We start from the raw sequence: 225,713 nt of genomic DNA, 5'->3' as shown, positions 1-225,713 counted from the left end.
GCGCCGGCCGGGGCGGAGCCCGCGAAGGGTTTCGCGGTGACGGGCCCGGTGTCGATCGTCAACGCGAAGCCCGGCACGCTCGGCGACCACCTGCTGCCGGTGATCGACGCGCACGCGAACGTGCATCTCGACGCGCACGCGCAGCGGATCGACGATCTCGCACTGAAGCTGATCCGCGACGGCAGCGTGACGGGCAACGGCACGCTGACGGGCGGCAAGGGCCGTTTCGACCTGAAGGTCGCGAATCTCGACCTGAACGCATTCGTCGCCGAGCTGCGGCCGATGCGCCTCGCCGGCCCGCTCGGCGTGACGCTCGCGGGCGATGTCACGACCGTCGACTTCAACCTGAACGACCCGAAGCTCGCGCTCGGCGCACGCGCGAAGGTCGCGTTGACGCCGCAGCAAACCGTGCTGACCGACGCGCGCGTGACGGCGGGCAAGGGCCGGATCGACCTGACCGGTGTGTTCCGCCACGATGCGCATTCGAGCTACGACGCGAAGGCGACGCTGACCGCATTCGATCCGCTGCTGCTCGCCGCGATGAGCGCGCCGAAGGCAGGTGGCGGCAAGGCGCCCGCCAAGGCGGCGAAGGCGCCGGCCCAGCGCGGCGAGACGCGCGTGTCGGGCACGCTCACGGCGTCCGGCGCATTCGCGCCGCAGGTATCGACGAAGGCGACCTTCAAGCTCGGCGACAGCCTGTACGACGGCGTGCCGCTGACCGGCGCCGGCGTCGTGCAGCTGGCCGGCTCGCGCATCTTGCCGAGCAACGCAAACCTGTCGATCGCGGGCAACCACGTCGACCTGCGCGGCAGCTTCGGCGCGCCCGGCGACCGGCTGCGCTTCGTCGTCGACGCGCCGCAGCTTGACCGGCTCGGCTTCGGCGTGGAAGGGCTCGTGCAGGCGCAGGGCGACCTGACCGGCAGCTTCGCGCACCCGAACGTGACGGCCACCTACAAGGCCGAGCACGTCGTCGTCGGCTCGAACCGGATCGGTGCCGCACAGGGCCGGGCGGACATCCGCGACGGCGCGCACGGCGCGCTCGTGTTCACGGCCGACGCGTCCGACCTCGCGCTCGGCTCGTTGAAGCTGAAATCGCTGCGCGCGAACCTCGACGGCACGCGCGCGAAGCACACGCTCGACGCATCGGCGCTCGGGATTGCCGATGGTCGCGTGATCGACGTGACGCTCGCGGCGAATGGCGGCGTGGTCGAGAACCGCGACGGGATGCGCTGGGACGGCACCGTCACGCGTCTTGCGAACCGCGGCACGCCGGCCATCGCGCTGCAGTCGCCGCTGACCGTGTCGGCCGGCGCCGGCCGCGTGACGCTCGGCGCGACGCGGCTCACGCTCGAAGGCGCGGCGATCGACTTGAAATCGTTTGTGTTCGATCACGGCCAGATGCGCTCGGCGGGCTCGGTGACCGGTGCGTCGGTCGCGCGTTTCCTGGAGGTCCGCCAGGCGCTGACGGGCCAGCGGCCGCCGGTGCGCACCGACGTCGTGCTCGATGCCGACTGGGATTTCTCGCTCGGCGCGAACGCGACGGGCTACGTGCAGGTGAAGCGCCGCGGCGGCGACGTGACGATCGAGAGCGGGCGCGGCATCGCCTCGCTGGGGCTGACCGACCTGTCCGCGCGCGCGAGCTTCACGCCCGGCAACCGGCTCAACGTGACGGCGCTCGCGAAGGCGAACCGGATCGGCACGCTCGACGCGAACGTCACCGTGCCGTTCGCGCTGCACGACGGCATGTTCGGCGTGGTCAACGACGGCCCGCTGTCGGGCCGCATCGACGCCGACATCCCGGCGCTGAAGACGACCGGCAACCTGTTCGGGCCGAGCTACCTGCTTGGCGGCCGCGCGGCGCTGAAGCTGACCGTCGCGGGCACGCCGGCGAAGCCGAACCTGTCGGGGACGCTGACGGGTGACGACCTGTCCGCGACGCTCATCGACCAGGGCGTGCAGCTGAAGGACGGCATCGTGCGCGTGAAGCTGTCGGAAAACCTCGTCGAATTCCAGCAGGTCGAATTCCACGGCGGCGACGGTACGCTGCGCATGCTCGGCCGCGTGCGCCTCGACGGCGAGGCGCCCGACCTGACCGCGAGCATCGTCGCGGACAAGCTCGAGCTGTTCGCGGCGCCGGACCGCAAGCTGTCGCTGTCGGGCAAGGCGACGGTCGCGAACGACGGGCCGCGCGGCGCGCTGTCGATCGACGGCAAGTTCGTCGTCGACCGCGCATTGTTCGACCTGCCCGAGGAATCGGCGCCGCACCTGTCGGACGATGTGGTGATCATGCAGCCGGGCGGCACGGTGCGCGGCGAGACGCCGACCGGTTCCGCGGTCGCGAAGCCGAAGCCGGTCGAGGACAAGCCGGCGCCGTCGCTCGCGCCGCGCGCGAATGTCGACATCGGCCTCGGCAACAACTTCCGCTTCAAGGGCCATGGCGCGGATCTCGGATTGCGCGGCACGATCACCGTGATGAGCGCGCCGGGCGTGCCGCTGCGCGCGGTCGGCAACGTGCGCGTGACCGAAGGATCGACGTACACGTCGTTCGGCCGCAAGCTCGCGATCGAGAATGGCTTCTTCACGTTCAACGGCCCCGTGTCGAACCCGGGCGTCAACATCCTCGCGATGCGGCGCAACCAGGAAGTCGAGGCCGGCGTGCAGGTGACGGGCACGATCCAGTCGCTGACGGTCAAGCTCGTGTCGGAGCCGAACGTCACGGACAACGAAAAGCTGTCGTGGCTGCTGTTCGGGCACGGCACGGACCAGGGCAACAACGTCGGCCAGCAGGGTGCGATGACGGCGGCGCTCGGGCTGCTCGGCAGCGTGACCGGCAAGCGCGTCGCGCAGACCTTCGGTCTCGACGAGGTTTCGGTCGGCCGCAGTGAAGTCGGCCTGACCGATCCGCAGGTCGTGCTGGTGTCGAAGGCGATCAACGAGCGCTTCGTGCTCGGCTTCGAGCAAGGGCTGCAATCGGCGGCCAACGCGTTCAAGGCGACGATCAACCTGACGCGTTTCTGGTCGGTATCCGCGTACGGCGGCACGTTCCAGGGCGTCGACCTGAACTACACGCGGCGCTTTGATCGCTGGTTCAGCAGCGACGGCGGGCGCGGGCGGCGCGCCGAGCAGCCATGAAAAAAGCCCCGCACATCGTGCGGGGCTTCCTTTTTGCGCAAGCGGCAGCGCGTTCGGCTTACTTCACGCGCATGCCGGGCTTCGCGCCGCTGTGCGGCTCGAGGATGTAGAGGCCCGGCTCGGCCTTCTCGTCGGTGGCCGACGCAGCGAGCACCATCCCTTCGGACAGGCCGAACTTCATCTTGCGCGGCGCGAGGTTCGCGACCATCACGGTCAGCTTGCCGACGAGCTGCTCGGGCTGGTACGCGGACTTGATGCCCGAGAACACGTTGCGGGTCTTTTCCTCGCCGACGTCGAGCGTGAGCTGCAGCAGCTTGTCCGAGCCCTCGACGGCCTGGCACGCGACGATCTTCGCGATGCGCAAGTCGATCTTCGCGAAATCATCGATCGAGATCGGTGCGTCGTCCGCGCCGTTCACGGCGGCCTGCTTCGCGTTCGCCTTCGCGTTGTTCTTCGCATCCTTCGCGTTCGCGCTCGCGGCAGCCGCGCCGGTGGCTTCGGCCTGCAGCGAGTCGCGGTTCGCGGCGAGCAGCGCTTCGATCTGCTTCGGATCGACGCGCGTCATCAGGTGCTGGTACGCCTTGATCGGCTGCTCCGACGACAGCGGCTTTGCGGCATCGGCCCAGGCGAGCGGCGCGATCCCGAAGAACGACTCGACGGCTTCGGCCACGCGCGGCATTACCGGCTTCAGCGCGAGCGACAGCAGGCGGAACGACTCGAGGCTCACGCTGCAGGTTTCGTGCAGCGCGACCGCGTTGGCCGGATCCTTCGCGAGATCCCACGGCTTCGCGCCGTCGACGTACGCGTTCACTTCGTCCGCGAGCTCCATCGTGTGGCGCAGCGCGCGGCCGTATTCACGTGCTTCGTAGTGCGCGGCGATCTGCGGGATCGCCTCGCGCAGCTTCGCGACGAGCGGATGGTTCATCGCGCTGTCCTGCACGCGGCCGTCGAAGCGCTTGATCAGGAAGCCTGCCGCGCGGCTCGCGATGTTCACGTACTTGCCGACGAGGTCGCTGTTCACGCGCGCCTGGAAGTCGTCGAGGTTCAGGTCGATGTCTTCCATCGTCGCGTTCAGCTTCGCGGCGAAGTAGTAGCGCAGCCATTCGGGGTTCAGGCCCGTGTCGATGTAGCTCTGCGCGGTGATGAACGTGCCGCGCGACTTCGACATCTTCGCGCCGTCGACCGTCAGGAACCCGTGCGCGAACACGTTGGTCGGCGTGCGGTGGCCCGAGAACTCGAGCATCGCGGGCCAGAACAGCGTGTGGAAGTACAGGATGTCCTTGCCGATGAAGTGGTACTGCTCGGTGGTCGAGCCCGGGCGGACCCACGCATCGAAGTCGATGCCGTTGCGCTCGCACAGGTTCTTGAAGCTCGCGTAGTAGCCGACGGGCGCGTCGAGCCACACGTAGAAATACTTGCCGGGCGCGCCCGGGATCTCGAAGCCGAAATACGGCGCGTCACGCGAGATGTCCCAGTCGGCGAGCTTGGCCTCGCCGGCGTCGCCGAGCCATTCGCGCATCTTGTTGGTCGCTTCGGGCTGCGCGAGGCCGCTCACCCATTCGCGCAGGAACGTTTCGCAGCGCGGATCGGACAGGCGGAAGAAGTAGTGCTTCGAGGTCTTGCGCACCGGCGTCGCGCCCGACACGACCGAATACGGGTTCAGCAGTTCGGTCGGCAGGTAGGTCGAGCCGCACACTTCGCAGTTGTCGCCGTACTGGTCCTTCGCGTGGCACTTCGGGCACTCGCCCTTGATGAAGCGATCCGGCAGGAACATTTCCTTGACGGGATCGTACGCCTGCTCGATCTCGCGCTCGGCGATGAAGCCGGCGTCCTGCAGCGCGACGTAGATCTTCTCGCTCAGCACGCGGTTCTCGTCCGAATCGGTCGAGTAGAAGTTGTCGAACGACACGCCGAAGCTGTCGAAGTCGCGCTTGTGTTCGGTCCACACACGGTCGATCAGCTGCTTCGGGGTCAGGCCTTCCTTCTCCGCGCGCAGCATGATCGGCGTGCCGTGCGTGTCGTCGGCGCCGATGTAGTAGACCTCATGGCCATGCATTCGCAGCGTCCGCACCCAGATGTCGGTCTGGATGTACTCGACCAGGTGGCCGATGTGGATCTGCCCGTTGGCATAGGGCAGTGCGGACGTAACGAGGATCTGGCGGCCACCTTGCGGCGCCGCAGCCTGCACGGGAGTGAGGTCGGATGCGGACATAGGGTCTGTAGAGGAACAGCGGAAAAACGACGGGAAACTGCGATTCTAGCAGGGGTGCGCAACAGCGACGCGGGCGGGCGCCCCAGGACCGGGCGCCGAAACGGGCGGGGCCGCGCATGCGGCGTGCCCGACGGTGCGGTGCTGCGATGCAGCACGAATTCTGCGGGCAAAAAAAACCGGGGCGGATACGGCCCCGGAGCAACAACGACAAGAGGAGAATGGTGACGCGCCGGCAACACCAGCCGCGTACCGTAAATACTGACCACGGCCTGCGATAGAAGTTCGAAAATTTTTTCGATTTGTTACCGGCGCCGCCGGAAGCCTTGTCCGGCGGGGCTGCGCGGGCGGCGGGCCCGCGCGTTCTCCTCGTCGCGCGCTTACTGCGCCTGCGCTGCGCGCAGGTAGATTTCGACGCGGCGGTTCTGTGCGCGGCCGGCTTCGGTCGCGTTGTCCGCGATCGGGTTCGATGCGCCCATGCCTTGCGCCGACAGGCGGCCGGCGTTCACGCCGCGCTGCGCCAGTGCGTTCACGACGCTTTGCGCGCGGTTCTGCGACAGCGTCTGGTTCAGCTGGGCCGAGCCCGTGCTGTCCGTGTAGCCGACGATCGATGCCGTCACTTGCGGGTTCTGGTTCAGCGTCGTCGCCAGGTCGTTCAGCAGCGGCGTGAAGGCCGGTGTGATCGCGTACTGGTTCGTCGCGAACGTCACCGAGCTCGGCACGTTCAGCTTCAGGGAGCCGTCCGGCTGCTCGGTCACTTGCGTACCCGTTTGCGCCGCCGACGGCGCGAGCTTGTTCTTGATCGCCTGCCAGTTGTAACCCGTCACGCCGCCGACCAGTGCGCCGACGCCTGCGCCGATCGCCGCGCCCTTGCCGCCGCCCGCCAGTGCGCCGATGCCTGCGCCCAGCGCCGCACCCGTGCCGGTACCGACGGCCGTATTGTTGCCTTGCTGCGTGGCGCAGCCTGCCAGCAGGGCGCCGGCCAATGCGAAGACGGACAAGCGGGTCGCGATTTTCATGTTCATCTTGGATTCCTCTCTTGGTTGAACGAGTCGACAACGACGACAACAACAGTTACGGCTCCCTGCGCGGGCCGCCCGAAAAAGGAGGGCAGCCCGTGCCCGCGGCAGCCGCCGAGGTGGCTGCATGCCCTGTCCGTCAGCGTGGCTGTTGGGACAGTGCGACGCGTCAGCCTCTACAATATAGGCGGTAAGTGGCCGATTTGGCCCCATAGCATGCCGCACGCGAAGAGTGCGCCGGGTCGCGCGTTCGCGCAATGGCGTGCAACAGATTCTTTCACTTTTCCCGATTTTCGCGCCGTAATTTGATATTTTTTGACGTTTGCGCGCGAGAAAAACGTTTTCACGGAGTTTCGATGAGCATTGACCGGGCACAAGTCGACGCCGCTTTGGCGGCTGTCGTCGACCCCAATACCGGCCGTCCGTATGCGGCGAATAAGGGCGTGCGCAACGTCGCGATCGACGGCGACGTCGTGGCGCTCGACGTGGTGCTCGGTTATCCCGCGCGCAGCCAGCACGACGACGTGCGCGCCCGCATCACGGCGGCGCTCCAGGCCGTGGCCGGCGTGCGCGACGCGCGCGTCGCGGTCTCGCAGGAGATCGTCGCGCACACGGTGCAGCGTGGCGTGAAACTGCTGCCGAACGTGAAGAACATCGTCGCGGTCGCGTCGGGCAAGGGCGGTGTCGGCAAGAGCACGACGGCCGTCAACCTCGCGCTCGCGCTTGCCGCGGAAGGCGCGTCGGTCGGTATCCTCGACGCCGACATCTACGGTCCGTCGCTGCCGACGATGCTGGGCATCCATGGCCAACGCCCCGAGTCGCCCGACAACCAGTCGATGAACCCGCTCGTCGGCCACGGGCTGCAGGCAAACTCGATCGGCTTCCTGATCGAGGAAGACAACCCGATGGTGTGGCGCGGCCCGATGGCGACTTCCGCGCTCGAGCAGCTGCTGCGCCAGACCAACTGGCGCGAGCTCGACTACCTGATCGTCGACATGCCGCCCGGCACGGGCGACATCCAGCTGACGCTCGCGCAGCGCGTGCCCGTCACCGGCGCGGTGATCGTCACGACGCCGCAGGACATCGCGCTGCTCGACGCGAAGAAGGGCCTGAAGATGTTCGAGAAGGTCGGGATTCCGATCCTCGGCATCGTCGAGAACATGAGCATCCACACCTGCTCGAACTGCGGCCACGAGGAGCACATCTTCGGCGCCGGCGGGGCCGAGCGGATGGCGAAGGAATACGGCGTGAACGTGCTCGGCAGCCTGCCGCTCGACATCGCGATCCGTGAGCGGGCCGACAGCGGCACGCCGACGGTCGTGGCCGATGCCGACGGCGCGCTGGCGCGTCGCTATCGCGAAATCGCGCGCGGGGTGGCGCTGGCGATTGCCGAGCGATCGCGCGACATGACGTCGAAGTTCCCGTCGATCGTTGTTCAAAATACGTAAAACCCTTGCGGGGCGGGGCCTCACGCTGTTTACGGCGCCGCGAGGCGCGGTATCATGGCGACTTTTCCCGGGTCCCTTTACCCGCCCGGCGCGGCCGTCGTGTCAAACGGCCGTCAGCCGGCATGAGGATCGAATGAAACAACGACATCACGGCGTGTACGCCGGCCGCGTGCGGTGCGCGCTGCTGGCCGCCGCCGCGCTGGGCCTGCTGGCCGGCTGCACCTCCTTTTCCTCGTCGCACGAAAAACGGGCCGACGCACAGCTGCAGCCGACGGTCGGCTCGCAGGCGCGCGGCGCGGTGACGTTCGTCGAGCGTCCGGACGGCGTGCAGGTTACCTACAACCTGGCCGGGCTGCCGCCGAACAGCGATCACGCCTTACAGGTACACGAACGCGGCGACTGCAACGCGGGCGACGGCTCGAGCGCCGGCCAGGTGTTCGCGCCCGCGGCCGACCGGCTGCGCGCGGGTGCCCGCGTCGCCGGCGATCTCGGCAACATCCACGCGGACGCGAACGGCGTCGCGGCCGGCTTCATCGTCGCGCCCGATCTGGCCCTCGATGGCGTGCGCTCGGCGATGAACCGCGCGGCGCTGGTACACCGCGACTCGAGCGATCCCGCGTTTCCGCAGCATGGCGCGGGGCCCGCGCTCGCCTGTGGCGTGATCCGTTGACGGCCGCCGCGTACGCGGGCCGATGATCGCGTAAAATGTCGGCCTTTCCCTGGCCGCCGTCCTGAATGGCGGCCTTCGTTTCCCGTCACGCAGCGTTTCCAGGCGCCCCGATATGAGCATCAAGTCCGACAAATGGATTCGGCGCATGGCCGAAGAGCACAAGATGATCGAGCCGTTCGTGCCCGATCAGGTCCGCGCGTCCGAGGACGGCCGCCGGATTGTCAGCTACGGCACGTCGAGCTACGGCTACGACATCCGCTGCGCGGACGAATTCAAGATCTTCACGAACATCAACTCGACGATCGTCGATCCGAAGAACTTCGACGAGGGTTCGTTTGTCGATTTCAAGGGCGACGTGTGCATCATCCCGCCGAACTCGTTCGCGCTGGCCCGCACCGTCGAATATTTCCGCATCCCGCGCACCGTGCTCACGGTCTGCCTCGGCAAGTCGACCTATGCGCGCTGCGGGATCATCGTCAACGTGACGCCGTTCGAACCCGAGTGGGAAGGCTACGTCACGCTGGAATTCTCGAACACCACGCCGCTGCCCGCGAAGATCTACGCGAACGAAGGCGTCGCCCAGGTGCTCTTCTTCGAGAGCGACGAAGTGTGCGACGTGTCGTACGCGGATCGCGGCGGCAAGTATCAGGGGCAGCGTGGTGTCACGCTGCCGAAAACCTGATCTGGTTGCATAACGTCTCACCAGTTTCCGGGTGACCGCTGCGCGTGACGCGCCGCGGTCGTTCTTTTTGGAGAATCGCCCATGAAGTTTCGTTTCCCCGTCGTCATCATCGACGAAGATTTCCGCTCCGAGAACATCTCGGGCTCCGGCATCCGGGCGTTGGCCGAAGCGATCGAGAAGGAGGGCGTCGAAGTCCTCGGCCTCACGAGCTACGGCGATCTGACGTCGTTCGCGCAGCAGTCGAGCCGCGCGTCGTGCTTCATCCTGTCGATCGACGACGACGAACTCATGCTCGGCGAGACCGGCCAGGACGGCGAGCTGCCCGAACTCGCGACCGCGATCATCGAGCTGCGCGCGTTCGTCACCGAAGTGCGCCGCCGCAACGCGGACATCCCGATCTTCCTGTACGGCGAGACGCGCACGTCGCGCCACCTGCCGAACGACATCCTGCGCGAGCTGCACGGCTTCATCCACATGTTCGAGGACACGCCGGAGTTCGTCGCACGCCACATCATCCGCGAGGCGAAGGTCTATCTCGACTCGCTCGCGCCGCCGTTCTTCAAGGAACTCGTCAAGTACGCGGACGAAGGCTCGTACTCGTGGCACTGCCCGGGCCACTCGGGCGGCGTCGCATTCCTGAAGAACCCGCTCGGCCAGATGTTCCACCAGTTCTTCGGCGAGAACATGCTGCGCGCGGACGTCTGCAACGCCGTGGACGAACTCGGCCAGCTGCTCGACCACACGGGCCCCGTCGCGGCGTCCGAGCGCAACGCGGCGCGCATCTTCAGCGCGGACCACCTGTTCTTCGTGACCAACGGCACGTCGACGTCGAACAAGATCGTCTGGCACGCGACGGTCGCCCCGGGCGATATCGTGCTGGTCGACCGCAACTGCCACAAGTCGATCCTGCACGCGATCACGATGACGGGCGCGATTCCCGTGTTCCTCACGCCGACGCGCAACCATTTCGGCATCATCGGGCCGATCCCGCGCGACGAATTCAAGCCGGAGAACATCCGCAAGAAGATCGAGGCGAACCCGTTCGCGCGCGAAGCGATGCGCGAGAACCCGGACATGAAGCCGCGCATCCTGACGATCACGCAGAGCACGTACGACGGCGTCGTCTACAACGTCGAGATGATCAAGGACCTGCTCGGCGACCTGCTCGACACGCTGCACTTCGACGAAGCGTGGCTGCCGCACGCAACCTTCCACGATTTCTACCGCGACATGCACGCGATCGGCGACGGCCGTCCGCGCACCGGCGCGCTCGTGTTCGCGACGCACTCGACGCACAAGCTGCTCGCGGGCATCTCGCAGGCCTCGCAGATCGTCGTGCAGGATTCGGAGAACCGCACTTTCGACAAGCACCGCTTCAACGAGGCGTACCTGATGCACACGTCGACGAGCCCGCAGTACGCGATCATCGCGTCGTGCGACGTCGCGGCCGCGATGATGGAGCCCCCGGGCGGCACCGCGCTCGTCGAGGAATCGATCGCCGAGGCGATCGACTTCCGCCGCGCGATGCGCAAGGTCGACGCCGAATACGGCGACGACTGGTTCTTCAGCGTGTGGGGCCCGGACAACCTGTCGGAAGAAGGCATCGGTTCGCGCGAGGACTGGATGCTGAAGCCGAACGACCACTGGCACGGCTTCGGCCCGCTGGCGGAAGGCTTCAACATGCTCGACCCGATCAAGGCGACGATCATCACGCCGGGGCTCGACGTCGACGGCGAGTTCGGCGAGACCGGCATTCCGGCCGCGATCGTCACGAAGTACCTGGCCGAGCACGGGATCATCGTCGAGAAGACCGGCCTGTACTCGTTCTTCATCATGTTCACGATCGGCATCACGAAGGGCCGCTGGAACTCGATGGTGACCGAGCTGCAGCAGTTCAAGGACGACTACGACAACAACCAGCCGCTGTGGCGCGTGCTGCCGGAATTCGTCGCGCAGCATCCGCGCTACGAGCGTGTCGGCCTGCGCGACCTGTGCACGCAGATCCACGACGTGTACCGCGCGAACGACATCGCCCGCCTGACGACGGAGATGTACCTGTCGGACATGGAACCGGCGATGAAGCCGTCGGACGCGTTCGCGAAGCTCGCGCACCGCAAGATCGACCGCGTGCCGCTCGACGAGCTCGAAGGCCGCGTGACGAGCATCCTGCTCACGCCGTACCCGCCGGGCATTCCGCTGCTGATCCCGGGCGAGCGCTTCAACAAGACGATCGTGAACTACCTGCGGTTCGCGCGCGACTTCAACGAACGCTTCCCGGGCTTCCACACCGACATCCACGGCCTCGTCGCGGAAGAGGTGAACGGCCGCGTCGAGTACTTCGTCGACTGCGTGCGCGACTGATGGCGGCGCACGGACGAATCCAGGCGATGCGTGCGGCGCTGGCCGCGCTCGTCGTCTGGGCGGCAGGGTCGGCAGGGCTGGCGGGCGTCGGGGTCGTGCACGCGGAAGTCGCGGCGGCCGACCCGATCGACGTCGCGATGCGGCAGTGTCTCGCGCGGCGCGACCGGTCTTCGCCGGCCGGCCAGATCCAGTGCATGGGCGAAGCGCAGCAGCAGTGGCAGGCCGTGATGGACGGCGCGTACCAGCGCCTGTTGAAGGATGCGCCGGCCGATGCGAAGCGCGGCTGGCAGGACAGCCAGCGCCATTGGCTCACGTGGCGCAAGGACGAAGTGCTTCTGCTGAAGGCCGTGTACGACACCACGCGCGGGACGTCGTACGCGATGTCGAGTGCCGACCTGCAACTGCAGCCGGTGCGCGATCGCGCGCTGGCGCTGCGCGCAGCGGCCGATCGTTATGCACCGCCGCCCGGCGCCGTGCCGGTCGCGGCTACGAGCGGTGCGCAGGGTAGCGCGGGTGATGCGCCGAGCGCGGCCAAGCCGAACGCCAAGCCGAACGCCAAGCCGAACGCCAAGCCGGCGAACGCGCCGCGCGATCCGGCCGTGCGCCGCGTGCGGCCGTGCGAACAGGACGCCGCGTGCGAGCATGCGCTGTTCGACCTGAACCGCTATTACCAGAAGCTGCGCCGCAAGATGCCCGCGCATTCGGCCGCGACGCTCGTCCGCGCGCAGCGCGCGTGGGTCGGGTTCCGCGATGCGACGGCACCGCTCGTCGGCGAGGACGGCCGCGTCGACCTGATCGGCGCGCGCATCGCGACGATGAAGCGGCTGTCGGAGACGGCCGGCAACAAGTAAGTGCGATGGCGACGCCGATTCGGCGAGACAGCCAAAAGCAAAACGGGCACCCGAAAAGGTGCCCGTTTTTCATTTGGCGGCCGTGAGTCAGGCGGGCCGTTGCGTCTCGAGCCCGCCGAACCACGACGGCACGAGCGCGACCGCATCGTCGAGCGACGCGAGCACGTGCAGGCTCAGCGCGACGATTTCGGGCGTCGGCGCCTTCAGGTCGGGCACGGTGATGACCGATGCACCTGCGCCGGCGGCCGATTGCGCGCCGAAGTCGCTGTCCTCGAACGCGACGCAGGCGTGGGCCGGCACGCCGAGGCGTTCGGCCGCGAGCCGGTAGACGGCCGGATCGGGCTTGCCGCGCGCGACTTCGTCGCCGCCCGCGATCGCGCGGAAGAACGGCAGCACGCCGACCGCGTCGAGTCGCGCGCGGATGACCTCGCACGCGGACGACGACGCGACCGCGCACGGAATGCCGGCTTGCGCGAGCGCGTCGAGCAGCGCGAACGCGCCGGGCTTCAGCGGAAACTTCGGATGCGGTTCGGGCGCCGCGAGCTGTTCGCGCACGCGGATGCGCACCGCGTCGAACGTATCGGGGTTACCGATCAGCCGTGCCAGGATGACCTGGCCTTCGGCGAACGAGCGGCCGACGATCTGCAGGTAGTCGGTTGTGGTCAGCGTGACGCCGTGCGCATTCGACACGTCGATCCACGTATTCATGATGGTCCGCTCGGAATCGACGAGCAGGCCGTCCATGTCGAAGAGCGCGGCGGAAAAGGTCATCGGCGGCATTCGGGAAGCAGGGAAGGCGATGGGCGGCGCGACGGCCGCCCGAATGAAAAACGGACGCCGAGGGCGTCCGTCCGGAACAGCAGGCTTACTGGCCGAGCGCGGCGCGCGCTGCCTTGACCGCCGCACGCACCTGGTCGGGCGCGGTGCCGCCGGGGTGGTTGCGGCTCGCGACCGAGCCCTCGAGCGTCAGGTAGCCGAACACGTCTTCGCCGATCAGGTGCGCGACGTTCGGCAGCTCCTGCTTCATCTCGTCGAGCGTCAGGTCGGCCAGGTCGATCCCGCGGTCGTCGCAGATCTTCACGGCATGCGCGACGGCTTCGTGCGCATCGCGGAACGGCAGGCCGCGCTTGACCAGGTAGTCGGCGAGGTCGGTGGCGGTCGAGAAGCCCTGCAGTGCGGCCGCGCGCATCGCGTCCGGCTTCACGGTGATGCCGGCCACCATCTCGGCGAAGATCCGCAGCGTGTCGGCGACGGTGTCGACCGTGTCGAACAGCGGTTCCTTGTCTTCCTGGTTGTCCTTGTTGTACGCGAGCGGCTGGCCCTTCATCAGCGTCAGCAGCGCCATCAGGTGGCCGTTCACGCGGCCCGTCTTGCCGCGGGCGAGCTCGGGCACGTCGGGGTTCTTCTTCTGCGGCATGATCGAGCTGCCGGTGCAGAAGCGGTCGGCGATGTCGATGAAGCCGACGCGCGGGCTCATCCACAGCACGAGTTCCTCGGAGAAGCGCGACACGTGCGTCATCACGAGCGCGGAAGCCGCCGTGAATTCGATCGCGAAGTCGCGATCCGACACCGCGTCGAGCGAGTTCGCGCAGATGCCGTCGAAGCCGAGCGTCTTCGCCACCGCGTGACGATCGATCGGGTAGCTCGTACCGGCGAGCGCGGCCGCGCCGAGCGGCAGGCGGTTCACGCGGGTGCGGCAGTCGCGCATGCGCTCCGCGTCGCGCGAGAACATCTCGACGTATGCGAGCAGGTGGTGGCCGAACGTGACGGGCTGGGCAACCTGCAGGTGCGTGAAGCCCGGCATGATCGTGTCGGCGTTCTGTTCCGCGAGGTCGAGCAACGCGCCACGCAGGTCGTTCAGGAGGCCGCCGATGCGGTCGATCTCGCCGCGCAGCCACAGGCGGATGTCGGTCGCGACCTGGTCGTTACGCGAGCGGCCCGTGTGCAGGCGCTTGCCGGCGTCGCCGATCAGCGCGGTCAGGCGCGCCTCGATGTTCAGGTGGACGTCTTCCAGGTCGAGCTGCCATTCGAATTCGCCGCGCTCGATTTCGCCCTTGATCTGTGCCATCCCGCGTTCGATCGCGGCCAGGTCGTCGGCGCTGATGATCTTCTGCGCGGCGAGCATGTTCGCGTGCGCGAGCGAGCCGGCGATGTCGACGAGCGCGAGGCGCTTGTCGAAAAATACCGACGACGTGTAGCGCTTGACCAGCTCGGACATCGGTTCCGAGAAGCGGGCCGACCAGGCCTCGCCCTTTTTGTGCAGTTGGGACGTCATGGCGATTCTTCGAAGGGAGATTGAGCGGCGTGCGCCGCCGAGGAATCCCGCGATTCTAACATTCGCGGGCCTGCCCGCCGCGGCGCGCGGCCGTTCGCGGCGGCCTGCCGACCGTGCCCGGCGCGGGCCGGCCCGTTCAGTCGCGCACCAGCACGACCAGCTTCAGGTCCTCGCGGTGCGCGGGCTTCAGCGTGATCTGCTGGTACACGAGGCGGCCGTCGGCCGGATGGTCGAATTCGCGCAGGCCGCCTTCGCGTTCGAACACGTCCTGCGATGCCCAGTACTGCGCGAACGCGTCGCTGCCGGCGGTCAACGCGTCGATCAGTGCGCGCGTCGGCGCATCGGTCAGGTGACGGATCGAATCGGCGCGGAATTCGGCCGCGAGCCGCCGCGCGCGGGTTTCCCAGTCGACGATCAGCGTGCGCGCGGCCGGCGACATGAACGTGAAGCGCAGCAGGTTGCGATCGTGCGCGCCGTCGAGCCAGCCGGAAAAGAGCACGGCGGCCGGCGCGTTCCAAGCGAGGGCGTTCCATTGCCGGTCGAGCACGTACGCGGGCGTCGCGATGGCCGTGACGGTCGCGGCGAGCGTCGGCGGCAGGTCGCCGGCCGCGACGTCGGGCTCGGCCGGGTCGCGCTGCGCGGCCAGCTCGAACAGGTAGGCCCGCTCGGCTTTCGACAGTTGCAGCGCGACGGCGATCCGCGCGAGCGCGTCGGCGGACGCCGACACCGGGCGGCCCTGTTCGATCCACGTGTACCAGGTCGGGCTGACGCCGCACAGTTGCGCGACTTCCTCGCGCCGCAGCCCCGGCGTGCGGCGGCGCGGGCCGGGCGGCAGGCCGACGGCCTGCGGCGACAGCCGCTCGCGGTGGGCGCGGATGAATTCGCCGAGTGCGCGGGCGGGCGAGGCGTCGAGCGGCGGGACGGGAGCGGAGGACGGGTGGTTCATGCGGAAACGTCGAAATGGAAACGGAGGCGCGGCAACGGTCAGACAGGTGTATCGAATACCAGAATAACTGCTTAACTTGTACTGGTACAAGCGCAGGCCTATTGTAGCGGCTCGCACGCTGGCAGGGCAGCGAGCGTCCCACAAAACGCGTTGCATGGGGCCGGAGCAGGTGCTGAGGCGCCTGTCGCACCGGCAACGGTACAAAGGAGCGAACGATGAAACATCACGACCAGGTCGCCGACGCATTCGGCACGACGGCCGCCGCCTATCTGACGAGCACGGTCCACGCGACGGGCGCCGATCTGCAGACGCTCGCCGATGCGGTGCGCGCCACGCCCGACGCCGCGGTGCTCGATCTCGGCTGCGGCGCGGGCCATGCCAGCTTCGCCGTCGCGCCGCACGTGCGCGACGTGGTCGCCTACGATCTCGCCGCGCAGATGCTTGCGACCGTCGACGCCGCCGCGCGCGAACGCGGGCTCGCGAACATCCGTACGCAGCAGGGGCCGGCCGAGCGACTGCCGTTCGAGACGGCGACGTTCGACTGGGTCGTGAGCCGGATGAGCGCGCACCACTGGCACGACATGCGCGCGGCGCTTGCCGAGGTGCGCCGCGTGCTGAAACCGGGCGGCCGCGTGTTGATGATCGATATCGCCGGCAACGACCATCCGCTTCTCGATACGTACCTGCAGGCCGCGGAAGTGCTGCGCGACGCGTCGCACGTGCGCGACTACCGGGCGGACGAATGGCTCGCGATGTTCCGCGAAGCCGGCTTCGACGCGCACGTGCACAGCCGCTGGCGGCTGCCGATCGATTTCGATACGTGGGTCGCGCGCATCCGCACGCCGGCCGACAGCGTCACCGGCATTCGCGCGCTGTGGGCGCATGCGCCGGACGAAGTGCGCGGCTACTACGCGGTGCAGCCCGACGGTTCGTTCGAACACGACGCGTTGCTGATCGACGCGCACTGAGCGCGAGGTGTGCCGGCACGGCTTCGCCGGCGCATGAAAAAAGCCGCGATACGCATCATCGCGTATCGCGGCTTTCAAGACGTCAGTCGGCGCGGGAATCACACCGCGCCGCACGCGGATCAGCCCGTGTTGCGCAGGCCGGCCGCGATCCCGTTGATCGTCAGGTGAATCCCGCGGCGCAGCCGCGCGTTCGTGTCGCCGGCACGGTGGCGCTTGATCAGCTCGACCTGCAGGTGGTTCAGCGGATCGAGATACGGGAAGCGGTTCTTGATCGAGCGCGCGAGCAGCGGGTTAGTCGCGAGGCGGCCTTCGTGCCCGGTGATTTCCGCCAGCGCCTGCGACGTGCGCTCCCATTCCGCGACGATCCGCTCGAACACGTGCTTGCGCAGCTTGCGGTCGGAAACGAGCTGCGCGTAGCGCGACGCGACCGCGAGGTCGGTCTTCGCGAGCACCATGTCCATGTTCGACAGCAGGTTCGAGAAGAACGGCCAGGTCTTGTTCATCTTCTTCAGCAGCGCGACGCGCTTCGTGCGCTCGGCGTCGTCCGGCGCGCCGTCGAGATACGCGCTCACCGCGCTGCCGAAACCGTACCAGCCGGTCAGCAGCAGCCGGCACTGGCCCCACGAGAAGCCCCACGGAATCGCGCGCAGGTCCTCGATCTTGCGCTGCTTCGGATCCTGCAGCTTGCGCGACGCCGGGCGGCTGCCGATGTTCAGCTCGGCGATCTCGGTGATCGGCGTCGACGAGAAGAAGTAGTCGGTGAAGCCCGGGGTTTCGTAGACGAGCGCGCGGTACGCGGCCATCGCCGCATCGGACAGCGTCTGCATCGCGGCCTCGAACGCCGGCAACTGCGCGGGCGCGTTGTTCTGCGGCAGGAGCGTCGCCTCGAGCGTCGCCGCGACGACCGTCTCGAGGTTCCGGCGGCCGATCTCCGGGTTCGCGAACTTGCTCGCGATCACCTCGCCCTGCTCGGTCAGGCGGATCTGGCCGTTCACCGTGCCCGGCGGCTGCGACAGGATCGCCTGGTAGGTCGGGCCGCCGCCGCGGCCGACCGTGCCGCCGCGGCCGTGGAACAGCCGCAGCGTGATCTTGCGGTCGCGGAACAGGTCGACGAGCGCGAGCTCCGCGCGATACAGCTCCCAGTTCGACGTGAGGAAGCCGCCGTCCTTGTTGCTGTCCGAATAGCCGAGCATCACTTCCTGCTCGGCGCCCTGGTGTGCGATCAGCGCGTCGATACCCGGCAGTGCGAAGTACTCGCGCATGATGCGCGCGGCGTCGCGCAGGTCGGGAATCGTCTCGAACAGCGGGATCACCATCAGGCTGTTCTTCGCATCGCCGCCCGGGACGCCGAGCGCGCCTTCGAGCAGGCCCGTCTCTTTCTGCAGCAGCAGCACTTCGACGAGGTCGCTGACGGTTTCCGTATGCGAAATGATGTAGTTGCGTACCGCACGTGCGCCGAATTGCGCGCGGACTTCGCGCGCCTTCTCGAACACGCCGAGCTCGCTCTGCGCGAGCGCCGAGTATTCGAAATACGGCGAGCGCAGCGGACGCGGATCGGCGAGGGCGGCGAGCAGCACGCGCAGCTTGTCTTCCTCGGCGAGCGCCGCGTAGTCGGCCTCGACGCCCGCGCGGGCGAACAGTTCGGCGACCACGGCTTCGTGGATGTCGGAACTCTGGCGCAGGTCGATGCTCGCGAGATGGAAGCCGAACACTTCGGCCGCGCGCACGAGCGGCGCGAGGCGCGGCGCGGCGAGCGACGTGCCGTGGTGTTCGTCGAGCGATGCGGTCAGCACCTTCAGGTCGGCGACGAACGCTTCGGAATCCGCGTACGGGACCGCGCGCACGGGCGGCGCGCCGCGGCCCGCGCTGCGCACCGGCACCGTGCCTTCGCCGAGACGCACGCGCGCGCTGGCGGCAAGGCGCGTGTAGATGCCGATCAGCGCGCGGCGATACGGTTCGTCGACGCGGTGCGGCGACTGGTCGGGGGAGGCTGCCGCGAGCGCCTTCACCGCGTCGTTCGCACCGACGAGCAGGTTCGACACCGACAGCTCGGCGCCGAGCTTGTGCACCTGTTCCAGATAGTGCTCGAGGATCACCGCGGCCTGGCGGTTGATCGCTTCGTCGAGCGTCGGCGCGGTCACGTTCGGGTTGCCGTCGCGGTCGCCGCCGATCCAGCTGCCCATCTGGAAGAACGCGGGTACGCGCGCGGACAGGCCGTGCTCGGCGAGCGCGGCCTCGATGTCGCCGTACAGCGCGGGCAGTTCGTCGAGGAACGTCGCGCGATAGTACGACAGCGCGTTCTCGATCTCGTCGCCGACCGTCAGGCGCGAGTCGCGCAGCATGCGGGTCTGCCACAGCGCGGTGACGCGCGCGCGCAGCATCGCTTCGTTGTGCTGGCGCTCGCGGCTCGTCAGTTCCTGGTCGCGTTCGGCGAGCAGGCGCGCGATGTCGTGCTGCGCGTCGAGGATGCTCTTGCGCTGCACCTCGGTCGGGTGCGCGGTCAGCACCGGCACGATCAGCGCATCGTCGAAGAAGCGCTGCAGCAGGCGCTTCGACGCGTTGCCGGTCGTCTTCAGTTGTTCGAGCGCGTACGCGACCGTGCCGGGCTGCGACGCGGAGCCGGCCAGCGCATGGATGCGGCGGCGGCGGTTGTGGTGGCGGTCTTCCGCGATGTTCGCGAGATGCGAGAAATAGCTGAACGCGCGCACGACGCTCACCGTCTGCTCCGGCGTCAGCTTGCGCAGCTTCTTCTCGAGCGTCTGCGCGGCTTCGCTGTCGTCCTCGCGGCGGAACTTGACCGCGGTCTGGCGGATCGTCTCGACGACGTCGAACACGGTGTCGCCTTCCTGCTCGCGCACGACGTCGCCGAGCAGGCGGCCGAGGAAGCGGATGTCTTCGAACAGCGGGCCGTCCTTGTCGTCGCGCGTGCGCGTTCCGGACTTCGGTGCACCGGCCGTGCGGGCCGCGGTGCGGGCAGCCGGGCCGGCGGCTTTCGTCGCGCGTTTTGTCTGACGTATCGGGTCTTTCGGTTTCGTTGCCGTTTTCGCACGGCCGTTCGCGGCGGTGGCGACGGTGTCCGTCGAGGCGTCGGAGGAGGACAGGGCAGCATTGCGGCGCGCCGTACGCGCCGATCCGGAAGACTTCACGATGGGTTTCCTTGGGAAAGCTCGAGTCAAAAGGAACTGCGGAAACTGCGAAACTGCGGTCAAGCAACCAGCTACGTGCGGCACATCCGCGCATCGGCGCCGCGACCCGCTCGGCGGCAGGCCGGGCGCAGGCTCCAGGCCCGGGCGGGCAGGGGCGTGCGTGCTACCATTGTTCGATCTTCAATCCCGTCCTTCGATGTTCCAGCAATGAATTCCGAGACCCCCGCGGCCGGGCCGCAACAGGCACAGTCGCCCGCGACGTTGACGATTGCTTCGCGCGAAAGCCGCCTGGCGATGTGGCAAGCCGAACATGTGCGTGATGCGCTGCGCAAATTATATCCAGCTTGTGACGTGAAAATCCTCGGGATGACGACGCGCGGCGACCAGATTCTCGATCGCACGCTGTCGAAAGTCGGCGGCAAGGGCCTGTTCGTGAAGGAACTGGAGGCCGCGCTGGCCGACGGCCGCGCCGATCTCGCCGTGCATTCGCTGAAGGACGTGCCGATGGCGCTGCCCGACGGCTTCTCGCTCGCCGCGATCATGGAACGCGAAGATCCGCGCGATGCATTCGTGTCGAACGACTACGCGTCGCTCGACGCGCTGCCGGCCGGCGCCGTGGTCGGTACGTCGAGCCTGCGCCGCGAGGCGATGCTGCGCTCGCGCTACCCGCACCTGGACGTGCTGCCGCTGCGCGGCAACCTCGACACGCGCCTCGCGAAGCTCGATCGCGGCGACTACGCGGCGATCATTCTCGCGGCTGCGGGCCTGAAGCGCCTCGGCCTCGAAGCGCGGATCCGCGCGCTGCTCGACGTCGAGGCGAGCCCGCCCGCCGCGGGCCAGGGCGCGCTCGGCATCGAGATCGCATCGCACCGCGACGACGTCGCCGCATGGCTCGCACCGCTGCACGACCCGCAGACCGCGCTCGCGGTCGAGGCCGAGCGGATGGTGTCGCGCGCGCTCGGCGGCAGCTGCGAGGTGCCGCTCGCCGCGCACGCGGTGTGGCGCGCGGGCGAACTGTACCTGACGGGCCGCGTGTCGACGACCGACGGCAAGCGCGTGTTGACGGCCGAGGAATGCGGGGCCGTCGTGACCGTCGCCGATGCGCTCGCGCTCGGCCGCGCCGTGTCCGACGAGCTCGAGGCGCAAGGTGCGCTCGACATCGTCCGGGCGCTGCTCGCGGGCTCGCAGGCCGCCGGCAAGGGCGACGCCTGATGGCGGGCGGCACGCGCGCGTTCACCGCTGTCCTGACGCGCCCGGACGGCCAGTCCGGCGCGCTGGCGTCGCAACTGGCCGAGGCCGGCTGCGACGTGCTCGAATTTCCGTTGATCGACATTGCGCCAGTCGACGATCCCGCACCGCTCGACGCGGCATTCGCGGCGCTCGCCGACTACGCGCTGGTGATTTTCGTCTCGCCGAACGCGATCGACCGCGCGCTCGCGCAGTACGGCGCGATCTGGCCGAACGCGCTGCCGGTCGGCGTGGTCGGGCCCGGCAGCGTCGCGGCGCTCGAGCGTCACGGTATCGCGGCGCCCGCGCATCGCGTGATCGCGCCGCAGGCACCGGCCGACGGTGGCGTACCTCACTACGATTCGGAAAGCCTGTTCGCGTGCATCGAGGCCGCGTTCGGGGGCGCGCAGGCGCTGGCGGGCAAGCGCGTGCTGATCGTGCGCGGCGACGGCGGTCGCGAATGGCTCGCCGAACGATTGCGCGAGGCTGGCGCGGACGTCACGCTCGTCGCCGCCTATCGGCGCGTCGTGCCCGAGCCGCGCGTCGGCGCGTGGGAGCGCGTGCATGCGCTGCTTCACGGCGAACCGCATGCGTGGCTCGTCACGAGCTCGGAAGGCGTGCGCAACCTGCACGAACTCGCGCGCGCGCATCTGAACGATGCCGAGATCCACGCGCTGAAGCACGCGCCGCTCGTGACGCCGCATCCGCGGATCGAGCAGACCGCGCGTTCATTGGGTTTTGATAGGATTACGCTGACCGGCGCGGGCGATGAGCGCATCGTCCGCGCGTTTCGAACGATGGCCGAGGAGGCCGTCCAACCGGCGACAGCCGCACCGGTGACTAAACGCATGACAGATACCAACGATTCCAAAAGCGTCGCTTCCCAGCCGGCCGCTGCATCCGCACCGCCGTCACGCCCCGCCTACATGGGCGCCGAACCGCCCGCGCGCCGCGGCGGCAGCGCGGTGCTGTGGTTCGTCGTCGTCGTGCTCGGCTGCGCGGCGGGCGTCGGCGGCTACGCGCTGAACCGCAAGATCGACCGGCTCGACGGCACGTTCGTCACGCGCCAGAAGGCGCTCGATGCGCAGACGGCCGAGACGCGCATGAAGACCGAGCAGGCGCTCGCGAGCACGCACCAGGTCGACACGCAGCTCGCGCAGCTCGACGGCAAGCTCGCCGACGCGCAGAGCGCGCAGCAGGCGCTGCAGCAGCAATACCAGGACCTGTCGCGCAACCGCGATGCGTGGATGCTCGAGGAGGTCGACCAGATGCTGTCGAGCGCGAGCCAGCAGCTTCAGCTGACCGGCAACACGCAGCTCGCGCTGATCGCGCTGCAGAACGCCGACGCGCGCCTCGCGACGTCGCAGAGCGCGCAGGCGGTCACGGTCCGCAAGGCGCTCGCGCTGGACATCGAGAAGCTGAAGGCCGCACCGGCGGCCGACCTCACCGGCCTCGCGATCAAGCTCGACGATGCGATCGCGAAGATCGACGCGCTGCCGCTGTCCGGCGAGGCGATCGTCCCGCATGAGGCGCCGAAGGCAGTGCCGGCTGACGCCGCGTCGTCGGCCGTGGCCGGCGAGCCGCGCTGGAAGGTGTGGTGGCATGACTTCTCGGCCGGCCTCGGCCAGCAGTTGAAGGGGCTCGTGCAGGTGCGCCGCATCGACAACGCGGACGCGATGCTCGCGTCGCCCGACCAGGGCTACTTCGTGCGCGAGAACGTGAAGCTGCGCCTCTTGACCGCCCGCCTGTCGCTGCTCGCGCGCAACGACAGCGCGATGAAGGCCGACCTGCACGCCGCACAGGCGTCGCTCGGGAAGTATTTCGACCAGGCATCTAAGGACACGCAGACCGTCGAGGATCTGCTCAAGCAGGTTGACGGCGCATCGCTGACGGTTGCGGTGCCGAACCTGAACACGAGCCTGAACGCCGTTCAGCAGTTCAAGAGCCGGGGGTAACGATGACGCTTCGAGGAATCGTCTGGCTCGCGGTCCTGTTCGCGATCGCCGCTGCGCTCGCCACCGTCGGCCGTTTCGACGCCGGGCAGGTGCTGCTCGTCTATCCGCCGTACCGGGTCGACGTGTCGCTGAACCTGTTCGTGATCGCCATCGTCGTGCTGTTCATCGTCGTGTATGCGCTGCTGCGCATCGTGCGCAACATCTGGCGCATGCCGCAGCGGGTCGCCGCGTATCGGGCGCGCTCGCGCAACGAGAAGGCACAGGCATCGCTGCGCGACGCGATCGCGAACCTGTATGCGGGCCGCTTCTCGCGTGCGGAGAAGGCCGCGCGTGAAGCGCTGTCGGTCGATGCGAACCTGGGCGCCGCGAGTCTCGTCGGGGCCACCGCCGCGCACCGGATGCACGAGTACACGCGCCGCGACGACTGGCTGTCGAAGGTCGACGCGCCGGAATGGCAGGATGCACGGCTGCTCGCCGCGGCCGACATGCGCGCGGATGCGCGTGATGCCGACGGCGCGCTTGCCGCGTTGGCCGACCTGCAGGCGGGCGGCAAGCGCATCCATGCGCAGCAGGTCGCGCTGCGCGCGCAGCAGCAGCTGAAGAACTGGGCCGAGGTGCTGAAGCTCGCGAAGGCGCTCGAGAAGCGCGAGGCGCTGCATCCGGCGGCGGCCGTGCGGCTGCGCCAGCAGGCCGCGGAAAACCTGCTGCGCGAACGCCGGCACGACCCGGACGCGCTGCTCGAGGTGTGGCAGTCGCTGTCGCCGGTCGAGCGCCAGTCGCCGCGTCTCGCCGATCTCGCCGCAGAGCTGCTCGTGCCGCTCGAGCGTCGCAACGAAGCGCGCCGCATCGTCGAGGACGCGCTCGCGCACAACTGGGATGCGCGTCTGCTGCGCCGTTATCCGGATACGGCCGGCGCCGATGCGCTGCCGTTGATCCAGAAGGCGGAAGGGTGGAAGAAGGATCACCCGGAGGATGCCGACCTGCTGTTCGCGCTCGGTCGCCTGTGCCAGCAGCAGCAGCTGTGGGGCAAGGCGCAGTCGTTCCTCGAATCGGCACTGAAGCTGGCCGACAACGAGGCGCTGAAGGTGCGTGCGCATCGCGCGCTTGCGCGCCTGTTCGAGCATCTCGGCGAAACCGACAAGGCGGCGAAGCATTACCGCGAAAGCGCGCTGGCGATTACCGTGGTCTGATGCCGGTCACTCGGGCCGCCTGCTGCAGGCGGCTCGCACCAACCCGTGCAAAAAAGCCCCGAAGGCCTTTCCGGCATTCGGGGCTTTTGTTCGTCCAGGGTGGGCCTGGATGACGCGTCACGCGCCGAGCTTGCGCAGTAGATCCGCCTCGTTCGAGACGAACCACACCGAGGTACCGCGATTGGACTCGCGAACGAGCGCGCGAAGCGCTTCGCTGCGCGCGAGCCAGTGGTCGATTTCACCGACCACGCCGAGCCGGACGCCGTAGTTGACGAGCTTCTGCAACACGGCGCCTGCGAGGCCACTTTCGAGCCGGTAGAAATCGTCGTGCAGCGCGTCGGCGGGGACCGCGATCCAGTCGGCTTCATGCTCGTGCGCGAGCGCAACGAGGTCGAGCGCATCGCTTTCGCGTTGTACCAGACCGGCGGCGGGATCGCGGACCAGCACACGGTGGCCGGCTGCCTGAACGATTCGGTGGTGCATGCGGGTTGGCTCCGTCGACATGAGAAATGCGAGCACGGTGTCGCGCTGCCCGCGGATGAAGTGGTATTGATCCGGAAGAAACAGGACCTGCGCGTGTGGCACGAGACGCGTCAGGCGATCGTGTGTCTCGCGCGAATCGAGCATGACGTCGCGACCGCCGACGATCGCCAGCACGGGCGTGGCCAGCGTGCGCAGCGCGCCGTCGCCGAACACCGGGACCGCTTCGAGGCGCGGCCGGAAGCCGCGATCCACGGCGCGCATGAGCGCGAACGTGTCGCGCTCGGCGGGCGTCGATGCGGGCGGCAGGCGGCCGAGCACGCGCCGTCGCACGCGCGCGCGCCCGACATCGCCGAGCAGTAACAGCGGCAGCGCCCACCACAGAAACGGTTTCTGCCGGCCGATGCCGGACGGGCAGAGCAACGCAAGCCGCGTGACGCGCGTTGGCCGCCGCAACGCGAAATCGAGCGCGGTTCGCGCACCGAGCGAGATGCCGACGAACGCGGCGCATGACACGCCCAGGCCGTCGAGTACGTCGTCGAGCCACTGCGCGTACGCGTCGCTCGCGAACGGTGGCCGCGACGGGGCGCTGGGTCCCGCTTCGCCGATTACGTCGATCGCGTAGAGCCGGAAATGCTTCGACCATTCGCCCGCGTAGTGCTGCCAGCTCGCCGCTGTCGTCTGCGCGCCGTGGATCAGTACGACCGGCGGCGCGTGCGCCGGACCGCAGGCAATCACATGCGTGGTGCCATGGCGCGTCTGCACGGTGATGCGCCGATGTCCAGCCGGCCAATGCGACAGCGCAGCCTCGTAAGCTGCGCGAATCGCGCGGGCGTGGCGTGGCGACCTGAAGATCGCGCTCATGTCCCGCTTTGCTGCAGCAGCGCCTCGACCGACGACATCAGCGCAGCCGTGTCGGCCGGCGTTGCGGCAACGATAATCTTGACCAGGCTGGCGGCGGGATCGAACGTGACGTCGATTCGCACCGGGTCGACATACGACGTGCGGCCGGATGCCATCGCATGCAGCGACCGCGACAGGTACTGGTGCAGCGACTGCGGCGCATCCGGAATGTCGACGATGCTGGTGACGCGCACCGCACGCGGGACGGGCGCGGCCGGCTTCGTTTGCGCGAACGCGGCAAGGTCGGCGTCGAGGATGCGGTACGCGCGGCCGACCCGCGCTGCATGCAGCTTGCCCTCGCGGATGAAGCGCAGGACGGTTTTTGGGTGGAGGCGCAGGCGGGCGGCGGATTCTTCGACGGTATGGAACATGATCGGCCAGTGGTGCTCAAGATATTCCCTATTGTTCCATGATAAATGGATTAATAGGGAATATTCTGGGCGGCGCTGAGTCATCGTTGACGGGATACCGAACCCGCATCTCTCGAGCGGTGCGTGCGTGGAAGCAGAAACGCCCCGCCGGCCGGAGCGGTTCCGGCCAGCAGGGCGTTTCGGGTGTCGGTCGGTTATCGGCCGGCGGGCGTCATGCGCCCGGCGTTACTTGTCGACGAGCCGCTTCGGTACCGACAGCGCCAGCAGCCCGCCGAGCACGAGGAACCCGGCGAGCATGTACATGCCCGAATCGTTGGCGCCCGTTGCCTGCTTGAGCCAGCCCATCATGTACGGGCTGAGGAAGCCGGCGAGGTTGCCGATCGAGTTGATCATCGCGATGCCGGCCGCGGCCGCCGTGCCGCCGAGGAAGGCGGTCGGCAGGCTCCAGAACAGCGGCAACGTCGTCAGGATGCCGATCGTCGCGAGCGTGAGGCCGAGCATCGCGAGCGCGGTCTGGTGCGCCCAGATCACCGACAGCACGAGCCCGAGCGCGCCGATCGCGGCCGGAATCGCGACGTGCCAGCGGCGTTCGCGGTGCCGGTCCGCGCTACGCGCGATCAGGATCATCGCGACCACGGCAGCTGCATACGGAATCGCCGACAGCAGGCCGATCATGAACGTGTCGGTCACGCCCGTCGCCTTGATGATGGTCGGCAGCCAGAAGCCGACGCCGTAGAGCCCCATCACGAACGAGAAGTAGATCAGCGCCATCAGCCACACGCGCGGGCTCGACATCACGGCGCCGAGCGGCAGGTCTTCCTTGGTGGCTTCTTCAGCATCGACGTTGCGCGTGAGCAGCGCCTTTTCGTCGTCGGTCAGCCAGTTCGCCTTCTCGATCCGCTCGTCCAGCTTGAGGAACACGACCACGCCGACCAGCACCGACGGGATGCCCTCGAGCAGGAACAGCCATTGCCAGCCGTGCCACCCGCTGATGCCGTCGAACGCCTTCAGGATGAAGCCCGAGAGCGGCCCGCCGATCACGCCGGACAGCGCGACGGCCGTCATGAAGAACGTCGTCATCCGGCCGCGCCGGTGTGCGGGATACCAGTAGGTGAGGTAGAGGATCACGCCGGGGAAGAAGCCGGCCTCGGCGACGCCGAGCAGGAAGCGCATCACGTAGAACATCGTGGGCGTCGTGACGAACATCGTCAGGATCGAGATCACGCCCCACGTCGCCATGATCCGCGCGATCCACACGCGCGCGCCGACCCTGTGCAGGATGATGTTGCTCGGCACTTCGAAGAGGAAATAACCGAAGAAGAAGATCCCGGCGCCGAGCCCGTAGACGGTGTCGCTGAGGTTCAGGTCGCTCGCCATCTGCAGCTTCGCGAACCCGACGTTCACGCGGTCGAGATACGCGACCACGTAGCACAGCAGCAGGAGCGGCACGAGCCGCCACGACACCTTGCGGTAGGTTGCTTCCTCGAATGCGCCGGACGAGCCCGGCAGCGACTGCGTCGATGTTGCCATGTTGTCTCCTGTCCTTATAGTTGGCCGGGGAAGGCGCTGCGGCACCCGATCCGGTTTCGTGCGAAGCAATGCGTGGATGTCGTGCCGGCCGGTGAACCCCGGCGCGGTGAGCGAACAGCCCGGTGCGGCTAGATGCAGCGTCCGCCGTCGACTTCGAGACAAACGCCCGTGATGAATTCAGCTTCGTCGGAGGCAAGGTAAAGCGCCGCGTTCGCGATGTCCTGCGGCGTCGAGAAGCGGCCGAGCGGGATCGTCGCGAGGAACCGGCTGCGGTTCTCGGGGGTATCCTCGCAGCCCATGAATTCGGTCATCAATGCCGTTTCGCCAAGCACGGGGTTGATGCAGTTCACGCGGATGCGGTCGGTGCCGAGTTCGGCCGCGAGCGACTTGCTCGCGGTGATCATCGCGCCCTTCGTGCTGTTGTACCAGACGAGGCCGGGTCGCGGCCGCACGCCGGCCGTTGACGCGACGTTCACGAACACGCCGCCGCCCTGTTCGCGAAAGTACGGCACGAAGGTCTGCACGCACCAGAACAGGCTCTTCATGTTGACCGCGTACACGCGGTCGAATTCGGCTTCCGTCACGTCGAGCACCGGCTTGTTGCGGTGCGTGGTGCCGGCGTTGTTCACGACGATCTGCACCGCATGGAAATCGTCGAGCGCGGCCTGCAGCAGCGCGTGCCAGTCGTCCTGCCTCGACACGTCGCCGGCCACCGCGATGGCTTTGCCGCCCGCGAGCGCGATCTCGCTCGAGACGCGCTCGGCTGCCGCGCCATTCAGGTCGTTGACGACGACGTTCGCGCCTTCGCGCGCATAGGTCTTCGCGATGCCTTCGCCGAATCCCGAGCCGCCGCCCGTGACGATTGCCGTCTTGCCGCTCAACCGCATGGTGTGTCTCCTGTGCTGGATATGAGTGTCGTCGTGCTTCGGCACGCGGCCGGGTGCTGCATGCGGCGCGGTCAGCCGTGCCGGATCGCGATCGTCTTCAGCGTGGTGAAGCCGTACAGTGCCTCGAAGCCTTTCTCGCGGCCATGCCCCGAGTGGCCGACGCCGCCGAACGGGAGCTCGACGCCGCCGCCCGCGCCGTAGTTGTTGATGAACACCTGGCCCGCCCGCAGGCGCCGCGCGAGCCGCATCTGGCGCGCGCCGTCGCGCGTCCAGATGCCCGCGACGAGGCCGTACGGCGTGCCGTTCGCCAGCGCGACGGCTTCGTCCTCGTCGACGAAACGCATCGCGGCGAGCACGGGGCCGAACACTTCCTCCTGCGCGAGCCGGTGCGACGGCGGCACGTCGCGCAGCAGCGCGGGCGCCTGGTAGAAGCCGCTTTCGGGCGCGTCGGCGACGACTTGCCCGTGCGCGGCCATCGGAATGCCGTCGTGCTGCGCGTCGGACAGGAAATCCCACACGCGCTGCTGCTGTTTCGCGTTGATCAGCGGGCCGCAGTCGAGGTCGGCGCGGCTCGGGCCGACGCGCAGCTCGTTGAACGCGGTGGCGAGCCGCTCGACGAGCGGCTCGTACACCGCGCGCTCGATCAGCACGCGGCTGCCAGCCGAGCAGGTCTGCCCGCCGTTCTGCACGATCGCGGACACGAGCACGGGCAGCGCCGCTTCGAGATCGGCGTCGGCGAACACGATCTGCGGCGACTTGCCGCCGAGTTCGAGCGTGACGGGGACGTGGTTCTCGGCCGCCATCTGCGTGACCAGCTTGCCGGTGGCCGGCGATCCCGTGAACGAGATGTGGTCGATGCCGGGATGGCGTGCGAGCGCGGCGCCGGCTTCATGGCCGTAGCCGGTGACGATGTTCAGCGCACCGGCCGGCAACCCGGCCTCGACGGCCAGCTCGGCGACGCGCAGCAACGACAGGCACGCATCCTCGGCCGGCTTGACGACACAGGCGTTGCCGGCCGCGAGCGCGGCGCCGACGCTGCGCCCGAAGATCTGCATCGGGTAGTTCCACGGCACGATATGGCCCGTGACGCCGTGCGGCTCGCGCACCGTCAGCACCGTGTAGCCGGCTTGATAGGGGAGGGTTTCGCCGTGCAGCTTGTCGGCGGCGCCTGCGTAGAACTCGAAGTAGCGCGCGAGCGCGGCTGCGTCGGCGCGTGCCTGTTTCAGCGGCTTGCCGGTGTCGCGCGCTTCGATCGCGGCGAGTTCCTCGATCGAGGCGGCGACACGTGCCGACAGGCGCATCAGCACGCGGCCGCGCTCGGCGGCGCTGGCGGCGCCCCACGGGCCCGCGAATGCGTCGCGGGCCGCGGCGACCGCGCGCTCGATGTCGGGCGCCGTGCCGCGGGCGATCGACGCGAATGGCTGGCCGTCGGAGGGATCGACGACCGCGATGGTTTCCAGTTGCGCGGGCAACGTCCATTCGCCCGCGATGAAGTGCTTCGCCTCTTCCATGCCAGCTCCTGTCGACCCGAGTTAGCGCTTTAGCGCTTACTCGGGTCCCATGCTTCGCGGTCGACCCCGAGTTAGCGCTTTAGCGCTCACCCGGGTCCCATGCTTCGCGGTCGACCCCGAGTTAGCGCTTTAGCGCTCACCCGGGCCCCATGCTTCGCGGTCGGCCCGAGTTGGCGCTTTAGCGCTCACCCGGGTCCCATGCTTCGCGGTCGCCCCGAGTTGGCGCTTTAGCACTCACCCAGGCCCCATGCTTCACGGTCGCCCCGAGTTGTCGCTTTAGCGCTCACCCGAGCCCCATGCTTCGCGTTCGACCGGCGACAGCGCCTCAACCACCGACACCGATTCCACGTACCACGGCCGATGATTCAACGGCCGGGCATCCGGAACGATTATCGGCCGATCGTCATCCGGACGCCACCGGTCGATTGGCTATAATGGCGCATTCCCTTGCGGGACGCCTGCGGCGATGCATCGGCCGCGGCGCCCTGTCCCGAATTCCCATCGACCTACAGAGAGTGCTCATGAGCTTCAATCATGTTCCGGCCGGCAAGGACCTGCCGCAAGATTTCAACGTGATCATCGAGATTCCCGCGCAAAGCGATCCGGTGAAGTACGAGGCGGACAAGGAACTGGGCCTTCTCGTCGTCGACCGCTTCATCGGCACGGGCATGCGCTATCCGGTGAACTACGGCTACATCCCGCAGACGCTGTCGGGCGACGGCGATCCGGTCGACGTGCTCGTGATCACGCCGTTCCCGTTGCTGGCAGGCTCGATCGTGCGCTCGCGCGTGCTCGGCATGCTGCAGATGACCGACGAGTCGGGCGTCGACGCGAAGCTGGTCGCCGTGCCGCACGACAAGATCTGCCCTATGACGGCAAACCTGAAGTCGATCGACGACGTGCCCGAGTACCTGAAGGACCAGATCAAGCACTTCTTCGAGCAATACAAGGCGCTCGAGAAGGGCAAGTGGGTGAAGGTCGAAGGCTGGGCCGGCATCGAAGCCGCGCACAAGGAAATCACCGACGGCGCAGCGAACTACAAGAAGTAAGCGGCGTACCGGCCGACGGCCGGTTCGTGCGAAACGCCAACCGCGCGTGTCTCCTCAGGAGGCCGCGCGGTTTTGTTTTGTGCGTTGGGGTCGCTTGCGTACGGCAGCGGGTACGGCCGCAGGCGACGGGGCGGTGGACGGCGCGTCCTTCGCGCGCTTCGCGCGGCGAGCGGTAGCGGGAGCCGCCGGCGCTTCGGCGGCTTGGGCAGCGGCCGCGCGGCGGCGACCCGATGCGGGCGCGGCATCTTCGCGTCCGTTCGTGCTGAGTTTGCCGCTGGCTGCAGGCGCCTTTGCTTTCGACGAAGCGGGTGCGGCCGGCTTGTCCTTTTTTACCAGTGTGTCGCGCGATGAAGTCTTTTTTGCGACGCCATCGCTTTCGGGCTTCTTGCGCTTTGCGACCGGGGCGGCTTTTGTCGCCGTGGGAGACTCGGGGGCTTTGGCTTCTGCAGGCTTGTCGACCTTTTCGGCTTTCCCGGCTTTTCCGGGCTTCTTCGGGCTTTTGCCCGTCTCGACCGACTGTTCCGCACGGTCGACGTTCTTCGCCTGCTTCCGCCCGCGCGCACCGGCCTTCAACCCGGTCGTATCACCGCTCGCGTCGACAGTCACGACGGCCGGCAGCACCGACTCCAGCGTCCGCAACCCGGCCGCCAGCTCCCGCTTCTGCGCCGCCGTGAGCTGCTTCACCCAGTACTCGGCGCGCGACGCGCTCGACCGGTCGGGCAGTGGAAACGACGCGAGCACCGCACGCGGCTTGCGCGAGCGCGTATAGCGCGCGCCCTTGCCGGATGCGTGCTCGTCGAAGCGTGCGGCAACGTCGGTCGTGATGCCCGTATAGACGCTGTCGTCGGCGCATTCGATCAGATACAGAAACCAGGACATGGCAGGGCGGCAGGATGCGAAGCCGCCAGTGTCTCAGAAAAAGCGCCCGTCAACGCCACCACTCGCCGTGCCCGTCGCGAAAGCGGCTCGGCGCCGCGCCGAGTTCGCGCGTGAAGAAGCGCGTGAACGCGCTCGTCGAACGGAAGCCGACCCGCGCGCCGATCTCGCCGATCGGCAGTTGCGTATTCAGCAGCAGGTCGCGCGCTTCACCGAGCCGCGCCTGCGCGACGAGCGCATGAAACCCGACCGCTTCGCGGTGCAGCCGCCGGCGCAGTGTCCAGCGCGACATCGCGAAGCGCGCGCAGATGTGCTCCATCAGCGTGTCGGACGGCACGTCGGCATCGTCGGACGTGCGCAGCCAGTCGCGCACGCATTGCTCGACCGACGCGCCGAACGTCGAGCGGGCACGCACGCGCTCGCGCGCGGCGTCGGCCGCATGACGCTGGATGTCCGCGAGCGGCGCGTTGTAGCACTCGAACGGCGTGTCGAAGCGCGCTGAGCGCAGCACGACGCGGTTGCATGCGGCATCGAACGAAACCGTCGCGCCGAGGAGATCGCGCAACGCGGCCGTCGGCGCGAACGCGCGGCCCGCGAACGCGGCTTCGTCGATCCGCACGTGCGGATCGTACAGGCGCGCGAGCGCGACGAGGATCGCGAAATTCGCGAACGCGCTGCTGGCGGGCCGGCCGTCACCCTCGTTCACGTATTCGAGTGCGATCGCGTCGCCGGTTTCATGCGCGAAAAGCCAGTCGACGTTGCCGATCAGTTCGCGGTAGCGCAGGTAGCCGTGCAGCGCGTCGCGCAGCGTCGCGGCGTTGCAGGTGATGCCCGCGAGCTCGGGGAACGGCGCGAGCCACGGCACGACCTGCGGCGGCGGCCGATGCCAGGACAACGGCCAGTCGCTCATCAGCCGCATCGCGGCGACGTGCCGATCACCGGGGATGCGCCGCGCGTCGTCGGCGAGATCGGCCGCGCCGATGCCGAGCGTCGCATACAGCGGCGCGATGTCGAAGCCGTTGCGGCGCATGTCGTCGAGCGCCTGTCGGTAGACCCGGACGGATACCGATTTCTGTCGTAACTCCATGTCTCTCTCCATGACCTTCGGGTTGCCCCCGCTGCGAGAGGTCAGGTACGGCTCCTGCCGGTCAAGCATGGTGACCGGTCGATTTTTTTGAACTGGGACGCTGGAGTGGGATGACAAGTACAACAGATCGATTCAGTCGGATCAATGAAAACTTCGCTGTTCCCGCGTTCGGCGATTGCGTCCGCGTCGGCGATCGAGGCGTGGCCGACGACGGTGACGCGCGTCGCGCACCGGGCCGAAGGCGCCGTGCGGCATGCGGCGAAGCCGGCCGTGACTTCGTCGCATGCCGGGGCCCTTGATGACGTTAAGCGCCGCTGCGCCGGAACGGATCGTGTTCGCGCAGTTCGTCGACGTACGCGTGGATATGCTCGGTCTCGCGTTCGAGAAAGTGTGCGACCGCGTCCGAGAACGCCGGGTGCGCGAGCCAGTGCGCGGAGTGCGTGACGGTCGGCAGGAAGCCGCGCGCGAGCTTGTGTTCGCCCTGTGCGCCGCCTTCGAACGTATCGAGTCCGGCCTCGATGCAGAATTCGAGCAACTGGTAGTAGGCCGTTTCGAAATGCAGGCAGGGCACGTGTTCGAGCGCGCCCCAATAGCGGCCATACAGCGTGCCGCCGCCGTTTTCGCCGCGCCGGTAGACGGCGAGCGCACTCGCGATCGGCCGGCCGTCGGCTTCCGCGATCACGAGCAGCAGGTTCTCGGGCATCGTCGCGCCGATCGTGCGGAAGAAGTCGAGATTCAGGTACGGGCTCGAATAGTGTTCGCGATAGGTCTGCCGGTAGCAGCGCGAGAAGAAGCGCCAGTCGGCGTCGGTGATCTGGTCGCCGGTGAGCCGCCGGAACGTCACGCCCGCGTCGTGCACCTTGCGCCGCTCCGCGCGGATGTTCTTGCGCTTCTTCTGCTCGAGCGTGCCGAGGAAATCGTCGAAGTGGCGGTAGCCGTCGTTGATCCAGTGGAACTGCACGCCTTCGCGCAGCATCATCCCCATCGATTCGAGCAGCGCCGCTTCGTCGCCGGTCGGGAACAACACGTGCAGCGACGACACGTCGCTCTGCTCGGCGAACGCGAGCAGCGTGGCCGCGAGTCGGCGGCGCGCGTCGTCGTCGGCCGCGAGCAGGCGCGTGCCCTGCACGGGCGTGAACGGCACCGCGCACAGCAGCTTCGGGTAGTAGGGCAGGTTGTTGCGCTGGTACGCATCGGCCCAGGCCCAGTCGAACACGTATTCGCCGTACGAATGCTGTTTCGCGTAGACGGGCGCGGCGGCCGCGAGGCGGCCGGTGCGCTCGTCGGTCAGCGTGACGAAGTGCGGCGACCAGCCGGTATCGTCGACCGCGCAGCGTGCGACGTGCAGCGCGTCGAGGAATTCGTGGCGCAGGAAGGGCGTCGGCTGCGCGTCGCGGGCGAGCAGCGCGTTCCATTCTGCGGCCGGCACCTCCGCGGGGGACGACAGGATGCCCGTGCGATAATCGATGCGTTCGTGTTTCAAGCGTGAATCCGTACCGTTCTGTGTCGCCGGATGCGCGGGCCTGCATGGCCTGCACCGGGACGATTTCGTCAGCCGTTCAGGGCGCGCCGCCGGGCTGCGCCGATCCCGCCATGAAGACCCGACTCGCTCTCGCCCAGATCAACGTCACCGTCGGCGACTTCGCCGGCAACGTCGCGCGAATCGTCGCGGCCGCCCGCGCCGCGCACAACGATGGTGCGCAGCTGATGGTCGCGCCGGAACTCGCGCTGTCCGGCTATCCGCCGGAAGACCTGCTGCTGCGGCCCGCGTTCTACGCGGCGGCGGCCTCGGCACTCGACGCGCTCGCCGACGCGCTGAAGGCATTCGACGGTCTCGCGGTGCTGGTCGGCCATCCGCTGCGCGGCGCGGGCAAAGGCGCGCATGCGTCAGCCGTCGATGGTAATGCAAACCGCCCGATCGAGCGCGGCGTGCCGCCCACCGATACCTACAACGCGGTTTCCCTGATCGTCGGCGGCGCGATCGTCGGCACCTACCGCAAGCAGGATCTGCCGAACGCCGAGGTGTTCGACGAGAAGCGCTACTTCGCGACCGACGCCGAGCCGCTCGTGTTCGAGCTGAACGGCGTGAAATACGGCGTGATCATCTGCGAGGATGCGTGGCACGCGTCGGCCGCGCAGATCGCGAAGGCGGCGGGCGCGCAGGTGCTGCTGATCCCGAACGGCTCGCCGTACCACATGAACAAGGAAGCGGTGCGCATCGACATCCTGCGCGCGCGGATCCGCGAAACCGGGCTGCCGATGGTGTACGTGAATCTCGTCGGCGGCCAGGACGAACTCGTGTTCGACGGCGGCTCGTTCGTGCTCGACGCGCAGGGCGCGCTCGTCGCGAAGATGCCGCAGTTCGTCGAAGGGCACGCGATCGTCGAATTCGACGGCGCGCGGCCGCTGCCGGGCGCGATCGCGCCCGAGCTGTCGACGCACGCGCAGGTGTATCGCGCGCTCGTGCTCGGCGTGCGCGACTACATCGGCAAGAACGGGTTTCCGGGCGTGCTGATCGGGCTGTCGGGCGGCGTCGATTCGGCGCTGGTGCTGGCCGTCGCCTGCGATGCGCTCGGGCCCGAGCGCGTGCGCGCGGTGATGATGCCGTCGCGCTTCACGGCCGACATCTCGACCACCGATGCAGCGGAGATGGCGCGGCGCGTCGGCGTGCGCTACGACGAGATCGCGATCGCGCCGATGTTCGATGCGTTCCGCGCATCGCTCGCGGGCGAGTTCGCGGGCCGCGCGGAAGACGCGACGGAGGAGAACATCCAGGCGCGCATTCGCGGTACGTTGCTGATGGCGCTGTCGAACAAGTTCGGCTCGATCGTGCTGACGACCGGCAACAAGAGCGAGATGGCGGTCGGCTACTGCACGCTGTACGGCGACATGGCCGGCGGGTTCGCGGTGATCAAGGACATCGCGAAGACGCTCGTGTACCGGCTGTGCCGCTATCGCAACGAAACGGCCGACTACCCGCTGCGCGACGTGATCCCCGAGCGGATCCTCACGCGCGCGCCGTCGGCCGAGCTGCGCGAGAACCAGACCGACCAGGACAGCCTGCCGCCGTACGACGTGCTCGACGCGATCATGCGGATGTACATGGAAGAGGACCGGCCGCTCGCCGAGATCGTCGCGGCCGGTTATGCGCAGGCCGACGTCGAACGCGTGACGCGGCTCATCAAGATCAACGAATACAAGCGCCGCCAGGCGCCGATCGGCATTCGCGTCACGCATCGCGCGTTCGGGCGCGACTGGCGCTACCCGATCACGTCACGGTTTACCGAACGTCTCGATTGAGCGGTGCTGGGCCGCGTGCGGCTCGCAGGCTTACAATCGGGGTCGCGATTTTGCATCCAAACGAGCATTGGGGGACAACCACCATGAAACGCATCACTGCCATCATCAAGCCGTTCAAGCTGGACGAAGTCCGCGAAGCGCTCGCCGAAGTAGGTCTCACGGGCCTGACCGTGACGGAAGTGAAGGGCTTCGGCCGCCAGAAGGGCCATACCGAGCTGTATCGCGGCGCCGAATACGTCGTCGACTTCCTGCCGAAGATGAAAATCGAGGTGGTCGTCGCGGAAGCGCAGGTCGACCAGGTGATCGACGCGGTGATCGGCGCGGCCCGCACCGGCAAGATCGGCGACGGCAAGATCTTCGTGTCGGACGTCGAGCGCGTGATCCGCATCCGCACCGGCGAAGAGAACGAAGCGGCCGTCTGAGCGCCGCGTCCGCGCCATTTGATCGCTTCCCGGCCGCTTCGGCCGATCGGGCCACGGGTCGCAAGAACCCGTCGCCCAAGAAAAAACGGTGCGGATACCCGGTTGGGTACCGCACCGATACGCGCCTCTCGCAGCAGCGTGGAAAACGTCGTTGAATCGATTCTTTGAGAACGGCGCCTGATCAGAACAGGTGCTGGATACCGGCGTAGACGCCGGTCTGGCTGCCGCCCGGATGCGGGTTGCCGGTCGACACGGCGGTGCCTGCACCGTTCGCGTTCAGACCGAAGTTGGCCGACGAGCTGTTGCGCACCGTCGCGGCCTGCAGGTCGAACAGCGTGCGCTTCGAGATGTTGTACGAACCGCCGATTGTGTAGATGTTCGCGTTGCCGCCGCCGTGGTTCGCGTTCACGTGATACACGGCCGCGATCAGCGCCGCTGCCGGCGTTGCCTGCCACGTCACGCCGCCCCAGACCTGCTGGGTGCCCGTCACACCGGCGTTCACTGCCGGGCCGCCGCTGCCGTCCGCGCGCGATGCCTGGTAGGCCGCTTGCACCTTGAACTGACCGAGGAACACGTTCACGCCCGCGAAGTATTCACGCGAGTAGTTGAACACGTCCGAGAAGCGGCCGTTGCTGTCGCGCGTTTCGTCGTAGATGCCGCGCAACTGGAACAGCGAGTTCGTGTAGGTGACCTGACCGCCCATTGCACGGCCCGGTTGGCCGGCCGTCGTGTTGCCGTTGAAGCTGGTCGAGTTCGAGAACGAGAACTGGCCGTAGAAGTCGAGGCCGTAGAGCGACGGCGACTGGTACGACACGTTGTTGCTGGTCTTGTTCCAGTTGCGGCCGCGCACCAGCGAGGCCGTCGACCAGGCCGACTGGCCGAACGGGTCAAAGTCCCACACGCCGTTGGCGATCGCGAGCTCGCGACCCAACAGCAGCGTACCGTAGCGGTCGTTCGAGATCCCGACGGTCGCGAAACGATCCCAGATCGAGCCGCTGAAGCCGCCCGTCATCGTGTTGAACGCGCCTTCGAGGTGGAACAGGACCTTGTTGCCGCCACCGATGTCCTCGGTGCCCTTCAAGCCCCAGAGGCTGGTGCCCCAGTCGCCGCTTTCCGCGCGCACTTGGTGGCCGTTTTGCAGGCCGTTCAGGTACTCGATGCCGGCATCCAGGCGGCCATACAGCGTGACGCTGCTCTGCGCGTGCGCCGTCACCACCCCAGCAGCCATCAGCGCGGCCGCGACCAAAGCTTTCTTCATCATCTCCTCCATACCCTGTCAAAAAGTCAACCCAGACTGCACGAGATGCCCGGAGCGCGAGCGCCGGGCAAAAGCGGGATAACCAGGGAGACCTCGTGCAGGGCCGGTAAGCGCGGCACGCGGGCAAGCGGACGGAAAACCGTTGAGCGTTCCCGCGCAGCCGGGTCGGCCTGCGGGGTCTCCTTGTAGTGTCGTGAAGCTAAACTACATTTCACGAACTTCGTTTTGCTACTTTGGTTACTAATTTAGCAAAAATACAATTTTGTGGCGATGGAAATCGTTGTTTGACTAACACGTGTCGCCAAATTGCCATGCAACACGGTGGGCAACAGGGGTGCCAAGGGTTTGCAATTAACGGAAAACCCTTGTCCCGCAAGGGAGACACGAGTTTTGCAAACGGGGGTCAAGGATTGCCACTATTGACGCTGCGGGGGCGCAGGCGTAAGCGTCAACGACGAGAAATTGGTAAGTATTTCGTAATGAATGGGCGGCTGCCGGACAGGGCCGCCGATTGCCTGAAACGCTTGTCCGGCAACGCGCAGCGCGGTGTACCGACATGCCTTGGTCAGGCAGCGGCGGGCCGCGCGCCGAGCAACTGCGCGCGAATCCAGCGGTGCGCATCGGTGCGCGCATGCTTCGCGTGCGAATAGACCTTCACGGTGTAGCGCGGAATCTCGAACGGCGCCGGAAAGAGGCGGATCGGCGCCGCGTGCCGCAGCGCCTGCGCGGCGCGGTTGGGCACGGTCATCAGCAGCGCCGATTCCGCGATCACGAACGGCGCGGCCAGCACCGTCGGCAACTGCACGGCGACCTGCCGCGCGAGGCCGAGCCGGTCGAGCACATGGTCGACGACGCCGCGCGACTCGTTCCACGGCGTGACGACCACGTGGCGTGCCGCCAGGTACTGGTCGAGCGTCAGCCGCCGGCGAATCTCCGGATGCGTGGCGCTCGCGATCACGACGTAGTCGTCGGAGAACCAGTCGAAATCCTCGATGCCCGGCGCGTCGGCCGTCGATTCCTCGTGGTAGCCGAGCGCGAAATCGATGCGTCCGGCCGCGAGTTCGTCGACGGAGATCTTCCGGTCGGAATGCACGACGCGGATCCGCAATTGCGGCGCGACATGCTGGATGCGGGCGAGAAACGCCGGCAGCACGGCGAATGCCGTGTAGTCGGTCGCCGCGAACACGAACGTGCGGTCGCTTTGCGCGGGATCGAAGCGGCGTGCGCGGGCGAGCCCCTTCGACATCGTGTCGAGCGCGTCGCCGGCCCAGGTGGCGATGTCGTCGGCGCGCACGGTCGGCTGCATCTCGTTACCGAGGCGCACGAACAGCGCGTCGCCGATCGTGTCGCGCAGCCGCGCGAGCGCGTGGCTCAATGCGGACGGGCTCAACGCGAGCTCGTGCGCGGCCGCGGCGACGGACCGATGGCGGTACAGCGCATCGAACACGAGCAGCAGGTTCAGGTCGAGGCGGCGCAGATCGGGATGCATCATGTTCAGGTCCGGATGAAGAAACTGCACTTCCTGCAGGGGCTGCATGAACGTAGCATGACGTTCTGATGGGTGCCAGCGCGGCTGCGCGGCATCGTTTCACGTTACCAGCCAGGGCCGGAGGAGGGCTCAACCCGTGCAAATCGACATCCGTTCCGCCACCGTCGCCGACGTGCCGCAGATCCTGCGTTTCATCACCGAGCTGGCCATCTACGAGAAGGCCGAACACGAAGTGATCGCGACGCCCGCGTCGCTCGAGCGCAGCCTGTTCGGCGAGGGATCGCCGGCGCGCGCGCTGATGTGCGAGGTCGACGGCGAGCCGGCCGGCTTCGCCGTCTATTTCTTCTCGTATTCGACGTGGCTGGCCCGGCAGGGGCTGTATCTCGAGGATCTGTACGTGTCGCCACGCTTTCGCGGCGCGGGCGCCGGGCTGCGGCTCCTGAAGGCGCTCGCGCGGATCGCGGTCGAGTCGGGCTGCGGGCGTTTCGAGTGGAGCGTGCTCGACTGGAACGAGCCGGCGATCCGCTTCTACGAAAGCGTCGGCGCGGCGCCGCAGAGCGAATGGGTGCGCTACCGGCTCGCGGGCGACGAACTGCGCGCGTTCGCCGACAGCGCGCCGGTGAGCGCCGCGTAAACGCAAAACGGGCGCCGCGCGGCGAACCGCGGGCGCCCGCTCATCCAGCGTGCGTTACTTGAGGCTGCCCGACAGGAACCCGCGCAGGCGTTCGCTCTTCGGGTTGGCGAACACCTCGGACGGCACGCCTTCTTCCTCGACGCGGCCCTGGTGCAGGAACATCACGTGGTTCGACACGTTGCGCGCAAAGCCCATCTCGTGCGTGACGACGATCATCGTGCGGCCTTCCTCGGCGAGCTTCTGCATCACCTTCAGCACTTCGCCCACCAGTTCCGGGTCGAGCGCCGACGTCGGCTCGTCGAACAGCATCACGTCCGGATGCATCGCGAGCGCGCGTGCAATCGCCACACGCTGCTGCTGGCCGCCCGACAGGTGCGACGGATACTGCTTCTCGACGCGCGGCGCGAGGCCGACTTTCTCGAGGTACTCGCGTGCGCGCTCCTCGGCTTCCTTCTTCGGGATGCCGAGCACGTTCACCGGCGCTTCCATCACGTTCTCGATCACGTTCATGTGCGACCAGAGGTTGAAGTGCTGGAACACCATCGACAGCTTGGTGCGCACGCGCTGCAGCTGCTTCGAATCGGCCGCGCGCAGCGCGCCCGTCTTGTCGAGCGCGGTGCGCACTTCCTCACCGTCGACGAAGATGCGGCCCGCATTCGGCTGCTCGAGGAAGTTGATGCAGCGGAGCATCGTGCTCTTGCCGGAGCCGGACGAGCCGATCACGCTGATCACGTCGCCCGAGTTCGCCTTCAGCGACACGCCCTTGAGCACCTCGTTGTCGCCGTACCGCTTGTGCAGATCGTCGACGAAAAGCTTCTGAGTCTGGGAATTCATCATAGTCCTGCGAAAACTTACTTGCCTTGCGGGCGCAGATACGCGAGCCAGCGGCGCTCGGCCTGGCGGAACAGCCAGACGAGCGTGAACGAGATCGCGAGATAGAGCAGGGCGGCGATGCCGAACGCATGGAACGACATGTAGGTCGCCGAGTTGACGTCGCGGGCGATCTTCAGGATGTCCGGCACGGTCGCGGTGAAGGCGACGGTGGTCGCGTGCAGCATCAGGATCACTTCGTTGCTGTACAGCGGCAGCGCGCGGCGCAGCGCCGACGGCAGGATCACGCGGCGGTACATCGTGAACGTCGACATCCCGTACGCGCGGGCGGCTTCGATCTCGCCGTACGACGTCGCCTTGATCGCGCCCGCGAAGATTTCGGTGGTGTACGCGCAGGTGTTCAGCGTGAACGCGAGCAGCGTGCAGTGCATCCCGTCGCGGAAGAACGCGTCGAGCATCGGCGTGCCGCGCACGGCCTGCAGGCTGTAGAGGCCCGTGTAGCAGAGCAGCAGCTGCACGTAGAGCGGCGTGCCGCGGAACACGTAGGTGTAGAGCCACACGGCGCCCGACAGCCACTTCTTCTTCGACACGCGCGCGACCGCGAGCGGTATCGACAGGCAGAAGCCGAGGCCGATCGACACGACCAGCAGCCACAACGTAATCGCGACACCGGTGATGCGATAGCCGTCGGTGTAGAGATAGTTGCGCCAGTATTCTTGGATGAGTTCGATCATAGGTCAGCCTTGCGGACGCCGGTCGAGTAGCGCTTTTCGAGCCACATCAGCACGAAGTTCGAGATCGTCGTGATCGCGAGGTAGACGGCACCCGCGATCAGCGTGAAGAAGAAGAACCGCAGCGTGCCCTTGCCGGCGTCCTGCGACGCCTTCACGACGTCGGCGAGGCCGATGATCGACACGAGCGCGGTCGACTTCACGAGCACCTGCCAGTTGTTGCCGATGCCGGGCAGCGCGAAGCGCATCATCTGCGGGAACATGATTCGCGTGAACACCTGCCAGTTCGTCATCCCGTAAGCGCTGCCGGCCTCGAGCTGGCCGCGCGGCACCGACAGGAACGCGCCGCGGAACGTCTCGGTGAAGTACGCGCCGTAGATGAAGCCGAGCACGAGCACGCCGGCGAGGAACGGGTCGATGTCGATCTGGTCCCAGCCGAGCGCGTCGGTCGCCATGTTCAGCCAGATCTGCAGGCTGTAGAACAGCAGCAGCATCAGCACGAGGTCGGGCACGCCGCGGATCAGCGTCGTGTAGACGGTGCCGACGCCGTTCGTGAAGCGGTTGCGCGACAGCTTCGCGCCCGCGCCGAGCAGGCCCAGCAGGAACGACAGCGCAAGCGAAAGCACCGCCAGTTTGACGGTTTGCCAGGTGCCAGCGAGGATCAGCGGGCCGTAACCTTGTAGAAACATTGAGTGGTCCCTGGTGTGGTCCCTTAGGGCGCACGCGGTGCGCCGCGAAAGACGCGTTCCGCCCAAGCTGCGCGGAACGCCCCGTGCGTATCATGACCGTCCGCCCCGGCAGCGGTGCCGGGCCGCCCGTCGCGGGAGCGGCGGGCAGGGGCGGGCGGCGCGTGGTTGACTGCCTGTACTGCCCGGATGCGGGGCGGCCCCGCATCCGTCGTCTCTTCTTTTCGTTACTCAGCGGGCCGAAGCCGAATAGACGCTGAACGCGAAATACTTGTGCGACAGCCGGTCGTACGTGCCGTCCTTGTGCATGTCGGCCAGCGCCTTGTTGATCTTGAGCTTCAGGTCCGTATCTTCCTTGCGCAGGCCGATCGCGGTGCCGTCGCCGATCGTCTTCGGATCCTTCACTTCCGGCCCGGCAAACGCGAAACCCTTGCCGCGCGGCGTGCGCAGGAAGCCGTAGTCGGCCTGCAACTCGTCCTGCAGCGTCGCGTCGAGACGGCCCGAGCCGAGATCGGTATAGACCTGGTCCTGGTTCTGGTAAGGAATGATCGTCACGCCCTGCGGCTCCCAGTACGCCTTCGCGTAGGTTTCCTGCGTCGAGCCCTGCTCGACGCCCACGCGCTTGCCCTTCAGCGACGCGACCGTCGGCAGCAGCGGCGAGCCGGTCTTCGCGATCATCCGCGCCGGCGCGTCATAGACCTTGTCGGAGAAGTCGATCTGTTCGCGGCGCTTGTCCGTGACGGTCAGCGACGACACGATGACGTCGTACTTCTTCGCCTTCAGCGCCGGGATGATCCCGTCGAGATCCTGCGCCACCCACACGCATTTCACGTTGATTCGCTTGCAGATTTCCTTGGTGAGATCGACGTCGAAACCGACGATCTCGCCGCTCGGCGCGGTCGACTCGAACGGCGGGTAGCTGGCGTCGACGCCGATCCGCACGGTCTTCCACTCCTTCGCGAAGGCGCTGCCCGCCATGAGGGCGAGGGCGGCGCACAGGGCGGCCTTCTTCATTTCCATCCTTCTGTTGCTGACTTTCCGGGAGCGCTCGCGGCCGGTTGGACCGGGCGCCGCGGCGTATTCTAGACGGCCAAAAATCGCCGAGCGGCGCTCTGGCAATGGCGGCCGCCGGAACGGCGAACGCCAAAAGGCCGGTATTTTACCCGAACGCGATACGCGGAAACCGGCAATCCGGGCCGACCGATCGATTCTTCGACGCATTGATCCGGCTGTTGCGATAATCGCTGCATTCGCAAGGGACATTGCATCGATTGCATCCGCAAGTGCAACGATGCGGTGCGCAGGCGGCGGATTGTGGCGCGATTGGCACACTCATACAGTGACGGCATGGCAGAACCCTGCATCCCACGGAGTGTCCGTTCCATGTTCCAGATCCGCCGCGCCGCCGATCGCGACCAGCGCAGCCATGGCTGGCACGAATTCCTTCACAGCTTTCCCGGGGCGTCCGGCCGGAGCGGGCCGACGGCGTTCGGCGCATTGCGCGAACTGAACGAGGAATGCATCGCGCCGACCCGCGGCTACGGGATGCGGCCGTACCGCGACGCGGAAATCGTCACCTACGTGCTCGACGGCGCGCTCGCGCATCGCGACAGCCTCGGCAACGGGGCGATCGTCCGTGCGGGCGGCGTGCAGCGCATGAGTGCCGGCACCGGCGTCATGCTGAGCGAAACCAACGCGTCGCGTGACGAGCCGTTGCGCCTGCTGCGGATCTGGCTCGCGCCGGCCGGGGCGGGCGGCCGGCCCGGCTACGGGCAGACGCACTTTGCCGATGACGAGAAACGCGGGCGGTTGCGGCTCGTCGCGGCACCGGACGGTGGCGACGGTGCGTTGCCGATCGGGGCGGACGCCCGCATCTTCGCGGGGCTGATCGACGGCGACGAGGCGGCGGCGTTCGACGTGCAGGCCGGGCGCCGCGCGTACGTGCACGTGGTGCGCGGCGACGTCGAGGTGAACGGCTACGCGCTGTCCGCGGGCGACGGCGCGCGGATCGGTGCCGTGGACGCGGTGGCGTTCGCGCGCGGCCGGGCGGCCGAGGTGCTGCTGTTCGACGTCGCCTGAAACGCAAAAAGGGGACGCGGGCCGGTGCCCGCGTCCCCTTCGATGCCGCTTCGCGGAGCGGCCCGCCGGCTTACTGCGCCGGCGCCGACGCGGCCTTGGCCGCGCGATGCTGCTCCCAACGCTCCTTCATCTTCTCGTGGCGCTGTTCCATCTTCGCGAACTGCTGCTTGAGCGCCGTGCTGACCATCGTCTTCTGCTGGTCGTTCAGCCCGTTGTAGAACGTGAGCCACGCGGCGGACGTCTGCTCGCGCAGTTGCGCGTTCTGCGCCTCGGCCTGCTGGCGTGCCGAGTGCATCGCGCTCAGGTCGAGGATCGGCTGGTTCTGCTGCGCCTTGAACTGGTCGCGCATCTGCTCGTGGCTCTTGCGCATCGCGTCACGGTTCTGCTTCATCGTGTTGACGGCTGCCTGCCACTGCTGTTCCTGCGACGCGTTGAGCTTCAGCTGGTCGTGCAGTTTCATGATCGCGCCGAACGGGCCGCCTTCATGCCCGTCGTGCATCTGATGGGCGCCGGGGCCGCCCGGAGGCGGCATGTCGTTGGGCTGCGCGGCATGCGCGGTGCCGAATGCGAGAGCGAGCACGGTGGCGGCCGCGATGGCCACGCGGGAAGTCTTCTTATACATTTCAGAAACTCCTTGTATCCAAAGGGTCCGGCGATGCGGGTCCGGGAAAACCGGGTGCCGCATCCGGTAAGACGCAGGTTAGCGATGCAGGCTGCGGCCGGTGTTACGCGGGGCGGTGGCCGGGTTACCGCGCATTACAGTTCCCTTGCGCGGTAACCCGCAGTAACCCTTTCGTCCCTTTGTTTCGTTCTTCGACTCCGCCCTCGCGCGGTAAACTTCGAGCCATGACTACCCAGATCCTCATCGTCGACGACGACCAAGAACTCCGAGACCTGCTGCGCGACTACCTCGTGCGCCAGGGGATGGAAGTGTCCGTGCTGCACGACGCGGCGACGCTCGAGAAGCGCCTCGAGCGCGAGCGGCCCGACCTGATCGTGCTGGACCTGATGATGCCGGGCGTCGACGGCCTGACCGCGCTGCGCCAGCTGCGTGCGGCCGGCGACGACATCCCCGTGATCATGCTGACCGCGCGTGCGGACGACGTCGACCGCATCGTCGGGCTCGAGCTCGGCGCGGACGACTACCTCGGCAAGCCGTTCAACCCGCGCGAGCTGCTCGCGCGCGTGCAGGCCGTGCTGCGCCGCCGCCGCGCGACGCCGTCGGCCGCGGCGCCCGAACAGCGCGAGCCGTTCGCGTTCGGCCGCTTCGTGCTCGACTTCCAGGCGCGCACGCTGTCGGTCGACGGCAAGCCGGCCACGCTGTCGAGCAGTGAATTCGCGCTGCTGAAGATCTTCGTGAACCACGCGCTGCGCACGCTCACGCGCGAGCGGCTGCTCGAGCTGCTGCACGGGCCCGAGTACGACGGCACCGACCGCGGCATCGACGTCCAGGTGTGGCGCCTGCGCCGCATCCTCGAAACGGATCCGTCGACGCCGCGCTTCATCCAGACGGTGCGCGGGCGCGGCTACGTGTTCGTGCCCGACGGCGAGGCCCATGCGCAAACCCATTGATTCACTGTTCGGGCGGCTGGCGCTGCTCGTCGTCGGTGTCCTGCTCCTGTCGCACTTCGCGTGGTTCTTCGCGATGCGGCTCGAGCGCAGCCAGATGCAGACGCGTTACGCGGTCGAAGAGGCCGCGTTCCTGGTCGACGCGGTGCGCCAGCACGTCGCACGCACGCCCGACCAGCCGCTGCCGTCGCGCGTGCGGCTCGTATCGCCGGACAGCGCCGACGTGCCGAAGGGTGGTGATGCGGGGCTGCCGCCGCCGCTGAAGCGGTTCCGCGACGACGTGAGTGACCGCATGCCGCCCGGCACGCAGGTCGAGATCGGCACGCCCGGCCATCCGCCCGTGCTGTGGGTGAAGGAGCCTGCCGACCGCAACTGGATCGTGGTGCCGGTTCAGCCGCTGCGGCCGCCGCGCTCGCTCGACCGGATGCTGTTGTGGCTCGGCACGATCTTCTCGGCCGGCGTGATCGCCGCGCTGTTCGCGGCCTGGCAACTGCAGCAGCCGCTGCGTTCGCTGGCACGCGCGGTCGCGCGCTTCGGCCGCGGCCAGCCGGTGCCGCCGCTGCGTGAGCGCGGCCCGCGCGAGCTGCGCCAGCTCACGCATGGCTTCAACCAGATGGTGGAACAGGTGTCGCAGGCCGAGAGCGACCGCGCGGTGATGCTCGCGGGCGTGGCGCACGACCTGCGCACGCCGCTTGCGCGGATGCGGCTGCGGGCGGAAATGATGGACGACGCCCGGTTGCGTGACGGCGTCGTGCGCGACGTCGATTCGATGTCGCACATCGTCGATCAATTCCTGGTGTTCGCGCACGGCGGGTCCGATCGCAGCGAGCCGGTGCCGGTCGATCAGGCGTGCGAGCGGATCGCGCGCAGCTATCGCGCGGTCGCGCCGAACGCGCCGACGGTCCAGACCCGGCTCGACGCCGATCCGGGCTTCCGGCTGCCGACGGCGACGCTCGACCGGATCCTGTCGAACCTGCTGGACAACGCGCATGCGTACGGTGCGCCGCCCGTGCTCGTCGAGACGGCGCGCACGCCGGCGGGCTATGTGTTGTCGGTCAGCGACAGCGGCGGCGGGATCGCGCCGCGCGACCTCGCGGCGGCCACGCGGCCGTTCGTGCGGCTCGACCCGGCGCGCGGCGGCAACGGCCACAGCGGGCTCGGGCTCGCGATCGTCGAGCGGCTCGTACTCAGGCTGGGCGGGACGTGCGACATCGGCAACCGCCCCGAAGGCGGCCTGCGTGTCGCGATGACGTTCCCGTTCGAGGTCGTGCCGAAGGACGAACCCCACGCACAGGCCGCATGAGCGGCTGCGGCGCCAGCCCGTCCGGGCTGGCGCCGCGTGCCATCATTCGCCGAACAGCGTGCCGAGCGTCTCGGCCGCGTTGCTGTCGATGGTGTTGTAGGTCACGGTGGTGGCCTCGAAGATGTAGACCGTCGTGTACCGGCCGAGGCGCTCCAGGATTTCCTCCTGCAGCGATTCAGGCACGACGTTCATGTTCAGGTACCACGCCGTCGACGACAGCCGCGTCTGGAACGACCCGTACTCCTGCATCAGTTCGTAGAACGCGTCGGCATCCTGATCGCGGCAGACGATCACCAAGTTTCCTGCCATTCCCTTTCCTCCCGCTCGTCGATCGATCCCCAAGGCCTGTTGACATCGGGCACGCGCATGCGTTGCCATCGGACCAGCCGCAACAGACCCCGAGGGCCAGCCCTGATCATACCCGCTTAGTCGTATCCGGCTGGTGACGCCCGACATGGTTTGCGCGCACGTGCGGCCAGCGGGTTCACGGGCGGGCCGGATCACGGCATAATTCGGGCCTGCATGCCGGCCGAAAGACTGCGGCCGGGCTGCTCGACCCGCGCACCCGCCATCCGCCCGCGCGCCAGGCACGATCCGTGCACCGCCTGCGCCGTTCCCGGACGGTTGTACCTGAAATACAGGTTGGTGTAGTGTCGTGCCGTCGCGGGCCGGCTCGTCCGGGGCGCGGCAGCGCACGCACGCACCGCGCTCGCGCGCGATCGTCAGTCAATCGAATTACCGCACCCGTGCGCTTTGCCATGAATCAACATCGACTGCCGGCTTCGTTCGGCCTTACCGGGGAGGGCGCCTGATGGACGTCGGATTCTTCAATCCGAACCGGACCGCCAACGCGTCCGCGTGGCGCGTCCTGCCGAACCGGTGGGATTTCATCGCGTTTCCGCTGATCATCTGCCTGATCGCGATGGCGGTCGTCGGTTTCCACGAAACGATGGCGCCGATCGGCACCCTGCAGACGCAGAAGATCTCGCTCGACCCGTCGAACCTGCCCGAATATGCGTTGCGCACCACGCTGCGGATGCTTGCCGCGATGGTCGCGTCGCTTGCGTTTACGCTGGTCTACGGCACGTTCGCCGCGAAAAGCCGGCGTGCCGGCATGGTGCTGATCCCGATCCTCGACATCCTGCAGTCGGTGCCGGTGCTCGGCTTCATCTCGTTTACCGTCACGTTCTTCCTCGCGCTGTTCCCGAGCCGCGTGCTCGGCGCCGAGCTCGCGGCGATCTTCGCGATCTTTACGAGCCAGGCGTGGAACATGACGTTCAGCTTCTACCAGTCGCTGCGTACGGTGCCGCGCGACCTGGACGAAGTGTCGCGGGGTTTCCACCTGACGTCGTGGCAGCGCTTCTGGAAGCTCGAAGTGCCGTTCTCGATGCCGGGCCTGATCTGGAACATGATGATGTCGATGTCGGGCGGCTGGTTCTTCGTCGTCGCGTCGGAGGCCATCACCGTCGGCAACCAGACGATTACGTTGCCGGGCGTCGGCGCGTATCTCGCGCAGGCGATCTCGGACAAGAACCTCGGTGCGATCGGCTGGGTGATCCTCACGATGACGGTCGTGATCGTCGCGTACGACCAACTGCTGTTCCGCCCGCTGATCGCGTGGGCCGACAAGTTCCGGATGGAAAACACCGCGTCGGGCGATGCGCCGCAATCGTGGCTGCTCGACCTCGTGCGCCGCACGCGCCTGATTCATCAACTGCTCGTGCCGGCCGGCTGGTTCTTCGCGAAGGCCGCGCGGATTCCGCTGCGGCTGCCGCTGTCGGGGGCGATGCGCTTTTCGCTGCCGAAAGTCGAGAAGAAGGCGTCACGCACGGTCGACATCGCGTGGGCGACCCTCGTGCTGCTCGGCACGGCCTATATCGTGTGGCGTGTCATCACCTTCGTGTCGACCGGCGTGACGATGGCCGAGGTCGGCCACGTGCTGGTGCTGGCGCTCATCACGCTGCTGCGCGTGGTCGTGCTGATCTCCATCGCGTCAGTGATCTGGGTGCCGATCGGTGTGTGGATCGGGCTGCGCCCGAAGCTGGCCGAGAAGCTGCAGCCGCTCGCGCAGTTCCTCGCCGCGTTCCCGGCCAACCTGTTGTTCCCGGTGTTCGTGATCGTGATCGCGCGCTTCCACCTGAACGCCGATATCTGGCTGTCACCGCTGATCGTGCTCGGCACCCAGTGGTATATCCTGTTCAACGTGATCGCCGGCGCAACGTCCTACCCGAACGACTATCGCGAAGCGGCGACGAACTTCCGCATCCGTGGCTGGCAGTGGTGGCGGCAGGCGATCCTGCCCGGCATCTTCCCGTACTACGTGACCGGCGCGATCACCGCATCCGGGGGCGCGTGGAACGCGAGCATCGTGTCGGAAGCCGTCCAGTGGGGCAATACCAAGATCGAGGCGCACGGCCTCGGTGCCTATATCGCGCAGACCACCGCCGCCGGCGATTTTCCGAAGATCATCCTGGGCATCGCCGTGATGTCCCTGTTCGTTACCCTGTTCAACCGCCTGCTGTGGCGCCCGCTGTATGCCTTCGCCGAAGCGAAGCTGCGGCTCGACTGAGACCGATTGAGAGCGAAACGCGATGCACAATCCGAATGCTGTAAACGCCCCCGTCCAGACGAACCAGCCGCCGCGCCTCGGTGAGGAAATCCTGCGTGTCGATCACGTCTGTCGCGGCTTCAACAAGACGCAGGGCGAACTGCTCGTGCTCGACGATGCGAACCTGTCGCTGCGCGAAGGCGAGATCGTCGGGCTGCTCGGCCGTTCCGGCTCGGGCAAGTCGACGCTGCTGCGCATCATCGCCGGGCTGATCGAGCCGACCGGCGGCGAAGTGACCTATCTCGGCCAGCCGCTGCGCGGGCCGGCCGAAGGCGTCGCGATGGTGTTCCAGACCTTCGCGCTGTTCCCGTGGCTCACCGTGCTGCAGAACGTGGAAGCCGGCCTCGAGGCGCTCGGCGTCGGCGCCCGCGAGCGGCGCGAGCGCGCGCTGGCCGCGATCGACCTGATCGGTCTCGACGGCTTCGAGAACGCATACCCGCGCGAGCTGTCGGGCGGCATGCGCCAGCGCGTGGGCTTTGCGCGCGCGCTCGTCGTCGATCCGACCATCCTGCTGATGGACGAGCCGTTCTCGGCGCTCGACGTGCTGACCGCCGAGACGCTGCGTACCGACCTGCTCGATCTGTGGACGCAAGGCCGCATGCCGATCAAGTCGGTGCTGATCGTCACGCACAACATCGAGGAAGCCGTGTTCATGTGCGACCGGATCCTCGTGCTGTCGTCGAACCCGGGCCGCGTGATCGCCGAGATCAAAGTGCCGTTCAAGCATCCACGTAACCGTCTCGACCCGGCGTTCCGCAAGCTCGTCGACGACATCTACGCGAAGATGACGGCCCGCCAGACCGGCGAGGCGACGAAGAAGGGGCTCGAGCTCGGCAGCTGGCTGCCGCAGGTGTCGACCAACCTGATGGCCGGCCTGATCGAAACGCTCGCAATGGCGCCTTACCACGGCCGCGCGGACATGCCGGAAATCGCACGCACGCTGCATCTGGAAGTCGACGACCTGTTCCCGATCGCCGAAGTGCTGCAGTACCTCGGCTTCGCGGACGTGCGCGAAGGCGACGTGTTCCTGACGCCGCCGGGGCGCGTGTTCGCGGAATTCGGCACGCAGGAGCGCAAGCTGATGTTCGCGGATCACCTGCTGAAGCACGTGCCGCTCGCGGCGCGGATCAAGAAGGTGCTGAACGAGCGCCCGGGCCATCGTGCGCCGCGCGTGCGCTTCGAGCAGGAGCTGGAGGATTTCCTGTCGGACGGCGCCGCCGAGGAGACGCTCGACGCGGTAATCGACTGGGGCCGTTACGGCGAGATCTTCTCGTACAACGACCAGACCGAGATTTTCAGTCTCGAGGACGTCGAGTCCTGACGCAGTCGGGGCGCCTCCGGCGCATCCGGCCGACACGGCCCTGATGTCCGCCGCGCCTTGATCCGGCCGCGCCCAGCCAAGGGCCGTGCGGCCTGCCCCCCGGCGATCGCAATGAGCGCCGGGCGATGCTCCATCTGAGCGTCGGGCCGCGCCATCGCCGGTGGCGCGGAAAATGGCGTTCGTCAAGGATGCCGCGCCCGGTTTGATCCTCGACCGCAGCGCTTTGCTCGCCTCTGGCTGCGCCATCCACTCCGTCACGCATCGAATTCCCGCCGCCCCCCGTCGCTCGTTGTCCGGTGTACGCCGCACTCCGGTCGTTCGTCGTTGCCTGATCACAAGCGATGCCGCGACAGGTGCGCGATTACGCTGCGACGGCAGGCAATGAATATTGGGGTTCGATTGAATGGCCGATCGGGCCTGTCGTCATTCCGGAATATTAAATGCTGGCAAGTGTTATGAAATTCTCCGCGGTTTGATATATTTAGCGCCTTCAAGGCGGCTGAGAGCGCCTTGTTGGTGCGATAGCGTCTAGGTTGCGGCGGGTCCGCCGGACGAAAAAAACGAGGTTAAGATGAGTTTCGCTGCAAACGGAAACCCCGATGGGACGGGAGGGGGCGGCGCGGCCTTGGCCGGCGGTTTGAGCAACCTGGGTTCGCTTGCCGGAATGGCGGGGCAACTGGGGGCGCTGACCGGCATGCCGGGCGCCGGGCTGCTGGGCGGAGCCGCGAGCGCGGTTCAACTGGCTCAAACCGGCTTGTCGTTGATCGGCAAGGCACCGGAGTCGATTGCCGAGGCAATCAACGGCCTGACGGGTGCGGTTCCGCGCTTGACCCAGGATAATCGCTTCGTCACGATCGAAACACCGCTCGGTCCGGACGTGCTGCTGGTCAGCGCGGCCGTCATTGACGAACACGTCAATCAGCTCACCGAAACGCATCTCGATCTGCTGTCGCATCGCAACAATATCGAGCCCCAGGAAATTGTCGGGCAGCGGGTCAAGATCACGCTGGAGCCGCAGAGCCGCAATTTCAGTCTGACGCGTGTCGTGACGTCGTCGGCCGATATCGAGACGAAGCGGTATTTCGACGGTTACGTTGCGTCGTTCGGGCGTGTCGGAAACTCGGGTTCGGTGACCCGCTACGAAATGTCGGTCGTTCCGTGGTTCTGGTTCCTGACGCGCTCGACCGATTGCCGGATCTTCCAGAATCAGACGCCGCAGGACATCCTGGGCGACATTTTCCGTGAGATGGGCTTCCCGGATTTCGAGTTCGCCATTCAGGGCGATCGTCCAAAGCTCGAATACATCGTGATGTACGACGAGTCGTACTACAGTTTCTGCTCGCGCCTGATGGAGCAGGAAGGGCTGATCTGGACGTTCCGCTACGAAAACGACAAGCATGTACTCGTGATCGGCGACAGCAACGCGATGTTTCAGCCGATTCCGAATCTGAAGACGATTCCGTACGAAGCCAACAGCGCAGCAAGCGAGCAGAACGGCATCAACCGCTGGGACGAGGCGTTCAGCTTCCGAGTCGGCAAGATCACGTACCGGGATTTCAATTACAACCAGCCGTCGTCGCAACTGATGCATGTCGAGGTGCCGACCGTCAATCTGAAGCACCCGAATATCCAGACGACGGAGCGTTACCAGTTCCATTCGCTGTATGACCACGGGAACGACGGGCAGCGTTACGCATGCTATGCGATGGAAGCGGAAGAAGCGCTCGCGCATCGTTTCAACGGAGCGGGGCATGCGCACGGCATGACGACGAGCGGGCGCTTTACGCTGGTCAATCACGGCACGTCCGCCTACAACAACAAGGATTTCGTGATTCTTCGCGTTCGTCATCAGGTGGCGAACGACTATACCCAGCAGACCTCGAAGCTGCCGTACCACAATACGTTTACGTGCTTGCCGATCGACATTCCGTTCCGGCCGGAGCGGCGTACGCCCAAGCCGCACATGCAGGGTACGCAGTCCGCGATCGTGGTCGGGCCGAAGGGCGAGGAAATTCACACCGACGGCAGCCGGGTCAAGCTGCATTTCCTGTGGGACCGGCGCGGCAAGCTCGACGGCTCGGACTCGATGTGGGTGCGCGTATCGCAACCGTGGGCAGGCAAGGGATGGGGCGGTTCGGCGATTCCACGGATCGGCCAGGAGGTGCTGGTCTCGTTCAACCAGGGCGACCCGGACAACCCCATCGTCGTAGGCCGTGTGTTCAACGGCGAATCCGGCAACCCGTATCACGGTAGCGGCGGCCAGACGATGGGGATGCGCAGCCAGACGCACAAGGGCGAGGGCTTCAACGAACTGCGGTTCTCGGATGTGAATGGCGCCCAGGAAGTCTTTCTGCATGCGCAGAAGGACATGAAGACGATCGTCAAGGATAACGAATCGCATACGGTCGAATCCGGAGCGCGAAGCGTGTCGGTGCTGAAAGGCGACGAGAGCAAGCACGTTGCGGAAGGCAGCCTGTCGGAAAAGATCGCGAAGGCGCGCTTCACGACGGCCAACAGCGTCGGCGTGCAGGCGCTGGCCGGCGATGCCGGGCCGGGGAAGCAGAGCTATCAGGCAACGGACGAGATCGAGCATCGGGTGGGCGCGAGCATCGTCACACTGAAGCCGGACAGCATCAAACTGTCTCATGGCGCATCGAGCATCCTGATCAATCAGAGCGGCATCTTTCTCGATGGCCCGGTGATCCATCTGAATCAAGGGCTTTTTGTGACGCCTGAACAGGCGATGGCGATCGAGTGGGCCAATCAACAGGCGATCATCGCGGCAGGTCTCGCGTCGGCCGATCCAAAAGTGCAGGCGGCGGCTCGCAAGCTTCAGGCGACGGTCAAGGCGCAGCAACTGGCCAAACTCGCGGGGGCCGTGTACACGCCAGGTACGGCGCCGCCCGGATGGAAGAACGTATCGAACGATCCGGAAGCGCTCAAGAAGTTCGGCCTGAGGCCGCAAGACCTGCAGATTCCCGGCAGCAACTTCGGTGCGCAGGTCTATGCGCCCGACCCTGCGGTGTTCGGCGACAGCATGAAGCCCACCCTGGCCTTCAAGGGAACGCAGCCCACGGTCAAGGAGGACTGGTCGAACAACCTCAATCAGGGATTGGGCGACAACTCACCGTACTACGATCGTGCGGTGACCATCGGCAAGAAGATCTACGGCTCGGGCAATGCAGGCGGCCTCGATCTCACCGGTCACTCGCTCGGCGGCGGGTTGGCTTCGGCAGCGTCCCAGGCCAGCGGCGCGGGCGCGACGACGTTCAACGCGGCCGGCCTCAATTCCGAAACGCTGCCGATGTACGGCGCAGCACCCCGGGCGTCGGCCATCACGAACTACCGGGTCGATGGCGACATCCTGACCGGGGTGCAGGAAGGCAGGCTGGGCCCGATCAGTGACGTGACGTCGCAATTGATGCCCAAGGCCGTCGGTGAGCAGATCACCATTCCGGGTACCAGTTTGACGACCGTTCAGCGCCACATGATGGGGCAGGTGACGAGCGGACTGGAAACGACCGCTGCCGATCAGCAGGCGTCGTTGCTGAGCCAACTTCAGGGACATTGATGAAATACAGCAAGGTCATCGCCGCGGGCGCGGTTGTCGCGGTAATCGGTTTGTCGTCGCCGTTCTGGTGGCCGACTCAAGCACAGGAAACAAAAATGGCAGACTTCAAGCGTTACCCGCCCGAAGACTTTTTCTCGGGATCGCAACTCGAGCTGGCGCGTGCCATTCGCGACGGAAATCTCGAGCAGGTCAAATCGCTTGCGACGCGTACCGATCTGGCTGCGCCGGGCAACAAGAAGGCCACCCTGTTGTCGTTCGCGGTGCAGGAGGCGATTCCGGTGAAGACGGACGCCACGAACGTGCACTTCCAGATCGTCAGCGAGCTGGTGCGGGACGGCGCGAAGCCCGAACAGCCGTTCGGCGAGAACGGCGCGAACGTGGCATATCTGGCTGCGCGGGCAGACACGCCCAACTTGCTCAAAGCGTTGCTGGCGGGTGGCATGAGCCCGGATCTGAAGTACGACGGCGATACGCCGCTGCTGTTCGCAACCTGCAAGGACACGCTGTTGCCGCAAATGCGCGTGCTGGTCGAACACAAGGCCAACGTCAATCTGCGGGACTCGATGAAGGAAACCGCGCTTTACGAAGCGACGCGCCTGCGGCAGTGGGACGTCGTCGATTATCTGCTCGCGCACGGTGCCGATCCGTCGGTGAAGAACGACAACGGCCTCGCCTATTCGAAAGTCCTCGGCGACGAACTGCAGCAGACGCCGAAAGGCTCGCCGCAGCTGAGTCGCATCGAAGCCATTCACAAGCGTCTGGTCACGGCGGGCGTGCAGTAACGTCAGCCGCATGACGGATGCGCCGGCTGCGCCTGTGCAGCCGGCGAACAGTTTCAATCCGGCGCCTGCCCCGACGGGCAGGCCGAACCGAGAAGAGCATGTCCGAATATCAGATGAACGACGCCGTCATTCAGTTGCCGGCGCACTTCAAAGACAAGACGATTCACCTGTTCACGGTCGATGAAGCAGGGAGCAGCGGATTCACGTTCGTGGTTTCGCGTGCGCCGATGGAGCCGGACGACACGGTCGATACGTTCGTGACGCGGCTCGTATCGGAGATGCGAAAGTCGCTTCCGCGTTTCGAATTGAAGCATCTGGAAAACCGAGAAATCGATGGCGAAACCGCGCGCGAAGTCGATTATCAGTGGGTGTCGGAAGGCGCGCCGCTGCATCAGCGCCAGACGGTGGTGATGTCGCCGAAGGCCGGGCGCGAGCGCGTGGCGATCAGTTTCATCGGCACCTGTCCGAAGTCGTTCACGGAGGACAAGAGCAAGGAGTACAAGAGCCTGCTCGCGAGTGTCGTGCTGGCCCGGCCCGACCGTGCGGCTTTTGTGCCGACCGCGCTCGGCCAGGACGAGGCGGGCATCGTCTTCGTGCTGCACGAGCCGAGCGCGACGTTGTACGCGCTCACCGGCATGGCCGAACTGTTCCGGCACGACGTCACGGAAATGTTCGACGACACCGCGTTCTTCGGCTCGGCCGGCGAGCCGCTCGCGTTGCAGCCTGCTCCGGCTGGACAGCAGGCGTGGCGAGCACTGGATGGCCGTCAGTTCGCGCTCTGGACGACGGATTCGCGCGAGCACGCGTCGCTGGGCGACCGGCTTGCCGGGGTGACGGCGGTGAAGGGCATGACCGGCATGCAGAGCATCGAGGCCGTGCGTGCTTATCTGACCGCGGTTGCGAACGCGGGCTAACGGGGAGCGCGCGTGGATACATTGCTTGCTGCTGCGCGACTCGGCGATCCGATTGCGCATACGGCATCCAAGGGATGGATGATCGCCGGGTTGATCGCGGGTGCGGTGATCGGCGCGGTGGCGGTGGTCGCCACAGGCGGTGCCGCGTTGACGGTGGTCGCTGCAGTCGCCGCGGGTGCTGCCGCGGGCGGCGGCCTTGGCGAAGTGCTGGGCACGATGTCGTGGGCGCCGCGACACGTCACGGGAAGTCTGATAAAAGGCTCGCCCAACGTCTTCATCAACAGTCGCGCGGCGATGCGGGCCATCCTGAGCCTGGGCCTGTGCAGCGACCACGCGGGTCCGCCGCAGGTGGTCGCGCAGGGTTCGTCGACGGTCTTCATCAACAGCCAGCCGGCGAGCCGCAAGGAAGACCGGATGATGTGCGGCGCGCTGATCAACGACGGATCGCCGAACGTGTTCATCGGCGGCCCGGCGGTCGGTGAGTACAATCCCGAGATTCCGGCGTGGGTCAACTGGACGATGGCTGCGGTGGGCATTGCCGCCGCGGCTGTCCTTGCGGGGCCGGCGCTGGCGTTGCTCGGCGCCGCCGGCGGTTTTCTCGGCGGCGAAGTCGGCGGGTGGCTGGGCGGAAAGATCTTCGGCGAGGGTTCCGACGGGCAGAAGTGGTCGATGCTTGGAGGAAGCTTGCTGGGTGGATTCGGCGCGGGGAAGGGGGCCGGGCTCGTCAGCGGGGCGAGGGGGGCGGGCTCGGTGGCTGGCGAGTTGTCGGCGCTGGAGGCCGTCGAAGGTGCCGCGGGCGCGACGGAGCAGCCGACGATTTCGCTGTTCGGGTTTCGTGGCGGCGGACGGGTGTCCGACGTCGAAGCCGGCATGCATCCGTATCAGTACACTGGCCACGTCGGGTATTCGCTGGACGGTGGCAAGACGATATGGGGCTTTGGTCCCGCAACGGGAGACGCGAGCGCAGCGGAAGTGTTTGGCAACCTGAAGGGATCGGGCAGTTACCCCGGGATGCTTACCGCGGATCAAGACGCATTCATCGCGGTCGCGAAAGAGCCGCTGCCTGCCCGTGGTGGCGGCGGCGCTCTACAGACGGTGTACGAGCAAAAGATACCGGTCACGCAAGAGCAGTACGAATCGATACTGGCGGCACATGAGGAACTGCTTGCACGTGGACCGATGGATGACATCCGGTATCAATGGCCGCCCAAGTCTGGCGAATGGCCCGAAAATAACTATAACTGTGCAACGTTTCCAGGACGCCTCGGCATTCCCATTCCTGAAGGAACAGGGAAATTGCAGAACTACATGCCGGAGCTCGAGAAAGTGGGCACGCCCTGGACGCCGGGAAATTGAATCTTATGAATGTGTCAGAGAGCCTTTATTCCGCCGCTGTCAGAATGCACGACCTGGTGTTCGTGTCCGTCATCGATTCACCGAGTCCGCACGTACTCCGGGCAAAAATAGAGCAGATCTATTCCTGCGGAAAGGGCATCACGCCGGATCACCTCGGGACGGAGTTCGAGTTTTACAGTGGACCTGCGACGTGGGGGAACGTTTCGCTCCAGATCGGGGAGCGGGCGCTGCTCTTCGTCCATCAGGTGTCCGGCGTGTTCAACGAATATCCATGGCGCGGCCACATGGTCCTGGAGGAAATTGACGGTGAATCGTACGCGCGGTTGCAGATGCCCGAGTTGTGGTTGAGGGACGATCTGCCGGAAGCCGTGAAAGCTGCGGCGGGTCCGCATCCAACCAGGCGAAATGCGTCGATTGTCCGGTTCAGTGTGTTTGAGAGCTACCTGAAAGGGCTCATCGAGAAATCGGCTCCCTGAACCGGGGCGGTTTCCGGACGGCGAAGCGGATAATGGAAGAACGAAGTTTTTGGAGCTGAATGGAATGACCGACAAGAATCCTGATTTTTCACCGATTCGCATGCGGGCGCGTGGTTTCGTGTCGCAGGGGCGCATCGAGGACGCGCTCGGGCTGTACGGCGACATCCTGAAAATCGCGCCGGAAGACGCGGCGACGTATGCGGACCGCGGCACGACCTTCGCGATGATCAAGAAGACGGATCTTGCGTTGAACGACCTGAATCGGGCCATCGAACTGGGGTACACGGACGCGTCGGCGTATTGCACGCTCGCGACGATTTTCCTCGAAGGCGGCGGCTACCAGAAGTCGCTGGATTATTTCGACAAGGCGCTGAAGCTCAATCCCGATCAGCCTTTCGTCTATTTCAACCGCGCCCGCGTTTACGAGACGCTGGGCGATATCAAGGCTGCGATTGCCGATCTGGAGCGGTGCCTGACCTACAACCCGGACGATGCGTTGTCCGCGAAGATCAAGGACAGGGTGGCGCAGCTTCGCGCGCGTGCGTAACGGCTGCCGCGGGGTGCGAAGTTGGCGGTATCCGGCCCGGAACTATCCGGGCAAATTGCTTGGGGGCCGTCGCGATGTTGAAGCGTGACAAGTTGCCGTACTCCGCGCTGCCTTCATCGTTGACGGTGTTGATTCCCGAGGCAATTTTCTTGAAGGCGCTCGAGAATGCCGAGTCGCAAACGATCGTCGTTTGGTACGTCGACGCGAAAATCGGTCGTCAACATGAAGTCGAGTTTTCGCCGCAATCGGGGCGTCTGCTGTCACGCAGCGAGCGCGAAGCACGATTTCCGATCGAGCGGCGGATCGTTCTGCGGGATGGAATCCGGGTGCAAGTGGGCAATCGGCTCGAGGCCGCTACCGACGTTCGTTACGAAACCTATACCGCGTACGATCCCGTGACTTCGTCGAAGCTTGCCGTCGGCGAACAGATGTTCTTCATGCGGTTTCTGGGCGATCCCGAGACAATCGTTCGGCAAGCGATCGAAAAAGCGAGGTTCCCGAACACCTATGCGGGATGGAGCGCAATCGAGCGCATTCGCTACTGGGTTGGCGTGCTGTATCGTGCGCGACGTCAGACGGGGGAGGCGGGAATCAATGAAGATGAAGCCTTCCAGCCTGCGTTGCTGAAGCAGATGAGAGCGGTGGATCCCGAGGTCGACGGCATACTTGCGGCGGTCCTTGCCGAGCTGAGTCGAATGGAAATGATCGGCCCGGATGTCATGCGGGCCGCGTTCAATCGGCGGACAGGCGCATCGATCTGATCGTCCGGCGGACGAACGTGCCGATGATCGAAGTGCCCGGATTGGCAAGTCGGATGCTTGGCGGCTGACTTGATTGGCCGACAGGTGAGGGCACCTGGCCAGCAATCCGGAAGATGGGTGCGTTGTCCGCGCGGATCAAGGGCAGCGCGATGCTGCTTGGCGCGTCCATCTAACGACTGCCGGTTGCGGCCGAGCGGAACGGCATCGGCAACGGCACCGCGCATGATGCGCGGCCTATCGCATCGCTACTGCAGATTCCCCCACCGATCGACCGCCGGTTCCGCCGACGCCCACTTCCAGTGCGTGCCTTGCTGGCACGCATTCGCGAAATACCAGTCGGCCTTGTCGCCATCCTTCACCGAGAACGCGAATTCCTTGCAGATCGCGAGCGCCGACGCGTACGCGCGCGTGACGCGCACTTCGCCTTCGCCGTTTTCCAGCGGCAGCGTGTTCTTCACCTTCCACGGCTTTACTTCGCCGACGGCCAGGCTGCCGGCCGTCTTCGCAATCGCGTCCTGCTGGTTCTGATGGAGCTGCTTCATCGTGCGGTTGACGGCTTCGTCGGTCGCGGCCTGCACGGCAATCCCGACGCCGACGCCGACCGCCGGGTTCGCGGTGACGAGGCCCGTCGCCGCGCCGGCGAGGGCGCCGCTCGCCGCGCCGACCGACCCGCAGCCCGACAGCGTGGCCGTTGCCGCGCACATCGCGCCGATGGCCGCGATACGGAGCGCGACGCTCATTGCAGTGCGCCCCAGCGTTCGGTCGCCGGCTCGGCCGATGCCCATTTCCACGCGGGGCCGTCGCGGCAGATCGTGGCGACGTAGAACGCCGATTGCGCGGCCTTGTCGGCTTTAGCGGGCGTGTCGACCGCGAACACGATCTCCTTGCAGTCGAGCGGGCCGACACTGATCATGCGGCTGACCGTCACGCGACCCTGCTCGTCGTCCTCGATCGGAAACGAGTGGTGCGTCGACCACGGTGCGACGCCGCCCACGTCGAGCGGGCCGGCGGCCTTCGCGATCTGTTCCTGTGTGTAACGGTGTGCGACGCGCTGCGTGTACTGGACACCCGCCCGTGCGCCGGCGACGGCGCCGAGGCCGATGCCCGTGGCGACGGCGGCGTTGTTGGTGACCTTGGAGGCGATCGCGGCGCCCGCGATACCGGCGCCGGCTGTCGCGCCTTCGCTGTACAGCGAGTTGCAGCCGGACAGCAGTGCGGCCGTGGCGATCACGGCCAGCGCGACGCGCGCCGGCGTGGCCCGGCGCGGCGATTCGAAACGAATGTTCATCCCTGAGTGCAAGTCCTGTCTGGGTGAGCGGCGACGCGTGCACGCCCTGATGCCGCGTCATTGTTTCGCAATTGTCATAGGAAAACTGCAAAGCTTTGACAAATCGCCGTGCGGCAGGCCGCGTGCGCGCGAGCGGCGTCATTGTCGGATAGATGCTTGCGGAGGGGTCGAAACGTTACAAATTGAAGGTAATTGTTACCTTCGGATGCGATCGGGCGACCTAGACTGTCGTGCGATGGAATGTTTCTACGACGGCCTCGGGCCGCACCGCATATGAGACACCCAGCTATGCGCCGTTCGAAACGGCTGTCACCTCGGCCGCCCGACGCGGCGGCCGTCCGTCCGGAAGACCGCCCGCGTCCGCGGACCGACGCGCCGTCGGCGCCGCCGCCGGGCGCGCCCGACGACACGCCGTCGGACGGCGATCACAACCAGGGCGGTGCCCGCCCGGAAGGGCTCGACTATCAGCGCGACCTCGGTCAGGAGCAGGACGCGTGATTCCGTCGTAGCCGCATTCCACCGCCGTATTTCATTGCAATTCTCGGAACTGAGTCGCCGCGCGGCCGCCTTCGGGCCGCCGCGCCCGCTTTGGCGTGCGTCGCGCGCCAGCCAATCGAATCGAGGAGGGGAAGTCGCATGAGCAGATTGATCGTGGTATCGAACCGTGTCGCCGCCGGCGAGGACACGCGCCCGAGCGCGGGTGGCCTGGCGGTCGGCGTGATGGACGCGCTGAAGGAAACGGGCGGCGTCTGGTTCGGCTGGAACGGCGAGATCGTCGACGCATCCGACACCGCGCCCGCAATCCAGCGGGACGGCAACGTCACTTATGCGACGGTCGGGCTGACCCGCCGCGACTACGACCAGTACTACCGCGGTTTCTCGAACGCGACGCTGTGGCCGGTGTTCCATTACCGCGGCGATCTCGCGCGCTTCGACCGCCAGGAGTACGCGGGCTACCTGCGCGTGAACGCGATGCTCGCGAAGCAGCTCGCCGCGTTGCTGCGTCCCGACGACCTGATCTGGGTGCACGACTATCACCTGTTGCCGTTCGCGCATTATCTGCGCGAGCTCGGCGTGAAGAACCCGATCGGCTTCTTCCTGCACATCCCGTTTCCGTCGCCCGACATGCTGCGTCTCGTGCCGCCGCACGAGGAGCTCGTGAAGTTCATGTGCGCGTACGACGTCGCGGGCTTCCAGACCGAGGCCGACAAGCAGGCGTTTACCGACTACATCGAGCGGCGCGGGATCGGCGCGGCAAGCGACGACGGGATGCTGCACGCGCATGGCCGCGTCGTGAAGGTCGCCGCCTATCCGATCGGCGTGCATCCCGACGCGATCGCGCAGGCGGCCGTCCAGTACGGCACGCGCAAGCCGGTGAAGATGCTGCGCGAGGCGCTCGACGGCCGCAAGCTGGTGATGAGCGTCGACCGCCTCGATTATTCGAAGGGGCTCGTCGAGCGCTTCCAGTCGTTCGAGCGGATGCTCGCGAACGCGCCGGGCTGGCAGGGGCGCGTGTCGCTCCTGCAGATCGCCCCGCCGACGCGTTCCGACGTGAAGACCTATCAGGACATCCGCGAAACGCTCGAGGGCGAGGCCGGCCGCATCAACGGCCGCTTCTCGCAGCTCGACTGGACACCGATCCAGTACCTGAACCGCAAGTACGAGCGCAACCTGCTGATGGCGTTCTTCCGGATGTCGCAGGTGGGCTACGTGACGCCGCTGCGTGACGGGATGAATCTCGTCGCGAAGGAGTACGTCGCGTCGCAGGATCCGGCCGATCCGGGCGTGCTCGTGCTGTCGGAGTTCGCGGGCGCGGCAGCCGAGCTGACCGGCGCGCTCCTCGTCAATCCGTACGACCTGTCGCAGATGGCCGAGGCGCTCGAGCGCGCGCTGTCGATGCCGCTCGCGGAGCGGCAGGCGCGCCATGAGGAAAACCTCGCGCGGCTGCGCGCGAACGACCTGTCGGTCTGGCGCGATACGTTCGTTGCCGACTTGCGCAGTGTCGCGGCGGCCGCATCGGTTACGCGGCGCGCGGGCCGGCGGGTTGCGCATGCGTGAAGTCGTGCAGGCGCCCGGCGCCGCCGACGACGCTGGCGAAGAAGCCGCCCGCCGCTTCTTTATCGTCACCGGTGGCCCGGGCTCGGGCAAGAGCACATTGCTCGACGCGCTCGAACGCGCCGGTTTCGCGCGCTCGCAGGAAGCCGGTCGCGGCGTGATCCGCGACCAGATGGCGATCGACGGCCACGCGTTGCCGTGGCGTGACCCGGCGGCGTTCGCCGAGCTGATGCTGAGCTGGGAGATGCGCTCGTACGAGCTCGCGCGCCACGCGCGCGGGCCCGTGTTCTTCGATCGCGGTGTGCCGGACGTGGTCGGCTATCTCCGGCTGACAGGGCTCGCGGTGCCCGCGCATGCGCAAGCCGCGGCCCGCCGGTTCCGCTACCACCGGCGCGTGTTCATCGCGCCGCCGTGGCCGGACATCTATACGCAGGACACCGAACGCCGGCAGGATTTCGCGGAAGCCGTGCGCACCTACGACGCGATGGTCGAGTGCTACACGTCGTATGGCTACCGGCTGGTCGAACTGCCGCGCGAGAGTGTGAAGACGCGAGTGCGCTTCGTGCTGGACGCGCTCGACGCGGCATGATGCTCGGCCACGCACGCGGTGCGCGGGGGCGTCAGGTCGCCGTGTCCGGCCGCGGCGACGTGATGCGCAGCATGCTGACGACCGCGGCCACCGCCGCGAATGCGGCGGCGACATAGAGCGCGATCGTCGGCCCGCGGTCCGGCACGAGCCCGAAAATCAACGCGACGAGCGCGGCACCGAGCGTCTGCCCGGTGAGCCGCGCGGTGCTCAGCATGCCGCCCGCGCCGCCGCTGCGTTCGCGCGGCGCCGACGACAGCATCGCGCGGTTGTTCGGCGACTGGAACAACCCGAAGCCCGCACCGCACAGCGCCATCCGCCACACGATGTCGACGGTGCCCGGGTGCGCGCCGATCGTCGCGAGCGACAGCAGCCCGGCCGCGAACAGCGCGAGCCCGATCCCGCCGAGGATGCCGGCCGAATAGCGATCCGACAGCACGCCCGCGAGCGGCGCGGCGAACACGATCACGAGCGGCCACGGCGTCATGTACAGGCCCGTCTCGACCTGCGAGAAGCCGAGCGAGTTCTGCAGCCAGAACGGCAGCGCGACGAACGCGAGCATCTGCGACGTGAACGACGCCGTCGATGTGTAGACCGACAGCGCGAACATCGGGATGCGCATCAGGTCGACCGGCAGCAGCGGCGCCGGCTGCGACAGCTGGCGCTTCACGAAGAAGTAGCCGACGACGAACGCGACGGCCAGCTCGGCCGCGACATACGCATGGCCTTCGCCATGGCCGAGCCCGTCCACGGCCGTGATCAGCAGCCCGAACACGCACGCGTTCATCACCGCGCTCGCGAAATCGTACGGTGCGTCGTGCAGCGGGTTGGCCGGCAGCGCACGCAGGCTGCCGACTACCGCGGCGATGCCGATCGGCACGTTGACCGCGAACAGCCATGGCCACGACGCGAACGACAGGATCGCGGACGCGACCGTCGGTCCGATCGCCGACGACAGCGCCACCACCATCGCATTGATCGACAGCCCGCGCCCGAGCATCGACGACGGGTAGATCATCCGCACGAGCGCCGCGTTGACGCTCATGATGCCGGCCGCGCCGAAGCCCTGGATCACGCGCATCACGGCCAGCATCGGCAACGAGCCGGCGAGCGCGCAGCCGAGCGACGCCGCGGTGAACAGTGCGAGCCCCGCGATGTAGATACGGCGATAGCCGATGCGCTCGCCAAGCGACGCGAGCGGCAGCAGCGTGATCGTGACCGCGAGCTGGTACGCGTTGACGATCCAGATCGACGCGGCGTCGGATGCGTGCAGGTCGCGCGCGATCGTCGGCAGCGCGACGTTCGCGATGGCGCCGTCGAGCACGGCGAGCGTGATGCCCAGTGCGACGCAGACGATCGCCCAGTAGCGTTGCGGAAGCGGCAGGCCGGTATCGGCGTTCATGGCGGGAGCAGAGGCGTGGTTGTCCGCGCGCCCGGTTGCCGGTTGCGTGCGCAACCATGCGCAAGGGGGGAGGCGGCGATGAGCGGCCCGGCCGGCGCAACTGCACCGGAGCGGGGCCGGTCGAGTGTATCACCGGGCCGCATCGCGCGACGCCGGCGCTCAGCCTTCGAAGTCGAGGCCGCCGAGTCGCACGAGCGGGTCGGCCTGCGTGCGCGACAGGAGATCGATGTCGCGCGCGCTCTGCCATGCACCCAGCTTTTTCGGCAGCGCGGCGAGGTAGTGCTCGAAGCGTTGCGGGCCGTCCGGCTCCATCAGCCGCTCGATTTCGTCGGTGTCCCAGGTCAGCTCGAGGTTCAGCGGATGCTCGAAGCCGCTGACGTGCTCGTGCGGTGCGCTGCGGATCTGCACGCGCGTCGGGTGCCCGTGGCCGCCATACGGGACGACGTCGGTCAGCACGTGTTCGGCGAAGAAGGCGGCGATTGCCTGTGCGATGCGCGGGGCGAATTCGGTATCGAAACGGCGGGCGGTTTCCGGCTGCATGACGGCGTCTCCTGTATGCCGAAAATCGTAGCACGGCGACGGCGCATTTCGATGGGCGTGATACCGGTAATCGCGCGTTACCACTTGCTGCATCTATTACGGCCGCAAGCCGCCACAATGCATCACATCCAGTACCACTTCGCGTGGGAGTCCATCATGAAAAAAATTGCCGCAGTGTGTGTCCTCGCCGGCTCGCTTGCCGTGGCAGGCCCGGCGTCCGCGCATGGCCGCGACGGTGGCGCCGTCATCGGCGCGTTGATCGGCGGCGCGGTGCTCGGCGCGATCGTGACGTCCGCGATGAATCCGCCCGTCGCGTATCAGGCGCCTGCTTACCAGGCGCCGGCCTATCAGCCGCCGACGTACTACCAGGCGCCCGCGTACCAGCAGCCTGCGTATCCGACCTACCAGCAGGCGCAGTACCAGGACGACGGCCCGAACTATTGCTACGACCGCTACCAGCGCGCGTATGTGTGCGGCGCGCCCGTATCGGGTGGCTACGCGCAGCCGGCAGGCTGGTGAGCACGCCGACGCGCGAAGCGTGAACGGGCGGCGGTAGCGCCGTTCGCTTCATCGCGCCGGACGACAAAAAGGCCCTCGCTTGATGCGAGGGCCTTCGTCTTTTGCGCGGCCGTCCGTTCGTCCGCGTGACGCATCGGCCATCGTGGCGCGCGGCACGCGGATACAAACGGTTGCAAATGCGCGTCAGTGGCGATGGCCGCCGCCTCCGCCGCCATCGTTCCAGTCGCCACCGCGGTGTCCGCCGCCGCGCCCCCAGCCGTTGCCGCGGTTGCCACGATCGCCATCCCAGCGATGGTAGTCGCGCCGGCCGCGATCCCAGTCGCGTCCGCCACCACCGCCCCAGATATTGACCGTGCCGTACACGGGCGACGGGGCGTACGCATAGCCGGGATCGGAATAGTAGGGCTGCCCGTAGCCATAGCCGTATCCGGCGTCCGGGGCGACGACGCAGCCGGCCAGCAGGGTGGCGACGCCGGCGGCAGCAATGAGCTTCAGCATGATGTTCTCCGTTGGTTCCCGTATAAGTACCGCGCAAGGGGATTGCCAGCTGTTTGCAATTGTGTCGTCAAATTACAGCGGCGTAAGGTCTTGCGATGGAAGTGTTAGCATCCAGGGTTCATTTTGTTTTTCAGGAGTACATCGATGAAATTCGCGATCCGGGCCGCACTGGCCGCCTTCTGCGTGACGACAGCCGCCGCCTGCGTGGCGGGGCCCGCTTCGGCGCCCGCCGTGACGGCCGAGTCGATCAAGATGTTTCCGCAGGCAGCGGCCGGACAGCAGCGTGTCGTGATCGCGCTGCCCGCGCTCGAGAACGAAGGCGATGCGCGAGTCGAACTGATGATCGGCAAGACGCTGCAGACCGACTGCAACCAGCAGTGGTTCGGCGGCGAGCTGACCGCCGAGGACGTGAAGGGCTGGGGCTATACGTACTACCGGCTCACCGACGTGAAGGGGCCGGCATCGACGCTGATGGCATGCCCGGGCCAGGCACCGCAGCAACGATTCGTGCAGGTGCGCGGTGATGGCCAGCTGCTGCGCTACAACAGTCGCCTGCCGCTCGTCGTCTATGTACCGGACGGCTTCGAGGTGCGCTATCGCGTGTGGCATGCGTCGAAGGACGTGCAACACGCGGCGAAGCAGTAACGTTACGGCGCGGCCGCGGCGTAACGTCGCTAAGTGCCGCCCGTACCGACGAGCGCCGGCCACGCGGCCAGCGCGGCTTGCGCGACGGCCTCCAGATCGCGACGGCTCGCACCGTCGCGCGCCTGGATCGACATCCCCTGCTGGACCGTGACGTAGTACCGCGCGATTGCGTCGAGGTTCGCTTGTGAGGCGATCTCGCCGGTCGCGACCCCTTGCCCGAGACGTTCGCGCAGGTTCTCGACCGTGCGCTCGCGCATCGCGATCAGCGTTTGCCGGACCGTATCGGAGCGCTCGGCCGGATGCAGTGCCGACAGCACGATCAGGCAGCCGGCCGGCTTCGAGCGCCGCGTGAACACGCGTGCGGTATCCATCAGGTAGTTCCGTACGGCGTCGTGCGCGCTGCCGGCCTGTTCGACGCCCGCCCAGATTTCCCGTCCCTCCGTTGCGCCGTAGTGATCGAGCGCTTGCCGGAACAACGCTTCCTTGCTGCCGAACGCCGCATACAGGCTCGGCGACGCGATGCCCATCGCGGCCGTCAGGTCGGCCATCGACGCGCCTTCGTAGCCGAGGCGCCAGAACACCTCCATCGCGCGATCCAGCGCCGCTTCCTTGTCGAAGCTTCTCGGTCGGCCTCGTTCAGCCATTGCGTCCGTTCCTTGATCGATTTCTGTATCGATCGATAAATTAAATCAATTGACTGTGTCGCGCAACTTGTCACATTCTGTGTCGGTCGTTACATAAATGAGGAAAGGAACCGACATGAACCGACTTCAGGGCAAGCGTGCACTCGTCACGGGCGGCAGCCGCGGCATCGGGGCGGCGATCGCGAAACGGCTGGCGGCCGAGGGCGCGGACGTCGCAATCACCTACGAGAAATCGGCGGAGCGGGCGCAGGCGGTCGTCGCCGGCATCGAGGCGCTGGGCCGCCGCGCCGTTGCGATCCAGGCCGACAGCGCCGATCCGGTGGCCGTGCGCGATGCGGTCGATCGTGCGGCGGAGGCGTTCGGCGGTCTCGACATTCTCGTCAACAACGCGGGGATTTTCCGGGCCGGCGCGCTGGACGACCTCACGCTCGACGATATCGACGCGACGCTGAACGTGAACGTGCGCGCGGTGATCGTCGCGTCGCAGGCGGCGGCGCGGCATCTCGGGGAGGGCGGGCGCATCGTTTCGACCGGCAGCTGCCTCGCCACGCGCGTGCCCGATGCGGGGATGAGCCTCTATGCGGCGAGCAAGGCCGCGCTGATCGGCTGGACGCAGGGGCTCGCGCGCGATCTCGGATCGCGCGGCATCACCGTCAACATCGTGCATCCGGGGTCGACGGATACCGACATGAACCCGGCCGACGGCGAGCATGCCGGTGCGCAGCGTTCGCGGATGGCGATCCCGCAGTACGGCAAGGCCGACGACGTGGCGGCGCTCGTGGCGTTCGTGGTCGGCCCGGAAGGGCGGTCGATCAATGGCACCGGGTTGACGATCGACGGTGGTGCGAACGCGTGAGTGTGTGAATGCCGACGCCCGGCGTGACTTTTCGACCGGGCGGTGTGTGTTCGTTATCGGCAGCCGAGCCGGTGATGCTCGGTTTCGAGATCGGCGCGCTTGTCGTAAGCGCGCAGCTCGTCGCGTGGCTTGCCGTCCGGGGCCATTCCGCGCACGACCTTCTGGCCGCGGTCGGGGGCGTGCGTAACGGCGTCGATCCCGGCGGCCAGTTCGCGGCAGCGTGCGTTGGGGGACGGGTTTTCCGCGTGCGGGGCTGCGGCGTTCGTGATGTTGGCGATGCCGGGGCTGACATAGCGAGGCTTCGCGGGCGCGGTGAGGGTGTCGGCGGCGTTCGCCGTGCCGGTCATCGCTGAAAGCGCGGCGAGTGCCGCGATCGCTCGAATCATTGCGGGAGTCCGGATGCTGAAGAAGGTTCGGAATTCTACGCAATGTGTGGCGCAGGGCCGCGGCGATCGGGCGGGATGCGATCGTGTGTCGCAGGGGATGCCTGGGGCTGAATGTTTTGCGATTCGTCTGCATCGCAGCCCGTCGGTGCTCACGCAGCAGTACATGCGAAAAGCAAAAAGCCCGCTTGCTTTCGCAGAGCGGGCTTCGATATTGGTTGCGGGGGTAGGATTTGAACCTACGACCTTCGGGTTATGAGCCCGACGAGCTGCCAGACTGCTCCACCCCGCGGCGCGAAGTGTACTCGGGCTGATGGGGAGAGTCAACGATCTTTGATCGCGAGTCGAACGGAACCCTCGGTTTGCCGAGCGCGACGATTCGATTTGGCGTGTGCGTTGATTGCTTGTGCTTCCCGATCGGCTTCAACGTCAGGCGCATTTCGTCGACGTCGTTGCGGTATTGGATCGTGGGAAAGTGGATGAGGCCATGAGGATGGCTGGTCCCCCCGACAGGAATCGAACCTGTATCTAGCGCTTAGGAGGCGCTTGTTCTATCCATTGAACTACGGGGAGCGCCATGTCCGGGGAAAACGCAGAAAGACGCGAACCGGACGGCAGTGTGGACAGCGCGCAGAGTATAGCAAACGCGCAGCGCGTCGGCGGGGCGGAATGCACGCCGACGCGCGTGATCGCGTGATCACCCGCGATCGGAAATCAGCGTGTCAGCGAATCAGAAATCGACGACGACGAAATCTTCCTTGCCCACATCGCACAGCGGGCAGCGCCAGTCGGCGGGAATGTCGGCGAAGCGGGTGCCGGGCGCGATGCCTTCGTCGGGCAGCCCTTCCGCTTCGTTGTAGACCCACCCGCAAATCAGGCAGACCCAGCTCTGGTATTCGGTTACTTCACTCATGTAGCACTCGGGAAAATGGAAATCCGGTGATGCCGCCCGCGGCGTGGCCGGCGGACGAAAGGCGCAATGGTACCGGAATTTCGTCGAACGGCTCCGCAACGTCGTTTTAAACGTACGCATCGCGAACAACGCAACCGAAACACGCCTGCCGTGCGTGCGGTGTATGCTTCCGGGGCTGTCCAATCATAAGGAGAATGCGATGCTGAACAGAAAGTGGATCGCAGGTGCGGTATGCGTGGCGGCGATGGCCATGTCGACGATGGCGCGGGCCGAGGCGCGCGTGTATTTCGAAGCGCCGAGCGAAGGCGCGACGGTGTCGAACCCGGTGCATGTGAAGTTCGGGCTTGAAGGGATGGAGCTTCGACCGGCCGGCGACAACACGCCGAACACGGGCCATCATCACCTGCTGATCGACGGCCGGCCGATTCCGAAGGGCGACGTGATTCCCGCGAGCGAGCGTTCGCTGCACTTCGGCAAGGCACAAACCGAAACCGACATCAATCTGCCGCCCGGCCAGCACACGCTGACGCTGCAGTTGGGCGACGGCGTGCACCGCTCGTACGGCCCCGAATTGAGCTCGACGATCACGATCAACGTGAAGTAATCGCATGTGCCGCGTACGGGCGCCCGAGGCGTCCGGCGCGGAATGGTCGATCGGCCGGCTGCAGGCCTCCGGCCGACGTTGGCCCTTTCGCTCGGAATTCGCGGCCGGCGTCCGCTACCGGCAGCCGGCCGCGCTCGGCGCGCCATCGCATCGCGTCGCTGCGCGTCGATCGCCGCCTGCCGGCCGCCAAAAGCACGTCCCAACCCGTCTCCCAACCCGTTTGCCGGCCTTATCCGTCCGGCCATGCCGGTAACGCCGCCCGCGACCGGTACAATGGGCGCTTCCGATTCCTCTCTTCGCCGTCTCCCCATGTCGCTCTATTCCATTTCCGGCGCGCAGCTCGCGTTCGGACACGTCGCGTTGCTCGATCACGCGGATTTCTCGCTGGAAGCCGGCGAGCGCGTCGGCCTGATCGGCCGCAACGGCGCGGGCAAGTCGTCGTTGCTGAAGATCGTCGCCGGGCTCGCGAAGCCCGACGACGGGCTCGTCACGCGCCAGCAGGAACTCGTGACCGTCTACGTGCCGCAGGAGCCCGAATTCGAGCCGGGCGCGACGGTGTTCGATGCAGTGGCATCGGGGCTCGCGCACACACGCGAACTGCTCGAGGAATACGATTCGATCGCGCACCGCCTCGCGGATATCCCCGAAGGCGCCGAGCACGATGCGCTGCTCGCGCGGATGAACGCGCTGCAGTCGTCGCTCGATGCGCACGACGCGTGGAACTGGCGCACGCGCGTGTCGATGACGCTCGCGCAGATCGGCCTGGCGGACGTCGATGCCCCCGTCGATGCGTTGTCGGGCGGGATGCAGAAGCGTGTCGCGCTGGCACGCGCGCTGGTGCTGCAGCCCGACGTGCTGCTGCTCGACGAACCGACCAACCACCTCGACTTCGACGGCATCCGCTGGCTGGAGGAACTGCTCGTCGCGCAGCGCGCCGGCCTGCTGTTCATCACGCACGATCGCGCGTTCGTCGACCGCGTCGCGACGCGCATCGTCGATCTCGATCGCGGCAGGCTGCTGTCGTACCCGGGCAATTTCTCCGCGTACCAGACGCGCAAGGCGCAGCAGCTCGAAATCGAGCGCGTGGAAAACGAGAAGTTCGACAAGCTGCTCGCGCAGGAAGAAGTGTGGATCCGCAAGGGCGTCGAAGCGCGCCGCACGCGCAGCGTCGGCCGCATCGCGCGGCTCGTGCAGATGCGCAACGAGCGCGCGGAGCGCCGCAACACGCTGGGCAACGTGAAGCTGGATGTCGCGCAGGGCGAGAAGTCCGGCAAGATCGTCGCCGAGCTGACCGACGTGACGAAGCGCTACGGCGGCCGCGCGGTCGTCGATCGCTTCTCGACGACGGTGATGCGCGGCGACAAGATCGGCTTCATCGGCCCGAACGGCGCCGGCAAGACGACGCTGCTCAAACTGATTCTCGGCGAGCTGAAGCCCGACGAAGGCACGGTGCGCATCGGCACCAACCTGCAGGTCGCGTATTTCGACCAGATGCGCGCGCAGCTCGACCAGGAGAAGAGCCTCGCGGATACGATCAGCCCCGGCAGCGAATGGGTCGAGATCGGCGGCGTGCGCAAGCACGTGATGAGCTATCTCGGCGATTTCCTGTTCGCGCCGGAACGCGCGCGGTCGCCGGTGAAGTCGCTGTCGGGCGGTGAGCGCAACCGGCTGCTGCTCGCGCGCCTGTTCGCGCGTCCGGCCAACGTGCTGGTGCTCGACGAACCGACCAACGACCTCGACATCCAGACGCTCGAACTGCTCGAGGAGCTGCTGGCAGACTACGACGGCACGGTGCTGCTCGTCAGCCACGATCGCGCGTTCCTCGACAACGTCGTGACGTCGGTGATCGCGGCCGAGGGCGACGGCAAGTGGCGCGAATACGTGGGCGGTTTCAGCGACTGGCAGATCCAGAGCGCGCGCGCCGATCAGCTCGCGCAGCAGGAAGCCGCGAAGCGTGCGGTCAAGGAAGCCGCGCCGGTGAAGGAAGAGGCGGCGAAAAGCGCCGCGGGCCGTAACACGCAACGCACGGTGAAGCTGTCGTTCAACGAGCAGCGCGAGCTCGATGCGCTGCCGGAGAAGATCGCGGCGCTGGAAGAGGAGCAGAAGACGATCAATGCGCGGCTCGAAGACGGCTCGATTTTCGCGAAGGATCCGCAGGAAGGCACGCGCCTGACCGAGCGGTTCGCGGCGATCGACGACGAATTGCTCGAAGCGCTCGAACGGTGGGAAACGCTCGAGGCGAAGCGCAAGCCCGCGTAAAACGCAGGCGCGTCGCGCGGCCGGCGGCCGCTGCGCACGATTCCGCGATTGGCGTGCCACGCGGAACCAGTAAAATACCGCGCGTCCCGGGCAGCGCAGCGCACGCCGCGCGCCCGCTTTCGGAGCAGTCCAAGCACACCGTTGTTTCGATTCGCTTTTTTACGGAACTCAACGTTTTGTCCACGACGTTATCCACACCAGGTGTGGACAACGTCCCGATGAATGACGAAATTCAGCGCCTATGTCAACGAAGAAACCCAGCGCGGCCTATAGCGAAGCATCGATCAAGGTGCTCAAGGGTCTCGAGCCGGTCAAGCAGCGGCCCGGCATGTACACCCGTACCGAAAATCCGCTGCACATCATCCAGGAAGTCATCGACAACGCGTCCGACGAGGCGCTCGGCGGCTACGGCAAGCAGATCACGGTCACGCTGCACGCCGACCAGTCGGTCTCGGTCGAGGACGACGGACGCGGCATCCCGTTCGGCATGCACCCGGAAGAGGGCGTGCCGGTCGTCGAGATCGTATTCACGCGTCTGCACGCGGGCGGCAAGTTCGACAAGGCCGCGGGCGGCGCCTACACGTTCTCGGGCGGCCTGCACGGCGTCGGCGTGTCGGTGACGAACGCGCTGGCCACGCGCCTCGACGTGACGGTCTGGCGCGACGGCAAGATCGCGGAACTCGGCTTCGCCGAAGGCGATGTCGTCAAACCGCTCACGACGCAGGGCGCGGGCCGCGGCGAGAAGAAATCCGGCACGCGCGTGCAGGTGTGGCCGAATCCGAAGTATTTCGATTCGCCGAACCTGCCGCTCGGCGAGCTGCAGCGCTTGCTGCGCTCGAAGGCCGTGCTGTTGCCGGGCGTCGAGGTCGTGCTCGTCAACGAGAAGTCGGGCGAGCGCCAGACGTGGAAGTATGAAGACGGCCTGCGCGGCTACCTGCTCGACGAAATGAACGGCAGCGAGCTGCTGATCCCGCTGTTCGAAGGCGAGCGCTTTGCCGATTCGCGTTCGGGCGACGACACCTTCGCCGAAGGCGAGGGCGCGTCGTGGGTCGTCGCATGGAGCGAGGAAGGCTCGCTCGTGCGCGAGTCGTACGTGAACCTGATCCCGACGCCGGCCGGCGGCACGCACGAATCCGGCCTGCGCGACGGTCTCTACCAGGCGGTGAAAAGCTTCGTCGAACTGCACAACCTGCAGCCGAAGGGCGTGAAGCTGCTCGCGGAAGACGTGTTCGCGCGCGTGTCGTTCGTGCTGTCCGCGAAGGTGCTCGATCCGCAGTTCCAGGGGCAGATCAAGGAGCGCCTGAACAGCCGCGACGCGGTGAAGCTCGTGTCGTCGTTCTCGCGCCCGGCGCTCGAGCTGTGGCTGAACCAGCACGTCGAGCACGGCAAGAAGCTCGCCGAACTCGTGATCAAGCAGGCGCAGGCGCGTACGCGCGCGGGCCAGAAGGTCGAGAAGCGCAAGAGCTCGGGTGTCGCGGTGCTGCCCGGCAAGCTGACCGATTGCGAGACGGAAGATATCGCGCGCAACGAGCTGTTCCTGGTCGAGGGCGACTCGGCAGGCGGCTCCGCGAAGATGGGCCGCGACAAGGAATACCAGGCGATCCTGCCGCTGCGCGGCAAGGTGCTGAACACGTGGGAAACCGAGCGCGACCGCCTGTTCGCGAACAACGAGGTGCACGACATCTCGGTCGCGATCGGCGTCGATCCGCACAGCCCGGATGAAAGCGTCGACCTGTCGAACCTGCGCTACGGCAAGATCTGCATCCTGTCGGACGCGGACGTCGACGGCTCGCACATCCAGGTGCTGCTGCTCACGCTGTTCTTCAAGCATTTCCCGCAACTGATCGAGCGCGGCCATGTGTGCGTCGCGCGCCCGCCGCTGTTCCGCGTCGACGCGCCCGCGCGCGGCAAGAAGGCCGCACAGAAGCTTTATGCGCTCGACGAAGGCGAACTCGAGGCGATCCTCGACAAGCTGCGCAAGGACGGCGTGCGCGAGACGCAATGGGGCATCAGCCGCTTCAAGGGGCTCGGCGAAATGAGCGCCGAGCAGCTGTGGGATACGACGATGAACCCCGACACGCGCCGCCTGATGCCGGTGAAGCTCGGCGAGCTCGACTACGAGGCGACCGTCGCACGCATGACGATGCTGATGGGCAAGGGCGAGGCAGCCGCGCGACGCGGCTGGCTCGAGGAAAAGGGCAACGACGTCGAAGCCGACATCTAAGCCGAACACCTGCGCGGCCGGGCAAGACGCCCGGCCCGGCCTTACGCCACTTACGAATACGGAATTCAGATGGACGACAACACTTCCGATCTCTTCGCCAGCTCCGATGCACCGGACGCCGAAGCGCTGACGCTCGGCAACTACGCGGAGCAGGCGTATCTCAGCTACGCGGTCAGCGTCGTGAAGAGCCGCGCGCTGCCTGACGTCTGCGACGGCCAGAAGCCGGTGCAGCGCCGGATTCTCTACGCGATGAACGAAATGGGCCTCGGCCCTGACGCGAAGCCGGTGAAGTCGGCGCGCGTGGTCGGCGACGTGCTCGGTAAATACCACCCGCACGGCGACCAGTCGGCATACGACGCACTGGTGCGTCTCGCGCAGGATTTCTCGCTGCGCTACCCGCTGATCGACGGGCAGGGCAACTTCGGCTCGCGCGACGGCGACGGCGCGGCGGCGATGCGATACACCGAAGCCCGCCTCACGCCGATCGCGAAGCTGCTGCTCGACGAAATCGACCAGGGCACGGTCGACTTCATGCCGAACTACGACGGCTCGTTCGAGGAGCCGAAGACGCTGCCGAGCCGCATGCCGTTCGTGCTGCTGAACGGCGCGTCGGGCATCGCGGTCGGTCTCGCGACCGAGATCCCGTCGCACAACCTGCGTGAAGTCGCGGCAGCGGCGGTCGCGCTGATCCGCAATCCGAAGCTGTCGCACGCGGAGCTGATGAACCTGATTCCGGGGCCGGATTTCCCGGGCGGCGGGCAGATCATCTCGAGCGACACCGAAATCGCGGCGGCCTATGAAACCGGCCGCGGCAGCCTGAAGGTGCGCGCGCGCTGGAAGATCGAGGATCTCGCGCGCGGCCAGTGGCAACTCGTCGTGACCGAGCTGCCGCCGAGCACGTCGGGCCAGAAGGTGCTCGAGGAAATCGAGGAGCTGACGAACCCGAAGCTCAAGCTCGGCAAGAAGACGCTGACGCCCGAGCAGCTCAACACGAAGAAGGCGATGCTCGACCTGCTCGACGCGGTGCGCGACGAGTCGGGCAAGGAAGCGGCCGTGCGGCTCGTGTTCGAGCCGAAGTCGCGCACGATCGACCAGACGGAATTCGTGAACACGCTGCTCGCGTACACGAGCCTCGAGTCGAACGCGACGCTGAACCTCGTGATGATCGGCGCCGACGGCCGGCCGGGCCAGAAGGGCCTGCTGACGATCCTCGACGAATGGGTGAAGTTCCGCCAGCTGACGATGACGCGCCGATGCCGCCATCGTCTCGCGAAGGTCGACGACCGCATCCACATCCTCGAAGGGCGGATGATCGTCTTCCTGAACATCGACGAGGTGATCCGCATCATCCGCGAGTCGGACGAGCCGAAGGCCGCGCTGATGACCGCGTTCGGCCTGAGCGAACGGCAGGCGGAAGATATTCTCGAAATCCGGCTGCGCCAGCTCGCGCGGCTCGAGAAGATCAAGATCGAGAAGGAACTCGAAGCGCTGCGCGACGAGAAGGCGAAGCTCGAGGAACTGCTCGCGAACGAAAGCGCGATGAAGCGGCTGATGATCAAGGAGATCGAGGCCGACGCGAAGCAGTACGGCGACGATCGCCGCACGCTGATCCAGCAGGAAAAGCGCGCGACGTTCGAGGCGAAGGTGGTCGACGAGCCGGTCACGGTGGTCGTGTCGCAGAAGGGCTGGGTGCGTGCGCTGAAGGGCCACGGGCTCGACCCGGCCAGCTTCTCGTTCAAGGCCGGCGACAGCCTGTACGCGGCGTTCCAGTGCCGCACGCCGGATCGTCTGATTGCGTGGGGCAGCAGCGGCCGCGTGTACTCGGTCGACGTGTCGATCCTGCCGGGCGGGCGCGGCGACGGCGTGCCCGTCACGTCGCTGATCGAGCTCGAGTCGGGCTCGCACCTGATGCATTACTTCGCGGCGCCGGCCGACCAGCAACTGCTGCTCGCGTCGAGCAACGGCTTCGGCTTCCTCGCGAAGGTCGGCGACATGGTGAGCCGCGTGAAGGCCGGCAAGGCGTTCATGACGATCGATGCGGGCGCGGTGCCGCTCGCCCCGATGCCGGTGCTGCCGAACGCGACGCAGGTCGCGTGCCTGTCGAGCGGCGGCCGCCTGCTCGTGTTCGGGATGGACGAGATGAAGACGCTGTCCGGCGGCGGTCGCGGCGTGATCCTGATGGCGCTCGACGACAAGGAAACGCTCGTGCAGGCGCTCGCGATCGATCCGGCCGGCGTCGTGTTGATCGGCACCGGCCGCGGCGGCAAGGTGATGGACGAAACGCTGTCGTATGCGGGGCTGGCGCCGCACGTCGGCAAGCGCGCCCGCAAGGGCCGCGCGCCCGACACGAAGCTCAAGGTCGTCAGCGAACTGCGTCCGCTGCTCGGCTGACACTGCGCACGTTCGATCGCCCGGTTCGGCCGCGATCGAGGGCCGCACCTCCGCTTCGGCGGACGTGCGGCCTTTTCTTTTGGGTCGGGGATGCGGGTAAGCAAGCGTGGCGCTGTCACGCGGAACTTGCAAAATAATGTGAAATCGCGCCTGGGGTCTGAACCGCTCGGCGACAATCCGGTCGAACGTCGCTCGATGCCGCGTGCGACGCGGCCGTTCGCCGCACCCCACTCCTCACAGGATTGCCGTCATGTCCCATGCTGTCTCCGTCGCGCTGTTTCTTCATCTGCTGGCCGTCGCCGTGTGGGTGGGCGGGATGGTCTTCGCCAACTTCTGCCTGCGTCCGGCGCTGTCCGACCTGTCGCCGCAGCTGCGGTTGCCGCTGATCGAAGGCGTGTTCGGCCGCTTCTTCAACTGGGTCTCGGGTTCCGTGATCGTGATCCTGCTGACCGGCGGCTTCCTGCTGGTGGAATTCGGCGGTGCGCACGCGACGTGGTCGCTGCACGCGATGGCCGGGCTCGGCGTCGTGATGATGCTGATCTTCGGACATATCCGGTTCGCGCTGTTCCCGCGCATCCGCCGTGCGGTTCAGGCGCAGAAGTGGCCGGACGGCGCGCGCGCGGTGAATACGGTGCGCCTGCTCGTCCTCGTGAACCTCGTGCTCGGCGTCGTCACGATCGGCGCGGCGGTGTTGTCGCGCGGTTTCTGATTGACCGCAGCCGGCCGGCCCGCGCGCAGCCGCGGGTGCGCCGGCAAGCGCCGCTACGCGGCCAGCATCGCATCGAGCAGCCATGAGCCGGCCGGGCCGAGCGGCCGGTTGCGCGACCAGACCGCATCGACCCGCACACGGCGCGGCCAGCCGCGCGCACGCAGTTCGCACAGGCGATCGCGTGCGAAGTGGTCGACCATCCAGCGCGGCAGTTCGGCCCAGCCGAACCCCAGCACGGCCATCTCCAGCAGCATCAGGTAGCTCGGCGCCAGCCAGTGCTGCGTGCCGACGACGATCCGGTCGTCGGCGCCGCGGCCTTCCGTTTTCACATAGGTATTGAGGCGCAGTTCGCGCACGTCGCGCAGCGCGGCGTGCGGCACGTCGGCGTCGCCGTATTCGGCGAGCGCGTGCGTGCGGCCGACGAACAGCCCGATTTCCGACTCCTCGGCGATCGTCGCCGCGCCGATATCGGCCGGGTAGGCCGCGCGCGCGGCCATCAGCCCGAGCTGCGCGCGCCCCTGCTGGATCAGGTCGAGCACGTCCTCGTGCTCGGCGATCTGGCATTCGAGCTCGAGCGTCGGGAAGCGCCGTTCGAGCGCCATCAACGTTTCCTCGTAGCGCTTCGACTGGTACGTATCGGACACGACGAGCGTCAGCCGCGCTTCCTCGCCACGCGCGAGCCGCGCGGCCGTCCGGTCGATCGCCGCGCCGGCTTCGAGTGCGCGCTGCACCTGCGGCAGCAGCGCACGCCCTGCATCGGTCAGCGTCGGCGCGCGCGTCGAGCGGTCGAACAACTGCACGCCGAGATCGATCTCGAGGTTCGCGATCGCCTCCGACACGGTCGACTGGCGCTTGCCGAGCTTGCGCGCGGCGGCCGTGAACGAGCCGAGCAGCGCGGCTTCGGCGAAGGCGAGCAGGGCTTCGGGGGCATGGCGCATGCGGCGCTCCTGGTGACGATATATCGGTAAAACCGATGATATCAAACTGGATTCATACGGTTACACCGATCAAAATGGCGGCCATGAACGAAGTAGACGAATCGGAGGGAATCATGAAACAGGTCAACAAAACGGTGACGGAACGGCTGCTGCATGCACTGACGTTCGAACTGGTCGCGATCGCGCTGTGCGCGCCGATCGGCGCGTGGCTGCTCGACATGCCGGTGTCGCACGTCGGCATGCTGACGGTGATGGTGTCGCTGATCGCGATGGCGTGGAACATGGCGTTCAATACGCTGTTCGACCGCTTCGAGCGTCGCGCGGGGCTGACCCGCACGCTCGGCATGCGGATCGCGCATGCGGTCACGTTCGAGCTCGGTCTCGTCGCGATGGTGGTGCCGGTCGCCGCGTGGTGGCTGAACGTGAGCCTCGTCGAGGCGCTGCTGCTCGACCTCGGCATCGTGCTGTTCTTCCTGCCTTACACGTTCTGCTTCAACCTTGCCTACGACGCGCTGCGCGCCCGCTGGATGGCACGCCGGGTCGCGGTGCAGGCAGGTTGAGGACGGCCTGGACGGGCGAATGCCGGTAGAACCCGGCGGGGCGGGGGGCGCCGCCCGTCAGCGCGCGGCGGCCAGCAGCCACACGCCGCAAGCCACCGCGACCGTGCCGTACACGGCATAGACGGGCAGCTTGAAGCGCGCGAAGCACAGCGTCGCGAAGGCGCCCGTCAGCCAGTAAATGGGGTCGACGGGTTCGCGGTACAGGATCCTCACGACGGCGACGACGAGAAAACCCGTGGTCGCCGCCCGCAGCAGCCGCATCCCGTGCTCGAAGCGCGAATGGCGCTTGAGCCGGGACAGGTGGTTCTGCGCAAACACGACGAGGCATCCCGACGGGATGAACAGCGCGGCCGTCGCGAGCAGCGCGCCGACCCAGCCGTCGGTCAGGTAGCCGAGAAACGGGACGACGTTCAGCAGCGGCCCCGGCGCGACAGGGGACAGCGCGAACGCCAGCGTGAAGTCGTGATCGGAGATGCCCGTTGCGGGCGTGACGAACAGCGTCTTGAGCACGGGCAGCGCGGAAAAGCCGCCGCCGAACAGCGTCATGCCGGCGCCGGCGAGACGCGGCCACAGCAGCGTCGCCTGGTAATCGCCGGGCAGCGGCACCGCGAACAGCGTGACGAGTACGCCGAGCAGCACGAGCAGGTTGCGGTCGCGGGTCGACAACGTGAAATCGACCGCGTCGCGTTGCGGCGGCCCCGTGAGCCAGCCGGCCGCGAAGGCGGCGAAGAGAATCCCGACGAAGGCGGCCGGATTATGTGCGAAACCGAGCAGAATCGTCGACAGCGCGGCGATCAGCTGCTCGCGCCGTGTGCGTGCGAGCGAGCGCAACTGCTTGACCCACGTGACGCCGATCAGCGCGGCGAGCACCATCCCGAAGTGATTGATCAGCATCGGCGCGGCAAGCGAGCGCACGAGCGGCGTGCGATAGAAGATCGCGAACAGCGTCATCAGGATGGAGAACGGCAGTACGCTCGCGATGCCGGCGATCCACGCGCCGATGCGGCCGTGCAGGATCTGGCCGACCTGCACCGCCACGTTGCAGCCGACGGGGCCCGGCACCAGCCAGGCCAGCGCGACGAGGTCGCCGAATACGTTGGGCTCGATGCGCTTCAGCCGCTCCACGTAGTGGCGTTCGAGCTGCGCCATCATCGACAGCCCGCCCCACGAAACCGCCGAAATGCTGGCGACGACCTTGAACAGGTCCCACAGGGACGCCTGCGCCTGTTCGACATCAGCGGTCGCTTCGATTTCGACGGTAGTCATGTTGGTGGTGTGAGCGCGGGGCCCGATCTCTCGCGTGCGGCCATGCCGGCGGCCCGCCGACACGTTGGCCCTCCCAATTGTCCGCCGCGCATCGTGACACTGCCATGCGCGAAAACGCTAGTTCACGAACTAAACAATTGAATCGGAAAACGAAACAGTGACGGCGCGCGCAACGCGCGCCACGGTGCGCTTACGCGCCGGTGCTGCCGGTCGCGCGATGCGCGATCACGTTCGGCGCGTCGCCGCGCACGCCGAAGCGTGCGATCAGCGCGGGAATCGCGTCGGCCGGCACCGGTCGCGAGAACAGGAAGCCTTGCGCCTCGATTTCGCCGAGCGCGGCGAGCCACGTGATCTGCTCCTCGGTTTCCGTGCCTTCGACGACGACGGTCAGGCCGAGCGAGCGCGCAAGATGCACGATCGACGACACCATCACGCACACGCTGCGATCGTTCGGGATCGCCTGCACGAACGAGCGGTCGACCTTCAGCGTGTCGACGGAGAAGCGGTGCAGGTACGACAGCGACGAATAGCCGGTGCCGAAATCGTCGAGCGCGATGCGGATGCCGAGCTTTTTCAGCGCGACGATCTTCTCGGACACGAGTTCCGGATATTCCATCATCGCGGTCTCGGTGATCTCGATCTCGAGCCGGTTCGCGTCGATGCCGGTTTCCTGCAGCGCCTGCGAGATCGTCTCGATCAGGTCGCCGCGCCAGAACTGCACGGGCGAGATGTTGACCGCGAGCGTCAGCGTGTCGTGTCCTTCGTCGCGCCAGCGCGCGATCTGCTCGCACGCGGTGCGGATCACGAAGTCGCCGATCGGCACGATCAGGCCGGTCGATTCGGCGATCGAAATGAATTCGTTCGCGGAGATGACGCCGTGTTCCGGATGATCCCAGCGCGCGAGCGCCTCGAAGCCGGTGATGTGGCGGTGCGTGAGGTCGATCTTCGGCTGGTACGCGAGGAACAGCTGCCCCTCGGCGAGCGCGACGCGCAGTTGCTGCTCCCAGCGCATCAGGTGGTCGGCGCGGTGCGACAGGTGCGGCGCATAGAACTGGTAGCAGTTCTTGCCGGCATCCTTCGCGCTGTACATCGCGAGGTCGGCCTTCTTCAGCAGGTCGATCTCGCTCTCGTTCGCCACCGTGTGCAGCGCGATGCCGATGCTCGCATGCAGCACGAACGAGCTGCCGCGCACGTCGAACGGTTCGCCGAACATCCGGATGATCGCTTCCGCGAGCCGCACCGCGCGCCGCTCGACGTCGTCGCCCTTCATCACCACGACGAATTCGTCACCGCCGATGCGCGCGAGCGAGCCTTCGTCGCCGACCGCATCGGACAGGCGCGACGCGGTCATCTGCAGCACGATGTCGCCGGCGTTGTGGCCGAGCGTGTCGTTGACGGTCTTGAAGTTGTCGAGATCGATGAACAGCAGCCCGAGCCGCGACAGGCTCGCCGGCATCGACACGTCGTTGCGCAACCCGCGCAGCGTCGCATAGCGGTTCGCGAGGCCGGTGAGCAGGTCGTATTCGGCGAGCTGCGTCATTTCGCGCTCGCGGCCGAGCAGCTTGCCGATCAGGCCCGTCGCGACGCCGAAGAACGCGAGCATCGCGAGCGTGATGAAGCTCGTCATCAGCAGGTAGACGTTGCGCGTGTGGTAGTAATCCGCGAATTCCTCGGTTTGCGACAGCCCGACCATCACCGCGAGCGGGTAGCCGTCGAGGTGGCGGTACGACACGATGCGCGTCACGCCGTCGATCGGGTCGATGATCGTGCCCGTCACGCGCTCGGCGATCGGGTAAACACCCGACGCGGAAAACGCGCCCGGCGCGTTGCTGACCGAGCCCGTGCGCCGCGCGAGCACCGCGCCGGTATCCGACACCACCGCGATCACGCCTTCCTTGCCGATCGCCGCGTTGTTGTAGAAGTCGTTGGTGAAGTAGCTCGGGTCTTCCGACACGACGACGATGCCCGCGAAGCTGCCGTCCGGGTTGTTCAGGCGCCGTGTCATCTGCAGCGTCCAGTGGCTCGACACGCGGCCGAGTACGGGCTTGCTGATGAACAGGCGGTCGTCGTTGTGCGCGAGGTGGACCTTGAAGTGCTCGCGATCGGACAGGTTGATCGGCTGCGGATGCAGCTCGGCCGTGTTCGCGAACAGGATGCCCTTCGCGTTGACGAGCGACACCTGGATCAGCGTGTCGCTTGGCACGACGCCTTTCTCGACGGCGCTGGCGAGGTTGAAGCGGGCGGGCGACTTCTCGAATTCGAACTTGACGAAGCGGGTGATCTGGTCGACCTGGTGGATCGCCTTGACCGTATGCTGTTCGAGCGCGGAGGACAGGATTGCCGCGGAAGCGGCCGCTTCCTTGTACGCGCTGTCCTTTTCCACCGACAGACGCGCGATGATCACGGCCCACAGTAGCGCGAGCGCCAGCATCCCGAGCAGCGGGATCGCAAATAGCGCACGCCGGCGCGATTTGCGCGGCGCGCGTAGCGGCCGGGTCGGCGGCGTGTGGTTGGACCGGGCGGAGCTCATCGAAGCGGGTGGCGTCCTGCTCGCGTGCGCCATCCGTCCGGATGGCTGATTATTGGCTGGGGTCGTCCCGACGTCTGTTCGTTCGCGGGACACGCAACCATGGACAGACCTCCGAAACAACGGATTAGGCCCGATATTACTGGTTGGAACGTTTTTGCGATAGTTGGGCGAATCGTAGGGGGCGCCGGGCAGGCCGGCGCCATCGCACATCGCGAAATGTCAGGCGGGTGACAGGAAGGTGCCGTCGACGACGGTGACGACATGGCCGCCGATCCAGGTGGTGCCGTCTTCGTCATAGCTGACGAAGATGCGGCCGTCGCGGCCGATCGCCGTACCCTGGCGGGCCGTATACGACTGGCCGGGGCGGCGTTCCTGCCGCGTCAGCAGCCCGGCGAGCGCGGCGTTCGCGCTGCCGGTGACGGGATCCTCGCCGAAGCCGAAATTGCCGCCCGTCATCAGGCAGCGGATTTCGAGCGTCGCGGGGCCGCCTTGCGCGTGCGGCGCATAGACGGCGACGCCGTCCGTGCCGTAGCGGCGCGTGAGCGCCGCCAGCGCGGCCGGATCGGGCGTCAGGCCGATGCAGGCATCGGCCGACTTCAGTCGCACGACCAGCCATGGCGCGCCGTTGTCGACCGCGCACGGCTCGGCATCCAGGTCGAGCGCGTCGCTGCGCAACGCGGCAGCCAGCGCCGCGTAGTCCGAGCGGTCGAGCGGCGTGACGCGTGCCGGCGGCGCGGCGAACGCCCAGCCGTCGGCCTGCTCGCGCAGCGCGACCCGGCCGACCCCGCACTGCTGGATCAGCCGGCCCGGCGTGCGCGGCCGCGCGCCGCTTTCCAGGAACGCATGCGCGGTGCCCAGCGTCGGGTGACCGGCGAACGGCAGTTCGCCCTCCGTCGTGAAGATCCGGACGCGGTAGTCGGCTTCCGGATCGGTCGGCGTGCAGAGGAACGTCGTTTCCGACAGGTTCGTCCAGCGGGCGATCGCGAGCATGTCGTCGTCGCCGAGCGAATCGGCGTCGAACACCACGGCGAGCGCGTTGCCCTTGAACGGCACCGACGTGAACACGTCGACCTGCTTGAAACGGACGAGACGGCCGGGCATCGTGCTGCGTTCGTTACGCAACTTCGGCGATCAGCTCGATCTCGACGCACGCGCCGAGCGGGATCTGAGCGACGCCGAATGCCGAGCGCGCGTGCTTGCCGGCGTCGCCGAACACTTCAGCGATCAGTTCCGACGCGCCGTTCGTCACGACGTGCTGTTCGGTGAAGTCGAGCGTCGAGTTGACGAGGCTCATCAGCTTGACGATGCGCGTGACCTTGTTCAGGTCGCCGGTGTGCGCGTGCAGCGTCGCGAGCAGGTCGATCGCGATCGAGCGGGCGGCGGCCTTGCCGTCTTCCGTCTGCAGATCCGCGCCGAGCTTGCCGGCCCAGACCTTGCCGTCCTTCTTTGCGATGTGGCCCGACAGGAACACCGTGTTGCCGGTTTGCGCGCTCATCACGTAGGCGGCGGCCGGTGCGCCGGCGGTCGGGAGCTCGATGCCGAGCGACTTCAGCTTGTCGTAGACGTTAGCCATGGATTCGATTCCTCGTAGAGAGTCGTGACAGGAAAAAGGGGATCAGAGACGCTCGCGCAGCAGCTTGCCGAGGCGCGCGACGCCTTCCTCGATCTTCTCGGGCGGCACCGTCACGAACGACAGGCGCAGCGTGTTCTGCTGTGCGTTGTCCGCGAAGAACGGCGCGCCCGGCACGAACGCGACGTGGTTGTCGACGGCCGTGGCGAGCAGCTTCATGCTGTCGATCTGCGCGGGCAGGTTCACCCAGATGAACATCCCGCCTTCCGGGCGGTTCCACGTGACGCCTTCCGGCATGTGGCGCTCGAGCGCGCCGAGCATCGCGTCGCACTGCGCGCTGTACAGCTCGCGGATCGTCGGGATGTGCTCGTCGAGGAAGCCATCCTTGATCACTTCGTGCGCGATGCGCTGCGTGAGCGTCGGCGTGTGCAGGTCGGTGGCCTGCTTGGCCTGCACGAGCTTGAAGTGGAGTTCCTCGGGGGCAATGATGTAGCCGATCCGCAGGCCCGGCGCGAGCACCTTCGAGAACGTGCCGAGGTGCACGATGTGATCGGGCGCCATCGACAGCATCGTCGGCAGCGGCTCGCCGCGGTAGTTCAGCGCGCCGTACGGATCGTCTTCCAGCACCGGGAACGGGCTCGACTGCGCGAACGCGGCAAGCGCGCGGCGGCGCTCGACGGGCAGGCGGCGGCCGGTCGGGTTCTGGAAGTTCGGCTGCGCGTACAAGAGGCGCGCGCCTTGCGTGAGTTCGGGCGTGAGGCCGTCCGGCAGCAGGCCCTGCTCGTCGGTCGGCACCTGGACGTAGCGCGGCTCGTACAGCGAGAACGACTGCAGCGCGCCGAGGTAGGTCGGGGTTTCGACGAGGATCGGGCTGCCCGGATCGACGAGCGCCTTGCCGAGCAGGTCGAGCGCCTGCTGCGAGCCGGTCGTGATCAGCACCTGCGACACGCGCACGCTGTAGCGCTCGGCGATCCATTCGCGCAGCGGCAGGTAGCCTTCGGTCGCGCTGTACTGGAGCGCGGCGGCCGGCGCGTCGCGCAGTACGCGGTCGGCGGCGGCGCGCATGCGCTCGGCCGGGAACGTGGCAGGGGCGGGCAGGCCGCCGGCGAACGAGATGACCTCGGGGCGTTCCGTGACCTTCAGGATTTCGCGGATGGCAGAGCTCGTCAGCTTGCGTGCGCGTTCGGAAAGCTGCCAGTGCGGCGGATGCAGGTCGCTCGGATTCATAGTCTCCTCGTTCGGATATCGTGGTCAGTCAAGAAAGGTCGTTCGGGCAAATCGCGTCGACGCCGCCGGGTGGGCGGGCACGAGCGCGATCGAGCCTTCGCGGCCGGGTGGGCAAAACCGATCAGGCAAAACGTCCATTATGGCGCAGCTGTTCAGCCGGCGCGAGCCGGTTGCGCGGCGGTGGCGACCGCCGAGCGGCGCCCGAGCACCACGGTGGCGATCACCGCGGCCGCGAACAGCCACGTCGACGGCGTCACCGTTTCGCCGAACAGCAGCGCGGAAAAAGCAATCGTGAAGAAAATCTGCAGCAGTTGCACCTGGCCGACGCGCGCGATGCCGCCCATCGCGAGCCCCGCGTACCACGCGAAAAAGCCGATGAATTGCGAAAAGAGGGTCACGTAGCCGAACGCGAGCCAGGTGCGCAGCGCGAGCGGGCCCGGATGCACGGCATGCTGCGTCCATGCGAGCCAGCCGACCGGCAGCACGAGGAACGGCGCGGACACGACGAGCGCCCAGCAGATCACCTGCCAGCCGCCGATCTGGCGCGCGAGCCGCGCGCCTTCCGCATAACCGAGCGCGCCGATGCCGACCGCGACGAGCATCAGCGCGTCGCCGGCCTGCACGGTGCCGCCGCCGTCGCGCAGCGCGAACGCGATCACGAGCGCGCTGCCGGCCACCGCGCTGGCCCAGAACGCCTTCGACGGCCGCTCGTGCGACAGCCAGGCCGCATATAGCGCGACGAACAGCGGCTGCAGCCCGTTGACCACCGCGCCGTGCGACGCCGGTACCGTTTTCATCGCCCATGCGGAGAACACCGGGTACGCGATGATCACGCCGAGCGACGTGATCGCGAGGCTTTTCAGCTGCGCGCGGGTCGGCAGCGGCTCGCGGCGCCACCACAGCAGCAGGCCGGCCGGCACCGCGGCGGCGAGCGCGCGGCCGAGCCCGTTGAGCAGCGGATGGAGTTCGGAGACGACGATCCGCGTCATCGGCAGCGTCAGGCTGAAGATCATCACGCCGATGAGGCCGAGCAGCATGCCCCGGGTTTCGCGCGAATTCATGAAATGGGTGTCTCCGTGTTGCCGGTATTAGATGTAGTCGGGTGCGGCGTGGCGCTCAGCGCAGCGTGCGCGCACCCTGCGGCGTGTCGAATTCGGCGATCAGCGCGGGCGGGCCGTCGGTGGCTTCGAGGTCGAGCAGGTGGCCGGCGCCGAGCCAGTCGAGCTGCTCGCGGAGCGCGTCCGCGCGCGGGTGGGTGGCCTTGAGCGCCTTCAGCGCGACGCCGTCGCCCGGCAGCGATTCGGCCGGGTGGTACGCGCTGTCCCACTGGATCAGCGACGGCAGGAGGCCGTCGCCCGCGCCTTGCCACGTGGGGAACGCGCCGTCGTCGGGCACGGTGAGGCCCCAGCTCAGGTCACCGCGCCGCATCGCGACGACCGGCGGGATGCGCGCCGGGTACTGGCTCTGCCACAGCGCGAGCTGGCGCGGACGGTCGACCCGCGCAACCCAGTGCGCGAGAAACGGGCCTTGCGCAAGCCGCGCGTGCATGGCCGGATCGTCGAGCCCGAACAGCCGCGAGCGGGGCGGTTCGGCGCCGGTGTTCGGTGCAGGCGCATCGCGATCGATCGCGATCACTTCGAGGTAGAGCCCGCCCCACGCACCGAACAGCGCATTGTGGGTCCGCATCAGCGGGTGGCGGCCGCCGCCGGCAGGTTCGATGCCGAGCGCGTCGGCGACGTGGCGGATGCCTTCGTCGAGCGTGCGCGCGGCGATCACGAGGTGGTCGAGTGTCAGGGAGCGGGCTGGCATGAACGTCGGTCGGGAAGCGAAAGTGTCATGGTGGGCAGGCGATGCGCCGGGCGGTGGCCGGACCGGCCGGCGTCCCGGCCGCGAGACGGGCCGGTGGGCGCGGTGTCAGGTGCGGCGGAGCCGGAACGGTGGCCGCACGGCTGCCATTCCGGTCAACTGTAATCGTCGCTACCGGCACAGTAACGGTACAATCGGCGCGATAGCCTTCGGTACAGTTGGAGCTGCCGCCCATGTCCACCGTCCCCCTCGCCCAGATTCCCGTGCCGCACGACACGGCCACGCTCACGCTCGTCGACCAGCTTGTCCAGTGGGCGCGACGGCGCATCGACGAGCGCGTGTTCCGGCCCGGCATGCGGATGCCGTCGATCCGCAAGCTCGCGCTCGACAAGAGCGTGTCGCGTTTCACCGTCGTCGAGGCGTACGAGCGCCTCGTCGCCCAGGGTTACCTCGACTCGCGGCGCGGCTCGGGCTTCTACGTGCGCGAGCGCACGGGCGCCGGCCCGCAGCCGGCCGACGGCGTCGCACGCGTGGCCGAGGCCGCGCCGGTGCACAACACGATCGACGTCGTCTGGCTGCTGCGCAACATGCTGCATACCGTCAGCCCGGAAAAGGGGCCCGGTCTCGGCTACCTGCCGGGCCGCTGGCTCGACGGGGAACTGATCACCGGCGCGCTGCGCGCGCTCGGGCGCCAGTCCGGCGCGCAGATGCTCGGCTTCGGCACCGCGCAGGGCTTCCTGCCGCTGCGCCAGCAACTGCAGACGCGCCTCGCCGAAGTGGAGATCGGCGCGAAGCCCGAACAGATCGTGCTGGTGTCGGGGATCACGCAGGCAATCGACCTGATCGCGCGGATCTACGTGAAGCCCGGCGATGCGGTGATCGTCGGCGATCCGGCCTGGTTCCAGATGTTCGGGCGCTTCGCGGCGCAGGGCGCGCAACTCGTCGGGATGCCGTACACGCCGGACGGCCCCGATCTCGACGCGCTCGAAACGCTCGTGCAGATGTGGCGGCCGAAGATGCTCGTGATCAATTCGGTGCTGCAGAACCCGACCGGCACGTCGCTGTCGGCCGCGCAGGCGTTCCGGATCCTGAAGCTCGCGGAGGCATACGACTTCCTCGTCGTCGAGGACGACGTGTACGGCGACCTGTGCCCGCCGAGCTACCCGGCCACGCGCCTCGCGAGCCTCGACCAGTTGAAGCGCGTGATCTACCTCGGCAGCTATTCGAAGACGCTCGCGGCGAACCTGCGGGTCGGCTACGTTGCGTGCGCGCCCGAGATCGCGAAGGCGGTCACCGACCAGAAGATGCTGGTCGGGATGACGACGCCCGAGCTCAACGAGCGCGTGCTGTACAAGATCCTGACCGAAGGGCATTACCGGCGCCACGTCGAGCGGCTGCGCGCGCGGCTCGACGGCGTGCGCGACAAGACCGCGCGGATGCTCGAGCGCACGGGGCTCGGCCTTTTCACGATGCCGGCGGCCGGGATGTTCCTGTGGGCCGACACGGGTGTCGATTCGGATGCGCTCGCGGCGGTCGCGCACGAGGCCGGCTTTTTGCTGACGCCGGGCAGCCTGTTCTCGCCGCAGCAATCGCCGTCCACGTGGATGCGCTTCAACGTCGCGAACTGCGGCGATCCCGCGCTGCCGGCGCTGCTGTCGCGCTATATCGATTCGGCCGTGCGCCGCGCATCGTGACGCGGCGCGGCACGCCCGCCCTTGAAATCGGGCGTGCCGCCTCCAGATACGCGCGCAAACCGCTAGCGCCGGGCGGTCGCCTTTCACGGGCCGGCCGGCATCGCGGGCGGGGCGCCTGCGCCACACCATTCAAGTTCAAGTAAGAGGAAACAGCATCCATGGCACATGAAACGATGAGCTTTCAGGCAGAGGTCAAGCAACTCCTCCACCTGATGATCCATTCGCTCTACAGCAACAAGGAAATCTTCCTGCGCGAACTGGTGTCGAACGCGTCCGACGCGGCCGACAAGCTGCGTTTCGAAGGGCTCGCGGACAACGCGCTGTACGAGAACGATCCGAACCTGCGCATCCGCATCGGCTACGACAAGGCCGCGCGCACGATCACGATCGACGACAACGGCATCGGCATGAGCCGCGACGAAGCGATCGCGAACCTCGGCACGATCGCGCGCTCGGGCACCAAGGAGTTCTTCACGAAGCTGTCCGGCGACCAGCAGAAGGATGCGGCGCTGATCGGCCAGTTCGGCGTCGGTTTCTACTCGGGCTTCATCGTCGCCGACAAGATCACCGTCGAGACGCGTCGCGCGGGCCTGCCGGCGAGCGAAGCCGTGCGCTGGGAAAGCGCGGGCGAGGGCGATTTCACGATCGACGCGATCGAGCGCGCGCAGCGCGGCACGACGATCACGCTGCACCTGCGCGAAGGCGAGGACGACCTGCTGTCGTCGCACCGCCTGAAGTCGATCATCCAGAAGTATTCCGACCACATCGCGCTGCCGATCCTGATGCAGAAGGAAGAATGGGATCAGGAAAAGGGCGAGATGGTCCTGAAGGACGAGGACGAGACCGTCAACCAGGCGAGCGCGCTGTGGACGCGGTCGAAGAGCGACGTCACCGACGAGCAGTACACGCAGTTCTACCAGCACATCGCGCACGACCACCAGGATCCGCTCACGTGGACGCATAACCGCGTCGAGGGCCGCAGCGAATACACGCAACTGCTGTTCGTGCCGTCGCACGCGCCGTTCGACCTGTGGAACCGCGACTATCGCGGCGGCCTGAAGCTGTACGTGAAGCGCGTGTTCATCATGGACGACGCCGAGCAGCTGCTGCCGCAATACCTGCGTTTCGTGAAGGGTGTCGTCGATTCGGCCGACCTGCCGCTGAACGTGTCGCGTGAAATCCTGCAGGAAAGCCGCGACGTGAAGGCGATCCGCGAAGGCGTGACGAAGCGTGCGCTGTCGATGCTCGAAGAGCTCGCGAATGCGGAAGAGGATGCCGGCAAGGAGAAGTACAAGACGTTCTGGGGCGCGTTCGGCCAGGTGCTGAAGGAAGGCCTCGGCGAGGATCACGCGAACCGCGAGCGCATCGCGAAGCTGCTGCGCTTCGCGTCGACGCACGGCGACACCGACGCGCAGGACGTGTCGCTCGCCGACTACGTGTCGCGCATGAAGCCCGAGCAGAGCAAGATCTACTACGTGACCGCCGATACGTGGCAGGCCGCGAAGAACAGCCCGCATCTGGAAGTGTTCCGCAAGAAGGGCGTCGAGGTGCTGCTGCTGACCGACCGCGTCGACGAATGGATGCTGTCGTTCCTGCACGAATTCGACGGCAAGCCGCTCGCGAGCGTGGCGCGCGGCGACCTCGATCTCGGCGAGTTGAACGACGAGGAGAAGAAGGCGCAGGAGCAGGCGGGCGAGGCGATCAAGCCGGTGGTCGAGAAGATGAAGGAAGCGCTCGGCGACAAGGTGAAGGAAGTGCGCGTCACGTTCCGCCTGACCGATTCGCCGTCGTGCCTCGTCGCGGACGACAACGACATGAGCGGCTACCTGCAGCGCATGCTGAAGGCGGCCGGTCAGAACGCGCCGGCGATGCAGCCGATCCTCGAGATCAACCCGGAGCACGCGCTCGTGAAGCAGTTGAACGCCGAAAGCGCCGATTTCGGCGACTGGTGCCATCTGCTGTTCGACCAGGCGCTGCTGGCCGAAGGCGGCATGCTCGACGATCCGGCAAGCTTCGTGAAGCGGACCAACGCGCTGCTGCTGTCGCGTGCCGCGTGAACGCACGCATGCGATTCGACGGCGGTCAGGCCGGCTGGCGCGAGACGCCGCGGCCTGGCTGCACGCTCGACCAGCGTGACTGGCTGACGCGCGGCGGATCGCTGACCGCGCACCTCGCGCGGCTCGGCCGCGTGGCCGTGCGCGTGACGCGCGAGGCCGTCGACTGCCCGTGGTTCGACGAGCCGGACGCGCTCGCCAGTGCGCCGCGCGCACCGATGTGGGTGCGCGAGGTGATCCTGTCGGTCGACGGCGAGCCGTTCGTCGCCGCGCACAGCATCGCGCCGCTCGCGGCCAGCAAGGGCGTGTGGCAGGCGATGCGACGGCTGCGCACGCGGCCGCTGGCGGAGCTGCTGTACAGCGACCCGCAGGTCGAGCGTTCGGCGCTCGTCAGCCGGCGCGTGATCGCCGGCCATCCGCTGTATGCGTTGGCGAGTCATGCACTTGGCGGCGCGCGTGCGCCGCATTCGTTCGCCGCGCGGCGCTCGGTGTTCCAGCGTCACGGCAAGCCGTTGATGGTCACCGAGTGCATGCTGCCGGCGCTGTGGCGCCATCTCGATGCGCACGGCGACGGGCCGCGCTCAGGCGGCCCGGGCGGAGGCGCGTGATGTTGCGCGGGTTTCCGCCGGTCGTCGCGGCGAATACGCACACGATGATCCTCGGCAGTTTTCCGGGCGAGGCGTCGCTCGATGCCGCGCAGTATTACGCTCATCCGCGCAACCAGTTCTGGCGGCTGCTCGGCACGGTGCTCGGCGAGCACGGGCTGCACGAGTTCGCGTACGACGCGCGGCTCGAGCGTGTGCTGTCGCACGGGATCGGGATCTGGGATGTATTGGCCGCGTGCCATCGCGAGGGCAGCCTCGATTCGGCGATCCGGCATGCGAAGCCGAATGATTTCGCGTCGTTGCGCGAGCATGCGCCGTTGCTCAAGCGCGTGTGTTTCAACGGCAAGACGGCGGGGCGGTTTGCGGAGGTGATCGGCGCGGCGGGGTACGACACGCTCGTGCTGCCTTCGTCGAGCCCGGCGAATGCGATGCTGTCATTTGAGCAGAAGCTCGCGCAGTGGCATGGAATCCTTTCCTGAAGGATCGGGCCCTTGCGGCATCTGCCATCGGCCTCCCGACGCGATCGGCCAGGCGCGGCCGTCACGCTGCGAAGACGACTTCGATGTGCCCTTCGACTTCCGATTGACGATCGGGCCCGACGACGATGTGCACGTCGCGTCCGAGCTTCGCCAGACATTCGAGCATCTTCGTTTCGCTGACGCCGCGAAACTGCCCGCGCAGCATGTTCGACAGCTTCGGCTGCGTGATGCCGAGCAACCGGGCCGCGTGCTGCTGCGTCCATTGGCGCGCTTTGATGATTTCCGCGATCTTCGCGGCGAGCTGGGCTTTCACCCGCATTTCGGCGGCATCATGCATGCCGAGATCAGCGTAGACGTTGCCGCTGCCCTGTTCGATTTCGATCATCGCCTTACTCCTTGTGCGTGTGCTTCGGCCGCTTTCAGACGTTCGCGGACGAGATCGCTGTCCGGCCTCGGTGTTGCGATACCGATCGACGACTTCTTCTGGAAACAGTGCAGCACGTACACGCTGCTGCCGAGCTTCACCGTATAGACCGCGCGATACGTGCCGTTGTCTTCCGATTCAACGATCTCGAGCACGCCGGCCGAGCCGAATCCTTTCAACGGCTTGGCCTGATCGTGCTTGCGTCCCGTCTGCGCCAGATACAGCGCATAGCCGAACGTGTCCTGCACGGCTTGCGGCATCGCTTTCAAATCCTTGCGCGCTGAGCCGAGCCAGTACAGCGGTTTGATGTATGGATCCATCGACGAATTTATCCCTATTTGGGTATATTTTCAAGCGGTGCGCACGAACGCCGTGCGGCCGCTCAAATGCGGCATCGTGAGCGTGCAGGACGGGGTGGTCGGGGCAGCAGTCGGCAGATCGAGCAGCACCGACGGGTGACGCCGGTTCAGTACCGGATGCGGGCGTGGCGAAGGCGAATGCGCATGTGACCTGCCGAGCAGGGCCGATTCGTCACATTCTTGCGTTGCGCGGGACCCGAGACAATTCAGCCGTTCGACAGAGCGCTGTCACGGCGTATCGATGATGGAAGGCGGACAGGTGTTTCTTCCCGGCCCGCCGTTGCAGCAGCGGGGCGAGCGAAGCTCAATCGTCCCTGCCCCATCGCCACCGCGGCTTCTCGCCCTTTACCCAGCACGCCGCGGTGAGCAGCGTGACCAGCACTACGATGCAGGCGCCATACGCGAACGGCGACTCGCGTGGTGGCACGAGCCATGCGCTCGCGACGATCCCGATCGCGAACAGCAGCAGCACGACCCACCCTTGCCAGGCCACCGGCAGGCCCCATCCCCAGCCGTAGCGTTTGGCCGGAAACCAGATCTTCCTTTCGTTCGACGTCATGTGTTCTCCAGTGATCCGCGAATGCAGCGTAGCGCCGACGCGATTCAACGTCACGCGAGGCCGCGCGTGGGTCGCGGTCTCCGTTCTCCCACCAATGCTATCCTCTCGTCCGCTAAAACCAGCTTCACCCAGCGAGATTCACACATGACCCGACTGATCAAGCGCGCGTCCGCCGAGGCGCGCGCGTCCAAGCGCAGCAAGCCGTCCGCGTACAACGGCTCCGACAAACTCCAGCCGCCGCGCGTGAAGCGCCGCCCGGAGATCGACGAACACGACGACGTACCGGTGCTCGAAGCCCCGCGCAAGCCGCGCTTCGCGCCCGTCACGTTCTCGGAAGAGGGCGGCGTGCGCTTCCTGCATTTCGGTACCGAATGGGTGCAGGGCGCGATGCGGATCTCGAAGCCGCTGCATATCGAGCTCGAATACGCACAGCAGATGATGGCGTGGCTACTGTTCCTCGAAACGCCCGAGCGGATCGTCCAGCTCGGGCTCGGCACCGGCGCGCTGACCAAGTTCTCGCACCGCTTCCTGCCGCACGCGAAGGTCGAGGCCGTCGAGCTGAACCCGGCCGTGATCGTCGCCGCGCGCACGATGTTCGCGCTGCCGCCCGACGATGCACGCCTCGCCGTGCATGAAGCCGACGCGTGGGATTTCGTCAACGACCCGGCCAACCGCGGCACGACGGGCGCGATCCAGATCGACCTGTACGACGCGACCGCGCGCGGCCCCGTGCTCGACAGCGTCGCGTTCTACCGTGCGGTGCGCGGCTGCCTCGCGGATGCTAGCATCGCGACGATCAACCTGTTCGGCGATCATCCGAGCTTCGTGCGCAACATGAAGCACCTGAACGCGGCGTTCGACCACCGCGTGATCGCGCTGCCGGAAGTGCATGACGGCAACCGGATCGCGATCGCGTTCTCGGGCCCCGCGCTCGACGTGCCGTTCGCGCAGCTCGACGAACGCGCGAAGCTGATCGAGGACACGCTGAAGCTGCCCGCGCGCAAGTGGGTGAAAGCCTTGAAAGAAACGACCGGCGCACGCGACACCGCGTTCGCGATCTGACGCTTCATGCACCGGCGGCATGCCGGTGCAACCACGCGACAAGGGGCGGATCACCTCGGGTTCGCCCCTGCTTGACCGCGTGCGAGCGGCTCCTATACTGGCGCGAAGCCAGGGGAGCCGCAGCCTACCCGTTTTGCGCTCCTCTCGGCGCCGTACCCGCTCAACAAGATCGATAACCGGGAAAGATGAGGAGACGTCATGGCTCACGATGCCGACGCCAACCGGGCCGCCAAGCGCTGGCTCTGGCTGCTGGTACTGCCGCTGATTGCGATGGTCTGGGTACCGTCGTACAGCAAGATCGAACCGCAATGGTTGGGTTTTCCGTTTTTCTACTGGTACCAGCTGCTTTGGGTCTTCATTAGCGCGGTGATCACTGCGTTCGTGTACTTCAAGACCAAGAACGCGTGGAAGGCGAGCGGCCCGCAGGGAGGTGCGCGATGAATCTCGGCGCAACCTTCGTCTTCGTGCTGCTGTTCATCGGCGTCACGATCATCGGTTTCCTGGCCGCGAACTGGCGGCGCGGCGATCTCGCCCATCTCGACGAATGGGGCCTCGGCGGCCGCCGCTTCGGCACGATCGTCACGTGGTTCCTGCTCGGCGGCGACCTCTACACGGCCTACACGTTCGTCGCGGTGCCCGCACTCGTGTTCGGCGCCGGCGCGATGGGCTTCTTCGCGCTGCCGTACACGATCCTGATCTATCCGTTCGCGTTCGTCGTGTTTCCGAAGCTGTGGAGCATCGCGAAGCGGCACGGCTACGTGACGGCCGCCGACTTTGTCAACGCGCGCTACGGCAGCCGGATGCTCGCGCTCGCGATCGCGGTGACGGGCATCGTCGCGACGATGCCGTATATCGCGCTGCAGCTCGTCGGCATCGAGGTGGTGATCGGTGCGCTTGGCTTCGACACGACCGGCTTCGTCGGCGACCTGCCGCTGATCATCGCGTTCGCGATCCTCGCCGCGTACACGTACACGTCGGGCCTGCGCGCGCCCGCGATGATCGCGATCGTCAAGGACATCCTGATCTACATCACGATCGCCGCGGCGGTCATCGTGATTCCGGCGAAGCTCGGCGGCTTCGGGCACATCTTCGCGAGCGTGCCGCCCGCGAAGCTGCTGCTGAAGGCGCCCGACGCGATGAGCCTGAACGGCTACAGCGCGTACGCGACGCTCGCGATCGGCTCGGCGCTCGCGCTGTTCCTGTATCCGCACTCGGTGACGGCGATCCTGTCGTCGTCGTCCGGCAACTCGATCCGCCGCAACATGGCGATGCTGCCGGCGTATTCGTTCGTGCTCGGCCTGCTGGCGCTGCTCGGCTACATGGCGCTCGCATCGGGCGTGAAGGACATGCCGCAGTACGCGCCGTACTTCAAGGCGTTCGGCCCGAACTTCGCGGTGCCCGCGCTGTTCCTCCAGTATTTCCCGTCGTGGTTCGTCGGCGTCGCGTTCGCGGCGATCGGCATCGGCGCGCTGGTGCCGGCGGCCATCATGTCGATCGCGGCCGCGAACCTCTACACGCGCAATATTCACCGCGAGTTCGTGAACCGCAACATGTCGCACGAGCAGGAAACGCACGTCGCGAAGCTGGTGTCGCTGATCGTGAAGGTCGGCGCGGTGGCGTTCATCCTCGGGTTGCCGCTGACCTACGCGATCCAGCTGCAGCTGCTCGGCGGGATCTGGATCATCCAGACGCTGCCGGCGATCGTGCTCGGCCTGTACACGCGCGTGCTCGACCATCGCGGCCTGCTGGCCGGCTGGGCGGCCGGCATCGTGTGCGGCACGTGGATGGCGATCTCGCTGAAGCTGGCCGGATCGATCTTCACGATCCACCTGTTCGGTCTCGCGATTCCCGGCTACGCGGCCGTGTGGTCGCTGATCGTGAACCTGGTAGTGGCGGTGGCGGTGAGCGTGCTGGTGCGCGTGATGGGCATGGCGCATGCTGAGGATCGCACGCGGCCGGAGGACTATCTCGACGTGGTGGAAGGCTGACGCCGCCTGCCCGGCCACGCGATGAAAAAGCCCGCCACCGGCAAGGTGGCGGGCTTTGTCTTTCGTGTTATCCCTGCGCGCGCTCCGCGAGGTTCTCGCGCTGCGAGAGATCCTCGACGTTGACCATCCAGTGCACGCCGAAACGATCCTTCGCCATCCCGAAGCCGAGCGCCCAGAACGTCTTGCCGAACGGCATCGTCACTTCGCCGCCGTCGGCGAGCGCATCGAACAGCTTCTGGCCTTCCTCGACCGTCGCCGGGTTCAACGACAGCGAATAGCCGGCGTGCATGCCGCCGCCGGGCTGGCTGCAGTCGCCGTCCGAGCACATGATCATCGAGTCGCCGATCGTGAAGCTCGCGTGCATCACCTTGTCGGCGATCTCCGGCGCAATCGTGTAGTCGGGATTCGGCGGCGCGTCCTTGAAGTGCATCTTGAACATCGTCTTCGCACCGAGTGCCTTTTCGTAGAACTGAAGGGCTTCCTCGGCGCGACCGTAGAACGTCAGGTACGGTTGGACTTGCATCGTTGTCTCCTGTAGTGGGGAGCCGGCCTGCGCATCTGCGCGGAATCGGCGTCGTGCAAGACTGACTGGGAAAGAGCGCCTCGGGAAGCGGCCGACGCACCCGTGACGTGGATTGTAGTGCGCGTGCTTGACGATGGAATGAAAATTAAAAACGGCCGCGAACATGACGTTCGCGGCCGTGTGCGGCGCGCGTGCTGACGGCTGTTGCCAGTGTTGCTGACAGCCGCTGACGCTTGTCGTGGCTCAGCGGCTCAGCGCAGCGAGTCGATCAGCTTCTCGAGCTTCACCGCATCGGCGGCGAATACGCGGATGCCTTCGGCGAGCTTTTCGGTTGCCATCGCGTCGTCGTTGAGCTGGAAGCGGAACGCGGCCTCGTCGATCGCGACGCGCGAGGCCGGCTTGTCCTGCAGCGCTTCCGGCGACAGCTTGCGCGTGACCGTTTCGTTGCTGTCCTGCAGCTTCTGCAGCAAATCGGGACTGATCGTCAGCAGGTCGCAGCCGGCGAGCTCGGTGATCTGGCTGGTCGTGCGGAAGCTCGCGCCCATCACTTCGGTCGTGTAGCCGAACGTCTTGTAGTACGTGTAGATGCGGCGCACCGACTGCACGCCCGGATCGTTCGCGCCGCCGTCCTTCTCTTCATTCCACTCGGCGCCGGCCTGCTTCTTGTACCAGTCGTAGATGCGGCCGACGAACGGCGAGATCAGCTGTGCGCCGGCTTCCGCGCATGCGGCAGCCTGCACGAGCGAGAAAAGCAGGGTCATGTTGCACTTGATCCCTTCCTTCTGCAGCACTTCGGCCGCGCGGATGCCTTCCCACGTCGAGGCGAGCTTGATCAGGATGCGCTCGCGGCCGATGCCGGCTGCTTCGTACAGCTTGATGAGTTCGCGGCCCTTGTCGATCGAGCGCTGCGTGTCGAACGACAGGCGTGCGTCGACCTCGGTCGACACGCGGCCCGGGATCAGCTTCAGGATCTCGGTGCCGAATGCGATCAGCAGGCGGTCGATGATGAAATCGGTGCTTTCGTTGCGATGATCGCGGACGGTTTTCTCGAGGATCGGCTTGTACGCATCCTTCTGGACGGCTTTCAGGATCAGCGACGGGTTCGTGGTCGCGTCCTGCGGCTGGTATTGCGCAAGCTGCTGGAAATCGCCCGTGTCGGCGACGACGGTCGTGTACTGCTTCAGCTGGTCGAGTGCGGTAGTCATGGCGATTCGGAAGAAGGGCGCAAGGCGCCGGGTTCTCACGGGCCGCGCGAACGCGGCGGCGAAGCGAGGCGGCGCCGGGCACCGCCTCCGATCCGCTATTCTAGGCCCGATTCGTGTCGGGCACGTTCTGGCGTGTCCGAAGGCCGCAGCGGCGGGCGCGGTGCCGCGTCACGCGGGGCGGCGCGCGTTCAGGATCACCTGCGTGACGATCCCCGCGACGAGCCCCCAGAATGCCGAGCCGATCGACAGCAGCGTGAGGCCCGACGCGGTGACCATGAACGTGACGAGCGCGGCTTCGCGCTGCTTCACGTCCTGCATCGCGTTCGCGAGGCCGCTCATGATCGAGCCGAACAGCGCGAGCGCCGCGACCGACACGACGAGCGCCTTCGGCAGCGCCGCGAACAGCGCGGCGATCGTCGCGCCGAAGATCCCCGCGACCAGGTAGAACGTGCCGCACCACACGGCGGCCGTGTAGCGTTTCGCGTGATCCTCGTGCGCTTCCGGGCCGGTGCAGATCGCGGCCGTGATCGCCGCGAGGTTGACGCCGTGCGAGCCGAACGGCGCGAGCAGCAGCGACGCGAGGCCGGTGGTCGCGATCAGCGGCGACGACGGGGTCCGATAGCCGTCCGCGCGCAGCACCGCAATGCCCGGCACGTTCTGCGACGCCATCGCGACGACGAACAGCGGAATGCCGATGCTGACGATCGACGCGATCGAGAACGCGGGCATCGTGAACACGGGCTTCGCGAATGCGATGTGAAAGCCGCTGAAGTCGAGCAGGCCGAGACCGCCGGCGACTGCCGTGCCGACGATCAGCGTTGTCACGATCGCGTAGCGCGGCGCGAGCCGCTTGACGATCAGGTAGGTGAAGAACATCGCGAGCACGAGCGCCGTCTGGAACTGCGCGGCGCGGAAGATCTCGATGCCGATCTCGAACAGGATGCCCGCGAGCAGCGCGGCTGCGATGCCGGCCGGAATCTTGCGCATCAACGTGTCGAACAGCCCGCTCACGCCGACGGCCGTCAGCAGCACCGCGCAGACGACGAATGCGCCGATTGCCTCGGGGTAGGGCACGCCGGGCAGCGAGGCGATCAGCAGCGCGGCGCCGGGCGTCGACCACGCGACGACGACGGGCGCGCGAAAGCGCAGCGACAGGCCGATCGTCGTCAGCGCCATGCCGATCGACAGCGCCCAGATCCACGACGAGATCTGCGCATCGGTGAGGTGGGCGGCGCGGCCGGCCTGGAACATCAGCACGAGCGAACTCGTATAGCCCGTCATCATCGCGACGAAGCCGGCGACGAGGGCCGAGACGGACGTATCGGCAAAAAAGCGGCGGCCGCCGGCGCGGCTGGCGCTCGCGGTGGGCGAGGGGTTCATGCTATCTCCGGGGGGAGGCCGCTCGGACGCGGCCTTCGTGTCTGGGTGGGGGCGTTACTTGCTGAGTGCGCGCATCGCGGTTTCGAGGCCCGCGAGCGTGAGCGGATACATGCGATGGCCGAGCAGGTCGCGGATCACCGCGACCGACTGCCGGTATTCCCATAGCCGCTCGGGCTCGGGATTCAGCCATGCATGATGGGGGAACTGGTCGGCGAGGCGGCGCAGCCATACGGCGCCGGCTTCCGGGTTGTTGTACTCGACCGAGCCGCCGGGCTGCAGCACTTCGTACGGGCTCATCGTTGCATCGCCGACGAAGATCAGCTTGTAGTCGGGCGTGAACTTGTGCAGCACGTCCCACGTCGCGGTGCGTTCCGAGTGGCGGCGGCGGTTGTTCTTCCACAGGTGGTCGTACACGCAGTTGTGGAAGTAGAAGAATTCCAGGTGCTTGAATTCGGCCTTCGCGGCGGAGAACAGCTCTTCGGTGCGCTTGATGTGATCGTCCATCGAGCCGCCGACGTCGAGCAGCATCAGCACCTTCACGTTGTTGTGGCGCTCGGGCACCATCCGCAGGTCGAGCCAGCCCGCGTTCGCGGCGGTGCTGCGGATCGTGCCGGGCAGGTCGAGCTCCTCGGCGGCGCCTTCGCGCGCGAAGCGGCGCAGCCGCCGCAGCGCGACCTTGATGTTGCGCGTGCCGATCTCGACGGAATCGTCGTAGTCGCGATACGCGCGTGCTTCCCACACCTTCACCGCGGTGCGGTTGCCGTTCGACGGGCCGCCGATGCGCACGCCTTCCGGGTTGTAGCCGCCGTGCCCGAACGGCGACGTGCCGCCGGTGCCGATCCACTTGTTGCCGCCTTCGTGGCGCTCCTTCTGCTCGTCGAGCAGTGCCTTCAGGCGCTCCATCAGCTTGTCGAGCCCCCCCATCGCCTCGATCTGCGCCTTTTCCTCGGGCGACAGCTCGCGCTCGAGGCGCTTCTCTAGCCAGTCGAGCGGAATGTCGAACGCTTCGGACGGCAGCGCGGACACGCCGTGGAAATACGCGCCGAACGCCTGGTCGAACTTGTCGAAGTACTGCTCGTCCTTGACGAGCGTCATCCGCGCGAGAAAGTAGAATGCGTCGATCGACGGCGAGATCAGGCCGGCCTTCAGCGATTCGAGCAGCGTCAGGTATTCCTTCACCGAGACGGGCAGCTTGGCTGCGCGCAGCGCGTAGAAGAAATTGAGCAGCATGGCCGGGCCTTCGCGGGTGAGAGAGGATTACCGGTTGTGCCGGTTCATGTAGACGAGCCGTTCGAGCAGGCTCAGGTCCTGCTCGTTCTTCAGCAGCGCGCCCGCGAGCGGTGGCACGATCTGCTTCGCATCCACGCCGCGCAACTGGTCGGCCGGGATGTTCTCGGCGAGCAGCAGCTTCAGCCAGTCGAGCAGCTCGGATGTCGACGGCTTCTTCTTCAGGCCCGACACGCCGCGCAATTCGAAGAAACTCTCGAGCGCCGCGCGCAGCAGCTCCTCGCGGATGTCCGGGAAATGGACCGCGACGATCTTCTGCATCGTCGCCGGGTCGGGAAACTGGATGTAATGGAAGAAGCAGCGGCGCAGGAACGCGTCGGGCAGCTCCTTCTCGTTGTTCGACGTGATGATGACGAGCGGGCGGTGCTTCGCGCGAACCGTTTCCCGTGTTTCGTACACGTGGAACTCCATCCGGTCGAGCTCGCGCAGCAGGTCGTTCGGGAATTCGATGTCGGCCTTGTCGATCTCGTCGATCAGCAGCACGCTCGAGTGCTCGGCATCGAACGCCTGCCACAGCACGCCCTTGACGATGTAGTTCGAGATGTCCTGCACGCGCGCGTCGCCGAGCTGCGAATCGCGCAGCCGCGAGACTGCGTCGTATTCGTACAGGCCCTGCTGCGCCTTCGTGGTCGACTTGATGTGCCACTGCAGCAGCGGCATGTCGAGCGCGGCGGCCACTTCCTCGGCGAGCATGGTCTTGCCGGTGCCGGGCTCGCCCTTGATCAGCAGCGGGCGTTGCAGCGTCAGCGCGGCATTGACCGCGAGCTTCAGATCGTCGGTGGCGACGTAGTGCGAGGACCCTTCGAAACGCATGGCGGCGCTCTTCTCAATCGGGGAAAAAAACCCAGTATAAGTCAGAAGGGCTGTCCGGTTGGGCCACGCCCGCGTATCGTTGCGGGGCTGTGGCGGGGCGAACCGGGGTGCCTTGTGGACGCGTTCCCCGCCGACGCGGTACAATCTGGCCGTTTTTTTTGGCCTGCGTGGCGACCTGATAAGCATAACGGCGCGGGCCGTTGCCGCTTCGGCGCCAGTTTCCCCTCAAGCTAGGTTACAAGAGCTATGAACAAATTCGTCGGCAAACACGTCGTTGTCGCAGCGCTCGTGGCGCTCGCGGGCAGCGCGCAGGCGGCCGGTGTGGTCGGCAACCCGAAGGACGGGGCGAGCAAGGTCGCCATGTGCATCGGTTGCCACGGCATCCAGGACTACCGCGCGGCGTACCCGGAGGTCTACCGGGTGCCTGTCCTCGGCGGCCAGAACCAGCAATACCTCGAGAACGCGCTGAAGGCCTATCGCAAGAAGGATCGTCACTTCCCGTCGATGAATGCGATCGCCGGTTCGCTGACGGACCAGGACATCGCGGATCTGGCGGCGTACTACGCCGTCCAGAAGGCCGACACGAAGGACAATCCCTACAAGTAAAGCGCGCGCCGCCGATCTGACCGGCGGGACAGGAGCATTCATGAACAACGCATTCAAGACGGCGGCGGTTGCACTGGCGGCCGGCCTCGCGATCGGTACCGCGCACGCAGCGGACACCACGAAGGGCAAGGAACTGGTCGAATCGCACAACTGCGCCGCCTGCCACGGCGCGCAGATGAACAAGCCGATCAACGCCGAATATCCGCGCCTCGCGGGCCAGCACGCCGACTACCTCGTGTGGGCGATGCGCCAGTACCAGATGGGCCTGACGAATCCGCTGCTCGGTCGCAACAACGCGATCATGCAGGCGCAGGTGCAGAGCCTGTCGGTCAGCGACATGAAGGACATCGCGGCCTACATCGAGTCGCTGAAAGAAACCGATCTCGTGTTCAAGAAGTAAGCGCGACGAGCCCGACGGGCTCGCGCAGCAAAAATACCCCGCCACGGCGGGGTATTTTTTTGTCCGCGCGCCGGCGCCGCGGCGCTCAGTCGCGCGACGCGCGACGCAGGATGCGCTGCAGGTACGCGTCGGTATCGGGCGGCGTGCTCGTGCGCTGGGCTTCCCAGATCGTCTCGCCGAGGCATTCCATGATCACGTGCTGCGCGTCGTGGGTCGAGTCGAGCTTGGCCGCGAGCTTGTCGTGCGCGGCGCGGATGCCGGGCGGCTGGTCGATCGACAGCTGCTCGCTGATCGCGAGATGCATCGACAGGTGCAGGAACGGGTTCGTGCGGCCTTCCTCGGGCGTGTACTCGCGCGCGGTTACGCCGTCGGCGTCGGCGAGTTCGTCGTGGTATTCGGGATGCTCGACGATCCAGTCGGCTGCCATTGCTTCCAGCGGTGTCAGGATCTCGCCGGCGCGCTGCTTGCGCCAGGTCTCGGTGAAAAAGCGACGCACTTCGTCGCGGCTTGGATTGAACATGGTGGGGAAACGTCGTGATTCGGACGGCGTGATGCCGCGTCGCGCATTGTACGCCGGGTCGGCGCACGGCGCTGGCGGCGGGCGCGGAGCGGGGTTTGCAGTGGCAATGGCGGCAGTGGTGTCAGTGGCGGTCGCCCACGGGTCGCGCCGGCGCGCGGCGCGGGCCGGTCGTCGCTGCCCGCCACCGGCGCCGGGGAACGGGTAAGCGCGGGCTAGGCTCGCGGCCGCCGCGCCGTTACACTCCGACGATTTCCGTCGCCACGCCGCTCGCGCCCGTTTCGTCATGACCGCCACCGCCCGCCCGTCGTCCACCGCCCTGCAGGGCACGCTCTACGTCGCGCTGTCCGCCGCCGCATTCGGCGCGATGGCGATCTTCGGCCGCTACGCGTATGCGGCCGGCGTCGACGTGCTCGGGCTGCTGATCGTGCGCTTTGCGATCGGCGGCGCGGTGCTCGCCGCGATCGCCCGGCATCGCCGTGTCGCGTGGCCGCGCGGGCGTGCGCTCGCGCCGCTCGTGGCGATGGGCGCGCTCGGCTACGTCGGGCAGTCGTTCTGCTATTTCAGTGCGCTGCAGCACGCGCAGGCGAGCCTCGTCGCGCTGCTGCTGTACCTGTATCCGGCGTTCGTCACGCTGCTGGCCGCGTGGTGGCTCGGCGAGCGCCTCACGCGCGCGAAGGCCGTCGCGCTCGTGCTGTGCGTCGCGGGTTCGGCGCTGATGGTCGGCGGCGGGCATGGCGAGCCGCTCGGGATCGCGCTCGCGCTGGCCGCCGCGGTGATCTATTCGCTGTACATCGTCGGCGGCACGAAGGCGACGCGCGGCGTCGATCCGCTCGCGACCACCGCGATCATCTGCCTGTCGGCAACCGCGACGCTCGTGGCGATCGCCGTCGTGCGGACCGCCGCGTTCGGCGCGCCGCCGCGCTGGCCCGCGACGGCCGGCGGCTGGGCGTCGATGCTCGCGATCGCGCTCGTGTCGACGGTGGCGGCGATGCTCGCGTTCTTTGCCGGGCTAGAACGGCTCGGGGCCGCGCGCACGTCGATGCTGTCGACGCTCGAACCGGTCGTGACGGTCGCGCTTGCGGCGCTGCTGTTCGGCGAAGCGCTGTCGCCGCTGCAGTGGGCGGGTGGCGTCGCGATTCTGGCTGCCGTGCTGGCGCTGGTGCGCGCGGGCGGCGCGGCGGCAGACGACGCGACGGCGACGTCCAACGCATAGCCTGGACGGGGTAAGCGGGGGCGATGGTGCGAGTGGCGACGCGCTATCGTGGTTGCGGTTAGACGGCCGGTCAACGGCCGACGCGGCGCGCATCGTGCGCCCGGCCGCCTGGCGCCGGGCGGCCTGCGGCCAGTCAGCCGCGGTGGCGCGTCATTCGTTCGGCGGCGGCGTCTTCGGCCGGAATTCGCACAGTGGTTCGATCGCGCAGTGCCAGCACTCGGGCTTGCGGGCCTTGCACACGTAGCGCCCGTGCAGGATCAGCCAGTGATGCGCGTCCTGCAGGAATTCCTTCGGCGTGAACTTCTCGAGCGCGGCCTCGACGGCGCGCACGTCCTTGCCCGGCGCGAGCCCGGTGCGGTTCGCGACGCGGAAGATGTGCGTGTCGACCGCGATCGTCGGCTGGCCGAATGCGGTGTTCAGCACGACGTTCGCGGTCTTGCGGCCGACGCCCGGCAGCCCTTCGAGCGCTTCGCGATCGGCCGGCACCTCGCCGTCGTAGCGGTCCAGCAGGATCCGGCACGTCGCGACCACGTTCTTCGCCTTGGTCCGGTACAGGCCGATCGTCTTGATGTACTCGGTGACGCCTTCTTCTCCGAGTGCGACGATTTGTCGCGGGGTATTCGCGACGGGAAACATCTTCCGCATCGCCTTGTTGACCGATACGTCGGTCGCCTGCGCGGACAGCATCACGGCGATCAGCAACTCGAACGGCGTCGAGTATTCGAGCTCGGTGGTCGGATGCGGATTGAGGCTCTGCAGCGTTTCGTAGATCGCGCGTCGTTTGCTGGCGTTCATGGAGCGTTCGGGTCGGGCCGGGCGGACGGGCCATCCGGGCCGTCGTTGCCTGCGTCGTTCTTTTCGTCGTTGCCGCTCGCGGCGGCAGCTTCGGCATCGCGCTGGGCCTGCTGTTCGGCGAGCCGCTTGCGACGCGCCTCGGCCGCGTCGATCTGCGCCTGGACGGCCGCGCTCACGCCTTCGGTGTTCTTCGGCACGGCGCCTTGCCCGGACAGCTCTTCCTTCTTCTTGCGCGCCCGTTCGAGCGCGGCGGCGATGATCGCGCGCTTCTTCGCTTCGGCGTCGTCCGCGGGTGCGGCGGCCGGCGCGGCGGACGGCGTTTCCGCTTGTGCCGCAGCCGGTTTCGCGGCACTCGCCGCGCGGCGTGCGGCCGCGCGCGCTTCGGCGGCCTCGCGCTCGCGGCGCTGGCGCGCGAGCCGCAGGTCGTGGTGCTCGCGTGCGGCGTTGGCCTGCTCCTGGGACCACGCGTCCCAGCCGGTGCGTTCGCCGGTCACCGGCAGCATCGCGATACAGTCGACCGGGCAGGGCGGCACGCACAGGTCGCAACCGGTGCACTGCGACGCGATGATCGTGTGCATCTGCTTCGGCGCGCCGACGATCGCGTCGACCGGGCACGCCTGCATGCACAGCGTGCAGCCGATGCACAGGCTCTCGTCGATGAAGGCGACCGCGCGCGGATGCTCGCTGCCGTTGACGGGGTTCAGCGGAATCACCGGTTTGCCGAGCAGGCTCGACAGGCGCGCGATGCCTTCGGCGCCGCCGGGCGGGCACTGGTTGTAGTTCGCATCGCCGGCGGCGATCGCCTCGGCGTACGGGCGGCAGCCGTTATAGCCGCACTTCGTGCATTGCGTCTGGGGAAGCAGATCTTCGATGCGATCTGCGAGTGTTTTGGAATCGGTCACGGTGACAACGGGCGCAGCGGCGCCGAATGGCTCTCGGCCGCGTCGGGCGCGGCCGGAAAGGTTTGCCAAAGCTCGATTATCGCCGATTTCCCGCATTGCGCTGGACGCCGTCTGTGCGCATAATCGAACCGCTTTTTTGCAGGGGCTCAGCAGGAGGGCGGCCGCCCGCGGCCCGCCCGTTCCAGGGCGGCCGGCGCCAAGGCGGTGGGGGTGCCGGTTCGGATCAAGCGGCTCACATAGCAAAACGCCACCATGAATCAGCCAAAAATCAAAAGAGATCCTGAAGGTACGCGCCGCCGCATCCTGATGGCGGCAGCCGAAGAGTTCGCGAGTGGAGGGCTGTTCGGCGCGCGCGTCGATCAGATCGCGCGCCGGGCCGAAACCAACGAGCGCATGCTCTATTACTACTTCGGCAGCAAGGAACAGCTGTTCACGGCGGTGCTCGAACACGCGTTCTCCGCGCTCACCGAGGCCGAGCGCGAGCTCGATCTCGATGGCGTCGCGCCGGTCGAAGCCGTCACGCGGCTCGCGCATTTCGTTTGGGACTACTACCGCGACCATCCGGAACTGCTCAGGCTCATCAACAACGAGAACCTGCACGAAGCGCGCTACCTGCACAAGTCGACGCGGATCCGCGAGATGATGTCGCCGATCGTCGCGAAGCTCGGCAACGTGCTGACGCGCGGCCAGAAGGCCGGGCTGTTCCGCACCGACGTCGATCCGCTGCGCTTCTACGTGACGCTGTCGGGGCTCGGCTACTACATCGTATCGAACCGCTTCACGCTCGCCGCGACGCTCGGCCGCGACTTCACCGACGCCGACGAGCGCGCCGAGATGGTGCGGATGAACACCGAAGTGCTGCTCGCGTATCTGCTGCGGCGCTGATGCGCTGACCGCGCTGAAGCGCCCGCCCGATGTAAAAACGCCGCCGTGCGCAGGCAACGGCGGCGTTTTTTCGTTGGAACGCGGTGCGTCAGGCGGCCTTGCGCGTGCGCACGGCTTTTGCGCGCGGGCTGCCGGCGGCGGCGCGTTTCGCGGCCGGTGCGGCCTTGGCGGGGGCGGCGGCCTTCGCCGGTGCCTTCGCGCGCTTCGCTGCCGTGGCGCGCGTCGTTTCGGCCGGTGCGTCGCCGGCCGGCACGGCGGAGAGCGTCTTGACGGCCGGCGTTTCCGGCACATCCTTCGTCGCACCGTGCTTCGGCTCCGGTGCATGTTCGCGGATGAAATCGCGCAGTTGCGGATAGATGATCGTGCGCCAGCGGCGGCCCGAGAAAATCCCGTAGTGACCGCACTTCTCGGCGGTCAGGCTGCGGCGCTGGTCCTGCGGGATGCCCGTGCACAGCTCGTGCGCGACGTGCGTCTGGCCGCTGCCCGAGATGTCGTCGAGTTCGCCCTCGATCGTCATCAGCGCGGTGTGCCGGATGTCCTGCGGACGCACGCGCTCGCCTTCGACGTCCCACGTGCCTTCGGCCAGGCGGAATTCCTGGAACACGACGCGGATCGTCTCGAGGTAATACTCGGCGGCCATGTCGAGCACCGCGTTGTATTCGTCATAGAAGCGGCGGTGCGCTTCGGCGTCGTCCTCGTCGCCGCGCAGCAGGCTCTGGTAGAAATCCCAGTGCGATTGCGCATGCCGCTCCGGGTTCATCGCGACGAAGCCCGTGTGCTGCAGGAAGCCCGGATACACCTGGCGGCCTTCGCCCGGATAGTTCGCCGGCACCGTGTGGATCACGTTGTTCTCGAACCATGCGGTGGAGTGCTGCGTGGCGAGCGAATTCACCGACGTCGGGCTGCGACGCGCATCGATCGGGCCGCCCATCATCGTCATCGTGAGCGGCGTGTCCTCGCCGCGGCTCGCCATCAGCGAGATCGCCGCGAGCACCGGCACCGTCGGCTGGCACACCGAGATCACGTGCAGGTTGCGCGCGCCGATGTGACGGATGAACTCCTGGATGTACGCGATGTAGTCGTGCAGGTGGAACGGGCCGGTCTCGACCGGCACCATCCGCGCGTCGATCCAGTCGGTGATGTAGACCTTGTGATCCTGCAGCAGCGTGCGCACGGTGTCGCGCAGCAGCGTCGAGTGGTGGCCCGACAGCGGTGCGCAGACCAGCACGACCGGTTCGTCCTTCAGTTGCGTGACGGCGTCGGCGTCGTCCGAATAGCGCTTGAAGCGCAGCAGCCGGCAGAACGGCTTCTCGACGATCGTCTGCTCGACGATCGGGATGTTGTGGCCGTCCTTGACGATCTGATGAATGTTGAATTCGGGCTTCTCGTAATCCTTGCCGAGCCGGTACATCAGCTCGTACGCGGCGGCCATCCGCGGCGCGCCGGGCATCAGCGAGAACGGGCTGGACGGATTGGCGAACGATTTGGACGCGGCCTGGGCCCAGGCCGTCAGCGGGCTCAGCATGGCGCGCTGGAATTCGTGCAGTTGGTAAAGCATGCAGACTACTCCCGCGTGGGGGACGGTGCGCAAGGGCGGCGTGGGGCGTCGCGGCGTGCCGTGTGGGTCAGCGACCGGCCATGTTGCATTGCAGCCGGACAATCGCGTCGATCATATCGGACAACGATGGGTGGTGCAATGCAACATTTCCCCGATTTTTCATCAAAGTTTTGCGATTTGACGTTATCTGACCAAGCCGCCCGCGCCCCCGTTCAGCGCCCCGTCGCCACGGCCGGCGCAGGCTGGCCGGCCGCGCGCGCCATTGCGTCCTCGTGGTGCATCAGGTTCATCGCGGTATGCACGAGCGCCACGTGCGAGAACGCCTGCGGGAAGTTGCCGACGAGCCGCCCGGCCACCGGGTCGTACTCCTCCGCGAGCAGCCCGAGGTCGTTCGACAGCGCGAGCAGCCGGCTGAACAGGCGGTGCGCGTCGTCGATCCGGCCCAGCAGCGCGTAGTTGTCGACCAGCCAGAAGCTGCACGCGAGAAACGTGCCTTCGCCGGGCGGCAGGCCGTCGTCGTATTCGGTCGTGCGGTAGCGCATCACGAGCCCGTCGTGCAGCAATTCCCGCTCGATCGCCTCGACCGTGCCGACGATGCGCGGATCTTCCGGCGGCAGGAAGCCGAGCAGCGGCATCAGCAGCACGCTGGCGTCGAGCTCGTCGCTGCCGTAGCTCTGTGCAAACGCCTGTTTGCTTTCATGCCACGCGTTGGCGCACACGTCGGCATGGATCTGGTCGCGCAGCGCACGCCAGCGGTCGAGCGAGCCGGGCAGCCGGAACATCTCCGCCGACTTGATCGCGCGGTCGAACGCGACCCACGCCATCACCTTCGAGAACGTGAAATGGCGGCGCCCGCCGCGCGTTTCCCAGATGCCTTCGTCGGGCTCCTGCCAGATCTTCTCGAGATGGTCGAGCAGCGCGCACTGCACGGACCAGACCGTGTCGTCGGCCTGCAGGCCGCCCACCCGCGCGAGGTGCAGCGCGGCCATCACCTCGCCGAACACGTCGAGCTGGAGCTGGTTCGCGGCGCCGTTGCCGATGCGCACCGGCTTCGAGTCCTGGTAGCCGGGCAGCCAGTCGAGCTCCATTTCCGGCAACCGGCGTTCGCCGGCGATCCCGTACATGATCTGGATCTGCTCGGGCGAGCCGGCCATCACCCGGCCGAGCCACGTGCGCCACGCGCGGGCCTCGTCGTAGTAGCCGCCGCGCATCAGCGCGAGCAGCGTGATCGTCGCGTCGCGCAGCCAGCAGTAGCGGTAGTCCCAGTTGCGGTTGCCGCCGATCTTCTCGGGCAGCGACGTGGTCGGCGCCGCGACGATGCCGCCGGTCGGCTCGTACGCGAGCGCCTTCAGCGTGATCAGCGAGCGGCGCACGGCGGCCGCGTAGCGGCCCTGCACCTGGCAGCGGCCCGACCATTCGAGCCAGTAGTTCTCGGTACGCGCGAGCATCGACAGCGGGTCGCGGGCGGGCGGCAGCCGCAGGTGGGATGCCGCGTAGCTGAGCGAGAACGGCACGCGCTCGTCGGCGCTCACCGTGAATTCCGCGAGCGTGTGGAGATTCTTGCCGGTGAGCGGCACCGGTGTGCGCAGCACGACGGTGTCGGGGCCCGCGATCGCCTTCATGCCGTCCTCGCGGGTCAGCTGCGTGACCCACGGGATCGAGAAGCCGTAGTCGAAGCGCAACACCAGCTCCATGCGCATCTTCATCGTGCCGTGGCGGCCGACGACGATCCGCACGAGTTCGGACCAGCCGTTGCCGGGCGGCATGAAGTCGACCACGGTGACGGCGCCGTCGGCGCTTTCGTAGTCGGTTTCGAGAATCAGCGTGTCGCCGCGATAGCGGCGCGTCGTGTGCGTGATCGCGGCGTCGGCGGCCGGCGCGAGCAGCCAGCGGCCGTGCTCGGGGGTGCCGAGAAGCGCCGCGAAGCAGGCGCCCGAATCGAAGCGGGGCCAGCACAGCCAGTCGACGGAGCCGTCTTTTGCGATCAGCGCGGCAGTGTGGCCGTCGCCGACGAGGGCGTAGTCTTCGATCAGGGCAGGCATGGGCAGGCGATCCTTGGGTATTCGAGTTCACAATGCGGACGACGGCGGCCAAGGCTTCACGCGCTGGCACCGCGCCCCGTATACTCGGCCGGGCGGCGGAGCGCATGAACGGCCGGCGTTTCGTCCTATCTCAACACTTGAAGCGACTCGATGCAAGGAGGATTCAATGCCCAACCGTTTACGCGAGCGTGACGCACGCGCTTCGACACGAGGGTTCCCGCTTAGGCTCGCTCACTGGATGAAAGGTTTCGCGCTCGTGCTTTCCCTTTCCGCGACCCACGCATTTGCGCAGCAATCGCCCGCCCCGGCCGACGGCGTCTACAACCTGCTCGTCGGCACCTATACGGGCGGCGGCAGCGACGGCATCTATGTTTACCGCTTCGATACGAAAACCGGCAGTGTTGCGCCCGTGTCGTCGGCGAAGACCGTGAATCCGTCGTATCTGTTGCCGAGCCGCGACGGTCGCACCGTCTACGCGGTCAACGAATTGCCCGGCGACGACGGGCCGGCCACGACGCGCGGCGGCGTCAGCGCGTTCCGCTTCGACGCGAAGACGGGCGCGTTGAGCTTCATCGACCGCGTGTCGTCGGAAGGGAACGATCCTTGCTATCTCGCGCTGTCGCCCGACGGCAAGTACCTCGTGACCGCCAACTACTCGGTCGCGAAGGATCCGGGCGGCAGCTTCGCGGTGTTTCCGCTGCGCGACGACGGCGCGGTCGGGCAGGCCGCGCTGACCGTGCACCATGAAGGCACGGGGCCCGTGAAGGGCCGCCAGGACGGCGCGCACGTGCATTCGACGGTGTTTTCACCGGACGGCCGTTACCTGTTCGTGCAGGATCTCGGCGCGGACAAGATCTACGGCTACCGCTATACGGTGGACGGCAGCCGCGGGCTGATCAGCCCGACGGACACGCGCTACACGCCGGTGAAGGCGGGCTCGGGCCCGCGTCATATGGTGTTCGGCGCCGACGGCCGGTATGCGTACGTGACGAGCGAGCTCAACGCGTCGGTCGAGGTGTTCGGCTACCACGACGGCAAGCTGACGCCGGTCGAGACCGTGTCGATGACCGCGCCGGGCTTCAAGGGCAAGGTCGGCGGCGGTGCGATCCACCTGTCGCCGGACGGCCGCTTCCTGTACGTGAGCAACCGCGGCGACGCGAACGACCTGGTGATCTACGCGGTGAACCAGGCCGACGGCCGGTTGAAGCAGGTCGGCCGCCAGTCGAGCCTCGGCAAGACGCCGCGCGAGTTCCTGATCGATCCGACCGGCAAGTGGCTGATCGTCGGCAACCAGGACAGCGATACGTTCTACGTGTTCAGCCGCAATGTCGAAACGGGGCAGCTCGGCCCGAATCCGCAGAAGGTGGCGGTCGGCAAGCCGGTCGACTTCAAGCTGGTGCCGGTCGCGCAATAAATCGCGGCCGATTCCCGGTCGATGCAAGAAGGGCGCTGCCGATGCAGCGCCCTTCGTTTTTCGGGGCAGCCGGTTTCCCGGCGTGCCCGTATCGGTTGACGGCGACCGCCCGGCTGCCGCGCTTAGTCGGCCGCGGCCGGCACGAGCACCTCGCGGCTGCCGTTGATGCCCATCGGCGACACGAGCCCGGCGGCCTCCATTTGCTCGACGAGGCGCGCGGCGCGGTTGTAGCCGATGCGCAACTGTCGCTGCACCGACGAGATCGACGCGCGCCGCGTACGGACGACGAACGCGACGGCCTCGTCGTACAGCGGATCGGCTTCCGCGTCCGGCGCATCGCCGAACAGGTCCTGCGTCGCGCCGTCGGCGGCCGGGCCGTCGAGGATCCCTTCCTCGTACTGCGGCTCGCCGAACTGCTTCAGGTACTCGACGACCCGGTGCACTTCTTCGTCCGCGACGAACGCGCCGTGCACGCGCTGCGGATAACCGGTGCCCGGCGGCAGGAACAGCATGTCGCCCATCCCGAGCAGCGATTCGGCGCCCATCTGGTCGAGAATCGTGCGCGAGTCGATCTTCGACGACACCTGGAACGCGACGCGCGTCGGGATGTTCGCCTTGATCAGCCCCGTGATCACGTCGACGGACGGACGCTGCGTCGCGAGGATCAGGTGGATGCCGGCCGCACGCGCCTTCTGCGCGAGGCGGGCGATCAGTTCCTCGATCTTCTTCCCGGCGACCATCATCAGGTCGGCCAGCTCGTCGATCACGACGACGATCAGCGGCAGCGTCGACAGCGGCTCCGGATCCTCGGGCGTCAGCGAGAACGGGTTGCCGATCTTCTTTTCCTTCGCCTCGGCATCGCGAATCTTCTGGTTGAAGCCCGCGAGGTTGCGCACGCCGACGGCCGACATCAGCCGGTAGCGCTTTTCCATCTCGCCGACGCACCAGTTCAGTGCGTTCGCCGCGAGCTTCATGTCGGTGACGACCGGCGCGAGCAGGTGCGGGATCCCTTCGTAGACCGACAGCTCGAGCATCTTCGGGTCGATCATGATCAGTCGCACGTCCTCGGGCGTCGCCTTGTACAGCAGCGACAGGATCATCGCGTTGATCGCGACCGACTTGCCCGAGCCCGTCGTGCCCGCGACGAGCATGTGCGGCGCCTTCGCGAGATCGGTGACGACCGGGTGGCCGGTGATGTCCTTGCCCATCGCGATGGTCAGCTGCGACGCCGAGTGCTGGTACGGGCGCGACTCGAGAATTTCCGACAGGCGGATCATCTGGCGCTTCGCGTTCGGCAGCTCGAGGCCCATGCAGGTCTTGCCGGGAATCGTCTCGACGACGCGGATCGACGTGAGGCCGAGGCCGCGCGACAGGTCCTTCATCAGCCCGACGATCTGGCTGCCGCGCACGCCAAGCGCGGGCTCGATCTCGAAGCGCGTGATCACGGGGCCGGCGGACGCGCCGACCACCGTCACCGGCACCTTGAATTCCTGCAGCCGCTGTTCGATCACCTGTGCGGTTTGCGCGAGGTGTTCGTCGGTGATCGTTTCGATGTCGCCGGACGCGGACGCGGGCTCGAGCAGGTCGAGCGTCGGCAGTTCGACGCTGAACGACGCGGGTGCGTGGAATTCGAAGGCGTTCGGGCGCGGCTGGCGCGCGGGGGTGTCGGGGGCGGGCGAGCCGGCTGCGGCAGGTGCGGCCGGTTCGGTTGCCGGGGTGGTTGCTTCGGCCGGCGGGGCAGTGAAGTTCGCCGGTGCGGACAGGCTCGCGCCGGGGATCGTTGCTGCGGGTTGCGGCGGCGCCACGGGCGAGGTGGCTGACGGGGCCGCGGAGACATTCGACACGGACCAGCTTGCCGGCGACGAGGTCGCGGCGGCCGGGGGGGCGAACGTCGTGGCTTCGACGGCTGCAGGTGCGGAAGCGAGCGACGGAGCCAGCGCCGCAGTGGTTGCGCCGAAGGACGTTAGCGAGCCGGCCGGAGCGACGGGCGAGTTGGCGATCGGTTGCACGGGAGTCGCCGCGGCGGTGATGATCGGTGCGACCGCGCCGGAGGACGTTGCCGTCGTGGCGACAGGGGCGGGCGACACGGGCAGGCCTGCGACCGGCTGCGATGCGATTGCGCCGGTGGGGGCGAATGTGCCGAATGTCGTACCGGTCGACGAGGTCGACGGGGTCGACGGGATGGCCGGATGCGTCGGGGCAGGCGCGGCGGATGGAGCCGCGACCGAGCCGGACACGACATTCACGGGCGTCGAGGGAGCGGCCGCCGGCGCGCTCGAACCGGATGCCGAGGCTGTCGGGCTGGCCGTCGACGGCGTCACGGCGGGCGATGCGGATGTTGATGCGCGGGGGAACGAACCGTAAGTCGTGTCCGCAACCGTTGATGCCGACGCGGCTGGCTGCGAAAGCGAGGGCGACGCAGTGCTGGTTACGTTGATCGGAGATGCAGACGTGACGCGGGCTGTGTCCGATGCAGAAGCGGCCGGCTGCGAAAGCGAAGCCGACGCAGCGCCAGTCATGCTGATCGGGGATGTCGGCGCGACGGGTGCCGTGTTCGATGCCGAGGCGGCCGGTTTCGGAAGCGAGGCCGACGTGGCGCCGGTCACGCTGATCGGGGATGCCGGCGCGACGGATGCAGCATTCGAAGTCGAAGCGGCAGGCTGCGAAAGCGAGTTCGACGCAGCGCCGGTTACGCCGATCGCAGATGCCGACGGAACGGCTGTAACGGTCGACGCAGCCGGTTGAGCCGAACCGGATGCCGTGTTGATCACACCATCCGACAAAGCGGTAACGGCGACAGGCGCGATGCCCGAGGCGGATGCAGGCGCTTGCGCGGTCGAACCGTGCGCGGTGCCGACGAGCGGCGACGCAGTGCTTGCCGAAGCCGTTTGCGTCGCGGCAAACGGATGAGCGGCAACCGGCGACTTCGGCACTTCCTCGGTGACAGACGTATTCGTCGTGGCCGGTTGCGCCGTCGAAGGCGTCCACGTCCATGCTGTCGCCGGTGCGGTGCCTTGAGCGATTGCCGCCGGCGGCGCCGCAGGTTCCACCGTGTTCGACTTGGCAGCTTCCAGTGCGGCACTCGATGCGGCCGGTGCCGCCGCCGCAAACGGCCTGGTTTCGGAACTTGCGCGCGGCGTCGTTTCGGCGATCGGCGAAGAGGGGAGGGCCGCGAACGGCGCGATGTTCCCGGCGGGCTTCACGTCGGCGCGCGTATCAGCGATGCCCTGCGGCACGCTGGTCGATGCGGTGCGATCGATTGCAGGAGCGGATTGCGCGGTGGACTTGTCGTCGGTATCGAACGATGCCGGCGGGTTGCTCGTGGCGAGGACTTGGGCCGCCTCGGGCGTTGTTTGCGCGAAGGCGGCATGGGCCGGTTCCGATCCCGTCACATCGGTCGATGACTCGGCGACCGGGTTCCAGGCGGATGCGTCGAACGCGGAAACCGGTTGGCTGGCGAGGTCCTCCCACGGCGCGAGGTCGATGGGCGCGTCGAACGTCGGCGCGGGCGAGATTCCCGATGCCGGTGCGGCAGCGGCATCGTCGGCGTGCCGGATCTCGTCATTGGCGTGATGCGGGCGCGCGGCATCGTCGCTACCCGTATTCGACAACGCGTGCGGTGCGGCGGTGTCGAACGTCACGGCGCCTGCATCGGCGACTGGTGCACGGACAGGGGGGGCTGCCGGATTGAATGCGTCGAGCACGATCGGTGCGTTGTCGTCGTACGCCGGCGCTGGATCGTGGGCGAGCGGAGTACTGGCGTCACGGGCTGCGAGGCCGTGGGCCGCAGAGGCGATCCCACCCGGCACGGCCGCGGCTGCCGGCGCTGCCATGCCGGCAGCCGCCGCGGCCACACCGGCCACGGTTGCCGCGGCCGTCGCCGCGTGCCCGGCATCGTCCTGCGCACCGCCCAGCGTCGCCCACTGCGCGGTGCTGGCCTCGATCGAGCGCAGCGTGTCGTGCACGCTCGGCGCCGGCGTGATCGGCGCGGCGGGTTTTTCCGTCCAGGCATAGAGCGGTGCACGCGCCGGCGTGGGCTGCGCCGGGCGACGTCGTGCCGCATCCGGCGTCAGGCCGGCCGAACCGGCTCCCGCGGCGGGGCGTACCGGCGGGCGCTGCGGCTGCGCGATCGCCGGCCGCGGCGTGACCGTGGTACGCGGCGGGGTCGGCTTCAACGCGACGGTGGCCGGCCGCGCGGCAGTCGGCCGCGGGCGGACAGGTTCGAATCCGGCAGGAAGCGGGGCTGGATCGGGACGCGGGACTTGCGCGTTCGCGGCTGCGCGCGCGAGGCTGGCGGTGCTGCCGGTCGTCGGCGGCGGCATCGCGCTGGCCGGCGTGATCGGCGCGGGCGGTGTCGGCATGCTGCGCTGGGGCGCCGCGGGCTTCAACCAGCCCGACGGCGCAACAGGTTCCACGTGCGGACGCGCAGGCGTGCTGCTGCGCGGCTTCGGCCGCGCCTGCGGGTCGGGTTTCCACAGCGTCGGGCGCGAATACCGGCCGTTCTGGCGGGGCGCCATCGAATTGACGGTATGCGCGGTGGTCGGCTGGACGATGTCGTCGTCGCGATGCAAGGCGCTGCGCGGCAGGTCGGCGATGCCGCGCGCTTCGTCGTCACCGCCGTCGCGCGCCAGCTTGACGCCGAACGACGTATCGACCCACGCGGCGAACTGCCGCCAGCCGATGCCGGTCAGCCAGGGCAGCCCGGCGAAGAACAGCACGACCATCGCGACCGGCGTGCCGATCGGGCCGAGCACGTGGGCGAAGCCTGCCGAGAACGCATGGCCGAGCGCGTTCGTGTCGGGGCCCGACAGCGGGCTCGTCAGCGTGCAGCTCGCCACGAACACCGCGACGAAGCCGAGCCACAGACGGATCGAGCCGCGGCCGGCAAGCCCGACGCCGCCAGGCAGCATCGCCTGCACGAGACGCCAGAAGAGAAGGAGGAACCAGACGGCGGAGATGCCGAACCAGCCTAAGACAACCGTGTGCATGCTTTGAAACAGGAGTGGGGCGGGGCGCGCGGGGCGCGACCCGCCGAGTTTAACCGGCCGGCGAACAAGACTCTAACGCGGCGTGCATCCGATCCACGCCGCGCGACGCGTGTGCGCGGCACACGCGCGTGGCGCGCCACGCGAAGGCGGTCGGTCGGCCTTCGCGCGCGCCGTGCATCAGGGGCTCCGGTGCGTGAAGGTGAGCGTTGCGCCGGACGTGGTCACGAGCTGCAATTGCTGCGGCTCGCGCATCTGCACGCCGGTCTTGTCGACATGGGCGAGCGCGTCGAGGTACGCGGTTTCGAGCTGGCCGCCGAGCGTATTCGGGCACGCCATCCGCGTGCCGGCGAGCGGCCCGAAGCTCAGCAGGCCGTTCTTGATCGCGTAGGTGCCCATGTAGCGGTTGCAGCCCGAGAACCCGCTGGCGCGCCGGATGCCCGAGTCGGTCGACAGCGCGAGCTTGATCGGCTCGCCGTTGTCGCCGTGCGGGATCGCGCGCTGCGTGCCGTCGGCATTCAGCCAGCTGGTGAGTTCCCAGCTCGTGTCGTCGAGCAGCTGGACGGCGGCCGGGTTGTACGGGTCGGGTGCGGGGGCGGCGGAATCGGGGTGGGTCGGCATCGCGCAGGCGGCGAGAAGCGTGGCAAGCGTCAACGCGCAGAGCGGCGCGCGCAGCGGGCGAAGCAGGCCGGTGCGTGCGCGTGCGGCGGACAGGTGGGACATGAGCCTCGTTCCTCATCGGATTCTGATCAAGGCGTAAGAGTAACGCACCCGTGCCGCGGCAGGCGAGCCGACACTTCCCGCATGAAAACGTTCGCAGCCTGCTCGCGAGCGGCCCGCGGCCGGTTGCCGGCGCGGCGAAACGCGCAAAACCGGCGCCGTGGCGCGTGTTAACATCGGAGCCGTTTTCGTCCTCCACCAGAAGCGGGTAATCACATGCAGATCGGTCAGCGGCTCGGTACGCCGCTCTCACCCTCGGCCACGCGCGTCATGCTGCTCGGCGCCGGCGAGCTCGGCAAGGAAGTCATCATCGCGTTGCAGCGGCTCGGCGTCGAAGTCGTCGCGGTCGACCGCTATCCGGACGCACCGGGCCACCAGGTCGCGCATCGCGCGCACGTGATCGACATGACGGACGCCGCCGCGCTGCGCGCGCTCGTCGAAGCCGAACGCCCGCACCTGATCGTGCCGGAGATCGAGGCGATCGCGACCGACGCGCTCGCGGCGATCGAGGCGGCCGGCCTCGCCGAAGTGATCCCGACCGCGCGCGCGACGCAGCTCACGATGAATCGCGAAGGGATCCGCCGGCTCGCGGCCGAGGAGCTCGGCCTGCCGACCTCGCCGTATGCGTTCGCGGATTCGTTCGAGGCGTTCAGCGCGGCGGTCGCGAAGATCGGCATGCCGTGCGTCGTGAAGCCCGTGATGTCGTCGTCGGGCAAGGGGCAGTCGGTCGTGAAGACCGAGGCCGACGTGAAGCCGGCGTGGGACTACGCGATGGCGGGCGGGCGTGTGAACCACGGCCGTGTGATCGTCGAGGGCTTCGTCGATTTCGACTACGAGATCACGCAGCTCACCGTGCGCGCGATCGATCCGGCGACGAACGCCACGCGCACCTACTTCTGCGAGCCGGTCGGCCACGTGCAGGTCGCGGGCGACTACGTCGAATCGTGGCAGCCGCAGCCGATGAGCGCGGTGGCGCTCGAGAAGTCGCGCGAGATCGCACACAAGGTCACCGAGGCACTCGGCGGGCGCGGGATGTTCGGCGTCGAGCTGTTCGTGCGCGGCGACGACGTGTGGTTCTCCGAGGTGAGCCCGCGGCCGCACGATACGGGCCTCGTCACGCTCGCGTCGCAGCGCCAGTCGGAATTCGAGCTGCACGCGCGTGCGATTCTCGGGCTGCCGGTCGATCCGGCGCTCGGTACGCCGGCCGCGTCGGCCGTGATCTACGGCGGGCTCGACGAGCGCGGGATCGCGTTCGAAGGCGTGCGCGACGCGCTTGCCGTGCCGGGCGCCGACCTGCGCCTGTTCGGCAAGCCGGAAAGTTTCGTGAAGCGGCGCATGGGCGTCGCGCTGGCGACCGGCGCGACCGTCGACGAAGCCCGCGAACGCGCGAAGCGTGCCGCCGCGGCCGTGCGGCCGGTGTCGGCCCGCTGACGTAATCAGGAGAGGACGATGACGCCGACGTGGCTGCGTATCGGAAAGCTGGCCGTCGCGCTGGCGCTTGCAGTGAACCTCGCGGGTTGCGGGCTCGCGGCCGCACCGTGCCGGGTGGCCTCGGCCGGGCTCAAGATCGTGCCGCTCGTCGGCCATGTCGCGGCCGCACCGACTGACGCGTGTGCCGACGTCATCGATCCCTGATCCTGCTACCCGACCCGCTCGCCAACAATAATCACGCGCCCCGCGAGGGCGCATTTCCACCCGTCTCGTGAGAGGACCCGCATGATTCGCCAAACCCTCGCCGCGCTCGCGCTCGCCGGCACGGCCGTTTCCGTCGCGCATGCCGCGCAGCTGACCGTCGAAGAGATCGACGCCGATTCGCGCCAGTTCACCGTCTACCAGTGCGCGAACCAGAAGCAGCCGGTGCGCGTGTCGTACTGGCTCGCGGGCAACGGACAGAGCTTCGCGCTCGTGCCGGTCAACGGGAAGCAGATGCTGTTCGTCGACACCGTGTCGGCGTCGGGCGCGCGCTACCAGGCCGGCCGCTATACGTGGTGGACGAAGGGCAAGGAAGCGACGCTGCGCGACGAGATCGCCGACCAGAGCGCGCCGCCGCTGCTGGGCGACTGCGTGCAGGTCGAGAAGAAAAAGAAGAAGGGCTGAACGCCGGGCGGGAACGTGGATCGTGCTGCCGGTGCCGGTCGACGGCCGGCTCCCGTGCCTGACGACCGGGCACGCGGGCTGGCCGCAGCGATTGGGCCAGGCGATCCACGATCAGACCCCTGAAATCATCCGCCGGCCCATCGGGCTAGCCCGATCGGGTCATCCGTCTACCGCGCGGGCCTGCCCTGGCCCGCCGCGCGAACCGCCATTGTGGCCGTTCGCCGCGTTGTCACGGACAGATGGCCGCGCAGTGCTACAATACGGCCCTTTCCGCCGGCATTCGCGCCGAACGGAGTCCGCACGGCCTGGCGTCCAGCGTTCACATTGAACCGGTCCCAAGCGCCAGAGCGGCGCCGCGCGGCGCGCCGCGGCTCCGTCTATTTCCGAATTGTGATGAGCGCAGGCCCGGCTGGCCTGACGCACGATGTCCCCGCCGCGCCTTTTGAGCGAAACGCCACCATGTCCGATTCTGTCGCCAAGCCCGTCGACGCAACCTTCGATCAATTCGGCCTTGCCGCCGATATCCTGAAAGCCATTGCGGAGCAGGGCTATACGACGCCGACGCCGATCCAGGCGCAGGCCATTCCGGTCGTGCTCGCCGGCCGCGACGTCATGGGCGCCGCGCAAACGGGCACCGGCAAGACCGCGAGTTTCTCGCTGCCGATCATCCAGCGCCTGCTGCCGCAGGCCAACACCAGCGCGTCTCCGGCGCGCCACCCGGTGCGTGCGCTGATCCTCACGCCGACCCGCGAACTCGCCGACCAGGTCGCCGCGAACGTGCATGCGTATGCGAAGCACACGCCGTTGCGCAGCGCGGTCGTGTTCGGTGGCGTCGACATGAACCCGCAGTCGGCAGAGTTGCGCCGCGGTGTCGAGATCCTGATCGCGACGCCGGGCCGCCTGCTCGACCACGTGCAGCAGAAGACGGCGAATCTCGGCCAGGTGCAGATCCTCGTGCTCGACGAAGCCGACCGGATGCTCGACATGGGCTTCCTGCCGGATCTGCAGCGCATCCTGAACCTGCTGCCGAAGGAGCGCCAGACGCTGCTGTTCTCGGCCACCTTCTCGGGCGAAATCAAGAAGCTCGCGTCGACCTACCTGCGCAACCCGCAGACGATCGAGGTCGCGCGCAGCAACTCGACGAACGCGAACGTCACGCAGATCGTCTACGACGTCGCCGAAGGCGACAAGCAGGCGGCCGTCGTGCAGTTGCTGCGCGATCGCGGCCTCAAGCAGGTGATCGTGTTCTGCAACAGCAAGATCGGCGCAAGCCGGCTTGCGCGCAATCTCGAGCGCGACGGCGTGGTCGCGTCGGCGATCCACGGCGACAAGACGCAGATCGAGCGGATGCAGGCGCTCGACGCGTTCAAGCGCGGCGAGATCGAGGCGCTGGTCGCGACCGACGTGGCCGCGCGCGGCCTCGACATCGCCGAACTGCCGGCCGTGATCAACTTCGACCTGCCGTTCAGCGCGGAAGACTACGTGCACCGGATCGGCCGTACCGGCCGGGCGGGGGCGACGGGCGACGCGCTGTCGCTGTGCAGCCCGAACGAGCGCAAGCAGCTCGCCGATATCGAGAAGCTGATCAAGCGTCCGCTCGAAGTGCAGACGCTCGCGCTCGACAAGCCGGCGCGCCATCGTCACGACGAGCGCGGCAACGACCGCGGCGGAGATCGCAACAGCGAGCGCGGTGGTGAACGAGGCGGTGAACGAGGCGGCCGTCGCGACCGCGACGAGCACCGCGGTGCATCGGGTCGCCGGACGGGCGGCTCGGAGCGCGGCCATCACCGTCGCCACGAAGCGCCGGTCGACGATTTCTTCCTGAAGCCGTACGAGCCGTCGACGCCGGCGAAGCAGCAAGACGACGCGCAGCCGGCGCAGCAGCCCGAGAAGAAGGGGCCGAAGCGTCAGGTCGCCGCACTGCTGGGCGGGTTCGGGATGCCGCGCAAGCCGTCGGCGTAAGCCGGGCGGACGCGTGACGGCGCAGCGCGTGAGCGCTGCTGGAGAAGCGGGTGCATGCGATGAGCATGTGCCCGTTTTTCATTGGGGCTGCGATTTGGCGGGGGAAGCGGGTGTGCGACGCTGGCGGGGGGATGCCGATCCAGCTTGGGCCCGGTCGTTGCGAAATCGGCGCGCCGCGTGCGTCAGCCGGCCTGCGGCCCGAAGCGCCTCGCCCATGCGGCCGTGGCGGCGGCATAGAACGTATCGAGGGTCGTGCCTGCGAGCGTGCCGTCGGGCGCGAGGCCCAGGTGTGCGGCCGCGGCCTGCAGCGCCGGCAGCGGATCGTTGCGTTCGAGCGCGGTCGCGCCCGTCTGCTTGCTGAGCTTTTCGCCGTTCGCATCGACGACGACGGGCACATGCAGGTATTGCGGCGTCGGCATGCCGAGGCAGTGCTGCAGGTAAATCTGGCGTGCGGTCGAGTCGAGCAGGTCGGCGCCGCGCACGACGTGCGTGATGTGCGCGTCGGCATCGTCGACGACGACCGCGAGCTGGTAGGCCCATTGGCCGTCCGCGCGCTTCAGCACGAAATCGCCGACTTCGGTCGCGAGGTCCTGCGATTGTGTGTGCTGCCAGCGATCGTCGAACGTGACGAGCGCGTCGCCGCCGTCCGGCACGCGCAGCCGCCACGCGCGCGCGGGCTTGCCGTGCAGCCCGGTGCGGCAGGTGCCCGGGTAGGCGAGCGTCGTGTGGCGCTCGTGCGCGGCGCGCAGCGAATCGGCGATTTCCTTGCGCGTGCAACCGCACGGATACACGAGCCCGGCCGCGACGAGCCGTTCGAGCGCGGCCGTATACGCGGCATCGCGCGTGCTTTGCCAGACGGGCGGCTCGTCGGGCGTCATGCCGAAATGCGCGAGCGTCGCGAGGATGTCGTCGGCGGCACCGGGCACCGTGCGCGGGCCGTCGAGATCCTCGATGCGCACGAGCCATGCGCCGCCGTGCGCGCGCGCGTCGAGCCAGCTCGCGAGCGCGCCGACCAGCGAGCCGAAATGCAGCGGGCCGGTGGGCGACGGCGCGAAGCGGCCGCGATAGCCGGTCATCGGGGCGCGGGGCAGTGCGCGCTTACGCGGCGCTGGCCGCCGGTGCGCAGGCCGGGCACGACTTGCCGGGCACGTAGCTCGGCGACTGTTGCGCTTCCGGCGTGACGACCGCGCGGCACGCGAAGCACGTGACGTTCTCGGTGGGCTGGAGCTGCGGATTCAGCGCGGTGCGGTAGTCGAACACGAAGCAGTCGCCGTGATAGTGCGCGCCGCCGACTTCCTCGAAGTACTTCAGGATCCCGCCTTCGAGCTGGTACACGTTCTCGATGCCGATTTCCTTCATGTGGATCGCGGCTTTCTCGCAGCGGATGCCGCCCGTGCAGAACGACACGACCGTCTTGCCTTCGAGGTCGGCGCGGTTCTGGTCGATCACTTCGGGGAATTCGCTGAACTTGTCGATCCGGTAGTCGAGCGCATCGTCGAACGTGCCGACGTCGACTTCGAAGGCGTTGCGCGTGTCGAGCATCACGACCGGGCGGCCCGTGTCGTCGTGGCCGCGATCGAGCCACGTCTTCAGCGTGCGCGCGTCGACGAACGGCGCGCGGCCGAGCTCCGGCTTGATCGCCGGCTTCTTCATCGTGATGATTTCGCGCTTCAGGCGCACGAGCATCCGGCGGAACGGCTGCGAGTCGGACAGGCTCTCCTTGAACTGCAGCGTCGCGAACTTGCCTTCGAACAGCGGATCGTGGCGGATGTACGCGATGAACGCGTCGGCGGCTTCGCGCGTGCCGGCGATGAACAGGTTGATGCCTTCCGGCGCGAGCAGGATCGTGCCGCGCAGGCCGAGTTCGTTGCAGCGGGCGGTGACGAGCGGGCGCCATTGCTCGTTCGCGTCGAGCGACACGAAGTGGTAGGCGGCGAGGTTGACGATGGTCATGATGGTCCGACGGGAAAACGGCCGCACGGCGGCCCGCAAAAAAGGGTGCGAAGCCGGGGCGTGGATTCGAAAAACCGTATTATCCCGCAAACCGCGTCCGTGCCGGCACCCTGCCGTTTGGCCAGCCATGCGACGGGCGGTCGCGCGCATCGGCCGAACGGCTAGCGCGGGGATTTTTTGGGCAGCCTGCGCGGCGGGGCGGCTACAATAGCGCCCATGTCAGATCCTCGCTTCGTCCATCTTCGCGTTCACTCCGAGTTCTCGATCGCCGACGGCATCGTGCGCATTGACGACATCGTCAAGGCGGCGGCCGCGGACGGTCAGGGCGCGCTCGCGCTCACCGATCTCGGCAACGCATTCGGTCTCGTCCGTTTCTACCAGGAAGCCCGCGGCAAGGGCATCAAGCCGATCGCCGGCTGCGACGTCTGGATTGCCAATCCGGACGACCGCGACAAGCCGTCACGGTTGCTGCTGCTCGTCAAGGACAAGGTCGGCTACCTGAATCTGTGCGAGCTGCTGTCGAAGGCGTGGCTCACGAACCAGTACCGCGGCCGTGCGGAACTCGACGCGAGCTGGCTCGACGGCGAGCGCTCGCAAGGGCTGCTCGCGCTGTCGGGCGCGCAACAGGGCGATATCGGGCTCGCGCTTGCCGCGGGCAATGAAGAAGCCGCGCGCCGGCACGCCGAGCGCTGGGCAAAAGTGTTCCCGGGCGGCTTCTACATCGAGCTGCAGCGTTACGGCCAGCCGGGCGCGGAGGCGTACATCCAGCAGGCCGCGACGCTCGCCGCGGCGCTGAAGCTGCCGGTCGTCGCGACGCACCCGACGCAGTTCATGACCGACGACGATTTCACAGCGCACGAGGCGCGCGTGTGTATCTCGGAAGGCGACATCCTCGCGAACCCGCGGCGCCAGAAGCGTTTCACGACCGACCAGTATTTCCGCACGCAGGACGACATGGTCGCGCTGTTCGCCGACCTGCCGTCGGCGATCGCGAACACGGTCGAAATCGCGAAGCGCTGCAACCTGAAGCTCGAGCTCGGCAAGCCGAAACTGCCGCTGTTCCCGACGCCGGACGGCATGTCGCTCGACGACTACCTGGTCCAGCTGTCGAAGGAAGGGCTCGAGACCCGTCTCGCGCAGCTGTATCCGGTCGAGGCCGAGCGCGACGCGCAGCGCGACACTTACTACAAGCGCCTCGAGTTCGAGTGCGGGACCATCACGAAGATGGGCTTCCCGGGCTACTTCCTGATCGTCGCGGACTTCATCAACTGGGCGAAGAACAACGGCGTGCCGGTCGGTCCGGGCCGCGGCTCGGGTGCCGGTTCGCTGGTCGCGTACGCGCTCGGCATTACCGACCTCGACCCGCTGCGCTACAACCTGCTGTTCGAGCGCTTCCTGAACCCGGAACGCGTGTCGATGCCCGACTTCGACATCGACTTCTGCCAGCACGGCCGCGACCGCGTGATCCAGTACGTGAAGGAGAAGTACGGCGCGGACGCCGTGTCGCAGATCGCCACGTTCGGCACGATGGCCGCGAAGGCGGCCGTGCGCGACATTGGCCGCGTGCTCGACCTCGGCTACATGTTCACCGACGGCATTGCGAAGCTGATCCCGTTCAAGCCGGGCAAGCACGTGACGATCGCCGACGCGATGAAGGAAGAGCCGCAGCTGCAGGAGCGCTACGACCACGAGGACGAAGTGCACCAGCTGCTCGATCTCGCGCAGCGCGTCGAGGGCCTCACGCGTAACGTCGGGATGCACGCGGGCGGCGTGCTGATCGCGCCCGGCAAGCTGACCGATTTCTGCCCGCTGTACACGCAGGGCGATGACGGCGGCGTGGTCAGCCAGTACGACAAGGACGACGTCGAAGCCGTCGGCCTCGTGAAGTTCGACTTTCTGGGCCTCACGACGCTGACGATCCTCGACTGGGCCGAGCGTTACATCCGCCGCCTCGATCCGTCGAAGGCCGACTGGTCGCTCGCGCAGGTGCCGCTCGACGATCCCGCGTCGTTCCAGATCCTCAAGAAGGCCAACACGGTCGCGGTGTTCCAGCTGGAAAGCCGCGGGATGCAGGGCATGCTGAAGGATGCGCAGCCCGACCGCTTCGAGGACATCATCGCGCTCGTGTCGTTGTATCGTCCGGGCCCGATGGACCTGATCCCGAGCTTCTGCGCACGGAAGCACGGCCGCGAGAAGGTCGAGTATCCGGATCCGCGCGTCGAACCCGTCCTGAAAGAGACCTACGGCATCATGGTCTATCAGGAGCAGGTGATGCAGATGGCGCAGATCATCGGCGGCTACTCGCTCGGCGGCGCGGACTTGCTGCGTCGCGCGATGGGCAAGAAGAAGCCCGAGGAGATGGCCAAGCACCGCGAGATCTTCGCCGAGGGTGCGGCGAAGAACGGCCTCACGCGCGAGAAGTCCGACGAGATCTTCGACTTGATGGAGAAGTTCGCGGGCTACGGCTTCAACAAGTCGCACGCGGCCGCCTATGCGCTGCTCGCGTACTACACCGCGTGGCTGAAGGCGCACCATCCGGCTGAATTCATGGCGGCCAACATGACGCTCGCGATGGACGACACCGACAAGGTGAAGATCCTGTTCGACGATTGCGTCGTGAACAACCTCGTCGTGCTGCCGCCGGACATCAACGCTTCGCATTACCGCTTCGAGCCGGTCGCCGAAGCCGACGGCAAGCGCTCGCGCACGATCCGCTACGGCCTCGGCGCGGTGAAGGGCAGCGGCCAGAACGCGATCGAGGAAATCCTGCGCGCCCGCGAGGAAAAGGCGTTCATCGACCTGTTCGACTTCTGCGAGCGGATCGACCGGCGCATCGTCAACCGCCGCACGGTCGAGGCGCTGATCCGTGCCGGCGCGTTCGATTCGCTGAACACGAACCGTGCGCAGCTGATCGCGTCGGTGCCGCTGGCGATGGAAGCGGCCGATCAGGCCGAGGCGAACGCGATGCAGGCCGGTCTGTTCGACATGGGCGCCGAGTCGCCGCACGCGCATGCGCTCGTCGACGAGCCCGCGTGGGACGACAAGCGCCGCTTGCAGGAAGAAAAGGGCGCGCTCGGCTTCTACCTGTCCGGCCACCTGTTCGACGCGTATCGCGACGAAGTGCGCCGCTTCGTGCGGCAGAAGGTCGGCGACCTGAAGGAAGGGCGCGACAAGCTCGTGGCCGGCATCATCGCGTCGCTGCGCACGCAGATGACCCAGCGCGGCAAGATGCTGATCGCGCTGCTCGACGATGGCTCGGGCCAGTGCGAGATCACGATCTTCAACGAGCAGTTCGAGGCGAACAAGGCGCTGTTCAAGGAAGACGAGCTGCTGATCGTGCAGGGGCAGGCGCGCAACGATGCGTTCACGGGCGGCATCCGCTTCACGGCCGATACCGTGATGGATCTCGAGCGTGCGCGCAGCCGCTATGCGCAGGCCGTCCGGCTGACGATGAACGGCAACGCCGACGCGGCCGCATTGCGCCGCGTGCTCGAGCCGCACGTGTCGAAGGACGATCCGGCGGCGAACGTGGTCGAAGCACCGGCGCCGCGCGGCGGCGGGCGCGATGGCGGTCGTCGCCCGCAGGCGCCGCTGCCGAACGGGCTTGCGGTCCAGGTCCACTACAGCAACGCGCGGGCACAGGGTGAAATGCGCCTCGGCGACGCATGGCGCGTGAAGCCGAGCGACGTGCTGCTCGCGGAGCTGCGCGCGACGTTCGACGGCAGCGTCGTCGAAATCACGTACTGATCGCGCCTTCACCGAACGGCTGTCGCGCCATGCGGCCCGTCGCATCGCCATCGTGCGGTGCGGCGGGCCGTTTTTGCAGGTTCACGCAAGCGGGTCTTGGGCTCGCCATCCGGACGCTATACAATCCGGCGCTAGCCGCACGAACGCGGCGCTGACCGCCGCTTGTCCGGCGGATTGCGCCGGTATCGCGCACAAAAGCGGGGGCGGATCCGTGCGGCGAGCGGTGATAGGCGACCAGGCCGTCCGGGAACCGGATGCCGTGAAATGGCTGGTCGCGACGACCAAAACTGACAGTCCCCACTTGACCATGGCCAAGGTGAACCCGACGCAGCGGATCCTCGTGATCCGGATCGATTTTCTGGGCGACATGCTGTGCACAACGGCGTTTCTCCGCGCGCTGAAGGAGCGCTGGCCCGGCGCGGAACTCCATGTGGTCGCGAACCGCTACAACGCGGCCGCGCTGGACGGAAACCCGGACGTCGACGCGATCCACACCTACGTCTATAGCCGTCAATGCGAGCGCAACGACCGTCCGGGACGGATGCGCGCGTTCTTCGACCGGCTGCGGCTGGTGCGTCGCCTGCGTCGCTTGCGGTTCGACCTCGTGGTCGTGCCGAACGGCGGCATGCATCGCAGCAGCATGCAGTTCGCGCGCCAGATCGGCGCGAAGGATTGTCGCTGGCACGATGCCGAGACGGAATTCGACGATCGCAAGCCCGAGCATGTCGCCGAGCGGCCGATGTGCCACGAGGCGTTGTCGGGTTTCCGGCTCGTACCCGAACTCGGCCGCGTCGACGTCGACCGCCTCGCGTTGTCGGTTCATCCCGACCGCGCGCTGCAGGACGCGTGGTACCGGCTGCTCGGCGCACGCACGAAGCCGCGCGTCGGGTTGTTCGTCACGAACAAGGCGGTCGAGCGCCGCTGGCCGGCCGATCGTTGGCGCGACCTCGCCGCGCGTCTCGCGCCGCATGCCGACGTGATCGTGTTCCGCGACCCGGCCGTCGGCCATGCCCCCGAGGACGACTCGTGGCGCGACGTGTGCGCCCGCCATGTCGCGCCGTCGTCGGTCGCCGAGCTGGTGGCCGCGGCGAGCCTGCTCGATGTGATCGTCTCGGCCGACAGCGCCCCCGTGCATCTCGCGTCGGCGCTTGGCGTGCCCGTCGCCGCGCTGTTCGAGGACCGTCCCGAGAAATACCTGCGCTGGCATCCGCTCGGTGTGCCGCACGTGATCCTGCGCGCCGGCGCGACCGTCGACGCGATCGGCGTCGACGCGGTCGAGCGGGCAGTGAATCACCTGCTGCCGCAGGCCACCCATCGCGACGAACCGTTGGCAGACGCCGTACCCGCGCAGCCGGTGGCTGCCGCAGCGACGCCGGTGGTCATGACCGTCGCTTCGTAGCGCCACGGGTATCGCAGGCACCGCGTACGCCACCGGCCCGCGGTGCGCCCGCCGCGCCGCACCGCGTGAGCGGGGCCGCATCAGGCTGACCGGACGGCCGATTCGCCATGTCGCGCCGGCTGCTGCAAAATCCTGTACATTGCCAGCCTTGTTCAGCCAGCCAGACACACCCGCCGTGGCCCTGTTTTCTTCTGCCCGCCCGCCCAGAACCATTCTCGTTGCCGCGCCGCGCCGTATCGGCGATGTGCTGCTGACGACGCCGCTCGTCCGTTCGCTGAAGGCCCGCTGGCCTGAAGCGCAGATCGACATGCTGGTGTTTCGCGGCACCGAAGGCGTGCTCGAGCACAATCCGGACGTGCGGCGCGTGATCGTCGTCGCGCAACGCGCGGGCTTCCGCGAGCGGCTGCGCGACGCGCTGTCGATGTGGCGCCGCTACGATCTCGCGTGCGCGGCACTGAGCTCCGACCGGCCGCGCTTCTACAGCTGGTTCGCGGGCCGCAAGCGGGTGGGCCTCGTCGATCCGAACCGCGTGACGTGGCTTACGCGGATGATGCTGAACGGGATCGCGATCAATCACCACGAATCCGCGCATACGGTCGTCAGCACGCTGGCGCTCGCCCCCGTGATCGGCATCGAGCCGGTGTCCGAGGTCGTCGCGCCCGGCATCGGCGACGATCCGGCGCGGCGCGCGCGCTTCGACGCGTGGCTGGCCGAATCGCCGGCGATCCGCGCCGGCAAGCCGCTGGTCGTGCTGCATCCGTATCCGATGTTCCGTTACAAGCAATGGCGGCTCGACGGCTGGGTCGAGATGATCGGCTGGCTGCGCGAGCAAGGCTTCGCGGTTGCGCTGTCGGGCGGCCCGGCCGACAGCGAACGCGAGTATGCGGCGCAGGTCGCGGCTGACGCGGGCGGCGACGTGCTGAACCTGGTCGGCCGCCTGACATTCGGCGAAAGCGCCGAACTCGTGCGGCGCGCACGGCTTTTCATCGGGCCCGACACCGGCGCGACGCACGTCGCGGCCGCGACCGGCACCGACACGATCGCGCTGTTCGGCCCGTCCGACCCCGTGCGCTGGGGGCCGTGGCCGCAGCACTGGCCGGCGACCGAGAATCCGTGGCCGCTGCATGGCTCGGGGCGGCACGGGAACGTGTGGCTGCTGCAGGGGGAGGGTGATTGCGTGCCGTGCCGGCACGAGGGCTGCGAGCGCAAGGTCGACAGCCACAGCGACTGCCTCGTCAATCTCGGTGCGCAGCGCGTGAAAGCCGCGGCGGCCGAGATGCTCGGGCTGAATCCGCCGGGCCCGGCCGAAACGGTCGTCGATACGTCGCGACTGCGCCGCACCGGATCCGACTGACGCGCGGGCGACGCGCGTTTTCCGCCGGTTCCCGGCGGCTTGTTTGGCGACGTGCCAGCCGCCCGGCCCGTTTCCGTCGACGATCGATCGTGAAGAGCGCCGCGGTGGCCGAAGCCGGCCGCCAGCGCAGGCCGCTGCGCGTTACGCGCTGCGCCGGATCGCCGACGTTTCGCGCGGCAGCGCCTCGGCGCGCTCGCCGCAGCCGAGCAGGATGCCGGCCAGCAGCACGATCAGGTGCCCTTCGGCGAAATCGAGCAGCAGCGAATTCGCGAGACTGCCGATCGCGAAGATCGCGAGCCAGCCAAGCAGCAGGTGCCGCGAGCGCGGATCGAGCGTGCGGCTGCCGCGCGCGATCTGCACGATCAGGTTGACGAACAGCACCAGTCCGAGCGTGCCGAGCTGCACGGCCATCAGCAGGTATTCGTTGTGCGGGTTCGACGTGAGCTGGCCTTCGGCCGCCGTCTTGCCGGCCGTGAGTCGCTCGAATTCGGATTCGAGGCCGCCCGCGCCGTAGCCGATCACCGGGCGCTGGCGATACAGTTCGAGCCCCTTCTTGTACCACTCGAGGCGCAGCCCGGTCGACGTGGCCGCGTCGCTCTGCCGGTATTGCTGCACTTCCGTCACGACCTTCGTCAGCCGGCCGTTGTGAACCGTGCACGCGGCGATCACGAGCGCGATGCCGGCCAGCACGAACACGCCGGCGGCGAGCCCCGCGCGCAGCGCCGATTGCCGGCGCAGCAACAGCACGAAACGCACGGCGACGACGAGGATCAGCAGCAGCGCGATGACCTGCCCGGTGCGACCCTGCAACATCACGAACACGTTGACGAGCGACCACGCGGCGACGCCCGCATACGCGGCGCGCGACAGCGCCGTGCGGGCTGCCAGCGCGAGATCGGCCGCCTGGTAGAACAGCAGCGCGCCGAACATGCCGGCGGCGATGTGATTCTTGAACACCCAGGCGCGTGACAGCGGCAGCTCGGTCGCGTGCGCGGGCCCGATCGCGGTCAGGCCGAGATAGTTGGTGGTCGACAGCAGCAGGACCACGCACAGCGTGCCGAACCAGCAGCGCCGCACGATCGGCGCCCAGTTCGAGTGGCGAAAGGCGAGCACGGCGAACGGCAGCAGCAGCAGCTTGTCGTACTTGGCGACCCAGTTCCACGCCTTGTTGTGCGGCGCGACCGTATAGGTGACGCTGGCGGCCAGCGCGGCCAGGATCAGCAGCGCGGCGAGCGAGGCCGGGTCGGTGACGAACGAGCGCAGGTCGCGCCAGAATTCGGGGGAAATCACGAGCGCGGCGGCGAACAGCCCGCAGGACACGTTGGTCAGCGCGGTCGAGACGGGCACCATGCAGAGCGCGGCGACGGCGAATGCGCGGGCGGCGGTCAGGCGCCGCGAGGCGGGAGCGGAAAACGAAAGCATCGGAACCTGTCGAATGGACGAATGCGGCTTGCGTACGTCGTGCTGCGCGCCGCGCGCCCCGGTGGGAGATCCGGGACGAACGGCGCAGAGTATACGCGAAGCAGCGCGCGTTTCCGTGTCGTTTTCGGGGCGCGATCAGCTGAACGCGCGCTTGATCCGCGAGCGCAGCAGTGCGCGCTTCAGGCGGCCTTCCACGGCCGGCGTATCGAGCGCGACGCGCGTGCCGGCCAGCTCGCCGCGATGCAGGTAGTGGCGGTCGAACGTCGCCTGGGTCATGCCCCATTTGTTCAGAAACTGGCGCCGACCATCGTTCTTGACGATCTTGCCCGTGCTCTTTTGCTGGAAGTGGTAGACGAGGCTGTCGCCGACCCCGATGAAGATCCGGCAGCCGGCATCCCAGAATTTCATCGAGAAGTCGTTGTCGCTGCTCATGCCGGGCGACAGCTCGCTGCTGTAGCCGCCGATCCGGTTCCACCAGTCGCGGTGCACGAGCGTCGGCGGCCAGGTCGAGCCCAGCCAGTCCGCGCGCACGAGCTTCGGCGCTGCCGCGACGAGGCCCGCCGCGTCGAAATGTTCGGCGTCGCGGCCGAAGTTGCTGACCACGACGCACGGGTTGCGCGTGTCGACCGGCTCGACCATCGTGCCCGACAGCATGAAGAGGTCGGTCGGCATCTGTTCGATGCGGCGCACGAGCGCCGTGTCCCAGCCGGGGCAGCAGAACATGTCGTCGTTCATGTAGACGACGTAGTCGCGCGTGGCGCGCGCGGCAGCCCAGTTCACCGCGTGGCAGATGCCGATGTTGGTCGGCGATGCGGTGTGCTCGATCCCTTCGCTGCGCACCCAGTCGAGTGTGCCGTCCGAGCCGTCGTTCACGTGCACGATGATCTGGTGGTCGTACGCCGAGTGGCGGCGCAGGCTGTCGACGACGAGCTTGAGGTACGGCAGGTTGTTCCAGGTCGGAATGATGATGGAGAACATGGCGGTCGGATTCGGTAGTCGTCGTGGCGGGCGCCGTGTGGCGCCGCCGGTCGGGCGGGCACGCGCGGCGCGGGCAGCCCGGCATTGTAACGCCGGGCCGGCTCCCTGCCGGGCCGGCGCTCAGCGGGCCCGTTCGTGGCCGAGCTTCAGGAAGCGGTAGTACACGGTTTCCGCGTTGAACACGGCGATCATGAAGCCGGCGCGGCCGTCGAGGAAGCCGCGGCGCAGCACGTAGGTGCGCACGAACGCCCAGGCGCCGCGCGCGAGCGCCTTGCCGAAGCCGCCGCGCTGGCCGGCCGCGCGGCGCTGGCGCGCGCCGGCCGTCGAATAGGCGTCGAGCTTGCGCACGACGGTTTCGAAATCCTCGTACGAGTAGTGCATCAGCTTGCCGGACAGCCGCAGCGCGGCGCCGTCGAACACGAGGCGCTCGTGCACGAGATCGTCCGAGAAGCGCGCGGCGCCGCGCCGGAACAGCCGCGGGATCCAGTCCGGATACCAGCCGCTGTGATGGATCCACTGGCCGCAGAAGCTCGACAGGCGGTCGACCGCATAGACCTGCGCGGCCGGCGCGCGGATCGTGTCGCGGATCGACTGCGCGAGTTCCGGCGTGACGACTTCATCGGTATCGAGGGACAGGATCCAGTCGGTGTCGAGCGCGTCGAGCGCGCGGTTCTTCTGCGGGCCGAAGCCGGGCCAGTCGCGCTCGACGATCACGCGCGCGCCGTGCGCCTGCGCGATCGCGACGGTATCGTCGGTGCTGCCGCCGTCGATGACGACGACGTCGTCGGCGAACGACAGCGCGGCCAGGCACTGCGCAAGCCGCGCGGATGCGTTGAGGGCGATGAGGGCGACGCCGAGGGAGGGTTCAGCCATGAAATCGTCGGAAAAGGCGGAGAAAGCGGTGAGCGGCAGTATACCCGCGGCCCGGCCGCCGCCCGCAGCGGCCATGACCGTGCCGGCCGGGGCGGTGCGGCTATAATGTTGAGCCCTTTTCGGCACCCGCCCGACAGGGCGACATCCCGGGCGGCCACGTCCGGGCGCCGCATCGCGGCTCAAGAAGGATTGCCTTGGAAACCCAGAACACTCTTCGCAAACCGATGGACGGCACGGGCACCTCGCCCGTGACGGTCCTCAAGCGCCTGTGGCCGTACATCCGGCCGCTGATCGGCATCGTGGTGCTCGCCGTGATGACGATGGGCGTCGTCGCGGCCACCGAGGCCGGAATCCCGGCGCTGCTCAAGCCGCTGCTCGACCACGGCTTCGGCTCGCACGGCAGCGACCGCGCGAAATGGTACGTGCCGATGGCCGTGATCGGGCTCGCGCTCGTGCGCGGCGTGTCGCAGTACACGTCGAATTACCTGCTCAACTACGTATCGAACCGCATCCTGCTGCAACTGCGGCTCGAGATGTTCCAGCGAATGCTGCACACGGGCGCGTCGTTCTTCCAGCGCGAGACCGCGAGCACGGTGATCAACGCGATCGTGTTCGAGGTCAACCAGATCCTGTCGGTGCTGACCGGCGTGATGGTCACGCTCGTGCGCGATTCGCTGACGGTGATCTTCCTGCTCGGCTACCTGTTCTACCTGAACTGGCGGCTCACGCTGATCGTTGCGGTGATCCTGCCGGGCATCGGCTGGCTCGTCAGCAAGATCAACCGCCGCCTGCGCCGCCTGAACCGCGAGCACCAGACGCTGACCAACGAGCTGTCGTACATCGTCGAGGAGACGGTCGGCGGCTACAAGGTCGTCAAGGTGCACAACGGCGAAGCGTACGAGATGGACCGCTTCACGCAGATGAGCAAGCGCCTGCGCGGCTACGCGATGCGCATGACGATCTCCGGCGGCCTCGCGCAGCCGCTCACGCAGTTCCTCGCGTCGATCGCGCTCGCGGTCGTGATCACGATCGCGGTCGTGCAGTCGTCGAACGACCAGACGACGGTCGGCGGCTTCGTCGCGTTCGTCACGTCGATGCTGCTGGTGATCTCGCCGCTCAAGCACCTGATCGACGTCAACCAGCCGCTGCAGCGCGGGATGACGGCCGCCGAACTGATCTTCGGGCTGATCGACGAGCCGGCCGAGCCGCAGGGCGGCGGCCGGCCGCTCGCCCAGGCACGCGGCGACATCGAGTTCCGCAACGTGACGTTCGACTACGGCGCGGCCGAGCGGCCGACGCTCGACCGCATCTCGTTCAAGGTCGCGCCAGGTGAAATGATCGCGCTCGCGGGCCCGTCGGGCAGCGGCAAGACGACGCTCGTGAACCTGCTGCCGCGCTTCTTCGACCCAACCGACGGGGCGATCCTGGTCGACGGCGTGCCGGTGGCCGACTACGACCTCCACGCGCTGCGCGGCCAGATGGCGATGGTCAGCCAGGACGTCGTGCTGTTCAACGACACGATCGCCGCGAACGTCGCGTACGGGCAGACGCCCGACCGCGCCCGCGTGCAGGCCGCGCTCGAGGCCGCGAATCTCGCCGATGCGGTCGCCGCGATGCCCGATGGGCTCGACACGCTCGTCGGCGGCAACGGGATGCGGCTGTCCGGCGGCCAGCGGCAGCGGCTCGCGATCGCGCGCGCGATCTACAAGGATGCGCCGATCCTGATCCTCGACGAAGCGACGTCGGCGCTCGACTCGGAATCGGAACGCCACGTGCAGGCCGCGCTCGAGCGGCTGATGGAAGGCCGCACGACGCTCGTGATCGCGCACCGGCTGTCGACGATCGAGCGCGCGGACCGCATCCTCGTGCTCGAGGCCGGCAAGATCGTCGAAGAGGGCAGCCACGACGAATTGCTGCGCCACGGCGGCCTCTACGCGCACCTGCACCGGATCCAGTACCAGCAGCAGGCGGCGTAACGCGCGGTCACATGCGCGGTCATGTGGCCCCGCGATACCGTGTGCTAGTCTTCATCGGGCAGTTCGAGTCGTTTCGTTCGACGTGACAACACGGAGGGAAGGCACGATGAAGAAGATGCACGGGATGCTGCTGGCCGCGCTGATCGCGGCGGGTTTCGCCGCGCCGGCCGCGATGGCGCAGGACCACGACCACCACGACGACCAGGGCGGCCATGGCATGCAGCGCGGCCACGGCCCGAAACACATGCCGCCCGGCCAGATGCGCCATGAGGACGACGTGCCGCCGCGCTGGGCCGACCAGCCGCGCCGCGAATGGCACAAGGGCGACCGGCTTCCGCCCGAGTTCCGCGATCGCCAGTACGTGATCGACGACTGGCGCGGCTATCACCTGAGCCCGCCGCCGCGCGGCTATCAATGGGTCGGCGTCGGCGGGGATCACCTGCTGGTGCAGATCGGGTCCGGCATCGTGCTGCGGATCGGCGACTGACCTGGCCGATCGCCCGGCACGGATCGCGATGCCGCGATGCCGCGATACGCGCCGGGCAGCCGGATCAACCCGTCACTTAGCCGCCGCGTGGCTGAACCAGCGGCGCTCGATTTTCGACATCACCCAGCACACGCCCAGCGCACACACGGTGCCGAGCGTCACCTCGCCGAGCCGCATCAGCGGAATGTCCCACAGCGGGCCGTTGCCCGGAAACAGCAGCACGATCGTCGCGGTCACGCCGCCGAGCCGTGCGGCGCTGCCGACGTTCAGGCACCAGCAACAGACGATCACGACCGCGACGGTCATCGCGTACGCGACGAGGCGGTCGCCGCCGAGCGCCGCGCCGGCGAAGCCGAGCACGCCGCCGACCATCGCGCCGACGAACTGGTCGCGCGACAGCGACATCGTGTCCGAGTAGTTGTGCTGCGTCACGGCGATCGCGGTGATCGCCGCCCACACGGCCTGCTCGGTGTGCAGCGCGCGGCCGATCACGTACGCGAGGCATGCGCCGCACACGGCCTGCAGCGCCATCAGCCCGCCTTGCGCGAGCCGCTCGCTGAATGACAGCCCCTTGAACAGATCGAAGATCGACTGCTGGATCTGCTGGCGGGCTTCGTTGAGTGTCCTGATCGTATCCATCATGCGTTGGCCAAGAAGCGGGTAACGGCGGCGCGCCGGTGTCAGCGCGCCTGTTCGGGCGATGCGGCGGCCGGTTCGTCGGCGGCCGCATCACCGTTCGCGACGCGCGTTTCGGGCATCACGAGCCAGACCAGCAGTACCGCGAGCGCACCGGCGCCCGCGAGCCCGAAGAAGCTCACGGCGTTGCCGAAGTGATCGGCGACGTAGCCGGCCGCGGCCGTGCTGAGCGTCGCGCCGATCCCGGCCGCGAGCCCGAAGAGCCCGATGCACAGGTTGTAGCGGCCCTTGCCGCCCGCGACGTCGGCGGCGATCAGCGGCAGCATCACACCGAATACGGCCGCGCTGATGCCGTCGAGCATCTGCACCGGCACCAGCAGGTACGGGCTGCTCACGCCGGCGAACAGCAGCGCGCGCACCGGCAGCGCCGAGAAGCCGAGCAGCAGGATCGGCCGGCGCCCCCAGCGTTGCGCGGAGCGGCCGACCCACGGCGACAGCATCGCGACGATCGCCTGCGGCACGATGATGCACGCGGCGATCACGAGCTGCACGTTCTCGCCCATCCCGGCCGTGACTTCGCCGGCCGCGAGGTTCAGCATCGCCGCGTTCGACAGGTGGAACAGCACGACGCACGCGGCGAAGATCAGCATCCGGCGGTCGCGCAGCAACTCGAGCAGCGTTTCGCGTTCGCCGGCTTCGTCGCGATCGTCGGGCTTCGACGACTGCGGGATCACCTGGTGCGTCGGCTGGATCATCGCGAGCGCGAACAGCGCGGGCAGCGCGAGCACGGCGGTCAGCCAGAACACCGCGCGGGCGGAGAAATATTCGCCGGTGAGCCCCATCAGGCCCGCCGCGACCGCGCTGCCGATCGACGCCCAGCGCGCGTTGCGGCCGAGCCGGTCGCCAAGGTCGGCGCGGCCGACGAGCGAGAAAGAGATCGCGGCCATGGCCGGCACGAGCATGCAGCTCGCGAAGCCGTGGAACACCTCGGCGGCGATCACCGGCACGATCGTCGGGCTCGACGCGAGCAGCACCGCGGACAGGATGATGGCCGCGATCGCCCACGCGGCCGCGCCTTTCTTGTTCTTCAGCGCATCGACGGCCGCGCCGCCCGGCACCTGGCTGACCATCGCGCTGATCGTGCCGATCGACAGCACCATGCCGATCTCGCCCTGCGTCCACTTGTGCGACGCGAGGTAGGACGCGATGAACGGACCGAACCCTGTTTGAACGTTTGCAACGAAGAAGTTGAGCCAGTCGAGGGACCGGAGACTGCGTGCGCTGACGGAATGCTTGATCGTCATCGGGTCGCGCTCGCAGACGAAGCCGGTGCCGGGGCAACGGGCGGGAAAACCGCGACGATCGGCTTGTCGGCCGCGTAGGGCGGCGACGCCTTGATCTGTGCGTCGTTCAGGTCGAGCTGCGGGCGCAGCGCCTTGTCGCGCATGACGAAGCGCAGCGCGCCCCAGCTCGCGGCGATCGAACGGCGGTCGGTATTGACGAGGCCGCCGAGGTCGAGCACGACCGCCTGCGGCTGCGATGCGCGGTCGATCAGCACGTCGACGATCCGGCCGATCTTCGTGCCGTTCGGACGCTCGACGTCGCTGTCGAGCATCGGCAGCCGCGTCGCGGGCGAGGCGGCTGCCGAACCGGACAGCGGCACGGCCTTGGGCCGCGCGGCCGGCGGCAGGTCGCCCGACGGCACGTCGAGCACGATCGGCTCTTGCTTGCCGCCCGGCGTGAAGCGGAACACGTTCCACGGGAAGATGACCTTGCGGTCGCCCACGCCCATGAAGCCCTGCAGGTTCACGATCATCTCGCGCGGCTTGCCGCTCGCGTCGGTCACCATGTCGACCGCGCGGCCGATCACCTTGCCGTTGCGGCGCGCGACTTCGCTGTCGAGCAGCGCATGGATCTGGGTGCGGTCGAGCGGGCGCGTCGCGACGATCGGAGGCGGAGGCGGCGGGGGCGGTGTCGGCGATTCGGGGCGTTGCACGGGCTTCGGCCGCGTGACTTCGCGGTGCGGCTTCTTCGGCGCTTCCGGTTCCTCCGGGTGCGTCGGCGCGGGCACGGGCGGCATCGTCAGCGGTTCGCCGGCGGTTTCCTCGACGGGCTCGACGAGCGCCTCGCTGATCGGCGCGGGCGGATTCTGCACCGGCAGCAGCCCGCAGCCGGACAGCAGCGTGGCGGCGGCGAGGATCAGGAAAACCGTCGAGGACGGCAACGACTTGCTGCGGGATGCGGGAAACGGAAGTCCGCCGCTCATTGACACTCACTCCATGGGTCGGGGGCGGCCCGGAGGCACGCGGCTGGCGATGGATGGCGGGTGCGGGCGGCGCACCACGCGAGGTGAGATTTTAACGTGTCTTGCTTTCAGGTCCGATTTCGATGGCTGGCTGGAGGCGGACTGTCGGGAAAAGGAAGGGATCGCGGGGTGGGGAAGGGGGGATGACGGCCAAGGCCAAGGCCAAGGCGCCCGATCGTCCGCGACGATGCGCCCGCCGTGCCGGCCTGCCGCTTACTTGACCAGCGCGCCGAGCGTCGTCGTCACGGGGGCGAGCACGCCGCCGCCCGTTTTCGAGAGCGCACCGGTGCCGCTGCCGCCCGTCAAACCCGCGACGGGCGAGCCGCCGGTTGCGCCCGACACCGCTCCCGTCACGGTGCCGACCGCCGACGTGAGCGCCCCTGCCGGGTTGCTGCCGCCCGTCGCGCCGCCGAGGGCGCCGGTCGACAAGAGGCCCGTGACCGGCGCGAGCGGGCTCGTCGTGGCGCCGCCCCCGCCCAGCAGCGCCGTGCCGGCGGTGGCCACCGTGTTGCCGGTCGCGGTCACGACGTTGCCGACGCCGGTCGTCACTGGATTCCCGCCGGTTTTCGCGATCGTCGTGCCGGCGTTCGCGACGCCGTTGCCGACCGTCGTCACGAGGTTCGTCAGCGGTGCGCCGAGCGGCGTGCTCGACGCGACGGTCTGCGTGACCGACCCGACCTGCGTCGTGATCGGCGTGATCGCCGAGCTGGCGGCGCCCGTGACCTGCGCGACGGGGCCGGTCGACAACTGCGTGCCGAGCGTCGCACCGCCGCCCGCGATCGTGTTGCCGAGCATCGTGACCGCGCCGCCGCCCGGCGACGTGACGGGCGCGAGCGGCGCCAGCGCCGAACCGCTGGCGCCGAGGCTCGACACGACGCCGCCGGCCGCCGCGACCGCGTTGCCGAGGTTCGTGACCACGCCGCCGGTGCTCGCGACCGTCGTGCCGACCGGGTTCGACGATGCGCCGAGCTGGCCGAGCCCCGAGCCGAGGCCGGTGCCGAGCGTCGTGACGGCCGCGCCGGCATCCTGCACGACCGTGCCGAGACCTTGCGTGGTCGACGCATTGGCGCCGGGCACCGACTGGCCCGCGATCGTCGTGCCGACGCTCGATACCGTGCCGCCCGCGGCCGTCACGATGTTGCTGGACGAGTCGATCGTCTGGCCGAGTGCATTGGCGGATGCGCCGCTGCCCGCCGAGCCGGTGCCCGAGCCGCTGCCGCTGCCCGTGCTGCCGACGGTCGAGCCGCTGCCGGAACCGCTGCCCGAGCCGTTGCTCGTGCCGCCGGTCGTGGCGGTCGTGTCGCCCGAACCCGATCCTGCGGCGCCGGTGCCCTGGCTCAGCGAGCCGGAGCCGCCGCACGCGGACAGCGACACCAGCGCTGCGACGCCCGCCGCGATCATGATCATTCGGAGTCCTGCCTGATAGGTGGTCGGCGTATCCATGTCGTCCTCGTAGTCGTTGGAGAGTGGGGTCAGGCGGCCTTCGCGTGCGTCAATGTGTCGCTGCGATGGGGAAGCGGCGGGCGCATCGTCGGTTGTCTCCCTGATTGATCTGTCGCCGTGTCGCGTTTTCGCCCGTACCGGAATCCGGAGCATCTGTCGGGCGAGCGGTTTGCATTATTTCGTCTTGCTTGCCGATCGCACCGCAAAACATCGGATTCCTGGCGATCAGAGTAGGTCTGCCGGCGCGAGCCGTCCTTTAAGCAACGTTAAATTGAAGTAAGCGTCCGATTCACTGCCGAAATCGGGGTAATCACCGTCGACGCGGCGGAAATCGTGTGCGTCGGTGCCGGTGGCGCGGATGTCGCGCGATGGCGGGAGAGGATGGGGAGGCGAGGCGGAGGGAGCGGGGCGGCGCCGGCCCTACCCGCCGTGGCGGCGGGCAGGCGCGGGCGCTGCGCGAGGGGCGTGAAGCCGGAAACTCAGGCTTCCGGGTACCACGCGTCGCTGAATTCGCTGACCTTGACGTCGGTCAGTTCCGGCCGTGCGGCCAGCCAGCCGCGCACGAGTTCGCGGTCGGCGTCGGTCGTCGTGCCGCGCGGCGCGCCGGAAATCACGTAAGCGCCGATGCCTTCGTCCGCCGACGCGACGGTCAGCAGCCCGTTCGCTTCGACGAAGTCGATGAACGCATCGATCAGTTCGCCGCGCTCGAGGTCGGTCATTTCGTTGCGGTAATGCGCGGTGGCGTTGAACGCGAGTTCCTGGAATTCGCCGATGTGGAGTTTCTTGCGCTGGCGGCGGTTGTGGACTTGGCTCATGGTGTGTGGTGAATGCGAAAAGGGTAGGGTGAAAGGGCGGCGGCGGGTGCCGGCGCGACATGCGCGGGCGGCCCGGGCGCCGCATCGAAGCGCCGCGCGGCGATGCCGGCGGCGGATGGACGGAACGTTACATCAGCACGATATCGTACTGCTCCTGGCTCAGGTTCGATTCGACCTGCAGCGACACCGGCTTGCCGATGAAGTCGATCAGCATCGCGAGATGCTGCGACTCCTCGTCGAGGAACAGGTCGATCACCTGCTGCGCGGCGATCACGCGGAATTCGCGCGGGTTGAACTGCCGCGACTCGCGCAGGATCTCGCGCAGGATGTCGTAGCACACGGTGCGCGACGTCTTCACCTGGCCCTTGCCCTGGCAGGTCGGGCACGGCTCGCACAGCACGTGCGCGAGCGATTCGCGCGTACGCTTGCGCGTCATCTCGACGAGGCCGAGCTGCGAGAACCCGTTGACGGTCACGCGCGTGCGGTCGCGCGACAGCGCCTTCTTCAACTCGGACAGCACCGCGTCGCGATGCTCGGCGTTCTCCATGTCGATGAAGTCGATGATGATGATCCCGCCGAGGTTGCGCAGCCGCAGTTGCCGCGCGATCGTATGCGCGGCCTCGAGGTTGGTCTTGAAGATCGTGTCGTCGAAGTTGCGCGCGCCGACGTAGCCGCCCGTGTTCACGTCGATCGTCGTCATCGCCTCGGTCTGGTCGATCATCAGGTAACCGCCCGACTTCAGGTCGACGCGGCGCGACAGCGCGCGCTGGATCTCCGTCTCGATGTTGTACAGGTCGAACAGCGGACGCTCGCCGGTGTAGTGGTGCAGCTTCGGGCTCACGGCCGGCGTGAATTCGCCCGCGAATTCCGACAGGCGCTGGTACGTCTCGCGCGAATCGACCTGGATGCGCGTCGTGTCGTCGTTCGCGAAATCGCGCAGCACGCGCTGCGCGAGATCGAGATCCTGGTACAGCAGGCTCGTCGCCGGCAGCCGCTGTGCCTGGGCGACGATCGTCGCCCACGTCTTGCGCAGGTACGTGACGTCGCCGGCGAGTTCGTCGGAGGTGGCATCCTCGGCGATCGTGCGCACGATGTAGCCGCCTTTCTCGTCCGGCGGGATCACGGCCGTCAGGCGCGCGCGCACGGCCTCGCGTTCGGCCTCGCTCTCGATCTTCTGCGAGATGCCGATATGCGGCTCCTGCGGCAGGTAGACGAGCGTGCGGCCCGCGATGCTGACCTGCGTCGACAGCCGCGCGCCCTTCGTGCCGATCGGATCCTTGATCACCTGGACCATCAGCGTCTGGCCTTCGAACACGATCTTCTCGATCGGCTGGTGCGGCGTGCCCGACTGCGGCTCGCCCGCGAGGCGCGGATGCCAGATGTCGGCGACGTGCAGGAACGCCGCGCGTTCGAGGCCGATGTCGATGAACGCCGACTGCATGCCGGGCAGCACGCGCACGACCTTGCCGAGATAGATGTTGCCGACCCGCCCGCGCGACAGCGTGCGCTCGACGTGAAGCTCCTGCACCGCGCCTTGCTGGACGAGTGCGACCCGCGTTTCCTGCGGCGTGAGGTTGATCAGGATTTCTTCGTTCATGGTGGGTTCAGAAGGCGACGCGCGCGGCGCGCAGCAGCGCGGCAGTCTCAAAAAGGGGCAGACCCATGATACCTGAATGGGAACCGTCGATTCGCTCGATGAACTCGGCGGCGCGCCCCTGGATCGCATACGCGCCGGCCTTGCCGAACGGCTCGCCCGATTCGACGTAGCGCGCGTACGCGTCGCGCGACGCGGCCGCGAATCGCACCGAAGAGCGTGACAGCGCGGGCGGCAGCAGTTCGCCGTCGGCATCGATCACGGCAACGGCGGTCAGCACCGCATGTTCGCGGCCGGCGAGGCGCGTCAGCATCGCGAGCGCGTCGTCGGCGTCGGTCGGCTTGCCGAGGATCGCGCCGTCGATCGTGACGGTCGTATCGGCGACCAGCACCGGCGAGGCCGGCTTGCCGCTCGCGACGAGGCGCGCACGCGCAGCCTCCGCTTTGGCGATGGTCACGCGCCGCACGTACGCATCGGCGGCTTCGCCGGGCAGTTCGGCCTCGAGCGCCTCGGCGTCCTCGTCGGGGCGCGGCAGCAGCAGCTCGAAGCGTACGCCGATCTGTTGCAGGAGCTCCTGGCGGCGCGGGCTTTGCGAAGCGAGGTAAAGGGTCGGGAAAAGCGCGGGGGGCGTGCTGGACGGCATGGTGTCGTTATCTCGGTGTGCGCGCGTGGCGCGCGTCTCGAGGACGACACGTCATGCGCGGTGGTAGGGGTGATTCTGCGTGATGCTCCACGCCCGGTAAAGCTGTTCGGCGAGCAGCACGCGCACCATCCCGTGCGGCAGCGTCATGCTCGAGATACGCAGCAGCGTGTCGGCACGCGCTTTCAGTTCGGGATCGAGCCCGTCGGCGCCGCCGATCACGAACGCGACGTCGCGGCCGTCCTGCTGCCAGCCGGGCAGCGCCTGCGCGAGCTGCATCGTGGTCCAGTCGCGGCCGCGCTCGTCGAGCGCGACGAGGCGCGCACCCTTCGGCAGCGCGGCCTCGATCTTCTGCCGCTCGGCCGCCATCACGCTCTCGGCGCTGCGGCCGCCCGAACGCAGTTCAGGCTTGATCTCGCGCAACTCGATGCGCAGCTCGGGCGGCATCCGCTTCGTGTATTCGTCGAAGCCGGATGCGATCCAGCCCGGCATCTTGTGGCCGACCGCAAGGATGAAAAGCTTCATCGGAAGACGCTTGACGACTCGGGGCTCAACGGCGGCGGGCGGCCGTCTTGCGCGCCGGGCGGGCGGGCGCGGCTTCCTCTTCTTCTTCGTCGTCGCCTTCGCTGGCCTGGGCGAAGCCGTTGCCCTTGCCGCCGCCGAGCTTCATCCGCACGGGCTTGTCGCCCCAGATTTCCTCGAGGTTGTAGTACTGGCGCAGCGCCGGTTGCAGGATGTGCACGATTGCGTCGCCGCAGTCGACGAGCACCCATTCGCCGGTGTCTTCGCCTTCGGAGCTGACGATGTCGCCGCCGGCTTCCTTGACCTTGTCACGCACGCTCGACGCGAGCGCCTTGGTCTGGCGGTTGGAGGTGCCCGAAGCGACGACCACGCGGTCGAACAGTTCGGTCAGGTGGCTGGTGTTGAACACCTTGATGTCTTGCGCCTTGACGTCTTCGAGGGCGTCGACGATCACGCGCTGCAGTTTGCGAATATCCATGGATTCAGGAATGGTAGAGGCGATGTTGAAGAATATAGGCCCATACGGCGGCCGGCACATGCTCGGCCGATGCGTCGGGCATTTGCGCATGGCGCGCGATGCATTCGCGCAGGTGGGCGCGGATGTCGGTCGCGGCAATGTCGAACGAAAGGGTCGTATCGATCAGCAGGTGGCCTGCCGGCGTGGCCTTGAGCACGTCGGCGCCGGCCTGCCGCGCGGCGATTTCCTGCGCGACGTCCGGCGGCGCCGCGCCGAGGTCGAAACCCGGGCGCGTCGCCACGCAGATGTGCGCGTAGTCGAACAGCTTGCGCCAGTCGCGCCACGTGTCGAGGCGCACGAGCTGGTCGGCGCCGATCAGCAGCGACAGCGATGCGCCCGGGCCGATCCGCTCGCGCCAGCGCGCGAGCGTCTCGACCGTGTAGGTCGGGCCGGCGTGCTCGATCTCGTCGGTGGCGACGGTTACGGTCACGCCCGGCACGGACAGCGAGCCGGCGGCCGCGCGCGTCATCGCGAGCCGATGCTCGGCGGCCGAGACGTCGCGCTTCTGGTACGGCTGCCCGGCGGGCAGCAAGACGAGTTCGGTCAGGCCGAGCAGCTCGGCGAACCGGCGCGCGAGCGCGAGATGGCCGTCGTGGATCGGGTCGAAAGTGCCGCCCAGCAAGCCGATACGACGCGGCAGCGGGGCGGGGCGGGCGGTGGTGTCCAGAAACGCGTCCTTTGCTTGAGGCGGGGTCAGACCCAGTCGCGCGGCACGATGAAGTCGCTGTACAGGCGCGCTTCCGGCGAACCCGGCTCGGGCTGCCAGTTGTAGCGCCAGTTCGCGACCGGCGGCATCGACATTAGGATCGACTCGGTCCGGCCGCCGCTTTGCAGGCCGAACAGCGTGCCGCGATCGAACACGAGGTTGAATTCGACGTAGCGGCCGCGGCGGTACGCCTGGAAGTCGCGCTCGCGCTCGCCGTACGGCAGCTCGGCGCGCCGCTCGACGATCGGCAGGTAGGCTTGCAGGAACGCGTCGCCGACGCTTTGCATCATGTCAAACGAGCGTTCGAAACCGGGCTCGGAGAAATCGTCGAAGAAGATCCCGCCGATGCCGCGCATCTCGTTGCGGTGCTTCAGGAAGAAATACTCGTCGCACCATTTCTTGAAGCGCGGGTAGAGCTCGACGCCGAACGGGTCGAGCGCATCCTTGCAGGTCTGGTGGAAATGCCGGGCGTCGTCCTCGAAACCATAAACCGGTGTCAGATCCATGCCGCCGCCGAACCAGAACACGGGCTCCTCGCCCGGTTTCGTCGCGATCAGCATCCGCACGTTCATGTGTACGGTCGGGCAGTACGGATTGCGCGGGTGCAGCACCAGCGACACACCGAGCGCCTCGAAGCCGCGGCCCGCGAGCTGCGGGCGCGCCGCGCTCGCCGACGGCGGCAGCGCATCGCCCGCGACGTCGGAAAAGCCGATCCCCGCGCGTTCGAACACGCGGCCGCCTTCGAGAATCCGCGTGCAGCCGCCGCCGCGCAGGCGTTCGGCCGGCCCGCGTTGCCATGCGTCGGTCGCGAGCGGCGTACCGTCGAGCGCGCCGAGCGCGTCGGCGATGCGTGTCTGCAGGCCCTGGAGGTACGTGCGCACACGCGCTACGTCGTAGGTCGAATCGGTCATGTCTGGACTGGGTGCCCCCGCCCGAAGCGGGGGCCGTAAAAAAGGCTTCTGCCGGGCATTCTAACGAACCCCGGCAGAGGGGCCGCCGCCGCGCGCGGGCGGGGCGGCAATTGCAACGTCACGCGCTCTTGCGGTTGAGTGCGCGGAAGCCGATGTCGCGGCGGTATTGCATGCCTTCGAAATTGATCTGGTTGATCGTCTCGTACGCATGCTGTTGCGCTTCGCGCACCGAATCGGCGAGGCCGACCACGCACAGCACGCGGCCGCCGGACGTCGTCAGCTTGTCGCCGTCGAGCGTCGTGCCTGCATGGAACGTGACGGCCTGTTCGGTCTCGGCCGGGATACCGTTGATGCGGTCGCCCTTGCGCGGCGCGTCCGGATAACCGTGCGCGGCCAGCACGACGCCCAGCGCGGTGCGGCGGTCCCAGTCGAGCTCGACCGTGTCGAGCGTGCCCGCGATCGCCTGCTCGACGACCTTCGAGAAATCGCTCTTCAGGCGCGCCATGATCGGCTGCGTTTCCGGGTCGCCCATCCGGCAGTTGAACTCGAGCGTGCGCGGATTGCCTTCCTTGTCGATCATCAGGCCCGCATACAGGAAGCCCGTGAAGCGGATGCCGTCCTTCTCCATCCCGCGCACGGTCGGCATGATGATCTCGCGCATCACGCGTGCGTGCATCTGCGGCGTGACGATCGGCGCGGGCGAATACGCGCCCATGCCGCCGGTGTTCGGGCCGCGGTCTTCATCCAGCAGGCGCTTGTGGTCCTGGCTGGACGCCAGCGCCAGCGCGTGCTTGCCGTCGACCATCACGATGAAGCTCGCTTCCTCGCCGTCGAGGAATTCCTCGATCACGACACGCGCGCCGGCGTCGCCGAGCTTGTTGCCCGACAGCATCATGTCGACCGCTTCGTGCGCCTCTTCCAGCGTCATCGCGACGACGACGCCCTTGCCGGCCGCGAGGCCGTCGGCCTTCACGACGATCGGCGCACCCTTCGCGTCGATGTACGCGTGCGCGGCGGCGACGTCGGAGAACGTTTCGTACTCGGCGGTCGGGATGCCGTGGCGCTTCATGAACGCCTTCGCGAAATCCTTCGAGCTCTCGAGCTGCGCGGCTTCGCGGGTCGGGCCGAAGACCTTCAGGCCGCGTGCGCGGAACAGGTTGACGATGCCGGCCGCGAGCGGCGCTTCCGGCCCGACGAGCGTGAACGCGACGCCTTCGCGTTCCGCGAAATCGGCGAGTTCGTCGAGCGCCGTGATGTCGACGTTCTTCAGGCGCTCGTCCTGCGCCGTGCCGCCATTGCCGGGCGCGACGTAGACCATCTGGACGCGCGGCGACTGCGCGAGCTTCCACGCCAGCGCATGTTCGCGGCCGCCGGAACCGACGACGAGTAGTTTCATGGGATTCCCCGCAGACTAGAAAACAGGGCGGCCGGCACGCTCAGGCGCGCCGGCCGCGGATTCGGTCGGGCCGCCGCCGCGACAGGAACACGGCGGCCGGCACCTCATTCCTCGACGATGACGGCGTTCGTATACACGTCCTGCACGTCGTCGAGGTTCTCGAGCGCGTCGAGGAGCTTCTGCATCTTCACCGCGTCGTCGCCGGTGAATTCGACTTCGTTCTGCGGCTTCATCGTCACTTCGGCGAGCTCGGCCTTGAAGCCGCCGGCTTCGAGCGCGTCCTTCACCGCCGAGAATGCCTGCCAGTCGCACAGCACTTCGATCGAACCGTCGTCGTTCGTGTTCACGTCGTTCGCGCCGGCTTCGAGCGCGGCTTCCATCAGCGCGTCTTCCGACGTGCCCGGTGCGAACAGGAACTGGCCGACGTGATCGAACATGAATGCGACCGAGCCGTCGGTGCCCATGTTGCCGCCGAACTTCGAGAACGCATGGCGGACTTCCGCGACCGTGCGGGTGCGGTTGTCGGTCAGCGTGTCGACGATGATCGCCGCGCCGCTGATGCCGTAGCCTTCGTAGCGGATTTCCTCGTAGTTCGCGCCATCCGCGCCGCCGACGCCGCGATCGATCGCGCGCTTGACGTTGTCCTTCGGCATGTTCGCGTCGGCCGCCTTGTCGACCGCCAGACGCAGGCGCGGGTTCGAGTTGACGTCACCGCCGCCGAGGCGCGCCGCGACCTGGATTTCCTTGATCAGGCGGGTCCAGATCTTGCCGCGCTTCGCGTCGGCCGCTGCCTTCTTATGCTTGATGTTGGCCCATTTCGAATGACCAGCCATACCTTTCTCCGTGCCCGGGCGCACAGCGCGGGCGATTGTTTCAGTGTGTCGTTGAATCGGCGGCCGTGTCGGCGGGCATGAAGCCGCGGGGCCGCGCGTGTCGAGTGGATCGAGATTTTATCACGCGGCGACCGCCGGATCGGGGCCGCCGCGCATGGCCGGACGGCCAGGCGGGCCGCCGCGGGCCGGGCCGCGCGCCGCGCGGCCGTACCGGGGCTCAGTTCTTGGTGCCGAACAGGCGGTCGCCCGCGTCGCCGAGGCCCGGCACGATGTACGCATGCTCGTTCAGGTGAGAATCGAGCGACGCGACGAACAGCTTCACGTCCGGGTGCGCGTCCTGGAACACCTGCACGCCTTCGGGAGCGGCGACCAGCGCGACGAACATGATGTTCGCGGCCGGCACGTTGCGGCGCTTCAGCACGTCGACCGCGTGCACGGCCGAGTAGCCGGTCGCGACCATCGGGTCGCACAGGATGAAGATGCGGTCTTCCAGATCCGGCAGGCGCACCAGGTATTCGACCGGGCGATGGTCGTCGGCGCGATACACGCCGATGTGGCCGACGCGGGCCGACGGAACCAGGTCGAGCAGGCCGTCCGACATCCCGATGCCCGCGCGCAGCACCGGCACGATCGCCAGCTTCTTGCCCGCGATCACCGGCGCGTCGACCTCGACGAGCGGGGTTTCGACCCGCTTGGTCGTGATCGGCAGGTTGCGGGTGATCTCATAGCCCATCAGCAGCGTGATTTCGCGCAGCAGCTCGCGGAACGTGCGCGTGGACGTGTCCTTGTCGCGCATGTGCGTGAGCTTGTGCTGAATCAGCGGGTGATCGGTGATGAAGAGATTCGGGAAACGGCTGTCCTGTTTCATGACGGGGGCGCCTTGGCGGCAAAAGAGGATCGGGGGCGGTGGCGGGCGCAAGCCGGCCGCGCGCTTATGCCCGCAATTTTACCAAGGCGCGCCGCATGATCCGGATAATATCGACGTCTCACGACAATCCGCGCGCCCGTGCCCGCCCGATTGCCCGCCTGACCCGTCCGGGGTCCGTGCGCCGGCGTGATCGGGCCGAGCCGGCGCGTGTCGCCACCAAGGAATCGACGATGGATCTCGGCATCGAAGGAAAGACCGCGCTGGTGTGCGCGGCAAGCAAGGGGCTCGGTCGCGGCTGCGCGGAAGCGCTGGCCGCCGAGGGCGTGAACCTCGTGATCGTCGCGCGCACGCGCGCCACGCTGGAGGAAACCGCGGAGGAGATCCGCGCCGGCGCGAACGTGTCGGTGACCGCGGTCGCCTGCGACATCACGACGCCGGACGGGCGCGCGGCCGCGCTCGCCGCGTGCCCGCAGCCGGACATTCTCGTGACGAATGCCGGCGGCCCGCCGCCCGGTGACTTCCGCGACTTCTCGCACGACGACTGGATCCGCGCGCTCGAAGCGAACATGCTGACGCCGATCGAGCTGATCCGCGCGACCGTCGACGGGATGATCGCGCGCGGCTTCGGCCGGATCGTCAACATCACCAGCTCGGCCGTGAAGGCGCCGATCGACGTGCTCGCGCTGTCGAACGGGGCTCGCTCGGGGCTGACCGGCTTCGTCGCGGGGCTGTCGCGCAAGGTTGCGGGGCAGGGCGTGACGATCAACAACCTGCTGCCGGGCCTGTTCGACACCGACCGGATCGCGACCACGCTCGCCGCGTCGGCGAAGGCGCAGGGTGTGAGCGTCGACGAGATGCGCGCGCGGCGCACGAAGGACATCCCGGCCGGCCGCCTCGGCACCCGTGCGGAATTTGGCGCGGCGTGCGCGTTCCTGTGCAGCGTGCACGCCGGCTACATCACCGGGCAGAACTGGCTGCTCGACGGCGGCTCGTATCCGGGCACGTTCTGACGCACGCGCCGCCTTTCACGACAACCACCTGACACGAAGGATCTGGAGATGAGCAAACCCCGCATCGCATTGATTGCGCACGACGCGAAGAAGGACGAGATCGTCGCGCTCGCGGGCGAATTCCGCACGACGCTCGCGCAATGCCGGCTGGTGGCGACCGGCACGACGGGCGGCCGCATCGCGGACGCGCACGGGCTCGAGGTCGAGCGCAAGCTGTCTGGGCCGCTCGGCGGCGACCTGCAGATCGGTGCGGAACTGGCCGACGGCCGCATCGACATCGTCGTGTTCCTGCGCGACCCGATGACCGCGCAGCCGCACGACCCCGACATCACCGCGCTCGTGCGTGCCTGCGACGTGCACGACGTACCGGTCGCGACCAACGTCGCCACCGCGCGGATGCTGCTCGACGATCTGGCGCGCAACATGCAGGACGTCTGCTGAGGGCGGCCCGCGCCCGATTGCCCCTGCTGGCGGCAGGGCCATGCACGGATGGCCGCGGCGCGCGAGAATCGTGCGTCGCGACGCGCGCCTGCCGCCCGGTACCCGCATGAGGCCGGGCTCCGCGGATCGGCGACCCGGATTTTTCCCTGACCGAATCAGACACGAGGAGCGAAACGATGCCGAAAGCAATCCGATACGACCAGCCGGGCGGCCCGGACGTGATGAAGTGGGTCGATGTCGAGGTCGGCGAACCGAAGGCAGGTGAAGTCCGCATCCGGCAGCACGCGGTCGGTCTCAACTACATCGACGTCTATTTCCGCACCGGTTTGTACCCGCAAGCGCTGCCCGGCGGTCTCGGGATGGAGGCGGCGGGCGAGGTGACGGCCGTCGGCGAAGGCGTGACCGCGTTCAAGGCGGGCGACCGCGTCGCGTACGTCGGGCAGCCGCCGGGCGCGTACGCGCAGGAACGCGTGATGCCGGCCGAGCGGCTCGTGAAGCTGCCGGACGGCATCAGCTACGACGACGCGGCGTCGGTGATGCTGCAGGGCCTGACCGCTCACTACCTGCTGCGCCGCACGTATCCGGTGAAGGCCGGCGACACGATCCTGATCCACGCGGCGGCCGGCGGCGTCGGCCTCCTGGTGTGCCAGTGGGCGAAGGCGCTCGGCGCGACCGTGATCGGGACGGTCGGCTCCGACGAGAAGGCCGCACTCGCGAAGGCGCACGGCTGCGACCATCCGATCGTCTACACGCGCGAGAACTTCACGCAGCGCGTGAAGGAGATCACGAACGGCGCAGGCGTGCCGGTCGTCTACGACTCGATCGGCAAGGACACTTACATCGGCTCGCTCGATAGCCTTGCGCCGCTCGGCTATTTCGTCAGCTTCGGCAACGCGTCGGGCCCGCTGCCGCCGATCGACTCGAAGGAATTCTCGTCGCGCGGCTCGTTGTTCTTTACGCGCCCCACGCTGTTCTCGTACATCGCGAAGCGCGCCGATCTCGAAGCCGCGGCCGCCGAGCTGTTCGACGTGATCCTGTCGGGCAAGGTGAAGACGAGCATCAACCAGCGCTACCCGCTCGCGGAAGTCGGCCGCGCGCATGAAGATCTCGAAGCGCGCAAGACCACCGGCTCGACGATCCTCGTTCCCTGACTGGTCTCCCCGTGCCGGCGCCATGCCGGCACGCGCTTGTCCGGGCGGCGCCACGGCGCCGCCCGTCCCGCCTCCCGCCTCCCGGTTCCCGCCGTCCTCCACCCGAATTCCACGTTTACGCGTTTTTTATACGCGCCCCGATACCTTTGACCCGTCCTTTACGTGCGTTCCCATAAGGTTCTAGTCGTCTGATTTCGACGATGGAGAACAGAAAAATGGATGGGGTATTTATCGGCGCACTGGTGCTCTTCACCGCGCTGATCCTCGGTTTGATTGCCGGTTGCGACAAGCTCGTGCAATACGGTCGCGGGGGGCGAGCATGACCTGGATGCTTTGGCTGGCGGGCGCCTCGACGGCCCTGCTGTTCGCGTATCTCGTCTTTGCGCTGCTGCGCGCGGAGGACATCGAATGAACGCGAACAATCTCTTTCAGACGCTGCTCTTCATCGTCGTGCTGCTGGCGGCGGCCGTTCCGGTCGCGCGCTATCTGTCCGCGGTGATGGACGGCAGTTCGCGCGTCGTGCGCGTATTCGGGCCGCTCGAGCGCGCGCTGTACCGCATTGCCGGCGTCGACGCCGGCAGCGAGATGAACTGGAAGCAGTACGCGGTCGCGACGATCGCGTTCAACGCGCTCGGCGCGCTGTTCCTCTACGGCCTGCTGCGGCTGCAGGGCTTCCTGCCCGGCAACCCGCAGCAGTTCGGTGCGATGACGGTCGACGGCGCGTTCAACACGGCCGTCAGCTTCGTCACCAACACGAACTGGCAGGACTACACGCCCGAGCAGACCGTCAGCTACCTGACGCAGATGCTCGGCCTGACCGTGCAGAACTTCCTGTCGGCGGCAACCGGCATCGTCGTCGTGATCGCGCTGATCCGCGGTTTCGCACGTCATACCGCGCAGACCATCGGCAACTTCTGGGTCGACCTCACGCGCGTGACGATGTACGTGCTCGTGCCGATGTCGATGATCCTCGCCGCGCTGCTGATGAGCCAGGGCGTGATCCAGAACATGAAGTCGTACCAGGACGTGCCGGTGCTGCAGGCGAGCACCTACGCCGCGCCGAAGCTCGACGCGCAGGGCAATCCGGTGAAGGACGACAAGGGCAACCCGGTGACGGTGCCGACCCCGCTCACGAAACAGACGCTCGCGATGGGCCCGGTGGCGTCGCAGGAAGCGATCAAGATGCTCGGCACCAACGGCGGCGGCTTCTTCAACGCGAACTCCGCGCACCCGTACGAAAACCCGACGCCGTTCGCGAACTTCCTGCAGATCTTCGCGATCCTGATCATCCCGGCCGCGCTGTGCCTCGTGTTCGGCCGCATGATCGGCGACCGCCGGCAGGGCATCGCCGTGCTCGCGGCGATGACGGTCGCGTTCGTGATCGCGATCGGCTTCGAGGTGAGCGCCGAGCAGGCCGGCAACCCGACGCTCGCCGCGCTGCACGTCGACCAGTCGACGAGCGCGCTGCAGCCGGGCGGCAACATGGAAGGCAAGGAAACGCGCTTCGGTATCGCGCAGACCGGCATCTTCACGGTCGCGACCACGGCCGCGTCGTGCGGCGCCGTCGACACGATGCACGATTCGCTGACGCCGCTCGGCGGCCTCGTGCCGATGCTGTTGATGCAGCTCGGTGAAGTGATCTACGGCGGGGTCGGCTCGGGTCTCTACGGGATGCTCGTGTTCGCGCTGCTCGCGGTGTTCGTCGCCGGCCTGATGATCGGCCGCACGCCGGAATACGTCGGCAAGAAGATCGAGTCGTACGAGATGAAGATGGTGTCGATCGTCGTGCTGCTCACGCCGCTGCTGGTGCTGGTCGGTACGTCGATCGCCGTGCTCGCCGACGCGGGCAAGGCCGGCATCGCGAATCCGGGGCCGCACGGCTTCTCGGAAATCCTGTACGCGTTCAGCTCGGCCGCCAACAACAACGGCAGCGCGTTCGCGGGCCTGACGGTCGGCACGCCGTTCTACAACTGGACGACCGCGATCGCGATGTGGTTCGGCCGCTTCGGCACGATCGTGCCGGTGCTGGCGATCGCCGGTTCGCTCGCCGCGAAGAAACGCATCGCGGCGACGAGCGGCACGCTGCCGACGCACGGTCCGCTGTTCGTCGTGCTGCTGCTCGGCACCGTGCTGCTGGTGGGCGCGCTGACCTACGTGCCGGCGCTCGCGCTCGGCCCGGGCGTCGAGCACCTGATGATGTGGCTGGGCGCGTGATGCGGGCCCTTATGGCGACACATTGAAAAGACTGAAGAGATTGAAGAGATCGCAATGACTCAACATTCCGCAACACGGTCCATGTTCGATCCGGCGCTGCTGCGCCCGGCGATCGTGGACTCGTTCAAGAAACTCACGCCGCGCACGCAGTTCCGCAACCCGGTGATGTTCTGCGTGTACGTCGGCAGCATCCTGACCACGATCCTGTGGATCGCGGCGCTCGCCGGCCAGGCCGAGGCGCCCGCCGGCTTCATCCTCGCGATCGCGCTGTGGCTGTGGTTCACCGTGCTGTTCGCGAACTTCGCCGAAGCGCTCGCCGAAGGGCGCTCGAAGGCGCAGGCCGCGTCGCTGCGCAGCGCGAAGAAAGACGTGATGGCGAAGAAGCTCAACGAGCCGCATCCGAAGTCGCCGATCCGCATCACGACCGCGACCGAGCTGCGCAAGGGCGACGTCGTGCTGGTCGAAGCGGGCGACGTGATCCCGGCCGACGGCGAGGTGGTCGACGGTGTCGCGTCGGTCGACGAATCGGCGATCACCGGCGAATCCGCACCGGTGATCCGCGAATCGGGCGGCGACTTCTCGTCGGTCACGGGCGGCACGCGCGTGCTGTCGGACTGGATCGTCGTCAGGGTCACCGCGAACCCGGGCGAGGCGTTCCTCGACCGGATGATCGCGATGGTCGAAGGCGCGAAGCGCAAGAAGACGCCGAACGAGATCGCGCTGACGATCCTGCTCGTCGCGCTGACGATCGTGATGCTGCTCGCCACCGCCACGCTGCTGCCGTTCTCGATGTTCTCGGTCGAAGCGATGAAGGCCGGCCACGTGGTGACGATCACCGCGCTCGTCGCGCTGCTCGTGTGCCTGATCCCGACGACGATCGGCGGCCTGTTGTCCGCGATCGGCGTGGCCGGGATGAGCCGCATGATGCAGGCGAACGTGATCGCGACGTCGGGCCGCGCGGTGGAAGCCGCCGGCGACGTGGACGTGCTGCTGCTCGACAAGACCGGCACGATCACGCTCGGCAACCGCCAGGCATCGACGTTCGTGCCCGCGCCGGGCGTGACCGAGGAAGCGCTGGCCGATGCCGCGCAACTGTCGTCGCTCGCCGACGAAACGCCGGAAGGCCGCAGCATCGTCGTGCTCGCGAAGGAGCGCTTCAACATTCGCCAGCGCGACATGGGGCAACTGCACGCGACGTTCATCGGCTTCTCCGCGCAGACGCGGATGAGCGGCGTCGACCTGCCGGGCCGTGAAATCCGCAAGGGTGCGGCCGACGCGATCCGCAACTACGTCGAGACGCATGGCAGCCGCTTCCCGGAAGAAGTGCGCCGCGCGGTCGACGAAGTCGCGCGCCGCGGCAGCACGCCGCTCGTCGTGGCCGACCTGCATGAAGGCGCGGCGCGCGTGCTCGGCGTGATCGAGCTGAAGGACATCGTGAAGGGCGGCATCAAGGAGCGCTTCGCCGAACTGCGCAAGATGGGCATCAAGACCGTGATGGTGACGGGCGACAACCGGCTGACGGCCGCGGCGATCGCGGCGGAAGCGGGCGTCGACGATTTCCTCGCGGAAGCGACGCCGGAAACCAAGCTCGCGACGATCCGCGAGCATCAGGCGGCGGGCCGTCTGGTTGCAATGACGGGCGACGGCACCAACGACGCGCCGGCGCTCGCGCAGGCCGACGTCGCCGTGGCGATGAACACCGGCACGCAGGCGGCGAAGGAAGCCGGCAACATGGTCGACCTCGACTCGAACCCGACCAAGCTGATCGAGATCGTCGAGATCGGCAAGCAGATGCTGATGACGCGCGGTTCGCTGACGACGTTCTCGATCGCGAACGACATCGCGAAGTACTTCGCGATCATCCCGGCCGCGTTCGTGACGACCTACCCGCAACTGCGCGTGCTCGACATCATGCACCTGACGTCGCCGGCGTCGGCGATCCTGTCGGCGGTGATCTTCAACGCGCTGATCATCGTCGCGCTGATTCCGCTGGCGCTGAAGGGCGTCACGTACCGGCCGCTCGGCGCGGCCTCGCTCCTGCGCCGCAACCTGCTGGTGTACGGCCTCGGCGGCGTGCTGCTGCCGTTCCCGTTCATCAAGCTGATCGACATGACGCTCGCTGCACTCGGCTGGGCCTGAGCCGGCCGTATTTGAAGGAAACATCATGAAAACGTTGATTCGTCCGCTCGTCGTGCTCTTTGTCGTCCTGACTGCCGTGACGGGGCTCGCCTACCCGGCCGTGATGACCGTGTTCGGCCAGGCCGTGTTCCCGTCGCAGGCGAACGGCAGCCTGATCGAGAAGGACGGCAAGGCGGTCGGCTCCTCGCTGATCGGCCAGCCGTTCGATGCGCCGAAGTACTTCTGGGGCCGCCTGTCGGCCACGACGCCGATGCCGTACAACGCGACCGGCTCCGGCGGCTCGAACCTCGGCCCGCTGAACCCGTCGCTTGCCGACCAGGTGAAGGGGCGCATCGCCGCGCTGCGCGACGCGGGCACCGACATGTCGAAGCCCGTGCCGGTCGACCTCGTGACGGCGTCGGCTAGCGGCCTCGATCCGGAAATCACGCCGGCCGCCGCCGCGTACCAGGTCGAGCGCGTCGCGAAGGCACGCAACCTGGCGCCCGACGCGGTCGCGCAGCTCGTCGCCGCGAACACGAAGGGCCGCCAGTTCGGCGTGTTCGGCGAACCGCGCGTGAACGTGCTGCAGCTGAACCTCGCGCTCGACGCGGCGCAGGCTGCGCACTGACCGCGCGTCCGGGTTTCCGGCGGCAACCGGCGTCCGGCGCGGCCCGATCCGCGCCGGACGCGACTTTTCCCGACGGCGCATGCGCCGTCTTTGCCTTTTGCGGCGATTTGGAACAACAATGCTCGTACTCGCGCGCATCCGGGCGCTCCGCCTTTCTGACGCATGAATCGTCCCGATCCAGACCAACTCCTCGACAAGCTGCAGCGTGACGAAGAAAAACAGCGGCGCGGCCAGCTCAAGATCTTCTTCGGCGCATCGGCCGGTGTCGGCAAGACCTACGCGATGCTGCAGGCCGCGCGCCAGCGCCTGCAGGAAGGCGTCGACGTCGTCGTGGGCATCGTCGAGACCCACGGGCGCAGCGAAACCGCCGCGCTGCTCGACGGCCTCGACGTGCTGCCGCTCGCGCGCATCGAGTATCGCGGCCGCACGCTCGCCGAATTCGATCTCGACGGCGCGCTCGCGCGTGAGCCGCAACTGATCCTCGTCGACGAACTCGCGCATTCGAACGTGCAGGGCGCGCGGCACCTGAAGCGCTGGCAGGATGTGTACGAACTGCTCGACGCGGGCATCGACGTCTACACGACCGTCAACGTCCAGCACCTCGAAAGCCTGAACGACGTGGTCGGCGCGATCACCGGCATCCGCGTGTGGGAGACGGTGCCCGACCGCGTGTTCGATGCGGCCGACGAAGTCACGCTCGTCGACCTGCCGGCCGAGGAGCTGCTCGAGCGGATGCGCGACGGCAAGGTCTATCTCGCGCAGCAGGCCGAGCGTGCGGTGCGCAACTTCTTCCGCAAGGGCAACCTGATCGCGCTGCGCGAACTGGCGCTGCGGCGTACGGCCGATCGCGTCGACGCGCAGATGCGCGAATACCGCGCCGACCGCTCGATCCAGCGCATCTGGCAGGCCCGCGAGCGGCTGCTCGTGTGCGTCGGGCCGGGCCCTGAGGCGCCGACGCTCGTGCGGGCGGCCGCGCGGCTCGCCGCGAGCCTGAAGGCCGACTGGATCGCCGTCTATGTCGAGACGCCGCGCCTGCAGCGGCTGCCCGATGCGCGACGGCAGCGCACGCTCGATGCGCTGAAGCTCGCGGCCGAGCTCGGCGCGGAGACGGCCACGCTCGCCGGCGCCGACGCGGTTGCCGCGCTGATCGGCTATGCGAAGGTGCGCAACGTGTCGAAGATCGTCGCGGGCGGCTCGCCGAAGGTCGGGCTCGTGCGCCGCTTCGTGCGGCCGTTCGGCGAGAAGCTTGCCGAGCGCGCGGGCGACGTCGACCTGATGCTGATCCGGGCGTCCGCGAGCGACGAGGCGCGCACGGCACCGCTGGACGCAGGTGCGCGCGACTGGCGTGACGCGTTCGCGCAGTTCGGCACGCACCGTTCGCCGCCGCGGCACTACGTGTATGCGGCCGCGATCTGCGCGGCGATCACGGTCGTCGCGAGCCTCGTGTCCGAGCGGCTCGACCTCACGAACCTCGTGATGCTGTACCTGCTCGGCGTCGTGTTTTCGGCCGTGCGGCTCGGGCGCGGCCCGGGCGTGCTGCAGTCGTTCCTGTCGGTGGCCGCGTTCGATTACTTCTTCGTGCCGCCGCGCATGTCGTTCTCGGTCAGCGACACGCAATACCTGCTGACCTTCTTCGGGATGCTGCTGACGTCGCTCGTGATCAGCCACCTGACGTCGACGCTGACGCGCCAGGCGAGCGTCGCGCAGCGCCGCGAGCGCCGCACCGGTGCGATCTACGCGATGGCGCGCGAGCTGGGCGCGGCGCTGACGACCGAGCAGATCGTCGAGATCGGCAGCCGTCACGTGGGCGAGGTGTTCCGCGCGCGCGTCGCGTTCCTGCTGCCCGACAGTGCGGACAAGGTGCGGCAGAAGATCGAGGAGCCCGATGCGGCCGTCACGCTGACGGGCGCCGATCTCGACAGCGACGTCGGCCAGTGGGTATACGACCAGCAGAAGCCGGCCGGCCGCGGCACCGATACGTTGCCCGCGACGGCCGCGCTGTACCTGCCGCTGAAGGCGCCGATGCGTACGCGCGGCGTGCTCGCGGTCGCGTCGCGCGAGCCGCGCGAACTCGAGGTGCCGGAGCAGCAGCGGATGCTCGACGCGTTCGCCGCGCAGATCGCGCTCGCGCTCGAACGCGTGCACTACGTCGAGATCGCGCGCGACGCGCTCGTCAACATGGAATCGGAGCGGCTGCGCAACTCGCTGCTGTCGGCGATCTCGCACGACCTGCGCACGCCGCTCACGACGATCGTCGGCTTCTCGTCGATGCTCGCGAACGGGCGCGCGGCCGCGCAGGGCGGCGACGCCGCGGCGGCCGAACGCTTTGCGCAGCGCGAGGGCGAACTCGTCGACGCGATCCACGACGAGGCGCTGCGGATGACGGGCATCGTCACGAACCTGCTCGACATGGCGCGGCTGCAGGCCGGCAGCCTGCAGTTGAAGCGCCAGTGGTCGCTGCTCGAGGAAACCGTCGGCGCCGCGCTCGCCGCCTGCAAGCGCGTGCTTGCGCGCCATCCGGCGCGCGTCGTGCTGCCGGCCGACCTGCCGCTCCTGCAGATGGACGCGGTGCTGATGGAGCGCCTGTTCACCAACCTGTTCGAGAACGCGGCGAAGTACACGCCGGCCGATACGCCGCTCGACATCGGCGCCGAGCGCGTGACCGACGACGGGCTGCCGTTCGTGCGCGTGCTCGTCGACGATTACGGTCCCGGCCTGCCGGCCGGGATGGAAACGCGCATTTTCGACAAGTTCACGCGCGGCGAGAAGGAATCGGCGACGCCGGGCATCGGCCTCGGCCTCGCGATCTGCCGCGCGATCGTCGAGGCGCACGGCGGTAAAATCGGCGCGTTCAACCGTACGGCACCCGACGGCCACGTGACGGGCGCGCGTTTCTGGTTCACGCTGCCGGTCGAGACACCGCCGGCCGCGCCTGCCGTACCCGACGACGAACCCGAAGTGCCGGGCGCGTCGTCCCCATCCGAATCATTGCCAGATCATGAGTGAACCCAGCCTGACCGTCGTCCTGATCGAGGACGAAAAGCAGATCCGCCGTTTCGTGCGCGCCGCGCTCGAGGAGGAGGACATCGCGGTGTTCGAGGCCGAGACGGGCAAGCAGGGGCTGATCGACGCGGCGACGCGCAAGCCCGATCTCGTGATCGTCGACCTCGGCCTGCCCGATACCGACGGCCTCGACGTGATCCGGGAATTGCGCGGCTGGTCCGAGGTGCCGGTGATCGTGCTGTCCGCGCGCACGCAGGAAGAAGAGAAGGTCGCGGCGCTCGATGCGGGCGCCGACGATTACCTGACCAAGCCGTTCGGCGTGTCCGAACTGCGCGCGCGGATCCGTGCGCAACTGCGCCGGCGCAACCAGGGCGGCGCGAACGAGTCGCCGAAGGTGACCTTCGGCACCGTGACCGTCGATCTCGCGCTGCGCCAGGTGTGGCGCGACAACGAGATCGTGCACCTGACGCCGCTCGAATACCGGCTGCTCGCGACGCTCGTGAGGCACGCGGGACGCGTGCTCACGCACCGCCAGCTGCTGCGCGACGTGTGGGGGCCGTCGCACGTCGAAAGCCACCACTATCTGCGCATCTACATGGCGCACCTGCGCCAGAAGCTCGAACGCGACCCGGCGCAGCCCGAGTACATCGTGACGGAGACGGGCGTCGGCTACCGGCTGGTCGGCGCCGCATGACGCACGGAGCCGCGGCGCAGCGGCGCCCGTGCGCGTGACGTCGCGTGCCGGCAGGGTTGCGCCGGCGCGACAGTCTCGCGGCCGGCGCGCGCGTTGCACACCCGGCGCTCATTCCCCGTTATCCTGACCGTTCCGCGAACGAAAACGAGGAGCGTGCAATGTCCGTCCGTCTGGTCGTCATCTGTGCGCTGGCGCTTGCCGCGTCTGGCGCGTTCGCCCAACCGCTGCCGCCCGGGCAGCAACCGTCGTCGCAGCAGCAGGCGATGGCCAATCCCGCGTCGGTCAATTGCGCCAAGCTCGGCGGCCGTCACACGACCCGCAACCTGTCGAGCGGGCAGGTCGGCATGTGCGTGTTCAAGGATGGCCGCGTGTGCGAGGAGTGGGCGCTGTACCGCGACGACCGCTGCGTCGCCGCCGTCACGCCGAAGCGCGTGTCGAACTGACCGGGCGCGGGGCGATCGCGCCCCTGATCGGCCGCGGCCACGCGCCGTGTCCGTAAGCATCTTGTTATACTCGGCGCCGCCCGGGGACGACCCCGGGTCATTCGTTTCAACGGGGACGGCCCCATCCGATACGGAGTACGTCGAGATGGCGTGGGTATTGTTGTTCATTGCCGGTTTGCTGGAAGTGGCCTGGGCGGCCGGCATGAAATCGTCGGACGGCTTCACGAAGCTCGGTCCGTCGGTGTTTACGATCGTGACGGCGCTGGCCAGCTTCGGGCTGCTCGCGGTCGCGATGCGCCAGTTGCCGCTCGGCACCGCGTACGCGGTATGGACCGGCATCGGCGCGGTCGGTGCGTTCGTGTTCGGCATCGTGATGATGGGCGAGGCGTTGAGCGTCGCGCGCGTCGCGAGCGCCGTGCTGATCGTCGCGGGGCTGATCGGCCTGAAGCTGTCGTCGGCTGCATAACAATGGCACCCGGGCGCACACACCCGGTTGCCGCACCGCGGAATTGCGCCGGCCGTGCGCCTGGCCTGTCTATAATGGAACGCATTCGGGCCTGAATACCGTCGTGCTTCTCGCGGCACGCGGTGCCGGTCGCCACGCGCCGCGCGGCCGTTCTGTCCGATCCGATCAATCGGCAAAGCGCACGGAAAGTGCAAGGAGAGGGCCATGATCGAAGCCATTTCGCTCGGCGCGGGGCTCGCGTGGGCGAGCGGCCTGCGCCTGTACCTGACCGTGCTGATCGCCGGCGTGCTGGCGCGGTTCGGCTGGCTCCATCTGCCCGACACGCTGGCTGTCCTGATGTCGCCGTGGGTCATCGGCGCGGCGGCCGTGCTCACCGTCACCGAATTCCTTGCCGACAAGATCCCCGCGTTCGACTCGCTGTGGGATGCCGTGCACACCTTCATCCGCATTCCGGCCGGCGCCGTGCTCGCAGCCGGCGCGCTCGGCCATGCCGATCCGACCGTGCTCGCGGTCGCGGGGCTCGCCGGCGGATCGCTCGCCGGTGCCGCGCACGTGGCGAAGGCCGGCACGCGCGCGATGATCAATCTGTCGCCGGAACCGATTTCGAACTGGATCGCGTCGTCGACCGAGGACGGCCTCGTGGTCGGCGGGCTCGCGCTCGCGTTCTTCGTTCCGCTCGCGTTCCTCGTGCTGCTTGCCGCCTTCATCGCGGCGTCCGCGTGGGCGCTCCCGCGCCTGTGGCGCGGTGTCTCGGGCGGCTTTCGCGGCATGGCGAACCACATGGTGTCGCGGCTCAACTCGATCGGGGGGAAGCGCGATTGAAGGGGCGGCAACACGCGGCGCAGCCGCCGGCCGGGCAACCCGGCCATGAGGTGAACGCGCATGCCGGCCGCTTCGGCCTGCGCGACCTGATCCACCAGGCCGCCCGCATGACCGCGCGCGACTGGCGCGCGGGCGAGCTGACGCTGCTCGTCCTTGCATTGGTGCTCGCGGTCGCGGCGCTGACGAGCGTCGGCTTCCTCGCCGACCGGCTGCGCCAGGGGCTCGAGCGCGACGCGCGCCAGATGCTCGGCGCCGATTTCGTCGTGCGGGCCGATCGTCCCGTCGATCCGTCGTTCGACCAGCAGGCCCGCGCGCTCGGCCTGCGTACTGCGACGACCGCCATCTTCCCGAGCATGATCGCGTCCGCCATGGGCGGGCAGGCGACCGACGCGGCGCCGTCGCGCCTCGCGGCCGTGAAGGCCGTGTCGCCCGGGTATCCGTTGCGCGGCGCGGTCGAGGTCCTGCCGGCCGGCGCGGCCACCGCGCAGAAGGCGGCTGCGATTCCCGCGCCCGGCACCGTATGGGCCGATCCGGCGCTGCTCGATGCGCTGCACCTGAAGGTGGGCGATACGGTGCGCGTCGGGCTGCGTACGTTCAAGGTCGCCGCGTCGATCTCCCGCGAGCTGGATCGCGGGTTTTCCTTCGTCAATTTCTCGCCGCGGCTGATGATGCGCGCGGATGAGCTGGCCGCGACGGGGCTCACCGGCTATGGCAGCCGTGTCACGTACCGGCTGCTGGTTGCCGGCGACCAGCAGGCCGTCGCGCGTTTCGAGGCGTATGCGCATGCACGCGTCGACGGCGGGAAGCAGCGCGGCGTCGGTCTCGAGTCGTTGCAGGAAGGCCAGCCGCAGGTGCGGCAGACGCTGGATCGCGCACGCCACTTCCTGACGCTCGTCGCGTTGCTCACCGCGCTGCTCGCGGCGGTCGCGATCGCGATGGCCGCGCAACGCTACATGCGGCGCCACCTCGACGGCTGCGCGACGATGCGCTGCCTTGGCGTGAGCCGCCGCACGCTCGGCGCGCTGTTCGCACTCGAATTCGTGGGCATCGGGATCGTGTCCGGCGCCGCAGGCGCGGTGCTCGGCTATTGTGGCCACTGGGCGTTGCTGGCCGCGCTCGGTGGCCTGATCGACGTGGTGCTGCCGCCCCCCACGCTGTGGCCGGCGCTGATCGGCATGGGCGCCGCGCTCGTGTTGCTGCTCGGTTTCGCGCTGCCGCCGCTCGTGCCGCTCACACGCGTGCCGCCGGTGCGCGTGCTGCGGCGCGAGTGGGGCGACGCGTCGCGCACGGCGTGGGCCGCGTATGCGGTCGGCGTCGTGCTGTTCGCGGGGCTGCTGATCGTGGCCGCCGGCAACCTGAAACTCGGGCTGATCGTCGCGGGCGGTTTCGCCGGCGCGCTGGTCGGCTTCGCGCTGATCGCACGGCTCGTGCTGTTCGCCGCCGCGCGCGCGGTGCGCAACGCCCGCGTGGCCGCGGGCGTCGGCTGGCGTTACGCGCTCGCGTCGCTGCACCGGCGCGGCACGGCGAGCGCGCTGCAGATCACCGCGCTCGCGCTCGGCCTGATGTGCCTGCTGCTGATCGCGATCACGCGCAACGACCTCGTCGCGGGCTGGCAGCAGTCGACGCCACCCGATGCGCCGAACCAGTTCCTGATCGACATCCAGCCCGATCAGCGCGCCGACGTCGCGGCTTATCTGGCCGCGCACGGCGTGCGCGACGCGGTGCCCGAGCCGATGGTGCGCGGCCGCCTCGTCGCGATCAACGGCAAGCCGGTGAATCCGGACGCCTACCCGTCCGAGGAGGCGCGCCGGCTCGTCGACCGTGAGTTCAACTTGTCCTATACGACCCGGTTGCCGTCCGACAACCGGATCGTCGAAGGCGACTGGTTCGGCACCGCGGCGACGCCGCAGATCTCGATCGAGGCCGGCCTCGCGAAGACGCTGAACGTGAAGCCGGGCGACGTGCTGCGCTTCGACGTGACGGGGCTGACGGTCGATGCGCCGATCACGAGCGTGCGCAAGCTCGACTGGGGTTCGTTCCGCGTCAATTTCTTCGTGCTGATGCCGCCGCCGGTGTTGAAGGATTTCCCGGCCGTGTACCTGACGAGCTTCCATTTGCCGGCGTCGAATGCCGCGCTGCTCGATCCGCTGATCGCGCGCTATCCGAACCTGACCGCCATCGACGTCGCGCCGATTCTCGCGCAGTTGCAGCGGATGATGCTGCAGGTGGTCGGCGCGGTGCAGTTCCTGTTCATGTTCACGCTCGCGGCCGGCGTGCTCGTGCTGTACACGGCGCTCGCCGGTACGCGCGACGAGCGGGTGCGCGAGGCGGCGCTGCTGCGCGCGCTCGGCGCGTCGCGCGCGCAGGTCAACGCGGTGCAGCGCGCGGAATTCGTCGTGGTCGGCGCACTGGCCGGTGCGCTGGCGTCGGCGGGCGCGATCGCGGTCGGCTGGGTGCTCGCGTCACGTGTGTTCGACTTCCAGCTCGCCGTCGATCCGTGGCTCGTGCCGGCCGGCATCGCGGCCGGCGTCGCGTGCGCCGGTGCGGCCGGCTGGCTGAGCCTGCATAATGTGCTGCGGTGCCCCGCGCTGCAGTCGCTGCGCGACGCATGAGCGTCGCCGGCGGCCCCGAAGATCCTGTTTTCCGACTATCCGTATGACCGATGTGAATGACGATGCGCCGTCGCAGCCGACGGCGTTCGAGCTCGTGGGCGGTGAAGCCCGCGTGCGCGAAATGGTGGACCGCTTTTACGACCTGATGGATCTCGAGCCCGAGTTCGCGCAGATTCGCGCGCTGCACCCGGATTCGCTCGACGGTTCGCGCGACAAGTTTTTCTGGTTCCTGTGCGGGTGGCTCGGCGGCCCCGACCACTACATCAGCCGGTTCGGCCATCCGCGGCTGCGCGCGCGGCACCTGCCGTTCCCGATCGCGTCGGTCGAGCGCGACCAGTGGCTGCGTTGCATGGCGTGGGCGATGGAGGACATCGGGCTGCCCGAGCCGTTGCGCGAGCGGCTCATGCATTCGTTCTACGACACGGCCGACTGGATGCGCAACCGGCCCGGTTGATCGACCGGTACGCCGCCGCCCGCGCGCGGGGCGATCTGCGTCTGGGCGCGTGCGCCGCGTGGCGCGACACTGGCCGCTTCCCCCCATCGATACGAGGCTCGCCCGATGACGACACAAGCGCTGTTTCGCGAAGACGCGTACCTCACCCAATGCGACGCGGTCGTCCTGGCCATCGGCGACGACGGCATCCGGCTCGACCGCACCGTGTTCTATCCGCTCGGCGGCGGCCAGGCCGGCGACACCGGCACGCTGACGCTGCCCGACGGCAGCACGATCGCGATCGCCGATACGCGCAAGGCCCGGTTCGACGGCGCGACGCCCGACGACGCCGTGCATGTGCCCGCACCGGGGCAGGAGGCGAGCGTCGCGGCGCTCGAGCCCGGTACACGCGTGGTCGCGGAGATCGACTGGCTGCGCCGCTATCGCCACATGCGGCTGCATACCGCGGCGCACCTGATGTGCGCGGTGCTGCCGTACGCGGTCGACGGTTGCAGCGTGACGGCCGACTACGTGCGGCTGGATTTCGCGACGTCCGACGCGATCGACCGCGATGACGTCGAGCGGCGCCTCGCCGGCCTGGTGGGCGGCGCTCACCCGGTTACGACCGAATGGATCACCGACGACGAGATGGCCGCACGGCCGGACCTCGTGCGCACGATGAGCGTGAAGCCGCCGACGGGCCTCGGCCGCGTGAGGCTGCTGCGCATCGAGCAGGTCGACCTGCAGCCGTGCGGCGGCACGCACGTGCGCAATACGTCCGAAATCGGCGAGCTGCGGGTCGCGAAACTGGAAAAGAAGAGCGCGCGCACCCGGCGCCTCGTACTGGAGTTTGCATGACGATGGACACCCCCCACGCGGGCGCGGCGGCGCTCGATCGGCAAGCGCGAGAGATTCTCGATTTCTGGTTCGGCCAGCCGGGCTCGGCCGAATTCGGGCAGAACCGCAAGGTCTGGTTCAACGGCGGCGCGGCGTTCGACGACGTGCTGCGCACGCGCTACGGTGCGTTGCTCGACGCGGCTTGCGACGGCGCATGCGATCACTGGGCAAGCTCGCCGTCGGGGGCGCTGGCGTTGATCGTCGTGCTCGACCAGTTCTCCCGCAATATCCATCGCGGCACGCCACGCGCGTTTGCCGCCGATCCGAAGGCGCTCGCGCTCGCGCGCCGCGTCGTCGCGGCCGGCTGGGACGCCCAGTTGCCGAGCGGGCATCACCGCGCGTTTGCGTATCTGCCGTTCGAGCACGACGAGTCGGTCGAGAGCCAGCGTGAGGCCGTGCGCCTGTGCGCGGGCATTCGCGACGAAGCAGGGTGCGAGAGCTATCACCGCTTCGCGTTGCTGCACGCGGCCGTCGTCGAGCGCTTCGGCCGCTTTCCGCACCGGAACGCGATTCTCGGTCGGGTATCGAGCGATGAAGAGACGGCGTTTCTTCGCGAACCTGGTTCGTCGTTCTGACGATTCGGGCAGCGGCGTGACGCGGGAAGAGGGGAGGCCCGTGGAGTTACGCGGGCACGGTGGCGGCAGGGCACGCCGGTCGGCGGCGCGCATTTCCCGATGGCTGTTCGCTGCTCGGGCGGTGGCGCTCACCACGCCACGCCGGGTACGAGGGCAAGCATGGCGGCGCGGCCGCCGTGCCGCCCCGCATTACTCAACGTGCTGTTCAGGCGTGCGCACGTACACGCGCAGCAGTTCCTCGTTGTCGCCCGGGCGGGCGCCCGTCCAGAACAGTTTCCATTCGTCGCCGGGCGCCGGATCGACGGCCCGCACGCCCTGCACGATCATCCAGGTGCAGCGCGTCGTCTTCGCGTCGGCGATCGGCGTGTGCTGGATGCCGGAGAAGTAGTACAGCATCGGCGCTTCCGATTCGCCGAGCCCGTGCAGGCTCGCCATGCAGTCGCCGTCGTTCCATTCGAGCGCGAGATGCGCGTTCAGGTCGTCGAACACCGAGCGGTAGCTCTTCGCGACGTCGAGCCACGGCAGCAGCAGCGTGTAGATGAGCCCCCATGCAACGAGTGCGCCGGCGCCCCACGACAGCACGCCGCGCCAGACGCCCGTCGTACGCAGCTTCGGCAGCAGCGTCAGCCAGCCGACCGTCAGCACGAGCGCACCGATCACGAGCGCGGGTTCGATCGGCATCGTCCAGTCGAGCGGCAGCCAGCGGCCGAGCAGCGTCAGATCCTTGCGCGACGCGGCCGGATCGGCCATCACCGCCCAGATGGCCCAGGCGAGCGCGGCGGCCGTGCCGAACAGGATGCGGCTCAGGTAGTCCCACGCGAGATGCAGCTGGCGCGGCAGGCGGTCGATCGCCTGTGCGGCGACCAGCGCGAGCGGCGCGAAGAACGGCAGGATGTAGAGCTGGCGCGACGTCGCGGACACTTGCAGCACGACGAGCCCGATGACCGTGAACATTACCGGCAGCGCAATGCGCGGCGTGCGCCAGTCGCGCCACGCACCCCGCGCGAGCGCGACGATCGCGAGCGGCGCGACCGGGAAGCCGACGAGCAGGAACGCACGCAGGATGAAGAACGGCTTGTCGTTTTCCGCGCCTAGTTCGGGGACGGAGAAACCGAAGAAGCGGCCGACGTTGTTATCCCAGAACCACGTCATGAACAGCGTCTCGGAGCGCAGGAACAGCGCGGTCGGCCAGACGAGCGCGAACGGCGCGAACACCAGTGCGGCGACGCCGAGCGAGCGCGCGAACGCGCGGGTGCGGCAGGCCGGATAGAGCACCATCGCGCCGACGAGCGTCGCGGCAAACACGAGCGGCACGAACAGCCCCTTCGTCATCAGCGCGATGCCGACGCCCGCGCCGAAGATCGGCGCGGCCCAGCGGCCCGACGGCCGGACCGGCAGCCCGTGCCGCATCTGCTGCGCGCGCGCGACGTGCTGCATCACGAGTTCGAGCAGCCCGCAGAACGCGATTGCCGTGCCGGCGAACAGCGCGACGTCGGTCATCATGTCGTGCACGTGCTTGATGACCACGAGTGTGCCGGCGCTCAGCACGACGGGACCGATCACGCGCAGGTCGAACCAGGAATCCGCGCGGCTGGCGACGCGCGCCGCGCGCGCGATGAAGCCGAATGCCAGTGCGGCGAACAGCGCGCTCGCGAGCCGGGCCGCGTCGTGCAGCGGCATCACGCGTTGCAGCAGCCAGGCGAGGCTGGTCGCGACCCACGCGTAGAGCGGTGGCTTTTCCATGAACGGCAGGCCGGCATTGGTCGGCACGACGAAGTCGCCGGTCTCGAGCATGTGCTGGATGATGCCGAACGTGTAGGTTTCGTCCTGCTTCCACGGATCGTGGCCGAGCACGCCCGGCAGCGTATACGCACAGATCAGCGCGGCGACGAACAGCCACGCGCGCCAGCCGAGCAGGCGCGAGCGTTCGCGCGTCGTGCTGGTGGCGGCGCTCGAGGCGGCGACGGGCGTGCCGGTGGCATCGAGCGTTGCGGTGAGATCGGCGTCGGCGGTCGAATGGGTGTACTGGGCCGGAGCGGGCACAGACGTGCGTCGCCGGCTGGGCGCTGCGGTTCCAGGCATGGAAGGAATCTCGGGTCGAGTCGAGCGGATCCGGCGACGTGGGCAGGACCGATTGGGGCCATATCAAAGGCCAACGGACGGGTGTTTATGACACCTGTCTGAATGTCCGCTAGTAGACCACGGAATTGTTACGGTGGATTACCGTTCGTGTCACGAAATTGTGGAGATTTGTGGTGTCGTGACGACGGATGGCTTCGGGCGGCGGTTTTTGATGCGCCGCAGTGCGGAATTACCGGCCGCCGCCGACGTCGAGCAGGGCGCCCGTCGTGTAGGACGCCGCGTCGCCCAGCAGCCAGACGATCGCTTCGGCGATCTCCCGCGCTTCGCCCGCGCGGCCGAGCGGCGTCGTGGCGCCGAGGCGGGCCGCACGGCCCGGTTGGCCGCCGCTCGCGTGAATGTCGGTCTCGATCAGGCCGGGGCGGACCGCGTTGACGCGCACGCCGTGCGGGCCGAGTTCCTTCGCGAGACCGATCGTCAGCGAGTCGACCGCGCCTTTCGACCCCGCATAGTCGACGTACTCGTTCGGCGAGCCGAGCCGGGAGGCGATCGACGAGACGTTGACGATTGCGCCACCGCGGCCGCCGCGATCGGTGGAGAGCCGGCGCGCGGCTTCGCGCGCACACAGATACGCGCCGAGCACGTTGGTGTCGAACATCCGCCGCAGCCGGTCGGCCGGCATGTCGGCAAGCGGCATCGACGGCGCGACGATGCCCGCGTTGTTGACGAGCGCGTCGAGGCGGCCGAATGCGGCCGTGACGGTGTCGAACATCGTGATGACGTCGGCTTCGTTCGCGATGTCGCCCGCGACGACGCACGCGCGGCCGCCCGCGTCGCGGACGGCCTGCGCGGTGAGTTCGGCCGCCGCCGCGTCGCGCGCGTAGTTGATGCCGACGTCCCAGCCGCGCTCGGCCGCGAGCACGGCGGTCGCGCGGCCGATGCCGCGGCTCGCGCCGGTGATGAGGACGGCCTTGCGATCGGACGATGCGGTCATCGCGTGCGGGTTCCGGTGACGGTTACTTGGCCGCGTCGGGTGCCCACTTGTCGCGGGCGGGCGGCTGGTAGCGGCGCAGTCGCTCGATCAGCTCGACGGGTTCCGACTCGACGCACAGTGCGTCGAAATAGGCCGGCCGCATGAAGCCCTCGTCGACCGTATGACGCAGCAGCGCGATCAGCGGATCGTAGAACGAATCGATGTTGTAGACCGCGACGGGCTTGCGGTGATAGCCGAGCTGCGCCCACGTATAGACCTCGAAGAGCTCCTCGAGCGTGCCGGCGCCGCCGGGCATCGCGACGAACGCGTCGGAGAGATCGGCCATCATTTTCTTGCGATGGTGCATGTCGGGCACGACGTGCAGTTCCGACAGCCCCGTATGGCCGACTTCCTTGTCGACGAGCAGTTCGGGGATCACGCCGACCGCACGGCCGCCGGCCGCCATCACTTCGTCGGCGATCACGCCCATCAGGCCGACCCGGCCGCCGCCGTAGACGAGCGTGAGGCCCGCATCGACGAGCGCGCGGCCGAATGCGCGCGCGGCGTCGGCATAGACGGGCCGCACGCCGGACGACGAGCCGCAGTAAACACAAACAGCCTTCATTGCTTGGAGTCCTTGGCGGGTGCCTGCCCGGTGACGACGGGGCTGTCGGCGGGCCGCGGCGAACCGTCGCGCGGCGGCAGGTAGTCGGTGAACTGGCGCTTCGGCAGCTTGCCGGAGACCAGGTCGTCGAACAGCTGGCGCGAACGGCCGCGCAGGTACGGTGCCATCACGGAGATCACGTGCATGCTGACCTGGTGCAGTTCCTCGCGGATCGCGTCCTGGTCGTTGTATTTGCGCGGATGCATCACGTACTGATACGACAGCCAGTACGTCGAAATGACGGCCATGTTGGTGGCGATGACTTCGATCTCGGCGGGCGTCGCGACCATCTCGGCGTCGGACACGAGCAGCTCGCACATGTCGCGCGCGAAGCGCACCTTGTGGCTGATGATCTGCTTGAAGTGCGTCTCGAGCGTGCGGTTGCGGGCGAGCAGGTCGTTGAGGTCGCGATACAGGAACCGGTAGGTCCACATGAAATCGGCCATGTACTGCAGGTACGACCAGGTTTCGTCGATCGTCGGACGATGATCTTCGGGAAAGCGCAGCCGCCGTTCGATCTGCTGCTCGAACTGCGCGAAGATGCTGTTGATGATGTCGTCCTTGTTGCGGAAATGGTAGTACAGGTTGCCTGGACTGATTTCCATTTCCTCGGCGATCGTCGTGGTCGTGACGTTCGGCTCGCCGATCTCGTTGAAGAGTTTCAACGACAACTCGAGAATCCGTTCGCGGGTGCGGCGGGGAGGTTTCGCTTCCATGTCGTCCGGCCCTGTGTGTGCCGGACTGGCGGGCGCTGCAATCGATGCTGCGTGATTCGTCCGGCGCGGGTTGCTGTTCTATGTCTAGCGGACGATTATAAACCGCGGTTTCGCCACATCGGGGCATTTCGTGATCGCCGCCCCGCGCGGCGCATGGTGCAGCGCCGCACGCGGGCGGTGCGCCAGGTACCCGCGGGGCAGCCGTCTAGAAGCCGAGCCAGCGTGCGACGACGGGGCCGAGCACGAAGCCCCACGTCGTCACGCACGCGAACAACGCGACGGTCACGGCTGCGCTGCCGAGATCCTTCGCGCGCTTCGAGAGTTCGTGACGCTCGAGCGAGATGCGGTCGATCGCGGCCTCGACGCTCGAGTTCAGCAGCTCGACGATCAGCACGAGCAGCACCGACGCGATCAGCAGCGCACGCGATGCCGCCGGCACCGGTGCGAACGCGCCGATCGGGAGCATCAGCGCAGCGAGCGTGAGCTCCTGGCGAAACGCGCTTTCCTCGCGGATCGCCACGCGAAAGCCGTTCAGCGAATGCTTGAGGGCGTACCAGGCGCGCGTGATGCCGCGATGGCGCTTGTACGGGTTCGGCGGCAGCGGCGCGAGCCGATCGTCGGGGCCGAGCGGCTCGTGCGCGTGCACGTCCGCGTCGGCATGCGGCTCTTCCTCGTCGAACGGGCGATGCCGTTGCGGCGTTGCGTCGGGGGGCGGGATTTTGTCGTTCAGGTCTCGTTTCAAACGGCGGCACCTTCTGCTGGCGAGTACGCGGTCTTCGGCAGCGGCTTCAGATGCGACGCGAACTGCTCGGATGCCGCGCGCCACGAGAAGCGTTCGGCCCACGCGCGCGCAGTGGTGCGTTCGATCTTCAGCGCCTCGAGGCAGGCTTCCTGCAGGTCTTCGTGCATCGCGCCGGCGTCGCCTTCGCCGAGCACGTCGATCGGGCCCGTCACGGGATACGCGGCTACCGGCGTGCCGCAGGCGAGCGCCTCGAGCAGCACGAGGCCGAACGTGTCGGTGCGACTCGGGAACACGAACACGTCGGCCGCAGCATACACCTTGGCGAGCTCGGCCTGTGACAGCACGCCGAGATAGTTGGCTTCCGGATAGCGCGACTTCAGCTCCGCGAGCGCGGGGCCTTCGCCCGCGACCCACTTCGAGCCGGGCAGGTCGAGGCGCAGGAATGCCTCGACGTTCTTCTCGATCGCGACGCGGCCCACGTACAGGAAGATCGGCCGCGCGGTATTGAGCACCTTCGATTCCATCGGCCGGAACACGTCGAGATCGACGCCGCGCGTCCACAGCACGACGTTCGTGAAGCCGAATTTCTCGAGGTCCTGCTTGACGACCGGCGTCGGCGCCATCACCGCGAGCGACGGGCCGTGGAACCAGTGCAGGAAGCGGTAGGTCGCGGCGAGCGGGATGCCGAAGCGCGCCTGCACGTATTCCGGAAAGCGCGTGTGATACGCGGTCGTGTACGGCAGCTTGCGCGAACGCGCGTAGCGTCGCGCGGCGAGGCCGAGCGGGCCTTCGGTCGCGATGTGCAGCGCGTCGGGGGCGAACGCGTCGATTCGCGCGCGCAGCTTGCGGTACGGCAGGATCGACAGGCGGATCTCCGGGTAGGTCGGGCAGGGCACCGTACGGAATTCCAGCGGCGTCAGCAGTTCGACACGGTGGCCGAGCGCGGTGAGTTCGCGCGACGTGCTCTTCAGCGTGCGCACGACGCCGTTGACCTGCGGTTCCCACGCGTCGGTGACGATCATGATCTTCATCGCGGCTTTGTCCTGTAAGTAGGTGTGTGTCAGGCAGTGGCCTTGGCCTTGCGCGACGTGGTCTCCGTCGGTGCGGTGCGCATCACCGTCCAGTAGACGATCTTCAGTTCGCCTTCCATCGTTTCGACGAGGGCGGACAGGCTTTCGACCCAGTCGCCGTCGTTGCAGTACAGCACGCCGTCGATGTCGCGGATCTCCGCCTTGTGGATGTGGCCGCACACGACGCCGTCGCAGCCGCGGCGGCGCGCCTCGTCGGTCATCACGGTCTCGAACTGAGAGATGAAGTTGACGGCGTTCTTGACCTGGTGCTTCAGGTACTGCGACAGCGACCAGTACTGGAAGCCGAGCCGGCTGCGGATCCGGTTGAACCAGCGGTTGAGCACGAGGATCAGCGTGTAGAGCGTGTCGCCGAGGTACGCGAGCCATTTCGCGTGCTGGATCACGCCGTCGAACAGGTCGCCGTGCACGATCCACAAACGTTTGCCCGCGAGCGTCGTGTGGAACGCCTCGCCGCGCACCTGGATGTCGCCGAACGCGAGATCGCAGAACTGCCGCGCGCCTTCGTCGTGGTTGCCGGGGATGTAGACGACCTGCGTCCCCTTGCGTGCCTTGCGCAGGATCTTCTGCACGACGTCGTTGTGCGCCTGCGGCCAGTACCAGCCCTTCTTCAGTTGCCAGCCGTCGATGATGTCGCCGACGAGGTACAGGTACTCCGAATCGTTGTGGCGCAGGAAGTCGAGCAGGTACGGCGCCTGGCACCCGCTCGAGCCGAGGTGGATGTCGGACAGCCAGATGGTGCGGTAGCGGTGGGCCGACGAGTCGGGGTCGTCATGCTGCGTGGCGTGCCCGGCAGGCGGGTCTTGCGACACCAGCCCGTCGGTTGCGGCAGAACCGGACAGGAAAGCTGTGGCGGCGCGGGCGCCGATGGGGTGACGGAACAGGGAGGTCGCGGACGATTTCTGGCCCATGCATGACTCGCGCCGGTTGACATTACCGGCATTCCGCCATGCGGGCGTGACTGTGCCATGACAGTCACGAGACGTTCTTATTACGCCCCCTGTAGGGTGTTTAGCAGTGAATGGCGGGGCGTTGCGTGATGTGCCGTACGGAACGGCTGGCCATTGTCGGGCAAGGCTGCCGGGCCCGGGCGGAAGTTGCGTCGGGGAGGTGTTTTCGTCAGGCGAATGCGGTGCGTCAGCGTGGTAGCGCGACGACGCGCGTGCGGGCGATCCGGTCGTGCGGAAACTGGCGCCCGGCATGCAGCCGCGCGGCGCCGGCCCAGACGGCGATCCATGCGGCGGTGAGTGCGAGCGTGACGGGGACCGACAGGCTGAGGAGCGGATGCAGCGCGAGCGGCGGCAGGAACCACAGCCAGCCGAGCGCATAGCGGACGAGCGCGTGGCCCGCGCTCAGCGGCCGGCCGCTCGACGATTCGAGCCGCAGCCGCCAGGTCTTCATCGGCAGCGTCTGGCCGCCGTGGGTCCAGAACCAGACGAAGTACGCGCCGACCACGAGCGTGATCCACGCGGCGAGCAGGTTGTGATGGACGAGGCCGTTGCGTTGCTGCGTTGCGAGGCTGAACGCGAGCCCGGCGAAGAACACCACGCCGAACAGCAGCACGCCTTCGTAGAGCAGTGCGGCGAGACGCCGCCGCACGGACGGCGCGGCGGCCGGGGTTTCAGGTGCGGGGGCGTTCGTCACGGGCGCTCAGGAGCCCTTGAACAGCGAGGGCGCGTCGGCGGGCGACACCGGCGCCACGGCGGCCGGCGCGGATGCGGTGCCGGCCGTCGACGATGCGGGTACCGGCGGCGCGACGGCGGCCGAGACGGGCGCCGGTGCGGTGGCCGGGCCGCTTGCCGGGTGTTCGTGCGAATTGACGAGGCGGCGCACGTCCCGGTCGGCGACGGTCGGCGGCGCACTGACGACGCTCGGCCGGCGGCGGCGCTCGGCGGCCGCGAGACGTTCCTTCTGCTCTTCCGGGAGTTGCTGGTATGCCTTCCACGCCCGCTCGCGCGCCTGCGCGGAAAGCTCCTTCGCACTCTGGTAGTTCTCGCGCGCGACGCGGCGCTGCTCTGGCGTCATCTTGGCCCATTCGGTCATCCGGTCCTGCAGGCGCTTTTGGTCATCGGGCGTCAACTTCGCGAAACGCGATGCGATCTTCAGCCATTTGCGCTTGCGGGCATCGCTGAAACCGTCCCACTGGTCGGCGAAGGGCGCGAGCGCCGCGTGCTGCGCCGGCGTGAGGCGCGCCCACGACAACGGGCCGGTAGCGGCCGGCAGCGGCAGGGGCAGGGGTAGCGGGGGGAGTTCGGTGCTCAGCCCGGTCGCGGCCGATGCAGGCGCGGCAGGGCTGCTGACCGCGGCGGCGGTCGTCGCGGGGGCCGGGTGGAATCGTGGGTAAGTGGCGACGTAGGAAACGGCGATCGCGATTACGCATCCGAAAAATACGGCCAGGCCGCGCTTCTGACTCACCCGTGCGATCCCCTCGTTATTGTCTGTTAGTGAGCGCGCGACAGATACGCGTTGAACCCGTGGTCGAGATACGCGTTGAGCGGCAGGTCGTCGCTGAGCATCGCCGCGTCGATGTCGGCGAGTTCGGCGGTGCGCTGCATGTCTTCCCAGTAGGCGATGCCGACGAGCCCGGCGAGCAGCAGGGCCAGCGGCCACGCGCGCAGCAGGCGGCGCGCGAACGACGCCTGCGGGCGGCTCGCGGGCGCCGTGCCGTACGCACCGGCCGCGCCGGCGAAGGCCGGCACGAACACCGGCACGGTCGCGGCTTCGGGCTTCTTGCGCGCGAGCGCAGCCCGGCGGGCGACGGCCAGACGGTCGGTGGTCGCGGCAGGCAGGTCGGCCGCGCACTCGTCCAGCGCGCGGCGCACCTTCAACGCGAATTCGTGTTCTCGATTTGCGGGAGCGGAGCTCATAGCGTGATTCCTTTGGCCTTGAGCGCGTGCGCCAGCGTGTGGGTGGCCCGTGAGCAGTGCGTCTTCACGCTGCCCTCGGAGCACCCCATTGCGGCGGCAGTCTCGGCGACATCCATATCTTCCCAATAACGCATCAGGAACGCTTCCCGTTGACGCGCCGGAAGCTTCTGGATTTCTTCGTCGATCAGGGCCAGAACCTGCTCTCGTTCGAGGCGGTGCTCGCTGCTTTCGACGCCCGCGTTGTCGTCCGCGGATTCGAGTGTTTCGAGCGGGTCGAAATCGTCGTCGTCGCTGCTGTTCAGCGACGAGAAGAGCGTGACCCACGTGTTGCGGACTTTCTGCCGGCGGAACCAGTCGTGGATCGCGTTCTGCAGGATCCGCTGAAAAAGTAGCGGCAACTCGGCCGCCGGCCGGTCGCCGTACTTCTCCGCAAGCTTGATCATCGCGTCCTGCACGATGTCGAGCGACGCATCGTCGTCACGCACGGCGTACGCAGCCTGCTTGAACGCGCGCCTTTCGACGCCCGCCAGAAAGTCGGCGAGTTCCTTGTCTGATGCCATTCCGTGAAGGTATGCGCTGCGGGCCGCTGCGTGGTGTAAAAGGGCGAAAAATTTCGTAAAACCCGCGGATGCTATCAAATTTTCGCGCCGCTTGGCACCGGGTTGGGCGCCGCACGTTGCGCGCGAGCCGCGCCGGCGGGTGCCGGGCGGCGCCCATGATGCGCTGCGGGATATTTTGCTTGACGACCCCCTCGCGACCCGCTATCGTCAATGATTCGCAACATGAAGTGATGGTCTCATTTGAGGCTGGCCCAAGAAGCCTGCCCTTCAAACTGGACGCGCCGCTTGAACCCGAGCCACAAGCCCGGCAGAGAGCACCCGATCAATTTTTTGCCGAAAATTCGAAAGGTCAAAATGAACATGCCCAGCGCGGAATTCTCCACGTCGGAACCCCTTTCCCCTCCCGATAGCGACTCCATCGGCGGTACCGTGCTCATGAAGGCACTGGCCGATGAAAACGTCGAATTCATCTGGGGCTACCCCGGCGGCTCGGTACTCTACATCTACGACGAGCTTTACAAGCAGGACAAGATTCAGCACGTGCTGGTGCGCCACGAACAGGCGGCCGTGCACGCAGCCGATGCGTATGCGCGTTCCACCGGCAATGTCGGCGTCTGTCTCGTGACGTCGGGCCCCGGTGTCACCAACGCGGTGACCGGCATCGCCACGGCGTACATGGATTCGATCCCGATGGTCGTGATCAGCGGCCAGGTGCCCACGGCCGCGATCGGCCAGGATGCCTTCCAGGAGTGCGACACCGTCGGCATCACGCGTCCGTGCGTGAAGCACAACTTCCTCGTGAAGGACGTGCGCGACCTCGCGGAAACCGTCAAGAAGGCGTTCTATATCGCCCGCACCGGCCGTCCGGGCCCGGTGCTGATCGACATCCCGAAGGACATCTCGAAGACGCCGTGCGAATACGAGCCCGTCAAGAGCGTGTCGCTGCGTTCGTACAACCCGGTCACGAAGGGCCATTCGGGCCAGATCCGCAAGGCCGTGTCGCTGCTGCTGACGGCGAAGCGTCCGTACATCTACACGGGTGGCGGCATCATCCTCGCCGACGCGTCGCGCGAACTGAACCAGTTCGCGGACCTGCTCGGCTACCCGGTTACGAACACGCTGATGGGCCTGGGCGGCTATCGCGCGTCGGACAAGAAATTCCTCGGCATGCTCGGCATGCACGGCACCTACGAAGCGAACATGGCGATGCAGCACTGCGACGTGCTGATCGCGATCGGTGCACGCTTCGACGACCGCGTGATCGGCGACCCGGCGCACTTCGCGTCGCGTCCGCGCAAGATCATCCACATCGACATCGACCCGTCGTCGATCTCGAAGCGTGTGAAGGTCGACATCCCGATCGTCGGCGACGTGAAGGAAGTGCTGAAGGAGCTGATCGAGCAGCTGCAGACGGCCGAGCATGGCCCCGACACCGAGGCGCTCGCGCAATGGTGGAAGGACATCGAGGGCTGGCGCTCGAAGGATTGCCTGAAGTACGACCGCGAAAGCGAGATCATCAAGCCGCAGTACGTGGTCGAGAAGGCGTGGGAGCTGACGGACGGCAATGCGTTCGTGTGCTCGGACGTCGGCCAGCACCAGATGTGGGCGGCGCAGTTCTACCGTTTCAACAAGCCGCGTCGCTGGATCAACTCCGGCGGCCTCGGCACGATGGGCTTCGGCCTGCCGGCAGCGATGGGCGTCAAGATGGCGCACCCGGACGACGACGTGCTGTGCATCACGGGCGAAGGCTCGATCCAGATGTGCATCCAGGAACTGTCGACCTGCCTGCAGTACGACACGCCCGTGAAGATCATTTCGCTGAACAACCGCTATCTCGGCATGGTTCGCCAGTGGCAGCAGATCGAATACAGCAAGCGCTATTCGCATTCGTACATGGATGCGCTGCCTGATTTCGTGAAGCTCGCCGAAGCGTACGGCCATGTCGGCATGCGGATCGAAAAGACCTCGGATGTGGAGCCGGCGCTGAAGGAAGCGTTGCGCCTGAAGGACCGCACCGTGTTTCTCGATTTCCAGACCGATCCGACCGAAAACGTCTGGCCGATGGTACAGGCCGGCAAGGGCATCACCGAGATGCTGCTCGGATCGGAAGATCTGTAACGGCGCGACGCGCGCCTGAGCCCGATGCGGCCGCCTTCACGAAGGGCGGTGCGGCACGCGGCAGCGCGCGGCGCGAGTGAATCGACACGGACACATTCTGGAAGAAGCGAACATGAGACACATCATTTCCGTCCTGCTGGAGAACGAACCGGGCGCGCTGTCGCGCGTGGTCGGTCTGTTTTCCGCACGCGGCTACAACATCGAAACCTTGACGGTGGCGCCGACCGAAGACCAATCGCTGTCGCGGCTCACCATCGTTTCCATTGGCTCCGACGACGTGATCGAACAGATCACGAAGCATCTGAACCGCCTGATCGAGGTGGTGAAAGTGGTGGACCTGACCGACGGTGCACACATCGAACGCGAGCTGATGCTGATCAAGGTACGTGCAGTGGGCAAGGAGCGCGAAGAAATGAAGCGGATGGCGGACATTTTCCGCGGCCGCATCATCGACGTGACCGAAAAGACCTACACGATCGAATTGACGGGCGCGAGCGACAAGCTCGACGCATTCATCCAGGGGCTGGACGCGGGCGCGATCCTAGAGACCGTGCGCACCGGCAGCTCCGGCATCGGACGCGGCGAGCGCATCCTGAAGGTGTGATGCCGGACAGGCACGCCGGGTGCGCCGTCATGTCCCGGCCCGCAGTACTCCATCCGAACGAATTGTTGAATTTTTGAATTAGCGAAGGAACCATCATGAACGTTTTCTACGACAAAGACGCTGACCTCTCCCTCATCAAGGGCAAGCAAGTCACGATCATCGGCTACGGCTCGCAAGGCCATGCACACGCGCTGAACCTGAAGGACAGCGGCGTGAACGTGACGGTCGGCCTGCGCAAGGGCGGCGCGTCGTGGAGCAAGGCCGAAAACGCAGGCCTGTCGGTCAAGGAAGTCGCGGAAGCGGTGAAGAGCGCCGACGTCGTGATGATGCTGCTGCCGGACGAGCAGATCGCCGACGTGTACGCGAAGGAAGTCCACGCGAACATCAAGCAGGGCGCGGCGCTGGCGTTCGCGCACGGCTTCAACGTCCACTACGGCGCGGTGATCCCGCGCGCCGACCTCGACGTGATCATGATCGCGCCGAAGGCACCGGGCCACACGGTTCGCGGCACGTACTCGCAAGGTGGCGGCGTGCCGCACCTGATCGCGGTTGCGCAGAACAAGTCGGGCGCGGCACGCGACATCGCGCTGTCGTACGCGGCAGCGAACGGCGGCGGCCGTGCGGGCATCATCGAAACCAACTTCCGTGAAGAAACCGAAACCGACCTGTTCGGCGAGCAGGCCGTGCTGTGCGGCGGTACCGTCGAGCTGATCAAGGCCGGCTTCGAGACGCTGGTCGAAGCAGGCTACGCGCCGGAAATGGCGTACTTCGAGTGCCTGCACGAACTGAAGCTGATCGTCGACCTGATCTACGAAGGCGGCATCGCGAACATGAACTACTCGATCTCGAACAACGCCGAGTACGGCGAGTACGTGACGGGCCCGCGCATCGTCACGGAAGAGACGAAGAAGGCGATGAAGCAGTGCCTGACCGACATCCAGACGGGCGAGTACGCGAAGAGCTTCATTCTCGAGAACAAGGCAGGCGCACCGACGCTGCAGTCGCGCCGCCGCCTGACGGCCGAGCACCAGATCGAGCAAGTCGGCTCGAAACTGCGCGCGATGATGCCGTGGATCGCGAAGAACAAGCTCGTCGACCAGTCGAAGAACTAAGCACCGCGTGCTGATCCGGCCCCTCGAATAGAGGGCCGGTACCAAAAAGCCGCCCGAAGGCAGCAGTGCCCCGGGCGGCTTTTGCTATCCTACGGGCTTTGCAATTCACCGAACACAGAACGAATCCATGAACTATCCTCATCCGATCATCGCGCGCGAAGGCTGGCCGTTCATCGCGATTGCAGCCGTCGTCGCGCTGTTGATCCATGCTGTCGGGGGCTTCGGCTTCGCGTGGCCGTTCTGGCTGCTGCTCGTCTTCGTCGTCCAGTTCTTCCGCGACCCGCAGCGCCCGATCCCGGCGCAACCGAACGCGGTGCTGTGCCCGGCGGACGGCCGCATCGTCGCGGTCGAGACCACGCAGGATCCGTACGCGAACCGCGAAGCGCTGAAGATCAGCGTGTTCATGAATGTCTTCAACGTCCATTCGCAGCGTTCGCCGGTCGATGGTGCGATCTCCAAGGTCGAATACTTCCCGGGCGCGTTCCTGAACGCGGCGATCGACAAGGCGTCGACCGAGAACGAGCGTAATGCGGTCGTGATCCAGACGGCGAGCGGCAAGACCGTGACCGCCGTGCAGATCGCCGGCCTCGTCGCGCGCCGGATCCTCTGCTACGTGCGCGCGGGCGAACCGCTGTCGCGCGGCCAGCGCTACGGTTTCATCCGCTTCGGTTCGCGCGTCGACGTGTACCTGCCGCTCGGCAGCCGCGCGAAGGTGTCGATCGGCGAGAAGGTCTACGCGTCGTCGACGATCCTCGCCGAACTCGAACAGTAAGCGGCGGGGGCGCACCATGGCCGCATTCAAACCGCGTCGGCCGCGCAACGGCGCCGGCCAGACGCCACGTCCGTTCCGGCGCAACAAGGTGATGGCACAGGATCCGGTGCCCATCGAGAGCCGCCGTGCCGCGCGCCAGCGGTTCCTGAAGACGCGCGGCATCTACCTGCTACCGAACGCATTCACGACCGCCGCGCTGTTCTGCGGCTTCTTCGCGGTCGTGCAGGCGATGAACGTGCGCTTCGAGATCGCCGCGATCGCGATTTTCGTCGCGATGGTGCTCGACGGGATGGACGGGCGCGTGGCACGCATGACGCATACGCAGAGCGCGTTCGGCGAGCAGTTCGACAGCCTGTCGGACATGGTGTCGTTCGGCGTCGCGCCCGCGCTCGTGATGTACGAGTGGGTGCTGAAGGATCTCGGCCGCTGGGGCTGGCTCGCCGCGTTCGTGTACTGCTCGGGCGCCGCGCTGCGCCTCGCGCGCTTCAATACGAACATCGGCGTCGTCGACAAGCGCTTCTTCCAGGGGCTGCCGAGCCCGGCCGCCGCCGCGCTGATCGCCGGCTTCGTGTGGCTCGCCACCGACAACCGCGTGCCGATGAAGCTCGGCTGGTTGCCGTGGGTCGCGTTCGTGCTGACGATCTACGCGGGCGTGACGATGGTGTCGAACGCGCCGTTCTACAGCGGCAAGGCGCTCGACGTGCGCCACCGCGTGCCGTTCGCGGCGATCCTGCTGGTCGTCGTCGCGTTCGTGCTGGTGTCGTCCGATCCGCCGCTGATGCTGTTCTGCCTGTTCGTGCTGTACGGGCTGTCCGGCTACGTGTTCTGGGGCTACATGGCCATCCGCGGGCGCGCGAATCCGGCGCGCTCGTCGCAGCGCGACCACTGACGCATGCGCATGCTTCGCCCGAAAACGGCGGCCTCAGGGCCGCCGTTTTCATGTGTCCCTGGTTCAGCCCGTGCGGCCGGAAACCCCGGGTGCCGTCCGATTGCGCACCCAACGGAATGCCGCTATAGTCTTTGGCATGACTGCATTTTCCCGCCTCTCCCTCCTTCTAGCCGGTGCGCCGCTACGCGCGCTAGCTTCGGCGCGCCTGCCGCGCTGACCGTTCTCGCCCCCCGTCAAGCTTCGTCTGTTGTCGAGCGTCGCCAGCGGTGGCGCGATCTCGTTACGTTTGACTTCCGTATAAAGAGCCCTGGAGCCCCCCATGACAGACAAGCTGATCATTTTCGATACGACGTTGCGTGACGGCGAACAATCGCCCGGTGCGTCGATGACGAAGGAAGAGAAAATCCGCATCGCGAAGCACCTCGAGCGGATGAAGGTCGACGTGATCGAGGCCGGCTTCGCGGCCAGCTCGAACGGCGATTTCGACGCGATCCACACGATCGCCGGTCTCGTGAAGGACAGCACGATCTGCTCGCTGGCGCGCGCCAACGACAAGGACATCCAGCGCGCCGCTGACGCGCTGAAGCCGGCCAACAGCGCGCGGATCCACACGTTCATCGCGACGTCGCCGCTGCACATGGAGAAGAAGCTGCGGATGACGCCCGACCAGGTGTTCGAGCAGGCCCGCCTCGCGGTGCGCTTCGCGCGCAAGTTCACCGACAACGTCGAATTCTCGCCGGAAGACGGCAGCCGCTCGGATCTCGACTTCCTGTGCCGCGTGCTGGAAGCCGTGATCGCGGAAGGCGCGACGACGATCAACATCGCCGACACGGTCGGCTACGGCGTGCCGGAGCTGTACGGCAACCTCGTGAAGACGCTGCGGGAGCGCATTCCGAACTCGGACAAGGCGATCTTCTCGGTGCATTGCCACAACGACCTCGGGATGGCGGTGGCGAACTCGCTCGCCGGCGTGAAGATCGGCGGTGCGCGCCAGATCGAGTGCACGATCAACGGCCTCGGCGAGCGCGCGGGCAACACGTCGCTCGAAGAAATCGTGATGGCCGTGAAGACTCGCAAGGACTACTTCGGCCTCGACGTCGGCATCGACACGACGCAGATCGTACCGACGTCGAAGCTCGTGTCGCAGATCACCGGCTTCGTCGTGCAGCCGAACAAGGCGGTGGTCGGCGCGAACGCGTTCGCGCATGCGTCGGGCATCCACCAGGACGGCGTGCTGAAGGCGCGCGACACCTACGAGATCATGCGCGCGGAAGACGTGGGCTGGACCGCGAACAAGATCGTGCTCGGCAAGCTGTCGGGTCGTAACGCGTTCAAGCAGCGCCTGCAGGAGCTCGGCGTGGCGCTCGACAGCGAGAGCGAACTCAATGCCGCGTTCATGCGCTTCAAGGATCTGGCCGACCGCAAGGCCGAGATCTTCGACGAAGACATCATCGCGATCGTGTCCGAGGAATCGGCGCTCGCGCACGAGCAGGAGCACTTCAAGTTCGTGTCGCTGTCGCAGCGTTCGGAGACGGGCGAGCAACCGCAGGCGAAAATCGTGTTCGCGGTCGAAGGCAAGGAAGTGACCGGTGAAGCGCGCGGCAACGGCCCGGTCGATGCGACGTTCAATGCGATCGAGGGCGAAGTCGGCAGCGGTTCCGAGCTGCTGCTGTACTCGGTGAACGCGATCACGACCGGCACGCAGGCGCAGGGCGAAGTGACCGTCCGGCTGTCGAAGAGCGGGCGGATCGTCAACGGCGTCGGCACCGATCCCGACATCGTCGCCGCATCCGCGAAGGCGTACATCTCCGCACTGAACAAGCTGCATTCGAAGGACGACAAGGTCAATCCGCAGCGCGCATAAGCGCAGCGCGCCTCGCGTCACCGACACGCCCCGTGCGGCCCTGTGCCGCCGGGGCGTTTTTCATTTACCCGCTCATCCACTGCTCATTCGGCAGCCGGCGCGCGGAACAGCCAGCGGCGCGCGGCCGTACGCGGCGCCGGGCTGCGCCGCCGGAACTCGACCGCGATCCCGCGTCGCGGCGCATCGGCGACGAACGCATCGAGCAGTTCGAGCACGTCGTGATCGATATAGTCGGCGCGCGTCGCGTCGATGATCACCGCGGCCCGGTCGGGAATGTGCCGCAGGTGATGCTTGACCTGCACCTTGCCGAGAAACGACACGTCCTTGCGGAACGACAGCAGGAAGTGGTCGTCGTGCTGCGCGAGCGTGACGGGGCTCTTCAGGTTCGCGACGGCGACCGCCAGCACGCTGCACGCGAGGCCGAGCGCGATGCCGAACAGCAGGTCGACCGCGAGCACGCCGGCAATCGTCGCGGTGAACGGCACGAATGCGGCCGGACCCTGTTTCATCACCGAGCGGAACAGCGCCGGCTTCGCGAGCTTGAAGCCGGTGTGGATCAGGATCGCGGCCAGGCTCGCGAGCGGGATCAGGTTGATCAGGCCCGTGAGCGCGAACACGCTCGCGAGCAGCAGCACCCCGTGCACGATCGCCGACATCCGGCTTTGCGCGCCCGCATTGACGTTTACCGAGCTGCGTACGATCACCGACGTGATCGGCAGCCCGCCGACCGCGCCCGCGACGAGATTGCCGACGCCCTGGGCCTTGAGTTCACGGTCGGGTTGGGTCGGCCGGCGCTTCGGGTCGATCTGCTCGACGGCTTCGAGGCTCAGCAGCGTCTCGAGGCTCGCGACGACCGCGAGCGTGATCGCGACCCGCCACACGTCCGGATTGACGAGCTGCGCGAAGTTCGGGCCGAGCTCCGCATGCTTGAGCGACGCCGTGAAGGCCGCGAACGATCCGAGTTCGGGCAGCGTCACGCGATGGGCGGCGCCCGGCGCCACTGACGGCGCGACGACGCTCAGCACGAGCGTGGCGCCGATCCCCAGCACGACCACCGCGAGCGGGGCCGGCACCGAACGCACCAGCGCGAAGCGGCGCAGCGCGGGGGTATCCCACGCGACCAGCAGTGCGAGCGAGGCGAATGCGACGGCCGTCGCGGCCCACGCGACCGGCAGGCCCGGCCAATTCGCAAACGATTGCGCGGCCGAGCCGCCGATGCCGAAGGCGAACGGAATCTGCTTCACGATCAGCAGCAGGCCGATCGCGGCGAGCATGCCCTTGATGACGGACGACGGCACGTAGGCGGCGAAGCGGCCGGCGCGCAGCATGCCGAACCCGAACTGCAGGACGCCGGACAGCAGCACCGCGAGCAGGAACGCGGAGAAGCTGCCGAGTTGCGCGATGCCTTCGACGACGATCACGACGAGGCCGGCGGCCGGCCCGCTGACGGACAGCGACGAGCCGCTCAGCAGCGCGACGACGATGCCGCCGACGATCCCGGACACGAGCCCGGCGAACGGTTCGACGCCGGATGCATTGGCGATGCCGAGACACAGCGGCAGCGCGACGAGGAAAACGACGACGCCGGCGACGATGTCGCGCGGCAGGGTGGACAGGCGCTCGTTCAGTTTCATGGTTGGGGCGATTTCATTGGCTTGGGGGCGGGGTAGGTCAGCCGAGCGCGCCGGCCGTCGCGGCCTGCACGGGTTCGACGTCGGCGGGCGACGTGGTGTAGCCGGAATCGAGTTCCTGCAGTCGGCCGTCGACGAGCGAAAAGATCCAGCCGTGCACGAGCGGTGGCCGCTCGCGGCCCTGCACGATCGGGGACGCGCGCAGCAGCCTCACCTGTTCGAGCACGTTGAGTTCGGCGAGGCGGTCGGCGGCGGCCGCGTCGTCCAGCCCGTCCAGTGTGTCGCGATGGCGCCGCGCGAGCGCGCAGAGTGGCGCGATGCGGCGCGCGACGTGCGGCAGGTCGGACGGCGGCGGCAGCAGCGACGCGCGTACGCCGCCGCATCCGTAGTGCCCGCACACGATGACGTGGTCGACCTGCAGCACGCGTACCGCGTACTCGAGGACGCTGGCGGAATTGTCGTCGTCGGGATGGAACAGGTTCGCGATGTTGCGATGAACGAACAGCTCGCCGGGCGCGCAGTGCGTGATGGTCTCGGCCGGCACGCGGCTGTCGGCGCAGCCGATCCACAGCACGCGCGGATTCTGGCCGCGCGCGAGCGCGTCGAAGAAGCCGGGCGTGTATTCACGCGTCTCTCGGGCCCAGGCGATGTTGGCAACCAGCATGCTCTTGGGGCGATTCATGAGGACTCCTTTCTGATAAAGGCAAACGAATATCGGCAAAAATGTCGCAATGGCATTCTTTCTAAATTGAAAGGTTGGTTTTCGACTGATATTAGGGGTATGCCCTAGCACTTCGGGGGTGTTGAAACAATTTGTTTCAAATTGAGTTGGCGTAGTGCATTGCGTGCACCAATTCGCCGCATGACCTGCGCTGCGTAAGCCCGTTTTCGCGCAAAGGCCCGCATGACGGGGATGTCAGCGAGGTGCCATCGAAATGTCATCGATCGGAAAAGATTTCCGTCGCATTTTCGAAATTAATCAGGAGGCGGAAAAAAGGAAATGGCCATTCACGCAATGATTCGTGAATGGCCACGCTGAAAATTGCGCGTAAATGCGTAATCGGTCAGAACAGGTTGCGGCGGTCGGGGTCGTGCAGCGGGTCGGGCGTTTTCTGCGTGATGCGCAGGATGCCCTGAGGATCGAAGTAGAAGCTGTACATCATGTACCAGACGTTGTCCTCGAGATACCGGTAAGTCCACACCTCGCGCTTCATCAGCGGGAAGTAGGACGTCTCGACGGGGCGTCCGAAGTTCACGAGGACGTCGGTCTTCGTCCACTTGCCGATCTCTGCGCGATAGAACTCGTTCGGCTGCAGGACCTGGCGCACGTTGACGATCTTGTGGGCCGCGTCGACGTCGGCCGCGATGGTGATTTCGCCCATCGGCTGGGTCGGCCACATCAGGCGCTTGCCGCCGTCGGGCAGGTCGTAGATCTCGCGCGGCGGGCCCATGCGCGCGACGATCGCCGACTCGTCCTGGCCGGCCTGGTATTGCTGCCACGGTTGCGCGCAACCGGCCAGCAGCGCGGCGGCACCGGCGACGAGCACCGGCAGGCGCGCGGAAATGCGAATGCGCATGGGGATTCTCCAGAACACGGAAACAAGTCCCGTTTTATCACGGACGGCGCGCGACCGCGCATCGTGCGGAAAAAATCGGTACGGATCGCCGCCGCGGTCACGCTTGCGGGCGGCGGGGGCGCCGGCCTATGATCCGCGCTTCTCGGGCAGATTGAAGGGCAGGTGGCCGATGCAGGGGTGGAAGCGGTGCGCGCTCGCGTTGAGCGCGGGGTGGATGCTGGTGTCGTCGGCGTTTGCCGGCGGCGAGCCGGTGCGGATCGCGCTGATCGAGGGGATGTCGGGCCCGTTCGCGAATGCGGGCGCGGCGGTCGAGCGCAACCTGCGCTTCGGCGTCGAGCAGGTCAACGCGGCGGGCGGCGTGAAGCTGCGCGACGGCGCGCATCCGCTCGAACTCGTCGTGCTCGACAGCAAGGGCAGCCCCGAGGAGGCGCTCGTGCAGTTGCGCGCGGCCGCGGAACGCCATATCGGGTTCGTCGCGCAGGGCAACAGTTCGGCCGTCGCCGCCGCGCTCGTCGCGGCGCTCGACAAGCTGAACGCGCGCGATCCGGACAGCCGGATGCTGTTCCTCAACTATTCGGCCGACGATCCGGCGCTGACCGGCGCGCGCTGCAGCTTCTGGCATTTCCGTTTCGATGCGCACGCGGGCATGCGGATGGCTGCGCTCGCGGACGTGATGGCGCGCGACCGCGCGCTCCACAAGGTCTACCTGCTCAACCAGGACTACAGCTTCGGCCGCGACGTCAGCACGCTCGCCCGGCAGGCGCTGGCCGCGCGGCGCCCGGACGTGACGATCGCCGGCGACGAATTCCACCCGATCGGCCGGATCAAGGATTTCTCGCCGTACATCGCGAAGATCCGTGCGAGCGGCGCCGACGCCGTCGTGACCGGCAACTGGGGCAACGACCTCACGCTGCTCGTGAAGGCGGCGCGCGAGCAGGGGCTGAATGCGAAGTTCTATACCTTCTACGGCAACAGCCTCGGCGCGCCGGCGGCGCTTGGCGATGCCGGTGTCGGGCGGGTCGTGGCCGTGGCGGACTGGCACCCGAACGCGGGCGGCGCGAAATCGGATGCGTTCTACCGCGCGTTCCGGAGCCGTTTTCCGGCCGCCCAGGACGACTATCCGGTGCGACGGATGAGCCTGATGATCGAGATGCTGGCCGCCGCGATGAACCGCGCGGGTTCCGCCGACCCCGTCGCGGTTGCGCGGGCGCTCGAGGGCCTGTCGTTCGACGACGGCTTCCACGCGTCGCGGATGCGCGCGCAGGATCACCAGCTGATCCAGCCCCTTTACGTGATGGAGATGGACAAGGTCGGCACGCCGGGCGTGCGCTTCGACAACGAGGGCTCGGGCTACGGTTTCCGGACGGTGCTCGCGGTGGCGGCGCCGCGCACGGAGATGCCGTCCGCCTGCTCGATGACGCGCCCGTGACAGGAGTCGGTAAGAACGGCGCGGAGTTGTGCTACAATGCGCGCCGGTTGTAAGTCACGGCACGGCCATTCTTCCGTGTCCGCCTGTTCAGTTAGAAAGGAAATCACATGTCTGTTGCAGATATCAAGAAGTCGGAAGTTGTTGCTCAGTTCGCCCGCGGTACCAACGACACGGGGAGCCCCGAAGTCCAGGTCGCACTGCTGACCGCACGTATCGTCGAACTGACGGGTCACTTCAAGACCCACGCGAAGGATCACCACAGCCGCCGCGGCCTGCTGCGCATGGTGAGCCGCCGCCGCAAGCTGCTCGACTACCTCAAGGGCAAGGATGCCGACCGTTACCGCGCACTGATCGAGAAGCTGGGTCTGCGTAAGTAATCGAGGCGATTGCCGCCAGCAAGATGCCTGTGTCAGTCCGCTGATACAGGCATTTTGTTTTTGCGCGGTGCGTAGCGTCACACGCACCGCAGGTCGTCCGGCACGGTTGTGCCGGGCTGCCGCAACGACTGATACCGGGGCAGGATTTGTGTCATTCCAGCGCGTCGCTGCATGAGCGCCGCGCTGGAATGGCATAAAAAACACACCTTGCTCCGGGTGATTCGGTCGGGACGCCGCCGCGCGGGATGGCCGGCGCGGCGAATGAAATGCATGAATTCAAAGGAGCAACCATGTCCATGTTCAACAAGGTCGTGAAGGAATTCCAGTGGGGCCAGCACAAGGTGCGCCTCGAAACCGGTGAAGTCGCTCGCCAGGCAAGCGGCGCCGTGATCGTCGACGTCGAAGACACCGTCGTGCTGGCAACCGTCGTCGGCGCGAAGTCGGCGAAGCCGGGTCAGGATTTCTTCCCGCTGACCGTCGACTACCTCGAAAAGACCTACTCGGCCGGCAAGATCCCGGGCGGCTTCTTCCGTCGCGAAGGCCGTCCGTCGGAGCACGAGACGCTGACGTCGCGCCTGATCGACCGTCCGCTGCGCCCGCTGTTCCCGGAAGGCTTCTACAACGAAGTCCAGGTCGTGATCCACGTGCTGTCCGTGAACCCGGAAATCCCGGCGGACATCCCCGCGCTGATCGGCGCATCGGCTGCGCTCGCCGTGTCGGGCCTGCCGTTCAACGGCCCGGTCGGTGCCGCACGCGTGGCCTACATCGACAACGCGTACGTGCTGAACCCGACGCGTGACCAGATCAAGGCGTCGAGCCTCGACCTCGTCGTCGCAGGTACGGAACGTGCCGTGCTGATGGTCGAATCGGAAGCCGACCAGCTGTCGGAAGAAGTGATGCTGGGCGCCGTGGTGTTCGGCCACGAGCAAATGCAGGTCGCGATCGACGCGATCCACGAACTGGTCCGCGAAGGCGGCAAGCCCGAGTGGGACTGGCAGCCGGCGCCGAAGAACGAAGCGCTGATCGCGCGCGTGACCGAGCTGGCACAGAACGACCTGCTCGCTGCTTACCAGCTCCGCGACAAGCAGGCGCGCTCGACCAAGCTGAAGGAAGTCTACGCGGCAACCTCGGCGAAGCTCGAGGAAGATGCGCAGGCAGCCGGTACGGTCGCAGCCGACAAGGCAACGGTCGGCAACGTGCTGTTCGACATCGAAGCGAAGATCGTCCGTTCGCAGATCCTGAACGGCGAGCCGCGCATCGACGGCCGCGACACGCGCACCGTGCGCCCGATCGAAATCCGCACCGGCGTGCTGCCGCGTACCCACGGCTCGGCGCTGTTCACGCGCGGCGAGACGCAGGCGCTGGTCGTCGCGACGCTCGGCACGAAGGGTGACGAGCAGATCATCGACGCGCTCGAAGGCGAGTACCGCGAGCGCTTCATGCTCCACTACAACATGCCCCCGTTCGCGACCGGCGAAACGGGCCGCGTCGGCTCGCCGAAGCGCCGCGAAATCGGCCACGGCCGCCTCGCGAAGCGTGCACTGGTCAAGTGCCTGCCGAGCGCCGACGAATTCGGCTACTCGATCCGCGTCGTGTCGGAAATCACCGAATCGAACGGTTCGTCGTCGATGGCATCGGTGTGCGGCGGCTGCCTCGCGCTGATGGACGCCGGCGTGCCGATGAAGGCGCACGTCGCGGGTATCGCGATGGGCCTGATCCTCGAAGGCAACAAGTTCGCGGTGCTGACCGACATCCTCGGCGACGAAGATCACCTCGGCGACATGGACTTCAAGGTGGCCGGCACGGAGCAAGGCGTGACGGCACTGCAGATGGACATCAAGATCCAGGGCATCACGAAGGAAATCATGCAGGTCGCGCTCGCGCAGGCGAAGGAAGGCCGCATGCACATCCTCGGCAAGATGACGTCGGCGGTTTCGGGTGCGAACACGCAACTGTCGGAATTCGCGCCGCGCATGATCACGATCAAGATCAACCCGGAAAAGATCCGCGACGTGATCGGCAAGGGCGGTTCGGTGATCCGCGCGCTGACGGAAGAAACCGGCACGACCATCGACATCTCCGACGACGGCGTGGTGACGATCGCGAGCACGAACAGCGACGGCATGGCCGAAGCGAAGAAGCGTATCGAGCAAATCACGGCCGAGATCGAAGTGGGCCAGGTGTACGAAGGCACGGTTCTGAAGCTGCTCGATTTCGGCGCGATCGTGAACCTGCTGCCGGGCAAGGATGGCCTGCTGCACATCTCGGAAATCGTCAACGAGCGTGTGAAGGACATCAACGACTACCTGAAGGAAGGCCAGCAAGTGAAGGTCAAGGTCATCCAGACGGACGAAAAGGGTCGTGTGCGTCTGTCGGCAAAGGCGCTGCTGAACGAAGCAGCGGCGGCGTCGCAATCGGACACGCCGCCGCAGCAGTAAGCGGATAGGCGGACCAACGGCCGGCAGTGCGAAAGCGTGCCGGCCGTTTTTTCTGTAGCATCGTTGTGCGGCGCAGCAGCGCCGGCAAGGCGCCCGCCGCGTGCGGGCGCACCATCCGATTCCGATCCTGATCCTGGAGCGACCCTCACCATGAAAGCCATCGAAATCACCGAGTTCGGCGCCCCCGACGTGCTGAAGCTTGCGGAGCGTCCGCGCCCCGAACCGAAGCGCGGCGAAGTGCTGATCAAGGTGGCGGCTTCCGGCGTGAACCGGCCCGACGTGTTCCAGCGCAAGGGCGCCTATGCGCCGCCGCCGGGTGCGTCGGATCTGCCGGGCCTCGAGGTCGCGGGCGAGATCGTCGGCGGCGACCTGTCCGACGCTGCTCAGAACCCGTTCGGCCTGAAGCTCGGCGATCGCGTGTGCGCGCTGCTCGCGGGTGGCGGCTATGCGGAATATGCGGTCGCGCCGCTGCCGCAATGCCTGCCGGTGCCCGGCGGGCTGACCGATATCGAGGCCGCGTCGCTGCCCGAGACGTTTTTCACGGTGTGGAGCAACGTGTTCGACCGTGCGCAGCTCGGCGCGGGCGAGGGCGGCGAGCACGAAACGCTGCTCGTGCAGGGCGGCTCGAGCGGCATCGGCGTGACGGCGATCCAGATCGCGCATGCGCTCGGCTTTCGCGTGTTCGCGACGGCCGGCACCGCCGACAAGTGCCGCGCGTGCGAGGCGCTCGGCGCGGAGCGTGCGATCAACTACAAGACGGAAGACTTCGTCGAGGTCGTGAAGTCGCTGACGCACGATCGCGGCGTCGACGTGATCCTCGACATGGTGGCGGGCTCGTACGTGCCGCGCGAACTGTCCGCGCTCGCGGATGGCGGCCGTCTGGTGCTGATCGCGCTGCTCGGCGGCGCGAAGGCCGACGTCAACCTGAGCGAGATCCTGCGTCGCCGGCTGACCATCACGGGTTCGACGCTGCGCCCGCGTCCGGTCGAATTCAAGGCGCAGATCGCCGCGCAGTTGAAGGCGCGCGTGTGGCCGCTGCTTGCCGACGGCCGCATCAAGCCGGTGATCTATCGCGTATTGCCGGCGGCGGACGCCGCGCAGGCGCATGCGCTGATGGAAAGCAGCGAGCACACCGGCAAGATCGTGCTCGATTGGGGTACGAACGCCTGACGGCCCACGTGGCCGGGCTTGACATGCGCGGTTTGACCGGTTCAAGGCGCGCGCAGTAAAATCGCCGGTTTGCTTCGCCAGATCAAACCTGACGGCCGGTTTCCGGCGCGTTAATGACCAAGCGGTGACGAGACAGACACGATGTCGAAACAAAGAACTAAGCGTGTGATCGGCAACTGGAAGATGCACGGCCGGCTGGCCGGCAACCAGGCGTTGCTGAACGAAGTGGTGCAGGGCGCGGGCGCGGTGGCGGTCGAAACGTCGGTCGGCGTGTGCGTGCCGTTCCCGTATCTCGCGCAGGTTCAGGCGCAGCTCGACGGCGGCCGTGTCGCCTGGGGTGCGCAGGACGTGTCGGCGCACGAGCAGGGCGCGTTCACCGGTGAAGTGGCGGCTGCGATGGTCGCGGAGTTCGGCGCACGCTATGCGATCGTCGGTCACTCGGAGCGCCGCGCGTATCACGGCGAACGCAACGAGACGGTCGCGGCGAAGACGCAGCGCGCGCTCGCGGCGGGGCTCACGCCTGTCGTGTGCGTCGGCGAGACGCTCGACGAGCGTGAGTCGGGTGCGACCGAGCAGGTGGTCGGTGCGCAGCTCGACGCAGTGCTGGCCGTGCTGACGGCCGACGAGGCCGCGCGCATCGTCGTCGCGTACGAGCCGGTCTGGGCGATCGGCACGGGCAAGAGCGCGACGTCGGCGCAGGCACAGGACGTGCACGCGTTCCTGCGTGCGCGTCTCGCGGCAAAGGGTGCGGCGGACGTGTCCGTGCTGTACGGCGGCAGCGTGAAGCCGGACAACGCGGAAGAGCTGTTTGCGCAGCCGGACATCGACGGTGGCCTGATCGGCGGCGCGTCGCTGAAGGCGGAAGATTTCCTGGCGATCTGCCGGGCCGCGCGCTGAGCGGTCCGAGATCGAATTGAACCATGACGGCGGCCGGTTGGTCCGGTCGCCCGATCCATTCGGGTGGGTGTGATGCTGTTATTCAAGACGCTGATTATTGTGGTGCAGGTGCTGTCTGCACTGGGTGTGATTGGTCTCGTGCTGTTGCAGCACGGCAAGGGTGCCGACATGGGCGCTGCGTTCGGCAGCGGCGCGTCGGGCAGCCTGTTTGGCGCAACGGGCTCGGCGAACTTCCTGTCGCGTACGACGGGCATTCTCGCGACGATCTTCTTCGTCGCGACGCTCGCGCTGACGTACCTCGGTTCGTACAAGTCGACGCCGTCGGCGGGCGTGCTGGGTGGGGTCGCGACCGCACCGGCCTCGGCGCCTGCAGCATCGGCGCCGGCCGTCGCGGCATCCGCTGCCGCAGGCTCGGCTGCAAGCGCGCCGGGCCAGGACGTCCCGAAATAAAAAGTTAAATTTTTTGCGGTTGTGCGTTGAACAAATCTCGAAGTCGGGTTAGAATTTAATTCTTGAAGCGATTCGCGGGAAACAAGTAGTTACAACCCCGGTTGCATGCAGTGCCGACGTGGTGAAATTGGTAGACACGCTATCTTGAGGGGGTAGTGGCGAAAGCTGTGCGAGTTCGAGTCTCGCCGTCGGCACCAAAGTTACTCAATGCCAGCCGCTTCTAGTGGCTGGCATTTTTCATTTCTGGGGTGTGCTTGCGGTTGTCTTGCGATCGCCTGCACTCCGAAATGATTCCTTCCGCCGGAAGTGGTATTCTCCGGACGCTCAGAACCAACCGATAGAGGATTGCCTTGAACCTCGCAGCCTATTACCCCGTCTTGTTGTTCCTCCTCGTGGGCACTGGTTTAGGTATAGCGCTGGTCAGCATCGGCAAGCTCCTTGGTCCCAACAAGCCGGACGTCGAGAAGAACGCACCGTACGAGTGCGGCTTCGAAGCCTTTGAAGACGCCCGGATGAAATTCGACGTCCGGTACTACCTCGTCGCCATCCTGTTCATCATCTTCGATCTCGAAACCGCATTCCTGTTTCCGTGGGGCGTCGCGCTCCGGGATATCGGCTGGCCGGGTTTCATCGCAATGATGATTTTTCTGCTCGAATTCCTGCTGGGCTTTGCCTATATCTGGAAGAAAGGCGGCCTCGACTGGGAGTGATGGGTTAATCGCCGGTTTGCATGGGCGGCCACGCTCGGTCGCTCGTCTGGAGTGGAAAGCAAATGAGTATCGAAGGGGTCTTGAAGGAAGGGTTTGTCACCACGACGGCTGACAAGCTGATCAACTGGACGCGTACCGGCTCGCTGTGGCCGATGACGTTCGGGCTCGCGTGTTGCGCCGTCGAAATGATGCATGCGGGCGCGGCCCGTTACGATCTGGACCGGTTCGGCGTCGTGTTTCGCCCGAGCCCGCGCCAGTCGGACGTGATGATCGTCGCCGGCACGCTCTGCAACAAGATGGCGCCCGCGCTGCGCCGCGTGTACGACCAGATGGCCGAGCCGCGCTGGGTGATCTCGATGGGATCGTGCGCGAACGGCGGTGGTTACTACCACTACTCGTACTCGGTGGTTCGCGGCTGCGACCGGATCGTGCCGGTCGACGTCTACGTGCCGGGCTGTCCGCCCACGGCCGAGGCGCTGGTCTACGGCGTGATCCAGTTGCAGGCGAAGATCCGCCGCACCAATACCATCGCCCGTCAATAAAGCCCCGAGCGTCCCCTCAATATGGCAAGCAAAATCGAGACCCTCAAGGCAAACCTCGAAGCCGCGCTCGGCGCGCGCGTGGTGAGCCTCACCGAAGCGATCGGTGAACTGACGCTCGTCGTGAAGGCGAGCGATTACCTCGAAGTCGCAAAGACGCTGCGCGACGATCCGAAGCTCCGTTTCGAGCAACTGATCGACCTGTGCGGCGTCGACTACCAGACCTTCGGCGACGGCGCCTACGACGGCCCGCGTTTCGCGGCCGTGTCGCACCTGCTGTCGGTCACGAACAACTGGCGCCTGCGCCTGCGTGCATTCGCACCGGACGACGACCTGCCGATCGTGGCATCGCTGGTCGACATCTGGACCTCCGCGAACTGGTACGAGCGCGAAGCGTTCGACCTGTACGGCATCGTGTTCGAAGGCCACCCCGACCTGCGCCGCATCCTCACCGACTACGGCTTCATCGGCCACCCGTTCCGCAAGGACTTCCCGGTGTCGGGCTATGTCGAAATGCGTTACGACCCGGAAGAGAAGCGGGTCGTGTACCAGCCGGTGACGATCGAGCCGCGCGAAATCACGCCGCGCGTGATCCGCGAGGATCGCTATGGCGGTCTGAAACATTAAGGGGGCGTCATGGCAGAAATCAAGAACTACACGCTCAACTTCGGCCCGCAGCACCCGGCAGCGCACGGCGTGCTGCGCCTCGTGCTCGAGCTCGACGGCGAAGTCATCCAGCGTGCCGATCCGCACATCGGCCTGCTGCACCGCGCGACGGAAAAGCTCGCGGAATCCAAAACGTTCATCCAGTCCGTGCCGTACATGGACCGTCTCGACTATGTGTCGATGATGGTCAACGAGCACGGCTACGTGCTCGCGATCGAAAAGCTGCTCGGCATCGACGTGCCGGAGCGCGCGCAGTACATCCGCGTGCTGTTCGACGAAATCACGCGCGTGCTCAACCACCTGATGTGGATCGGCGCGCACGCGCTCGACGTCGGCGCGATGGCCGTGTTCCTGTACGCGTTCCGCGAGCGTGAAGACCTGATGGACGTGTACGAAGCGGTGTCCGGTGCCCGGATGCACGCGGCGTACTACCGTCCGGGCGGCGTCTATCGCGATCTGCCTGACGCAATGCCGCAATACAAGGCGTCGAAGATTCGCAACGAGAAGGCGCTCGCGAAGATGAACGAAGCGCGCAGCGGCTCGGTGCTCGACTTCATCGACGACTTCTTCACGCGCTTCCCGAAGTGCGTCGACGAATACGAAACGCTGCTCACCGACAACCGGATCTGGAAACAGCGTCTGGTCGGGATCGGCGTGGTCAGCCCGGAACGTGCGCTGCAGATGGGCCTGACGGGCCCGATGCTGCGCGGCTCGGGCATCGCCTGGGATCTGCGCAAGAAGCAGCCGTACGAAGTGTACGATCGCCTCGATTTCGACGTGCCGGTCGGCGTGAACGGCGATTGCTACGACCGCTATCTGGTGCGTGTCGAGGAAATGCGCCAGTCGATCCGCATCGCGAAACAGTGTATTGAGTGGCTCCGCAAGAATCCGGGCCCGGTGATGACGGACAATCACAAGGTTGCACCGCCGTCGCGCGTCGGCATGAAGACCAACATGGAAGACTTGATTCACCACTTCAAGCTCTTCACCGAAGGTTTCCATGTTCCGGAAGGCGAAGCGTACGCGGCGGTCGAGCATCCGAAGGGTGAGTTCGGCATCTACCTCGTGTCGGATGGTGCGAACAAGCCGTATCGCCTCAAGATTCGCGCACCGGGTTTCGCGCACCTGGCGTCGCTCGACGAAATGGCGCGCGGTCACATGATCGCCGACGCCGTCACGATCATCGGTACGCAGGACATCGTGTTCGGCGAAATCGATCGCTAATGGTTAGCGCCGCCCGCGCGAGCGGGCGGCGAGCAGCAAGTCACACGCGATGCGCGCTGAACCGGCGCGGCTTCGCAAGCTGTCAACAGTGAGCGCCAGGTCTGCCGTCCATGCACCCCAGTGTGCGGCAGGTTGTTCGTTCGGTAGGAATTGAAAGAGTCGTGTCTGAAAATGATCTCAGCTGAAGGCCTGAAGGAAATCGATCGAGCGTTGACGAAGTATCCCGCCGATCAGAAACAGTCCGCCGTGATGTCGGCGTTGGCCGTTGCTCAGGAAGAGCACGGCTGGCTGTCGCCCGAACTGATGCAGTTCGTCGCGGACTATCTCGGCATGCCGGCCGTTGCCGTGCAGGAAGTCGCGACGTTCTACACGATGTACGAGCTCAAACCGGTCGGCAAGCACAAGATCACGCTCTGCACGAACCTGCCGTGCCAGCTCGGCCCGGACGGTGGCGCGGAAGCGACCGCCGACTACCTGAAACAGAAGCTCGGCATCGGCTTCGGCGAGACCACGCCCGACGGCAAGTTCACGCTGAAGGAAGGCGAATGCATGGGCTCGTGCGGCGATGCGCCGGTGCTGCTGGTGAACAATCACAGAATGTGCAGCTTCATGAGCCGCGAGAAGATCGACCAGCTGCTTGAGGAGCTCTCGAAATGACGTCCCTCCACGACCGTCACATCAAACCGCTGATCCTCGCTGGTCTGAACGGCGAGAACTGGCATCTCGAAGATTACGTTGCGCGCGGCGGCTACAAGCAGTTGCGCCGCATTCTCGAAGAAAAGATTCCGCCCGAGCAGGTGATCGCCGACGTCAAGGCGTCGGGCCTGCGCGGCCGTGGCGGTGCGGGCTTCCCGACCGGCCTGAAGTGGAGCTTCATGCCGCGCCAGTTCCCGGGGCAGAAGTACCTCGTCTGCAACTCGGACGAAGGCGAGCCGGGCACGTTCAAGGATCGCGACATCCTGCGCTGGAACCCGCACGCGCTGATCGAAGGCATGGCCATCGGCGCGTACGCGATGGGCATCACCGTCGGCTACAACTACATCCACGGCGAAATCTTCGAAGTGTATCGACGCTTCGAAGCCGCGCTCGATGAAGCGCGCGCCGCGGGGTTCCTCGGCGACAACATCATGGGCTCGGAATTCTCGTTCCAGCTGCACGCGCACCACGGTTACGGCGCGTACATCTGCGGCGAGGAAACGGCACTGCTCGAGTCGCTCGAAGGCAAGAAGGGCCAGCCGCGCTTCAAGCCGCCGTTCCCGGCGAGCTTCGGCGTGTACGGCAAGCCCACCACGATCAACAACACCGAGACGTTCGCCGCGGTGCCGTTCCTGCTGTCCATCGGGCCGCAGAATTACCTCGAGATCGGCAAGCCGAACAACGGCGGCACGAAGATTTTCTCGGTGTCGGGCGACGTCGAGCGTCCGGGCAACTACGAAGTGCCGCTCGGCACGCCGTTCGCGACGCTGATGGAGCTCGCCGGCGGGATGCGCGGCGGCAAGAAGATCAAGGCCGTGATTCCGGGCGGTTCGTCGGCGCCGGTGATCCCGGGCGACATCATGATGCAGACGGATCTCGACTACGATTCGATCGCGAAGGCGGGCTCGATGCTCGGTTCCGGCGCGGTGATCGTGATGGACGAGACGCGCTGCATGGTGCGTTCGCTGCTGCGCTTGTCGTACTTCTACTACGAGGAATCGTGCGGCCAGTGCACGCCGTGCCGTGAAGGCACCGGCTGGCTGTATCGCGTCGTGAACCGTATCGAGCACGGCGAAGGCCGCCAGGAAGATCTGGACCTGCTGAACTCGGTTGCCGAGAACATCATGGGCCGCACGATCTGTGCACTCGGCGATGCGGCGGCGATGCCGGTACGCGGGATGCTCAAGCACTACTGGGACGAATTCGCGTACCACGTCGAGCACAAGCACTGCATGGTCGGCGGCCACGCGCACGCGGCGGCGGCCTGAAGCGAACCCGGTTGCGGAATTTGAGCGCACGGTCGGGCGAAGGCGCGAACGGGCGGAAATAGGTTAAGGACCATTCACCATCATGGTTGAACTTGAAATAGACGGCAAGAAGGTCGAGGTGCCCGAAGGCAGCATGGTGATCCAGGCTGCGCACAAGGCGGATACGTACATTCCTCACTTCTGCTATCACAAGAAACTGTCGGTTGCGGCCAACTGCCGGATGTGTCTCGTCGAAGTCGAGAAGATGCCGAAGGCCGTGCCTGCCTGCGCGACCCCCGTGTCGGCCGGCATGATCGTCCATACGCAATCCGACAAGGCCGTGAAGGCGCAGCAGTCGGTGATGGAATTCCTCCTCATCAACCACCCGCTCGACTGCCCGATCTGCGATCAGGGCGGCGAATGCCAGCTGCAGGATCTGGCGGTCGGTTACGGCAAGTCGTCGTCGCGTTACGCGGAAGAGAAGCGCGTGGTGTTCCACAAGAACGTGGGCCCGCTGATCTCGATGGAAGAGATGTCGCGCTGTATCCACTGCACGCGCTGCGTCCGCTTCGGCCAGGAAATCGCCGGCGTGATGGAGTTCGGCATGCTGGGCCGCGGCGAGCACTCGGAAATCACGACGTTCGTCGGCAAGACGGTCGATTCCGAAATGTCGGGCAACATGATCGACCTGTGCCCGGTCGGCGCGCTGACCAGCAAGCCGTTCCGCTACAGCGCCCGTACGTGGGAGCTGTCGCGCCGCAAGTCGGTGAGCCCGCACGATTCCGTCGGTGCGAACCTCGTCGTGCAGGTGAAGAACAACCGCGTGATGCGCGTGCTGCCGTTCGAGAACGAAGCCATCAACGAATGCTGGATCTCGGACAAGGATCGCTTCTCGTATGAAGGCCTCAACAGCGAAGAGCGCCTGACGAAGCCGATGCTGAAGCAGGGCGGCCAGTGGATCGAGACCGACTGGCAGACCGCGCTCGAATACGTCGCGAAGGGCCTGAAGGGCATCGCCGCGGATCACGGCGCGAACGCGCTGGCGATGCTCGCGAGCGCGCACAGCACGGCCGAAGAGCTGTTCCTCGTGAAGCAGCTCGCCAACGAACTGAAGACGCCGAACGTCGACTTCCGTCTGCGTCAGCAGGATTTCTCAGCGCCGGTCCAGGGCGCACCGTGGCTCGGCATGCCGATCGCCGACCTGTCGAACGTGGACGCCGCGTTCGTCGTCGGTTCGTTCCTGCGCCGCGACCACCCGCTGTTCGCCGCCCGCCTGCGTCAGGCCGCGAAGAACGGCGCGAAGCTGCACTTCCTGCACGCGACCGGTGACGACGCACTGATCCCGACCGCGCAACGCATCGTTGCCGCACCATCGGCATGGCTCGACCAGCTGGCCGGCATCGCCGCGGCCGTCGCGCAACTGCGCGGCGTCGCACTGCCCGACACGCTCGCGGGCGTCACGGCATCGCCGGCCGCGCAGGCTGTTGCCCAGTCGCTCGCGAATGGCGAACGCCGCGCGGTGCTGCTCGGCAACGTCGCGGTCCGCCATCCGGAATTCGCGAAGTTGCACGCCGTTGCCAAGTGGATCGCCGACAACACCGGCGCCACGTTCGGCTTCCTGACGGAAGCGGCGAACACGGTCGGCGCGCACGTCGTCGGCGCACTGCCGGGCGAAGGCGGCCTGAACGCACGCGAAGCGTTCGCGCAGCCGCGCAAGGGCTACGTGCTGCTGAACGTCGAACCGGAATTCGACACCGCGGATCCGGCGCAGGCGCTGGCCGCACTGAATCAGGCGGAAATGGTCGTCGTGATGTCGCCCTTCAAGCATGGCCTCGACTACGCCGATGTGCTGCTGCCGGTTGCGCCGTTCACGGAAACGGCCGGTACGTACGTGAATGCCGAAGGCACCGTGCAGAGCTTCAACGGCGTCGTGCGCCCGCTCGGCGACACGCGCCCGGGCTGGAAGGTGCTGCGCGTGCTCGGCAGCCTGCTCGGCCTGCCGAACTTCGAATACGAGACCGCGGAAGAAGTGCGTCTCGCCGCGCTCGGCGACGCCGGCGTCGCGAGCCGCCTGTCGAACCAGACGTCGGTCGCGCCGGTGCGCGGCGCGGCGAATGCCGCGAACGGCGGTTTCGAGCGCCTGGCCGATGTGCCGATCTATCACGCCGACGCACTCGTGCGCCGCGCAGGTGCGCTGCACCTGACGGCCGCCGCGAAGGCGGCGAATGCCGCGGCGCTGCCGGCTGCGCTGTTCGACAAGCTGGGCTTGAAGGAAGGCGACGCGGTGCGCGTGCGCCAGGGCGAGCGTGCGGTGCAGTTGCCGGCCGTGCGCGACGCGAATCTTGCGGAGACCGTCGTTCGCGTGTCGGCGGCGACGCCTGCCGGCGCAGCGCTCGGCAGCCTGTCCGGTGAACTGGTGGTGGAGAAGGCGTAAATGAGCTTGTTCGATACGATCAACGCGGGCGGGTCCCAGCTTCTCGGCTTCGCATGGCCGACGGTGTGGGCAATCGTTCGCATCCTCGTCGTCTCCGTCGTCATCCTGCTGTGCGTCGCGTACCTGATTCTGTGGGAACGCAAGCTGATCGGCTGGATGCACGTGCGTCTCGGCCCGAACCGTGTCGGCCCCGGCGGCTTGCTGCAGCCGATCGCCGACGTGCTGAAGCTGCTGCTGAAGGAAGTCATTCAGCCGAGCGCCGCCAGCCGCTGGCTGTACCTGATCGCACCGGTGATGACCGTCGTGCCGGCGTTCGCCGTGTGGGCCGTGATCCCGTTCCAGGCCGAAGCGGTCCTCGCGAACGTGAACGCGGGCCTGCTGTACGCGATGGCGATCTCGTCGATCGGCGTGTACGCGGTGATCCTCGCCGGCTGGGCATCGAACTCGAAGTACGCGTTCCTCGGCGCGATGCGCGCCGCGGCACAGATGGTGTCGTACGAAATCTCGATGGGCTTCGCGCTGGTGCTGGTGCTGATGACGGCCGGCAGCCTGAACCTGTCGGAAATCGTCGGTTCGCAGCAGCACGGCTTCTTCGCGGGCCACGGCGTGAACTTCCTGTCGTGGAACTGGCTGCCGCTGCTGCCGGCGTTCGTCGTGTACTTCATCTCGGGCATCGCCGAAACGAACCGCCACCCGTTCGACGTGGTGGAAGGGGAGTCGGAAATCGTTGCCGGTCACATGATCGATTACTCGGGCATGGCGTTCGCGCTGTTCTTCCTCGCCGAGTACATCAACATGATCGTGATCTCGGCGCTGACCGCGACGCTGTTCCTCGGCGGCTGGGATGCACCGTTCGAATTCCTGTCGTTCATTCCGGGCATCTTCTGGCTTGTGCTGAAGATATTCGCGCTGCTGTCGGTGTTCATCTGGGTTCGCGCGACGTTCCCGCGTTTCCGTTACGACCAGATCATGCGCTTGGGCTGGAAGGTGTTCCTGCCCGTCACGGTGGTCTGGGTGGTCGTGGTCGGCTTCTGGATGATGTCGCCGCTCAACATCTGGGTGAAGTAAACGGACGAAATCATGAGCGCAATCCAACACTTCTTTAAGACCTTCTTCCTGACCGAGCTGCTGCAAGGGCTCGCGCTGACCGGCCGTTACACGTTCAAGCGCAAGGTCACCGTGCAGTTCCCGGAAGAAAAGACGCCGATTTCGCCGCGTTTCCGCGGGCTGCATGCGCTGCGCCGCTACGAAAACGGCGAAGAGCGCTGCATCGCGTGCAAGCTGTGCGAGGCCGTGTGCCCCGCGATGGCGATCACGATCGAATCGGAAACGCGCGCGGACAACACGCGCCGCACGACGCGCTACGACATCGACCTGACGAAGTGCATCTTCTGCGGTTTCTGCGAAGAGAGCTGCCCGGTCGATTCGATCGTCGAGACGCAGATTCTCGAGTACCACGGCGAAAAGCGCGGCGACCTGTATTTCACGAAGGAAATGCTGCTCGCGGTGGGCGATCGCTACGAGAAGGACATCGCCGCGGCGAAGGCTGCCGACGCGCCGTATCGTTGATTGTGTTTGCAGTGCCGGCCCGAAGCCAGGGCCGAGCCGCCGCGACGGGTGCGGCACGCGAGAGCGTCCCGCAAGCCGCGCCTGACTATGGCCTAACGATGAACCGGTAATCATGGAATTCACGACCGTACTGTTCTACATCTTCGCGCTGCTCCTGGTGGTATCAGGGCTGAAGGTGATCACTTCGCGCAACCCGGTGGCGTCTGCGCTTTTCCTTGTGCTGGCGTTCTTCAACGCCGCCGCGATCTGGATGCTGCTGGAAGCGGAGTTCCTCGCGATCCTGCTGGTGCTGGTCTACGTGGGCGCGGTGATGGTGCTGTTCCTGTTCGTCGTGATGATGCTGGACATCAACATCGACTACCTGCGCCGCGACTTCAAGCGCTTCGTCCCGATGGCGACCGTGGTCGGCGCGATCATCGTGATCGAAACCGCGCTGATCCTGTGGCGCGGCTACGGCGACACGCAGACGGTGCACGCGATGGCGACGGGCGAGATGGCGAACTGGTCGAACACGCGCCTGATCGGCAAGGTGATCTACACCGACTACATCTTCGCGTTTGAAATCGCCGGCCTCGTGCTGCTGGTCGCGATCATTGCCGCGATCGGGCTGACCGAGCGCAAGGGCAAGGACAGCAAGCGCCAGCGCGTGTCGGATCAGGTCAAGGTGCGCCGCAACGATCGCGTGCGCCTCGTGAAGATGGACGCGGAAAAGCCGCAGCCGGAAACGGCGCAGAGCGAAGCCGGTTCGGGCACCAACGGCTAAGCGGAGGAAAAGAAAACATGCTGACTCTTGCTCATTACCTCGTGCTCGGCGCGATCCTCTTTGCGATCGCGATCGTCGGGATCTTCCTGAACCGCCGCAACGTCATCATCATCCTGATGTCGATCGAACTGATGCTGCTGGCGGTGAACACCAACTTCGTCGCGTTTTCGCATTACCTCGGCGACGTGCACGGCCAGATCTTCGTGTTCTTCGTGCTGACCGTCGCCGCAGCGGAAGCCGCGATCGGTCTTGCGATTCTGGTGACCCTGTTCCGTAAGCTCGACACGATCAATGTCGAGGATCTCGATCAGCTCAAAGGTTAATTTCAGGCAACGCTGTTATGTCAACGACACTCAATGAAAACCTGCTGCTGGCGATTCCGCTCGCTCCGCTGGCTGGCTCGCTGATTGCGGGGCTGTTCGGGAACGCAGTCGGGCGCAAGGGCGCACACCGGATCACGATCCTCGGCGTAATGATCGCGTTCCTCCTGTCGGCGAAAGTCTTCTTCGACGTGATGGGCGGCGCAAGCTTCAACGCGACCGTCTACGAATGGATGAACGTCGGCTCGCTGAAGCTCGAAGTCGGCTTCCTCGTCGATTCGCTGACCGCGATGATGATGGTCGTCGTGACCTTCGTCTCGCTGATGGTGCACGTGTACACGATCGGCTACATGGCGGAAGAAGACGGCTACCAGCGCTTCTTCTCGTACATCTCGCTGTTCACGTTCTCGATGCTGATGCTCGTGATGAGCAACAACTTCCTGCAGCTGTTCTTCGGCTGGGAAGCGGTGGGTCTGGTGTCGTACCTGCTGATCGGCTTCTACTTCACGCGTGAGAGCGCGATCTACGCGAACATGAAGGCGTTCCTCGTGAACCGCGTGGGCGACTTCGGCTTCCTGCTCGGCATCGGCCTGCTGCTCGCATTCGCCGGCTCGATGAACTACGGCGAAGTGTTCGCGAAGCGCGCGGAACTCGCGAGCCTGCACTTCCCGGGCACCGACTGGGGCCTGCTGACCGTCGCCTGTATCTGCCTGTTCATCGGCGCGATGGGCAAGTCGGCACAGTTCCCGCTGCACGTGTGGCTGCCGGACTCGATGGAAGGCCCGACCCCGATCTCCGCGCTGATTCACGCGGCGACGATGGTGACCGCCGGCATCTTCATGGTGTCGCGCATGTCGCCGCTGTTCGAGCTGTCGGATACCGCGCTGTCGTTCATCACGGTGATCGGCGCGATCACGGCGCTCTTCATGGGCTTCCTCGGCATCGTCCAGAACGACATCAAGCGCGTGGTCGCGTACTCGACGCTGTCGCAGCTCGGCTACATGACCGTCGCGCTCGGCGTGTCCGCTTACCCGGTCGCCGTGTTCCACCTGATGACGCACGCGTTCTTCAAGGCGCTGCTGTTCCTCGGCGCAGGCTCGGTCATCATGGGCATGCACCACGACCAGGACATGCGCAACATGGGTGGCCTGCGCAAGTACATGCCGATCACATGGATTACGTCGCTCGTCGGTTCGCTCGCGCTGATCGGCACGCCGTTCTTCTCGGGCTTCTACTCGAAGGACTCGATCATCGACGCGGTGAAGCTGTCGCACCTGCCGGGTTCGGGCTTCGCGTACTTCGCGGTTGTCGCGAGCGTGTTCGTCACGGCGCTGTACTCGTTCCGCATGTACTTCCTGGTGTTCCACGGCGAAGAGCGCTTCCGCAAGCCGAAGCATCCGGAATCGCCGATGGGCATGGCGGCTGCGCACGGCCACGACGACCACGGCCATGGCCACGGTCATGACGACCACGCGCACGAACCGCACGAGACCCCGTGGGTCGTGTGGGTGCCGCTGGTGCTGCTGGCGATCCCGTCGGTCATCATCGGTGCGATCGCGATCAGCCCGATGCTGTTCGGCGACTTCTTCCAGCACGGCGTTGCATTCGACAAGGTGATCTTCATCGGCGAAAACCATCCGGCCCTGGCCGAGATGGCCGAGGAGTTCCACGGCTGGGTGGGCATGGGCCTGCACTCGGTGTCGGGCCTGCCGGTCTGGCTCGCGCTCGCCGGTGTCGTTGTCGCGTGGTTCCTGTACCTGAAGCGTCCGGAACTGCCGGCGTCGATCCGCCGCGCGTTCGGCCCGATCTACACGCTGCTGGACAACAAGTACTACATGGACAAGATCAACGAAGTGGTGTTCGCCCGTGGTTCGGTGGCGATCGGCCGCGGCCTGTGGAAGGAGGGTGACGTCGTGGTGATCGACGGCCTCGTCAACGGCAGCGCCCGGTTCATCGGCTGGTTCGCCGGCGTGATCCGCTTCCTCCAATCCGGTTACATCTATCACTACGCGTTCGCCATGATCATCGGCATGCTGGGGCTCCTGACCCTGTTTGTAACGCTCGGCGGCAAATAAGGCGGGGGACAACTTAATGCACGCTTTTCCGATTCTCAGTACCGCGATCTGGCTGCCGATCGTTTTCGGCCTCCTCGTGCTTGCGGTGGGTAACGACAAAAATCCGGGGACGGCCCGCTGGATCGCGCTGATCGGTTCGCTGCTCGGCCTGGCGGTCACGATCCCGCTGATCACGGGCTTCGACTCGAGCACGGCTGCGCTGCAGTTCGTCGAGAAGTCGACCTGGATCGAACGCTTCGACATCGCGTATCACCTCGGCGTCGACGGCATCTCGATGTGGTTCGTCGTCCTGACCGCGCTGATCACGGTGATCGTCGTGATCGCCGCATGGGAAGTGATCACCGAGAACGTCGCGCAGTACCTCGCGGCGTTCCTGATCCTGTCCGGGATCATGATCGGCGTCTTCTCGGCGGCCGACGGCCTGCTGTTCTACGTGTTCTTCGAAGCGACCCTGATCCCGATGTACATCATCATCGGCGTGTGGGGTGGCCCGAACCGCGTGTATGCGGCATTCAAGTTCTTCCTGTACACGCTGGCCGGCTCGCTGCTGATGCTGGTCGCGCTGATCTACCTGTACACGGAAACGCATTCGTTCGACCTCGCGACGTGGCAGAACGCCAAGATCGCGATGACGCCGCAGATACTGTTGTTCATTGCGTTCTTCCTCGCGTTCGCGGTGAAGGTGCCGATGTGGCCGGTGCACACCTGGCTGCCGGATGCGCACGTGGAAGCGCCGACGGGCGGCTCGGTCGTGCTGGCTGCGATCATGCTGAAGCTCGGCGCATACGGTTTCCTGCGCTTCTCGCTGCCGATCACGCCTGACGCGAGCCACTTCCTGGCACCCGTCGTGATCACGCTGTCGCTGATCGCGGTGATCTACATCGGCCTCGTCGCGATGGTGCAGGCCGACATGAAGAAGCTGGTCGCGTATTCGTCGATCGCGCACATGGGCTTCGTCACGCTCGGCTTCTTCATCTTCAACCAGCTCGGCGTCGAAGGCGCGATCATCCAGATGATCTCGCACGGCTTCGTGTCGGGCGCGATGTTCCTCTGCATCGGCGTGCTGTACGACCGCGTGCACTCGCGCCAGATCGCCGATTACGGTGGCGTCGTCAACGTGATGCCGAAGTTCGCGGCCTTCGCGATGCTGTTCTCGATGGCCAACTGCGGCCTGCCGGGCACGTCGGGTTTCGTCGGCGAGTTCATGGTGATTCTCGCGGCCGTCCAGTACAACTTCTGGATCGCATTCGGCGCGGCATTCACGCTGATCCTCGGTGCTGCCTACACGCTGTGGATGTACAAGCGCGTGTACTTCGGCGCGGTGGCGAACGATCACGTTGCCAAGCTGAAGGACATCGGCCGTCGCGAATTCCTGATGCTGGCCGTGCTTGCCGCGTTCACGCTGCTGATGGGCCTGTATCCGAAGCCTTTCACCGACGTGATGCACGTTTCCGTGGAAAACCTCCTCTCCCACGTCGCGCAGTCGAAGCTGCCGCTGGCCCAGTAATCGCGAGCGGAGGAACTCAAGATCATGCAAAACGCCCCTATGAATGTTCTGTTGCCTGACGCGCTGGTGCTGGCCGCCATCGTCGTCGCATGGCTGAACGACACCTTTACCGGCGCCTCCGGCCGCCGCCTGACTTATCTGATCGCGGTCGTCTCGTCGGTCGTCGCCGGCGTGTGGTTCGCGGTGCAGGCACTCGACCCGCAGCAGTACTACTTCTTCTCGAAGATGGTCGTCGTCGACTCGTTCGCGAGCATGATGAAGGCTGTCGTGTCGTTCGGTTTCGCGGTCTCGCTCGTCTATTCGCGCAAGTACCTCGAAGATCGCGACATGTTCCGCGGCGACGTGTTCCTGCTCGGCATGTTCTCGCTGCTCGGTCAGCTGGTCATGGTGTCGGGCAACAACTTCCTGACGCTGTACCTCGGTCTCGAACTGATGTCGCTGTCGCTGTACGCCGTCATCGCGCTGCGCCGCGATGCCGCACAGTCGAGCGAAGCCGCGATGAAGTACTACGTGCTGGGCGCGCTCGCATCGGGCTTCGTGCTGTACGGCATCTCGATGCTGTACGGTGCGACCGGCTCGCTCGAGCTGGGCGAGGTGTACAAGGCGGTCGGCGGCAACACCGACGCAGCCGTGCTGATGTTCGGCGTGGTTTTCATCGTCGCCGGTATCGCGTTCAAGCTCGGCGCCGTGCCGTTCCACATGTGGGTGCCGGACGTCTACCAGGGCGCACCGACCGCGATGACGCTGTTCGTCGGCGGCGGCCCGAAGGTTGCCGCGTTCGCGTGGGGCCTGCGCTTCCTGGTGATGGGCCTGCTGCCGCTCGCACAGAACTGGCAGACCGCGCTCGTGATCCTGGCCGCACTGTCGCTGATCGTCGGCAACATCACGGGTATCGTCCAGCGCAACATCAAGCGGATGCTTGCGTACTCGGCGATCTCGAACATGGGCTTCGTGCTGCTCGGCCTGCTCGCGGGTATCGTGAAGGGCGACGCAACGGCGCCGGCGAACGCATACAGCTCGGCGATGTTCTACGCGATCGTCTACCTGATCACGACGCTTGGCTCGTTCGGCGTGGTGATGCTGCTCGCACGCCGCGATTTCGAAGCCGAAACGATCGACGACTTCAAGGGCCTCAACAAGCGCAGCCCGGTGTTCGCGTTCGTGATGATGGTCATGATGTTCTCGCTGGCCGGTATTCCGCCGACCGTCGGCTTCTACGCGAAGCTCGCCGTGCTCGAGGCGACCGTCAACGCAGGCCTCACGTGGCTGGCCGTGCTGGCCGTGATCACGTCGCTGTTCGGCGCGTTCTACTACCTGCGCATCGTGAAGCTGATGTACTTCGATGCACCGCAGGATACGACGCCGATTTCGGGCGATTTCTGCAAGCGCACGATCCTGGTGCTGAACGGCCTCGCGGTCGTCGCGCTCGGCCTGATCCCGAGCCCGCTGCTGACGGCCTGCCTGCAGGCAATTCGTCACACGCTGCCGCTGTAATGTCGGCAGCCGGCTGGTTTATCGTGCTGTTGGCGCTCGTCTGCGCCAACCTGCCGTTCCTGAACCAACGCCTCTTCGCCGTCGTGCCGTTCGGCACGGCGAAGAAGAGCGGGTGGGTGCGGATCGGCGAGCTGATCGTGCTGTACTTCATCGTCGGCGCGCTCGGCTTCTGGCTCGAGTCGCGCGCCGGCAACCGCTTCGAACAGGGCTGGCAGTTCTACGCGATCACGTTCAGTCTTTTCGTCGTGTTCGCGTTTCCCGGCTTCACGTTCCAGTATCTCGTCAAACGACGCTGACAAGGGCCTGTCCGCGCTAATAACAAGCTTGCGAACGCGCCTTACCGGCCGTAATGCAAGGAGTGAGGAGCGCCGTTTGGCCGCGCCAAACAAGCGACGATCGACGCCGCAGTACGGCCGGTAAGGCGCGTTCCCCTGATTGGAAAAATGCTGTATGGGGGCTGGCCGCCAGAAGGGCCGATCGCTGCGTCATGCTCCTCGCGAATACGTCGAGTATTCGCTTCGTCGCATTCCTTGCGCTCGGCCCTTCTGGCGGCCAGCGCAAGCTTGTTATTAGCGCGGACAGGCCCTTGGCCGTCGCGCTCAATTTTGGAGCCGCCGATGGCCGAACTACCCAATCACGACGCCGCACTGACCGAAACCTGCCTCGAAAGCGAGGCGATCTTCGACGGCGCGTTCCTCAAGCTCAAGCGCGATACCGTCCGTCTGCCGGATGGCAAGAAGGCCACGCGCGAATACGTCCAGCATCCGGGCGCGGTGATGGTGATCCCGCTGTTCGACGACGGCCGCGTGCTGATGGAAAGCCAGTATCGCTACCCGATCGGCAAGGTGATGGCCGAATTCCCGGCCGGCAAGCTCGATCCGAACGAAGGCGCGCTCGCATGCGCGGTGCGCGAACTGCGTGAAGAAACCGGCTACACGGCACGCGAGTACGTGTTCCTGGCCCGGATTCACCCGATCATTTCCTATTCGACCGAATTCATCGACCTGTACCTGGCGCGCGGGCTGACGGCCGGCGAGCGCAAGCTCGATGAAGGCGAATTCCTCGAGACCTTCACTGCGACGCAGGCCGACCTGCAGGAATGGGTGCGCACGGGCCAGATCTCCGACGTGAAGACGATCATCGGCACGATGTGGCTCGACAAGGTGCTGTCCGGCACGTGGCCGCTCGGGCCGGTCCTGACGCCCTGAGCGCGGCGTCAGCAACGGGTGGGGCGCCGCGTTACAATCCGGTGACGCGGCGCCGCCGCGTCGCGCGACCGATATTTAGCACGACCGTTCACAAAACCGCTTTTTGCGCTACACTCGCCACACGCCCTGATTCAGCATGAAGGTCCTCGATTTACAGTGCCCGCACGGTCATCGGTTCGAAGGCTGGTTCGCTTCCGCCGATGAATTCGAAGCGCAGTTGTCCCGCAAGCTGGTTGAATGTCCGGTGTGCGGAACGACCGAGGTCAACCGTCTGCCGTCGGCGCCGCGCCTGAACCTGTCGGGCGCGACGCAGGCCCAGCCGGTCGATTCGCGTGCACTGCAGGCGCAGGTAATGCGTGCGCTGCGCGAGGTGCTGGAGAAAACCGAGAATGTGGGCGAGCGCTTCGCTGAGGAAGCGCGGCGCATCCATTACAACGAGGCGCCGGCACGCAGCATTCGTGGCGTCACGACGCCCGAAGATGCGCAATCCTTGGCCGAAGAAGGCATCGACGTGATGCCGCTGCCGATTCCTGCCGCGCTCAAAGAACCGCTGCAATGACATTGCAGTGAGTCCTTGCCGGGCCGGACGGCTGCGGACAGCCTTGCATGGGACCGGACTAACCGCTGAAGCGCTAACTCCGGTCGACAGGAGACACTGCGCATGGATCTGGATTACTCCCCCTCGGACGACGCGTTCCGCGTCGACGTCCGCGCCTGGCTCGAGGCCAACCTGCCTCACGCACTGCGCGCCAAAGTACTCGATCACAAACGACTCGATCGCGAGGATTTCGCGAGCTGGCACCGGATTCTCGGCCAGCGCGGCTGGTCTGCGCCCGCGTGGCCGGTCGAATATGGCGGCCCGGACTGGAACGCGACGCAACGACACATCTGGGAAGAGGAGTGCGCGCGGATCGGTGCGCCGACCGTGCTGCCGTTTGGCGTATCGATGGTCGCGCCGGTGCTGATGAAATACGGCAGCGAAGCGCAGAAACGTCATTATCTGCCGCGCATTCTCGATGGCACCGACTGGTGGTGCCAGGGCTATTCGGAGCCGGGTTCGGGATCCGACCTCGCGTCGTTGCGCACGCGCGCGGAGCGCCAGGGCGACCACTACGTCGTCAATGGCCAGAAGACCTGGACGACGCTCGGCCAGTACGCCGACATGATGTTCTGCCTCGTGCGCACCGATCCGGCCGCGAAGAAACAGGAGGGCATCTCGTTCCTGCTGATCGACATGAAGACGCCCGGCATCACGGTGCGCCCGATCGTCATGCTCGACGAGGACCACGAGGTCAACGAGGTGTTCTTCGAGGACGTGAAGGTGCCGGTCGAGAATCTCGTCGGCGACGAGAACCGCGGCTGGACCTACGCGAAATACCTGCTTGGCCATGAGCGCACCGGCATCGCGCGCGTCGGCGGGTCGAAGCGCGAGCTCGCGTTCCTGAAGCGTGTGGCGTCGAACCAGCGCAAGAACGGCAAGCCGTTGCTCGCCGATCCCGTGTTCGCCGCGAAGGTCGCGGCGCTCGAGGTCGAGCTGATGGCGCTGGAGGTGACGGTGCTGCGCGTCGTCAGCCGCGAGACGAGCGGCAAGGGGCCCGGCCCCGAGGCGTCGATGCTGAAGATCAAGGGCACGGAAGTGCAGCAGGCGCTCACCGAGTTGATGGTCGACGCGATCGGCCCGCTCGCCGCGCCGTTCGACGTACCGTTCCTCGACGGCCAGCGCGAGCACAGCATCGCGGGCGACGACGATGCGGCACCCCTTGCCGCGTACTACTTCAATTATCGGAAGACGTCGATCTACGGCGGCTCGAACGAGATCCAGAAGAACATCATCGCGCAGATGATTCTGGGGCTGTGATCAGGGAACGGAGACAACCATGGATTTCAGCTTTACCGATGAGCAGCAGCAGTTTGCCGACGCGCTGCGCCGTTATCTCGGCGAGCAATACGGCTTCGAAGCGCGGCAGGCAATCGTGCGCAGCGATGCGGGTGTGTCGGACACGCAATGGAGTGCGTTCGCGGAACTGGGGTTGACCGCGCTGCCCGTGCCGGACGCGCAGGGTGGCTTCGGCGGCGGCCCGGTCGACATGCTGGTCGTGATGCAGGAACTCGGCCGTGCGCTCGTGATCGAGCCGTACTGGGCAACGGCGGTGGGCGTCGAGGCCTTGCGCATTGCCGGTTCCGGCGCGGGTGAGGATGCGGCGCTGCTGGAAGCCGTCGCGCAGGGGCAAAAGCGCGTGGCAGTCGCGTTCCACGAACCGCATGCGCGCTACGACCTGTTCGAACTCGACACGCATGCGCGCGAGCAGAGCGGCACGTACCGGCTGACCGGCACGAAGTCGGTCGTTCAGCATGGCGCACAGGCGGATGCGTGGATCGTGCCCGCACGCGTCGATGGTGGCGGCATCGGCCTCTTCGTCGTCGAACGGGATGCCGCGAACGCGAAGGTGGTCGACTACCGGACGATCGACGGCCAGCGTGCCGCGACGATCGGGTTCAATGAAACGCCGGCGCGACTGCTGACGGGTGGAGCGCGCGACGCTGCGGCCCTCGAGCAGGTTGCCGATTACGCGACGTTCCTGCTGTGCGCGGAAGCGGTCGGCGTGCTCGACGAACTGAATCGCGCGACGGTCGAATACACGAAGACGCGCGAACAGTTCGGCGTGCCGATCGCGCGCTTCCAGGCGCTGCAGCACCGGATGGTCGACATGCTGATCCATGCCGAACAGGCGCGTTCGCTGACCTACCTGGCAGCCGTACGCTACGCGAGCGGCGATGCCGATGCGCGGCGCAAGGCCGTGTCGGCCGCGAAAGCGCGTGTCGGCGCCGCCGCGCGCTTCGTCGGCCAGCAGGCCGTCCAGCTGCACGGCGGCATGGGCGTGACCAACGAGGTCGCCGCCGCGCACTTGTTCAAGCGGCTGACGATCATCGAGACGACGCTCGGCGACACCGATCATCATCTTGCCCGCATCGCGGCGCTGCCCGATTTCGCGCAGACCGACGCAGCATGACGGCGACGCGCGAGCGCACCAGACAAGGAGACACCGAGTGGGCATCAGTTATGAAGACCTGGTGGTCGGCAGTACCACCGAAGTGGGCCGTTACACGTTCGAACCGGACGACATCAAGGCGTTCGCACAACGCTATGACCCGCAGCCGTTCCACCTCGACGAAGAAGCCGGAAAAGCATCGCATTTCGGCGGACTCGTCGCGAGCGGATGGCATACGTGTTCGGTGTTCATGAGCCTGCTCATCAAGAAGCTCGGGTCGGACTCGACGAGCATGGGCTCGCCGGGCATCGATTCGATCCGCTGGCTCAAGCCGGTGCGCGCCGGCGACACGATCACGATGTACCAGAAGGTTCATGACAAACGCGTATCGGAGAGCAAGCCCGATCGCGGCATCGTGTCGACGGAATGGGTCGGCGTGAACGGCGCCGGCGAGACGGTGATCACCGTGCATACCAAGGTGATCTTCGGGCTGCGCCATCCGGGAGGTACGCAGGCATGACCGACGTGACCTTGCCGCTGATCGCGTCGGCGCAGGCGCTGCAGGCGCGAGTCGGCGCGGAGCCGCTCGCGAGCGGCTGGATCGCGATCGACCAGCGTCGTGTCGATGGCTTTGCCGATGCGACCGGCGATCATCAATGGATTCACGTCGATCCCGAACGCGCGCGGCGCGAGTCGCCATTCGGCGGCCCGATCGCGCACGGGTTCCTGACGCTGTCGCTGATTCCGGCGTTGATGGCCGATGCGATGCGTTTCGAGCAGAAGATGGGGGTGAACTACGGGCTGAACCGCGTGCGGTTCCTGAAGCCGGTGCCGGTCGGTGCGCGTGTGCGTGCGCTGTTTGCGGTAAAGGAAACCGCCGAGGCCGCGCGGGACGGTGTGCAGGTGACGTGGTCGGTGACGATGCAGGTCGAGCGTCCCGATGTGCCGCTGCCCGTCTGCGCGGCGGAATTCATCACGCTGCATTACTTCTGAAGCGGGGAGCGGCATGCACGGATGCCGCTCCGCCCGTCACATGCGTGTCAGTGCTTCGCGTATTGCGTCGCACCGAACAGCACCTCGCGTGCCTTGTCGTCCTGCAGCGCCTTGCGCATCGACGCGAGCACTTCGACACCGCGTTGCACGGCCGGTCGCGCGGCGATCGCCTCGTGCCAGCGTTTCACGTTCGGCAATTCGTCGAGCACGATGCCCTGGTTCTGCCACGAGCGCGTCCACGGGAACGTCGCAATGTCCGCGATCGTGTACGCGTCGCCTGCGAGATATTCGGATTCGCCGAGGCGCTTGTCCATCACGTTGTACAGGCGTTTTGCCTCGTTCGTGTAGCGGTTGACCGCATACTCGATCTTCTCCGGCGCATACAGGCGGAAGTGGTGCGCCTGCCCGAGCATCGGGCCGACGCCGCCCATCTGGAACATCAGCCATTCGAGCGTCGCGTAGCGTGCGGCCGGATCGGTCGGCAGGAACTTGCCGGTCTTCTCCGCGAGGTAGACCAGGATCGCACCCGATTCGAACAGCGAGATCGGCTGGCCGCCGGGGCCGTCCGGATCGACGATCGCGGGGATCTTGTTGTTCGGGCTGATCTTCAGGAATGCCGGCTTGAACTGGTCGCCCGCACCGATATCGACCGGAAGGGCACGATAGGCGAGGCCCGTTTCCTCGAGCATGATGTGCACCTTGTGGCCGTTCGGGGTCGCCCAGCTATAGACGTCGATCATCGTGAACTCCTTTGTTGCATGCGGAAACGGCGCAGGCAGCGCCGCGACAGGCGGTCATTAGAGCATGGATCGATGCGGGCTGCTGGCGACGGGAACGTGCGTGCAGATGCGTGTGCTTGCGTGTTGCGCTAAGTGGCGCCGGGGGCGATTGCGTGTCGTCCCGAGTCGTCGAGATGGCGGCGTCGCCGTGCCGCATCGGGTCGATGCGGTGGCAACAGGTCAATTCGAAAGCGCACGACCGCTCAGCGCTTGTAGCGGGGCGGGCGTTTCTCGAGAAATGCGGTGATGCCTTCGAGCCCGTCCGCATGATGCAGCGATGCGACGAAATGATCGCGCTCCGTGGCGAGATGCGCGTCGAGCGGTTGCGTCGTCGCGTCGTCGAGAAGCGACTTGATGCGCGTGAGTGCGTTCGGCGAGATGCCGGCGAGCGCGTCGGCCCATGCCAGGGCATCGGTCAGTGCCGCGCCGGGCACGGCGAGCCGGTTGACGACGCCGAGCGTGTGCAGACGTTCGGCTGCAACAGGCTTGCCTTCGAACAGGATCTCGGCCGCGATCGCACGCGGCAGCGCGCGGGCGATGAACCACGAACCGCCTCCATCGGGCGTCAGGCCGACACGCGCATACGACATCACGAACTTCGCATCGTGCGCGGCGACGATCAGGTCGCACGCGAGCGCGAGCGAGAAGCCCGCGCCGGCCGCGGCGCCTTCCACCGCTGCGATCACCGGCTTCGTCGAGGCGTGGATCGCCGTGACCCAGGCGGCGAGCTGATCGATGCTGTCGGCCTGGTAGGACGGATCCTTCGAGCGGTTGTCGAGCAGCCGGTTCAGATTGCCGCCCGCGCAGAAGAAGCGATCGGCGCCGGTGAGCACGACCGCGCGAATCCCGGGATCCCGTTCGGCTGTGGCAAGCGCTTCGATGCCGGCCGCGTACATGTCGGGATGCAGCGCATTGCGCGCGCCGGGGTTGGATAGCGTGAGGACGAGCGTCGATTCGCTCTCGGGCGGACGCGAGGCCAGCAGTTCAGCACTCATGCGAGCGTGTCTCCATCGGATGGCGGGGCTGCGGCAGCGGACATCTAGCCCGTGCTGATGCGGACGCTGTCGTAGCGGATGTATTGTTGTCGTGACGGACGCAAAACTTGCTTTAGACTAGCACGAACGTGCTTTTCAGCGCGATGAATCCCGATGCGGCCGATATCGATGCGGCCGCGCTTCAGCAAGGAAGGAGACCCCGATGCTACAGCTGTGCGGTATTCCGTTGTCCAACTATTACAACAAGGTGAAGTTCGTCTTGCTCGAGCACGACATTCCGTTCGAGGAGTCGGTATGCGGATTGCCGGTCAGCGATCCGGCACAGCTCGCCGATTCGCCGCTCGGCAAGATTCCCTTTCTGAAGACCGAAGAAGGCGCGCTGTTCGAGTCGCAAGTGATCATCGAGTACCTGGCGGCGCGCTATCCCGAAAAAGGCATTTTCCCGGCGAGCCCGTTCGCGGCCGCGAAGGTGCGCGAACTCATCGAGACGCTCGAACTGTATCTCGAGTGGATGGCGCGTGAGGTCTACACCGAAGCGTTTTTTGGCGGCAAGGTCAGCGACGGGATGAAGGCGCACGTCGAGAAGCGCCTGCCGCGCGCGATCGATGCATTCAAGCAGATGACGCGGTTTTCGCCGCATGTGCTTGGCGAGTCGTTCGGCCTCGCGGACATCGCCGCGTGGGTTCATCTGCCGGTCATCGGCATGGCGACGAAAGCCGTATTCGGGCGAGATTTCCTGCTCGATGCAGGCATCGACTGGAAGGCGCACGTGAAGAAGGTGGGCGAGCGCCCTGCCGCGCAGCGCGTGGCGGCCGAGCGCAAGGCGTATATCGACGCGACGAGCGTCGCGCGGTCGTAAGCGCGGTTCCCGCAGGGCGGCGTGCGACCGCCCGTGCGGGCCTTACAGGCGGGCGAGCCGTTCGAGCGCGGACGCGAGCGTGCTTTCCTGCTTCGCGAAGCAGAATCGGACGACGCCCGATTCGTGCGGCTCGTGATAGAACGCCGACACCGGAATGGCGGCCACGCCGATCTCCGACGTGAGCCACTTCGAGAATTCCGCTTCCGGCAGGTCGCTGATCGCCGAATAATCGACGCACTGGAAGTACGTGCCCGTGCAGGGCAGCAGCTTGAAGCGGGTGCGCTCGAGGCCGGCGCGGAAGAAATCGCGCTTCTTCTGGTAGAAGTCGGCAAGTGTCAGGTACGGCGCCGGGTCGCGCAGGTAGTCGGCGAGCCCGATCTGCATCGGCGTGTTCACCGTGAACACGTTGAACTGGTGGACCTTGCGGAATTCCGCGGTCAGCGCGGCAGGCGCCGCGACATAGCCGACCTTCCAGCCCGTCACGTGATAGGTCTTGCCGAAGCTCGACACGATGAAGCTGCGCGCGGCGAGTTCCGGATAGCGCGCGACGCTCTCGTGGCGCGCGCCGTCATAGACCATGTGCTCGTAGACCTCGTCGGACAGGATCAGCACGTTGGTGCCGCGCACGATCTCCTCGAGCTTGTGCATGTCCGACTCGCGCCACACGGTCCCCGTCGGGTTATGTGGCGTGTTGATCAGGATCATGCGCGTTTTCGGCGTGATCGCGGCCGCCAGACGGTCGAACGGGATCGCGTAGTCGGGCGCTTCCAGCGTGACGAACACGGGCTTGCCGCCCGCGAGTTCGATCGACGGCAGGTAGCTGTCGTAGGTCGGTTCGACGACGATCACTTCATCACCCGGATGCACCGTGCACATGATCGCGGTCAGCAACGCCTGCGTCGCGCCGGCCGTCACGGTGATTTCGGTCGCCGGATCGTAACGCCGGCCGTAGACCTGCGCGATCTTGTCCGCGATCGCGTCGCGCAGCGGCGCGACACCGGCCATCGGCGGATACTGGTTGTGCCCGTTGCGCATCGCGGCGGCCACCGCATCGATGATGCGCGGATCGCAGTCGAAATCCGGAAAGCCCTGGCCGAGGTTCACCGCGCCTTTTTCGGCGGCAAGCGCGCTCATGACCGTGAAGATCGTCGTGCCGACGTTCGGCAGGCGCGAGGGGAAAACGGGAGTCGTTGGCATGTCTGAAGGAGCGTTCATCGATACGGTCGAAATCGGGTGGTGCGGCGTAGGTCAGGCCGGCGTGGTCGTCGTGTCCGGCGCGGCGTCGAGCGAGCAGGCCTCGGTAAATGGCGCGGGCTGCGCGATCCGGAAGCCGAAGTCGCGTGCGGTGCGCTTCGCGAGCTTCAGCAGCGCGCGGTCTTTCGATACGAGCCACTCGGCCTGCGCGGCGCGGGCGAGTTCGAGAAACTTCTGGTCGTCGCGGTCCTTGCACTTCGGCAGCGGCGGCGCGTCGGCGTCGACGGGCGGCGGCTCGACGAGGCTCGCGAGCCGGGCGACGGTCGCGAGTGCGGCCGCCTTGTCGATGGCGCGCGACTGGAACTGCGGATAGTCGAGCACGTATTCGAGCTCGGTCAGGCAGCGGCCGTCGATCACGGCGGCCAGCGCGCCGCGTTCCAGCGCGGCCCGGATCGGGCGCGTAGCGGGGTCGTCGAATACGAGGATGTCGATCCAGACGTTCGAGTCGAGCACGACGCGGTGCGCGGCGTGCGGGGCGAGAGAGCGGGTCATTCGTTACAATCGGTGGTTTTCGTCTGACCGCAAGGCACGGCGTGCCAGCGAGCCTCTATGATAATCGTTCTCTCTCCAGCCAAATCCCTCGACTACGATACGCCCGCGCACGTCCAGTCTTACACGAAGCCTGCATTCGTCGACGACGCGTCCGAGCTGATCGACGGCCTGCGCAAGTTGTCGCCGCAGGATATCGCAACGCTGATGGATATTTCCGATCCGCTCGCGCGCCTGAATTTCCAGCGCTACGCGGATTGGTCGCGGACCTTTACGCCGGCCAACGCGAAGCAGGCCGTGCTCGCGTTCAACGGCGACGTCTATGAAGGTTTCGACGCGAAATCGCTGTCGTCCGCCGATCTCGACTATGCGCAGCAGCACGTGCGCGTGCTGTCGGGCCTGTACGGGCTGCTGCGTCCGCTCGACCTGCTGCAGCCGTACCGGCTCGAGATGGGCACGCGCTTCGCGAACGCGCGCGGCAAGGATCTGTACGCGTTCTGGGGTGACCGCATCACGCGGGCGCTGAACGAACAGCTCGAAACGCATAGCGGCGCGGCGCGCGTGCTGGTCAACTGCGCGTCGACCGAATACTTCAAGTCGGTCAAGCCGAAACTGCTGGTCGCACCGGTCATCACGCCGGTGTTCGAGGACTGGAAGGGCGGCCGCTACAAGATCATCAGCTTCCATGCGAAGCGTGCGCGCGGCCTGATGGCGCGTTTTATCGTCGAGAACCGTATCACCGACCCGAAGGCGCTGAAGGATTTCGCGACGGAAGGCTATGCGTTCGATGCGGCCGCGTCGAACGATTCGACTTACGTATATCGCCGGCGAGTCGGCGAGTGACCCTGCCGGCCGTTCACGAGACGGCCGGCGCATGCATGAGGCCGGGCAAGCGCTACACCGCCTGTTCCGGTCGCCCCAGGAGAGACAGATGGCCCTTTCGATCACCAGCAATTTCGACGCAGGCGCAATCGACGTCGTGTCGTGCGACGGCCCCGATGCGATTCGGCTGCGTGTGCGCGGCGACACCCGCTCGGAATTCGCGCAATGGTTTTACTACCGCTTGACGGGCGCGCGCGGCGAGCGCTGCGTGATGACGTTCGAGAATGCTGCCGAATGCGCGTATCCGTCGGGCTGGCGCAATTACAGCGCGGTGGCGAGCTATGACCGGGTCGACTGGTTTCGCGTGCCGACGACGTTCGACGGCAAGACGATGACCATCGACCATACGCCGGAATTCGACAGCATCTACTACGCGTATTTCGAACCGTACTCGGAAGAGCGTCACGCCGCGTTTCTCGGTGCGGTCCAGCAGTTGCCGCAGGCGAGCGTCGTCGAACTCGGCCGCACGGTTGAAGGTCGCCCGATGTCGCTGCTGACGCTCGGTACGCCGGAAACCGACGGCGCGCCGAAGAAGAAGGTGTGGATCATCGCGCGCCAGCATCCCGGCGAGTCGATGGCCGAATGGTTCGTCGAAGGCCTCGTCAAGCGGCTGGCCGGATGGGGCGACTGGGCAGGCGACCCGGTCGCGCGCAAGCTGTACGATCGTGCGACGTTCTATATCGTCCCGAACATGAACCCGGACGGCAGCGTGCATGGCAACCTGCGCACCAATGCCGCAGGCGCGAACCTGAACCGCGAGTGGATGGCGCCCGATGCCGAGCGCAGCCCCGAGGTGCTGGCCGTGCGCGATGCAATCCATGCGATCGGCTGCGACATGTTCTTCGACATCCACGGCGACGAGGATCTGCCGTATGTGTTCGTTGCCGGATCCGAGATGCTGCCGAGCTTTACCGAGCAGCAGGGCAAGGAGCAGACCGCGTTCATCGAAGCGTTCAAGGTCGCGAGCCCGGACTTCCAGACTGAGCACGGCTATGCCGCAAGCAAGTACAAGGAGGACGCGCTCAAGCTCGCGTCGAAGTACATCGGCCATCAGTTCGGCTGTCTGTCGCTGACGCTCGAGATGCCGTTCAAGGACAACGCGAACCTGCCCGACGAACGCGTCGGCTGGAACGGCGAGCGAAGCGCGGCGCTCGGCGCGGCGATGCTGGCGGCGATCCTGGTGCACGTCGACACGTTTGCGTAAGCGTAGCGTCGCCGTATGAAAAAGCCGGGGCATCTCAGGATGCCCCGGCTTTTTTACTTCTGTGGATGTCGCTTCGGCGGATCAGGACTTCTTCGCGGTCTTCTTCACGACTTTTTTCTGGCCGCTCGACTTTTTCGTGCCGACGGCCTTCTTGCTGCCGGTACGGCCCGATGCCTTTGCCTTGCCCTTGCCTCGGTGCGACTTGCCCTTGAATTTCTTCGTCGAGGACGAGGAGCGCTCGACGCGCGGCTTAAGCGGCGGAACCGGGTCGTTCCAGCTGAACGCGAGCATCTGCTGACCGACATAGCCGCATCGGAATTTCAGCGGCGTCGGGTCGCCGCCGTCGCTATGGACGCCGAGGCCGTCGACCGTGACGATATTGTCGACCTTCACGCGCTGCTTGCCCTGGTCGAACGAGTCATTCCATGGCGTGATAGTCGCGTTGCCGCTGTCGAATGCGTTCGGCGCGAAGTCGACGCGGTCGAAGGCCGACGACGTGCTGGCGATGAAACTGCCGTGCGCTGCACAATCGGCGGCGAGCGGATCGGCATGCATTTCGTTGACGAATTTGTTGATCAGTTCGGAGCGCTGGTCGAGCAGATCGGCGAATGCCGGTGTCGGAAGCGCAAGCGACAGGCCCGCAATGCAGGCTGCCAGCTTGCCGAGCGCCCGGAAAATCCGGAGCGACGCAGGAGAGCTGTCCATCTGGTTATTGGTGAGGAGCGAATGAGACATCGGGCACGTATAGATGCCCGATGAAGAACCGGAGTTCAATCTTAGCGTAAAAAAGTTGTGCGGCAGTAGATGTCGCATTCTGCCGTACTGAGCGAGGAGGGGCGGCGCGTGATGACGGCGCCGTTGCCGGAGGGCAATTCAGGCGCGCGGGCCGCCGAGACGATAGCGCCGGACGTCGAAGGTCGTGACCCACGCGGGACGATAGACAGCGATGAGTGCGGTTGCCATGCCGGTGAACCATGCTTCGCCAAGCGCGAGAAGCGCGGTGTTCAGCAGATAGCCGGCCGGAATCACGACGGGAACGCCATCCGCGAGCGCGAGTTGGACCCCGGCAGCGGCAGCGGCGACCGCGATGATCGCGATGGCGGGCGACAGGAATCCCTGGCCGGTAATGAACGACGCGAGATTGTGCGGCAACCATGCGAGTGCGGCGCGCTGCAGCAAGGCCGACACGGCGACCGGCAGCGCGCCGTAGATCAGATAGGTCAGGCCAATGCCCTGCCAGGGCGCATCGAAGATGATCGCGGCGACCGCCGTGACAGCGCCCATCGCGATCAGTGCGAGTGTCCAGTCGAATAGCGTGACGAGCAGCGTCGCGCCAAGCAGATGCATGACGATGCCATCGTCGAGCCACGCATTCGAGGCCCAGAGGACCGCAATGGCGGTGACGAGCGCGAGCCACACGTGCTGGAGCGTGGCGTCCTGCAGGCGCACGAAGGGACGATTCCAGATCGCGAGCGCGAGCAGGGCCACGGCGGCGATCCAGCCACCGATGCCAACCCAGAGCGGAAGCGGTGTGAAAAGAAAACCCATGCGTCCATATTACTCGTTGAGCATCAAAGGTGGGAATCCGCACACACCGACCGTCGCAATATCGAGACTGTTTGGCTAGCGTTCGCGCCGGAACCGCGCCGGCGGCTCGGCGGCGATCGGCAGGTCCTGCGCGCTATCGATCGAGGCCGGCAACGGGTACGGGCGGTTACTCCGTTGCGTACGCAGCGGAACCGGGCCCTGTTCGCCGATGGGCGGCTTGCGCGCACGACTGCGATTCGCCAACAGCACCTCGAGGTGGGGCGACAGCCAGCCGTTGTAGATGGCGACCGCGGCGGCCCGGTTGGCGGCACCAAGCTGCTGGAAGATGCTGGCGAGGTGGATCTTGACGGTGCCTTCGCTGATGCCGAGTGTGCGAGCGATCATCTTGTTGGTGCTGCCCATGTGGACGAAGCGCATGATCTGCGCTTGTCGCGGCGACAGGAGGCCGCTTGGCGGCCGCCGGGGAAGCGACCCGGCGAGCGTCTGGAAATGGGCATCGTAGCGCGCCGCAGCAGTGGAAGGCAGCAGGCGCAGGGCGATCGGCGGAATGTAGTGTCCGCCCAGCAGTACGATCTCGAGCGCACGCACGATCAGGTGTGGCCGCGTGGAATGCGGGATCACGCCGGCGACACCGTAGTTGAAGAAGCGCTGGATGGCCTCTGGCGATGTTTCGTCGACGAGGACGGCGACCGGTGTCGGCGAGCACGCGCTGCACAGCGCCTGAAGCTCGCTGAGCCGGCCGACGTCGAGCCAGTCGATCGCGACCAGGTCGAAACGCTGGTTGCGCAGTAGCCGGCGCGCCTGAAAACTGTCGGGCACATCGTTGATGCCGGCGTGACGGTCGATCTGTCGCAACAGGGCCTTCAGTCCGTCACGCCGCTCGGCGTCTGAATTGAGCATCAGGAACCGCATATTCAACCTCCGTAATGTGAGCCATTGATCTGCCGTCTGGCATGCCTTGGGTCTGATAATGACAAAGACCTTACACGATGTCTGCTTGGCTGAAAGGCTTAGGAAAAGTATGAAATTTCGGGCGGCGGGAGGACAGACAAGTAAAAAGCCGCTCCGGCGGGAACCGTGAGCGGCTTCAGGCGGGCAGGCCGTCGGGCCTGCTGTGCTGCGGATTAGTGGAAGTGCGGCTGGGCGGGGGACGCGTCTTCCGGCATTTCCGCGTGGACGATTTCACCGAGCGGATCTGCATAGAGCGGCACGCCGCAGTCATCGCAATATTCGGGTTCGAAGCGCCCGGCGTGCCGCCGGACGTCGGTTACGCCGCATTCCTTGAGCAGACTCACGATTTCCTCGACCGGTCCTTCGATCGGCGCTTCGCCTTCGAGCGTCGCACTGTCGATCGACAAGTCGCCGTTTTCACGCCCGTAGAGCGGCCATACGACGCCGTAGATTACGTCGTTGCTGGCACGCCGCGTGAAGCCGACACGGTACTCGTCGATACGGCGTTCGCCGAAGCCGGCGACCACCGCGCGCAGCTCTTGCGGTGCCGCACCAAGTGTGTCGAATAGATAACGAATGGCCGTTCGGACCGTATGTGGACGGATACGTTCGTCCGCATCCCGGCAGGCCGAATAGTACGCGTCCGGAAGCAGGCATTCGAATTCGCAGCCGGGCAGCGCGATCGACAGGTTCGGGCCGCCTTGGGCCGTCCATTGCTCGAGGCACTGGCCGCGTTCGATCCGGCTGCCGTTTTCTTCTTCCTGCCAGCGGAACAGCGGAGCGCCGGCGGGGGCCGCAACGACGGCGAGCAGGAAGCGCGGGTCGGCGAGGATCGGCGAGGTTTCGGGCAGGTCGCCGAAGCTGAGCTTGGGCGTATGCTGGCTGATCGCCCCATGCGCGAGCTGCTGGGCGAGCCGATAGGTCTCGACGTGGTGTCGCGGCAACTGGTCGATGCTATAGAGGAACGGGGCAAGCCCGACGAGGGTGCCGTTCGCAAGGACGTGCGCCTGCAGGTGCGTTCGAAGTGCGTCGGCAACGTCGCCCTTGAGCGGGCCCGACGGAATCATGTAGCGCGTCCATGCGAGAACCGGGACGGCGACCAGCAGCGCATCGAACGGTTGGCCGTCGTGCTCGATCACCATCGACTCACTGTGCGTCTCGGCCATGTCGGCGAGCGCGCCATAGGCGTCGGGGTGATTCTGCTGCAGATGGTCGAGCGCTGCGTCGAGCGTGGTCTGGTTGCCGTTGCGGACAATCTTGGCGAGCAGCGCGTCGAGCTTCGCTTCCCAGAAGCGGTCCTCGATGCGGCTGCCCGAGGCGAAGAGCGCAAGCGACAGGCCGACCAGTTTGTCGGCATCGGGGGGGAGGCGTTTGGCGATTCGCTGGCGCATATTAAAGACGTATATAGAAAGAGGCGAAGAGCCTCACATTCTAGTCCGTTCTTTGCACCATAAGCGGTCTCGTGCCGACACATGGCCGGCTGGCCAAATTGCAGCTTTTGTAAAAAAGTTGCTTCAAACCCCTTGCGCGAATGTCGCGAGCTACCTACAATCACGCCTCTTTCGCGCTAACGGAAACGCGGCGCGGGAGAAGGGAAGCAGGGTTGGCGGTGTGCTGGAGTCTGGAGCGCGCCACTAGCCTGGAAGTTGAGCCCCGCGGTCGCAACGATGTAGTGTAAAAAGTTGTTGACGAACTGCGAAACACGGTTCATAATCTCGCTTCTCTGCTGCTGAAAACGCAGCGCTGCCGGGAAACACGAAGTTCCTCGCAGAATGCTCTTTAAAAATTAACAGCCGATAAGTGTGGGCGCTTGATGGAAGCGAGCTGATCCTCGGATCAAATAGCGAAAGTATCAAGAGTCTCACACTAAAGTAAGTCAGGTTTATGAAGTAATTCATTTACCTGTCAGCTTTGAGTGAGCGACCGGTTCTTAACTGAACCGAAAACAGTAACAGGTTTAAACTGAAGAGTTTGATCCTGGCTCAGATTGAACGCTGGCGGCATGCCTTACACATGCAAGTCGAACGGCAGCACGGGTGCTTGCACCTGGTGGCGAGTGGCGA

General features: G+C 67.0%; 207 protein-coding genes, 3 tRNA genes and 1 rRNA gene (1 of these 211 running past the window's edge). 115 read left to right on the top strand and 96 right to left on the bottom strand.

What is annotated here, in order from left to right:
• Positions 1-3,132: the 3' portion of a translocation/assembly module TamB domain-containing protein gene (locus tag CFB47_RS14110; RefSeq protein WP_089461498.1), read on the top strand. The gene continues 942 nt to the left of window position 1, outside the view; 3,132 of the gene's 4,074 nt are visible here — the last part of the coding sequence; the start codon falls outside the window, past its left edge; it ends in the stop codon at positions 3,130-3,132.
• A 58-nt stretch (positions 3,133-3,190) separates the two neighbouring features.
• Here the strand turns inward: CFB47_RS14110 and metG are convergent, their stop codons facing one another.
• Together metG and CFB47_RS14095 are read right to left on the bottom strand one after the other, a co-directional pair.
• Positions 3,191-5,344 (bottom strand): methionine--tRNA ligase, encoded by a 2,154-nt coding sequence (gene metG, locus CFB47_RS14105; RefSeq protein WP_089461497.1) that lies wholly within the window; start codon positions 5,342-5,344, stop codon positions 3,191-3,193.
• 377 nt (positions 5,345-5,721) lie between these two features.
• Positions 5,722-6,366: an OmpA family protein gene (locus CFB47_RS14095; RefSeq protein ID WP_089440795.1), complete on the bottom strand. Its 645-nt coding sequence runs from the start codon at positions 6,364-6,366 to the stop codon at positions 5,722-5,724.
• A gap of 350 nt (positions 6,367-6,716) precedes the next feature.
• Between CFB47_RS14095 and apbC the strand changes: the two genes are divergently transcribed.
• From apbC to CFB47_RS14070, 5 genes are all read left to right on the top strand, one after another.
• On the top strand, positions 6,717-7,808 hold the full coding sequence (gene apbC / locus CFB47_RS14090; protein WP_089440794.1) for an iron-sulfur cluster carrier protein ApbC: 1,092 nt from the start codon (positions 6,717-6,719) through the stop codon (positions 7,806-7,808).
• A gap of 133 nt (positions 7,809-7,941) precedes the next feature.
• On the top strand, positions 7,942-8,478 hold the full coding sequence (sodC, locus tag CFB47_RS14085) for a superoxide dismutase [Cu-Zn] (RefSeq protein ID WP_089440793.1): 537 nt from the start codon (positions 7,942-7,944) through the stop codon (positions 8,476-8,478).
• A 112-nt stretch (positions 8,479-8,590) separates the two neighbouring features.
• A complete protein-coding gene (gene dcd, locus CFB47_RS14080) occupies positions 8,591-9,160 on the top strand; it encodes a dCTP deaminase (protein ID WP_006398615.1) in 570 nt (189 codons plus the stop codon).
• Positions 9,161-9,241: 81 nt separating this feature from the next.
• Complete coding sequence (locus CFB47_RS14075) at positions 9,242-11,521, top strand: arginine/lysine/ornithine decarboxylase (protein WP_089440792.1); 2,280 nt, start codon at positions 9,242-9,244, stop codon at positions 11,519-11,521.
• Positions 11,521-12,372, top strand: a complete 852-nt coding sequence (locus CFB47_RS14070) for a lysozyme inhibitor LprI family protein (RefSeq protein WP_089461496.1) — start codon at positions 11,521-11,523, stop codon at positions 12,370-12,372. The genes CFB47_RS14075 and CFB47_RS14070 overlap by 1 nt, the downstream gene beginning before the upstream one ends.
• An 87-nt stretch (positions 12,373-12,459) precedes the next feature.
• Here CFB47_RS14070 and CFB47_RS14065 read toward each other — a convergent pair whose 3' ends face one another.
• The 3 genes from CFB47_RS14065 to CFB47_RS14055 all read right to left on the bottom strand — a co-directional run bounded on the left by CFB47_RS14065 (position 12,460) and on the right by CFB47_RS14055 (position 15,593).
• Entirely contained in the window at positions 12,460-13,143 is a 684-nt protein-coding gene (locus CFB47_RS14065; protein WP_089461813.1) for an HAD family phosphatase, read from the bottom strand.
• 94 nt (positions 13,144-13,237) lie between these two features.
• Positions 13,238-14,647, bottom strand: coding sequence for an argininosuccinate lyase (gene argH, locus CFB47_RS14060; protein ID WP_046544646.1), 1,410 nt, complete (start codon positions 14,645-14,647; stop codon positions 13,238-13,240).
• A 136-nt stretch (positions 14,648-14,783) separates the two neighbouring features.
• Positions 14,784-15,593: a helix-turn-helix transcriptional regulator gene (locus CFB47_RS14055; RefSeq protein ID WP_089461495.1), complete on the bottom strand. Its 810-nt coding sequence runs from the start codon at positions 15,591-15,593 to the stop codon at positions 14,784-14,786.
• A gap of 215 nt (positions 15,594-15,808) precedes the next feature.
• On the opposite strand from CFB47_RS14055, the gene CFB47_RS14050 reads away from it, so the two are divergent.
• The gene (locus CFB47_RS14050; RefSeq protein WP_039368573.1) at positions 15,809-16,561 is read left to right on the top strand and encodes a class I SAM-dependent methyltransferase; all 753 of its coding nucleotides are present in this window, start codon (positions 15,809-15,811) and stop codon (positions 16,559-16,561) included.
• 119 nt (positions 16,562-16,680) lie between these two features.
• Here CFB47_RS14050 and ppc read toward each other — a convergent pair whose 3' ends face one another.
• A complete protein-coding gene (gene ppc / locus CFB47_RS14045) occupies positions 16,681-19,707 on the bottom strand; it encodes a phosphoenolpyruvate carboxylase (protein WP_089440786.1) in 3,027 nt (1,008 codons plus the stop codon).
• Between the two features lie 207 nt (positions 19,708-19,914).
• Here ppc and hemC point away from each other — a divergent pair, with 207 nt between their 5' ends.
• Genes hemC through CFB47_RS14030 form a run of 3 tightly spaced genes read left to right on the top strand, consistent with a single transcriptional unit; the run spans position 19,915 to position 24,079 of the window.
• The gene (gene hemC / locus CFB47_RS14040) at positions 19,915-20,919 is read left to right on the top strand and encodes a hydroxymethylbilane synthase (RefSeq protein WP_089461494.1); all 1,005 of its coding nucleotides are present in this window, start codon (positions 19,915-19,917) and stop codon (positions 20,917-20,919) included.
• On the top strand, positions 20,919-22,889 hold the full coding sequence (gene hemDX, locus CFB47_RS14035) for a fused uroporphyrinogen-III synthase HemD/membrane protein HemX (RefSeq protein ID WP_089461493.1): 1,971 nt from the start codon (positions 20,919-20,921) through the stop codon (positions 22,887-22,889). Before hemC ends, hemDX begins: the two co-directional genes overlap by 1 nt.
• 2 nt (positions 22,890-22,891) lie before the next feature.
• Positions 22,892-24,079, top strand: coding sequence for a heme biosynthesis protein HemY (locus tag CFB47_RS14030; protein WP_089440783.1), 1,188 nt, complete (start codon positions 22,892-22,894; stop codon positions 24,077-24,079).
• 117 nt (positions 24,080-24,196) lie between these two features.
• On the opposite strand, the gene CFB47_RS14025 is transcribed toward CFB47_RS14030, so the two are convergent.
• The 5 genes from CFB47_RS14025 to CFB47_RS14005 form a co-directional block, all read right to left on the bottom strand.
• The gene (locus CFB47_RS14025; protein ID WP_089461492.1) at positions 24,197-25,423 is read right to left on the bottom strand and encodes an alpha/beta fold hydrolase; all 1,227 of its coding nucleotides are present in this window, start codon (positions 25,421-25,423) and stop codon (positions 24,197-24,199) included.
• On the bottom strand, positions 25,420-25,833 hold the full coding sequence (locus tag CFB47_RS14020) for a helix-turn-helix domain-containing protein (protein WP_089461491.1): 414 nt from the start codon (positions 25,831-25,833) through the stop codon (positions 25,420-25,422). Before CFB47_RS14020 ends, CFB47_RS14025 begins: the two co-directional genes overlap by 4 nt.
• A 225-nt stretch (positions 25,834-26,058) precedes the next feature.
• On the bottom strand, positions 26,059-27,363 hold the full coding sequence (locus CFB47_RS14015) for an MFS transporter (protein ID WP_089461490.1): 1,305 nt from the start codon (positions 27,361-27,363) through the stop codon (positions 26,059-26,061).
• Between the two features lie 128 nt (positions 27,364-27,491).
• Positions 27,492-28,250, bottom strand: a complete 759-nt coding sequence (locus CFB47_RS14010) for an SDR family oxidoreductase (RefSeq protein WP_089461489.1) — start codon at positions 28,248-28,250, stop codon at positions 27,492-27,494.
• Positions 28,251-28,321: 71 nt separating this feature from the next.
• Entirely contained in the window at positions 28,322-29,761 is a 1,440-nt protein-coding gene (locus CFB47_RS14005) for an aldehyde dehydrogenase family protein (RefSeq protein ID WP_089461488.1), read from the bottom strand.
• A gap of 521 nt (positions 29,762-30,282) precedes the next feature.
• Between CFB47_RS14005 and ppa the strand changes: the two genes are divergently transcribed.
• A complete protein-coding gene (ppa, locus tag CFB47_RS14000) occupies positions 30,283-30,810 on the top strand; it encodes an inorganic diphosphatase (protein ID WP_034178734.1) in 528 nt (175 codons plus the stop codon).
• A 54-nt stretch (positions 30,811-30,864) separates the two neighbouring features.
• Here the strand turns inward: ppa and CFB47_RS13995 are convergent, their stop codons facing one another.
• From CFB47_RS13995 to CFB47_RS13985, 3 genes are all read right to left on the bottom strand, one after another.
• Positions 30,865-31,689, bottom strand: a complete 825-nt coding sequence (locus CFB47_RS13995; RefSeq protein WP_089456741.1) for a GIY-YIG nuclease family protein — start codon at positions 31,687-31,689, stop codon at positions 30,865-30,867.
• Positions 31,690-31,738: 49 nt separating this feature from the next.
• On the bottom strand, positions 31,739-32,773 hold the full coding sequence (locus tag CFB47_RS13990) for an AraC family transcriptional regulator (protein ID WP_089461487.1): 1,035 nt from the start codon (positions 32,771-32,773) through the stop codon (positions 31,739-31,741).
• Positions 32,774-33,077: 304 nt separating this feature from the next.
• Positions 33,078-34,256 carry a GNAT family N-acetyltransferase gene (locus tag CFB47_RS13985; protein WP_089461486.1) on the bottom strand — a complete coding sequence of 393 codons (1,179 nt, stop codon included), beginning with the start codon at positions 34,254-34,256 and terminating at the stop codon, positions 33,078-33,080.
• A 110-nt stretch (positions 34,257-34,366) separates the two neighbouring features.
• Here CFB47_RS13985 and CFB47_RS13980 point away from each other — a divergent pair, with 110 nt between their 5' ends.
• Together CFB47_RS13980 and CFB47_RS13975 are read left to right on the top strand one after the other, a co-directional pair.
• Positions 34,367-36,073 (top strand): NAD+ synthase, encoded by a 1,707-nt coding sequence (locus CFB47_RS13980; protein ID WP_089457188.1) that lies wholly within the window; start codon positions 34,367-34,369, stop codon positions 36,071-36,073.
• Between the two features lie 83 nt (positions 36,074-36,156).
• Positions 36,157-36,495, top strand: coding sequence for a P-II family nitrogen regulator (locus CFB47_RS13975; protein WP_006398637.1), 339 nt, complete (start codon positions 36,157-36,159; stop codon positions 36,493-36,495).
• Positions 36,496-36,676: 181 nt separating this feature from the next.
• Here CFB47_RS13975 and CFB47_RS13970 read toward each other — a convergent pair whose 3' ends face one another.
• Together CFB47_RS13970 and CFB47_RS13965 are read right to left on the bottom strand one after the other, a co-directional pair.
• Positions 36,677-37,756, bottom strand: a complete 1,080-nt coding sequence (locus tag CFB47_RS13970) for a porin (RefSeq protein WP_071334967.1) — start codon at positions 37,754-37,756, stop codon at positions 36,677-36,679.
• Between the two features lie 562 nt (positions 37,757-38,318).
• Entirely contained in the window at positions 38,319-39,290 is a 972-nt protein-coding gene (locus CFB47_RS13965) for a LysR family transcriptional regulator (RefSeq protein WP_373453142.1), read from the bottom strand.
• Between the two features lie 88 nt (positions 39,291-39,378).
• On the opposite strand from CFB47_RS13965, the gene CFB47_RS13960 reads away from it, so the two are divergent.
• Entirely contained in the window at positions 39,379-39,876 is a 498-nt protein-coding gene (locus CFB47_RS13960) for a GNAT family N-acetyltransferase (RefSeq protein ID WP_011352855.1), read from the top strand.
• Positions 39,877-39,930: 54 nt separating this feature from the next.
• Here CFB47_RS13960 and CFB47_RS13955 read toward each other — a convergent pair whose 3' ends face one another.
• The 4 genes from CFB47_RS13955 to CFB47_RS13940 form a co-directional block, all read right to left on the bottom strand.
• Positions 39,931-40,710 carry an ABC transporter ATP-binding protein gene (locus CFB47_RS13955; protein ID WP_039368539.1) on the bottom strand — a complete coding sequence of 260 codons (780 nt, stop codon included), beginning with the start codon at positions 40,708-40,710 and terminating at the stop codon, positions 39,931-39,933.
• 17 nt (positions 40,711-40,727) lie between these two features.
• On the bottom strand, positions 40,728-41,441 hold the full coding sequence (locus tag CFB47_RS13950) for an ABC transporter permease (protein WP_039368534.1): 714 nt from the start codon (positions 41,439-41,441) through the stop codon (positions 40,728-40,730).
• The gene (locus CFB47_RS13945) at positions 41,438-42,127 is read right to left on the bottom strand and encodes an ABC transporter permease (RefSeq protein WP_021158491.1); all 690 of its coding nucleotides are present in this window, start codon (positions 42,125-42,127) and stop codon (positions 41,438-41,440) included. Before CFB47_RS13945 ends, CFB47_RS13950 begins: the two co-directional genes overlap by 4 nt.
• Positions 42,128-42,355: 228 nt before the next feature.
• Positions 42,356-43,138: an ABC transporter substrate-binding protein gene (locus tag CFB47_RS13940; protein ID WP_143330831.1), complete on the bottom strand. Its 783-nt coding sequence runs from the start codon at positions 43,136-43,138 to the stop codon at positions 42,356-42,358.
• A 369-nt stretch (positions 43,139-43,507) separates the two neighbouring features.
• Between CFB47_RS13940 and CFB47_RS13935 the strand changes: the two genes are divergently transcribed.
• Positions 43,508-44,203: a pirin family protein gene (locus tag CFB47_RS13935; protein WP_089461485.1), complete on the top strand. Its 696-nt coding sequence runs from the start codon at positions 43,508-43,510 to the stop codon at positions 44,201-44,203.
• Positions 44,204-44,273: 70 nt separating this feature from the next.
• On the opposite strand, the gene CFB47_RS13930 is transcribed toward CFB47_RS13935, so the two are convergent.
• Positions 44,274-44,825 (bottom strand): periplasmic heavy metal sensor, encoded by a 552-nt coding sequence (locus CFB47_RS13930; protein ID WP_089456735.1) that lies wholly within the window; start codon positions 44,823-44,825, stop codon positions 44,274-44,276.
• A gap of 224 nt (positions 44,826-45,049) precedes the next feature.
• On the opposite strand from CFB47_RS13930, the gene CFB47_RS13925 reads away from it, so the two are divergent.
• Positions 45,050-45,775, top strand: a complete 726-nt coding sequence (locus CFB47_RS13925; RefSeq protein ID WP_009693256.1) for a response regulator — start codon at positions 45,050-45,052, stop codon at positions 45,773-45,775.
• Positions 45,759-47,075, top strand: coding sequence for an ATP-binding protein (locus CFB47_RS13920; protein ID WP_089456734.1), 1,317 nt, complete (start codon positions 45,759-45,761; stop codon positions 47,073-47,075). Before CFB47_RS13925 ends, CFB47_RS13920 begins: the two co-directional genes overlap by 17 nt.
• Positions 47,076-47,117: 42 nt before the next feature.
• On the opposite strand, the gene CFB47_RS13915 is transcribed toward CFB47_RS13920, so the two are convergent.
• Entirely contained in the window at positions 47,118-47,384 is a 267-nt protein-coding gene (locus tag CFB47_RS13915) for a hypothetical protein (RefSeq protein WP_011545926.1), read from the bottom strand.
• A gap of 502 nt (positions 47,385-47,886) precedes the next feature.
• On the opposite strand from CFB47_RS13915, the gene CFB47_RS13910 reads away from it, so the two are divergent.
• From CFB47_RS13910 to CFB47_RS13870, 9 genes are all read left to right on the top strand, one after another.
• Positions 47,887-49,644 (top strand): ABC transporter permease subunit, encoded by a 1,758-nt coding sequence (locus CFB47_RS13910; RefSeq protein WP_089461484.1) that lies wholly within the window; start codon positions 47,887-47,889, stop codon positions 49,642-49,644.
• Positions 49,645-49,666: 22 nt separating this feature from the next.
• Positions 49,667-51,004 (top strand): AAA-associated domain-containing protein, encoded by a 1,338-nt coding sequence (locus CFB47_RS13905; protein WP_011352844.1) that lies wholly within the window; start codon positions 49,667-49,669, stop codon positions 51,002-51,004.
• A 571-nt stretch (positions 51,005-51,575) separates the two neighbouring features.
• Positions 51,576-54,575 (top strand): type VI secretion system Vgr family protein, encoded by a 3,000-nt coding sequence (gene tssI / locus CFB47_RS13900; RefSeq protein WP_089456732.1) that lies wholly within the window; start codon positions 51,576-51,578, stop codon positions 54,573-54,575.
• Entirely contained in the window at positions 54,575-55,357 is a 783-nt protein-coding gene (locus CFB47_RS13895) for an ankyrin repeat domain-containing protein (RefSeq protein WP_089461483.1), read from the top strand. Before tssI ends, CFB47_RS13895 begins: the two co-directional genes overlap by 1 nt.
• A gap of 98 nt (positions 55,358-55,455) precedes the next feature.
• Complete coding sequence (locus CFB47_RS13890; protein ID WP_089461482.1) at positions 55,456-56,271, top strand: DcrB-related protein; 816 nt, start codon at positions 55,456-55,458, stop codon at positions 56,269-56,271.
• 12 nt (positions 56,272-56,283) lie between these two features.
• On the top strand, positions 56,284-57,627 hold the full coding sequence (locus CFB47_RS13885; RefSeq protein ID WP_218828682.1) for a PAAR domain-containing protein: 1,344 nt from the start codon (positions 56,284-56,286) through the stop codon (positions 57,625-57,627).
• A 5-nt stretch (positions 57,628-57,632) separates the two neighbouring features.
• Positions 57,633-58,103, top strand: coding sequence for a hypothetical protein (locus CFB47_RS13880; protein WP_143330830.1), 471 nt, complete (start codon positions 57,633-57,635; stop codon positions 58,101-58,103).
• 64 nt (positions 58,104-58,167) lie between these two features.
• Entirely contained in the window at positions 58,168-58,650 is a 483-nt protein-coding gene (locus CFB47_RS13875) for a tetratricopeptide repeat protein (RefSeq protein ID WP_089456727.1), read from the top strand.
• A 74-nt stretch (positions 58,651-58,724) separates the two neighbouring features.
• Positions 58,725-59,411, top strand: coding sequence for a hypothetical protein (locus CFB47_RS13870; protein ID WP_089461480.1), 687 nt, complete (start codon positions 58,725-58,727; stop codon positions 59,409-59,411).
• A gap of 245 nt (positions 59,412-59,656) precedes the next feature.
• On the opposite strand, the gene CFB47_RS13865 is transcribed toward CFB47_RS13870, so the two are convergent.
• Together CFB47_RS13865 and CFB47_RS13860 are read right to left on the bottom strand one after the other, a co-directional pair.
• Positions 59,657-60,151, bottom strand: coding sequence for a hypothetical protein (locus CFB47_RS13865; protein ID WP_089461479.1), 495 nt, complete (start codon positions 60,149-60,151; stop codon positions 59,657-59,659).
• On the bottom strand, positions 60,148-60,699 hold the full coding sequence (locus CFB47_RS13860; protein WP_089461478.1) for a hypothetical protein: 552 nt from the start codon (positions 60,697-60,699) through the stop codon (positions 60,148-60,150). The genes CFB47_RS13865 and CFB47_RS13860 overlap by 4 nt, the downstream gene beginning before the upstream one ends.
• A 288-nt stretch (positions 60,700-60,987) precedes the next feature.
• On the opposite strand from CFB47_RS13860, the gene CFB47_RS13855 reads away from it, so the two are divergent.
• From CFB47_RS13855 to CFB47_RS13845, 3 genes are all read left to right on the top strand, one after another.
• Positions 60,988-61,197 (top strand): hypothetical protein, encoded by a 210-nt coding sequence (locus CFB47_RS13855; protein ID WP_089426067.1) that lies wholly within the window; start codon positions 60,988-60,990, stop codon positions 61,195-61,197.
• A 138-nt stretch (positions 61,198-61,335) separates the two neighbouring features.
• Positions 61,336-62,757, top strand: coding sequence for an alpha,alpha-trehalose-phosphate synthase (UDP-forming) (gene otsA, locus CFB47_RS13850; protein WP_089461477.1), 1,422 nt, complete (start codon positions 61,336-61,338; stop codon positions 62,755-62,757).
• Positions 62,750-63,343 (top strand): AAA family ATPase, encoded by a 594-nt coding sequence (locus tag CFB47_RS13845; RefSeq protein ID WP_089461476.1) that lies wholly within the window; start codon positions 62,750-62,752, stop codon positions 63,341-63,343. Before otsA ends, CFB47_RS13845 begins: the two co-directional genes overlap by 8 nt.
• 31 nt (positions 63,344-63,374) lie before the next feature.
• Here the strand turns inward: CFB47_RS13845 and CFB47_RS13840 are convergent, their stop codons facing one another.
• Positions 63,375-64,742 (bottom strand): MFS transporter, encoded by a 1,368-nt coding sequence (locus CFB47_RS13840; protein ID WP_089461475.1) that lies wholly within the window; start codon positions 64,740-64,742, stop codon positions 63,375-63,377.
• A gap of 159 nt (positions 64,743-64,901) precedes the next feature.
• On the bottom strand, positions 64,902-65,282 hold the full coding sequence (locus CFB47_RS13835; RefSeq protein ID WP_085041199.1) for a DUF5594 family protein: 381 nt from the start codon (positions 65,280-65,282) through the stop codon (positions 64,902-64,904).
• A gap of 117 nt (positions 65,283-65,399) precedes the next feature.
• Between CFB47_RS13835 and CFB47_RS13830 the strand changes: the two genes are divergently transcribed.
• The gene (locus tag CFB47_RS13830) at positions 65,400-65,801 is read left to right on the top strand and encodes a hypothetical protein (RefSeq protein ID WP_089456721.1); all 402 of its coding nucleotides are present in this window, start codon (positions 65,400-65,402) and stop codon (positions 65,799-65,801) included.
• Between the two features lie 183 nt (positions 65,802-65,984).
• On the opposite strand, the gene CFB47_RS13825 is transcribed toward CFB47_RS13830, so the two are convergent.
• Entirely contained in the window at positions 65,985-66,299 is a 315-nt protein-coding gene (locus CFB47_RS13825) for a hypothetical protein (RefSeq protein WP_039368492.1), read from the bottom strand.
• 144 nt (positions 66,300-66,443) lie between these two features.
• Between CFB47_RS13825 and eco the strand changes: the two genes are divergently transcribed.
• The gene (eco, locus tag CFB47_RS13820; protein ID WP_046544670.1) at positions 66,444-66,944 is read left to right on the top strand and encodes a serine protease inhibitor ecotin; all 501 of its coding nucleotides are present in this window, start codon (positions 66,444-66,446) and stop codon (positions 66,942-66,944) included.
• A 29-nt stretch (positions 66,945-66,973) separates the two neighbouring features.
• On the opposite strand, the gene CFB47_RS13815 is transcribed toward eco, so the two are convergent.
• Complete coding sequence (locus CFB47_RS13815; RefSeq protein WP_089461474.1) at positions 66,974-67,588, bottom strand: TetR/AcrR family transcriptional regulator; 615 nt, start codon at positions 67,586-67,588, stop codon at positions 66,974-66,976.
• A gap of 115 nt (positions 67,589-67,703) precedes the next feature.
• On the opposite strand from CFB47_RS13815, the gene CFB47_RS13810 reads away from it, so the two are divergent.
• Entirely contained in the window at positions 67,704-68,444 is a 741-nt protein-coding gene (locus CFB47_RS13810) for an SDR family NAD(P)-dependent oxidoreductase (protein ID WP_089461473.1), read from the top strand.
• A gap of 53 nt (positions 68,445-68,497) precedes the next feature.
• On the opposite strand, the gene CFB47_RS13805 is transcribed toward CFB47_RS13810, so the two are convergent.
• The 4 genes from CFB47_RS13805 to CFB47_RS13790 all read right to left on the bottom strand — a co-directional run bounded on the left by CFB47_RS13805 (position 68,498) and on the right by CFB47_RS13790 (position 69,740).
• The gene (locus CFB47_RS13805) at positions 68,498-68,791 is read right to left on the bottom strand and encodes a hypothetical protein (RefSeq protein ID WP_089461472.1); all 294 of its coding nucleotides are present in this window, start codon (positions 68,789-68,791) and stop codon (positions 68,498-68,500) included.
• A 251-nt stretch (positions 68,792-69,042) separates the two neighbouring features.
• Positions 69,043-69,119, bottom strand: a tRNA-Met gene (locus tag CFB47_RS13800).
• Positions 69,120-69,325: 206 nt separating this feature from the next.
• A tRNA-Arg gene (locus tag CFB47_RS13795) sits at positions 69,326-69,400 on the bottom strand.
• Positions 69,401-69,557: 157 nt separating this feature from the next.
• Positions 69,558-69,740, bottom strand: a complete 183-nt coding sequence (locus CFB47_RS13790) for a rubredoxin (RefSeq protein ID WP_006398668.1) — start codon at positions 69,738-69,740, stop codon at positions 69,558-69,560.
• Positions 69,741-69,939: 199 nt separating this feature from the next.
• Between CFB47_RS13790 and CFB47_RS13785 the strand changes: the two genes are divergently transcribed.
• From CFB47_RS13785 to CFB47_RS13765, 5 genes are all read left to right on the top strand, one after another.
• Positions 69,940-70,344 (top strand): DUF4399 domain-containing protein, encoded by a 405-nt coding sequence (locus CFB47_RS13785; RefSeq protein WP_089461471.1) that lies wholly within the window; start codon positions 69,940-69,942, stop codon positions 70,342-70,344.
• Positions 70,345-70,617: 273 nt separating this feature from the next.
• Positions 70,618-72,603, top strand: a complete 1,986-nt coding sequence (locus CFB47_RS13780; protein WP_373453141.1) for an ATP-binding cassette domain-containing protein — start codon at positions 70,618-70,620, stop codon at positions 72,601-72,603.
• A 241-nt stretch (positions 72,604-72,844) separates the two neighbouring features.
• Positions 72,845-74,827 (top strand): DNA topoisomerase IV subunit B, encoded by a 1,983-nt coding sequence (gene parE / locus CFB47_RS13775; RefSeq protein WP_089461469.1) that lies wholly within the window; start codon positions 72,845-72,847, stop codon positions 74,825-74,827.
• A gap of 69 nt (positions 74,828-74,896) precedes the next feature.
• Positions 74,897-77,218, top strand: coding sequence for a DNA topoisomerase IV subunit A (gene parC / locus CFB47_RS13770; protein ID WP_089456695.1), 2,322 nt, complete (start codon positions 74,897-74,899; stop codon positions 77,216-77,218).
• Between the two features lie 250 nt (positions 77,219-77,468).
• Entirely contained in the window at positions 77,469-77,927 is a 459-nt protein-coding gene (locus CFB47_RS13765; RefSeq protein ID WP_039370342.1) for a CopD family protein, read from the top strand.
• Positions 77,928-77,980: 53 nt separating this feature from the next.
• Here the strand turns inward: CFB47_RS13765 and CFB47_RS13760 are convergent, their stop codons facing one another.
• Positions 77,981-78,865 carry a LysR family transcriptional regulator gene (locus CFB47_RS13760; RefSeq protein ID WP_089461468.1) on the bottom strand — a complete coding sequence of 295 codons (885 nt, stop codon included), beginning with the start codon at positions 78,863-78,865 and terminating at the stop codon, positions 77,981-77,983.
• A 113-nt stretch (positions 78,866-78,978) separates the two neighbouring features.
• On the opposite strand from CFB47_RS13760, the gene CFB47_RS13755 reads away from it, so the two are divergent.
• Positions 78,979-79,425 (top strand): multidrug/biocide efflux PACE transporter, encoded by a 447-nt coding sequence (locus CFB47_RS13755; RefSeq protein ID WP_089461811.1) that lies wholly within the window; start codon positions 78,979-78,981, stop codon positions 79,423-79,425.
• A 57-nt stretch (positions 79,426-79,482) separates the two neighbouring features.
• On the opposite strand, the gene CFB47_RS13750 is transcribed toward CFB47_RS13755, so the two are convergent.
• The 7 genes from CFB47_RS13750 to CFB47_RS13715 form a co-directional block, all read right to left on the bottom strand.
• Positions 79,483-80,691, bottom strand: a complete 1,209-nt coding sequence (locus CFB47_RS13750; protein WP_089456693.1) for a chromate transporter — start codon at positions 80,689-80,691, stop codon at positions 79,483-79,485.
• Positions 80,692-80,881: 190 nt separating this feature from the next.
• On the bottom strand, positions 80,882-83,221 hold the full coding sequence (locus CFB47_RS13745; protein ID WP_089440733.1) for an EAL domain-containing protein: 2,340 nt from the start codon (positions 83,219-83,221) through the stop codon (positions 80,882-80,884).
• Positions 83,222-83,440: 219 nt separating this feature from the next.
• The gene (locus CFB47_RS13735) at positions 83,441-84,322 is read right to left on the bottom strand and encodes a PhzF family phenazine biosynthesis protein (protein WP_089461810.1); all 882 of its coding nucleotides are present in this window, start codon (positions 84,320-84,322) and stop codon (positions 83,441-83,443) included.
• 13 nt (positions 84,323-84,335) lie between these two features.
• On the bottom strand, positions 84,336-84,794 hold the full coding sequence (locus tag CFB47_RS13730) for a RidA family protein (protein WP_011352811.1): 459 nt from the start codon (positions 84,792-84,794) through the stop codon (positions 84,336-84,338).
• A 42-nt stretch (positions 84,795-84,836) separates the two neighbouring features.
• Entirely contained in the window at positions 84,837-86,018 is a 1,182-nt protein-coding gene (locus CFB47_RS13725) for a PLP-dependent aminotransferase family protein (RefSeq protein WP_047852437.1), read from the bottom strand.
• Between the two features lie 152 nt (positions 86,019-86,170).
• Complete coding sequence (locus CFB47_RS13720; protein WP_089440730.1) at positions 86,171-87,079, bottom strand: DMT family transporter; 909 nt, start codon at positions 87,077-87,079, stop codon at positions 86,171-86,173.
• 55 nt (positions 87,080-87,134) lie between these two features.
• Positions 87,135-87,827, bottom strand: a complete 693-nt coding sequence (locus CFB47_RS13715) for a VOC family protein (protein WP_089461467.1) — start codon at positions 87,825-87,827, stop codon at positions 87,135-87,137.
• A gap of 230 nt (positions 87,828-88,057) precedes the next feature.
• On the opposite strand from CFB47_RS13715, the gene CFB47_RS13710 reads away from it, so the two are divergent.
• The 4 genes from CFB47_RS13710 to CFB47_RS13695 all read left to right on the top strand — a co-directional run bounded on the left by CFB47_RS13710 (position 88,058) and on the right by CFB47_RS13695 (position 92,656).
• Complete coding sequence (locus CFB47_RS13710) at positions 88,058-89,518, top strand: PLP-dependent aminotransferase family protein (RefSeq protein ID WP_089440728.1); 1,461 nt, start codon at positions 88,058-88,060, stop codon at positions 89,516-89,518.
• Between the two features lie 158 nt (positions 89,519-89,676).
• Complete coding sequence (gene htpG, locus CFB47_RS13705) at positions 89,677-91,575, top strand: molecular chaperone HtpG (RefSeq protein ID WP_089461466.1); 1,899 nt, start codon at positions 89,677-89,679, stop codon at positions 91,573-91,575.
• An 8-nt stretch (positions 91,576-91,583) separates the two neighbouring features.
• The gene (locus tag CFB47_RS13700) at positions 91,584-92,180 is read left to right on the top strand and encodes a chorismate lyase (RefSeq protein WP_089461465.1); all 597 of its coding nucleotides are present in this window, start codon (positions 91,584-91,586) and stop codon (positions 92,178-92,180) included.
• Positions 92,180-92,656 (top strand): DNA-deoxyinosine glycosylase, encoded by a 477-nt coding sequence (locus CFB47_RS13695; RefSeq protein ID WP_089461464.1) that lies wholly within the window; start codon positions 92,180-92,182, stop codon positions 92,654-92,656. The genes CFB47_RS13700 and CFB47_RS13695 overlap by 1 nt, the downstream gene beginning before the upstream one ends.
• A 61-nt stretch (positions 92,657-92,717) precedes the next feature.
• Here CFB47_RS13695 and CFB47_RS13690 read toward each other — a convergent pair whose 3' ends face one another.
• The 3 genes from CFB47_RS13690 to CFB47_RS13680 all read right to left on the bottom strand — a co-directional run bounded on the left by CFB47_RS13690 (position 92,718) and on the right by CFB47_RS13680 (position 93,998).
• The gene (locus CFB47_RS13690) at positions 92,718-93,041 is read right to left on the bottom strand and encodes a helix-turn-helix domain-containing protein (protein ID WP_046544689.1); all 324 of its coding nucleotides are present in this window, start codon (positions 93,039-93,041) and stop codon (positions 92,718-92,720) included.
• Positions 93,038-93,400: a type II toxin-antitoxin system RelE/ParE family toxin gene (locus CFB47_RS13685; protein ID WP_046544690.1), complete on the bottom strand. Its 363-nt coding sequence runs from the start codon at positions 93,398-93,400 to the stop codon at positions 93,038-93,040. Before CFB47_RS13685 ends, CFB47_RS13690 begins: the two co-directional genes overlap by 4 nt.
• Before the next feature lie 343 nt (positions 93,401-93,743).
• On the bottom strand, positions 93,744-93,998 hold the full coding sequence (locus CFB47_RS13680) for a hypothetical protein (RefSeq protein WP_089461463.1): 255 nt from the start codon (positions 93,996-93,998) through the stop codon (positions 93,744-93,746).
• Positions 93,999-94,142: 144 nt separating this feature from the next.
• On the opposite strand from CFB47_RS13680, the gene CFB47_RS13675 reads away from it, so the two are divergent.
• The 3 genes from CFB47_RS13675 to mctP all read left to right on the top strand — a co-directional run bounded on the left by CFB47_RS13675 (position 94,143) and on the right by mctP (position 97,048).
• Positions 94,143-95,060, top strand: coding sequence for a spermidine synthase (locus CFB47_RS13675; protein ID WP_089461462.1), 918 nt, complete (start codon positions 94,143-94,145; stop codon positions 95,058-95,060).
• Positions 95,061-95,258: 198 nt separating this feature from the next.
• Positions 95,259-95,501 carry a DUF3311 domain-containing protein gene (locus CFB47_RS13670; RefSeq protein WP_011352801.1) on the top strand — a complete coding sequence of 81 codons (243 nt, stop codon included), beginning with the start codon at positions 95,259-95,261 and terminating at the stop codon, positions 95,499-95,501.
• Entirely contained in the window at positions 95,498-97,048 is a 1,551-nt protein-coding gene (gene mctP, locus CFB47_RS13665) for a monocarboxylate uptake permease MctP (protein WP_089440723.1), read from the top strand. Before CFB47_RS13670 ends, mctP begins: the two co-directional genes overlap by 4 nt.
• Positions 97,049-97,115: 67 nt before the next feature.
• Here mctP and CFB47_RS13660 read toward each other — a convergent pair whose 3' ends face one another.
• The 5 genes from CFB47_RS13660 to CFB47_RS13640 all read right to left on the bottom strand — a co-directional run bounded on the left by CFB47_RS13660 (position 97,116) and on the right by CFB47_RS13640 (position 102,256).
• Positions 97,116-97,571, bottom strand: a complete 456-nt coding sequence (locus CFB47_RS13660; RefSeq protein WP_089456684.1) for a VOC family protein — start codon at positions 97,569-97,571, stop codon at positions 97,116-97,118.
• A 251-nt stretch (positions 97,572-97,822) separates the two neighbouring features.
• Positions 97,823-98,776 (bottom strand): transaldolase, encoded by a 954-nt coding sequence (tal, locus tag CFB47_RS13655; protein WP_039370385.1) that lies wholly within the window; start codon positions 98,774-98,776, stop codon positions 97,823-97,825.
• 168 nt (positions 98,777-98,944) lie between these two features.
• Positions 98,945-100,156 carry a benzoate/H(+) symporter BenE family transporter gene (locus CFB47_RS13650; protein WP_089456682.1) on the bottom strand — a complete coding sequence of 404 codons (1,212 nt, stop codon included), beginning with the start codon at positions 100,154-100,156 and terminating at the stop codon, positions 98,945-98,947.
• A gap of 54 nt (positions 100,157-100,210) precedes the next feature.
• Positions 100,211-101,386, bottom strand: coding sequence for a VWA domain-containing protein (locus tag CFB47_RS13645; RefSeq protein ID WP_034190734.1), 1,176 nt, complete (start codon positions 101,384-101,386; stop codon positions 100,211-100,213).
• A gap of 27 nt (positions 101,387-101,413) precedes the next feature.
• Positions 101,414-102,256: a MoxR family ATPase gene (locus tag CFB47_RS13640; protein ID WP_089461461.1), complete on the bottom strand. Its 843-nt coding sequence runs from the start codon at positions 102,254-102,256 to the stop codon at positions 101,414-101,416.
• A 246-nt stretch (positions 102,257-102,502) separates the two neighbouring features.
• Between CFB47_RS13640 and CFB47_RS13635 the strand changes: the two genes are divergently transcribed.
• Together CFB47_RS13635 and CFB47_RS13630 are read left to right on the top strand one after the other, a co-directional pair.
• The gene (locus CFB47_RS13635) at positions 102,503-102,862 is read left to right on the top strand and encodes a c-type cytochrome (protein ID WP_089461460.1); all 360 of its coding nucleotides are present in this window, start codon (positions 102,503-102,505) and stop codon (positions 102,860-102,862) included.
• Positions 102,863-102,902: 40 nt separating this feature from the next.
• On the top strand, positions 102,903-103,262 hold the full coding sequence (locus CFB47_RS13630; protein WP_011352792.1) for a cytochrome c: 360 nt from the start codon (positions 102,903-102,905) through the stop codon (positions 103,260-103,262).
• Between the two features lie 85 nt (positions 103,263-103,347).
• Here CFB47_RS13630 and CFB47_RS13625 read toward each other — a convergent pair whose 3' ends face one another.
• Positions 103,348-103,782: a DUF1841 family protein gene (locus CFB47_RS13625; RefSeq protein ID WP_089456680.1), complete on the bottom strand. Its 435-nt coding sequence runs from the start codon at positions 103,780-103,782 to the stop codon at positions 103,348-103,350.
• Positions 103,783-104,065: 283 nt separating this feature from the next.
• Between CFB47_RS13625 and CFB47_RS13620 the strand changes: the two genes are divergently transcribed.
• Positions 104,066-104,995, top strand: a complete 930-nt coding sequence (locus tag CFB47_RS13620; protein WP_089461459.1) for a DMT family transporter — start codon at positions 104,066-104,068, stop codon at positions 104,993-104,995.
• A 150-nt stretch (positions 104,996-105,145) separates the two neighbouring features.
• Here CFB47_RS13620 and nth read toward each other — a convergent pair whose 3' ends face one another.
• Both nth and rsxB read right to left on the bottom strand, forming a co-directional pair.
• Positions 105,146-105,790, bottom strand: coding sequence for an endonuclease III (nth, locus tag CFB47_RS13615; protein WP_042976184.1), 645 nt, complete (start codon positions 105,788-105,790; stop codon positions 105,146-105,148).
• Positions 105,787-106,788, bottom strand: coding sequence for an electron transport complex subunit RsxB (rsxB, locus tag CFB47_RS13610; RefSeq protein ID WP_089456678.1), 1,002 nt, complete (start codon positions 106,786-106,788; stop codon positions 105,787-105,789). Before rsxB ends, nth begins: the two co-directional genes overlap by 4 nt.
• A gap of 156 nt (positions 106,789-106,944) precedes the next feature.
• Between rsxB and CFB47_RS13605 the strand changes: the two genes are divergently transcribed.
• The gene (locus CFB47_RS13605) at positions 106,945-107,577 is read left to right on the top strand and encodes a TetR family transcriptional regulator (protein WP_039370405.1); all 633 of its coding nucleotides are present in this window, start codon (positions 106,945-106,947) and stop codon (positions 107,575-107,577) included.
• An 88-nt stretch (positions 107,578-107,665) separates the two neighbouring features.
• Here CFB47_RS13605 and CFB47_RS13600 read toward each other — a convergent pair whose 3' ends face one another.
• Together CFB47_RS13600 and CFB47_RS13590 are read right to left on the bottom strand one after the other, a co-directional pair.
• Entirely contained in the window at positions 107,666-109,135 is a 1,470-nt protein-coding gene (locus tag CFB47_RS13600; RefSeq protein ID WP_089461458.1) for a polyhydroxyalkanoate depolymerase, read from the bottom strand.
• Positions 109,136-109,347: 212 nt separating this feature from the next.
• Positions 109,348-111,177 (bottom strand): glycoside hydrolase family 15 protein, encoded by a 1,830-nt coding sequence (locus CFB47_RS13590; RefSeq protein ID WP_089440715.1) that lies wholly within the window; start codon positions 111,175-111,177, stop codon positions 109,348-109,350.
• 166 nt (positions 111,178-111,343) lie between these two features.
• Between CFB47_RS13590 and CFB47_RS13580 the strand changes: the two genes are divergently transcribed.
• Positions 111,344-112,591 carry a lactonase family protein gene (locus CFB47_RS13580; protein WP_089456676.1) on the top strand — a complete coding sequence of 416 codons (1,248 nt, stop codon included), beginning with the start codon at positions 111,344-111,346 and terminating at the stop codon, positions 112,589-112,591.
• Between the two features lie 122 nt (positions 112,592-112,713).
• On the opposite strand, the gene CFB47_RS13575 is transcribed toward CFB47_RS13580, so the two are convergent.
• Positions 112,714-116,913, bottom strand: a complete 4,200-nt coding sequence (locus CFB47_RS13575) for a DNA translocase FtsK (protein WP_373453145.1) — start codon at positions 116,911-116,913, stop codon at positions 112,714-112,716.
• On the opposite strand from CFB47_RS13575, the gene CFB47_RS42115 reads away from it, so the two are divergent.
• Complete coding sequence (locus CFB47_RS42115) at positions 116,888-117,586, top strand: hypothetical protein (RefSeq protein WP_373453147.1); 699 nt, start codon at positions 116,888-116,890, stop codon at positions 117,584-117,586. The genes CFB47_RS13575 and CFB47_RS42115 overlap by 26 nt on opposite strands.
• 170 nt (positions 117,587-117,756) lie before the next feature.
• Here the strand turns inward: CFB47_RS42115 and CFB47_RS13570 are convergent, their stop codons facing one another.
• Entirely contained in the window at positions 117,757-118,299 is a 543-nt protein-coding gene (locus CFB47_RS13570) for an META domain-containing protein (RefSeq protein ID WP_089461456.1), read from the bottom strand.
• Between the two features lie 213 nt (positions 118,300-118,512).
• Between CFB47_RS13570 and purT the strand changes: the two genes are divergently transcribed.
• From purT to CFB47_RS13545, 4 genes are all read left to right on the top strand, one after another.
• Positions 118,513-119,727 carry a formate-dependent phosphoribosylglycinamide formyltransferase gene (gene purT, locus CFB47_RS13565; RefSeq protein WP_089461455.1) on the top strand — a complete coding sequence of 405 codons (1,215 nt, stop codon included), beginning with the start codon at positions 118,513-118,515 and terminating at the stop codon, positions 119,725-119,727.
• Positions 119,728-119,745: 18 nt separating this feature from the next.
• Entirely contained in the window at positions 119,746-119,931 is a 186-nt protein-coding gene (locus CFB47_RS13560; protein WP_089461454.1) for a DUF6726 family protein, read from the top strand.
• Positions 119,932-120,012: 81 nt separating this feature from the next.
• Positions 120,013-120,393, top strand: a complete 381-nt coding sequence (locus CFB47_RS13555) for an MliC family protein (protein ID WP_089440710.1) — start codon at positions 120,013-120,015, stop codon at positions 120,391-120,393.
• A 393-nt stretch (positions 120,394-120,786) separates the two neighbouring features.
• On the top strand, positions 120,787-122,355 hold the full coding sequence (locus CFB47_RS13545; RefSeq protein ID WP_089440709.1) for a DEAD/DEAH box helicase: 1,569 nt from the start codon (positions 120,787-120,789) through the stop codon (positions 122,353-122,355).
• Positions 122,356-122,537: 182 nt separating this feature from the next.
• On the opposite strand, the gene gluQRS is transcribed toward CFB47_RS13545, so the two are convergent.
• Both gluQRS and CFB47_RS13535 read right to left on the bottom strand, forming a co-directional pair.
• Complete coding sequence (gene gluQRS, locus CFB47_RS13540; RefSeq protein WP_089440708.1) at positions 122,538-123,431, bottom strand: tRNA glutamyl-Q(34) synthetase GluQRS; 894 nt, start codon at positions 123,429-123,431, stop codon at positions 122,538-122,540.
• 22 nt (positions 123,432-123,453) lie between these two features.
• Positions 123,454-124,308, bottom strand: coding sequence for a sulfurtransferase (locus CFB47_RS13535; protein ID WP_089456669.1), 855 nt, complete (start codon positions 124,306-124,308; stop codon positions 123,454-123,456).
• A gap of 216 nt (positions 124,309-124,524) precedes the next feature.
• Between CFB47_RS13535 and dnaE the strand changes: the two genes are divergently transcribed.
• The 3 genes from dnaE to CFB47_RS13520 all read left to right on the top strand — a co-directional run bounded on the left by dnaE (position 124,525) and on the right by CFB47_RS13520 (position 130,808).
• Positions 124,525-128,055: a DNA polymerase III subunit alpha gene (gene dnaE / locus CFB47_RS13530; protein WP_089461453.1), complete on the top strand. Its 3,531-nt coding sequence runs from the start codon at positions 124,525-124,527 to the stop codon at positions 128,053-128,055.
• A 307-nt stretch (positions 128,056-128,362) separates the two neighbouring features.
• A complete protein-coding gene (locus tag CFB47_RS13525; protein ID WP_089461452.1) occupies positions 128,363-129,454 on the top strand; it encodes a glycosyltransferase family 9 protein in 1,092 nt (363 codons plus the stop codon).
• A gap of 175 nt (positions 129,455-129,629) precedes the next feature.
• The gene (locus CFB47_RS13520) at positions 129,630-130,808 is read left to right on the top strand and encodes a glycosyltransferase family 9 protein (RefSeq protein ID WP_089456666.1); all 1,179 of its coding nucleotides are present in this window, start codon (positions 129,630-129,632) and stop codon (positions 130,806-130,808) included.
• A 141-nt stretch (positions 130,809-130,949) separates the two neighbouring features.
• On the opposite strand, the gene CFB47_RS13515 is transcribed toward CFB47_RS13520, so the two are convergent.
• The 3 genes from CFB47_RS13515 to CFB47_RS13505 form a co-directional block, all read right to left on the bottom strand.
• Positions 130,950-132,230, bottom strand: coding sequence for an O-antigen ligase (locus tag CFB47_RS13515; protein ID WP_089461451.1), 1,281 nt, complete (start codon positions 132,228-132,230; stop codon positions 130,950-130,952).
• Between the two features lie 135 nt (positions 132,231-132,365).
• Positions 132,366-133,208 (bottom strand): glycosyltransferase family 2 protein, encoded by an 843-nt coding sequence (locus CFB47_RS13510; protein ID WP_089461450.1) that lies wholly within the window; start codon positions 133,206-133,208, stop codon positions 132,366-132,368.
• 120 nt (positions 133,209-133,328) lie between these two features.
• Positions 133,329-134,081, bottom strand: coding sequence for a glycosyltransferase family 2 protein (locus tag CFB47_RS13505; RefSeq protein ID WP_089440701.1), 753 nt, complete (start codon positions 134,079-134,081; stop codon positions 133,329-133,331).
• A 224-nt stretch (positions 134,082-134,305) separates the two neighbouring features.
• On the opposite strand from CFB47_RS13505, the gene msbA reads away from it, so the two are divergent.
• Both msbA and CFB47_RS13495 read left to right on the top strand, forming a co-directional pair.
• Positions 134,306-136,057: a lipid A export permease/ATP-binding protein MsbA gene (msbA, locus tag CFB47_RS13500; RefSeq protein ID WP_256946701.1), complete on the top strand. Its 1,752-nt coding sequence runs from the start codon at positions 134,306-134,308 to the stop codon at positions 136,055-136,057.
• 106 nt (positions 136,058-136,163) lie between these two features.
• Positions 136,164-136,544, top strand: a complete 381-nt coding sequence (locus CFB47_RS13495) for an RcnB family protein (RefSeq protein ID WP_089461448.1) — start codon at positions 136,164-136,166, stop codon at positions 136,542-136,544.
• A 72-nt stretch (positions 136,545-136,616) separates the two neighbouring features.
• Here CFB47_RS13495 and CFB47_RS13490 read toward each other — a convergent pair whose 3' ends face one another.
• The 14 genes from CFB47_RS13490 to upp form a co-directional block, all read right to left on the bottom strand.
• Positions 136,617-137,183: an aromatic acid exporter family protein gene (locus tag CFB47_RS13490; protein WP_089461447.1), complete on the bottom strand. Its 567-nt coding sequence runs from the start codon at positions 137,181-137,183 to the stop codon at positions 136,617-136,619.
• 41 nt (positions 137,184-137,224) lie between these two features.
• On the bottom strand, positions 137,225-138,484 hold the full coding sequence (locus CFB47_RS13485) for an MFS transporter (RefSeq protein ID WP_089440698.1): 1,260 nt from the start codon (positions 138,482-138,484) through the stop codon (positions 137,225-137,227).
• A complete protein-coding gene (locus CFB47_RS13480; protein ID WP_089440697.1) occupies positions 138,481-139,446 on the bottom strand; it encodes a PRC-barrel domain-containing protein in 966 nt (321 codons plus the stop codon). The genes CFB47_RS13485 and CFB47_RS13480 overlap by 4 nt, the downstream gene beginning before the upstream one ends.
• Before the next feature lie 252 nt (positions 139,447-139,698).
• A complete protein-coding gene (locus tag CFB47_RS13475) occupies positions 139,699-140,928 on the bottom strand; it encodes a collagen-like triple helix repeat-containing protein (protein WP_089461446.1) in 1,230 nt (409 codons plus the stop codon).
• A gap of 479 nt (positions 140,929-141,407) precedes the next feature.
• Entirely contained in the window at positions 141,408-141,743 is a 336-nt protein-coding gene (locus CFB47_RS13470) for a YggL family protein (protein ID WP_089461445.1), read from the bottom strand.
• 127 nt (positions 141,744-141,870) lie between these two features.
• Positions 141,871-143,340, bottom strand: a complete 1,470-nt coding sequence (rng, locus tag CFB47_RS13465) for a ribonuclease G (protein WP_069248507.1) — start codon at positions 143,338-143,340, stop codon at positions 141,871-141,873.
• A gap of 7 nt (positions 143,341-143,347) precedes the next feature.
• Complete coding sequence (locus CFB47_RS13460; protein WP_089461444.1) at positions 143,348-143,980, bottom strand: nucleoside triphosphate pyrophosphatase; 633 nt, start codon at positions 143,978-143,980, stop codon at positions 143,348-143,350.
• 51 nt (positions 143,981-144,031) lie between these two features.
• Complete coding sequence (gene rlmH, locus CFB47_RS13455) at positions 144,032-144,502, bottom strand: 23S rRNA (pseudouridine(1915)-N(3))-methyltransferase RlmH (protein ID WP_011352746.1); 471 nt, start codon at positions 144,500-144,502, stop codon at positions 144,032-144,034.
• 25 nt (positions 144,503-144,527) lie between these two features.
• Positions 144,528-144,977: a ribosome silencing factor gene (rsfS, locus tag CFB47_RS13450; protein ID WP_089440692.1), complete on the bottom strand. Its 450-nt coding sequence runs from the start codon at positions 144,975-144,977 to the stop codon at positions 144,528-144,530.
• Between the two features lie 4 nt (positions 144,978-144,981).
• Positions 144,982-145,713 (bottom strand): nicotinate-nucleotide adenylyltransferase, encoded by a 732-nt coding sequence (locus CFB47_RS13445; RefSeq protein ID WP_089461443.1) that lies wholly within the window; start codon positions 145,711-145,713, stop codon positions 144,982-144,984.
• The gene (hemF, locus tag CFB47_RS13440; RefSeq protein WP_039370475.1) at positions 145,710-146,633 is read right to left on the bottom strand and encodes an oxygen-dependent coproporphyrinogen oxidase; all 924 of its coding nucleotides are present in this window, start codon (positions 146,631-146,633) and stop codon (positions 145,710-145,712) included. Before hemF ends, CFB47_RS13445 begins: the two co-directional genes overlap by 4 nt.
• A gap of 118 nt (positions 146,634-146,751) precedes the next feature.
• Positions 146,752-148,029, bottom strand: a complete 1,278-nt coding sequence (purD, locus tag CFB47_RS13435) for a phosphoribosylamine--glycine ligase (protein WP_039370477.1) — start codon at positions 148,027-148,029, stop codon at positions 146,752-146,754.
• Positions 148,030-148,133: 104 nt separating this feature from the next.
• Positions 148,134-148,862: a YebC/PmpR family DNA-binding transcriptional regulator gene (locus CFB47_RS13430; protein WP_089440690.1), complete on the bottom strand. Its 729-nt coding sequence runs from the start codon at positions 148,860-148,862 to the stop codon at positions 148,134-148,136.
• Between the two features lie 217 nt (positions 148,863-149,079).
• Entirely contained in the window at positions 149,080-149,730 is a 651-nt protein-coding gene (gene upp, locus CFB47_RS13425) for a uracil phosphoribosyltransferase (RefSeq protein ID WP_011352740.1), read from the bottom strand.
• Positions 149,731-149,960: 230 nt separating this feature from the next.
• Between upp and CFB47_RS13420 the strand changes: the two genes are divergently transcribed.
• The 17 genes from CFB47_RS13420 to CFB47_RS13340 all read left to right on the top strand — a co-directional run bounded on the left by CFB47_RS13420 (position 149,961) and on the right by CFB47_RS13340 (position 167,237).
• Positions 149,961-150,740 (top strand): SDR family oxidoreductase, encoded by a 780-nt coding sequence (locus CFB47_RS13420; protein ID WP_089440689.1) that lies wholly within the window; start codon positions 149,961-149,963, stop codon positions 150,738-150,740.
• Between the two features lie 48 nt (positions 150,741-150,788).
• Entirely contained in the window at positions 150,789-151,181 is a 393-nt protein-coding gene (locus tag CFB47_RS13415) for a methylglyoxal synthase (RefSeq protein ID WP_043188929.1), read from the top strand.
• Positions 151,182-151,357: 176 nt separating this feature from the next.
• Positions 151,358-152,332: a quinone oxidoreductase gene (locus CFB47_RS13410; RefSeq protein ID WP_089456655.1), complete on the top strand. Its 975-nt coding sequence runs from the start codon at positions 151,358-151,360 to the stop codon at positions 152,330-152,332.
• 200 nt (positions 152,333-152,532) lie between these two features.
• Positions 152,533-152,655, top strand: coding sequence for a hypothetical protein (locus CFB47_RS41740; protein ID WP_256093628.1), 123 nt, complete (start codon positions 152,533-152,535; stop codon positions 152,653-152,655).
• Positions 152,652-152,744, top strand: coding sequence for a K(+)-transporting ATPase subunit F (kdpF, locus tag CFB47_RS13405; RefSeq protein WP_006752209.1), 93 nt, complete (start codon positions 152,652-152,654; stop codon positions 152,742-152,744). The genes CFB47_RS41740 and kdpF overlap by 4 nt, the downstream gene beginning before the upstream one ends.
• Positions 152,741-154,546: a potassium-transporting ATPase subunit KdpA gene (gene kdpA, locus CFB47_RS13400; RefSeq protein WP_089440687.1), complete on the top strand. Its 1,806-nt coding sequence runs from the start codon at positions 152,741-152,743 to the stop codon at positions 154,544-154,546. The genes kdpF and kdpA overlap by 4 nt, the downstream gene beginning before the upstream one ends.
• A gap of 54 nt (positions 154,547-154,600) precedes the next feature.
• Positions 154,601-156,685, top strand: a complete 2,085-nt coding sequence (kdpB, locus tag CFB47_RS13395; protein WP_089461442.1) for a potassium-transporting ATPase subunit KdpB — start codon at positions 154,601-154,603, stop codon at positions 156,683-156,685.
• A gap of 25 nt (positions 156,686-156,710) precedes the next feature.
• Positions 156,711-157,292 carry a potassium-transporting ATPase subunit KdpC gene (gene kdpC / locus CFB47_RS13390; protein WP_089440685.1) on the top strand — a complete coding sequence of 194 codons (582 nt, stop codon included), beginning with the start codon at positions 156,711-156,713 and terminating at the stop codon, positions 157,290-157,292.
• A 162-nt stretch (positions 157,293-157,454) separates the two neighbouring features.
• Entirely contained in the window at positions 157,455-160,298 is a 2,844-nt protein-coding gene (locus tag CFB47_RS13385; protein ID WP_089461441.1) for a DUF4118 domain-containing protein, read from the top strand.
• Entirely contained in the window at positions 160,291-160,989 is a 699-nt protein-coding gene (gene kdpE / locus CFB47_RS13380) for a two-component system response regulator KdpE (protein ID WP_039370506.1), read from the top strand. The genes CFB47_RS13385 and kdpE overlap by 8 nt, the downstream gene beginning before the upstream one ends.
• 158 nt (positions 160,990-161,147) lie before the next feature.
• Positions 161,148-161,432, top strand: coding sequence for a DUF333 domain-containing protein (locus CFB47_RS13375; RefSeq protein WP_089440683.1), 285 nt, complete (start codon positions 161,148-161,150; stop codon positions 161,430-161,432).
• A 145-nt stretch (positions 161,433-161,577) separates the two neighbouring features.
• The gene (gene sugE / locus CFB47_RS13370; protein ID WP_071334771.1) at positions 161,578-161,898 is read left to right on the top strand and encodes a quaternary ammonium compound efflux SMR transporter SugE; all 321 of its coding nucleotides are present in this window, start codon (positions 161,578-161,580) and stop codon (positions 161,896-161,898) included.
• A 204-nt stretch (positions 161,899-162,102) separates the two neighbouring features.
• Positions 162,103-162,720 (top strand): DUF4126 domain-containing protein, encoded by a 618-nt coding sequence (locus CFB47_RS13365; protein WP_089440682.1) that lies wholly within the window; start codon positions 162,103-162,105, stop codon positions 162,718-162,720.
• A complete protein-coding gene (locus CFB47_RS13360; protein ID WP_179258949.1) occupies positions 162,717-165,332 on the top strand; it encodes an ABC transporter permease in 2,616 nt (871 codons plus the stop codon). The genes CFB47_RS13365 and CFB47_RS13360 overlap by 4 nt, the downstream gene beginning before the upstream one ends.
• A gap of 43 nt (positions 165,333-165,375) precedes the next feature.
• Positions 165,376-165,786 carry a group II truncated hemoglobin gene (locus CFB47_RS13355; protein ID WP_069248490.1) on the top strand — a complete coding sequence of 137 codons (411 nt, stop codon included), beginning with the start codon at positions 165,376-165,378 and terminating at the stop codon, positions 165,784-165,786.
• Positions 165,787-165,891: 105 nt separating this feature from the next.
• Complete coding sequence (locus CFB47_RS13345; protein ID WP_089461440.1) at positions 165,892-166,623, top strand: alanyl-tRNA editing protein; 732 nt, start codon at positions 165,892-165,894, stop codon at positions 166,621-166,623.
• Complete coding sequence (locus tag CFB47_RS13340) at positions 166,620-167,237, top strand: DUF924 family protein (RefSeq protein ID WP_089456651.1); 618 nt, start codon at positions 166,620-166,622, stop codon at positions 167,235-167,237. The genes CFB47_RS13345 and CFB47_RS13340 overlap by 4 nt, the downstream gene beginning before the upstream one ends.
• Positions 167,238-167,426: 189 nt before the next feature.
• On the opposite strand, the gene CFB47_RS13335 is transcribed toward CFB47_RS13340, so the two are convergent.
• From CFB47_RS13335 to CFB47_RS13285, 11 genes are all read right to left on the bottom strand, one after another.
• Positions 167,427-169,319: a glycosyltransferase family 39 protein gene (locus CFB47_RS13335; RefSeq protein ID WP_089461439.1), complete on the bottom strand. Its 1,893-nt coding sequence runs from the start codon at positions 169,317-169,319 to the stop codon at positions 167,427-167,429.
• 229 nt (positions 169,320-169,548) lie between these two features.
• Positions 169,549-170,310: an SDR family oxidoreductase gene (locus tag CFB47_RS13330; protein WP_089461438.1), complete on the bottom strand. Its 762-nt coding sequence runs from the start codon at positions 170,308-170,310 to the stop codon at positions 169,549-169,551.
• 22 nt (positions 170,311-170,332) lie between these two features.
• A complete protein-coding gene (locus tag CFB47_RS13325) occupies positions 170,333-170,914 on the bottom strand; it encodes a TIGR00730 family Rossman fold protein (RefSeq protein WP_048020480.1) in 582 nt (193 codons plus the stop codon).
• The gene (locus tag CFB47_RS13320; protein ID WP_021161119.1) at positions 170,911-171,669 is read right to left on the bottom strand and encodes a TetR/AcrR family transcriptional regulator; all 759 of its coding nucleotides are present in this window, start codon (positions 171,667-171,669) and stop codon (positions 170,911-170,913) included. The genes CFB47_RS13325 and CFB47_RS13320 overlap by 4 nt, the downstream gene beginning before the upstream one ends.
• 205 nt (positions 171,670-171,874) lie before the next feature.
• On the bottom strand, positions 171,875-172,411 hold the full coding sequence (locus tag CFB47_RS13315) for a diacylglycerol kinase (RefSeq protein WP_039370536.1): 537 nt from the start codon (positions 172,409-172,411) through the stop codon (positions 171,875-171,877).
• Positions 172,408-173,442: a glycosyltransferase family 1 protein gene (locus tag CFB47_RS13310; protein WP_059531147.1), complete on the bottom strand. Its 1,035-nt coding sequence runs from the start codon at positions 173,440-173,442 to the stop codon at positions 172,408-172,410. Before CFB47_RS13310 ends, CFB47_RS13315 begins: the two co-directional genes overlap by 4 nt.
• Before the next feature lie 29 nt (positions 173,443-173,471).
• The gene (locus CFB47_RS13305; RefSeq protein WP_089440675.1) at positions 173,472-174,410 is read right to left on the bottom strand and encodes a UDP-2,3-diacylglucosamine diphosphatase; all 939 of its coding nucleotides are present in this window, start codon (positions 174,408-174,410) and stop codon (positions 173,472-173,474) included.
• A 226-nt stretch (positions 174,411-174,636) separates the two neighbouring features.
• Complete coding sequence (locus CFB47_RS13300; protein WP_089461437.1) at positions 174,637-175,143, bottom strand: RDD family protein; 507 nt, start codon at positions 175,141-175,143, stop codon at positions 174,637-174,639.
• Positions 175,144-175,149: 6 nt separating this feature from the next.
• Positions 175,150-175,914 (bottom strand): DUF3106 domain-containing protein, encoded by a 765-nt coding sequence (locus CFB47_RS13295; protein ID WP_089456647.1) that lies wholly within the window; start codon positions 175,912-175,914, stop codon positions 175,150-175,152.
• A gap of 26 nt (positions 175,915-175,940) precedes the next feature.
• On the bottom strand, positions 175,941-176,366 hold the full coding sequence (locus tag CFB47_RS13290; RefSeq protein ID WP_089456646.1) for a DUF3619 family protein: 426 nt from the start codon (positions 176,364-176,366) through the stop codon (positions 175,941-175,943).
• Positions 176,363-176,926: an RNA polymerase sigma factor gene (locus CFB47_RS13285; protein WP_089425985.1), complete on the bottom strand. Its 564-nt coding sequence runs from the start codon at positions 176,924-176,926 to the stop codon at positions 176,363-176,365. Before CFB47_RS13285 ends, CFB47_RS13290 begins: the two co-directional genes overlap by 4 nt.
• Positions 176,927-177,280: 354 nt before the next feature.
• Here CFB47_RS13285 and CFB47_RS13280 point away from each other — a divergent pair, with 354 nt between their 5' ends.
• The 6 genes from CFB47_RS13280 (at position 177,281) to CFB47_RS13250 (ending at position 184,285) form a co-directional block, all read left to right on the top strand.
• Complete coding sequence (locus CFB47_RS13280) at positions 177,281-179,044, top strand: acetolactate synthase 3 catalytic subunit (RefSeq protein WP_046544741.1); 1,764 nt, start codon at positions 177,281-177,283, stop codon at positions 179,042-179,044.
• A gap of 112 nt (positions 179,045-179,156) precedes the next feature.
• Complete coding sequence (gene ilvN / locus CFB47_RS13275; protein WP_011352712.1) at positions 179,157-179,648, top strand: acetolactate synthase small subunit; 492 nt, start codon at positions 179,157-179,159, stop codon at positions 179,646-179,648.
• A 95-nt stretch (positions 179,649-179,743) separates the two neighbouring features.
• Positions 179,744-180,760, top strand: coding sequence for a ketol-acid reductoisomerase (ilvC, locus tag CFB47_RS13270; RefSeq protein ID WP_039370562.1), 1,017 nt, complete (start codon positions 179,744-179,746; stop codon positions 180,758-180,760).
• A gap of 127 nt (positions 180,761-180,887) precedes the next feature.
• Positions 180,888-181,532, top strand: coding sequence for a phosphatidylserine decarboxylase (locus CFB47_RS13265; protein WP_089440671.1), 645 nt, complete (start codon positions 180,888-180,890; stop codon positions 181,530-181,532).
• A gap of 16 nt (positions 181,533-181,548) precedes the next feature.
• Entirely contained in the window at positions 181,549-182,421 is an 873-nt protein-coding gene (pssA, locus tag CFB47_RS13260; RefSeq protein WP_069248477.1) for a CDP-diacylglycerol--serine O-phosphatidyltransferase, read from the top strand.
• Between the two features lie 319 nt (positions 182,422-182,740).
• Complete coding sequence (locus CFB47_RS13250) at positions 182,741-184,285, top strand: 2-isopropylmalate synthase (RefSeq protein WP_039370571.1); 1,545 nt, start codon at positions 182,741-182,743, stop codon at positions 184,283-184,285.
• An 83-nt stretch (positions 184,286-184,368) separates the two neighbouring features.
• Here the strand turns inward: CFB47_RS13250 and CFB47_RS13245 are convergent, their stop codons facing one another.
• The 3 genes from CFB47_RS13245 to CFB47_RS13235 all read right to left on the bottom strand — a co-directional run bounded on the left by CFB47_RS13245 (position 184,369) and on the right by CFB47_RS13235 (position 187,493).
• Positions 184,369-185,919 carry a SulP family inorganic anion transporter gene (locus CFB47_RS13245; protein WP_089461436.1) on the bottom strand — a complete coding sequence of 517 codons (1,551 nt, stop codon included), beginning with the start codon at positions 185,917-185,919 and terminating at the stop codon, positions 184,369-184,371.
• A 37-nt stretch (positions 185,920-185,956) separates the two neighbouring features.
• Entirely contained in the window at positions 185,957-186,598 is a 642-nt protein-coding gene (locus CFB47_RS13240; protein WP_089456643.1) for a carbonic anhydrase, read from the bottom strand.
• 382 nt (positions 186,599-186,980) lie between these two features.
• Positions 186,981-187,493 carry a hypothetical protein gene (locus CFB47_RS13235; protein ID WP_089456642.1) on the bottom strand — a complete coding sequence of 171 codons (513 nt, stop codon included), beginning with the start codon at positions 187,491-187,493 and terminating at the stop codon, positions 186,981-186,983.
• Positions 187,494-187,662: 169 nt separating this feature from the next.
• Between CFB47_RS13235 and CFB47_RS13230 the strand changes: the two genes are divergently transcribed.
• The 28 genes from CFB47_RS13230 (at position 187,663) to CFB47_RS13085 (ending at position 214,689) form a co-directional block, all read left to right on the top strand.
• Positions 187,663-188,922, top strand: a complete 1,260-nt coding sequence (locus tag CFB47_RS13230) for a branched-chain amino acid ABC transporter substrate-binding protein (RefSeq protein WP_089461435.1) — start codon at positions 187,663-187,665, stop codon at positions 188,920-188,922.
• A 107-nt stretch (positions 188,923-189,029) separates the two neighbouring features.
• Positions 189,030-189,299, top strand: coding sequence for a 30S ribosomal protein S15 (gene rpsO / locus CFB47_RS13225; protein ID WP_006398792.1), 270 nt, complete (start codon positions 189,030-189,032; stop codon positions 189,297-189,299).
• A 290-nt stretch (positions 189,300-189,589) separates the two neighbouring features.
• Positions 189,590-191,737 carry a polyribonucleotide nucleotidyltransferase gene (gene pnp, locus CFB47_RS13215; RefSeq protein ID WP_089440667.1) on the top strand — a complete coding sequence of 716 codons (2,148 nt, stop codon included), beginning with the start codon at positions 189,590-189,592 and terminating at the stop codon, positions 191,735-191,737.
• Positions 191,738-191,887: 150 nt separating this feature from the next.
• The gene (locus CFB47_RS13210; protein WP_089456640.1) at positions 191,888-192,907 is read left to right on the top strand and encodes an NAD(P)H-quinone oxidoreductase; all 1,020 of its coding nucleotides are present in this window, start codon (positions 191,888-191,890) and stop codon (positions 192,905-192,907) included.
• A 141-nt stretch (positions 192,908-193,048) separates the two neighbouring features.
• Positions 193,049-193,804, top strand: coding sequence for a triose-phosphate isomerase (gene tpiA, locus CFB47_RS13205; protein WP_089461434.1), 756 nt, complete (start codon positions 193,049-193,051; stop codon positions 193,802-193,804).
• 72 nt (positions 193,805-193,876) lie between these two features.
• Positions 193,877-194,254, top strand: a complete 378-nt coding sequence (gene secG / locus CFB47_RS13200; protein WP_011352700.1) for a preprotein translocase subunit SecG — start codon at positions 193,877-193,879, stop codon at positions 194,252-194,254.
• 112 nt (positions 194,255-194,366) lie between these two features.
• Positions 194,367-194,451, top strand: a tRNA-Leu gene (locus tag CFB47_RS13195).
• 153 nt (positions 194,452-194,604) lie between these two features.
• Complete coding sequence (locus CFB47_RS13190; protein ID WP_006398798.1) at positions 194,605-194,964, top strand: NADH-quinone oxidoreductase subunit A; 360 nt, start codon at positions 194,605-194,607, stop codon at positions 194,962-194,964.
• A gap of 62 nt (positions 194,965-195,026) precedes the next feature.
• Positions 195,027-195,506, top strand: coding sequence for an NADH-quinone oxidoreductase subunit B family protein (locus CFB47_RS13185; protein WP_006398799.1), 480 nt, complete (start codon positions 195,027-195,029; stop codon positions 195,504-195,506).
• A gap of 21 nt (positions 195,507-195,527) precedes the next feature.
• On the top strand, positions 195,528-196,130 hold the full coding sequence (locus CFB47_RS13180) for an NADH-quinone oxidoreductase subunit C (RefSeq protein ID WP_006478264.1): 603 nt from the start codon (positions 195,528-195,530) through the stop codon (positions 196,128-196,130).
• A 9-nt stretch (positions 196,131-196,139) separates the two neighbouring features.
• Entirely contained in the window at positions 196,140-197,393 is a 1,254-nt protein-coding gene (locus CFB47_RS13175; RefSeq protein ID WP_009694120.1) for an NADH-quinone oxidoreductase subunit D, read from the top strand.
• A 171-nt stretch (positions 197,394-197,564) separates the two neighbouring features.
• Positions 197,565-198,050, top strand: coding sequence for an NADH-quinone oxidoreductase subunit NuoE (gene nuoE / locus CFB47_RS13170; RefSeq protein WP_039370599.1), 486 nt, complete (start codon positions 197,565-197,567; stop codon positions 198,048-198,050).
• Positions 198,047-199,357 (top strand): NADH-quinone oxidoreductase subunit NuoF, encoded by a 1,311-nt coding sequence (gene nuoF / locus CFB47_RS13165; RefSeq protein WP_006478267.1) that lies wholly within the window; start codon positions 198,047-198,049, stop codon positions 199,355-199,357. Before nuoE ends, nuoF begins: the two co-directional genes overlap by 4 nt.
• A gap of 82 nt (positions 199,358-199,439) precedes the next feature.
• Positions 199,440-201,770, top strand: a complete 2,331-nt coding sequence (gene nuoG, locus CFB47_RS13160; protein WP_089440664.1) for an NADH-quinone oxidoreductase subunit NuoG — start codon at positions 199,440-199,442, stop codon at positions 201,768-201,770.
• Entirely contained in the window at positions 201,771-202,838 is a 1,068-nt protein-coding gene (gene nuoH, locus CFB47_RS13155) for an NADH-quinone oxidoreductase subunit NuoH (protein WP_011352696.1), read from the top strand.
• 12 nt (positions 202,839-202,850) lie between these two features.
• The gene (gene nuoI / locus CFB47_RS13150) at positions 202,851-203,339 is read left to right on the top strand and encodes an NADH-quinone oxidoreductase subunit NuoI (protein WP_011352695.1); all 489 of its coding nucleotides are present in this window, start codon (positions 202,851-202,853) and stop codon (positions 203,337-203,339) included.
• Between the two features lie 112 nt (positions 203,340-203,451).
• Positions 203,452-204,102, top strand: a complete 651-nt coding sequence (locus CFB47_RS13145) for an NADH-quinone oxidoreductase subunit J (RefSeq protein ID WP_089425978.1) — start codon at positions 203,452-203,454, stop codon at positions 204,100-204,102.
• A 17-nt stretch (positions 204,103-204,119) separates the two neighbouring features.
• A complete protein-coding gene (nuoK, locus tag CFB47_RS13140) occupies positions 204,120-204,425 on the top strand; it encodes an NADH-quinone oxidoreductase subunit NuoK (protein ID WP_006478272.1) in 306 nt (101 codons plus the stop codon).
• A 17-nt stretch (positions 204,426-204,442) separates the two neighbouring features.
• On the top strand, positions 204,443-206,497 hold the full coding sequence (gene nuoL / locus CFB47_RS13135) for an NADH-quinone oxidoreductase subunit L (RefSeq protein WP_039370608.1): 2,055 nt from the start codon (positions 204,443-204,445) through the stop codon (positions 206,495-206,497).
• Between the two features lie 16 nt (positions 206,498-206,513).
• On the top strand, positions 206,514-208,004 hold the full coding sequence (locus tag CFB47_RS13130; protein ID WP_021162817.1) for an NADH-quinone oxidoreductase subunit M: 1,491 nt from the start codon (positions 206,514-206,516) through the stop codon (positions 208,002-208,004).
• Between the two features lie 39 nt (positions 208,005-208,043).
• Complete coding sequence (gene nuoN, locus CFB47_RS13125; RefSeq protein ID WP_039370611.1) at positions 208,044-209,498, top strand: NADH-quinone oxidoreductase subunit NuoN; 1,455 nt, start codon at positions 208,044-208,046, stop codon at positions 209,496-209,498.
• A complete protein-coding gene (locus tag CFB47_RS13120) occupies positions 209,498-209,794 on the top strand; it encodes a DUF2818 family protein (protein WP_046544751.1) in 297 nt (98 codons plus the stop codon). The genes nuoN and CFB47_RS13120 overlap by 1 nt, the downstream gene beginning before the upstream one ends.
• Positions 209,795-210,115: 321 nt before the next feature.
• On the top strand, positions 210,116-210,706 hold the full coding sequence (locus CFB47_RS13110; RefSeq protein ID WP_069248464.1) for an NUDIX domain-containing protein: 591 nt from the start codon (positions 210,116-210,118) through the stop codon (positions 210,704-210,706).
• 136 nt (positions 210,707-210,842) lie between these two features.
• Complete coding sequence (locus tag CFB47_RS13105; RefSeq protein ID WP_046544753.1) at positions 210,843-211,265, top strand: DUF1178 family protein; 423 nt, start codon at positions 210,843-210,845, stop codon at positions 211,263-211,265.
• Between the two features lie 102 nt (positions 211,266-211,367).
• On the top strand, positions 211,368-212,564 hold the full coding sequence (locus CFB47_RS13100) for an acyl-CoA dehydrogenase family protein (protein WP_089461433.1): 1,197 nt from the start codon (positions 211,368-211,370) through the stop codon (positions 212,562-212,564).
• Positions 212,565-212,583: 19 nt separating this feature from the next.
• Positions 212,584-213,717: an acyl-CoA dehydrogenase family protein gene (locus tag CFB47_RS13095; protein ID WP_089461432.1), complete on the top strand. Its 1,134-nt coding sequence runs from the start codon at positions 212,584-212,586 to the stop codon at positions 213,715-213,717.
• A gap of 37 nt (positions 213,718-213,754) precedes the next feature.
• Positions 213,755-214,216, top strand: coding sequence for a MaoC family dehydratase (locus CFB47_RS13090; protein WP_089425972.1), 462 nt, complete (start codon positions 213,755-213,757; stop codon positions 214,214-214,216).
• Entirely contained in the window at positions 214,213-214,689 is a 477-nt protein-coding gene (locus CFB47_RS13085; protein WP_039370625.1) for a MaoC family dehydratase, read from the top strand. The genes CFB47_RS13090 and CFB47_RS13085 overlap by 4 nt, the downstream gene beginning before the upstream one ends.
• Before the next feature lie 47 nt (positions 214,690-214,736).
• Here CFB47_RS13085 and CFB47_RS13080 read toward each other — a convergent pair whose 3' ends face one another.
• Both CFB47_RS13080 and CFB47_RS13075 read right to left on the bottom strand, forming a co-directional pair.
• Positions 214,737-215,429 (bottom strand): glutathione binding-like protein, encoded by a 693-nt coding sequence (locus CFB47_RS13080; protein WP_089461431.1) that lies wholly within the window; start codon positions 215,427-215,429, stop codon positions 214,737-214,739.
• Between the two features lie 242 nt (positions 215,430-215,671).
• A complete protein-coding gene (locus CFB47_RS13075) occupies positions 215,672-216,463 on the bottom strand; it encodes an oxepin-CoA hydrolase, alternative type (protein ID WP_069248459.1) in 792 nt (263 codons plus the stop codon).
• A 202-nt stretch (positions 216,464-216,665) separates the two neighbouring features.
• Here CFB47_RS13075 and CFB47_RS13070 point away from each other — a divergent pair, with 202 nt between their 5' ends.
• Positions 216,666-217,322 (top strand): glutathione S-transferase, encoded by a 657-nt coding sequence (locus CFB47_RS13070; RefSeq protein ID WP_089461430.1) that lies wholly within the window; start codon positions 216,666-216,668, stop codon positions 217,320-217,322.
• 42 nt (positions 217,323-217,364) lie between these two features.
• On the opposite strand, the gene CFB47_RS13065 is transcribed toward CFB47_RS13070, so the two are convergent.
• Both CFB47_RS13065 and CFB47_RS13060 read right to left on the bottom strand, forming a co-directional pair.
• Positions 217,365-218,537, bottom strand: a complete 1,173-nt coding sequence (locus CFB47_RS13065) for a pyridoxal phosphate-dependent aminotransferase (RefSeq protein WP_089456635.1) — start codon at positions 218,535-218,537, stop codon at positions 217,365-217,367.
• 33 nt (positions 218,538-218,570) lie between these two features.
• Entirely contained in the window at positions 218,571-219,068 is a 498-nt protein-coding gene (locus tag CFB47_RS13060) for a putative toxin-antitoxin system toxin component, PIN family (RefSeq protein ID WP_089440656.1), read from the bottom strand.
• A gap of 57 nt (positions 219,069-219,125) precedes the next feature.
• Between CFB47_RS13060 and yaaA the strand changes: the two genes are divergently transcribed.
• Complete coding sequence (gene yaaA / locus CFB47_RS13055; protein ID WP_089461429.1) at positions 219,126-219,908, top strand: peroxide stress protein YaaA; 783 nt, start codon at positions 219,126-219,128, stop codon at positions 219,906-219,908.
• Between the two features lie 88 nt (positions 219,909-219,996).
• The gene (locus tag CFB47_RS13050; protein ID WP_089456633.1) at positions 219,997-221,151 is read left to right on the top strand and encodes a M14-type cytosolic carboxypeptidase; all 1,155 of its coding nucleotides are present in this window, start codon (positions 219,997-219,999) and stop codon (positions 221,149-221,151) included.
• Between the two features lie 81 nt (positions 221,152-221,232).
• Here the strand turns inward: CFB47_RS13050 and CFB47_RS13045 are convergent, their stop codons facing one another.
• The 4 genes from CFB47_RS13045 to CFB47_RS13025 all read right to left on the bottom strand — a co-directional run bounded on the left by CFB47_RS13045 (position 221,233) and on the right by CFB47_RS13025 (position 225,041).
• Positions 221,233-221,886, bottom strand: a complete 654-nt coding sequence (locus tag CFB47_RS13045; RefSeq protein WP_089461428.1) for a BspC domain-containing protein — start codon at positions 221,884-221,886, stop codon at positions 221,233-221,235.
• A gap of 138 nt (positions 221,887-222,024) precedes the next feature.
• Entirely contained in the window at positions 222,025-222,699 is a 675-nt protein-coding gene (locus tag CFB47_RS13035) for an energy-coupling factor ABC transporter permease (RefSeq protein WP_072440675.1), read from the bottom strand.
• 75 nt (positions 222,700-222,774) lie between these two features.
• The gene (locus tag CFB47_RS13030) at positions 222,775-223,611 is read right to left on the bottom strand and encodes a response regulator transcription factor (RefSeq protein WP_089440651.1); all 837 of its coding nucleotides are present in this window, start codon (positions 223,609-223,611) and stop codon (positions 222,775-222,777) included.
• Between the two features lie 212 nt (positions 223,612-223,823).
• Entirely contained in the window at positions 223,824-225,041 is a 1,218-nt protein-coding gene (locus CFB47_RS13025; RefSeq protein WP_089440650.1) for a DUF2863 family protein, read from the bottom strand.
• 568 nt (positions 225,042-225,609) lie between these two features.
• Here CFB47_RS13025 and CFB47_RS13020 point away from each other — a divergent pair.
• Positions 225,610-225,713, top strand: a 16S ribosomal RNA gene (locus CFB47_RS13020); the annotation flags it as partial.

It is taken from the genome of Burkholderia sp. AU27893 (genome assembly GCF_002223205.1).
GTDB lineage: Bacteria > Pseudomonadota > Gammaproteobacteria > Burkholderiales > Burkholderiaceae > Burkholderia.
This window is presented reverse-complemented; position numbering and strand designations above follow the sequence as displayed.

What these genes read in the sequence shown, in the direction of transcription:
- CFB47_RS13305 (WP_089440675.1), bottom strand. Translation starts at nt 174,410, where the DNA reads ATGGGCCAGAAATCGTCCGCGACCTCCCTGTTCCGTCACCCCATCGGC.
- CFB47_RS13895 (WP_089461483.1), top strand. Translation starts at nt 54,575, where the DNA reads ATGAAATACAGCAAGGTCATCGCCGCGGGCGCGGTTGTCGCGGTAATC.
- CFB47_RS13995 (WP_089456741.1), bottom strand. Translation starts at nt 31,689, where the DNA reads ATGTCCTGGTTTCTGTATCTGATCGAATGCGCCGACGACAGCGTCTAT.
- CFB47_RS13050 (WP_089456633.1), top strand. Translation starts at nt 219,997, where the DNA reads ATGGCCCTTTCGATCACCAGCAATTTCGACGCAGGCGCAATCGACGTC.
- kdpE (WP_039370506.1), top strand. Translation starts at nt 160,291, where the DNA reads ATGAGTGAACCCAGCCTGACCGTCGTCCTGATCGAGGACGAAAAGCAG.
- CFB47_RS13905 (WP_011352844.1), top strand. Translation starts at nt 49,667, where the DNA reads ATGCACAATCCGAATGCTGTAAACGCCCCCGTCCAGACGAACCAGCCG.
- CFB47_RS13840 (WP_089461475.1), bottom strand. Translation starts at nt 64,742, where the DNA reads ATGAACGCCGATACCGGCCTGCCGCTTCCGCAACGCTACTGGGCGATC.
- CFB47_RS13310 (WP_059531147.1), bottom strand. Translation starts at nt 173,442, where the DNA reads ATGAAGATCATGATCGTCACCGACGCGTGGGAACCGCAGGTCAACGGC.
- CFB47_RS13680 (WP_089461463.1), bottom strand. Translation starts at nt 93,998, where the DNA reads ATGACGTCGAACGAAAGGAAGATCTGGTTTCCGGCCAAACGCTACGGC.
- CFB47_RS13650 (WP_089456682.1), bottom strand. Translation starts at nt 100,156, where the DNA reads ATGAACCCCTCGCCCACCGCGAGCGCCAGCCGCGCCGGCGGCCGCCGC.
- CFB47_RS13915 (WP_011545926.1), bottom strand. Translation starts at nt 47,384, where the DNA reads ATGGCAGGAAACTTGGTGATCGTCTGCCGCGATCAGGATGCCGACGCG.
- CFB47_RS13945 (WP_021158491.1), bottom strand. Translation starts at nt 42,127, where the DNA reads ATGTTTCTACAAGGTTACGGCCCGCTGATCCTCGCTGGCACCTGGCAA.
- CFB47_RS14055 (WP_089461495.1), bottom strand. Translation starts at nt 15,593, where the DNA reads ATGAACCACCCGTCCTCCGCTCCCGTCCCGCCGCTCGACGCCTCGCCC.
- CFB47_RS13860 (WP_089461478.1), bottom strand. Translation starts at nt 60,699, where the DNA reads ATGAACATTCGTTTCGAATCGCCGCGCCGGGCCACGCCGGCGCGCGTC.
- rpsO (WP_006398792.1), top strand. Translation starts at nt 189,030, where the DNA reads ATGTCTGTTGCAGATATCAAGAAGTCGGAAGTTGTTGCTCAGTTCGCC.
- CFB47_RS13095 (WP_089461432.1), top strand. Translation starts at nt 212,584, where the DNA reads ATGGATTTCAGCTTTACCGATGAGCAGCAGCAGTTTGCCGACGCGCTG.
- nth (WP_042976184.1), bottom strand. Translation starts at nt 105,790, where the DNA reads ATGAACGCCAGCAAACGACGCGCGATCTACGAAACGCTGCAGAGCCTC.
- CFB47_RS13045 (WP_089461428.1), bottom strand. Translation starts at nt 221,886, where the DNA reads ATGTCTCATTCGCTCCTCACCAATAACCAGATGGACAGCTCTCCTGCG.
- CFB47_RS13325 (WP_048020480.1), bottom strand. Translation starts at nt 170,914, where the DNA reads ATGAAGGCTGTTTGTGTTTACTGCGGCTCGTCGTCCGGCGTGCGGCCC.
- hemC (WP_089461494.1), top strand. Translation starts at nt 19,915, where the DNA reads ATGAATTCCGAGACCCCCGCGGCCGGGCCGCAACAGGCACAGTCGCCC.
- CFB47_RS13560 (WP_089461454.1), top strand. Translation starts at nt 119,746, where the DNA reads ATGACGCCGACGTGGCTGCGTATCGGAAAGCTGGCCGTCGCGCTGGCG.
- CFB47_RS13265 (WP_089440671.1), top strand. Translation starts at nt 180,888, where the DNA reads ATGAACTATCCTCATCCGATCATCGCGCGCGAAGGCTGGCCGTTCATC.
- CFB47_RS13875 (WP_089456727.1), top strand. Translation starts at nt 58,168, where the DNA reads ATGACCGACAAGAATCCTGATTTTTCACCGATTCGCATGCGGGCGCGT.
- nuoH (WP_011352696.1), top strand. Translation starts at nt 201,771, where the DNA reads ATGAGCTTGTTCGATACGATCAACGCGGGCGGGTCCCAGCTTCTCGGC.
- CFB47_RS13600 (WP_089461458.1), bottom strand. Translation starts at nt 109,135, where the DNA reads ATGCTTTACCAACTGCACGAATTCCAGCGCGCCATGCTGAGCCCGCTG.
- argH (WP_046544646.1), bottom strand. Translation starts at nt 14,647, where the DNA reads ATGACGTCCCAACTGCACAAAAAGGGCGAGGCCTGGTCGGCCCGCTTC.
- CFB47_RS13485 (WP_089440698.1), bottom strand. Translation starts at nt 138,484, where the DNA reads ATGACGATCAAGCATTCCGTCAGCGCACGCAGTCTCCGGTCCCTCGAC.
- tssI (WP_089456732.1), top strand. Translation starts at nt 51,576, where the DNA reads ATGAGTTTCGCTGCAAACGGAAACCCCGATGGGACGGGAGGGGGCGGC.
- hemF (WP_039370475.1), bottom strand. Translation starts at nt 146,633, where the DNA reads ATGACCGATTCGACCTACGACGTAGCGCGTGTGCGCACGTACCTCCAG.
- CFB47_RS13490 (WP_089461447.1), bottom strand. Translation starts at nt 137,183, where the DNA reads ATGGATACGATCAGGACACTCAACGAAGCCCGCCAGCAGATCCAGCAG.
- CFB47_RS13335 (WP_089461439.1), bottom strand. Translation starts at nt 169,319, where the DNA reads ATGCCTGGAACCGCAGCGCCCAGCCGGCGACGCACGTCTGTGCCCGCT.
- CFB47_RS41740 (WP_256093628.1), top strand. Translation starts at nt 152,533, where the DNA reads ATGGAGAACAGAAAAATGGATGGGGTATTTATCGGCGCACTGGTGCTC.
- CFB47_RS13175 (WP_009694120.1), top strand. Translation starts at nt 196,140, where the DNA reads ATGGCAGAAATCAAGAACTACACGCTCAACTTCGGCCCGCAGCACCCG.
- eco (WP_046544670.1), top strand. Translation starts at nt 66,444, where the DNA reads ATGAAATTCGCGATCCGGGCCGCACTGGCCGCCTTCTGCGTGACGACA.
- nuoF (WP_006478267.1), top strand. Translation starts at nt 198,047, where the DNA reads ATGACGTCCCTCCACGACCGTCACATCAAACCGCTGATCCTCGCTGGT.
- CFB47_RS13580 (WP_089456676.1), top strand. Translation starts at nt 111,344, where the DNA reads ATGCCCAACCGTTTACGCGAGCGTGACGCACGCGCTTCGACACGAGGG.
- CFB47_RS13920 (WP_089456734.1), top strand. Translation starts at nt 45,759, where the DNA reads ATGCGCAAACCCATTGATTCACTGTTCGGGCGGCTGGCGCTGCTCGTC.
- CFB47_RS13695 (WP_089461464.1), top strand. Translation starts at nt 92,180, where the DNA reads ATGTTGCGCGGGTTTCCGCCGGTCGTCGCGGCGAATACGCACACGATG.
- purD (WP_039370477.1), bottom strand. Translation starts at nt 148,029, where the DNA reads ATGAAACTACTCGTCGTCGGTTCCGGCGGCCGCGAACATGCGCTGGCG.
- CFB47_RS13675 (WP_089461462.1), top strand. Translation starts at nt 94,143, where the DNA reads ATGACCCGACTGATCAAGCGCGCGTCCGCCGAGGCGCGCGCGTCCAAG.
- CFB47_RS13340 (WP_089456651.1), top strand. Translation starts at nt 166,620, where the DNA reads ATGACGATGGACACCCCCCACGCGGGCGCGGCGGCGCTCGATCGGCAA.
- CFB47_RS14015 (WP_089461490.1), bottom strand. Translation starts at nt 27,363, where the DNA reads ATGGCAACATCGACGCAGTCGCTGCCGGGCTCGTCCGGCGCATTCGAG.
- dcd (WP_006398615.1), top strand. Translation starts at nt 8,591, where the DNA reads ATGAGCATCAAGTCCGACAAATGGATTCGGCGCATGGCCGAAGAGCAC.
- CFB47_RS13330 (WP_089461438.1), bottom strand. Translation starts at nt 170,310, where the DNA reads ATGACCGCATCGTCCGATCGCAAGGCCGTCCTCATCACCGGCGCGAGC.
- CFB47_RS13320 (WP_021161119.1), bottom strand. Translation starts at nt 171,669, where the DNA reads ATGGAAGCGAAACCTCCCCGCCGCACCCGCGAACGGATTCTCGAGTTG.
- CFB47_RS13760 (WP_089461468.1), bottom strand. Translation starts at nt 78,865, where the DNA reads ATGCGCCATGCCCCCGAAGCCCTGCTCGCCTTCGCCGAAGCCGCGCTG.
- CFB47_RS13690 (WP_046544689.1), bottom strand. Translation starts at nt 93,041, where the DNA reads ATGATCGAAATCGAACAGGGCAGCGGCAACGTCTACGCTGATCTCGGC.
- upp (WP_011352740.1), bottom strand. Translation starts at nt 149,730, where the DNA reads ATGAAACAGGACAGCCGTTTCCCGAATCTCTTCATCACCGATCACCCG.
- CFB47_RS13620 (WP_089461459.1), top strand. Translation starts at nt 104,066, where the DNA reads ATGACCGCCACCGCCCGCCCGTCGTCCACCGCCCTGCAGGGCACGCTC.
- CFB47_RS13890 (WP_089461482.1), top strand. Translation starts at nt 55,456, where the DNA reads ATGTCCGAATATCAGATGAACGACGCCGTCATTCAGTTGCCGGCGCAC.
- gluQRS (WP_089440708.1), bottom strand. Translation starts at nt 123,431, where the DNA reads ATGACCGGCTATCGCGGCCGCTTCGCGCCGTCGCCCACCGGCCCGCTG.
- CFB47_RS13755 (WP_089461811.1), top strand. Translation starts at nt 78,979, where the DNA reads ATGAAACAGGTCAACAAAACGGTGACGGAACGGCTGCTGCATGCACTG.
- rsxB (WP_089456678.1), bottom strand. Translation starts at nt 106,788, where the DNA reads ATGCGGGAAATCGGCGATAATCGAGCTTTGGCAAACCTTTCCGGCCGC.
- CFB47_RS13290 (WP_089456646.1), bottom strand. Translation starts at nt 176,366, where the DNA reads ATGAGCTCCGCTCCCGCAAATCGAGAACACGAATTCGCGTTGAAGGTG.
- nuoG (WP_089440664.1), top strand. Translation starts at nt 199,440, where the DNA reads ATGGTTGAACTTGAAATAGACGGCAAGAAGGTCGAGGTGCCCGAAGGC.
- CFB47_RS13605 (WP_039370405.1), top strand. Translation starts at nt 106,945, where the DNA reads ATGAATCAGCCAAAAATCAAAAGAGATCCTGAAGGTACGCGCCGCCGC.
- CFB47_RS13110 (WP_069248464.1), top strand. Translation starts at nt 210,116, where the DNA reads ATGGCCGAACTACCCAATCACGACGCCGCACTGACCGAAACCTGCCTC.
- ppa (WP_034178734.1), top strand. Translation starts at nt 30,283, where the DNA reads ATGAGCTTCAATCATGTTCCGGCCGGCAAGGACCTGCCGCAAGATTTC.
- CFB47_RS13030 (WP_089440651.1), bottom strand. Translation starts at nt 223,611, where the DNA reads ATGCGGTTCCTGATGCTCAATTCAGACGCCGAGCGGCGTGACGGACTG.
- pnp (WP_089440667.1), top strand. Translation starts at nt 189,590, where the DNA reads ATGTCCATGTTCAACAAGGTCGTGAAGGAATTCCAGTGGGGCCAGCAC.
- kdpF (WP_006752209.1), top strand. Translation starts at nt 152,652, where the DNA reads ATGACCTGGATGCTTTGGCTGGCGGGCGCCTCGACGGCCCTGCTGTTC.
- pssA (WP_069248477.1), top strand. Translation starts at nt 181,549, where the DNA reads ATGGCCGCATTCAAACCGCGTCGGCCGCGCAACGGCGCCGGCCAGACG.
- CFB47_RS13250 (WP_039370571.1), top strand. Translation starts at nt 182,741, where the DNA reads ATGACAGACAAGCTGATCATTTTCGATACGACGTTGCGTGACGGCGAA.
- CFB47_RS13545 (WP_089440709.1), top strand. Translation starts at nt 120,787, where the DNA reads ATGAGCGCAGGCCCGGCTGGCCTGACGCACGATGTCCCCGCCGCGCCT.
- CFB47_RS14005 (WP_089461488.1), bottom strand. Translation starts at nt 29,761, where the DNA reads ATGGAAGAGGCGAAGCACTTCATCGCGGGCGAATGGACGTTGCCCGCG.
- parE (WP_089461469.1), top strand. Translation starts at nt 72,845, where the DNA reads ATGTCAACGAAGAAACCCAGCGCGGCCTATAGCGAAGCATCGATCAAG.
- CFB47_RS13470 (WP_089461445.1), bottom strand. Translation starts at nt 141,743, where the DNA reads ATGAGCCAAGTCCACAACCGCCGCCAGCGCAAGAAACTCCACATCGGC.
- CFB47_RS13460 (WP_089461444.1), bottom strand. Translation starts at nt 143,980, where the DNA reads ATGCCGTCCAGCACGCCCCCCGCGCTTTTCCCGACCCTTTACCTCGCT.
- nuoI (WP_011352695.1), top strand. Translation starts at nt 202,851, where the DNA reads ATGAGCGCAATCCAACACTTCTTTAAGACCTTCTTCCTGACCGAGCTG.
- CFB47_RS13965 (WP_373453142.1), bottom strand. Translation starts at nt 39,290, where the DNA reads ATGCAGCCCCTGCAGGAAGTGCAGTTTCTTCATCCGGACCTGAACATG.
- CFB47_RS13750 (WP_089456693.1), bottom strand. Translation starts at nt 80,691, where the DNA reads ATGACTACCGTCGAAATCGAAGCGACCGCTGATGTCGAACAGGCGCAG.
- CFB47_RS13510 (WP_089461450.1), bottom strand. Translation starts at nt 133,208, where the DNA reads ATGTTCTCCATCATCATTCCGACCTGGAACAACCTGCCGTACCTCAAG.
- CFB47_RS13245 (WP_089461436.1), bottom strand. Translation starts at nt 185,919, where the DNA reads ATGAAACTGAACGAGCGCCTGTCCACCCTGCCGCGCGACATCGTCGCC.
- kdpA (WP_089440687.1), top strand. Translation starts at nt 152,741, where the DNA reads ATGAACGCGAACAATCTCTTTCAGACGCTGCTCTTCATCGTCGTGCTG.
- CFB47_RS13730 (WP_011352811.1), bottom strand. Translation starts at nt 84,794, where the DNA reads ATGGCTAACGTCTACGACAAGCTGAAGTCGCTCGGCATCGAGCTCCCG.
- CFB47_RS13025 (WP_089440650.1), bottom strand. Translation starts at nt 225,041, where the DNA reads ATGCGCCAGCGAATCGCCAAACGCCTCCCCCCCGATGCCGACAAACTG.
- CFB47_RS14065 (WP_089461813.1), bottom strand. Translation starts at nt 13,143, where the DNA reads ATGACCTTTTCCGCCGCGCTCTTCGACATGGACGGCCTGCTCGTCGAT.
- CFB47_RS13865 (WP_089461479.1), bottom strand. Translation starts at nt 60,151, where the DNA reads ATGAGCGTCGCGCTCCGTATCGCGGCCATCGGCGCGATGTGCGCGGCA.
- CFB47_RS13235 (WP_089456642.1), bottom strand. Translation starts at nt 187,493, where the DNA reads ATGCGCATTCGCATTTCCGCGCGCCTGCCGGTGCTCGTCGCCGGTGCC.
- CFB47_RS13080 (WP_089461431.1), bottom strand. Translation starts at nt 215,429, where the DNA reads ATGATCGACGTCTATAGCTGGGCGACCCCGAACGGCCACAAGGTGCAC.
- CFB47_RS14070 (WP_089461496.1), top strand. Translation starts at nt 11,521, where the DNA reads ATGGCGGCGCACGGACGAATCCAGGCGATGCGTGCGGCGCTGGCCGCG.
- CFB47_RS14020 (WP_089461491.1), bottom strand. Translation starts at nt 25,833, where the DNA reads ATGTTCCATACCGTCGAAGAATCCGCCGCCCGCCTGCGCCTCCACCCA.
- purT (WP_089461455.1), top strand. Translation starts at nt 118,513, where the DNA reads ATGCAGATCGGTCAGCGGCTCGGTACGCCGCTCTCACCCTCGGCCACG.
- CFB47_RS13060 (WP_089440656.1), bottom strand. Translation starts at nt 219,068, where the DNA reads ATGACCCGCTCTCTCGCCCCGCACGCCGCGCACCGCGTCGTGCTCGAC.
- CFB47_RS13100 (WP_089461433.1), top strand. Translation starts at nt 211,368, where the DNA reads ATGGATCTGGATTACTCCCCCTCGGACGACGCGTTCCGCGTCGACGTC.
- nuoL (WP_039370608.1), top strand. Translation starts at nt 204,443, where the DNA reads ATGTCAACGACACTCAATGAAAACCTGCTGCTGGCGATTCCGCTCGCT.
- CFB47_RS13575 (WP_373453145.1), bottom strand. Translation starts at nt 116,913, where the DNA reads ATGCCGCCGCCGACGACCGGCAGCACCGCCAGCCTCGCGCGCGCAGCC.
- CFB47_RS13685 (WP_046544690.1), bottom strand. Translation starts at nt 93,400, where the DNA reads ATGGATCCATACATCAAACCGCTGTACTGGCTCGGCTCAGCGCGCAAG.
- CFB47_RS13990 (WP_089461487.1), bottom strand. Translation starts at nt 32,773, where the DNA reads ATGGAGTTACGACAGAAATCGGTATCCGTCCGGGTCTACCGACAGGCG.
- CFB47_RS13855 (WP_089426067.1), top strand. Translation starts at nt 60,988, where the DNA reads ATGCGCCGTTCGAAACGGCTGTCACCTCGGCCGCCCGACGCGGCGGCC.
- CFB47_RS13765 (WP_039370342.1), top strand. Translation starts at nt 77,469, where the DNA reads ATGTCCCATGCTGTCTCCGTCGCGCTGTTTCTTCATCTGCTGGCCGTC.
- CFB47_RS13145 (WP_089425978.1), top strand. Translation starts at nt 203,452, where the DNA reads ATGGAATTCACGACCGTACTGTTCTACATCTTCGCGCTGCTCCTGGTG.
- rlmH (WP_011352746.1), bottom strand. Translation starts at nt 144,502, where the DNA reads ATGAAGCTTTTCATCCTTGCGGTCGGCCACAAGATGCCGGGCTGGATC.
- CFB47_RS13365 (WP_089440682.1), top strand. Translation starts at nt 162,103, where the DNA reads ATGATCGAAGCCATTTCGCTCGGCGCGGGGCTCGCGTGGGCGAGCGGC.
- CFB47_RS13185 (WP_006398799.1), top strand. Translation starts at nt 195,027, where the DNA reads ATGAGTATCGAAGGGGTCTTGAAGGAAGGGTTTGTCACCACGACGGCT.
- CFB47_RS13880 (WP_143330830.1), top strand. Translation starts at nt 57,633, where the DNA reads ATGAATGTGTCAGAGAGCCTTTATTCCGCCGCTGTCAGAATGCACGAC.
- nuoE (WP_039370599.1), top strand. Translation starts at nt 197,565, where the DNA reads ATGATCTCAGCTGAAGGCCTGAAGGAAATCGATCGAGCGTTGACGAAG.
- CFB47_RS13070 (WP_089461430.1), top strand. Translation starts at nt 216,666, where the DNA reads ATGCTACAGCTGTGCGGTATTCCGTTGTCCAACTATTACAACAAGGTG.
- CFB47_RS13230 (WP_089461435.1), top strand. Translation starts at nt 187,663, where the DNA reads ATGCAGGGGTGGAAGCGGTGCGCGCTCGCGTTGAGCGCGGGGTGGATG.
- CFB47_RS13725 (WP_047852437.1), bottom strand. Translation starts at nt 86,018, where the DNA reads ATGAATCCGAGCGACCTGCATCCGCCGCACTGGCAGCTTTCCGAACGC.
- CFB47_RS13555 (WP_089440710.1), top strand. Translation starts at nt 120,013, where the DNA reads ATGATTCGCCAAACCCTCGCCGCGCTCGCGCTCGCCGGCACGGCCGTT.
- CFB47_RS13925 (WP_009693256.1), top strand. Translation starts at nt 45,050, where the DNA reads ATGACTACCCAGATCCTCATCGTCGACGACGACCAAGAACTCCGAGAC.
- CFB47_RS13720 (WP_089440730.1), bottom strand. Translation starts at nt 87,079, where the DNA reads ATGAATTCGCGCGAAACCCGGGGCATGCTGCTCGGCCTCATCGGCGTG.
- CFB47_RS13745 (WP_089440733.1), bottom strand. Translation starts at nt 83,221, where the DNA reads ATGAGCTCCGCCCGGTCCAACCACACGCCGCCGACCCGGCCGCTACGC.
- CFB47_RS13830 (WP_089456721.1), top strand. Translation starts at nt 65,400, where the DNA reads ATGCATCACATCCAGTACCACTTCGCGTGGGAGTCCATCATGAAAAAA.
- CFB47_RS13515 (WP_089461451.1), bottom strand. Translation starts at nt 132,230, where the DNA reads ATGCTTTCGTTTTCCGCTCCCGCCTCGCGGCGCCTGACCGCCGCCCGC.
- CFB47_RS13130 (WP_021162817.1), top strand. Translation starts at nt 206,514, where the DNA reads ATGCACGCTTTTCCGATTCTCAGTACCGCGATCTGGCTGCCGATCGTT.
- rsfS (WP_089440692.1), bottom strand. Translation starts at nt 144,977, where the DNA reads ATGGATATTCGCAAACTGCAGCGCGTGATCGTCGACGCCCTCGAAGAC.
- CFB47_RS13845 (WP_089461476.1), top strand. Translation starts at nt 62,750, where the DNA reads ATGCGTGAAGTCGTGCAGGCGCCCGGCGCCGCCGACGACGCTGGCGAA.
- CFB47_RS13700 (WP_089461465.1), top strand. Translation starts at nt 91,584, where the DNA reads ATGCGATTCGACGGCGGTCAGGCCGGCTGGCGCGAGACGCCGCGGCCT.
- apbC (WP_089440794.1), top strand. Translation starts at nt 6,717, where the DNA reads ATGAGCATTGACCGGGCACAAGTCGACGCCGCTTTGGCGGCTGTCGTC.
- CFB47_RS13785 (WP_089461471.1), top strand. Translation starts at nt 69,940, where the DNA reads ATGCTGAACAGAAAGTGGATCGCAGGTGCGGTATGCGTGGCGGCGATG.
- CFB47_RS14075 (WP_089440792.1), top strand. Translation starts at nt 9,242, where the DNA reads ATGAAGTTTCGTTTCCCCGTCGTCATCATCGACGAAGATTTCCGCTCC.
- CFB47_RS13910 (WP_089461484.1), top strand. Translation starts at nt 47,887, where the DNA reads ATGGACGTCGGATTCTTCAATCCGAACCGGACCGCCAACGCGTCCGCG.
- CFB47_RS13065 (WP_089456635.1), bottom strand. Translation starts at nt 218,537, where the DNA reads ATGAACGCTCCTTCAGACATGCCAACGACTCCCGTTTTCCCCTCGCGC.
- CFB47_RS13780 (WP_373453141.1), top strand. Translation starts at nt 70,618, where the DNA reads ATGGGCGCTTCCGATTCCTCTCTTCGCCGTCTCCCCATGTCGCTCTAT.
- CFB47_RS13660 (WP_089456684.1), bottom strand. Translation starts at nt 97,571, where the DNA reads ATGCAAGTCCAACCGTACCTGACGTTCTACGGTCGCGCCGAGGAAGCC.
- CFB47_RS13735 (WP_089461810.1), bottom strand. Translation starts at nt 84,322, where the DNA reads ATGCCCGGCCGTCTCGTCCGTTTCAAGCAGGTCGACGTGTTCACGTCG.
- CFB47_RS13970 (WP_071334967.1), bottom strand. Translation starts at nt 37,756, where the DNA reads ATGATGAAGAAAGCTTTGGTCGCGGCCGCGCTGATGGCTGCTGGGGTG.
- CFB47_RS13420 (WP_089440689.1), top strand. Translation starts at nt 149,961, where the DNA reads ATGGATCTCGGCATCGAAGGAAAGACCGCGCTGGTGTGCGCGGCAAGC.
- CFB47_RS14095 (WP_089440795.1), bottom strand. Translation starts at nt 6,366, where the DNA reads ATGAACATGAAAATCGCGACCCGCTTGTCCGTCTTCGCATTGGCCGGC.
- otsA (WP_089461477.1), top strand. Translation starts at nt 61,336, where the DNA reads ATGAGCAGATTGATCGTGGTATCGAACCGTGTCGCCGCCGGCGAGGAC.
- CFB47_RS13075 (WP_069248459.1), bottom strand. Translation starts at nt 216,463, where the DNA reads ATGAGTGCTGAACTGCTGGCCTCGCGTCCGCCCGAGAGCGAATCGACG.
- CFB47_RS13410 (WP_089456655.1), top strand. Translation starts at nt 151,358, where the DNA reads ATGCCGAAAGCAATCCGATACGACCAGCCGGGCGGCCCGGACGTGATG.
- CFB47_RS14010 (WP_089461489.1), bottom strand. Translation starts at nt 28,250, where the DNA reads ATGCGGTTGAGCGGCAAGACGGCAATCGTCACGGGCGGCGGCTCGGGA.
- CFB47_RS13535 (WP_089456669.1), bottom strand. Translation starts at nt 124,308, where the DNA reads ATGACCATCGTCAACCTCGCCGCCTACCACTTCGTGTCGCTCGACGCG.
- CFB47_RS13240 (WP_089456643.1), bottom strand. Translation starts at nt 186,598, where the DNA reads ATGAATCGCCCCAAGAGCATGCTGGTTGCCAACATCGCCTGGGCCCGA.
- CFB47_RS14030 (WP_089440783.1), top strand. Translation starts at nt 22,892, where the DNA reads ATGACGCTTCGAGGAATCGTCTGGCTCGCGGTCCTGTTCGCGATCGCC.
- CFB47_RS13495 (WP_089461448.1), top strand. Translation starts at nt 136,164, where the DNA reads ATGAAGAAGATGCACGGGATGCTGCTGGCCGCGCTGATCGCGGCGGGT.
- secG (WP_011352700.1), top strand. Translation starts at nt 193,877, where the DNA reads ATGCTGTTATTCAAGACGCTGATTATTGTGGTGCAGGTGCTGTCTGCA.
- CFB47_RS13790 (WP_006398668.1), bottom strand. Translation starts at nt 69,740, where the DNA reads ATGAGTGAAGTAACCGAATACCAGAGCTGGGTCTGCCTGATTTGCGGG.
- CFB47_RS13345 (WP_089461440.1), top strand. Translation starts at nt 165,892, where the DNA reads ATGACGACACAAGCGCTGTTTCGCGAAGACGCGTACCTCACCCAATGC.
- CFB47_RS13935 (WP_089461485.1), top strand. Translation starts at nt 43,508, where the DNA reads ATGTTCCAGATCCGCCGCGCCGCCGATCGCGACCAGCGCAGCCATGGC.
- CFB47_RS13375 (WP_089440683.1), top strand. Translation starts at nt 161,148, where the DNA reads ATGTCCGTCCGTCTGGTCGTCATCTGTGCGCTGGCGCTTGCCGCGTCT.
- CFB47_RS13430 (WP_089440690.1), bottom strand. Translation starts at nt 148,862, where the DNA reads ATGGCTGGTCATTCGAAATGGGCCAACATCAAGCATAAGAAGGCAGCG.
- CFB47_RS13670 (WP_011352801.1), top strand. Translation starts at nt 95,259, where the DNA reads ATGGCTCACGATGCCGACGCCAACCGGGCCGCCAAGCGCTGGCTCTGG.
- ilvN (WP_011352712.1), top strand. Translation starts at nt 179,157, where the DNA reads ATGAGACACATCATTTCCGTCCTGCTGGAGAACGAACCGGGCGCGCTG.
- CFB47_RS13120 (WP_046544751.1), top strand. Translation starts at nt 209,498, where the DNA reads ATGTCGGCAGCCGGCTGGTTTATCGTGCTGTTGGCGCTCGTCTGCGCC.
- CFB47_RS13590 (WP_089440715.1), bottom strand. Translation starts at nt 111,177, where the DNA reads ATGCCTGCCCTGATCGAAGACTACGCCCTCGTCGGCGACGGCCACACT.
- CFB47_RS14050 (WP_039368573.1), top strand. Translation starts at nt 15,809, where the DNA reads ATGAAACATCACGACCAGGTCGCCGACGCATTCGGCACGACGGCCGCC.
- kdpB (WP_089461442.1), top strand. Translation starts at nt 154,601, where the DNA reads ATGACTCAACATTCCGCAACACGGTCCATGTTCGATCCGGCGCTGCTG.
- nuoN (WP_039370611.1), top strand. Translation starts at nt 208,044, where the DNA reads ATGAATGTTCTGTTGCCTGACGCGCTGGTGCTGGCCGCCATCGTCGTC.
- CFB47_RS13870 (WP_089461480.1), top strand. Translation starts at nt 58,725, where the DNA reads ATGTTGAAGCGTGACAAGTTGCCGTACTCCGCGCTGCCTTCATCGTTG.
- CFB47_RS13280 (WP_046544741.1), top strand. Translation starts at nt 177,281, where the DNA reads ATGAACATGCCCAGCGCGGAATTCTCCACGTCGGAACCCCTTTCCCCT.
- yaaA (WP_089461429.1), top strand. Translation starts at nt 219,126, where the DNA reads ATGATAATCGTTCTCTCTCCAGCCAAATCCCTCGACTACGATACGCCC.
- CFB47_RS13285 (WP_089425985.1), bottom strand. Translation starts at nt 176,926, where the DNA reads ATGGCATCAGACAAGGAACTCGCCGACTTTCTGGCGGGCGTCGAAAGG.
- CFB47_RS13570 (WP_089461456.1), bottom strand. Translation starts at nt 118,299, where the DNA reads ATGTCCCACCTGTCCGCCGCACGCGCACGCACCGGCCTGCTTCGCCCG.
- CFB47_RS13085 (WP_039370625.1), top strand. Translation starts at nt 214,213, where the DNA reads ATGACCGACGTGACCTTGCCGCTGATCGCGTCGGCGCAGGCGCTGCAG.
- mctP (WP_089440723.1), top strand. Translation starts at nt 95,498, where the DNA reads ATGAATCTCGGCGCAACCTTCGTCTTCGTGCTGCTGTTCATCGGCGTC.
- CFB47_RS13810 (WP_089461473.1), top strand. Translation starts at nt 67,704, where the DNA reads ATGAACCGACTTCAGGGCAAGCGTGCACTCGTCACGGGCGGCAGCCGC.
- htpG (WP_089461466.1), top strand. Translation starts at nt 89,677, where the DNA reads ATGGCACATGAAACGATGAGCTTTCAGGCAGAGGTCAAGCAACTCCTC.
- CFB47_RS13955 (WP_039368539.1), bottom strand. Translation starts at nt 40,710, where the DNA reads ATGAATTCCCAGACTCAGAAGCTTTTCGTCGACGATCTGCACAAGCGG.
- CFB47_RS13355 (WP_069248490.1), top strand. Translation starts at nt 165,376, where the DNA reads ATGACCGATGTGAATGACGATGCGCCGTCGCAGCCGACGGCGTTCGAG.
- CFB47_RS13525 (WP_089461452.1), top strand. Translation starts at nt 128,363, where the DNA reads ATGGCCAAGGTGAACCCGACGCAGCGGATCCTCGTGATCCGGATCGAT.
- parC (WP_089456695.1), top strand. Translation starts at nt 74,897, where the DNA reads ATGGACGACAACACTTCCGATCTCTTCGCCAGCTCCGATGCACCGGAC.
- CFB47_RS13105 (WP_046544753.1), top strand. Translation starts at nt 210,843, where the DNA reads ATGAAGGTCCTCGATTTACAGTGCCCGCACGGTCATCGGTTCGAAGGC.
- CFB47_RS13210 (WP_089456640.1), top strand. Translation starts at nt 191,888, where the DNA reads ATGAAAGCCATCGAAATCACCGAGTTCGGCGCCCCCGACGTGCTGAAG.
- CFB47_RS13630 (WP_011352792.1), top strand. Translation starts at nt 102,903, where the DNA reads ATGAACAACGCATTCAAGACGGCGGCGGTTGCACTGGCGGCCGGCCTC.
- CFB47_RS13640 (WP_089461461.1), bottom strand. Translation starts at nt 102,256, where the DNA reads ATGCGTTTCGAAGGGTCCTCGCACTACGTCGCCACCGACGATCTGAAG.
- dnaE (WP_089461453.1), top strand. Translation starts at nt 124,525, where the DNA reads ATGTCAGATCCTCGCTTCGTCCATCTTCGCGTTCACTCCGAGTTCTCG.
- CFB47_RS13975 (WP_006398637.1), top strand. Translation starts at nt 36,157, where the DNA reads ATGAAACGCATCACTGCCATCATCAAGCCGTTCAAGCTGGACGAAGTC.
- hemDX (WP_089461493.1), top strand. Translation starts at nt 20,919, where the DNA reads ATGGCGGGCGGCACGCGCGCGTTCACCGCTGTCCTGACGCGCCCGGAC.
- CFB47_RS13415 (WP_043188929.1), top strand. Translation starts at nt 150,789, where the DNA reads ATGAGCAAACCCCGCATCGCATTGATTGCGCACGACGCGAAGAAGGAC.
- sugE (WP_071334771.1), top strand. Translation starts at nt 161,578, where the DNA reads ATGGCGTGGGTATTGTTGTTCATTGCCGGTTTGCTGGAAGTGGCCTGG.
- CFB47_RS13805 (WP_089461472.1), bottom strand. Translation starts at nt 68,791, where the DNA reads ATGACCGGCACGGCGAACGCCGCCGACACCCTCACCGCGCCCGCGAAG.
- CFB47_RS13980 (WP_089457188.1), top strand. Translation starts at nt 34,367, where the DNA reads ATGAAGACCCGACTCGCTCTCGCCCAGATCAACGTCACCGTCGGCGAC.
- CFB47_RS13950 (WP_039368534.1), bottom strand. Translation starts at nt 41,441, where the DNA reads ATGATCGAACTCATCCAAGAATACTGGCGCAACTATCTCTACACCGAC.
- CFB47_RS13180 (WP_006478264.1), top strand. Translation starts at nt 195,528, where the DNA reads ATGGCAAGCAAAATCGAGACCCTCAAGGCAAACCTCGAAGCCGCGCTC.
- kdpC (WP_089440685.1), top strand. Translation starts at nt 156,711, where the DNA reads ATGAAAACGTTGATTCGTCCGCTCGTCGTGCTCTTTGTCGTCCTGACT.
- CFB47_RS13930 (WP_089456735.1), bottom strand. Translation starts at nt 44,825, where the DNA reads ATGTATAAGAAGACTTCCCGCGTGGCCATCGCGGCCGCCACCGTGCTC.
- CFB47_RS13710 (WP_089440728.1), top strand. Translation starts at nt 88,058, where the DNA reads ATGTCCACCGTCCCCCTCGCCCAGATTCCCGTGCCGCACGACACGGCC.
- CFB47_RS13835 (WP_085041199.1), bottom strand. Translation starts at nt 65,282, where the DNA reads ATGCAGCCGGAAACCGCCCGCCGTTTCGATACCGAATTCGCCCCGCGC.
- CFB47_RS13480 (WP_089440697.1), bottom strand. Translation starts at nt 139,446, where the DNA reads ATGAGCGGCGGACTTCCGTTTCCCGCATCCCGCAGCAAGTCGTTGCCG.
- rng (WP_069248507.1), bottom strand. Translation starts at nt 143,340, where the DNA reads ATGAACGAAGAAATCCTGATCAACCTCACGCCGCAGGAAACGCGGGTC.
- CFB47_RS14025 (WP_089461492.1), bottom strand. Translation starts at nt 25,423, where the DNA reads ATGAGCGCGATCTTCAGGTCGCCACGCCACGCCCGCGCGATTCGCGCA.
- CFB47_RS13645 (WP_034190734.1), bottom strand. Translation starts at nt 101,386, where the DNA reads ATGCTGCTCAATTTCTTCTACGCGCTGCGCGCAGCCAAGCTGCCCGTC.
- tpiA (WP_089461434.1), top strand. Translation starts at nt 193,049, where the DNA reads ATGTCGAAACAAAGAACTAAGCGTGTGATCGGCAACTGGAAGATGCAC.
- CFB47_RS13385 (WP_089461441.1), top strand. Translation starts at nt 157,455, where the DNA reads ATGAATCGTCCCGATCCAGACCAACTCCTCGACAAGCTGCAGCGTGAC.
- CFB47_RS13035 (WP_072440675.1), bottom strand. Translation starts at nt 222,699, where the DNA reads ATGGGTTTTCTTTTCACACCGCTTCCGCTCTGGGTTGGCATCGGTGGC.
- msbA (WP_256946701.1), top strand. Translation starts at nt 134,306, where the DNA reads ATGGACGGCACGGGCACCTCGCCCGTGACGGTCCTCAAGCGCCTGTGG.
- sodC (WP_089440793.1), top strand. Translation starts at nt 7,942, where the DNA reads ATGAAACAACGACATCACGGCGTGTACGCCGGCCGCGTGCGGTGCGCG.
- CFB47_RS13940 (WP_143330831.1), bottom strand. Translation starts at nt 43,138, where the DNA reads ATGAAGAAGGCCGCCCTGTGCGCCGCCCTCGCCCTCATGGCGGGCAGC.
- CFB47_RS13475 (WP_089461446.1), bottom strand. Translation starts at nt 140,928, where the DNA reads ATGGATACGCCGACCACCTATCAGGCAGGACTCCGAATGATCATGATC.
- CFB47_RS13815 (WP_089461474.1), bottom strand. Translation starts at nt 67,588, where the DNA reads ATGGCTGAACGAGGCCGACCGAGAAGCTTCGACAAGGAAGCGGCGCTG.
- nuoK (WP_006478272.1), top strand. Translation starts at nt 204,120, where the DNA reads ATGCTGACTCTTGCTCATTACCTCGTGCTCGGCGCGATCCTCTTTGCG.
- CFB47_RS13625 (WP_089456680.1), bottom strand. Translation starts at nt 103,782, where the DNA reads ATGTTCAATCCAAGCCGCGACGAAGTGCGTCGCTTTTTCACCGAGACC.
- CFB47_RS13825 (WP_039368492.1), bottom strand. Translation starts at nt 66,299, where the DNA reads ATGCTGAAGCTCATTGCTGCCGCCGGCGTCGCCACCCTGCTGGCCGGC.
- ilvC (WP_039370562.1), top strand. Translation starts at nt 179,744, where the DNA reads ATGAACGTTTTCTACGACAAAGACGCTGACCTCTCCCTCATCAAGGGC.
- tal (WP_039370385.1), bottom strand. Translation starts at nt 98,776, where the DNA reads ATGACTACCGCACTCGACCAGCTGAAGCAGTACACGACCGTCGTCGCC.
- metG (WP_089461497.1), bottom strand. Translation starts at nt 5,344, where the DNA reads ATGTCCGCATCCGACCTCACTCCCGTGCAGGCTGCGGCGCCGCAAGGT.
- CFB47_RS13635 (WP_089461460.1), top strand. Translation starts at nt 102,503, where the DNA reads ATGAACAAATTCGTCGGCAAACACGTCGTTGTCGCAGCGCTCGTGGCG.
- CFB47_RS13505 (WP_089440701.1), bottom strand. Translation starts at nt 134,081, where the DNA reads ATGGCTGAACCCTCCCTCGGCGTCGCCCTCATCGCCCTCAACGCATCC.
- CFB47_RS13715 (WP_089461467.1), bottom strand. Translation starts at nt 87,827, where the DNA reads ATGCCAGCCCGCTCCCTGACACTCGACCACCTCGTGATCGCCGCGCGC.